This is a genomic window from Micromonospora narathiwatensis, assembly GCF_900089605.1.
Taxonomy (GTDB): Bacteria; Actinomycetota; Actinomycetes; order Mycobacteriales; family Micromonosporaceae; genus Micromonospora; species Micromonospora narathiwatensis.
Map to the genome: position 1 here is coordinate 1,593,757 of NZ_LT594324.1, position 230,686 is coordinate 1,824,442.

At 72.6% G+C, this 230,686-nt stretch carries 196 protein-coding genes, 7 tRNA genes, 3 pseudogenes and 2 riboswitches (2 of these 208 running past the window's edge); of the genes and pseudogenes, 116 read left to right on the forward strand and 90 right to left on the reverse strand.

The window, feature by feature from the left end; translation table 11 throughout:
• The 8 genes from GA0070621_RS07175 to GA0070621_RS07210 form a co-directional block, all read left to right on the forward strand.
• On the forward strand, positions 1-1,349 hold the 3' portion of the coding sequence (locus tag GA0070621_RS07175) for a class I adenylate-forming enzyme family protein (protein WP_091192518.1). It extends 301 nt beyond the left edge of the window; 1,349 of the gene's 1,650 nt are visible here — the last part of the coding sequence; the start codon falls outside the window, past its left edge; its stop codon occupies positions 1,347-1,349.
• Positions 1,346-2,674 (forward strand): beta-ketoacyl-[acyl-carrier-protein] synthase family protein, encoded by a 1,329-nt coding sequence (locus tag GA0070621_RS07180; protein WP_091192519.1) that lies wholly within the window; start codon positions 1,346-1,348, stop codon positions 2,672-2,674. Before GA0070621_RS07175 ends, GA0070621_RS07180 begins: the two co-directional genes overlap by 4 nt.
• A gap of 71 nt (positions 2,675-2,745) precedes the next feature.
• The gene (gene hppD / locus GA0070621_RS07185) at positions 2,746-3,852 is read left to right on the forward strand and encodes a 4-hydroxyphenylpyruvate dioxygenase (RefSeq protein WP_091192521.1); all 1,107 of its coding nucleotides are present in this window, start codon (positions 2,746-2,748) and stop codon (positions 3,850-3,852) included.
• Positions 3,849-4,772, forward strand: a complete 924-nt coding sequence (locus tag GA0070621_RS07190) for a phytanoyl-CoA dioxygenase family protein (protein ID WP_091192522.1) — start codon at positions 3,849-3,851, stop codon at positions 4,770-4,772. The genes hppD and GA0070621_RS07190 overlap by 4 nt, the downstream gene beginning before the upstream one ends.
• A 3-nt stretch (positions 4,773-4,775) precedes the next feature.
• Positions 4,776-5,573, forward strand: coding sequence for a DUF3050 domain-containing protein (locus GA0070621_RS07195; protein ID WP_091192524.1), 798 nt, complete (start codon positions 4,776-4,778; stop codon positions 5,571-5,573).
• Entirely contained in the window at positions 5,570-6,541 is a 972-nt protein-coding gene (locus GA0070621_RS07200; protein WP_091192525.1) for a thiamine pyrophosphate-dependent dehydrogenase E1 component subunit alpha, read from the forward strand. The genes GA0070621_RS07195 and GA0070621_RS07200 overlap by 4 nt, the downstream gene beginning before the upstream one ends.
• On the forward strand, positions 6,541-7,506 hold the full coding sequence (locus GA0070621_RS07205; protein WP_091192527.1) for an alpha-ketoacid dehydrogenase subunit beta: 966 nt from the start codon (positions 6,541-6,543) through the stop codon (positions 7,504-7,506). The genes GA0070621_RS07200 and GA0070621_RS07205 overlap by 1 nt, the downstream gene beginning before the upstream one ends.
• Positions 7,507-7,509: 3 nt before the next feature.
• Positions 7,510-8,865, forward strand: a complete 1,356-nt coding sequence (locus GA0070621_RS07210; RefSeq protein ID WP_091192528.1) for a hypothetical protein — start codon at positions 7,510-7,512, stop codon at positions 8,863-8,865.
• Positions 8,866-8,924: 59 nt separating this feature from the next.
• Here the strand turns inward: GA0070621_RS07210 and GA0070621_RS07215 are convergent, their stop codons facing one another.
• Genes GA0070621_RS07215 through GA0070621_RS07230 form a run of 4 tightly spaced genes read right to left on the reverse strand, consistent with a single transcriptional unit; the run spans position 8,925 to position 12,887 of the window.
• The gene (locus GA0070621_RS07215) at positions 8,925-9,620 is read right to left on the reverse strand and encodes an SGNH/GDSL hydrolase family protein (RefSeq protein WP_091192530.1); all 696 of its coding nucleotides are present in this window, start codon (positions 9,618-9,620) and stop codon (positions 8,925-8,927) included.
• A gap of 46 nt (positions 9,621-9,666) precedes the next feature.
• Positions 9,667-10,059 (reverse strand): MmcQ/YjbR family DNA-binding protein, encoded by a 393-nt coding sequence (locus tag GA0070621_RS07220; protein ID WP_091192532.1) that lies wholly within the window; start codon positions 10,057-10,059, stop codon positions 9,667-9,669.
• Positions 10,060-10,095: 36 nt separating this feature from the next.
• Entirely contained in the window at positions 10,096-11,319 is a 1,224-nt protein-coding gene (locus GA0070621_RS07225) for an MFS transporter (protein ID WP_091192533.1), read from the reverse strand.
• Positions 11,316-12,887 (reverse strand): class I adenylate-forming enzyme family protein, encoded by a 1,572-nt coding sequence (locus GA0070621_RS07230; RefSeq protein WP_091192535.1) that lies wholly within the window; start codon positions 12,885-12,887, stop codon positions 11,316-11,318. Before GA0070621_RS07230 ends, GA0070621_RS07225 begins: the two co-directional genes overlap by 4 nt.
• A 357-nt stretch (positions 12,888-13,244) precedes the next feature.
• Between GA0070621_RS07230 and GA0070621_RS07235 the strand changes: the two genes are divergently transcribed.
• The 6 genes from GA0070621_RS07235 to GA0070621_RS07260 all read left to right on the forward strand — a co-directional run bounded on the left by GA0070621_RS07235 (position 13,245) and on the right by GA0070621_RS07260 (position 19,634).
• Positions 13,245-14,528 (forward strand): SGNH/GDSL hydrolase family protein, encoded by a 1,284-nt coding sequence (locus GA0070621_RS07235; protein ID WP_197673996.1) that lies wholly within the window; start codon positions 13,245-13,247, stop codon positions 14,526-14,528.
• A 63-nt stretch (positions 14,529-14,591) separates the two neighbouring features.
• Positions 14,592-15,818, forward strand: coding sequence for a cytochrome P450 (locus tag GA0070621_RS07240; RefSeq protein ID WP_091192538.1), 1,227 nt, complete (start codon positions 14,592-14,594; stop codon positions 15,816-15,818).
• Positions 15,818-16,801, forward strand: coding sequence for an alpha/beta hydrolase (locus tag GA0070621_RS07245; RefSeq protein WP_091192540.1), 984 nt, complete (start codon positions 15,818-15,820; stop codon positions 16,799-16,801). Before GA0070621_RS07240 ends, GA0070621_RS07245 begins: the two co-directional genes overlap by 1 nt.
• Positions 16,794-17,999, forward strand: a complete 1,206-nt coding sequence (locus GA0070621_RS07250) for an alpha-hydroxy acid oxidase (RefSeq protein WP_091202131.1) — start codon at positions 16,794-16,796, stop codon at positions 17,997-17,999. The genes GA0070621_RS07245 and GA0070621_RS07250 overlap by 8 nt, the downstream gene beginning before the upstream one ends.
• A gap of 1 nt (position 18,000) precedes the next feature.
• On the forward strand, positions 18,001-19,314 hold the full coding sequence (locus GA0070621_RS07255) for an aminotransferase-like domain-containing protein (RefSeq protein ID WP_091192541.1): 1,314 nt from the start codon (positions 18,001-18,003) through the stop codon (positions 19,312-19,314).
• Positions 19,315-19,382: 68 nt separating this feature from the next.
• Positions 19,383-19,634 carry a hypothetical protein gene (locus tag GA0070621_RS07260; RefSeq protein WP_091192542.1) on the forward strand — a complete coding sequence of 84 codons (252 nt, stop codon included), beginning with the start codon at positions 19,383-19,385 and terminating at the stop codon, positions 19,632-19,634.
• A gap of 54 nt (positions 19,635-19,688) precedes the next feature.
• Here GA0070621_RS07260 and GA0070621_RS07265 read toward each other — a convergent pair whose 3' ends face one another.
• From GA0070621_RS07265 to GA0070621_RS07275, 3 genes are all read right to left on the reverse strand, one after another.
• A complete protein-coding gene (locus GA0070621_RS07265; protein WP_091192544.1) occupies positions 19,689-19,886 on the reverse strand; it encodes a DUF397 domain-containing protein in 198 nt (65 codons plus the stop codon).
• Positions 19,887-20,267: 381 nt separating this feature from the next.
• Positions 20,268-21,704, reverse strand: coding sequence for a glycine hydroxymethyltransferase (locus tag GA0070621_RS07270; RefSeq protein WP_091192546.1), 1,437 nt, complete (start codon positions 21,702-21,704; stop codon positions 20,268-20,270).
• 18 nt (positions 21,705-21,722) lie between these two features.
• Positions 21,723-21,812: riboswitch (ZMP/ZTP riboswitch) on the reverse strand.
• 121 nt (positions 21,813-21,933) lie between these two features.
• Entirely contained in the window at positions 21,934-23,418 is a 1,485-nt protein-coding gene (locus GA0070621_RS07275) for a S8 family peptidase (protein ID WP_091192548.1), read from the reverse strand.
• Between the two features lie 298 nt (positions 23,419-23,716).
• Between GA0070621_RS07275 and GA0070621_RS07280 the strand changes: the two genes are divergently transcribed.
• Together GA0070621_RS07280 and GA0070621_RS07285 are read left to right on the forward strand one after the other, a co-directional pair.
• Positions 23,717-23,947 (forward strand): hypothetical protein, encoded by a 231-nt coding sequence (locus GA0070621_RS07280; RefSeq protein WP_091202133.1) that lies wholly within the window; start codon positions 23,717-23,719, stop codon positions 23,945-23,947.
• Positions 23,948-24,057: 110 nt separating this feature from the next.
• A complete protein-coding gene (locus GA0070621_RS07285; protein WP_091192549.1) occupies positions 24,058-25,041 on the forward strand; it encodes a DNA polymerase domain-containing protein in 984 nt (327 codons plus the stop codon).
• Positions 25,042-25,045: 4 nt separating this feature from the next.
• On the opposite strand, the gene GA0070621_RS07290 is transcribed toward GA0070621_RS07285, so the two are convergent.
• A complete protein-coding gene (locus GA0070621_RS07290; protein WP_091192551.1) occupies positions 25,046-25,552 on the reverse strand; it encodes an Lrp/AsnC family transcriptional regulator in 507 nt (168 codons plus the stop codon).
• 104 nt (positions 25,553-25,656) lie between these two features.
• Here GA0070621_RS07290 and pdhA point away from each other — a divergent pair, with 104 nt between their 5' ends.
• From pdhA to GA0070621_RS07315, 5 genes are all read left to right on the forward strand, one after another.
• Positions 25,657-26,829 (forward strand): pyruvate dehydrogenase (acetyl-transferring) E1 component subunit alpha, encoded by a 1,173-nt coding sequence (pdhA, locus tag GA0070621_RS07295; protein ID WP_091192552.1) that lies wholly within the window; start codon positions 25,657-25,659, stop codon positions 26,827-26,829.
• The gene (locus GA0070621_RS07300; RefSeq protein WP_091192554.1) at positions 26,829-27,833 is read left to right on the forward strand and encodes an alpha-ketoacid dehydrogenase subunit beta; all 1,005 of its coding nucleotides are present in this window, start codon (positions 26,829-26,831) and stop codon (positions 27,831-27,833) included. The genes pdhA and GA0070621_RS07300 overlap by 1 nt, the downstream gene beginning before the upstream one ends.
• Positions 27,830-29,272, forward strand: coding sequence for a dihydrolipoamide acetyltransferase family protein (locus GA0070621_RS07305; protein WP_167666678.1), 1,443 nt, complete (start codon positions 27,830-27,832; stop codon positions 29,270-29,272). Before GA0070621_RS07300 ends, GA0070621_RS07305 begins: the two co-directional genes overlap by 4 nt.
• Positions 29,273-29,540: 268 nt before the next feature.
• Positions 29,541-30,806 (forward strand): L,D-transpeptidase, encoded by a 1,266-nt coding sequence (locus GA0070621_RS07310; RefSeq protein WP_091192555.1) that lies wholly within the window; start codon positions 29,541-29,543, stop codon positions 30,804-30,806.
• 194 nt (positions 30,807-31,000) lie between these two features.
• Positions 31,001-31,366, forward strand: a complete 366-nt coding sequence (locus tag GA0070621_RS07315; protein ID WP_091192557.1) for an STAS domain-containing protein — start codon at positions 31,001-31,003, stop codon at positions 31,364-31,366.
• A 55-nt stretch (positions 31,367-31,421) separates the two neighbouring features.
• Here GA0070621_RS07315 and GA0070621_RS07320 read toward each other — a convergent pair whose 3' ends face one another.
• Both GA0070621_RS07320 and GA0070621_RS07325 read right to left on the reverse strand, forming a co-directional pair.
• Positions 31,422-31,790 carry an FKBP-type peptidyl-prolyl cis-trans isomerase gene (locus GA0070621_RS07320; protein WP_091192559.1) on the reverse strand — a complete coding sequence of 123 codons (369 nt, stop codon included), beginning with the start codon at positions 31,788-31,790 and terminating at the stop codon, positions 31,422-31,424.
• Between the two features lie 168 nt (positions 31,791-31,958).
• Positions 31,959-32,534 carry a DoxX family membrane protein gene (locus GA0070621_RS07325; RefSeq protein ID WP_167666680.1) on the reverse strand — a complete coding sequence of 192 codons (576 nt, stop codon included), beginning with the start codon at positions 32,532-32,534 and terminating at the stop codon, positions 31,959-31,961.
• A 218-nt stretch (positions 32,535-32,752) separates the two neighbouring features.
• Between GA0070621_RS07325 and GA0070621_RS07330 the strand changes: the two genes are divergently transcribed.
• Positions 32,753-33,451: a CBS domain-containing protein gene (locus GA0070621_RS07330; RefSeq protein ID WP_091202139.1), complete on the forward strand. Its 699-nt coding sequence runs from the start codon at positions 32,753-32,755 to the stop codon at positions 33,449-33,451.
• 67 nt (positions 33,452-33,518) lie between these two features.
• On the opposite strand, the gene GA0070621_RS07335 is transcribed toward GA0070621_RS07330, so the two are convergent.
• The 5 genes from GA0070621_RS07335 to GA0070621_RS07355 form a co-directional block, all read right to left on the reverse strand.
• Positions 33,519-34,235 carry a helical backbone metal receptor gene (locus GA0070621_RS07335; protein ID WP_091192560.1) on the reverse strand — a complete coding sequence of 239 codons (717 nt, stop codon included), beginning with the start codon at positions 34,233-34,235 and terminating at the stop codon, positions 33,519-33,521.
• Positions 34,236-34,336: 101 nt separating this feature from the next.
• Positions 34,337-34,888 (reverse strand): hypothetical protein, encoded by a 552-nt coding sequence (locus tag GA0070621_RS07340; RefSeq protein ID WP_091192561.1) that lies wholly within the window; start codon positions 34,886-34,888, stop codon positions 34,337-34,339.
• Entirely contained in the window at positions 34,885-35,403 is a 519-nt protein-coding gene (locus tag GA0070621_RS07345) for a DUF6286 domain-containing protein (protein ID WP_091192563.1), read from the reverse strand. Before GA0070621_RS07345 ends, GA0070621_RS07340 begins: the two co-directional genes overlap by 4 nt.
• A gap of 27 nt (positions 35,404-35,430) precedes the next feature.
• The gene (locus tag GA0070621_RS07350; RefSeq protein ID WP_157739879.1) at positions 35,431-35,817 is read right to left on the reverse strand and encodes an Asp23/Gls24 family envelope stress response protein; all 387 of its coding nucleotides are present in this window, start codon (positions 35,815-35,817) and stop codon (positions 35,431-35,433) included.
• A gap of 130 nt (positions 35,818-35,947) precedes the next feature.
• Positions 35,948-36,130 (reverse strand): hypothetical protein, encoded by a 183-nt coding sequence (locus GA0070621_RS07355; protein WP_091192566.1) that lies wholly within the window; start codon positions 36,128-36,130, stop codon positions 35,948-35,950.
• Between the two features lie 257 nt (positions 36,131-36,387).
• On the opposite strand from GA0070621_RS07355, the gene GA0070621_RS07360 reads away from it, so the two are divergent.
• Positions 36,388-37,266, forward strand: a complete 879-nt coding sequence (locus tag GA0070621_RS07360; protein WP_167666681.1) for a DUF2726 domain-containing protein — start codon at positions 36,388-36,390, stop codon at positions 37,264-37,266.
• Between the two features lie 293 nt (positions 37,267-37,559).
• Complete coding sequence (locus tag GA0070621_RS07365) at positions 37,560-38,807, forward strand: hypothetical protein (protein ID WP_167666682.1); 1,248 nt, start codon at positions 37,560-37,562, stop codon at positions 38,805-38,807.
• An 86-nt stretch (positions 38,808-38,893) separates the two neighbouring features.
• Here the strand turns inward: GA0070621_RS07365 and GA0070621_RS07370 are convergent, their stop codons facing one another.
• The gene (locus tag GA0070621_RS07370) at positions 38,894-40,141 is read right to left on the reverse strand and encodes an MDR family MFS transporter (protein ID WP_091192569.1); all 1,248 of its coding nucleotides are present in this window, start codon (positions 40,139-40,141) and stop codon (positions 38,894-38,896) included.
• A gap of 237 nt (positions 40,142-40,378) precedes the next feature.
• Entirely contained in the window at positions 40,379-40,726 is a 348-nt protein-coding gene (locus GA0070621_RS07375; protein ID WP_091202143.1) for a histone-like nucleoid-structuring protein Lsr2, read from the reverse strand.
• 247 nt (positions 40,727-40,973) lie between these two features.
• On the opposite strand from GA0070621_RS07375, the gene lon reads away from it, so the two are divergent.
• Positions 40,974-43,310: an endopeptidase La gene (gene lon / locus GA0070621_RS07380; RefSeq protein WP_091192571.1), complete on the forward strand. Its 2,337-nt coding sequence runs from the start codon at positions 40,974-40,976 to the stop codon at positions 43,308-43,310.
• A gap of 63 nt (positions 43,311-43,373) precedes the next feature.
• On the opposite strand, the gene GA0070621_RS07385 is transcribed toward lon, so the two are convergent.
• Positions 43,374-45,101: a DEAD/DEAH box helicase gene (locus GA0070621_RS07385; protein WP_091192572.1), complete on the reverse strand. Its 1,728-nt coding sequence runs from the start codon at positions 45,099-45,101 to the stop codon at positions 43,374-43,376.
• 81 nt (positions 45,102-45,182) lie between these two features.
• On the reverse strand, positions 45,183-45,611 hold the full coding sequence (locus GA0070621_RS07390; RefSeq protein WP_231920989.1) for a nucleoside deaminase: 429 nt from the start codon (positions 45,609-45,611) through the stop codon (positions 45,183-45,185).
• 57 nt (positions 45,612-45,668) lie between these two features.
• Between GA0070621_RS07390 and GA0070621_RS07395 the strand changes: the two genes are divergently transcribed.
• The 8 genes from GA0070621_RS07395 to GA0070621_RS07430 all read left to right on the forward strand — a co-directional run bounded on the left by GA0070621_RS07395 (position 45,669) and on the right by GA0070621_RS07430 (position 52,465).
• Complete coding sequence (locus tag GA0070621_RS07395; protein ID WP_091192574.1) at positions 45,669-46,202, forward strand: 2'-5' RNA ligase family protein; 534 nt, start codon at positions 45,669-45,671, stop codon at positions 46,200-46,202.
• Positions 46,203-46,263: 61 nt separating this feature from the next.
• Positions 46,264-47,004, forward strand: coding sequence for an ArsR/SmtB family transcription factor (locus tag GA0070621_RS07400; protein WP_091192575.1), 741 nt, complete (start codon positions 46,264-46,266; stop codon positions 47,002-47,004).
• A 174-nt stretch (positions 47,005-47,178) separates the two neighbouring features.
• Positions 47,179-48,183: a cytochrome P450 gene (locus GA0070621_RS07405; RefSeq protein WP_167666683.1), complete on the forward strand. Its 1,005-nt coding sequence runs from the start codon at positions 47,179-47,181 to the stop codon at positions 48,181-48,183.
• Positions 48,183-48,989, forward strand: coding sequence for an isocitrate lyase/PEP mutase family protein (locus GA0070621_RS07410; protein ID WP_091192578.1), 807 nt, complete (start codon positions 48,183-48,185; stop codon positions 48,987-48,989). The genes GA0070621_RS07405 and GA0070621_RS07410 overlap by 1 nt, the downstream gene beginning before the upstream one ends.
• 114 nt (positions 48,990-49,103) lie before the next feature.
• Positions 49,104-50,069: a hypothetical protein gene (locus GA0070621_RS07415; protein ID WP_091192579.1), complete on the forward strand. Its 966-nt coding sequence runs from the start codon at positions 49,104-49,106 to the stop codon at positions 50,067-50,069.
• A 52-nt stretch (positions 50,070-50,121) separates the two neighbouring features.
• The gene (locus GA0070621_RS07420; RefSeq protein ID WP_091192581.1) at positions 50,122-50,946 is read left to right on the forward strand and encodes a MerR family transcriptional regulator; all 825 of its coding nucleotides are present in this window, start codon (positions 50,122-50,124) and stop codon (positions 50,944-50,946) included.
• A 64-nt stretch (positions 50,947-51,010) separates the two neighbouring features.
• Positions 51,011-51,490 carry a DUF1203 domain-containing protein gene (locus GA0070621_RS07425; protein ID WP_091192582.1) on the forward strand — a complete coding sequence of 160 codons (480 nt, stop codon included), beginning with the start codon at positions 51,011-51,013 and terminating at the stop codon, positions 51,488-51,490.
• A gap of 39 nt (positions 51,491-51,529) precedes the next feature.
• The gene (locus GA0070621_RS07430; RefSeq protein WP_091192583.1) at positions 51,530-52,465 is read left to right on the forward strand and encodes a PfkB family carbohydrate kinase; all 936 of its coding nucleotides are present in this window, start codon (positions 51,530-51,532) and stop codon (positions 52,463-52,465) included.
• A gap of 122 nt (positions 52,466-52,587) precedes the next feature.
• On the opposite strand, the gene GA0070621_RS07435 is transcribed toward GA0070621_RS07430, so the two are convergent.
• Together GA0070621_RS07435 and GA0070621_RS07440 are read right to left on the reverse strand one after the other, a co-directional pair.
• Positions 52,588-52,863 carry a hypothetical protein gene (locus GA0070621_RS07435; RefSeq protein WP_091192585.1) on the reverse strand — a complete coding sequence of 92 codons (276 nt, stop codon included), beginning with the start codon at positions 52,861-52,863 and terminating at the stop codon, positions 52,588-52,590.
• A 49-nt stretch (positions 52,864-52,912) separates the two neighbouring features.
• Complete coding sequence (locus GA0070621_RS07440) at positions 52,913-53,167, reverse strand: hypothetical protein (RefSeq protein WP_091192586.1); 255 nt, start codon at positions 53,165-53,167, stop codon at positions 52,913-52,915.
• 303 nt (positions 53,168-53,470) lie between these two features.
• On the opposite strand from GA0070621_RS07440, the gene GA0070621_RS07445 reads away from it, so the two are divergent.
• From GA0070621_RS07445 to GA0070621_RS07455, 3 genes are all read left to right on the forward strand, one after another.
• A complete protein-coding gene (locus GA0070621_RS07445; RefSeq protein WP_091192587.1) occupies positions 53,471-53,713 on the forward strand; it encodes a GntR family transcriptional regulator in 243 nt (80 codons plus the stop codon).
• Between the two features lie 167 nt (positions 53,714-53,880).
• Positions 53,881-55,122 carry a sensor histidine kinase gene (locus tag GA0070621_RS07450; protein WP_091202147.1) on the forward strand — a complete coding sequence of 414 codons (1,242 nt, stop codon included), beginning with the start codon at positions 53,881-53,883 and terminating at the stop codon, positions 55,120-55,122.
• A complete protein-coding gene (locus GA0070621_RS07455) occupies positions 55,119-55,784 on the forward strand; it encodes a response regulator (RefSeq protein ID WP_091192588.1) in 666 nt (221 codons plus the stop codon). Before GA0070621_RS07450 ends, GA0070621_RS07455 begins: the two co-directional genes overlap by 4 nt.
• Positions 55,785-55,813: 29 nt before the next feature.
• Here the strand turns inward: GA0070621_RS07455 and GA0070621_RS07460 are convergent, their stop codons facing one another.
• Together GA0070621_RS07460 and GA0070621_RS07465 are read right to left on the reverse strand one after the other, a co-directional pair.
• Positions 55,814-57,076, reverse strand: a complete 1,263-nt coding sequence (locus GA0070621_RS07460) for a nucleotide sugar dehydrogenase (protein WP_091192590.1) — start codon at positions 57,074-57,076, stop codon at positions 55,814-55,816.
• A 114-nt stretch (positions 57,077-57,190) separates the two neighbouring features.
• Positions 57,191-58,567 carry a serine/threonine-protein kinase gene (locus GA0070621_RS07465; protein ID WP_091192591.1) on the reverse strand — a complete coding sequence of 459 codons (1,377 nt, stop codon included), beginning with the start codon at positions 58,565-58,567 and terminating at the stop codon, positions 57,191-57,193.
• Between the two features lie 548 nt (positions 58,568-59,115).
• Here GA0070621_RS07465 and GA0070621_RS07470 point away from each other — a divergent pair.
• The 8 genes and pseudogenes from GA0070621_RS07470 to GA0070621_RS07505 all read left to right on the forward strand — a co-directional run bounded on the left by GA0070621_RS07470 (position 59,116) and on the right by GA0070621_RS07505 (position 66,253).
• Complete coding sequence (locus tag GA0070621_RS07470; protein WP_091192593.1) at positions 59,116-59,757, forward strand: RNA polymerase sigma factor; 642 nt, start codon at positions 59,116-59,118, stop codon at positions 59,755-59,757.
• A gap of 16 nt (positions 59,758-59,773) precedes the next feature.
• Positions 59,774-60,538: a hypothetical protein gene (locus tag GA0070621_RS07475; RefSeq protein WP_091192595.1), complete on the forward strand. Its 765-nt coding sequence runs from the start codon at positions 59,774-59,776 to the stop codon at positions 60,536-60,538.
• Positions 60,539-60,690: 152 nt separating this feature from the next.
• A complete protein-coding gene (gene egtA, locus GA0070621_RS07480; protein ID WP_091192596.1) occupies positions 60,691-61,926 on the forward strand; it encodes an ergothioneine biosynthesis glutamate--cysteine ligase EgtA in 1,236 nt (411 codons plus the stop codon).
• Positions 61,923-63,263: an ergothioneine biosynthesis protein EgtB gene (egtB, locus tag GA0070621_RS07485; RefSeq protein ID WP_091192598.1), complete on the forward strand. Its 1,341-nt coding sequence runs from the start codon at positions 61,923-61,925 to the stop codon at positions 63,261-63,263. The genes egtA and egtB overlap by 4 nt, the downstream gene beginning before the upstream one ends.
• 16 nt (positions 63,264-63,279) lie before the next feature.
• Positions 63,280-63,999: pseudogene (gene egtC, locus GA0070621_RS30395) on the forward strand (ergothioneine biosynthesis protein EgtC); the annotation flags it as partial.
• A 79-nt stretch (positions 64,000-64,078) separates the two neighbouring features.
• A complete protein-coding gene (egtD, locus tag GA0070621_RS07495; protein ID WP_091192599.1) occupies positions 64,079-65,044 on the forward strand; it encodes an L-histidine N(alpha)-methyltransferase in 966 nt (321 codons plus the stop codon).
• Positions 65,045-65,271: 227 nt separating this feature from the next.
• Positions 65,272-65,859 carry a TMEM165/GDT1 family protein gene (locus GA0070621_RS07500; RefSeq protein ID WP_091192600.1) on the forward strand — a complete coding sequence of 196 codons (588 nt, stop codon included), beginning with the start codon at positions 65,272-65,274 and terminating at the stop codon, positions 65,857-65,859.
• A 178-nt stretch (positions 65,860-66,037) separates the two neighbouring features.
• A complete protein-coding gene (locus GA0070621_RS07505) occupies positions 66,038-66,253 on the forward strand; it encodes a hypothetical protein (protein WP_091192602.1) in 216 nt (71 codons plus the stop codon).
• Positions 66,254-66,271: 18 nt separating this feature from the next.
• Here GA0070621_RS07505 and nhaA read toward each other — a convergent pair whose 3' ends face one another.
• Both nhaA and GA0070621_RS07515 read right to left on the reverse strand, forming a co-directional pair.
• Entirely contained in the window at positions 66,272-67,621 is a 1,350-nt protein-coding gene (gene nhaA / locus GA0070621_RS07510) for a Na+/H+ antiporter NhaA (RefSeq protein WP_091192603.1), read from the reverse strand.
• A 144-nt stretch (positions 67,622-67,765) separates the two neighbouring features.
• Positions 67,766-69,625, reverse strand: a complete 1,860-nt coding sequence (locus GA0070621_RS07515; protein WP_091192604.1) for a nucleoside-diphosphate sugar epimerase/dehydratase — start codon at positions 69,623-69,625, stop codon at positions 67,766-67,768.
• 187 nt (positions 69,626-69,812) lie between these two features.
• On the opposite strand from GA0070621_RS07515, the gene GA0070621_RS07520 reads away from it, so the two are divergent.
• A complete protein-coding gene (locus GA0070621_RS07520) occupies positions 69,813-71,270 on the forward strand; it encodes a polysaccharide biosynthesis tyrosine autokinase (RefSeq protein WP_091192606.1) in 1,458 nt (485 codons plus the stop codon).
• On the opposite strand, the gene GA0070621_RS07525 is transcribed toward GA0070621_RS07520, so the two are convergent.
• Complete coding sequence (locus tag GA0070621_RS07525; protein WP_091202149.1) at positions 71,251-71,805, reverse strand: arsenate reductase/protein-tyrosine-phosphatase family protein; 555 nt, start codon at positions 71,803-71,805, stop codon at positions 71,251-71,253. The two genes, GA0070621_RS07520 and GA0070621_RS07525, sit on opposite strands and share 20 nt — an antisense overlap.
• Positions 71,806-71,949: 144 nt before the next feature.
• Between GA0070621_RS07525 and GA0070621_RS07530 the strand changes: the two genes are divergently transcribed.
• The 9 genes from GA0070621_RS07530 (at position 71,950) to GA0070621_RS07570 (ending at position 82,379) form a co-directional block, all read left to right on the forward strand.
• A complete protein-coding gene (locus GA0070621_RS07530; RefSeq protein ID WP_091192608.1) occupies positions 71,950-73,179 on the forward strand; it encodes a glycosyltransferase family 4 protein in 1,230 nt (409 codons plus the stop codon).
• Positions 73,180-73,320: 141 nt separating this feature from the next.
• Positions 73,321-75,090, forward strand: a complete 1,770-nt coding sequence (locus GA0070621_RS07535) for a DUF4012 domain-containing protein (RefSeq protein WP_167666686.1) — start codon at positions 73,321-73,323, stop codon at positions 75,088-75,090.
• 13 nt (positions 75,091-75,103) lie between these two features.
• A complete protein-coding gene (locus GA0070621_RS07540) occupies positions 75,104-75,742 on the forward strand; it encodes a hypothetical protein (RefSeq protein ID WP_091192611.1) in 639 nt (212 codons plus the stop codon).
• A gap of 94 nt (positions 75,743-75,836) precedes the next feature.
• Complete coding sequence (locus GA0070621_RS07545) at positions 75,837-76,256, forward strand: protein-tyrosine phosphatase family protein (protein WP_091192613.1); 420 nt, start codon at positions 75,837-75,839, stop codon at positions 76,254-76,256.
• A 111-nt stretch (positions 76,257-76,367) separates the two neighbouring features.
• On the forward strand, positions 76,368-77,663 hold the full coding sequence (locus GA0070621_RS07550; RefSeq protein ID WP_091192615.1) for a D-alanyl-D-alanine carboxypeptidase family protein: 1,296 nt from the start codon (positions 76,368-76,370) through the stop codon (positions 77,661-77,663).
• Between the two features lie 131 nt (positions 77,664-77,794).
• Positions 77,795-79,555 (forward strand): lysylphosphatidylglycerol synthase domain-containing protein, encoded by a 1,761-nt coding sequence (locus tag GA0070621_RS07555; protein WP_091192617.1) that lies wholly within the window; start codon positions 77,795-77,797, stop codon positions 79,553-79,555.
• Between the two features lie 45 nt (positions 79,556-79,600).
• Complete coding sequence (locus GA0070621_RS07560; RefSeq protein WP_091202151.1) at positions 79,601-80,812, forward strand: MGDG synthase family glycosyltransferase; 1,212 nt, start codon at positions 79,601-79,603, stop codon at positions 80,810-80,812.
• Positions 80,809-81,537: a polysaccharide deacetylase family protein gene (locus GA0070621_RS07565; RefSeq protein WP_091192619.1), complete on the forward strand. Its 729-nt coding sequence runs from the start codon at positions 80,809-80,811 to the stop codon at positions 81,535-81,537. The genes GA0070621_RS07560 and GA0070621_RS07565 overlap by 4 nt, the downstream gene beginning before the upstream one ends.
• Positions 81,534-82,379 carry a DMT family transporter gene (locus tag GA0070621_RS07570; RefSeq protein ID WP_091192620.1) on the forward strand — a complete coding sequence of 282 codons (846 nt, stop codon included), beginning with the start codon at positions 81,534-81,536 and terminating at the stop codon, positions 82,377-82,379. The genes GA0070621_RS07565 and GA0070621_RS07570 overlap by 4 nt, the downstream gene beginning before the upstream one ends.
• Positions 82,380-82,416: 37 nt before the next feature.
• Here the strand turns inward: GA0070621_RS07570 and GA0070621_RS07575 are convergent, their stop codons facing one another.
• Both GA0070621_RS07575 and GA0070621_RS07580 read right to left on the reverse strand, forming a co-directional pair.
• Complete coding sequence (locus tag GA0070621_RS07575) at positions 82,417-83,499, reverse strand: sensor histidine kinase (RefSeq protein WP_091192622.1); 1,083 nt, start codon at positions 83,497-83,499, stop codon at positions 82,417-82,419.
• On the reverse strand, positions 83,480-84,133 hold the full coding sequence (locus GA0070621_RS07580; protein WP_167666687.1) for a response regulator transcription factor: 654 nt from the start codon (positions 84,131-84,133) through the stop codon (positions 83,480-83,482). The genes GA0070621_RS07575 and GA0070621_RS07580 overlap by 20 nt, the downstream gene beginning before the upstream one ends.
• A 261-nt stretch (positions 84,134-84,394) precedes the next feature.
• Here GA0070621_RS07580 and GA0070621_RS07585 point away from each other — a divergent pair, with 261 nt between their 5' ends.
• The 6 genes from GA0070621_RS07585 (at position 84,395) to GA0070621_RS07610 (ending at position 97,739) form a co-directional block, all read left to right on the forward strand.
• Positions 84,395-89,527, forward strand: coding sequence for an IPT/TIG domain-containing protein (locus GA0070621_RS07585; RefSeq protein WP_091192626.1), 5,133 nt, complete (start codon positions 84,395-84,397; stop codon positions 89,525-89,527).
• Positions 89,528-89,597: 70 nt separating this feature from the next.
• Positions 89,598-90,857, forward strand: a complete 1,260-nt coding sequence (locus GA0070621_RS07590; protein WP_091192627.1) for a multicopper oxidase domain-containing protein — start codon at positions 89,598-89,600, stop codon at positions 90,855-90,857.
• A 13-nt stretch (positions 90,858-90,870) separates the two neighbouring features.
• On the forward strand, positions 90,871-92,172 hold the full coding sequence (locus GA0070621_RS07595; RefSeq protein WP_167666688.1) for a multicopper oxidase domain-containing protein: 1,302 nt from the start codon (positions 90,871-90,873) through the stop codon (positions 92,170-92,172).
• A gap of 20 nt (positions 92,173-92,192) precedes the next feature.
• Positions 92,193-95,225, forward strand: coding sequence for a multicopper oxidase domain-containing protein (locus GA0070621_RS07600; protein WP_091192630.1), 3,033 nt, complete (start codon positions 92,193-92,195; stop codon positions 95,223-95,225).
• A 58-nt stretch (positions 95,226-95,283) separates the two neighbouring features.
• Positions 95,284-95,751: a hypothetical protein gene (locus GA0070621_RS07605; protein ID WP_091192631.1), complete on the forward strand. Its 468-nt coding sequence runs from the start codon at positions 95,284-95,286 to the stop codon at positions 95,749-95,751.
• Between the two features lie 5 nt (positions 95,752-95,756).
• Entirely contained in the window at positions 95,757-97,739 is a 1,983-nt protein-coding gene (locus GA0070621_RS07610) for a copper resistance CopC family protein (RefSeq protein WP_091192632.1), read from the forward strand.
• On the opposite strand, the gene GA0070621_RS07615 is transcribed toward GA0070621_RS07610, so the two are convergent.
• Entirely contained in the window at positions 97,655-98,674 is a 1,020-nt protein-coding gene (locus GA0070621_RS07615; RefSeq protein ID WP_091192633.1) for a LacI family DNA-binding transcriptional regulator, read from the reverse strand. The two genes, GA0070621_RS07610 and GA0070621_RS07615, sit on opposite strands and share 85 nt — an antisense overlap.
• Positions 98,675-98,985: 311 nt before the next feature.
• On the opposite strand from GA0070621_RS07615, the gene GA0070621_RS07620 reads away from it, so the two are divergent.
• From GA0070621_RS07620 to GA0070621_RS07635, 4 genes are all read left to right on the forward strand, one after another.
• Positions 98,986-99,951, forward strand: a complete 966-nt coding sequence (locus GA0070621_RS07620) for an acetylxylan esterase (RefSeq protein WP_091192635.1) — start codon at positions 98,986-98,988, stop codon at positions 99,949-99,951.
• Between the two features lie 65 nt (positions 99,952-100,016).
• Positions 100,017-100,904 carry a M15 family metallopeptidase gene (locus tag GA0070621_RS07625; RefSeq protein ID WP_091192636.1) on the forward strand — a complete coding sequence of 296 codons (888 nt, stop codon included), beginning with the start codon at positions 100,017-100,019 and terminating at the stop codon, positions 100,902-100,904.
• A gap of 76 nt (positions 100,905-100,980) precedes the next feature.
• Complete coding sequence (locus GA0070621_RS07630) at positions 100,981-101,487, forward strand: DinB family protein (RefSeq protein WP_091192638.1); 507 nt, start codon at positions 100,981-100,983, stop codon at positions 101,485-101,487.
• A gap of 104 nt (positions 101,488-101,591) precedes the next feature.
• Positions 101,592-102,632 (forward strand): alcohol dehydrogenase catalytic domain-containing protein, encoded by a 1,041-nt coding sequence (locus GA0070621_RS07635; RefSeq protein WP_091192639.1) that lies wholly within the window; start codon positions 101,592-101,594, stop codon positions 102,630-102,632.
• A gap of 84 nt (positions 102,633-102,716) precedes the next feature.
• Here the strand turns inward: GA0070621_RS07635 and GA0070621_RS07640 are convergent, their stop codons facing one another.
• Positions 102,717-103,496 (reverse strand): alpha/beta hydrolase, encoded by a 780-nt coding sequence (locus GA0070621_RS07640; RefSeq protein WP_091192641.1) that lies wholly within the window; start codon positions 103,494-103,496, stop codon positions 102,717-102,719.
• Between the two features lie 170 nt (positions 103,497-103,666).
• On the opposite strand from GA0070621_RS07640, the gene GA0070621_RS07645 reads away from it, so the two are divergent.
• The 13 genes from GA0070621_RS07645 to GA0070621_RS07710 all read left to right on the forward strand — a co-directional run bounded on the left by GA0070621_RS07645 (position 103,667) and on the right by GA0070621_RS07710 (position 109,593).
• Entirely contained in the window at positions 103,667-104,059 is a 393-nt protein-coding gene (locus GA0070621_RS07645; RefSeq protein ID WP_091192642.1) for a hypothetical protein, read from the forward strand.
• 119 nt (positions 104,060-104,178) lie between these two features.
• A complete protein-coding gene (locus tag GA0070621_RS07650) occupies positions 104,179-104,709 on the forward strand; it encodes a GNAT family N-acetyltransferase (RefSeq protein ID WP_231920990.1) in 531 nt (176 codons plus the stop codon).
• Between the two features lie 557 nt (positions 104,710-105,266).
• Positions 105,267-105,338: transfer RNA gene (locus GA0070621_RS07655), tRNA-Trp, on the forward strand.
• A gap of 207 nt (positions 105,339-105,545) precedes the next feature.
• Positions 105,546-105,618 (forward strand) — tRNA-Glu (locus tag GA0070621_RS07660).
• A gap of 25 nt (positions 105,619-105,643) precedes the next feature.
• Positions 105,644-105,717: transfer RNA gene (locus GA0070621_RS07665), tRNA-Gly, on the forward strand.
• A 30-nt stretch (positions 105,718-105,747) separates the two neighbouring features.
• Complete coding sequence (locus GA0070621_RS07670; protein ID WP_091192644.1) at positions 105,748-106,947, forward strand: RtcB family protein; 1,200 nt, start codon at positions 105,748-105,750, stop codon at positions 106,945-106,947.
• A 39-nt stretch (positions 106,948-106,986) separates the two neighbouring features.
• Positions 106,987-107,059: transfer RNA gene (locus GA0070621_RS07675), tRNA-Arg, on the forward strand.
• Between the two features lie 24 nt (positions 107,060-107,083).
• Positions 107,084-107,156, forward strand: a tRNA-Gln gene (locus GA0070621_RS07680).
• A 112-nt stretch (positions 107,157-107,268) separates the two neighbouring features.
• Positions 107,269-107,344: transfer RNA gene (locus tag GA0070621_RS07690), tRNA-Arg, on the forward strand.
• A gap of 12 nt (positions 107,345-107,356) precedes the next feature.
• A tRNA-Cys gene (locus GA0070621_RS07695) sits at positions 107,357-107,427 on the forward strand.
• Positions 107,428-107,564: 137 nt separating this feature from the next.
• Complete coding sequence (locus GA0070621_RS07700; RefSeq protein ID WP_091192646.1) at positions 107,565-107,768, forward strand: hypothetical protein; 204 nt, start codon at positions 107,565-107,567, stop codon at positions 107,766-107,768.
• Positions 107,769-107,905: 137 nt separating this feature from the next.
• Positions 107,906-108,496: a TetR/AcrR family transcriptional regulator gene (locus GA0070621_RS07705; protein WP_091192648.1), complete on the forward strand. Its 591-nt coding sequence runs from the start codon at positions 107,906-107,908 to the stop codon at positions 108,494-108,496.
• Positions 108,493-109,593 (forward strand): nucleotide disphospho-sugar-binding domain-containing protein, encoded by a 1,101-nt coding sequence (locus GA0070621_RS07710; protein WP_091192661.1) that lies wholly within the window; start codon positions 108,493-108,495, stop codon positions 109,591-109,593. Before GA0070621_RS07705 ends, GA0070621_RS07710 begins: the two co-directional genes overlap by 4 nt.
• Before the next feature lie 16 nt (positions 109,594-109,609).
• On the opposite strand, the gene GA0070621_RS07715 is transcribed toward GA0070621_RS07710, so the two are convergent.
• The 4 genes from GA0070621_RS07715 to GA0070621_RS07730 all read right to left on the reverse strand — a co-directional run bounded on the left by GA0070621_RS07715 (position 109,610) and on the right by GA0070621_RS07730 (position 113,236).
• Entirely contained in the window at positions 109,610-110,515 is a 906-nt protein-coding gene (locus tag GA0070621_RS07715; RefSeq protein WP_091192663.1) for a Gmad2 immunoglobulin-like domain-containing protein, read from the reverse strand.
• Positions 110,503-111,900: a sensor histidine kinase gene (locus tag GA0070621_RS07720; RefSeq protein WP_091192664.1), complete on the reverse strand. Its 1,398-nt coding sequence runs from the start codon at positions 111,898-111,900 to the stop codon at positions 110,503-110,505. The genes GA0070621_RS07715 and GA0070621_RS07720 overlap by 13 nt, the downstream gene beginning before the upstream one ends.
• A 7-nt stretch (positions 111,901-111,907) precedes the next feature.
• Positions 111,908-112,588: a response regulator transcription factor gene (locus tag GA0070621_RS07725; protein ID WP_091192666.1), complete on the reverse strand. Its 681-nt coding sequence runs from the start codon at positions 112,586-112,588 to the stop codon at positions 111,908-111,910.
• Positions 112,589-112,681: 93 nt separating this feature from the next.
• On the reverse strand, positions 112,682-113,236 hold the full coding sequence (locus GA0070621_RS07730; RefSeq protein WP_091192668.1) for an AMIN-like domain-containing (lipo)protein: 555 nt from the start codon (positions 113,234-113,236) through the stop codon (positions 112,682-112,684).
• Positions 113,237-113,422: 186 nt separating this feature from the next.
• Between GA0070621_RS07730 and GA0070621_RS07735 the strand changes: the two genes are divergently transcribed.
• Positions 113,423-113,851: an NUDIX domain-containing protein gene (locus tag GA0070621_RS07735; RefSeq protein WP_231920991.1), complete on the forward strand. Its 429-nt coding sequence runs from the start codon at positions 113,423-113,425 to the stop codon at positions 113,849-113,851.
• Between the two features lie 4 nt (positions 113,852-113,855).
• Entirely contained in the window at positions 113,856-114,752 is an 897-nt protein-coding gene (locus GA0070621_RS07740; RefSeq protein WP_091192672.1) for an alpha/beta hydrolase, read from the forward strand.
• Positions 114,753-114,807: 55 nt separating this feature from the next.
• Here the strand turns inward: GA0070621_RS07740 and GA0070621_RS31170 are convergent, their stop codons facing one another.
• The gene (locus GA0070621_RS31170) at positions 114,808-115,128 is read right to left on the reverse strand and encodes a TraR/DksA family transcriptional regulator (protein ID WP_091192674.1); all 321 of its coding nucleotides are present in this window, start codon (positions 115,126-115,128) and stop codon (positions 114,808-114,810) included.
• A 74-nt stretch (positions 115,129-115,202) separates the two neighbouring features.
• Positions 115,203-116,027: a rod shape-determining protein gene (locus tag GA0070621_RS07750; RefSeq protein ID WP_091192675.1), complete on the reverse strand. Its 825-nt coding sequence runs from the start codon at positions 116,025-116,027 to the stop codon at positions 115,203-115,205.
• A gap of 533 nt (positions 116,028-116,560) precedes the next feature.
• Between GA0070621_RS07750 and GA0070621_RS07760 the strand changes: the two genes are divergently transcribed.
• Positions 116,561-116,758 (forward strand): hypothetical protein, encoded by a 198-nt coding sequence (locus GA0070621_RS07760; protein WP_091202155.1) that lies wholly within the window; start codon positions 116,561-116,563, stop codon positions 116,756-116,758.
• A 119-nt stretch (positions 116,759-116,877) separates the two neighbouring features.
• A complete protein-coding gene (locus tag GA0070621_RS07765; RefSeq protein WP_091192678.1) occupies positions 116,878-117,114 on the forward strand; it encodes a potassium transporter TrkA in 237 nt (78 codons plus the stop codon).
• Between the two features lie 14 nt (positions 117,115-117,128).
• On the opposite strand, the gene GA0070621_RS07770 is transcribed toward GA0070621_RS07765, so the two are convergent.
• The 11 genes from GA0070621_RS07770 to GA0070621_RS07820 form a co-directional block, all read right to left on the reverse strand.
• Positions 117,129-118,373, reverse strand: a complete 1,245-nt coding sequence (locus tag GA0070621_RS07770) for a PucR family transcriptional regulator (protein ID WP_091192680.1) — start codon at positions 118,371-118,373, stop codon at positions 117,129-117,131.
• Between the two features lie 126 nt (positions 118,374-118,499).
• On the reverse strand, positions 118,500-119,648 hold the full coding sequence (locus GA0070621_RS07775) for a glycosyltransferase family 4 protein (RefSeq protein ID WP_091192681.1): 1,149 nt from the start codon (positions 119,646-119,648) through the stop codon (positions 118,500-118,502).
• On the reverse strand, positions 119,645-120,847 hold the full coding sequence (locus GA0070621_RS07780; RefSeq protein WP_157739881.1) for an endonuclease/exonuclease/phosphatase family protein: 1,203 nt from the start codon (positions 120,845-120,847) through the stop codon (positions 119,645-119,647). Before GA0070621_RS07780 ends, GA0070621_RS07775 begins: the two co-directional genes overlap by 4 nt.
• Positions 120,844-121,797 (reverse strand): UbiA prenyltransferase family protein, encoded by a 954-nt coding sequence (locus GA0070621_RS07785; protein ID WP_091192686.1) that lies wholly within the window; start codon positions 121,795-121,797, stop codon positions 120,844-120,846. The genes GA0070621_RS07780 and GA0070621_RS07785 overlap by 4 nt, the downstream gene beginning before the upstream one ends.
• A complete protein-coding gene (locus GA0070621_RS07790; RefSeq protein ID WP_269455445.1) occupies positions 121,797-122,840 on the reverse strand; it encodes an NAD-dependent epimerase/dehydratase family protein in 1,044 nt (347 codons plus the stop codon). The genes GA0070621_RS07785 and GA0070621_RS07790 overlap by 1 nt, the downstream gene beginning before the upstream one ends.
• Positions 122,834-124,156 (reverse strand): aspartate aminotransferase family protein, encoded by a 1,323-nt coding sequence (locus tag GA0070621_RS07795; protein WP_197674000.1) that lies wholly within the window; start codon positions 124,154-124,156, stop codon positions 122,834-122,836. Before GA0070621_RS07795 ends, GA0070621_RS07790 begins: the two co-directional genes overlap by 7 nt.
• Positions 124,157-124,232: 76 nt before the next feature.
• The gene (locus GA0070621_RS07800; protein ID WP_157739882.1) at positions 124,233-125,270 is read right to left on the reverse strand and encodes a lysylphosphatidylglycerol synthase domain-containing protein; all 1,038 of its coding nucleotides are present in this window, start codon (positions 125,268-125,270) and stop codon (positions 124,233-124,235) included.
• The gene (locus GA0070621_RS07805) at positions 125,267-126,337 is read right to left on the reverse strand and encodes a glycosyltransferase family 2 protein (protein WP_157739883.1); all 1,071 of its coding nucleotides are present in this window, start codon (positions 126,335-126,337) and stop codon (positions 125,267-125,269) included. The genes GA0070621_RS07800 and GA0070621_RS07805 overlap by 4 nt, the downstream gene beginning before the upstream one ends.
• On the reverse strand, positions 126,334-127,338 hold the full coding sequence (locus GA0070621_RS07810) for a glycosyltransferase family 2 protein (RefSeq protein WP_157739884.1): 1,005 nt from the start codon (positions 127,336-127,338) through the stop codon (positions 126,334-126,336). The genes GA0070621_RS07805 and GA0070621_RS07810 overlap by 4 nt, the downstream gene beginning before the upstream one ends.
• Positions 127,338-128,570: a glycosyltransferase 87 family protein gene (locus tag GA0070621_RS07815; protein ID WP_091192693.1), complete on the reverse strand. Its 1,233-nt coding sequence runs from the start codon at positions 128,568-128,570 to the stop codon at positions 127,338-127,340. Before GA0070621_RS07815 ends, GA0070621_RS07810 begins: the two co-directional genes overlap by 1 nt.
• The gene (locus GA0070621_RS07820; RefSeq protein WP_091192694.1) at positions 128,567-129,565 is read right to left on the reverse strand and encodes a glycosyltransferase family 2 protein; all 999 of its coding nucleotides are present in this window, start codon (positions 129,563-129,565) and stop codon (positions 128,567-128,569) included. The genes GA0070621_RS07815 and GA0070621_RS07820 overlap by 4 nt, the downstream gene beginning before the upstream one ends.
• A gap of 1,097 nt (positions 129,566-130,662) precedes the next feature.
• Between GA0070621_RS07820 and GA0070621_RS07825 the strand changes: the two genes are divergently transcribed.
• Positions 130,663-131,463 carry a polysaccharide deacetylase family protein gene (locus GA0070621_RS07825; protein WP_091192696.1) on the forward strand — a complete coding sequence of 267 codons (801 nt, stop codon included), beginning with the start codon at positions 130,663-130,665 and terminating at the stop codon, positions 131,461-131,463.
• 42 nt (positions 131,464-131,505) lie between these two features.
• On the opposite strand, the gene GA0070621_RS07830 is transcribed toward GA0070621_RS07825, so the two are convergent.
• Positions 131,506-132,198, reverse strand: a complete 693-nt coding sequence (locus GA0070621_RS07830; RefSeq protein WP_091192698.1) for a class I SAM-dependent methyltransferase — start codon at positions 132,196-132,198, stop codon at positions 131,506-131,508.
• A gap of 83 nt (positions 132,199-132,281) precedes the next feature.
• On the reverse strand, positions 132,282-132,890 hold the full coding sequence (locus GA0070621_RS07835) for a helix-turn-helix domain-containing protein (protein WP_091192700.1): 609 nt from the start codon (positions 132,888-132,890) through the stop codon (positions 132,282-132,284).
• An 80-nt stretch (positions 132,891-132,970) separates the two neighbouring features.
• On the opposite strand from GA0070621_RS07835, the gene GA0070621_RS07840 reads away from it, so the two are divergent.
• Entirely contained in the window at positions 132,971-133,993 is a 1,023-nt protein-coding gene (locus GA0070621_RS07840) for an NAD(P)/FAD-dependent oxidoreductase (protein WP_091192701.1), read from the forward strand.
• A 75-nt stretch (positions 133,994-134,068) separates the two neighbouring features.
• Here GA0070621_RS07840 and GA0070621_RS07845 read toward each other — a convergent pair whose 3' ends face one another.
• The 12 genes from GA0070621_RS07845 to GA0070621_RS07895 all read right to left on the reverse strand — a co-directional run bounded on the left by GA0070621_RS07845 (position 134,069) and on the right by GA0070621_RS07895 (position 148,268).
• Entirely contained in the window at positions 134,069-134,281 is a 213-nt protein-coding gene (locus tag GA0070621_RS07845) for a hypothetical protein (RefSeq protein ID WP_157739885.1), read from the reverse strand.
• The gene (locus GA0070621_RS07850; protein ID WP_091192704.1) at positions 134,278-134,616 is read right to left on the reverse strand and encodes a hypothetical protein; all 339 of its coding nucleotides are present in this window, start codon (positions 134,614-134,616) and stop codon (positions 134,278-134,280) included. The genes GA0070621_RS07845 and GA0070621_RS07850 overlap by 4 nt, the downstream gene beginning before the upstream one ends.
• 107 nt (positions 134,617-134,723) lie before the next feature.
• Positions 134,724-136,565 (reverse strand): hypothetical protein, encoded by a 1,842-nt coding sequence (locus GA0070621_RS07855; protein ID WP_091192706.1) that lies wholly within the window; start codon positions 136,563-136,565, stop codon positions 134,724-134,726.
• On the reverse strand, positions 136,562-137,899 hold the full coding sequence (locus tag GA0070621_RS07860; protein WP_091192708.1) for a lipopolysaccharide biosynthesis protein: 1,338 nt from the start codon (positions 137,897-137,899) through the stop codon (positions 136,562-136,564). Before GA0070621_RS07860 ends, GA0070621_RS07855 begins: the two co-directional genes overlap by 4 nt.
• A gap of 40 nt (positions 137,900-137,939) precedes the next feature.
• The gene (locus GA0070621_RS07865; protein WP_157739886.1) at positions 137,940-138,755 is read right to left on the reverse strand and encodes a polysaccharide deacetylase family protein; all 816 of its coding nucleotides are present in this window, start codon (positions 138,753-138,755) and stop codon (positions 137,940-137,942) included.
• Positions 138,752-141,040 carry a glycosyltransferase gene (locus tag GA0070621_RS07870; RefSeq protein ID WP_167666690.1) on the reverse strand — a complete coding sequence of 763 codons (2,289 nt, stop codon included), beginning with the start codon at positions 141,038-141,040 and terminating at the stop codon, positions 138,752-138,754. The genes GA0070621_RS07865 and GA0070621_RS07870 overlap by 4 nt, the downstream gene beginning before the upstream one ends.
• A gap of 55 nt (positions 141,041-141,095) precedes the next feature.
• Positions 141,096-142,139, reverse strand: a complete 1,044-nt coding sequence (locus GA0070621_RS29450) for a phosphotransferase family protein (RefSeq protein WP_157739887.1) — start codon at positions 142,137-142,139, stop codon at positions 141,096-141,098.
• Positions 142,136-143,443, reverse strand: coding sequence for a nucleotidyltransferase family protein (locus GA0070621_RS29455; RefSeq protein WP_157739888.1), 1,308 nt, complete (start codon positions 143,441-143,443; stop codon positions 142,136-142,138). Before GA0070621_RS29455 ends, GA0070621_RS29450 begins: the two co-directional genes overlap by 4 nt.
• Positions 143,440-144,555, reverse strand: coding sequence for a GNAT family N-acetyltransferase (locus GA0070621_RS07880; RefSeq protein ID WP_091192712.1), 1,116 nt, complete (start codon positions 144,553-144,555; stop codon positions 143,440-143,442). Before GA0070621_RS07880 ends, GA0070621_RS29455 begins: the two co-directional genes overlap by 4 nt.
• Positions 144,552-145,868: a hypothetical protein gene (locus tag GA0070621_RS07885; protein ID WP_157739889.1), complete on the reverse strand. Its 1,317-nt coding sequence runs from the start codon at positions 145,866-145,868 to the stop codon at positions 144,552-144,554. Before GA0070621_RS07885 ends, GA0070621_RS07880 begins: the two co-directional genes overlap by 4 nt.
• Positions 145,865-146,794 carry a glycosyltransferase family 2 protein gene (locus tag GA0070621_RS07890; protein ID WP_197673947.1) on the reverse strand — a complete coding sequence of 310 codons (930 nt, stop codon included), beginning with the start codon at positions 146,792-146,794 and terminating at the stop codon, positions 145,865-145,867. Before GA0070621_RS07890 ends, GA0070621_RS07885 begins: the two co-directional genes overlap by 4 nt.
• A gap of 694 nt (positions 146,795-147,488) precedes the next feature.
• Positions 147,489-148,268: an SDR family oxidoreductase gene (locus GA0070621_RS07895; protein ID WP_091192715.1), complete on the reverse strand. Its 780-nt coding sequence runs from the start codon at positions 148,266-148,268 to the stop codon at positions 147,489-147,491.
• A 187-nt stretch (positions 148,269-148,455) separates the two neighbouring features.
• Between GA0070621_RS07895 and sigJ the strand changes: the two genes are divergently transcribed.
• Positions 148,456-149,337 carry an RNA polymerase sigma factor SigJ gene (gene sigJ, locus GA0070621_RS07900; RefSeq protein WP_167666691.1) on the forward strand — a complete coding sequence of 294 codons (882 nt, stop codon included), beginning with the start codon at positions 148,456-148,458 and terminating at the stop codon, positions 149,335-149,337.
• A gap of 89 nt (positions 149,338-149,426) precedes the next feature.
• Here the strand turns inward: sigJ and GA0070621_RS07905 are convergent, their stop codons facing one another.
• From GA0070621_RS07905 to smpB, 3 genes are all read right to left on the reverse strand, one after another.
• Positions 149,427-150,659: an ArsB/NhaD family transporter gene (locus tag GA0070621_RS07905; protein WP_091192716.1), complete on the reverse strand. Its 1,233-nt coding sequence runs from the start codon at positions 150,657-150,659 to the stop codon at positions 149,427-149,429.
• 145 nt (positions 150,660-150,804) lie between these two features.
• Positions 150,805-152,040 (reverse strand): glycoside hydrolase family 16 protein, encoded by a 1,236-nt coding sequence (locus GA0070621_RS07910; RefSeq protein WP_091192717.1) that lies wholly within the window; start codon positions 152,038-152,040, stop codon positions 150,805-150,807.
• A 231-nt stretch (positions 152,041-152,271) separates the two neighbouring features.
• Positions 152,272-152,757 (reverse strand): SsrA-binding protein SmpB, encoded by a 486-nt coding sequence (gene smpB, locus GA0070621_RS07915; protein ID WP_091202165.1) that lies wholly within the window; start codon positions 152,755-152,757, stop codon positions 152,272-152,274.
• A 252-nt stretch (positions 152,758-153,009) separates the two neighbouring features.
• Between smpB and GA0070621_RS07920 the strand changes: the two genes are divergently transcribed.
• Positions 153,010-154,374, forward strand: a complete 1,365-nt coding sequence (locus GA0070621_RS07920; RefSeq protein ID WP_091192719.1) for a cellulase family glycosylhydrolase — start codon at positions 153,010-153,012, stop codon at positions 154,372-154,374.
• 52 nt (positions 154,375-154,426) lie between these two features.
• On the opposite strand, the gene GA0070621_RS07925 is transcribed toward GA0070621_RS07920, so the two are convergent.
• Together GA0070621_RS07925 and GA0070621_RS07930 are read right to left on the reverse strand one after the other, a co-directional pair.
• On the reverse strand, positions 154,427-154,993 hold the full coding sequence (locus GA0070621_RS07925) for a snapalysin family zinc-dependent metalloprotease (RefSeq protein WP_091192720.1): 567 nt from the start codon (positions 154,991-154,993) through the stop codon (positions 154,427-154,429).
• A 147-nt stretch (positions 154,994-155,140) separates the two neighbouring features.
• Positions 155,141-156,604, reverse strand: a complete 1,464-nt coding sequence (locus GA0070621_RS07930) for a non-reducing end alpha-L-arabinofuranosidase family hydrolase (RefSeq protein ID WP_091192722.1) — start codon at positions 156,602-156,604, stop codon at positions 155,141-155,143.
• 643 nt (positions 156,605-157,247) lie between these two features.
• Here GA0070621_RS07930 and GA0070621_RS07935 point away from each other — a divergent pair.
• The 18 genes from GA0070621_RS07935 (at position 157,248) to GA0070621_RS08025 (ending at position 185,203) form a co-directional block, all read left to right on the forward strand.
• Positions 157,248-157,571, forward strand: coding sequence for an NADH-quinone oxidoreductase subunit A (locus tag GA0070621_RS07935; RefSeq protein WP_197674001.1), 324 nt, complete (start codon positions 157,248-157,250; stop codon positions 157,569-157,571).
• A complete protein-coding gene (locus GA0070621_RS07940) occupies positions 157,562-158,668 on the forward strand; it encodes a hypothetical protein (protein ID WP_091192723.1) in 1,107 nt (368 codons plus the stop codon). The genes GA0070621_RS07935 and GA0070621_RS07940 overlap by 10 nt, the downstream gene beginning before the upstream one ends.
• Complete coding sequence (locus GA0070621_RS07945) at positions 158,661-159,599, forward strand: complex I subunit 1 family protein (protein WP_091192725.1); 939 nt, start codon at positions 158,661-158,663, stop codon at positions 159,597-159,599. Before GA0070621_RS07940 ends, GA0070621_RS07945 begins: the two co-directional genes overlap by 8 nt.
• 2 nt (positions 159,600-159,601) lie before the next feature.
• A complete protein-coding gene (locus GA0070621_RS07950; RefSeq protein WP_091192726.1) occupies positions 159,602-160,165 on the forward strand; it encodes an NADH-quinone oxidoreductase subunit J in 564 nt (187 codons plus the stop codon).
• Positions 160,162-160,464, forward strand: a complete 303-nt coding sequence (locus GA0070621_RS07955; RefSeq protein WP_091192728.1) for an NADH-quinone oxidoreductase subunit NuoK — start codon at positions 160,162-160,164, stop codon at positions 160,462-160,464. Before GA0070621_RS07950 ends, GA0070621_RS07955 begins: the two co-directional genes overlap by 4 nt.
• Positions 160,461-162,383, forward strand: coding sequence for a proton-conducting transporter transmembrane domain-containing protein (locus tag GA0070621_RS07960; protein WP_091192729.1), 1,923 nt, complete (start codon positions 160,461-160,463; stop codon positions 162,381-162,383). The genes GA0070621_RS07955 and GA0070621_RS07960 overlap by 4 nt, the downstream gene beginning before the upstream one ends.
• A gap of 3 nt (positions 162,384-162,386) precedes the next feature.
• Positions 162,387-163,877 carry a complex I subunit 4 family protein gene (locus GA0070621_RS07965; RefSeq protein WP_091192731.1) on the forward strand — a complete coding sequence of 497 codons (1,491 nt, stop codon included), beginning with the start codon at positions 162,387-162,389 and terminating at the stop codon, positions 163,875-163,877.
• Between the two features lie 42 nt (positions 163,878-163,919).
• Entirely contained in the window at positions 163,920-165,311 is a 1,392-nt protein-coding gene (locus GA0070621_RS07970) for an NADH-quinone oxidoreductase subunit N (RefSeq protein ID WP_091202169.1), read from the forward strand.
• Between the two features lie 313 nt (positions 165,312-165,624).
• Positions 165,625-168,393 (forward strand): M36 family metallopeptidase, encoded by a 2,769-nt coding sequence (locus tag GA0070621_RS07975; RefSeq protein ID WP_269455592.1) that lies wholly within the window; start codon positions 165,625-165,627, stop codon positions 168,391-168,393.
• Between the two features lie 523 nt (positions 168,394-168,916).
• Positions 168,917-169,903: a LacI family DNA-binding transcriptional regulator gene (locus tag GA0070621_RS07985; protein ID WP_091192736.1), complete on the forward strand. Its 987-nt coding sequence runs from the start codon at positions 168,917-168,919 to the stop codon at positions 169,901-169,903.
• Between the two features lie 146 nt (positions 169,904-170,049).
• A complete protein-coding gene (gene araB / locus GA0070621_RS07990) occupies positions 170,050-171,732 on the forward strand; it encodes a ribulokinase (RefSeq protein ID WP_091192738.1) in 1,683 nt (560 codons plus the stop codon).
• Complete coding sequence (locus GA0070621_RS07995) at positions 171,729-172,430, forward strand: L-ribulose-5-phosphate 4-epimerase (protein ID WP_091192739.1); 702 nt, start codon at positions 171,729-171,731, stop codon at positions 172,428-172,430. Before araB ends, GA0070621_RS07995 begins: the two co-directional genes overlap by 4 nt.
• A gap of 5 nt (positions 172,431-172,435) precedes the next feature.
• Positions 172,436-173,944 carry an L-arabinose isomerase gene (gene araA, locus GA0070621_RS08000; RefSeq protein WP_091202171.1) on the forward strand — a complete coding sequence of 503 codons (1,509 nt, stop codon included), beginning with the start codon at positions 172,436-172,438 and terminating at the stop codon, positions 173,942-173,944.
• A 189-nt stretch (positions 173,945-174,133) separates the two neighbouring features.
• On the forward strand, positions 174,134-175,432 hold the full coding sequence (locus GA0070621_RS08005) for an ABC transporter substrate-binding protein (protein ID WP_167666695.1): 1,299 nt from the start codon (positions 174,134-174,136) through the stop codon (positions 175,430-175,432).
• 109 nt (positions 175,433-175,541) lie between these two features.
• On the forward strand, positions 175,542-176,453 hold the full coding sequence (locus tag GA0070621_RS08010) for a carbohydrate ABC transporter permease (RefSeq protein ID WP_091192743.1): 912 nt from the start codon (positions 175,542-175,544) through the stop codon (positions 176,451-176,453).
• Between the two features lie 4 nt (positions 176,454-176,457).
• Entirely contained in the window at positions 176,458-177,375 is a 918-nt protein-coding gene (locus GA0070621_RS08015; RefSeq protein WP_167666696.1) for a carbohydrate ABC transporter permease, read from the forward strand.
• A 2-nt stretch (positions 177,376-177,377) separates the two neighbouring features.
• The gene (locus tag GA0070621_RS08020) at positions 177,378-179,300 is read left to right on the forward strand and encodes a glycoside hydrolase family 127 protein (protein ID WP_091192744.1); all 1,923 of its coding nucleotides are present in this window, start codon (positions 177,378-177,380) and stop codon (positions 179,298-179,300) included.
• Positions 179,301-179,932: 632 nt separating this feature from the next.
• A complete protein-coding gene (locus tag GA0070621_RS08025; RefSeq protein WP_167666697.1) occupies positions 179,933-185,203 on the forward strand; it encodes a PxKF domain-containing protein in 5,271 nt (1,756 codons plus the stop codon).
• Between the two features lie 90 nt (positions 185,204-185,293).
• Here GA0070621_RS08025 and GA0070621_RS08030 read toward each other — a convergent pair whose 3' ends face one another.
• From GA0070621_RS08030 to GA0070621_RS08055, 6 genes are all read right to left on the reverse strand, one after another.
• Positions 185,294-185,917: a LysE family translocator gene (locus GA0070621_RS08030; RefSeq protein WP_091192746.1), complete on the reverse strand. Its 624-nt coding sequence runs from the start codon at positions 185,915-185,917 to the stop codon at positions 185,294-185,296.
• Positions 185,918-185,920: 3 nt separating this feature from the next.
• On the reverse strand, positions 185,921-186,433 hold the full coding sequence (locus GA0070621_RS08035; RefSeq protein ID WP_091192747.1) for an acyl-CoA thioesterase: 513 nt from the start codon (positions 186,431-186,433) through the stop codon (positions 185,921-185,923).
• Positions 186,434-186,466: 33 nt separating this feature from the next.
• Positions 186,467-187,462: a ribonucleotide-diphosphate reductase subunit beta gene (locus GA0070621_RS08040; RefSeq protein ID WP_091202174.1), complete on the reverse strand. Its 996-nt coding sequence runs from the start codon at positions 187,460-187,462 to the stop codon at positions 186,467-186,469.
• Positions 187,463-187,497: 35 nt separating this feature from the next.
• Complete coding sequence (locus GA0070621_RS08045; RefSeq protein ID WP_091202176.1) at positions 187,498-189,870, reverse strand: ribonucleoside-diphosphate reductase subunit alpha; 2,373 nt, start codon at positions 189,868-189,870, stop codon at positions 187,498-187,500.
• A gap of 171 nt (positions 189,871-190,041) precedes the next feature.
• Positions 190,042-190,257: riboswitch (cobalamin riboswitch) on the reverse strand.
• A 154-nt stretch (positions 190,258-190,411) separates the two neighbouring features.
• Positions 190,412-191,836, reverse strand: a complete 1,425-nt coding sequence (locus GA0070621_RS08050; RefSeq protein ID WP_091192749.1) for a M1 family metallopeptidase — start codon at positions 191,834-191,836, stop codon at positions 190,412-190,414.
• Positions 191,837-192,189: 353 nt separating this feature from the next.
• Entirely contained in the window at positions 192,190-192,585 is a 396-nt protein-coding gene (locus tag GA0070621_RS08055; RefSeq protein WP_091192752.1) for a nuclear transport factor 2 family protein, read from the reverse strand.
• Between the two features lie 133 nt (positions 192,586-192,718).
• On the opposite strand from GA0070621_RS08055, the gene GA0070621_RS08060 reads away from it, so the two are divergent.
• Complete coding sequence (locus tag GA0070621_RS08060; RefSeq protein WP_091192754.1) at positions 192,719-193,561, forward strand: helix-turn-helix transcriptional regulator; 843 nt, start codon at positions 192,719-192,721, stop codon at positions 193,559-193,561.
• Between the two features lie 44 nt (positions 193,562-193,605).
• On the opposite strand, the gene GA0070621_RS08065 is transcribed toward GA0070621_RS08060, so the two are convergent.
• Together GA0070621_RS08065 and GA0070621_RS08070 are read right to left on the reverse strand one after the other, a co-directional pair.
• Entirely contained in the window at positions 193,606-193,932 is a 327-nt protein-coding gene (locus GA0070621_RS08065; protein ID WP_157739890.1) for a hypothetical protein, read from the reverse strand.
• A 181-nt stretch (positions 193,933-194,113) separates the two neighbouring features.
• Positions 194,114-195,376, reverse strand: a complete 1,263-nt coding sequence (locus tag GA0070621_RS08070) for an NAD(P)/FAD-dependent oxidoreductase (protein ID WP_091192757.1) — start codon at positions 195,374-195,376, stop codon at positions 194,114-194,116.
• A 130-nt stretch (positions 195,377-195,506) separates the two neighbouring features.
• Here GA0070621_RS08070 and GA0070621_RS08075 point away from each other — a divergent pair, with 130 nt between their 5' ends.
• The 3 genes from GA0070621_RS08075 (at position 195,507) to GA0070621_RS08085 (ending at position 199,076) form a co-directional block, all read left to right on the forward strand.
• Entirely contained in the window at positions 195,507-197,063 is a 1,557-nt protein-coding gene (locus GA0070621_RS08075; RefSeq protein WP_091192759.1) for a helix-turn-helix domain-containing protein, read from the forward strand.
• Positions 197,064-197,122: 59 nt separating this feature from the next.
• Positions 197,123-198,040, forward strand: coding sequence for a DMT family transporter (locus tag GA0070621_RS08080; RefSeq protein ID WP_157739891.1), 918 nt, complete (start codon positions 197,123-197,125; stop codon positions 198,038-198,040).
• Between the two features lie 226 nt (positions 198,041-198,266).
• Positions 198,267-199,076 carry a S1 family peptidase gene (locus tag GA0070621_RS08085; RefSeq protein ID WP_091192762.1) on the forward strand — a complete coding sequence of 270 codons (810 nt, stop codon included), beginning with the start codon at positions 198,267-198,269 and terminating at the stop codon, positions 199,074-199,076.
• A 140-nt stretch (positions 199,077-199,216) separates the two neighbouring features.
• On the opposite strand, the gene GA0070621_RS08090 is transcribed toward GA0070621_RS08085, so the two are convergent.
• Together GA0070621_RS08090 and GA0070621_RS08095 are read right to left on the reverse strand one after the other, a co-directional pair.
• Positions 199,217-201,808 (reverse strand): ATP-binding protein, encoded by a 2,592-nt coding sequence (locus GA0070621_RS08090; protein WP_091192763.1) that lies wholly within the window; start codon positions 201,806-201,808, stop codon positions 199,217-199,219.
• Positions 201,809-202,083: 275 nt separating this feature from the next.
• Entirely contained in the window at positions 202,084-203,370 is a 1,287-nt protein-coding gene (locus GA0070621_RS08095; RefSeq protein ID WP_167666701.1) for an MFS transporter, read from the reverse strand.
• Positions 203,371-203,566: 196 nt separating this feature from the next.
• Between GA0070621_RS08095 and GA0070621_RS08100 the strand changes: the two genes are divergently transcribed.
• Genes GA0070621_RS08100 through GA0070621_RS08115 form a run of 4 tightly spaced genes read left to right on the forward strand, consistent with a single transcriptional unit; the run spans position 203,567 to position 208,866 of the window.
• On the forward strand, positions 203,567-204,811 hold the full coding sequence (locus GA0070621_RS08100) for a condensation domain-containing protein (protein ID WP_157739892.1): 1,245 nt from the start codon (positions 203,567-203,569) through the stop codon (positions 204,809-204,811).
• A gap of 7 nt (positions 204,812-204,818) precedes the next feature.
• Positions 204,819-206,117 carry an MFS transporter gene (locus tag GA0070621_RS08105; protein ID WP_091192766.1) on the forward strand — a complete coding sequence of 433 codons (1,299 nt, stop codon included), beginning with the start codon at positions 204,819-204,821 and terminating at the stop codon, positions 206,115-206,117.
• A 26-nt stretch (positions 206,118-206,143) separates the two neighbouring features.
• Entirely contained in the window at positions 206,144-207,418 is a 1,275-nt protein-coding gene (locus GA0070621_RS08110; protein WP_091192768.1) for a condensation domain-containing protein, read from the forward strand.
• Positions 207,415-208,866 (forward strand): amino acid adenylation domain-containing protein, encoded by a 1,452-nt coding sequence (locus GA0070621_RS08115; protein ID WP_167666702.1) that lies wholly within the window; start codon positions 207,415-207,417, stop codon positions 208,864-208,866. Before GA0070621_RS08110 ends, GA0070621_RS08115 begins: the two co-directional genes overlap by 4 nt.
• Before the next feature lie 54 nt (positions 208,867-208,920).
• Here the strand turns inward: GA0070621_RS08115 and GA0070621_RS08120 are convergent, their stop codons facing one another.
• The 5 genes and pseudogenes from GA0070621_RS08120 to GA0070621_RS08135 form a co-directional block, all read right to left on the reverse strand.
• Positions 208,921-210,141 (reverse strand): cytochrome P450, encoded by a 1,221-nt coding sequence (locus tag GA0070621_RS08120; RefSeq protein WP_091192770.1) that lies wholly within the window; start codon positions 210,139-210,141, stop codon positions 208,921-208,923.
• Positions 210,138-210,434, reverse strand: a complete 297-nt coding sequence (locus GA0070621_RS08125) for a phosphopantetheine-binding protein (RefSeq protein ID WP_091192771.1) — start codon at positions 210,432-210,434, stop codon at positions 210,138-210,140. Before GA0070621_RS08125 ends, GA0070621_RS08120 begins: the two co-directional genes overlap by 4 nt.
• Before the next feature lie 302 nt (positions 210,435-210,736).
• Positions 210,737-211,582, reverse strand: a complete 846-nt coding sequence (locus tag GA0070621_RS29860; RefSeq protein ID WP_167666703.1) for a zinc ribbon domain-containing protein — start codon at positions 211,580-211,582, stop codon at positions 210,737-210,739.
• Positions 211,558-212,718 carry a hypothetical protein gene (locus GA0070621_RS29865; RefSeq protein ID WP_167666704.1) on the reverse strand — a complete coding sequence of 387 codons (1,161 nt, stop codon included), beginning with the start codon at positions 212,716-212,718 and terminating at the stop codon, positions 211,558-211,560. Before GA0070621_RS29865 ends, GA0070621_RS29860 begins: the two co-directional genes overlap by 25 nt.
• A gap of 81 nt (positions 212,719-212,799) precedes the next feature.
• A pseudogene (locus GA0070621_RS08135) lies at positions 212,800-214,164 on the reverse strand (IS1380 family transposase); the annotation flags it as partial.
• A gap of 636 nt (positions 214,165-214,800) precedes the next feature.
• Here GA0070621_RS08135 and GA0070621_RS08140 point away from each other — a divergent pair.
• Together GA0070621_RS08140 and GA0070621_RS08145 are read left to right on the forward strand one after the other, a co-directional pair.
• On the forward strand, positions 214,801-215,880 hold the full coding sequence (locus tag GA0070621_RS08140; protein WP_091192773.1) for a ParB/Srx family N-terminal domain-containing protein: 1,080 nt from the start codon (positions 214,801-214,803) through the stop codon (positions 215,878-215,880).
• Between the two features lie 236 nt (positions 215,881-216,116).
• A complete protein-coding gene (locus tag GA0070621_RS08145; RefSeq protein ID WP_091192774.1) occupies positions 216,117-216,785 on the forward strand; it encodes a DUF305 domain-containing protein in 669 nt (222 codons plus the stop codon).
• A gap of 80 nt (positions 216,786-216,865) precedes the next feature.
• Here GA0070621_RS08145 and GA0070621_RS08150 read toward each other — a convergent pair whose 3' ends face one another.
• Positions 216,866-218,584, reverse strand: a complete 1,719-nt coding sequence (locus GA0070621_RS08150) for an LVIVD repeat-containing protein (RefSeq protein WP_167666705.1) — start codon at positions 218,582-218,584, stop codon at positions 216,866-216,868.
• A 580-nt stretch (positions 218,585-219,164) separates the two neighbouring features.
• On the opposite strand from GA0070621_RS08150, the gene GA0070621_RS08155 reads away from it, so the two are divergent.
• Positions 219,165-221,972: a M36 family metallopeptidase gene (locus GA0070621_RS08155; protein WP_167666706.1), complete on the forward strand. Its 2,808-nt coding sequence runs from the start codon at positions 219,165-219,167 to the stop codon at positions 221,970-221,972.
• Between the two features lie 137 nt (positions 221,973-222,109).
• Here the strand turns inward: GA0070621_RS08155 and GA0070621_RS08160 are convergent, their stop codons facing one another.
• Positions 222,110-222,442, reverse strand: coding sequence for a hypothetical protein (locus GA0070621_RS08160; protein WP_091192778.1), 333 nt, complete (start codon positions 222,440-222,442; stop codon positions 222,110-222,112).
• A gap of 273 nt (positions 222,443-222,715) precedes the next feature.
• On the opposite strand from GA0070621_RS08160, the pseudogene GA0070621_RS08165 reads away from it, so the two are divergent.
• Positions 222,716-222,862: pseudogene (locus GA0070621_RS08165) on the forward strand (IS607 family transposase); the annotation flags it as partial.
• A 114-nt stretch (positions 222,863-222,976) separates the two neighbouring features.
• On the opposite strand, the gene GA0070621_RS08170 reads toward GA0070621_RS08165, so the two are convergent.
• A complete protein-coding gene (locus GA0070621_RS08170; RefSeq protein ID WP_231920993.1) occupies positions 222,977-223,306 on the reverse strand; it encodes a hypothetical protein in 330 nt (109 codons plus the stop codon).
• A gap of 187 nt (positions 223,307-223,493) precedes the next feature.
• On the opposite strand from GA0070621_RS08170, the gene GA0070621_RS08175 reads away from it, so the two are divergent.
• Entirely contained in the window at positions 223,494-224,039 is a 546-nt protein-coding gene (locus GA0070621_RS08175) for a dihydrofolate reductase family protein (protein ID WP_091192779.1), read from the forward strand.
• Positions 224,040-224,272: 233 nt separating this feature from the next.
• Here the strand turns inward: GA0070621_RS08175 and GA0070621_RS08180 are convergent, their stop codons facing one another.
• From GA0070621_RS08180 to GA0070621_RS08205, 6 genes are all read right to left on the reverse strand, one after another.
• Positions 224,273-224,707 (reverse strand): MmcQ/YjbR family DNA-binding protein, encoded by a 435-nt coding sequence (locus tag GA0070621_RS08180; protein WP_091202180.1) that lies wholly within the window; start codon positions 224,705-224,707, stop codon positions 224,273-224,275.
• A 49-nt stretch (positions 224,708-224,756) separates the two neighbouring features.
• Entirely contained in the window at positions 224,757-226,136 is a 1,380-nt protein-coding gene (locus GA0070621_RS08185) for a ricin-type beta-trefoil lectin domain protein (protein ID WP_091192781.1), read from the reverse strand.
• A gap of 217 nt (positions 226,137-226,353) precedes the next feature.
• Positions 226,354-227,208: an ABC transporter permease gene (locus GA0070621_RS08190; RefSeq protein WP_091192782.1), complete on the reverse strand. Its 855-nt coding sequence runs from the start codon at positions 227,206-227,208 to the stop codon at positions 226,354-226,356.
• Positions 227,168-228,043, reverse strand: coding sequence for an ABC transporter ATP-binding protein (locus GA0070621_RS08195; RefSeq protein ID WP_167666707.1), 876 nt, complete (start codon positions 228,041-228,043; stop codon positions 227,168-227,170). The genes GA0070621_RS08190 and GA0070621_RS08195 overlap by 41 nt, the downstream gene beginning before the upstream one ends.
• A gap of 38 nt (positions 228,044-228,081) precedes the next feature.
• Complete coding sequence (locus tag GA0070621_RS08200; protein WP_091192786.1) at positions 228,082-228,483, reverse strand: MmcQ/YjbR family DNA-binding protein; 402 nt, start codon at positions 228,481-228,483, stop codon at positions 228,082-228,084.
• A 111-nt stretch (positions 228,484-228,594) separates the two neighbouring features.
• On the reverse strand, positions 228,595-230,686 hold the 3' portion of the coding sequence (locus GA0070621_RS08205; protein WP_091192788.1) for a hypothetical protein. 197 nt of this gene lie beyond the right edge of the window; the window shows 2,092 of its 2,289 coding nt (coding positions 198-2,289); its start codon lies off the right edge, out of view; its stop codon occupies positions 228,595-228,597.

A 230,686-nucleotide genomic window follows, 5' to 3' on the forward strand; every position in this document is an offset into this window, starting at 1 on the left:
CCATCCCCGCGCTGATGAACGGCAAGCTGCGTCCGGAGATCGCCGCCGAGTACATCCGCCGGCTGCGGGCCGCCGGGGTGCTCGCCGACGCCGACCACGCCGCGGCCCTCCACGGGTACGACCTGGGCGCGCCGCTGCTCGGCCAGCCCGCCGAGGCCGGCACCGGCGACCCGGCCGCCGCCCCGGACCACTACCGGCACCACCCGGACGACCCGATCGTCATCACCCACACCTCCGGCACCACCGGCGTGCCGAAGGCAGTGCTGCACTCGCACGCCAGCCTCTTCGCCGCCACCCGGCACCTGCTGTCCATGCCGCAGGCGCAGGGCACCAGCCGGATCCTCAACGCGCTGCCCGCCCCGCACACCGCGACGGTGCTGATGGTCAACCAGGCGCTCGGCAACCGGGCGGAGATGTTCCTCCTCTCCGAGCAGGGCGGCGAACGGGTGCTCGACGCGATCCAGCGCTGGCGGCCGGACGGGGTGTTCGGGTTCTCCGTCACCTGGGCGGAGCTGGCCCGCTTCGACCTGTCCGCTTACGACCTGGACTCGGTGCGGCTGTGGTTCAACACCGGCGACTGCTCACACGAGCCGCACGTGCGCCGGCTGGTCAAGGTCGGCTCGCGGGACGTGATGACCCGCGACGGGGTGACCCGGGTGCCCGGCTCGGTCTTCATCGACGGGCTCGGCTCCAGCGAGATGGGGCACTCGATGTTCCACATCACCCACACCGCCGACACCGACCAGTACGGCCGCTGCGTCGGCCGCCCGTACCGGTTCACCAGGGTGGCCGTCCTCGACGAGCGGGGCGAGCGGGTGCCGCCCGGCCAGGTCGGCTGGCTCGGCATCGACTCGCCGTCGCTGTTCCGCGGCTACTGGAACGACTCGGTCACCACGTACCGGTTCCGGCTGCGCGGCTGGTATCTCACCGGCGACCTGGTCTACGCCGACGCCGACGGCCGCTACTACCACCTGGACCGGGCGGTCGACTCGGTGGAGGTCGGCGACGGGAGGCGCTTCTTCACCGCACTGTCCGAGGAGCGGATCCTCGCCGCCTGCCCCGACGTCACCGACTGCACGGTGGTCATCGTCAAGGAGGGCGGCACCCCGTCGCCGGTCGACCGGGCCGGCGCCGAGAGCGTCGTCACCGACGTGCTGCTGGAACTGGCCGCCGGGGCGGACCCGGAGGAGGACCGGGTCGAGCGGATCCGCGCCGCGCTCGGGCCGGACGTGGGCGCGACCCTGCGCCGGGTGGTGCCGGTCCGCGCCGACGACATCCCGGTCACCGTGACCGGCAAGGTGCGCAAGGTGGCGCTGCGCGAGCGCTACCTGACCGAGTCCCCGTCATGACCGCCGTCATCACCGGGATGGGGCTGTTCACCCCGGCCGGTCGGGGTGTCGAGGAGACCTTCACGGCGCTCACCACCGGCCGGTCCGGGCTGCGCCGCCCGCCGGAGGGGCACCCGGCCCGGGACTGCCTGGAGGTGGCCGGGGTGCTGCCGGAGATCGACCCGCGTGGCGTGGCGTCCGGGCCGGAGACCAGGGTGCTCGACCGGATCGTGCTGCTCGCCCTGCTCACCGCCGCCGAGGCGCTCGCCGACGCCGGCATCGAGGTGGGCCGCGACGTCGACCCGGGCCGGATCGGGGTGATCGTCGGTGGGGTCGGCGGGATGTCCACCCTGGAGAGCCAGGTTCTCGCCCGGGCCGCCCGTGGGCGGGCGGCGGTCAGCCCGTACCTGCTCACCGGGATTCTGCCGAACATGCCGGCGGCCCGGATCGCCATCGCCCACGGTATCCGGGGCTACACCTCGTCGGTGGGCACGGCCTGCGCGTCCGGCGCCCAGGCCGTCGCCGACGCGGTACGCCTCATCCGGACCGGCGAGGCCGACGTGGTGCTCTGCGGGGCGAGCGAGGCACCGCTCTTCCCGACCTTCGCCGACACCTTCGGCAACGCCCGCGCCCTGGCCCGGGGCTGGGACGAGCCGGCCGAGGCGAGCCGGCCGTTCGACAAGCGGCGCAACGGGTTCGTCCTCGCCGAGGGGGCGGCGCTGCTGGTGCTGGAACGCGCCGAGCACGCCGCCGCCCGGGGCGTCACCGGCTACGCCGAGGTCGCCGGCTACGGCGTGAACACCGACGCGTACCACCCGACCGCGCCGCGACCGGACGGCGCCGGGGCGGCCGAGTGCATGCGCCGCGCCCTGGCCAGCGGGGCGGTGGCAGCGGCCCAGGTCGGCTACGTCAACGCGCACGGCACCGGCACCAGGCTCGGCGACACCGCCGAGACCACCGCGCTGGCCGAGGTGTTCGGCGTCGGTGGGGTGCCGGTCAGCTCCACGAAGGGCCTCACCGGGCACCTGCTCGGCGCGTCCGGGGTGCTGGAGGCGGCGGCCACCGCGCTCGCGCTCGGCCGCGGCCTGCTCCCGCCCACCTACCACCTCGACGATCCGGACCCGGACTGCGCGGCCGACCACGTCCGCGCCGCGCCCCGGGCCACCCGGGCGGAGATCGCACTGACCAACTCGTTCGGGTTCGGCGGCCAGAACGTCAGCCTGCTGCTCCGCCGGGTCACCGGCGACTGCTCCGGGTCGCGGCGCGGCGGCAGACGCGCCGAGCCGGAGCGGTCGTCAGCGGCGCGGCGGGCCGCCGGTGCGCCGGCCGCCGGGGCGGGGAGGTGATCCGACGTTCCATCCCGGGCGACCGACGCCTGGGCCGGCTGTCACGGGGGGACATCGCGAAGGGCTGACAGATGGACATCAAGGGACTGGATCACATCGAACTGTACGTGGGGGACGCCCGGCAGGCCGCCTTCTACTTCGGCACCGCCGTCGGTTTCCGGCTGCGTGGGCAGGGCGGACCGGAGACCGGGCTGGCCGACCAGCGTTCGCTGCTGCTGGCGCACGCCGACATCCGGATGCTGCTCACCTCCGGGCTCACCGCCGAGCATCCGGCCTCGACGTACGTGCAACGGCACGGCGACGGGATCGCGGTGGTGGCCCTGGAGGTCGACGACGCCGCCGGGGCGTACGCGGAGCTGGTGGAGCGGGGTGCGGTCGGGGTGACGCCGCCGCGCACCTTCACCGGCGCGGGCGCCGAGGTGGTGATCGCCGAGGTCGGCGGCTTCGGCGACGTGCTGCACCGCCTGGTCGAGCGGCGCGGGGACCGGACGGAGTTCCTGCCCGGGGCGGTCGAGCCGCTGCCGGCCGGCGGCGACGACAAGCTGCTCGCCGAGATCGACCACCTGGCGGTCTGCGTGCCGCCCGGCCAGCTCGACGAGACGGTGCGGCACTACGAGGAGGTGTTCGGCTTCGCCCAGATCTTCGAGGAACACATCGAGGTCGCCGGGCAGGCGATGAACTCCAAGGTGGTGCAGAGCCCGGCCGGGCGGGTCACCGTCGTGCTGCTGGAGCCGGACACCAGCCGGCGGCCCGGGCAGATCGAGGACTTCCTGCGCTGGCACGCGGGCGCCGGGGTGCAGCACCTCGGGCTGCGCACCGACGACATCCTCACCGCGGTCGGCGCCCTCAGCGACCGGGGGGTGCGCTTCGCCGGCACTCCGGCCGCCTACTACGACGACCTGGAGCAGCGGGTCGGACCGGTCGACGCGCCGCTGGACCGGCTGCGTGACCTGAGCATCCTGGTCGACTCCGACCACGGCGGCCAACTGCTGCAGATCTTCACCGAGTCGATGCACGTGCGCCGCACCCTCTTCCTCGAACTCATCGAGCGACGCGGGGCGACCACCTTCGGCAGCGGCAACATCAGGGCGCTCTACGAGGCCAAGGAACGCGAGCTGGCCGCGGCGGGGGCGACCCCCGCCGTCGCGGCCGGCACGGCAGGAGGGGTTGGGGCATGACCACCACACATCCGACACTGACCGCCGAGGAGGAGACGCTGCTGCCCTCCGACTCCGACGTGCGTCACTACGCCGAACACGGCTGGTACCTGTCGAAGAAGCTGCTCACCGACGACGAGGTGGACCGGCTCGTCGCGGCGACCGACCGCTACTACGCCGGGGAACGCGACCGCCGGCTGCCCGTCCGGCCGCCGAAGCTGGCCTACTGGGAGCCGGCCCGGGGTGACGTGCAGCGGCACAACGACTACGTGCACTACGAGCACGACGCGATCAGCCGGATCCTGCGCAAGCCGCTGATCGGCGCGGTCGCCGCCCGGTTGGCGCGGGCCGCCGAGATCCGGGTCTTCCAGTCCACGCTGATCTACAAGCCGCCGATCTCCGGCGAGCCGTCCAACATCGTGCCCTGGCACTTCGACAAGCACTACTGGGCGTCCTCGTCGTCGGAGGACATGCTCACCGCGTTCATCCCGTTCCACGACTGCGGGGAGGAGATGGGCACCATCACCATGGTCGACGGGTCGCACCGCTGGCAGGAGATCGGCGCCGACGACACCGTGGTCCGGCACTTCGCCGACCGGGACCGCGACCAGCTCGACGCGATGCTCGCCGAGAACGCCGCGCACAACGGCGCGGAGATCCGCAAGGTTCCCATGGTGATCCCCAAGGGACACGTGAGCTTCCACCACTGCCGCACCTACCACGGCAGCGGCGCGAACGTCAGCGACCGTCCCCGCCGGGCGATCTCGCTGCACCTGCAGGACGGCGGCAACGCCTGGCGGGAGTATCCGCTCTCCGACGGCAAGCTCGCCGCGTACAACCACGACGTGCTGGTCCGCCGTACCCCCGAGGGCCGGCCGGACTACGCGGACCCCGATTTCTGCCCGGTCATCTGGCGCGACCGCGCCCAGCAGGGAGGCTGAGACATGTCACGGTACGACTGGGGCAAGACGCACCCGGGCATCGAGCGGCTGGAGCGGGCGGTGACCGAGCGCCGCGACGTGGTGGTCAAGCACCCGCTCTACGCCAACCTGGACACCCACGAGGCGTTGACCACCTTCATGGAGCACCACGCCTTCGCGGTGTGGGACTTCATGTCGCTGCTGAAGTCGTTGCAGCGCCAGCTCACCTGCGTCACCGTGCCGTGGATCCCCACCGGCCCGACCGGCAGCCGCCGCCTGATCAACGACATCGTCATGGTGGAGGAGAGCGACGAACTCGGCGACGGCTACATCAGCCACTTCGAGCTGTACGTGCAGGGCATGACGGAGGCCGGCGCGGACACCAGCGCGGTGGAGCGACTCGTCGACCTGCTGCGCGCCGGCCGACCGGTGACCGAGGCGCTGGCCGAGGCCGGGGTGCCCGGCCCGTCCGCGGCGTTCGCCGGCACCACCTGGCGGATCATCGAGAGAACCCCGGTGCACTGCCAGGCGGCGGCCTTCGCGTTCGGCCGGGAGGACCTCATCCCCGAGATGTTCACCCAGGTCGTCGCGGTCAACGAACGCAGCCGGCGGCTGAACAAGTTCGTCGACTACCTGGAACGGCACATCGAGGTCGACGGGGAGCAGCACACCCCGATGGCCATGCAGATGCTCGCCGACCTCTGCGGCGACGACGACACCAAGTGGCAGGAGTGCGCCGACACGGTCAACGAGGCGCTCGCCGCCCGGGCCCGGCTCTGGGACGAGATCCTGGCCGCGATCAAGGAGGGTCGCCCGGCGTGACCCACTCCGACCCGGTCCGGCTCTACCGCACGGTACGGCTGATCCGCCGCTTCGAGGAACGGGCCGTCGAACTGGTCCGTGCCGGGGAGATCGTCGGCGGCATCCACCCGTACCTCGGGCAGGAGGGGATCGCCGCCGGGGTCTGCGCCGCGCTGCGCGACGACGACCTGGTGACCGGCACCCACCGCGGGCACGGGCACGTGCTCGCCAAGGGCGCCGACCCGGCCCGGATGCTCGCCGAGCTCTGCGGCCGGCTCACCGGGCTCAACCGGGGCCGGGGCGGGTCGATGCACGCGGCCGACTTCGGCGTCGGGGTGCTCGGCGCCAACGCGATCGTCGGGGCCGCCGGCGCGATCCTCACCGGAGCGGTGTGGGCGCGCCGGCGGCGCGGCGACGACCTGGTGGGGGCGACCTTCTTCGGCGACGGCGCGGTCAACGAGGGGATGCTGCTGGAGGCGTTCAACCTGGCCGCGCTCTGGCGGGTGCCGGTGCTGTTCGTCTGCGAGAACAACGGCTACGCCACCACGATGCCGGTCGCCGGCGCGGTCGCCGGCAGCATCGCCGGCCGCGCCGCCGCCTTCGGCATGCCGGCCACCGCCGTCGACGGGCAGGACCCCGAGGAGGTACGCGACGCCACCGCCGCCGCCGTCGCCCGGATGCGCGCCGGCGGCGGCCCGGAGCTGGTCGAGGCCCACACCTACCGGTTCGACGCCCACCACACCTTCGAACACGTGGTGCGCCTCGACTACCGGCCGCCCGAGGAGGTGGCCCGGGGCCGCTCCCGCGACCCGGTCGCCATCCAGGGCGCGCGGCTGCCCGCCGACGTACGGGCGGCCGTCGACGCCGAGGTCGAGGCGACCCTGGCCGCCGCCGTCGAGTACGCCCTGGCCAGCCCCGCGCCCGACCCGGCCACCGCCCTCGACCACCTGTACGCCAGCGGGCTGACCGCCCGGACCGGAGGTGGCTGATGCCCCGGCTGTCCTACCGCAGGGCGCTCACCCGGGCGCTCGCCGACGAGATGACCCGCGACGAGTCGGTCTTCCTGCTCGGCGAGGACATCCGGGTGGCCGCCGCGAACGTCACCTCCGGCCTGCTCAAGCGGTTCGGGCCGGAGCGGGTGCGCGACACTCCCCTGTCCGAGCAGGCGTTCACCAGCTTCGCCACCGGGGCCGCGTTGGCCGGGCTGCGACCGGTCATCGAGTTCCAGATCCCGTCGCTGCTGTTCCTGGTCTTCGAGCAGATCGTCAACCATGCGCACAAGTTCCCGCTGATGACCGGCGGTCAGTGCGCCGTGCCGGTCACCTATCTGGTGCCCGGGTCCGGCTCGCGGACCGGGTGGGCCGGGCAGCACTCCGACCACCCGTACAGCCTGTTCGCCCACGTCGGGGTGACCACGGTGGTGCCGGCCACCCCGGCGGACGCGTACGGGCTGCTGGTGTCGGCGATCCGCTGCGTCGACCCGGTGGTGGTGTTCGCCCCCGCCGGGGCGATGGACCTGCGCGCCGACGTGACCGACCTGGTTCCGGTGCCGCTCGGCCGGGGCGTGGTCCGCCGGCCCGGGACCGACGTCACCGTGGTCGCGGTCGGGCACCTGGTGCACGACGCGCTCGCCGTCGCCGAGGAGCTGGCCGACCAGGTGTCGGTGGAGGTCTTCGACCCCCGGACGCTGTACCCGTTCGACCGGGACGGCCTCGTCGAGTCCGTGTCCCGCACCGGGCGCCTCGTCGTGCTGGACGACTCCAACCGGTCCTGCGGCATCGCCGGCGAGATCATCGCCACCGTGGTCGAGCGGGTACGGCTGGCCGCGCCGCCGCGCCGGGTGACCCGCCCGGACGGCGCGGTGCTGCCCTTCGCGCCCGCCCTGGACCGGGCCGTGCAGCCCGGCCGGGACCAGCTCACCGCCGCCATCCAACTGACCATGAAGGACGGATGACTGATGGACCCGAACTATTCGTGGCCCCCGGCCGCGCAGGCGTGGACCGGTCTTCCCGAGTCGGACCGTACGGCGATGGTGGCCGCCGGCGCCGCCGCCTGGGAGCGGATCTTCCACGGCCGGGCGACGTACAACAAGCAGTGGCGGCTGGCCCGGCCGCCGGTGCTCACCGCCGACGCCTTCCGCGAGCTGAACGAGGTCTGCGACCGGATCGCCCAGCTCATCCTGGAAGCGTGCCGGCGGCGGGCCCGTACCGCCGGTGAACTGCGCCGCCTGCTGGACGTGCCCAGCGGAGAGACCCGGCTGCTCGACGAGGACGAGCCGCTGCACGACGGGCTGCTCGCCGCGTACCGGCCCGACGTGCTGTTCTCCGGCGGGGTGCCGTGCATCGTGGAGTACAACATCGACAGCAGCCTGGGCGGCGGGTTCGACGCCGACACCGTCATCCACCGCTACGCCGACCTCTACCGGGAGCGGGGCCTGCTCGACGGGCTGCCGGCCCGCCCGGCGCCGTCCCTGCTCGACCAGCGGTTCGTGGCGATCCGGGACACCCTCGGGCTGCCCGAGGGCGCGCGGGTGGCACTGCTGATGGACTTCGACGCCGAGTACCCGGGGCTGGACGACCCGGAGACGTTCATCCGGATCCTGTCCCCGCTGGTCGACCAGGCGCGGCGGTTCGGCATCGACCTGGTCATCGCCCCGGTCTCCACCGCCGGCCTGGACGAGGGGAAGCGGCTGGTGGTCGGCGGCGCTCCGGTGGACGCGCTGTTCCGGCTGTTCGTGCCCAACCGGGTCACCCCCAGCGCCGGCCTGGACGCGGTCGCCGGGGCCCTGGCGGCCGGCACCCTGCCGATGTTCGTCAGCACCGCCGCCTGGCTGCTCAGCAACAAGCTGAACTACGCCTGGCTGTGGGCGGATCTTCCGCTGCTGCCCGGGAGCGACCAGGCGCTGATCCGCCGGTACGTTCCGCACACCGTGGCGCTCACCGCCGACCAACTCGACCGGGCCCTGGCCGGGCAGGCCGACCTGGTGGCGAAGCCGGCCGGCGGCTCGGCCGGGCACGGGGTGCTCATCGGCCGGGAGATGAGCGCGGTGGCCTGGGAGGACGGCGTACGCGCGGCGATCGACGCGGGCGGCAACATCCTCCAGCGCTACCACGAGGCGGACCGGGCGCCGATGGATTTCGTGCAGATCGAGACGGGCGAGACGGTCACCGCCGAGGTCCCGTACAGCCTGGCCCCGTACCTGTTCGGCCGGACCGCCTCGGGTGCCCTGGCCCGGGTCGGCTACCCGGGCTGCGAGGAGGTGCTCAACCTGGCCAGAGGCGTCCTCCTCACCGGCGTCCTCCTCACCACCTGATCCCTCCCCGCGCCGTTCTCCCGCCCCACCCCCGCGAGGGGTGGGGCGGGCCTGGCGTGTCAGGGGCCGCGGTCGACGGGCGCGCCGAGCCGGGCACCCACCACCCGCAGCGTTTCGGCGGCGGCGATGGCGTCGCTGCGGGCGCTGCCGTGCCGGCCGTCGCTGCTGTAGAGAGACGGGTCCGCCACCGCCGGATGGTCGGTCAGGTGCACGTGCAGGGTGCCGAGCCGCCGGGCCAGCCGGCCGGTGTGGGTCGAGAGCCGACGCATCCGCTCACCGAGGCCGGCCCGCATCGCGGGCGGCACCGCGGGGCTGTGCGAGACGTCGAACATCCCGACCGTGATGACGTCCGCCCCCGCGCGCTGGAGCGTGGTGATCATCGCGGCCAGCTCGACGTCGACGGCATCCGGGTCGTACCCGGGGCGGAAGGCGTCGTTGCCGCCGCAGACCACCAGCGCCAGGTCCGGGCCGAACGCGAGCGCCGCGGCCAGCTGCGTCGCCCGCACCTCGTACGCCCGCAGCCCGCGCCGCCCGAGGTTGAGGTACGTCAGCTCGGGCCGGACCGTGCGCAGCTCGGCGGCGACCCGGTCCGCCCACTGAAGGTCGGAGTAGCCCTCGACCGGCTCGCACATCCCCTCGGCCACGCTGTCGCCCAGCACCACGAACCGCCGCCACGGATGCCCCCGCAACAGCGTCGCGCTCTCGCCTTCCCGGAGGCAGTGCGGATCGGTCGCTTCGTTCAACGTCGATCCCACCCCCGCACGCTAACCCACCCGGTGGAGGGATGCGAGGAGCGGATGGTCAGCTGGCGGCGTCCCGGTGGGCGGCGGCGAGCCGCTTCGGGGCGCGGGCGTACCACGCCTCGGTGACCAGCTCGGTCAGCTCGTCGATCCCGATCCGGTCGAGGCGGACCAGCACCGCCGGGTACCCGTCGAGGTGCGGGACGGTGAAGTAGACCTCGGGGTCGTCGGCGAGCAGCGCCTCCTTGGCACCCAGGTCGGGCACGCGGACGCCGAGGATCGGGCCGTTGGGGGCGGCGTCGCCGAGGGCCACCCGGTCGGCGGGGCGCAGCGGACGGTCCCAGACGAAAGGCTTGTCACGGACCCGCCAGGCCGGCAGGTCGTCGTACGAGCCGCGCTCGGTCGTCTCGGGCAGGGCGAGCGCGCTGCGGCGTACGTCGTCCCAGGTCGCCATGGGTCGACCCTACGCCTGCCCGACGATGTCGGTGGGTCAGGCCGGCGTCGACACCGCCGGTTCCGCCGCCGGCCGGTCCGCCCCGGCGCGGGCCAGCAGCAGCGGCCCGACGGTCAGCACCAGGCAGGCCGCCGCCATCACCAGCAGCGCCGGGGCAAACCCGAGCGCCGCCACCGACCAGCCGCCGATCAGCGCCCCCACCGGCAGGCCGAGGAACGCCACCGATCCGGAGATGCCGAGCACCCGCGTCTGCAACGACTCCGGCACCCGCTCGTACAGGGCCGTGCCGAGCAGTGGGTTCACCGCCGCGATCGCGATGCCGGACACGAACGTGACGGCGAGCACCACGAACAGGTTGTCGCTGAGGGCCAGCGCCAACAGCCGGGGCGTGCCGCTGAGCGCCAGCCCGAGCGCAAACGTGGCCCGCCGGGGCAACCTCGTCCCGGCCAGGGTGAAGAGCAGGTTGCCCAGCAGCGCCCCGCCGGAGAACACCCCGAGCACCAGGCCGAAGCCCGCCGGGTCGCCGAGCACCCGGTTCACCCAGAGCGGGATCCACACCGCGACGCTGGCGTTGGCGAACATGTTCGACGCCGAGACCACGACCAGCATGGTCAGCAGCGTCCGATCGGTACGCAGGTAACCGAAGCCGCCGCGCAGCGCGCGCAGGTAGCTCTCCCGGGGCGCCGGGTCCGCCGGCGCGGGCGGGCGGACCAGCAGGCCGATCAGCAGCGCGCAGGCCGCGAAGGTGGCCGCGTCGATCCAGATCGCCCGGGTCACCCCCACCCAGTCGATGAGCAGCCCGCCGAGCACCGCCCCGAACAGTGTCATGCCCCGGGCCAGCCCGTCGTAGGCGGAGGTGAGCCGGATCAGCGGCACGCCGGCCCGCTCGGCGGCGGGCTTGAACAGCACGTGCTTGACGCGGTCGCCGATGCCGCGCAGCCCGCCGGCCACCGCGACCAGCGCCAGCAGCGCCCCGAACCCCAGCCAGGGGGCGAGCGCCACCACCGCCATCGCCGCCGCGCTGGCCGCGTCCACCGTGACGGCGGTACGCCGCACCCCGAACCGGTCCGCCCACGGCGTCGCCAGCGCGCTGGAGAGCATGTACGGCAGGGTCTCCGCCGCCGCGACCAGGCCCATTCGGGTCGGGCTGCCGGTGGTCTCCAGCACCAGCCAGGGGATGGCCACCACCGAGACCCGGGTGCCCAGGTTGGACAGCAGATCGGCGCCGACCAGGGTGTACAGCTCGCGGCGCGGGTTCACGCCCGGCCGCCGATCACCGCCGGGTCGGCGTCGGCGGGGTGCGCGGCGGCGTACCGGGCGCGCAGGGCCCGCTTGTCCACCTTCGCGGAGCGGTTCACCGGCAGCGCCTCGACGAACTCCACCCCGCCGGGCGCCCAGGTCTCGCTCAGCTCCCGGGTGACCAGCGCGATCAGTTCGTCCCCGGGCACCGTGGCGCCCGGCGCCGGCACCACGTACGCGTACGGCAGTTCCCCGGCCACCGGATCCGGTACGCCGATGACGGCGGCGGCGCGTACCTGCGGGTGGGCGGCGAGCACGTCCTCGATCGGGCGGGAGTAGATCGGCCAGCTCCGCTGCCGGGTGAGGATCCGGTCCTGGAGCCGGTCGACCAGGTAGAGGTACCCGTCGGCGTCCAGGTGGCCGATGTCGCGGGTCCGTACCCAGTCGTCCACCAGCGTCTCGGCGGTCAGCTCGGGCTGGCCGTGGTAGCCGGCGAAGCTGAGCCTGGTGCGGGCCCACACCTCGCCGTCCTCGCCGGGCGGCAGCACCCGGCCGTCGGCGTCGCGGATCTGCACCGTCACGTCCCCGTACGGCCGGCCGCAGGAGCGCAGCCGCTCCGGGTGCTCCGGGTCGTCGGTGAGCCCCGGCAGGGCGCAGATCACCACGGCCTCGCTGAGCCCGTACACGATGCGCAGGCACGGGCCGAAGCGGGCGATCGCCTGGCGCAGCCGGGCGGGCGCGGCGGGCCCGGCGCCCACGTTGAACATGAACATGGCGGAGAAGTCGGCGCCGTCCAGGGCCGGGTGGTCGAGCACCTCGTAGAGCATCGGCGGGGTGACGAAGGTGGAGGTGAGCCGTTCGGCGTCGACGGTCCGGATGAACACGGCCGGGTCCCACTGCTCGCGCAGGAAGAGCACCCCGCCGGTGAACAGGTTGAAAAGTGTGGTGATCTGGCCGCTGGCCAGCCACATCGGCGAGTGTGACAGGTGCCGCAGCAGCGGGAACCCGGCCGCCCGGAAGTCGGCGGCCAGCGTGAGGATCTGCCGGTAGAAGCTCTCCCGGTGGTGCACCAGTTTCGGGGTGCCGGTGGTGCCGCTGGTCTGGAGGAACGACTCCGGCGTCGGCGCCCCGGCGGGCAGGTCCACCGGCGGGTGCCCGGAGGCGGTGAGGTCCGGCCCGGATCCGCCCGGCCCGAGGCAGAGCACCGGTACGCCGGAGAGCCCGGCGGCGATCTCCGCCCCGAGCGAGTCCGTGGCGCGCGGGTCGTGCACGAAGGCGTCGGGGCGGGCCAGGGCGACGAACTCGTCGATCTCCCGCCGGGAGGTGACCGGGGCGATCCACATGCTCCGGCAGCCGAGCAGGTGCAGCGCCAACTGGAGCAGCGGCGCCTGCACGGTGTTGCCGAGCATCATCAGCACCGCGTCGCCGGGGCGTACGCCGTGCCGCTGGAGCGCGCCGGCCAGGCCGCGCACCTCGGCGGCGATCTGGGGATAGGTCAGCCGGCGGCCCCCGCCGACCAGGGCCTCCCGGTCGCCGAACCGGGCGAACAGCTCCAGCGCCTCGTGCACGTAGTTCGGCCGATCGGTCATCGCGCAGCCCCCATCGTGATCCGCCGACGGCTGACGGGCCCCGCCGAGGGGAGGCCGCGAATGCCGTCGAGAACAGCGTCCGGGCAGGTCGGAGCCGGGACGCGGCGACAGGTGCCAGGGTCGGCGACCGCACCGCCGCCGGCATCGAGCCTAGGCACCTGAGGTCCGGTGCGGACAGAGCCGAACGGCGTACGCCGGCACCCCGAAGACATTCGATCATGTCGATCAGGTTGATTGACGCTCGTCACCGTCGGCGGTTAGTTTCCGGACCATCGTCCGGGCGGGGCCGTCGAGCGGACCGTGTCCGGGGCTGCCAACCATGGAGGTTCAATGTCGACCCCGAAACGATGGCATGTCATAGCTTCCGCCGCGGTGCTGCTGATCGCCGGCGCCCCGGCGGTCACCGCGAGCGCCGGCCCGGCCGAGACCGAGAGCGCCCCGAACGGGCGTACGGAATGGGCGGCGAGCTGGGCCGCCGCGGTGACCCGCGGGAACACCGTCGGCCTGACCAACACCGGCCTGAACAACCAGAGCATCCGGATGACCGTGCACACCTCGGTGGGCGGCGACCGCGTCCGGGTCCGGCTGACCAACCTGTACGGCGAGCAGGCCGTGAAGGTCGGGCACGCCACCATCGCCCGCCCCAACACCGCCACCGTCGACGACCGGTCCGACATCGACCCGGCGACCCTGCGTGAGCTGACCTTCAACGGCTCCTCCTCGGCCACCATCAACCGTGGGGCCGAGCTGCTCAGCGACCCGCTGGGCTTCCGGGTCCGCGAGCAGGAGGAGCTGATCGTCACCCTGTACTTCCCGGTGCTGACCGGCCCGGTCACCTTCCACGGCCAGTCCCGGGCCACCAACTTCATCGGCGCCACCGACCTCACCACCGCGGCGGGCGGCGCCGGCTTCACCATCAAGCCGGACTGCTGCTGGATGTTCCTGTCCGGGATCGACGTGGAACGCCGGCTCAGCCCCGGTGCGGTGGTGGTCTTCGGCGACTCGATCGCCGACGGCAACGGCAGCACGGTCAACGCCAACAAGCGCTGGCCGGACCTGCTCGCCGACCGGCTCATCGACTCCCGCCCCGAGGTACGCACCCCGGGCGTGCTGAACATGAGCCTGGCCGGCAACCGGCTCAACCACGAGGGACCGGAGCCCGGCGCGGGCGACTTCCCCGGCTACTACGAGCTGGGCCCGAACGCCCTGGCCCGGCTCAACGAGGACGTCTTCCCGCAGACGGGGGTGCGGACCGTCATCACCCACCTGGGCATCAACGACATCTGGATGAACGGCGACAGCGCGGAGAGCGTCATCGCCTCGCTGCGGCAGATCAACCAGCAGCTCCAGGCCCGTGGACTCACCAGCCTGGTCAGCACCCTCACGCCGTACGAGGGCAACGGCGGCCCCGGGGTGTGGACGCCGGAGAAGGAGGCCATCCGGCAGGCGGTGAACACCTGGCTGCGCGGCCAGGGCGTGCGGGAGTTCGACGGATTGATCGACTTCGACAAGGTGCTGCGCGACCCCGGGCAGCCCAGCCGGCTGCTGCCGGCGTACGACTCGGGTGACCACATCCACCCGAACGACGCCGGCAACCAGGCGATGGCGAACGCCGTACCGCTGCGACTGCTCGATCTGTGACACCCGGTGGGGGCGGCGTGGGGTCTCCACGCCGCCCCCACCGCCGATCCTGGGGAGGAACGAGTGGACGTCGACCAGATCCTGACCGGCCTGTACAGCGAGCAGGGCCGGCAGGACCCCTATCCGTGGTACGCGGCCCTGCACGAGCACGGGCCGATCAGCGCTGTCCCGACCCGCGCGGAACACAGCACCATCACCGCCGTGGCCGGCGGCTACGACCTGGTCGACCAGGTGCTGCGCGACCCCGGTTGGTACAAGGGCGCCCCGCCCGGCTGGCAGGACCAGGAGATCCTGCGCACCTTCCTGTCCTCGATGATGTTCATCAACCCGCCCGACCACACCCGGATGCGGGGGGTCTTCGCGAAGACGTTCACCCCGCGCCGGCTGGGCGCGCTGGAGCCGGTGATCGTCCGGGTCGTCGAGGAGCGGCTGGACCGGATGGCCGAGGCCGGTGCGGACGGCGGCGAGGTGGACTTCGTCGCCGACTTCGCGTACCCGGTCCCGGCGCTGGTGATGGCCGAGTTCATCGGGCTGCCGGAGGCGGACCTGGCCTGGTACCGCCAGCGGGTCGACTGGATCGACGAGTACATGGACGTCTCCGGCAAGACCCCGGAACGGCTGGCCCGGGCCAACCAGGCCGCCGACGAGCTGCGCGACTACTACCGGGACCTGATCGCCCACCGGCGCCGGCAGCCAGGCGAGGACCTGATCAGCGGCCTGGTCGAGGTGCTGGACGCCGGTGGCGTGGAGCTGACCGAGGAGGAGCTGATCAGCAACCTCATCGTGCTGTTCAACGCCAGCTTCGTCACCACCGTCTACATGTTCAGCAACGGGCTGCCGCTGCTGCTGGCCCACCCCGACGTGGTCGCCGCGCTGCCCGGCGACGACGCCCTCGCGCGGGGCTGCGTGGACGAGATCCTGCGGATGGAGAGCCCGGTGCACTTCCTGGCCCGCTCCGCGCCGCACGACACCGAGCTGGGCGGGGTGCCGGTCGGGCGGGACGAGAACGTGCTGCTGCTGATCGCCGCCGCCAACCGGGACCCGGCCCGCTTTCCCGACCCGGACCGGTTCGACCCCCACCGGGACGGCCCGCCCTCGCTCGCCTTCGGCGTGGGGCTGCACTTCTGCCTCGGATCGGCCGTGTCGAGGCTGGAGGGACGGCTCGCGCTGCCCCGGCTCTTCGCCCGGTTCCCCCGGCTGTCGGTCACCCGGACCCCGAGCTACAGCGGGAGCCTGTTCCTGCGCGGCATCGACAAGCTCTTCGTCACCATCGGCGGCGGGGGACACTGATGGCGCTCGACCCGCAGGTGCTCGCGTACCAGGCGGCGCGGGCGGCCGCCGGCACCGCGCCGCTCTACACCCAGACCCTGGCCGAGGCCCGCGCCGCCGACCTCGCCGCGATCCGCGCCGGCGCCGGCGCGGTCGAGCCGGTCCACGAGGTACGCGACACGCACGTCCCCGGCCCGGGCGGGCCGCTGCCGGTGCGCGTCCACCGGCCGGCCGGCGACGGCCCGCTGCCCACCCTGGTCTACTTCTTCGGTGGCGGCTGGACCCTCGGCAGCGTGGACACCGCCGACGGGATCTGCCGCCGGCTGGCCAACGCCACGCCCTGCCAGACGGTGACCGTCGGCTACCGGCTGGCCCCCGAGCACCGCTTCCCGGCGGCCGTGGACGACTGTCACGCCGCGCTGCGCTGGCTGGCCGATCACGCCGACGAGTTCGGCCTCGACCCGGACCGGCTCGCCGTCGGCGGGGACAGCGCCGGCGGCAACCTGGCCGCGGCGGTGACCCTGCTGGCCCGCGCCGACGGCGGCCCCCGGCTCGCCGGCCAGTTGCTGGTCTACCCGAACACCGACCAGCGGCCCGGCTCCGGGCCGGCCGACGACGAGGACCCGCTGCTGTTCAACCGGCACTCCGTGGCGTGGTACCGGCGGCACTACCTGGTCGACCCCGCCGACGCGGCCCACCCGCTGGCCTCGCCGCTGCTCGCCGAGGACCTGTCCGGGCTGCCCCCGGCGCTGGTGATCACCGCCGAGCACGATCCGCTGCGCGACGAGGGGGAGCGGTACGCGGCGCGGCTGCGGGAGGCCGGCGTGCCAACCGAGGCGACCCGGTACGACGGGATGATCCACGGTTTCTTCGCCATGCCGGGGGTGTTCGACGCGGGCCGGCGGGCGCAGGAGCAGGCGGCGGCCTTCCTGCGCGCGCGGTTCGGCCTGGACCCGGTCGGGCCGCCTGTCGAAACGGTGGCGGGTGGGCCGGAGCATGGCTGAGCCGCTGCTGACCGGGGACGTCCCGTCCGAGGACGGTCCCGCCGCCCGCCGCCCGCCCGGCCCCGGTCACCCGTCCGGCCTTGGCCGGCCGGAGAACGCCGACGCCGCCGGGGGGCTCGCGCCGCCGGCCAGCCTGGCCGACTTCGCCGAGCGGGCCCGGGCCGTGCTGCCCGCCGACGTGTGGGACTTCGTGAACGGCGGCAGCGGCACCGAGACCACCCTCGCGGCGAACCGGGCCGCCCTGGACCGGGTGGCGGTGCTGCCCCGGGTGCTGACCGGGGTGGACCGCCCGCGTACCGAGGCCGTGCTGCCCGGCGGGACGTACGCCCTGCCGGTGGCGGTCGCGCCGATGGCGTACCAGAGGTTGCTGCATCCGGGCGGGGAGCGGGCCCTGGCCGCCGCCGCCCGGGCGGCCGGGGTGCCCTACGCGGCGAGCACGCTGTCCAGCACGCCGATCGAGGGGATCGCCGCGGCCGGCGGCACGGTCTGGTTCCAGCTCTACTGGCTGCGCGAGCGGGCCCTGGTGGCGGACCTGCTGGACCGGGCGCACGCCGCCGGCTGCGCCGCGGTGATGGTCACCGTCGACGTGCCGGTGCTCGGCCGGCGGCTGCGCGACGTCCGCAACGGCTTCGCCCTGCCGGCGCACGTCACCGCGGCGAACCTGCCCCGGGGCCGCGACGACCTGGCCCACCAGGGCACGCCCGGGGTGTCCGCCGTCGCCGCGCACACCGACGCCGTCTTCGCGCCGGCGCTGAGCTGGGCCGACCTGGCCTGGCTGCGTGCGCGTACGCCGCTGCCGCTGCTGGTCAAGGGCGTCCTCGACCCGCGCGACGCGGTCCGCGCGGCGGAGACCGGGGCGGACGCGGTGGTGGTCTCCAACCACGGCGGCCGGCAGCTCGACGGGGCACCGGCCACCGCCGCCGTGCTGCCGGAGGTGGTCGCGGCGGTGGGCGAGCGCTGCGCGGTCCTGCTGGACAGCGGCGTGCGCAGCGGCACCGACGTGCTGCGCGCCCTCGCGCTCGGCGCGGCCGGCGTGCTGGTCGGCCGGCCGCTGCTGTGGGCGCTGGCGGCCGGCGGCCGGGCCGGTGCCGAGGCGGCCCTGGCGCTGCTCGCCGCCGAGCTGCGCGACGCGCTCACCCTGACCGGCTGCGCCGACCCGGCGGCGGCGCGGCACCTGAGCACCCGGATCGGAGGTTGACGTGGAGCCGGTTGACCTGACGGTCGGCAGCCTGCACGCCGCCGTCGACGACCCTGCGCTGAACTCGATGAACTTCCTCAACGAGGTGGCGCAGCACTACCCGGACGCGGTGTCGCTCGCCGCCGGCCGGCCGTACGAGGAGTTCTTCGACGCCGCCGTGCTGCCCCGGCACCTGGACACCTTCCGCCGGCACCTGGCCGACGACCTCGGGCTGAGCCCCGCCCAGGTCGACCGGACGCTGCTCCAGTACGGCCGGACCAAGGGCATCGTGCACCACCTGATCGCCCGCAACCTCGCGGTGGACGAGCAGATCACCGTCGACCCGGAGACGATTGTGGTGACCGTCGGCTGCCAGGAGGCCATGTTCCTGGTGCTGCGGGCGCTGCGGGCCGGGCCGCAGGACGTGCTGCTCGCGGTCGCCCCCACGTACGTCGGGCTGACCGGCGCGGCCCGCCTGGTCGACCTGCCGGTGCGCCCGGTGACCGGCGGGCCGGACGGGATCGACCTGGCCGACCTGCGCGAGCAGGCACGCCGGGCGCGGGCCGAGGGGCTGCGCCCGCGCGCCTGCTACGTGATGCCGGACTTCGCCAACCCCTCGGGGGTCAGCATGGACCTGGCCCAGCGGCGGCGGCTGCTCGACCTCGCCGTCGACGAGGAGCTGCTGCTGATCGAGGACAATCCGTACGGGCTCTTCCCGGCCACCGACGCCGGGCGGCTGCCCACGCTCAAGGCGCTCGACATCCGGCGTCGGGTGGTCTATCTCGGCTCGTTCGCCAAGACCGTGTTGCCCGGTGCCCGGGTCGGATACGTGGTCGCCGACCAGCGGGTGGCCGGCTCCGACGGGACCGTCGGCCCGCTCGCCGACCAGCTCGCCAAGATCAAGAGCATGGTCACCGTGAACACCTCGCCGATCGCCCAGGCGGTGATCGGCGGGGCGCTGCTGGCCCACGACTGCTCACTGGTCGCGGCGAACGTCCGGGAGCGGGCCGTGTACGCCCGCAACCTGCGGCACATGGTCGACGGGCTGGCCCGGCGCTTCCCGGCCGGCGGCCCGGTGCGGTGGAACGTGCCGGCCGGTGGCTTCTTCGTGGTGGTGACCGTGCCGTTCGGGGTGGACGACGCGCTGCTGCACCGCTCGGCCCGCGAGTACGGCGTGCTGTGGACCCCGATGGCTCACTTCTACGACGACGGCGTGCCGGTGAACGCGCTGCGGCTGTCGGTCAGCGCGGTCACCCCGGAGCAGATCGACCTGGGGCTGGACCGGCTCGCGGCGCTGGTCACCGACGAGTTGGCGGCGCTGTCCACCCCGGCCTGACGCCGCAGGGTCGCCGGTTCGACACCCCCTGTGCTTCCGGCCGTCGGTCGACCGTAGATAATGGACCGATGGTTGCCTGGCAGTACGCGTTGCTGGTCCGTCGCTATCAGGGGCAGGGCCGCAATTTCACCGTGACGTTCGTCTGGTACGGCCCGGACGGGACGCGCACCGACGTGACTCCGTACGGCGACACGGCGATCGCGCACCTCAACCGGGTCGGCCGGGAGGGCTGGGAGCTGGTCAACGCCGCCGAGGACGTGAACAACGTGCAGGGCAGCACCGAGGTGCACCGCTACTACCTCAAGCGCCCGCTGCGCTGACCACACCGCGGACCGGGGAGGCGACGCGGTCGGTCTCCCCGGTCGCGGCGATGACTAGCCCAGGCGATCGTCCTTCACGGCGGACACGAAACCGATCCAGGCCGTCGGCCCGAAGGCGAGCGCCGGCCCACCCGGGTCCTTGCTGTCCCGGACGCCGACCACCTCGGCCAGGTTGTCCGCGACCTCCACACAGTTGCCCTGGGCGCCGCTGCGGCTGCTCTTTCGCCAGGTGGCACGACTCAGGTCACGCATGAACCCTCTCCTTGATCTCCAGCACGAGCTTCCGAGATCGTCCTCGGGAAGCGGCTTGGCCACGAGGGCGTTCCACGCTTCTCCATCCGCCCGCACCTCTTCGACCTGATCGAGCTACCGGGGTCCGGAGTCCCCTGCGGAGGACGAGAAATGCGTCAGGAACGCTTCGTCGCGACTGCCTCACGCAGAGTGTTGCATGCGGCACCCGTGTCGGTGAATCGTCCGAGGTGGACGGCGGCGCGGCGATGAGGTGGAAGTGGTTCCCGCGACCCGAGCGGGAACGAGAGTCGCTGATCAAGAAGTTCGCGTCCGGGAATCCTCGGCGGCGGACGCAAACTTCTTGATCAACGCGGGCGGGGCGGGGCCGGCGCGGGCCGGCTGTCAGCCGAGGTCGACGGCGGGATAGAGGGGGAAGCCGGTCAGCAGCTCGTTGGCCTGCCGGCTCACCTTGTCGGCCACGGCCGGGTCGAGCACGTACTTCGCCTTCGACGGGGTGCCGTCCGGGTTCGACCCGGGGGCGGTCTGGGTGAGCACGGTGTGGATCAGCTCGGCGGTGGCGTCCATCTCGGCGCCGCCCAGACCCCGGGTGGTCAGCGCCGGGGTGCCGATCCGGATGCCGGAGGTGTACCAGGCGCCGTTCGGGTCCTGCGGGACGGCGTTGCGGTTGGTGACGATGCCCGAGTCGAGCAGCGCCTGCTCGGCCTGCCGGCCGGTGAGCCCGTAGCCGGAGACGTCGATCAGGACCAGGTGGTTGTCGGTGCCGCCGGTGACCAGCTTCGCGCCGCGGCGCAGCAGCCCCTCGGCGAGGGCCTGGGCGTTGGCGACGATGCGGGACGCGTAGTCGGCGAAGTCGGGGCGGCGGGCCTCCGCGAGGGCGACCGCCTTGGCGGCCATCACGTGCGGCAGCGGACCACCGAGCACCATCGGGCAGCCCCGGTCGACCTGGTCGGCCAGCTCCGGGCCGCAGAGCACCATGCCGCCGCGCGGGCCGCGCAGCGACTTGTGGGTGGTGGTGGTGACGATGTGCGCGTGCGGCACCGGGTCGAAGTCACCGGTGAAGACCTTGCCGGCGACCAGCCCGGCGAAGTGCGCCATGTCGACCATGAAGGTGGCGCCGACCTCGTCGGCGATCTCCCGCATGATCCGGAAGTTGACCTTCCGGGGGTACGCCGAGTAGCCGGCGACCAGGATCAGCGGCTTGAACTCGCGGGCCGCCTCGGCGACCTTGTCGTAGTCGATCAGGCCGGTGGCCGGGTCGGTGCCGTAGCTGCGCTGGTCGAACATCTTGCCGGAGATGTTCGGGCGGAAGCCGTGGGTGAGGTGGCCGCCGGCGTCCAGCGACATGCCGAGCATCCGCTGGTTGCTCAGCTCGCGGCGCAGCGCGAACCAGTCCGCCTCGGTCAGCTCGTTGACCTGGCGTACCTGGGCCTTCTTCAGGGCCGGGGACTCCACCCGGTCGGCCAGAACGGCCCAGAACGCGACCAGGTTGGCGTCGATGCCGGAGTGCGGCTGCACGTACGCGTGGGCGGCGCCGAAGAGTTGCCGGGCGTGCTCGGCGGCGAGCGCCTCGACGGTGTCGACGTTCTGGCAGCCGGCGTAGAAGCGGCGCCCGACGGTGCCCTCGGCGTACTTGTCGCTGAGCCAGTTGCCCATCGCCAGCAGGGTGGCGGGGGAGGCGTAGTTCTCGCTGGCGATCAACTTGAGCGATTCGCGCTGGTCGGCCAGCTCCGCCCCGATGGCGTCCGCCACCCGCGGCTCGACGGCGCGGATCACCTCCAGCGCGCTGCGGAAGGCGGTGGATTCGGCGTTCAGCGACATGCGACCTCCTGATGACGTACGGAAGGCCCAGGCGCTCGGCGTGCGTCCTTGTGACGGGACCGCTTCCCGATGGTGCTCCATCCCCACGCGCCAGTCACGGCCCGCGCCGATCGTACCGGGTACGTCGGGGCCGGTCCGGCCGACCTCCGCCGGACCGGGCGACCCCGCCTGGGAAAACGGACGGGGCCCGGCGATCGCTCGCCGGGCCCCGCCACAGGTGTTGCGGCTGTTACTTCACCACGTTGTACGCGTCGACCATGCCGAAGCCGTAGAACCCGTTACGGTTCCCGCCGGAGCAGGTCGCGTCGTAGCCGTGCGGGTTGCCCGGCCACAGCGGCACCGGGTTGTAGACGCCCGCCGGGCAGGGCTTGGCGACCGCCGTGCGCTCCAGGAACGACGACAGCTGGCCCGGGGTCATGTCCGGGTGCGCCGACAGCGCCAGCGCCGCGACACCGGTGGCGTGCGGGCCGGACATCGACGTCCCCTGCTTGTACCCCCACCCGTTGGTCCGGGTGGTGGTGTTGAAGGTGGTCGACAGGATGGCGTCGGTGCTGGTCGAGCGCACACCCTGGGTGCGAACCCGGCTGTCGCCACCCGGCGCCGTCACCTCGATCACGCCCTGGCCGTACGAGGAGTAGTAGCTCTTCTCCCCGGTCGGGCCCACGGCCGAGACGGTCACCACACCCGGCGCCTCGGCCGGCAGGTCGAGGCAGGCGTTGGTGAGGTTCTCGCGGTTCTCCGGCGTCCCGTTGTTCGGGCTGCCGGTGTCGGTGATCTTGTGAGCGAGGTCGTAGTTCGAGTTACCCGCGGACGCGATGTTGAGCACGCCCTTGGACTGCGAGTAACGGATCGCTCGCTGCACGGCCTGCCACACCGGACGCTGGCGTGCGTCGTTGCGGCAGTTCAGCTCCCACGGGTCGATGTAGTAGCTGTTGTTGGTGAGCTGGAAACCGTGGTCGGCGGCCCACATGAACCCACAGACCGCGGCCTCCGGGAAGATGTAGCCGTCGTTGTTGACGACCTTGACCGCCGCGACCTTGACCCCCGGCGCGATGCCGGTCACGCCGACGCCGTTGACGGCGGCGGCGATGGTGCCGGCCACGTGGGTGCCGTGGTCGGAGGTGGTCGGGTTCCAGGACGCCTCGGTGGTGTCGGTGACACCGCCGATGCAGGACACGCTCTTGTCCTTGGCGATCTGGGTGGCCAGGTCGGGGTGGGTGCTGGAGATGCCGCTGTCCAGCACGCCGACGACCACGTTCGGGCTGCCGGCGTTGACCTTGTGGGCCTGCGGGACGTGGATCATGTCCATGTCCCACTGCTGGGCGTACATCGGCTCCTTGGTCGGGTCGCCGGTGGCTTCGGCGACCTCGGCGGCGGAAACCTCCACGGTCTCGCCCTCGTCGAGAGCGGTGCCCAGGCCGGCGGTGGACGCGACCGCGTCGACGCCCGCACCCGCCACCGCGGTGGCGAAGTTCGGGTTGGTCGAGCGGACGACGAGCACGCCGATCTGGTCGTAACTGGCGACCACGGTGCCGTTGGCGGCCGCCACGCGGGCGGCGGCCTTGTCGGTCTTGCCGCCCTGCGGGGCGAGGACCAGGAACGTGGTCTCCGGCCCGGCGGCCGCGGCCGGCGCCAACCCGCCGATGGCGGCGAGCCCGACGCCGAGCGTCACCACGGACGCGGCGGCGAGTGTCTTGCGACGCAGGTTCTTCACACAGACTCCCAGGGGCTGATCCAGCCGGCCCCACTGCCTGGCGGGGAGCGGGCCGGCGGAAAACGAGCAGGCTGCTCGCTTTCCTGGGGGTTCAGCGTAGGGACGGGGTGTTGTGTTACACACAGCCAAACGGATGAACAACAACCGTCATACGGTGCCCGACGGGTGACGTAACCGCTTATTTCCGCATCGGCACCGAGGTGATCGGGTCTCGGCTCCCGGCCGCGCGTGAACCGGCCGCCGCCGGGTAAGCGCTGGCGCGACCGGAGCCGAGACAGGGAGGTGTGTCGTGGCGACCATGACCAAGGAACAGATGAGCCCGGTACGGGACAAGAACTACGACCTGATCCACACGTTGCAGATGTCGCTGGAGAACATCTATCGGATGGACACCTACATCGCCGACGCGGACGCGCGGGGCGACACGGAACTCGCCAACTGGTTCCGAAAGATCCAGGAGAACAACCGCAAGGCGGGTGACCAGGGCAAGCAGATGCTCATGATGCGCATGCAGCAGGAAGGGCGCTGAGCGCGGTCCGAGCCGGGGCCGGACGGGTGTCCCTCGTCGTGGGCATCACGATGATCGCCTGACCGGCCCCGTCGCGCGATGGGCGGCGTGACGGCCCACCGCCCGTTACGGTGTGGAGCGTGGCGACCACGGCGGCCGAGGAGATCCGGGTGGGGGAGCGGCTGGTCCGCGTCTCCAGCCCCGACAAGCCGTACTTTCCGGAGCGCGGGCTGACGAAGCTGGACGTGGTCCGCTACTTCCTCGCCGTCGGCGACGGCATCCTGCGCGCGCTGCGGGACCGGCCCACCATGCTGGAACGGTGGCCGCGCGGGGTGTTCGAGGGCGCGCAGATCGCCACCCGGCAGAGCAACCGCGGCGACGCGTTCTATCAGAAGCGGCTGCCGGCCGGGGCGCCCGACTGGGTGCGCACCGCGCACATCACCTTCCCGAGCGGCCGGACCGCCGACGAGGTGGCCCCGAGTGAGCTGGCCGTCGTCATCTGGGCGGTCAACCTGGGCACCCTGCGCTTCCACCCGTGGCCGGTCTCGGCCGGCGACGTGGAGCGCCCGGACCAGCTCCGCATCGACCTCGATCCGATGCCCGGGGTGGACTTCGCCCAGGTGGTCCCGGTCGCCCACGAGGTACGGGCGTTCCTCGACGAGCTGGGGCTGGTCGGCTACCCGAAGACCACCGGCGGCCGGGGCCTGCACGTCTATCTGTCCATCGAGCCGCGGTGGAGCTTCGGCGAGTGCCGGCGGGCGGTGCTGGCGCTGGGGCGGGAGATGCAGCGCCGGCGACCCGACCTGGTCACCACCACCTGGTGGCGGGAGCAGCGGGACCGGCCGGTCTTCGTCGACTACAACCAGATGGCCCGCGACCACACCATGACGTCGGCGTACTCGATCCGGCCCACCCCGCGCGCCCTGGTCTCCGCCCCGCTGGACTGGTCGGAGCTCGACGACGCCCGGCCGGACGACTTCGACGTGCTGAGCCTGCCGGCCCGGTTCGCCGAGCGGGCCGACCCGCACGCGGGCCTGGACGGGCGTCGGTTCTCCCTGGCGCCGCTGCTGGAGCTGGCCGACCGGGAGGGCCTGGCGGCGCCGCCGGAACGCTGAACCGCTACGGCCAGGGGCTCTGCGCCCCGTCGAACTCCTCGAAGACCAGCCAGCTGCGCGTCGACAGCACCCCGGCGATGCTCTGCACCCGGTCCAGGACCACGTCCCGCAGGGTGGCGTTGTCCGGCGCGCGGACCAGGGCCAGCACGTCGTGCTCGCCGCTGAGCAGCGCCACGTGCTCGACGTAGCGCACCCGGGCCAGTTCGGCCGACACCTCGCGCCAGGTGTTCTGCTCGATGGTCAGCGCGATGTACGCCGACGTGCCCAGCCCGGCCGGCTCCGGTGCCACCCGCGCCCGGAACCCGGTGATCACCCCGTCCCGGACCAGGCGCTCCACCCGCGCGTACGCGTTGGTGCGCGAGACGTGCACCCGTTCGGCAAGGGTACGGACGGAGAGCCGGCCGTCGTCGACCAGCTCGCGCAGGATCCGCCGGTCCACCTCGTCGAGCGGCCCGGCCGAACGTCCCGTTCCGCCCGCCACGCCCGGTGCGGGGTTGGTCTGCTGGCTCATGAACCGCTCCTCATCCTGCCATTCGTCCCGCGTTTGACCGCGAACTTGAGTCAATCATCCGAGGGCACGAGCATAGGACCACCACACGTCCAGGAGGTCCCGCCGTGACGACCACACCCCAGGCGGTCCGCAGGGCATCCCCCCGCAGCCGCCGGAAGGCCAACCCGGCCGTTCCCGACCCGTCGGCCGGCCTGCTGCCGCGTACCGAGCCGGTCCGGCTGCTGAACCCGGACGGCACCCCGCTGCCGGCCCGCGACGACTACCCGGCGCCGCCCGTCGAGGCGCTGCGCGAGATGTACCGCCGGATGGTGATCGGTCGCCGCTTCGACGTGCAGGCCACCGCGCTGACCAAGCAGGGCCGCCTCGCCGTCTACCCGTCCTCCCGGGGCCAGGAGGCGTGCCAGGTGGGCGGGGTCCTGGCGCTGCGCGACAGCGACTGGGTCTTCCCCACCTACCGCGAGTCGATGGCGCTGACCGCCCGCGGCATCGACCCGGTCGAGGTGCTCACCCTGCTGCGCGGCGACTGGCACTGCGGGTACGACGCGGCCGCCGTGCACACCGCGCCGCAGTGCACCCCGCTCGCCACCCAGTGCGTGCACGCCGCCGGCCTGGCCTACGGCGAGTCGTACCAGGGGCGGGACACCGTGGCGCTGGCGTTCATCGGTGACGGCGCGACCAGCGAGGGCGACTTCCACGAGGGCGTCAACTTCGCCGCCGTGTTCAAGGCCCCGGTGGTCTACTTCGTGCAGAACAACAAGTACGCGATCAGCGTCCCGCTGTCCCGGCAGACCGCCGCCCCGAGCCTGGCGTACAAGGGCGTCGGCTACGGCGTGCCGAGCGAGCAGGTCGACGGCAACGACCCGGTGGCCGTGCTCGCGGTGCTCACCCGCGCGGTGGAGCACGCCCGCGCAGGCAAGGGGCCGTTCCTGGTCGAGGCGCACACGTACCGGATGGAGCCGCACACCAACGCGGACGACCAGACCCGCTACCGGGACGCCGAGGAGGTCGAGGCGTGGCGGGACCGCGACCCGATCGCCCGGCTGGAGGCGTTCCTGCGTGACCAGGGTGCGCTGGACGACGCCGCCGTCGCCGCGATCGTGGACGAGGCCGAGGCGTACGCCGCCGCGCTGCGCGACCGGATGAACGCCCAGCCCACGGTCGACCCGCTGAGCCTCTTCGACCACGTGTACGCGGAGCCGACCCCGCAGCTGGTCGAGCAGCGCGAGCAGGTCCGCGCCGAACTGGCCGCCGCCCGGGACGAGGAGGGGGACGCCTGATGGCCACCATGACCATGGCGAAGGCGCTCAACGCCGCGCTCGCCGACGCGATGCTCGCCGACGAGCGGGTGGTCGTCTTCGGCGAGGACGTCGGGCAGCTCGGCGGCGTCTTCCGGATCACCGACGGCCTCCAGGCCCGGTTCGGCGACAAGCGCTGCTTCGACACCCCCCTCGCGGAGGCCGGCATCGTCGGCTTCGCCGTCGGCCTGGCCATGTCCGGGCTGCGGCCGGTGGTCGAGATGCAGTTCGACGCGTTCGCGTACCCGGCGTTCGAGCAGATCGCCTCGCACGTGGCGAAGCTGCGCAACCGCACCAGGGGCGCGCTCAGCGTGCCGATCGTCATCCGGGTGCCGTACGCCGGCGGCATCGGTGGCGTGGAGCACCACTGCGACTCCTCCGAGGCGTACTACGCGCACACCCCGGGCCTGAAGGTGGTCACCCCGGCCACCGTCGAGGACGCGTACTCGCTGCTGCGCGAGGCGATCGACGACCCGGACCCGGTCGTGTTCATGGAGCCGAAGAAGCTCTACTTCTCCAGCGCCGAGGCGGAGCTGCCGGCCCGTACCGCGCCGTTCGGCCAGGCCGTCGTGCGCCGGGCCGGCACCGACGCCACCCTGGTCGCGTACGGCCCGGCCGTGCCGGTCGCCCTGGAGGCGGCCGAGGCCGCCCGCGAGGAGGGCTGGGACCTGGAGGTCGTCGACGTACGCACCATCGTGCCGTTCGACGACGCCACGGTCACCGCCTCGGTCCGGAAGACCGGCCGGTGCGTGGTGATCCAGGAGGCGCAGGGCTTCGCCGGTGTCGGCGCGGAGATCGCCGCCCGGGTGCAGGAGCGCTGCTTCCACGCGCTGCACGCCCCGGTGCTGCGGGTCTCCGGCCTGGACATTCCCTACCCGGCCCCGATGCTGGAGCACACCCACCTGCCCTCGGTCGACCGGGTGCTGGACACCGTGGCCCGCCTCCAGTGGGACGACCAGCCCGACGCGCGCTGGGTGGCGGCATGAGCACCACGACCGGGACCCGCGACTTCCTTCTGCCGGACCTTGGCGAGGGGCTGAGCGAGGCGGAGATCGTCGAGTGGCGGGTCGCCGTCGGTGACGTGGTCACCGTGGACCAGACCGTGGTCGAGGTGGAGACCGCCAAGGCGGTCGTCGACGTGCCCTGCCCGTACGCGGGTCGGGTCGTGGCCCTGCACGGCGCGGCGGGCGAGGTCCGCCCGGTCGGCCAGCCGCTGATCACCATCGCCCCGCTCGACGGTGCGGACGGGGACGACCCGCACGCCACCTACCGCGAGGAGGAGCGCGCCGGCTCCGGCAACGTCCTGATCGGGTACGGCACCGGCCACGGCGGCTCCGGGCGGCGGCGTCGCCGGCCCCGGCTGGCCCTCGCCCCGGAGCCCACCACCGCTGCGCCGGCCGCCGCCGGCCCGGCCCCGGCCGGTGTCCCCGGTCCGGCCGCCGGGCCGGCCCTGAACGTCGGAGCGCCGGCCGCCGGAGGCACCCCGGCGGCCGGCGGTCCGGCCGACACCGACGGGCGCGCGGGCGCCGCCGGTGCGGTCCTGGTCATCTCGCCGATCGTCCGGCGGCTGGCCCGGGAACGCGGCGTGGACCTGGCGTCGCTGCGCGGCACCGGGCCCGGTGGGGTGATTCGCCGCGCCGACGTGGAGGCGGCGTCCGCCGCCCCGGCGGCGCGGCTCGCCGCCGTGCCGGCGGCCCCCGAGGCGCACGTCGGGCTCGCCCCGACGGACGGCGGTGACGTGGTCATCCCGCTGACCGGCATCCGAAAGGTGATCGCCGACAAGCTCTCCCGCAGCCGGCGGGAGATCCCCGAGGTCACCATCTGGGTGGACGTGGACGCCACCGGGCTGCTGGCGACCCGCGCCGCGATCAACGCCGCCACTCCGGAGTCGCCGGTCAGCATTCTGGCCCTGCTGGCCCGGATCTGCCTCAGCGGTCTGCGGAAGTACCCGCAGCTCAACGCGCACGTGGACACCGAGGGGCAGCGGATCGTCCAGTCGGCCGGGGTGCACCTGGGCATCGCCGCGCAGACCGACCGGGGCCTGATCGTCCCGGTGCTCCGCGACGCCCAGCGGCTGACCACCCGGGAACTGGCCGCCGCGCTGGTGGAGACCACCACCGCGGCCCGGGCCGGCAGCCTTCCGCCGGCGCGGCTGACCGGCGGCACCTTCACCCTCAACAACTACGGGGTGTTCGGGGTGGACGGCTCCACGCCGATCATCAACCACCCGGAGGCGGCGCTGCTCGGCGTCGGCCGGATCGTGGACAAGCCGTGGGTGGTCGACGGGCAGCTCGCGGTCCGCAAGGTGACCCAGCTCAGCCTCACCTTCGACCACCGGGTCTGCGACGGCGGCGTGGCGGGTGGCTTCCTGCGCCACGTCGCGGACTGCGTGGAGCAGCCCGCGCTGCTGGTGGCGAACGTCTGAACCCGGCCGGGGCCGGTCACCTCCAGTTGGGGGTGACCGGCCCCGTCGTGCTTCCCGGAACCGGGACCGAGCGACCCTCTTCGGCACCTCCGGTACGTCGAACCGCCACCGGCCCCGATCCGGGACACCGCCCCCCGCCACGCCCCGTCCGGCACCCGGGCGACCAAATGCGCCTGGTTTCACGAGCATTTCTCGGGGAAGAGCGCCGTGGACCTGGGAATCGCCGTACAGAATGTGGCCAAGGGGGAGTGGAAATGGGGGGCCGAATATGGACGTGAGGCGACGATTCACGCTATTGGCGGTGGCCGTGGCGACCACACCGTTGGTTGTCTCCGGCTGCACGGCCGGGCCCAAGGCGATGAAGTCGGGCCAGGAGAAGAAGCCCCCGGCGCTGAACGTGACACCGGCGGACAACACGAAGGACGTGCCGGTCAGCGCCGAGGTGGGCGCCACCGTCAGCGGCGGAAAGATCACCGCGGTCCGGCTCACCGACGACAAGGGCGCGCAGGTGCCGGCCGAACCACGGGAGGACGGGTCGAGCTGGGTGCCGACCAAGCCGTTGCAGAATTCGCGGACGTACACCGCGGAGGTGACCGCGACCGGCGATTCCGGAAAGAGCACCACACGGAAGACGACGTTCACCACGTCGGCGCCGTCGACCAAGGCGCAGGTCACCAGCACGCTCTATTTCACGGACAATCAGACGTACGGGACGGCGATGCCGTTGGTCGTCAAGTTCGAACCGGCGATTCCGAAAGAGGCCAGGGCGGACGTACAGCGACGGTTGTTCGTGAAGTCGGATCCGCCGCAGCCGGGCACCTGGTCGTGGATCGCGGACGGCACTCAGGTCGAATACCGGGCACCCGACTTCTGGAAGTCCGGCACGAAGATCAGCGTGCGCAGCGCCCTGCAGGGGCTGCCGATCGGCAAGGACGCGATCGGTGACGCGGACCACTCCGCGACCTCGAAGATCGGCCGGCAGTCCTCGATCGACATCGACAACGCCAGCAAGCAGATGTCGGTCTACCAGGAGGGCAAGCTGCTCCGGAAGATCCCGGTGAGTCTCGGCAAGGAGAGCACGCCGACCTCCAGCGGCAACATGGTGATCATGGAGAAGTTCGACCGGACCACCTTCGACACCCGGGGCGACCCGAACGGCGGCTACGTGGTCGACGTCGACGACGCGCAGCGCCTCACCTGGGGCGGCGAGTTCATCCACGCCGCGCCGTGGTCGGAGGGCGACCAGGGCAGCAGCAACGTCTCGCACGGTTGCACCAACGTCTCGTCCGACGCCGCGCACTGGCTGATGGGCGTCACGCAGGTCGGCGACCTGGTGACGGTCAAGGGCACCGAGGTGAAGTTGGACCAGGGCAACGGTTTCACCGCGTGGAACGTGAGCTGGGACGACTTCGCCAAGGGCAGCGCGCTGCCGGTGCCGGCCGGACTCAAGCCCACGCAGAGCGCGACACCGCACCCGGGCGCGGTGGCCGGCGGCTCGGCGCCCGCACCCGCCCCGTCGGTCAGCGGCGGCTGAGGGAGGGACCTGGGGGAACGACCGAGGGACGGCTCGCCACGGAGGTGGCGGGCCGTCCCTGCCGCGCGCTCCGGCCCCGCCGACGCGGACGCCTCGGGGGCCACCCTGAGTCTCTCGGGGTCCTACCCGGGACGTTCCCGGATCCCTGGTCCGGGCGGCCGAAAATGTCGGTCCCGGCGGATAGGTTTACCGGCATGGGGCAGCGCAGCGACCGGTTCGACGTGCAGATCAGCGTCGGTGACGACGTGGTGGACGTCCGCGCCGTGGGCGAGATCGACATCGCCACGGTCGGTGCGTTCCGGGCCGCGCTCTGGGCCGCCCCGGCACGGCCGGTGCTGCGGTTGGACCTCTCCGGCGTCCGGGTGCTCTCCGCCGCCGGGGTGCGGGCACTGATCGCGGCGCACCTGCGGATCCGGGCCCGCGGTGGCGAGCTGGTGCTGGTCGACCCCGATCCGGTGGTGGCCCGGGTGCTGCGCGCCACCGGCCTGCACCGGGTGATGCCGATCCATGAGTCGGCGACCGCGGGCGCGTCGCGGCTGGCGGAGCTGGCGTCGGTCTGACCCGACGGCCGGGGCCGCCGGTCTGACCGACGGCCCCGGGTGAAACGGTCGCGGTTCAGCGGACGCCGAGCAGGTCGACCACGAAGACCAGCGTCTCGCCCGGCTTGATGACGCCGCCGGCGCCCCGGTCTCCGTAGCCCAGGTGCGGCGGGATGGTCAGCTTGCGCCGGCCGCCCACCTTCATGCCGATCACGCCCTGGTCCCAGCCGGCGATGACCCGCCCGCCGCCGAGCGGGAAGTCGAACGCCTCGCCCCGGTTCCACGACGCGTCGAACTCGCGGCCGGTCGAGTGGGCCACGCCGACGTAGTGCACGCTGGCGAGCTGGCCGGGGCGGGCCTCCGGGCCGTCGCCGACCGTGATGTCCTCGATGACGAGATCGGCGGGCGGCGCGCCCTCGATCGGGCCAACCTCGGGCTTCTCCATGAGCGGTCTCCTCGGTGGTTCCGGATGTGTTTCCGTCGATCCTGCCGGATCGTGACCGGCCGATACGCGTCGGTCCCCGCCTACGGCGGCGGGGACCGGTGGACGGACGAGATGGCGGGCGCCACCTTCGGTGACGCCCGCCCGGCGGGTGCTGTCGGATCGGTCACTTCACTTGAGCCAGGGGAGCCGCTGGACGATGGGGAGCTTCGCCCAGGCCCGGCCGAGGCCGAGGGTGTTGCCGGCGCCGACCAGGGCCAGGCCGGCCAGCAGACCCGCGTAGATGAGGTGGTCGTCCATGAACGGGTTGTTCGCGGGGGGCAGCACGGCCGTCCACATCATGACCAGCAGGAGCCCGCCGGCGACCGCGGCGACCCGCATCCCGATGCCGAGGATCAGGGCGACGCCGATGGCCGCCAGCCCGGTCATGAACATCCAGTCCGCCCAGGTCGCCCCGGCGATGCCGTGGTAGAAGCCCTCGAGCGGGCCCTTGGTGCCGAAGGCCAGGAAGCCCTTGGTGGGGCTGCCGCCGTTGATCCAGGCGTTCTTCGCCGCGGTCTCGTGTCCCAGGCCGAACATCTTGTCCAGGAAGGCCCAGAGGAAGACCCAGCCGAGGGCGATCCGCAGTCCGGCGAAGACGTACCGGGCGGCCTTCTGCCGGGTGGTCTCGGCCTCGCGGGTGGTCCGAACCGCCGGTGCGATGGTGTTGGCGGTGATCCGCTCGATCGTCGCGGTCATGGTCTCCACGTCCCTTCCTTTGCCTCGCACCGCGCTTTCCGGTGGCACATTCATTCCACCTCCGGGGCGTCGCCGTGGGCAGGGCCGACCGGGCCGCTCCGGCCCGGGACCTTGGACCCCTTCGGGCCCGGTCCGGTCGGCCCTGTCCGGCCTGCCGACCGCCTCTGACCACGGTGGTCGCCGCCGCCCTAGCGTCGTGGGTGGAACAGCGGGCCGAGGAGGTCGTGATGCGGACATGGCAGGTGGGCGACGTGATGACCAAGGACGTCGCGACGGTGGGCGAGGAGACCCCGTACCGGCAGATCGTCGATGTGCTGATCCGGCGGGGCATCAGCGCCGTACCGGTGGTGGACGACTTCCGTCGGGTGCTCGGCGTGGTCTCCGAGGCGGACCTGCTGCACAAGGTGGAACGGGCCGGGCAGTTCGACGAGCGACGGGTCTTCGAGGGCAGGCGCCGGCGTACCGCCCGGGAGAAGGCGGGCGCGTTGGTCGCGAAGGACCTGATGACCGCGCCCGCGGTGACCACCTACCCGCAGGCGGCGCTGCCGGCGGCGGCCCGGCTGATGGACCGCGAGGTGGTCAAGCGGCTGCCGGTGCTGGACGATCTCGGCCGGCTGGTCGGCATCGTGACCCGCAGCGACCTGCTCCGGGTGCATCTGCGCACCGACGCGGAGATCCGCGAGGACGTGGTGCAGGAGGTGCTGCGCCGGGTGCTCGCGGTGCGGGACGGCCTGGTCACCGTCCAGGTTCGGGACGGCGCGGTCACGCTGGACGGCCGGTTGGACCGGCGTAGCGCCGTCGAACTCGCCGGCCGGCTCGCCGCCCAGGTCAGCGGCGTCGTGCAGGTCGACAACGCCATCGGGTACGACGTGGACGACACCACGCTGCGCGAGGTGGATCCGGTGCACGCCACGCCGATCGCCTGACCGTCGGCGCCGGCCGGCCGCCACCCGGGTCGGCCGGCGCCGGGGTGGTCCGCCCGTCCCGGTCGGCTCAGCCCGCGTGGGCGAGCTGGGTGGCGAGCAGCGCGGGCGCCTCGGCGAGCGACGGGCCGTACCAGGTCAGGTGCCGGCCCGAGACGAGTGCGGCCGGCACGCCCGGAAACGCCTCCGGCCCGTCCTCGGCGGTGAACCGGTACGGCTCGTCCGGCAGCACCACCAGTTCGGGCGCCCGGACGCGCAGCTCGTCCGGGCTCGGCCGGGGGTAGCGGTCCTCGTGGTCGGCCCACTGGTTGCCGACGCCGAGCCGGCGCAGCACGTCACCGGCGAAGGTGTCCCGACCGAGCACCACCCACGGCCGCCGCCACACCGGTACGACCGCGCTGCGCGGCGTCGCCGAAACGGGCTGCCCGGCCCAGGCCCGCCGGGCGGCCCGCAGCCAGTCCGGCTCGTCGGACCCGCCGAGCGCGGCGATCAGCTCGCCGAGCTGGGTCAACGCCTCGGGGACCGTACGGGGAAAGGTGACCCGAACCGGTACGCCGGCCGCGCGCAGGGCGTCCGCGTCGACGCGCCGGTTCTCCTCCTCGTTGAGCAGGACCAGGTCGGGGCGGAGCGCGAGCACCCGGTCCAGGTCGGGGTATTTGGTCCCACCGACCCGGGCGACGTCCAGCCCGGCCGGGTGGGTGCACCAGTCGGTGGCGCCGACCAGCACCTCGGGCCGGGTCAGCGCCACGGCCTCGGTCAACGACGGCACCAGCGACACCACCCGCACGGCCGCTCCCTTCCTCGCTCCGGAGCATCCTCGCGTACCGGGGATTGTCCGGCGCGGAGCGGCCTTCACGTCGCGCGGGGGCCGGGCCGGCCGGCGGCCGGTCAGCGGGACGTCTCGTCCACCACCGCCGTCACGTCCAGGTGCCCCGGGCGGCAGCCGAGCGTCGCCGCGAACCGGCGGACCGCGGCGTCCACCTGGGCCCGGGCCGCGCCGAGACCGGCGGACGGGTCCAGGCCCACCTCGACCCAGACGTCCGGCCGGGTGACCGGGCCGGTGAGCAGCACCCGAGCCCGGCGTACGCCCGGGGCCCGGAGCAGGTCCCGTTCCAGCGTGCCGGTGAGCACCTCGGTCGCCACCCGGGTACGCCCACCACCGTCCCCCGGATGAGTCAGGGTGCCGGTCAGCCGGCCCGGCACCCGTAGCCCGGCGGCGAGCAGCCGTTGCCCGAGCAGGGCCAGCAACACCCCGCCGGCCGCCACCGCGAGGGCGGTCCACGGCGTACCGGCCTGCCACCAGGCGACCGGCCCGTCTCCGAGCAGCGGGGCGCCGCCGCCGGGGAGCCAACCCAGCCCGACCGCCGATCCGACCGCGCCCGCCGCGACGAGCAGCAGGGCGAGCACCGTCCAGAGCAGCCGGTGGGCGGCGTTGCTCACGTCGTCCGCCGGACGGGGATGAGCCGGACCTCGATCGGGTCGCGGCGCGGGGCGGCCAGTCGGTCGAGTTCCCAGCGCAGCGCGAACTCGACGTCGGCACGGGCCGACGGGTCGCCCGTCGCGGTCACCCGGGGCCGCCAGTCGTCCCCGCGTCGGCGCAGACGTACCCGGGCCCGGTGGACGCTCGGCACGGCGCGGGCCACCCGGGCCAGCCGCCGTTCGACCGAGCGGCGGTGCAGGTGCCAGCCGTCGTCCTCGGCGAGGCGCAGTCGGACGGGGCGCCACCGGAGCAGCTCCGCGACGAGCAGGACCAGACCGAGCAGGGCGACGCCCGCGGCGACCGCCCGGACCGGGGCGTCCTGCCAGCGGGTGGTGGTCAGGACGGCGTACCACCGTTGGACCAGCGAGCCGGGGTGGCCGGACGCGGCGAGCAGCGCCTCGACCGTGACGAGCGTCCCGCCGGCGAGCAGGGCGACGGCGAGCAGCAGGGTGGCGATCCGGTTGACCGTCCGCACGTCAGCCTCCCGTCGCCGGGCCGCCGCTCACGTCGCCGTCCAGGCGTCCGCGTCGGCCCCGGACTCGTCGTACGCGGGGGCCGCCCCGTCGGGCAGGCGCAGGTCCACCACCGTGACGGTGACCGCCTCGACGGTGAGCCCGGTCTCCGCCCCGACCCGAACGCCGATCCGGCGGCGTACCGCCTCGGCGACCGACGGCAGGTGGGCGCCGTGCTCGACGACCAGGTCCAGGTCGACGCGCGCGACGCCGCCGCAGACCCGGACGGTCGCCGTGGCGTCGGGGGCGGCCGGCGCGCGTCCCACCGCGTCCTCGACCAGCCGGGCGACCCGCTCCTCCGTCCACGGCTGCGCCGGGGTGGCGGGCTCGGGTGCGGCCACGGATTCGGGTGCGGCCATGGATTCGGGTGCGGCCATGGATTCCGGTGCGGCCACGGATTCGGGTGGGGCCAGGGGCTCGGGCCCGGCCACCGATTCGGGCGTGGCCGCGGATTCGGGCGGGGACGCGCCGCGCCGCGGCAGGATGCCGGTCATCGTCGCGCCCCGCTCACCGGCGTCGCTCCGCTCGGTCGGCGAACCCGGGCGCGGCGGCGTCGCCGTCGAGAAGCCGGACCAGGAGCCAGCCGACCAGCCCGGCCAGGGTGGCGGCCGCGGCGACGCCGATCCCGCCGAGCGCCCAGACCGCCACCGGGAGGAACCCGGCGAGGAACCCGAACTGTTGCCGCGTCATGCCCACCTCCGCTCAGCGACGACCGACCGGACGGGCGGGTCGTACCCGTTCCCGCGCCGCGCAGTCATCGCGCCCGGCGACGGCGGCGACCAGACCGCCCGGTGGCCGCGGAAAAGGCGACGAACGGGTACGAGCCGGCCAGCCCCCTGCCGGTGGGGCAACTGGGCTGGTGACGGCCCGGACCGGTCGATTCCGCCGCACCGGGTGGACGGCATCCATGATCGACGGCCTAGACTCGGGCGTCGATCGAGTGACGGATGGATCTGGCGGAGATGACGAGCAGCGGCAGCGTGGCGGCTTCCTGGCTGCGCCCGGTCACGGCTGGGGGCGCCCCGTCGCTCACCCGCGCCGGTCAGTTCGGGTACGAGTCGCGTCGGCTGGGTGAGCTGGTGCAGGGGCGGCCGCCGGGCGTCACCGGGAACCAGTGGAGCACCGCCCTGCGGGAGGGCTTCGACCAGGTGGTCTGTGCGGCCGACGGCCGCCCGGTGTTCGCCGTGCAGGTCGCCCCGCCGGCACCCGCCGGTTCCGCCGCCCGTCGCGCCGAGCGGATGACCAGCACGGTCTGCGCCGCCGTCGGCCTGCCGGTGCTACGGGTCGAGTCGTCGACCCTGCGCGGTGCCGAACACTCCCGGCGTCTCGTCGAGTACGTCATCGACGCGCGGAGCTACGCCGCCGGCTCGGGACCGGAGGCCGGGGACGCCGTCGGGTTCCGGGAGATCGTCGGCCGGCTGCCCGACGGCCGCAGCGGGCCGGTGAACGACCTCGGGGCGCTGGCTCGGGCCGCCGCCGTCGAGGCGTACGTCGAGCGGCGTCTCGCCGACCCGATCGTCCGCGGCCTGCACGTGCGCTGGACGGGCGGCCCCGCCGAGGGGTGGAGCTGGATCGAGGTGCGGCCCGGCCGCTGCCTGGTCGAACGGGTCGAACTCCTCGTGCAGCGGTTCTCCTGCGGGGTGGACCCGGGCCGGCTCGCCGAGGACCTGGCCGCAGTGGCGGTGGGGGAGCGGCTGCGCGACCTCGACGCCGTCGAGTCGTCGCTGGTCGACCGGGACGAGCTGCGCGAGCGTATCCGGCGGCTGGCGACCCGGCGCGACGAGTTCGACGGCGGCTTCGCCTTCGACCACCTCTGCGAGGACTGAGCCACCGCGCGGGCTGCTGACCGCGTGGACGGCCCGTTCTGTCGGCCGATCCCGGCCGGATCCGGCCGTGGATTCTCCCGATCCCGGTTGAACCATCGCCGTCGTCGATCCGTACCCAAGCGGGAATGGACGTAGACCTTCCCAGCCGCGCCGGCAGGCGCGGAGACGGTGCGGAGAGGGCATCGTCGGTCATCGACGTGCGATCAGAACCGTCGCAGTGATCCGTGCCCCCGAATTCCGTCGGTCCGCCGGGGTCACGGGTCGATCACCGGATCGAGAAGGAGAACAATTCGATGCGCAGGTCCACACGGGCGCGCCGGACATCCGGTAACACGCGGATCAAGCGGGTGTTGGCCGTGGTCGGCACGCTCGCGGTCTTCGGCGGCATCGCCGCCGTCACGCAGATCTCGTCCGCCGAGGACCGGCGGACCTACCGCCGGGCCGCCTCGGCGTCGTGTGTTCCGGCGAGCCCCGGCGCGACCGCGCCGAGCGGTGCCGGCAGCACCACCCGGACCTGGCAGAACGGCCGGTGGGTGCGCAACCACTGGGGCGACGGGCAGCTGTCGGTCGCCGAGTGCCAGCAGAGCGGACCGGGTGGGACCGGCGCCGGTGCGCCCACCGTGGCCTGCCCGGACGTGAAGAGCAGCCTTCCGCAGGTGCCCGATCAGGCGCGTGCCGCGGTGGACCGCGAACTCGCCCTGCTGGACACGCAGATCGCCGAGGCGAACCGGCGACTCGCCGCGCTGGGCGAGCGCGACGGGCAGGACTTCGTCAACAACGCCATCCTGCGTCCCCTCGCCGACAAGCGGACCGCCACGCTGAACCGGATCGCCACCGCGATCGGGCGGGTCGCGCAGCGCCCCGAGGGTCTCGACCAGTTGGCCCAGTGCGCCATCGCCGACAACGGCCAGAACGGCGACGACGGTGGAAGCAACAATGGTGGAAACAGCAACGGTGGCGGCAGCAACGGTGGCAGCAGCGGCGGGAGCGGCAACGGACTGGAGGTGCTCGCCAAGGACTGCGGCAACAGCGGGCTCCAGCCGCACGACGGGTTCCAGGCCGGGAACCGCTGTGTGAGCACCGCCTTCGGTGAGGTGGGCGCGGCGGCGAACAACCCCTCGCTGCTCATCACCCAGTTCCCGAACCAGGTTCGCCGCAACCAGCCGTTCACCCTGCGGGTCACCACGCGGAACCTGATCCGGGACCGCTTCCTCGCCGCCGGCCAGGGCGGCTACTACCTGGAGAGTTCGCTGCTCAACGACCAGGGCCTGGTACGCGGACATTTCCACACCGCCTGCCGGATGCTCGACGGCACCCGTCAGCCCCCGAACCCGGCGGACATGCCGGCCTTCTTCGTGGCGACCGAGGACGGTCGGGGCGGCGCCCAGGCGGACGACGTGCTCATCCAGATTCCCGGCCTGCCGCGATCGGGTCTGGCGCAGTGCGCGGTCTGGGCCGGTGACGGCTCGCACCGCATCCCGATGATGGAGCGCGCCAACCAGACCCCCGCCTTCGACGTGGTGCGGATCCGGGTCAACTGACGGTCGGCGGCCGGAGCCCGTCCGGGGCGTACCCGGGCGGCTCCGGCCGGGCGGATCGCTCGGCGCGGGCGCGGGCCGGGGGTGGGTCACACCGGCGCGGGCTCCGGCCGGGCGAGGGCCGGCGTGGGTGCCCGCAGCCCTTCGATCCGTCGGGTACGCGTCGGGCCGGCGACCAGGTTGCCCAACGCCACGAGCAGGGCCAGCCCGCCCAGTCCGAGCCAGAGCGCGGTGTCGCCGAACCGGCCGGTGACCAGGCCGCTTACGGTCGGGCCGGCGAAGCTGGCGAAGGCGTACCCCAGCGAGTAGACGCCCTGGTACCGGCCGCGTTGCGCGGCAGGGGAGAGGTCGGCGGTGAGCGCCGAGTTGGCGGGCGTCATCATCATCTCGCCGAGGGTCCAGACCAGCACGCTGAGGGCGTAGAGCAGGACGGTGTCGGCCATGGCGGTGACCACGAACCCGGCGCCGATCACCACCGCCGCCATCGCGATGGTGCGGGAGCGGTCGAAGCGGGCGATCAGCCGGGGCACGAACAACTGGCCCGCCACGATCATCAGCCCGTTCACCGCGATGACCGGCCCGTACGCCGACGCGGGCAGCCCGTCGGCCCGCAACGCCACCGGCAGCATGGCGTTCGCCTCGATGCAGAGCCAGATCAGCCCGGTCAGCGCGGTGAAGGTGAGGAACACCCGGTCGCGCAGCACCGCGCCGAGGCCGCCCCGGTCGGCCCGGACGCGGGGCCCGACGGCGTCGGGGGCCGGCCGGGACTCCGGCACCTTGAGCGCGATCAGGGCGGCGGTGCCGAGCAGCACGGCGGCGTTGAGCACGAAGAGCAGCAGCGGGTCGGCCCGGATCAGCACGCCGGCCACCGTGGCGGCCACCGAGAACCCGATGTTGATCGCCCAGTAGTTGAGGGTCAGCGCCCGTAGCCGGTCGCGCTCGCCGACCACGTCGATGATGGTGGCGGTGAAGGCCGGCCGGGCCACGCCGAGGAAGAGCCCGAGGGCCAGGGTGAGCGCCGCGATGGCGACCGGGCGGCCGGTCAGTCCCAGCCCGAGCGCGGTGGCCGCGGCGGCGACGTTGCCGGAGAGCATCGCCGGCCGCCGTCCCCACCGGTCCGCGACGATGCCGCCGACCAGCGTGCCGAGCGCGCTGCCGGCCCCGTGCAACCCGATCACCATGCCCGCGTACGACGGGTCGAAGTGGCGCACCGAGACCAGGTAGACGCCGAGGTAGATGGCGACGAAGCTGCCCAGCCGGTTGATCAGCGTGGCGGTCCAGAGATACCAGAACGTGCGGGGCAGGCCGCCCCCGGTCTGTCGCCACCAGGCTGTCATGCCCCACCCCCGTGCGTCGTCCGCGTAATGACCATTGGCCATGGCGGTCATTACAACCCAGGGGTACGACGCGGGAGCGGTCACCGGGTGGCCGTCGTGGCGCCGCTCACTGCGCCACCGTGGCAATGGATGCCGGTGCGCTCGTCATCGATGAAAATTGTGAACGCTGAAAAGCCAACCGGGGCCGCGCTGATTTCCCAGCGTGACCCCGGCGTGCCCGACGGTGAACCGGGAGGCTCAGCGGTTCTTGTACGCCTCCACCACCGAGACGGGGATCCGGCCCCGCTCGGAAATCTCGTAGCCGTTCTTCGTGGCCCATTCCCGGATGGCGCGGTTCTGCTCGCGGTCCATTCCGGAGGTGGCCGGGCGAGCCGTCCGGCGCGTCGCGCGCACGCTCTCGACCGGTCCGCGACCGATCCGCCTGCCAGCGCTGATGTACGGGTCCAGGGCCTTGCGCAGGACGCCGGCGTTCTCGTCGGAGACGTCGATCGTGTACGCCACGCCGTCCAGGCCGAACTCGACGGTCCGATCCGCCTTTCCGCCGTCGAGGTCGTCGGTCAGAACGGTGATTACTTTCCTTGCCATCGCCATTGCTCCCTGTGTCGGGCGGGGTGTGGCTAAGAGTTTGACCTATGGTGCGGCAAATTCGCAACAATATCTGCCGATCGCCATTCGGCGGGTCGGCTAATCCATCCCCCGGAATGGCGGGTCGACGCGCGGCGCGGTGCGGCGGAGGGTGGTCGAATAGTGGCGTGGGTCACAAGCCGGAACAAGGGGAACGGTTTGTTACTTGAGCCTGACACGCTCAACTCAACATGATGGCAGGTGTTCGATGGCAACTCTTCCGGTACTACCGCTGACCGACGCCGTCCTGCTGCCCGGCATGGTCATCCCGGTGACCCTCGACCCGACCACCCAGGCCGCGGTCGACGCGGCCCGCGCCAGCGGCGACAAGACACTCCTCGCCGTACCCCGGATCGACGGCGACTACGGCTCCGTCGGCGTGATCGCCACGATCGAGAAGGTGGGCCGGCTGCCCAGCGGTGAGCCCGCCGCCGTGGTCCGCGGCCTGGCCCGGGCCCGGATCGGCTCCGGCGTGCCCGGCCCGGGCGCCGCGCTCTGGGTCGAGGCGACCGAACTCGACGAACCCGCCCCGGCCGGTAGAGCCCGGGAACTCGCCCGCGAGTACCGCGCGCTGATGACCTCCGTCCTCCAGCAGCGCGGCGCCTGGCAGGTCATCGACGCCATGGAGCGGATGACCGACCTCTCCGAGCTGGCCGACGCGGCCGGCTACGCGCCCTGGCTCAGCCTGGCGCAGAAGACCGAACTGCTCGCCGCGCCGGACGTCACCGCCCGGCTGGAGCTGCTGGTCGGCTGGGTGCGGGAGCACCTGGCCGAACAGGAGGTCACCGAGCGGATCAACAGCGACGTGCGGGAGGGACTGGAGAAGTCCCAGCGGGAGTTCCTGCTCCGCCAGCAGCTCGCCGCGATCCGCAAGGAGTTGGGCGAGGACGAGCCGGAGGGCTCCGCCGACTACCGTTCCCGCGTCGAGTCCGCCGACCTGCCCGAGAAGGTCCGCGAGGCGGCCCTGCGCGAGGTCGGCAAGCTGGAGCGGGCCAGCGACGCCTCGCCCGAGGCGGGCTGGATCCGTACCTGGCTCGACACCGTCCTCGAAATGCCGTGGAGCACGCGTACCGAGGACAACACCGACCTGACCGCGGCCCGCGCCGTGCTCGACGCCGACCACGCCGGCCTGGCCGACGTGAAGGACCGCATCCTGGAATACCTCGCGGTGCGCAACCGGCGCGCGGAGCGCAACCTCGGCGTGGTCGGCGGCCGTGGCTCCGGCGCGGTGCTCGCCCTCGCCGGCCCGCCCGGCGTCGGCAAGACCAGCCTCGGCGAGTCCGTCGCCCGGGCGCTGGGCCGCAACTTCGTCCGGGTCTCCCTCGGTGGCGTCCGCGACGAGGCGGAGATCCGCGGCCACCGGCGCACCTACGTCGGCGCGCTGCCCGGCCGGATCGTCCGCGCCCTGCGCGAAGCCGGTTCGATGAACCCGGTCGTGCTCCTCGACGAGGTCGACAAGCTGGCCGTCGGCTACTCCGGCGACCCGGCCGCCGCCCTGCTGGAGGTGCTCGACCCGGCGCAGAACCACACCTTCCGCGACCACTACCTGGAGGTCGACCTCGACCTGTCCGACGTGCTCTTCCTGGCCACCGCCAACGTGGTGGACACCATCCCCGGCCCGTTGCTCGACCGGATGGAGCTGGTCACCCTGGACGGCTACACCGAGGACGAGAAGGTGGCCATCGCCCGGGACCACCTGCTGCCCCGGCAGCGGGAGCGGGCCGGGCTGACCGCCGACGAGGTGACCGTCGCCGACGCGGCCCTCGCGCGGATCGCGGGGGAACACACCCGGGAGGCCGGCGTACGGCAGCTCGAACGCGCCCTCGCCAAGATCCTGCGCAAGGTCGCCGTGGCCCTGGCCACCGATCCGGCACCGGTCCGGGTGGACGACGACAACCTGGCCCGCTACCTGGGCCGGCCGAAGTTCACCCCGGAGTCGGCGGAGCGTACGGCGGTGCCCGGCGTGGCCACCGGCCTGGCCGTCACCGGGGCGGGCGGCGACGTGCTCTTCATCGAGGCGACCAGCATGGAGGGCGACCCGGGGCTGACCCTGACCGGCCAGCTCGGCGACGTGATGAAGGAGTCCGCGCACATCGCCTGGTCGTACCTGCGGTCGAACGGGCGGCGGCTCGGGCTGGACCCGAACGCCCTGGCCGGGCGGCGGATCCACCTGCACGTCCCGGCCGGTGCGGTGCCGAAGGACGGCCCGAGTGCCGGCATCACCATGGTGACGGCGCTGGCCTCCCTGGTCACGGGCCGGCCGGTACGCCCCGAGTTCGGGATGACCGGCGAGGTGACCCTCTCCGGCCGGGTGCTGCCCATCGGCGGCGTGAAGCAGAAGCTGCTCGCCGCCCACCGGGCCGGTCTGACCGAGGTGATCATCCCGAAGCGCAACGAGCCGGACCTCGACGACCTGCCCACCGAGGTACGCGACGCGCTGACCATCCACACCCTCGCCGACGTCGCCGACGTGCTCGCCCTGGCGCTGCGCCCGGCCGACGTCGACGCGGAAACCCTGGGTGGCCAGCCGCTCGCCGCGGCCTGAGCCAGCGGCAGGAGCCCCCTGTCACGCCTCGTGCGTGACAGGGGGTTCCTGTTGACACGTCACTCAGCGGTGGTCTCGTGCGCCGTCGAAACCCTCCCGATCGAGGCGCACCGTCGCCTTGCGGCCCTTGATGGTGCTGCCGCGCAGCCCCCGGATCACCTCGTCGGCCAGCGCGTACGGGACCTCCACCAGGGAGAACCGGTCGGCGATCTCGATCGAGCCGATGTCCCGCCCGCTGGCCCGGGTCTCCCCGGTGATCGCCCCGACCAGGTCCTGCGGGCGCACCCCGGCGCGCCGGCCCAGGCCGATGAAGACCTGGGTCGTACCACCGGGGCGGGTGCCGCGCCGCTCCCGGCCCTCGTGCCCCCGCTGCTCCCGCTGCTCCCGGGGCGGACGGACCGAGACCTGCGGGATCTCCTCCTCCTCGTCGGCCGTGCCGGGAAGGGTCGCCTCGTGGGCCAGCCGCACCGCGGCGAGCGCGACCTCCATCAGGTCGAACTCGTCGGTCAGCGACTCCACGATCGCCCGGAACGGCTCCAGGTCGTCCTCCAGCAACGACTCCCGCAGCGCCGCCTGGGTCAGCTCCAGCCGCCGGGTCCGCAGATCCGCCACCGTGGGGATCTTGTCGACGGCGATCCGCTGGCCGGTGACCCGCTCGATGGTCTTGAGCATCCGGTGCTCGCGCGGTTCGGCGAGGGTGATCGCCACGCCCTCCCGGCCGGCCCGGCCCACCCGGCCGATCCGGTGCACGTACGACTCCGGCGCCGACGGGACGTCGTAGTTGACCACGTGGCTGAGCTGCTCGACGTCCAGCCCGCGGGCCGCCACGTCGGTCGCCACCAGCAGGTCGGCGGTGCCCGCCCGCAGCCGGCCCATCACCCGGTCCCGCTGCTCCTGGCTCATTCCGCCGTGCAGCGCCTCGGCCCGGTAGCCCCGGCCGTTCATCGTCTCGGTGAGCCGGTCCACCTCCTCCCGGCTGCGGCAGAACACGATCGCCGCGGTCGGCGACTCCACGTCCAGCACCCGGCCCAGGGCGGCCGGCTTGTGCGCCCGCGCCACGATGTACGCGCTCTGCCGCACCCGGGGCGCCTCGCCGGCCACCGGCCGCTCGCGCTCGATCTGGATGCGGACCGGGTCGGTCAGGTGCTGGCGGGCCAGCCCGTCGATCCGCGCCGGCATGGTCGCCGAGAAGAGCACCGTCTGCCGGTCGGCGGGGGCGTGCTCCAGGATCGCCTCGATGTCCTCGGCGAAACCCATGTCGAGCATCTCGTCGGCCTCGTCCAGCACCACCGTCGTCAGCGAACCCAGCCGCAGGGTGCCCCGGGCGATGTGGTCCAGCGCCCGGCCCGGCGTCGCCACCACCACGTCCACGCCCAGGTCCAGGGCGCGCAACTGCCGGCCGATCGGCTGGCCGCCGTAGATCGGCAGGACCCGCGTGCCGAGGTCCTTGCCGTACCGGTGGAACGCCTCGGAGACCTGCACCGCCAGCTCCCGGGTGGGCACCAGCACCAGCGACACCGGATCCCCGCCCGTGCGTTTGTCGGGCAGCCGCTGCAACAGCGGCAGGGCGAAGGCGGCCGTCTTGCCCGTGCCCGTCGCCGCCTGGCCGAGCAGGTCCTGGCCGGCGAGCAGGGGTGGGATCGCCTCCCGCTGGATCGGGGTCGGCTCCTCGTAGCCGAGCGCGGCCAGCGCGCCCAGCAGTTCGGCGCGCAGCCCGAGATCCGCGAAGGCGGTCGCCGCGTCGGCGTCGTCGGGGATGGTGGCGTCGGTCGGGGTTGGTGCGGAACTCATGCGTCAAGCCTTTCATCACCGCCGAGGGGCGATCGCGGCGACCGGCACAACCGTCGACCCGGCCACCTTCCAGGGCCCCGGTCAGCTCGCCTCGACGGGTACCCGGGCCTCGGCGAGCAGCGCCGGACCGGCGTACGCGACCGGGGTGGGGGCCGGTGCCGGACGCAGGGTCGCCAGTTGCTCGGCGCTGAGCGCGTACACCACCCGGCCCAGGCCGGAGCGCTCGATCGCCGTCGCGCACATGCCGCACGGCTGGCAGCTCGTGTACATGGTGGCGACGGCGGCCGCCTCGGCAGCCAGGTGCCGGGCCGCCCAGCGGGCCAGCTTCAGTTCCGGATGCGCGGTGATGTCGTCGTCGGTGCGCTCGGTGTTGACCTCCTCGGCCGCCACCCGCCCCTCCGCGTCGACCAGCAGCGACCCGAACGGGCCGTCCCCCGCGTCCCGGGCGGCGGCGGCCAGTTCGATGGCCCGGCGCAGGTGACGTTCGTCGGTCTCGGTCAGCACGCTCATCCGGTCCGTATTCCCCACCGGGCGTCGCGGCACACCGCCGACGACTAGCCTGGCGGCGTGCGTACGGTCGAACTGCTCTGCTCGCCGGAGCTGGAGGAGACGGTACGGGCAGCCTGGCACCGGCTGGCCGAGGCCGGGCTGCCCAGCCTGGCGCGCAACTCCCACCCCACCAACCGGCCGCACCTGACCCTCGCCTCGGTCGACGCGTTTCCGCCCGGGGCGGAGCAGCGCCTCGCCGACCTCTGCGCCGCGGCGCTGCCCCTGCCCGCCCGCGTCGACCGGGTGGCGGTGCTCGACGGGAGCGCCCCGCTGGTCTGGCTGGTCCGGCCCGCGCCGCAGTTGGTCGCCCTGCACGGCGCGGTCTGGGACGTGCTCGCCGAGGCGCCCGGCCCACGCCCGTGGCACCTGCCGGGGCGCTGGATTCCGCACCTGAGCCTGGCCCTGCGGTTCCGGGACGGCGACCGGCGCAGAGCCCGGGCGGTGGCTGGGCTCGACCGTCCCGCCGGGGAGTTCGTCGCGGCGCGCAGCTACGACGGTGACACCCGTACCGTCAGCGACCTGGATCCGGCGGGCCCGCTCCTGTCCGGTTGACCCGGCCGGCCCACCACACGGTGCGGTCGGGGCCGAACTGTTCCTGTGTCAGCCTGGGGACATGAGCACGACCAGCATCGACGGCCGCGCGATGGCGGGTCTCGCCGCGCTGCTCGCCGACCGTACCCGGGCCAGCTTCTGCCTGGCGCTGCTCGACGGGCGGGCGTGGACGGCGGGCGAGCTGGCCCGGGCCGCCGGGGTGGCGCCGTCCACCGCGACCGACCACCTCAACCGCCTGGTGCGCGGCGGGCTGCTGGTGGAGGAGCGGCAGGGCCGGCACCGGTACGTCCGTCTGGCCGGCCCGTCGGTGGCCCAGCTCGTCGAGGACCTGGCCGGCCACGCGCCCGCCCCGTCGGCCCCGCCCCGCACGTTGCGCGCCGCCTCGGCCACCGCCGCCCTGGCGTACGCCCGGACCTGTTACGACCACCTGGCCGGCCGGCTCGGCGTGCTGGTGCACGACGCGCTGCTGGCCCGGGGCGTGCTGGACCGGGCGGGTGGGCTCGCCGTCACGCCGGACGGGGTGGCGTGGCTCGCCGAGCTGGCGGTGCCGGTCGAGCCCCTGCGCGCGGCCCGGCGTCCGCTGCTGCGTGACTGCCTCGACTGGACCGAGCGACGCCCGCACCTGGCCGGGGCGCTCGGCGCGGCGCTCTGTGCCCGCTTCCTCGACCTCGGCTGGACCGTACGCGGCACCGGCCGTGCGATCCGTGTCACCCCGGCCGGTCGCCCGGCCCTCGCCTCGGCCCTCGGCGTCGACGCGGCGGAGCTGGCACCGCCCCGCGACACCACCGCCCACCGCGGCTGACCGTCGTCGACGGGCGCCACCTCGGCGAGGTGGGGGTGTCCCGGCTGCTCCGAGGCCGCCACGTCGCCGAGGTGGTACCGCCGTGTCGGTGACCGGCGGGCCGCGACGCGGCCGGACCACGCTCGGCGGGACGGTTCGGCCCGGACCGAAGGAAAACGGCCTTACGGTCGGGCGATGAGCTGGCCGTCCATACCCGCCCCGCCCGACACACCGGCCTGCGGGCCGCCCGTATCCGTCGATGGCGGCTGGGTGGTCACCCGGCACGCCGACGTGGTCGAGGTACTGACCGATCCGCAGTGCGTGGTGCCGGTCGCGTCCGGCGGGCCACCCGGCACGCTCGCCTGGCTGCGGGGGACGGTCAGCCGGTTCAGCGGCCCTGACCGGCACCCGGACCGGCGAACGATCGGGGTCACCGCGCTGGCCCGGCTCGATCCGGAGGAGTTGCGGGACGGCGCTGCCCGGCTCACCGAGATCCAACTCGACCAGGGCGGCGATCGGATCGACGTGATGGAGCGGCTGGCGCGGCGCGTACCCCTGATGGTGCTGGCGGCGCGGCTCGGGCTGGCCGACCCGACCGCAGCCGTGCCGGCGGTGGCGGCGGTGGCGGCGGCCTACCACCCGGGCGCGGACCCGGCGACCGTCGCGCGCGCCGACGGGGCGGTGGCCGTGTTGCTGGCGATGTCCCCGCCGGCACCGGCGGAGGTCGCCGCGAACCGGATCGGGCTGCTCGTCCAGGCCTGCGACGCCACCGCCGGGCTGATCGGCGGGGCCACCCGGCACCTGCTCGGCGCGTCGGCGGAGCGGTCCACCGGCGACCTGCTCGGCGAGCTGCTCCGCCTCGACCCGCCGGTTCGCGCCAGCCGCCGGGTCACGACCGCGAAGCTGCGCCTGGGCGGACGGGAGATCGGCCCGGATATTCCGCTGCTGCTGCGGTTCGACGCGGCCAACCGCGACCCGGCCGCGTTCGCCGAGCCGGATCGCTTCCTGCCCGGCCGCCCCGGCGGGTCGCTGACCTTCGGTGCCGGGCCGCGGGGCTGTCCGGGCGAGCGGCACGCGCTGGCCCTGGCCGCCGGGGTGATCGACGTGCTGCGCCGCCGCTGCCGCCCGACCGACGCCCCCGTCGGGTACGCGCCCCACCCCACCCTGCACGTCCCGACCAGCATCGAGGTGACCGTCTGATGGCCGAACGCGCTGCCACCTTCCACGCGTTGCACCGGCCCGGCGAGCCGCTGCTGCTGCCCAACGCCTGGGACCACGCCTCCGCCGCCGCTCTCGCCGCGCACGGGTATCCGGCGGTCGGCACCACCAGCCTCGGTGTCGCCGCGGCCGGCGGGAAGCCGGACGCGGTCGGCGCCACCCGCGCCGAGAACCTCGCCCTCGCCCGGCGGCTCCGCGACCTGCCCGTCCTGCTCACCGTCGACGTGGAGGGCGGCTTCAGCGACGACCCGGCGGCGGTGGCCGACTACGTGGCCGAGCTGGCCGCGCTCGGCGTGGTGGGGGTGAACCTGGAGGACGGCCGGCCGGACGGCACCCTCGCGCCGCCGGAGCTGGCCGCCGCCAAGATCGCCGCGGTGCGGGCCGCCGTGCCGGGGCTCTTCGTCAACGCCCGCACCGACGCCTGGTGGCTCGGCGTGCCCGGGGCGCGGGACGAGGCCCTGCTCCGGTCGCGGGCGTACCGGGAGGCGGGGGCCGACGGCCTGTTCGTACCCGGTGCGCCGGACGACACCGTCGGGCTGCTCGCCGCGGAGGGCGGCCGGCCGTTGAACGTGTTGCACCGCCCGGGCGGGCCCGGCCTCGCCGAGCTGGGTCGGCTCGGGGTGGCCCGGGTCAGCACGGGTTCCCTGCTGTTCCGGGCCGCCCTCGGCGCGGCACTGGAGGTCGCGGACGCGGTACGCGCCGGACGGGCTGGCGACCTGCCCGCCGTGCCCTCGTACGGGTGGGTGCAGGAGTTGACCGGGCGATTCGGGAGCGGGCGCTCCGGATGAGGCTGCCTGTCGCCCTTTGGGGGGGATAGGAGAATTGTTCGGGGAATAGCCGATCCTGGTGATTACGGTGGGTCCAGGTTCCAGTCACGTCCTGCCTGGAGAGGGGGCCCGCCCATGCGCGTGCCCAGCCGAAGCCCTGGCCCACGGCCCGGGCCCGCCGTAACGTCCGCCGCCCCCGGCCGCCGTCTCCCCTCGTCCGCCGGCCGTCGCCCGGACCCCACCGCGCCGGACCTGGCCGCCTATCGGACGGCGGTGGCGGAGCTGCTGGTCGAGGTCGGCGCCCTGGCGGACGCCCCGTCGACCACCGCTCGCCAGGTGCTGCTCGACCAGCGGCTGCGCGAGCCGGCCATCGCCGCCGTTCTCGACGCCACCCCGCAGGGGCTCATCGGCGCCCGGGAGACCCTGCTGCTGGAGATGGCCCGCCCCCGACCCGCCGCCCGTGGCTCGGCACCCGACCTCACCGCGCTGGTCGGTGTCTACCTGCTCTCCCGCATCGACCTGATGTGGTGGCGGGACACCCCGACCTTCCTCACCGACCATCAGGTCGACAGCAGCATCGACCTGGTCGACCTGGAGTGGCTGCGCCGGCGTGGCCTGCTCGCCTTCCGCTACCAGGAACAGCCCGCCACCCTCGCCGGCCGCGGGCTGCGGGCGGTCCGGCGGCGGCTGCTGCCGCACACCACCCCGCGTACCGCCGGGCTGAGGTTCCGCCGGACCCGGCGTGAGGTGGTGGCGCTGCTCAACGACATCGGTCGGGAGTTCGCCCTGGCCACCCCGCCGGCCTGCCCGCCGCTCTGGGTCACCAGCCTGGCGCGCAGCGCCGAGCACCAGCACCGGCTGCGCCGCCTCGGGTACGCCGCCATGCTGCCCAGCGGCCACTGCCTCGGCTGGGCGGCCGACCTGGAACTGGCCTGGTTCCGCCGCTTCGGCGCCCGCGACGCCCTGGCCGACCTGCTGCTGGCCCGCCAGGAGGCCGGTGAGATCAACGTGGTCGACGAGGGCCAGTACTGGCACGTCTGCCTCGCGCCCGCCGCCCGTCGCCGGTTCCGCCGGGCGTACGAGGCCGAGATGGGGGTGTGAGGTGCGGCGCGCTTGACTCTGACACCGTGTCAGGGGCGAGCGTGAGGGGGCCATGTTCACCATCGGAGAATTCGCCGTACTGGGCCGGGTGTCGGTCCGGATGCTGCGGCACTACGACGGCATCGGGCTGCTCCACCCGGCCGTCGTCGACCCGCACACCGGTTACCGGTACTACCGGGCGGCGCAGCTGGGCCGGCTCAACCGGGTGGTCGCCCTGAAGGACCTGGGGCTCACCCTGGAGCAGGTCCGGGCCGTCCTCGACGACGAGGTCGACGCCAACGAGCTGCGCGGGATGCTGCGGTTGCGCCGAGCACAGCTCGCGGCGCAGGTCGCCGCCGACACCGCCCGGCTGGCCAGGATCGCGGCGAGGCTCCGGATGCTTGAGACGGAGGGTCGGATGACCACCGAGGACGTCGTACTGAAGGAGATCCCCGCGGTGCGGATCGCGGAGGTGACGGCCGTGGCCGCCAGCTACGAGACGCCGGACATCGGCCCGGTGATCCAGCCGCTCTACCCGGAACTGTTCCGCCGGCTCGACGAGGCGCACGTCGGCCTGACCGGGCCGGCCATCGCCTGGTACGAACCCGAGGGCGGCGGGGAGGCGGTCGTCGTGCACGCCGGGGCGACCGTCGGTGTCGACCCGGGGCCCGACCAGGGTTTCGCCGTCGTCGACCTGCCGGCGGTCCCCACCGCCGCGACCATCGTGCACCACGGGGCGATGGACGAGGTCGAGGCCAGCATGCAGGTGCTCGCCCGGTGGATCGAGGAGAACGGCTGGCGGGCCGAGGGGTACGCCCGTGAGGTCTATCTCGAATACTGCCAGGACGAGCCGGAGAAGGGCGTGACGGAACTCCAGATCCCGGTCTCCCGCCGCTGACGCCGGGAACGCGGGGTCCGATCGCCGCCAGCACCCGCCCGTGGAGGCGGACCAGGCTGGGCCTATGACGACACGAGACGCGTACCTGATCCAGCCGATGTCGGTCGCGGCGCTGGCCGCGGTGCGGCGCGCCGGCCTCGACGCCTCCGGCCAGCCGCCGCAGCGGTTCACCGCCGAGGGTGGTGAACCGCTGCGCTGCTGCCTGCGCGATGCCGCCGCGGGCGAGCCGCTGCTCCTCTTCGGGTACGCCCCGCCGCTCCCGGCCGGCCCGTACCGGGAGGTGGGGCCGGTCTTCGCCCACGACGCCGACTGTCCCGGGCCGGCCCACGGCACGGGGTATCCGCCCGACTGGCGGGGCCGACCCCAGGTGCTCCGGGCGTACGACCAGCGGGGCCGGATCGTGGGTGGCCGGCTCCACGACGGCGGCGACCCGGAGGGCGTCATCGGCGAGTTGTTCGCCGACCCGGCGGTCGACCGCCTGCACAGCCGCAACGTGGTGTACGGCTGCTTCATGTTCGCCGTCGCGCGCCCGGGAGGCCGGTGAGCTGGGCGTGACCGGCGGCGGCCGGGGTATCAGGCGGGCATGGCCGGACTTGATGCGCTCGTGGTGGGGCAGGTGGCCCGGGACATCGTCCTGCTCGTGGACGACCTGCCCGACCCGTCCCGTACGGCCCCGGTGCGCCGCCGGCGGGAACTGCTCGGCGGCAAGGGGGCCAACCAGGCCGTCGGGCTCGCCCAACTCGGCGTACGGGTCGGGCTGCTCGGCGTGGTCGGCGAGGACGAGGTCGGCGACCGGTTGCTGGGCCAGGCCCGCAGCGATGGGATCGACGTCGCACCGGTGCTGCGCCGGCCCGGCACCCCCAGCGCGTTGATCGTCGACGTGGTGGACACCCGGGCCCGGTGGCGCTACCTGGAGGACATCCCCGAGGCGACCCTGCTGACCGAGGCGGACGTGACCGGGGCGGCCGAGGCGCTGGGCGCCGCCCAGGCCGTACTCGTGCAGCTCCAGCAGCCGCTGCCGGCGGCGCTCGCGGCGGCCCGGTGCGCCCGAGCGGCCGACCGGCTGGTGGTGCTGGACGGCGCGCCGGACGACCCGGCTGGCGGGGCGGAGCTGCTTGCCCTGGCCGACGTGCTGCGCGCCGACGCGCGGGAGGCGGGCCTGCTCGTCGGCGACCCGCCGAAGGACGCCGAGACGGGTCTGCGGGCCGGCCGGGAACTGCTCGACCGGGGACCGTCGCTGGCCGCGATCGAGGTGGCGGGGGTGGGGAACGCCTTCGTCTGGCCCGACGGCGAGGTCTTCGTGCCGCTGAGCGACACACCCACGGTGGACACCACCGGTGCCGGGGACGCCTTCGTGGCGGCGCTCACCGTCGGCCTGCTCCACCACGACCCGTACGAGAAGATCGCCCGGTACGCGGTCGCGGCGGCCGGGGCGACCGTCGGCCATCCCGGCGGCCGGCCCGCCCTCACCCCCGCGGCGATCGAGGCGCAGCTTGACCGTATCCCCGCCGCCCGCTGATCCGATCCGGGCCGGTGGGCCCCGGCCAGGCCCCGTCACCGATCGGCCGCGACGGGTGCCGGCGCCGCTCGCTGGACGGGACATGCCTCACCGGCGGCTGTCGAGCTGAGTCGTTTGCGACATCACGCCGTGCCCGCCTCGCTCGTGGCGGGCGCCGTCGGCCGGCAGGGGCCGTCGTGGTCGGCCGCGAGCAGGCAGCGGGCATGGTTGGGCAGCCGGGCGTCGCACCAGACCCGGGTACGCACGAACTGTCGGTCCTCCTCGCTGAGCGTGGTCTCGCCGAAGTCGATGGCGCTGACGTGGCGCAGTGACTCCCGCAGCGCGACGGCCAGGGCGGTGACGTCGTCGAGGCGCGTCAGCGTGGTGGGCAGGTGGATGATCCACCGTGGCGTGCTCACCGCTGCCGCCGGCCGGTCGGGGCGGATCCGCGCTCACCGGTCACGTAGCTCATCGCTCCGGCGCCAGCCATTCCGCGACCAGTGCGGCGATCTGTCGCTCGGTGAGCCCGCGTCGGTCGAGGACCCGGCGGCCCCAGCGGTGCAGTCGGCACGGGTGCGGGGCGCGGTCGTTGCGGCAGCGCGGTCCGTCCGGCCACTGTTCTGGAGCGTGTACGACGATCGCGGTCACCGCGAATTCGACGTCCTCGGCCGTCACGCGCGGTGGTAGAGGAAGCTCGCCGAGTGCGGCGTCGATCGAGTCCATGACCCTCCCTGGTCGATGGGAGCGGCACCGAGGCGGGCGGGGTCGACCGGGCGACCGCGCGTCCGCGCCGATCGGAGCCCGGCACCCGCCCCGGGCCTGTCCGTGCTGGAACCGTGAGGTGGCTGAGCTCGGAGCAGCACCCGGCCAGGGCGGTCGAACGCCGCTCCGAGAGAAGGTGCCGCAGTGCCTAGCTGGGGCCCTTCTTGGCGCAACTTTACCGATAATACTGGTAAAGTCAACGATGCTCTTGAAGTTCTCCTGGCGACATGATCAGATGGGTGTGCCTAGCTGGGAGTACTTCGCATGCCCGCACCACGGAAGTTCGAACCGCACTACCGGCGGATCATCGCCGACATCAGGGCACGCATCGCCTCGGGCGAGTGGCCGCCCGGCCACAAGCTGCCGTCCACCAAGGCGCTCGCCGACATGTACGAGGTGGGCAGCCAGTCGACGGTCCGTCAGGCGATCACGATTCTCATCGAAACCGGTGAACTCTACGGCCACCAGGGTCTCGGCGTCTTCGTCGCCGACCGTTCCTCATCCTGACGGTCTGGGCCGACTCGGCGTGCCAGCGGAGAACGATCACGCTGATATCGCTGGCGCTATCAGCTCGAAAGTGAATCCGGGAAGTACCGTCCCGGGGCGGAGCGGTCCGCGTGCTCGTCGCCGACAACCACGGTACGCATCGATGGACGGGGCGCACCGTACGCTGGGTGACCGTGGACCGCATCATCTTCGGTCGGCCGCTACGCAGCGTCGCCTTCGACGTCGCCGTCTCCGGGCTGGTGGCGCTCTTCGCCGTCGCCGGGGCGGTCGCCCAGCCCGGTGGCTGGCAGGCGACCCTGGTCGGGATCGGGATGGTGGTCGCCCTGCTGTTCCGGCGTACCCACCCGTCTGCGGTGGCGGCGGGGGTGGCCGCGCTGGCGCTCGTCCAGGTGGTCGCCGGCTGGGGGCCGCTCGGCTACGACATCGCCGTGCTGATCGCCCTCTACAGCGTGGTCAAGTACGCCGACCGGCTCCGCGACGGGGTGATCGCCGGGCTGGTCGCCGCGGTCGGCGTGGTGCTGGCCGCGCTCCAGGCGCCCGGACCCGCCGCCTGGTGGGCCAGCGCGATCTACTTCGGGTTGATCACCGGCGCGGTGTGGCTGATGGGGCTGAACGTGCGGACCCGCCGGCTCTACGTGCTGAGCCTGGAGGAGCGGGCGACCACCCTCGAACGCGAGCGGGAGGCGGAGGCCCGGGCGGCGGTGGCCGAGGAGCGTACCCGGATCGCCCGGGAGCTGCACGACGTGGTCGCGCACAGCATGGCGGTGATGATCGTGCAGGCCGACGGGGTCCGGTTCACCATCGACCGCGACCCGGCCACCGCCCGGGAGGCGGCCAAGGTGGTGGCCGACACCGGCCGGCAGGCGCTGGAGGAGATGCGCCGGCTGGTGGGCGTACTCCGGGAGCCGAGCCGGCCGGAGCCGGCGGCCGCGCCGGACGTGGTGGCCGAGCCCGGCGGCGGCCTCTCCGCCGAGCCGACGCACCGCCGGCCGGCGCTGGTGGAGCTGCCCGGCCTGCTGGACCGCTTCCGCGCGGCCGGCCTGCGGGTCGGCTACGCCACCACGGGCGACCCGGTGCCCCTGCCGCCGGGCCTGGAGCTGACCGTCTACCGCGTGGTGCAGGAGTCGCTGACCAACGCGCTCAAGCACGCCGGGGTGGGCGCGTCGGTCCAGCTGCGCCTGGACTGGTCCGCGACCACCGTCGCGGTCCGGGCGGTGGACGACGGGCGCGGCCGTCCGGTGGTCCGGCCGGCGCCGTCGGGCGGGCACGGCCTGGTCGGCATGCGCGAGCGGGTCGGGGTGTACGACGGCAGCCTCACCGCCGGCCCCACGCAGGCCGGGGGCTGGCGGGTCGAGGCGCGGCTGCCGCTACCGTCGGCGCCGGACAGCGAGCAGGGGGAGGCGGCATGACGGTCCGCGTGGTGATCGTCGACGATCAGGCGTTGGTCCGCACCGGGTTCCGCATGGTGCTGGACTCCCAGCCGGACCTGGCGGTGGTCGGCGAGGCGATCGACGGGGCCGACGCGCTGCGGGTGCTCGACCGGGTCGAGGCCGACGTGGTGGTGATGGACCTGCGGATGCCGACCATGGACGGGGTGGAGGCGACCCGGCGGATCTGCGCGCGACCGCCCGCCGGGCGTCCCCGGGTGCTGGTGCTCACCACCTTCGACACCGAGGCGGACGCGTTCGCCGCGCTCCAGGCGGGGGCCAGCGGTTTCCTGCTCAAGAACGTCCCGCCGGAGGAGCTGCTCGCCGCGATCCGGGTGGTCGCCGACGGCGACTCGGTGGTCGCTCCGTCGATCACCCGGCGGCTGCTGGACCGGTTCGCCGGCCAGCTCGGCCCCGGGCCCACCGAGGACCCCCGGTTGGCTCAGCTCACCGAGCGGGAGCGGGAGGTGCTGCTGCTCGTCGCGCAGGGGCTGTCCAACGCGGAGATCGCCGTCCGGGTGCACGTCGCGGAGACGACGGTGAAGACGCACGTCGGCCGGATCCTGGCGAAGCTCCAGCTCCGCGACCGGGTGCAGGCGGTGGTGCTGGCGTACGAGAGCGGGCTGGTCACCCCGGGCGGCTGAGCCCGCGACCTGCCGCGGTACCGGAGGGGTCAGAGGCGCTCGACCGTCGGTCCCTGGCAGCGGTTTCGGGTGTCGAAGACGTAGCGGGCGTGCCGGGTCACCAGGCCGTAGTCGAAGCAGTCGTGGTCGGTCACCACCACCACCGCGTCGGCGGCGCGTACCTCGCGCTCGGTCAACTCCACCAGCGCCACCCCGTCCGGGACGTGGTGCGGCTCGGCGTACGGCTCCACGGCGAGCACCTCCGCCCCGAGGCCACGCAGCCGGGCCGCCACGTCCACGGCGGGCGAGTCCCGCATGTCGCCGGTGTTGCGCTTGTACGCCAGACCGAGCAGCAGCAGCCGGGCACCGGTGACGGCCCGCCCGCAGCGGTTCAGGCCCGCCATGACCCGCTGCGCCACGTGCTCGGGCATCTCGTGGTTGATGTCGTTGGCCAGCTCGATGAAACGGAACTGGCGGCCGAGGCGTCGCTTCACCTGCCAGGACAGATAGCAGGGGTCGATCGGCAGGCAGTGCCCGCCCACGCCCGGTCCGGGCCGGAACGGCATGAACCCGAACGGCTTCGTCTCGGCCGCGTCGATCGCCTGCCAGACGTCGATGTCGAGCTGGTGGGAGAGCATCGTCAGCTCGTTGATCAGGCCGATGTTGACCTGGCGGAAGGTGTTCTCGATCAGCTTGGTCAGCTCGGCCACCCGGGTCGAGTCGACCGGCACCGTCCGCTCGACCAGCCGCCGGTAGAAGGCGTCCACCCGGTGCAGCGAGGCGTCGTCGACCCCCGACACCACCTTCGGGGTGTTCTCCAACCGCCAGGTCCGGTTGCCCGGGTCGATCCGCTCCGGGCTGTAGCCGAGGTGGAAGTCGGCCGGGCTGCGCAGCCCGCTGGTCGACTCCAGCAGCGGACGGAGCAGTTCCTCCGTGGTGCCCGGGTACGTGGTGGACTCCAGGATCACGGTGCAGCCGGGCCGCAGGTACGGCCCGATGTTCAGGCCGGCCCGCTCGACGAAGCTGAGGTCGGGGGTGCCGTCGCGCAGCGGTGTGGGCACCGTGATGACGCAGACGTCGAAGCCCTCCGCGTCGGCGTACTCGCTGCTCGGGCGGTAGCGTCCGGTGTGCAGGGCCCGGCCCAGCCGGTCGACCGGGATGTCCTCGACGTAGGACTCGCCGTTGGCCAGCAGCTTCACCCGGTCGGTGTCCACGTCGAGCCCGACGACGTCCATGCCCGCCTCGACCGCCCGTACGGCGAGCGGCAGTCCCACGTATCCCTGGCCGATCACGACCAGCTTCTCAGCACTCACCCGGGCTCCTCACGAGACGGTACGTACCCCGTCCGTCACCCTAGGTGGAGTTTGCGCGCCGTATGTCTGTTTTGGGAATCGTGAGGCTGGAGTGTCTCGTGGGGCCGGCCGGCTTCAGTTGACCGTGCCGGGCGGAACGCCACCGTCGGGCGGGGGCGTCGTCGCGCTGCTGGTCGGCGGCGTGGGGGAGGTGTCCGTCGGCGGGGGCGGACTGCTCGACGTGGTGGCCGGGTCGGTCGGTTCGGTCGACGGCGCCTCCGACGGTGTCGGCTCGACGGAGACGCTCGGGGTGCCGGTCGGGGACGGGGTGGGGGTGGCCGTCTCCGACGGGCGGTTGCCCGGCCCCGGCCGGGTTGGCCTGCTGCTCTCCTCGGCGGACACCGACTCGTCGGCTGCCGGCGCGTCGTCACTCGTGGTGGTGGCGGGCGGCGGGGTCTTGAAGGTGGTCGCCGGCTCGCCCGTGTTGCCGGCGGCACCGAGCGCCGCGCCGAGCGCGGCCAGCGCCACGAGCACCGCGGCGCCCGCGCCGATCAGCGTCCCTCGCCGGCTACCCGGCCGGGACGCCGGCGGCGCCGGCGCGACGACCGGAAGATCGTCCCGGGTGTCCGTGGCCCCGGCCGAGTTGCGCAACCTGACCGGCACCGTCGAGGCCGGCGAGTCGGACGTCGCCGCCCGGGCTGCGGCGGCCATCGCCGTGCCGGTGGGGAAGCGGTCGGCGGGGTCCTTCGACAGCGCGCGGGCGACCAGGTCGCGGACCGGCTGCGGGATGTCCGTCGGCAGTTCCGGCGGCTCGTCGTCCAGGTGGCGGACGGCCACCTGGAGTGGATTGTCCCCGGTGAAGGGCGGGCTGCCGGTGAGGCAGCAGTAGGCCACCGCGCCGAGCGCGTAGAGGTCGGTGGCGCCGGAGACGGGGCGGCCGGCGGCCTGCTCGGGGGCCATGTAGAGGGCGGTGCCGGGCACCGCGTTGGTGCTGGTGATGCTGGTCACATTGGTCGACCGGGCCACCCCGAAGTCGACCAGCGTGACGTTGCCGTTCTCCTGCACCAGCAGGTTGCTCGGCTTCACGTCCCGGTGGACGATGCCCCGGGCGTGGGCGGCGTGCAGGGCCTGGGCGACCTGCGCCACGATCGACATCGTCTCGGCGACGTCGAGCCGGCCGGCCTCCTCGATCCGCTTGGACAGCGGCTCGCCCTCGACGAACTCCATGACCAGGTAGTCGGCCCGGCCGCCGTCGGGCAGCTCGTCCTCACCGCAGTCGAAGACCTGTACGACGCCCGGGTTCCGCAGGGCGGCCATGATCCGCGCCTCGGCGCGGAAGCGGGCGATGAAGTCGGGATCGGAGACCAACGCCGGCAACAGGACCTTCACCGCGACCTGACGGCCCAGCACCAGGTCCGTGGCACGCCAGACGTCCCCCATGCCGCCCGTGGCGACACGGTCATTCAGGCGGTACCGACCGCTGAGGACGACCTCCGATGACAACACCCTCATACCGTACCCAGAGCCGCCGCGAAGTATTTCCCGCGATCTCACCCGCGCTGACCGGCGGCCGGCTCGACCCGATCCGCCGAACGGTCAACGCCCGCCGCCCCGATCGGCTGAGGGTGACGACTCGGGTACGATCGGCCAGGAAAGCGCCGCAGATGGTGGTCTGTCCGGCAGTTCCGGCACCCCTTCCGGAACCTCGTTCGGCGCAGCGTACGGGCGCTGATGTTCGTTACGCCGACCCGCCGTGGTCGTCCGGCGACAATTCTCACTTTTCTTCGATGGGTCGGCGGCTTGTCCGCCCGTCCATCCGCTCCTACCGTTAGCCCGGCTCCGGGGTGCCCCATGACGCGGGTACGGTGTGTCCGCCGATGGCCGTATGTCGCGGCACCTGTCCGTATGCGTCCGCGCGGTTTCGCGTCGAACGCCGATCAAATCAGCGGGGGGCTGGTGGTGCGGGTGGTGATCCGGTCACCCGACCGGTCGAATGCGCGGGTACACCGGCACCGGCACGCTCCGGCCCGGGGGTTCGGCAGGGCGGAGACGGCGGGTCCATGACCGGTGAGCTGAGCGAGGCGGTCGCCGCGGCGCAGGCGGGCGACGAGGACGCCTTCCGCTTCCTCTACCGCAGCCTCCAGCCCGGCCTGCTGCGCTATCTCACCGCGCTGGTGGGCGGGGACGCCGAGGACGTCGCGTCCGAGGCCTGGTTACAGATCTCCCGTGACCTGCCCACCTTCACGGGCGGGGAGTTCCGGGCCTGGACGGTCACCATCGCACGCAATCGGGCGATGGACCATCTGCGTCGGCAGCGGCGGCGGCCGTCCCTGCCGGTGCCGGTCCAGGCGCTCAGCGGGCTGGCCGGGGACGCCGACACGGCCGAGCGGGCCGGCGAGACCATCGGCACCGAGTCCGCGCTGGCGCTGATCGCGACCCTGCCGCCCCGGGAGGCGGAAGCGGTCCTGCTGCGGGCCGTGATCGGACTCGACGCGGAGAGCGCCGGGCGGGTTCTCGGCCGGCGCGCGGGAGCTGTCCGTACCGCCGCACACCGGGGCCTGCGCCGTCTCGCCTCGCTCCTGGAACGCTCCGACGCCGGACGACCGACCGACCGGGCCGCGGAGACCACCCCGCCCCACCCCCGTACCGGCCGGGGGCGGCAGGCGCCGACCGCGCCGAAGGCGGAGCCGGCGGACGGATGACGCTGAGGGGATTGGGATGAACTTTCGCCGGCCCGACCGGCCCGCCGACCGGGCGGAGTCCGAGCGTTTGCTCGACGCGGCCCGCGCCGGGCGGGCACCGTCGCCCGGGGTCGACCCGCTGGCCCGGCTGCTCGCCGCGGCGACCGCCCCGGCCGACTCGACCGAACTGCGCGGAGAGGAGCAGGCGCTCGCCGCGTTCCGGGCGGCCCGGGTGAACCCGCCGGCGCGACCGGCACGGGCTCCCCGGAGGGGACGCTTCCGGGTCGGCGTGGCGGCCTGGGCGGCCGGACTCACCGCCGTCGCCACCGCCGGGGTCGCCGTCGCCGCGGTGAACCTGGACCGGTCCGGGGTCCCGTCGCCGCCGCCCGCGTCGACGACCGCCGGCGGCGCCACCGCCGGCAGCACCGGCACGGGTAGCTCGACCATGCCGGCGCAGACCCGGGAGGCGAGCCCGACCACCGGCGCCGCGACACCGTCGGCCGAACCCGATCCGACCGGGTCCGCCGATGCCGGCCGGCCGGCGCAGCCGGGGAATCTCGCCGGCCACTGCCGGGCGTACCTGTCGAAGTCGGCCAAGCAGCGGGCCCGGGCGCTGGAGACACCGGGCTTCGCCGACCTGGTCACCGCCGCCGGCGGCGCCGACCAGGTCGAGGCGTACTGCCTCCGGCTCGTACCGGAGGCGACCGGCCACCCGTCGTCGAACGCCAACCCCACCCGGTCCGCCCAGGGCAAGGCGAAGGCGAGCCCCGCCAAGGACACCGGAAAGCCGGACGACGGCTGATCCCCGAGGCCACCGGATTCCGGACAAATATTCATCTCTCCGGACGCGCGGATTCCGTCTGCTAGACACATGATGGTGGGACCGTGTGTGGCCGGTGACGGTGCGCGTCCCGGCCGACGCAGCGGCCGCCACCTGGAGAGAGGAGCTGTCTCTTGGTGATGTCGCCGGAGTTGGACCGGGCCACCGTCCTGCGGGACGAGGCCGCGGCGGCCGGATATCTCGCCAGGATCTGCTTCAAGACCGGCCCGCCCACCCTGACCGGTGTCGAGCTGGAATGGACGGTGCACGACGCCGCGGACCCGACCCGCCCGGTCGACCGCGAGCGACTGCGCCGGGCGCTGGGGCGGCACAGCCCCGTCACCATCGACCCCACCAGCCCCGCCCAGAGACTCCGGCACGGCGGCGCCGTGACCGTGGAGCCGGGCGGGCAGGTGGAGATCTCCTCCGCGCCGCGACCCTCGGTCGCCGCGTTGATCCTGGCCACCGAGGCCGACATCGCCGAACTCACCGCCGCCCTGCACGCCGACGGTCTCGTCCTGGGCGGGACCGGGATGGATCCCTGGCGGCCCCCGCTCCCGGTGGTGGAAACGCCCCGCTACCGGGCCATGCGGTGCGTCTTCGACCGGCGTGGCCTGGCCGGTCGGGCCATGATGTACAGCACCGCCGGCCTCCAGGTCTGTCTCGACGCGGGAGAGCCGGAGCGGTTGGCGCAGCGGTGGGCCACCGCCCACGCCGTCGGTCCGCCGCTGCTGGCCGCGTTCGCCACCGCGGACCGGCACGCGGGTCGGCGTACCGGATGGGCCTCCACGCGGATGGCCGCCTGGCTGGCCATCGACCCGGCGCGGACCGGCCCGGTCTGGTCGCCCGACCGCCCCGACCGCGATCCGGTCGCCGCCTGGACCGAGTACGCGCTCGCCGCGCCGCTGCTCTGCGTGCGCGACGAGGGCCCGGACTGGACGCCGCCGGCCGGCGTCACCTTCGCCGACTGGCTGGCCGGGGCGCTGCCCCGCCCGCCGACCACCGACGACCTGGAGTACCACGTCAGCACCCTCTTCCCGCCGGTACGCCCCCGTGGCTACCTGGAGATCCGCTACCTGGACGCCCAACCGGGCCGGGCGTGGACGGTGCCGCTCGCGGTGCTGGCCGCGCTCTTCGCCGGCCCGGTCACCACCCGGGAGGCGCTGGCCGCCGCCGCGCCGGTCGCCGACCGCTGGCACGACGCCGCCCGGTACGGGCTGGCCGACCGTCCGCTGGCCGACGCCGCGGCGGCGCTGTTCGAGCTGGCCCTGGCTGCCCTGCCCGGGCTGGACCTGCCGGCCGGGAGCCACGAGGAGGCGAGCCGAGAGATCCGGCGGCGTCGCGCCGCCCTGGAGAGGAGGCACCGGTGACCACGACCGGGCGGCCGGGTACGGACAGCGAGCCGCTGCGCAGCCGGATCGCGGCGGAGTTGGACCGTACCCGGTCCCGTACCGCCCTGCTGACCGACGCGGTGGACGACGACGACCTGATGCGGCAGCACTCCACGCTGATGTCGCCGCTGGTGTGGGACCTGGCCCACGTCGGCAACCAGGAGGAACTGTGGCTGGTGCGCGACGTCGGCGGCCGTGAGCCGGTGCGCCGCGACATCGACGACCTGTACGACGCGTTCAAACAGCCGCGCCGGGACCGCCCGTCGCTGCCGCTGCTGCCCCCGGCCGAGGCGCGGGCGTACGTGCGTACCGTGCGGGACAAGGTCTACGACCTGCTCGACGGTGTCCGGTTCACCGATCGGAGGCTGGTCGAGGACGGCTTCGCGTTCGGGATGATCGTGCAGCACGAGCAGCAGCACGACGAGACCATGCTCGCCACCCACCAGCTACGCGCCGGGGTGCCGGTGCTGGACGCACCGCCGCCGCCCGAGCCGCGCGCCCGGGTGGCCGGCGAGGTGCTGGTGCCGGCCGGGCCGTTCACCATGGGCACCTCGACCGACCCGTGGGCGCTGGACAACGAACGCCCCGCGCACACCGTCGAGCTGCCGGCGTACGCCATCGACGCGGCACCGGTCACCAACGGGCAGTACCGGGCCTTCGTCGCCGACGGCGGCTACGACGAGCCGCGCTGGTGGAGCGCGGCGGGCTGGCGGCACCGCGTCGAGGCGGGGCTGAGCGCGCCGATGCACTGGCGGCCGGACGGCGACGGCTGGGCGTACCGCCGGTTCGGCCGGTGGTCGCCGGTCCGCGACGACGAGCCGGTGGTGCACGTCTGCTGGTACGAGGCGGCGGCGTACGCGGCCTGGGCCGGCCGTCGGCTGCCGACCGAGGCGGAGTGGGAGAAGGCGGCCCGGTGGGACCCGGCGACCGGCCGGTCCCGGCGCTATCCGTGGGGCGACGAGGACCCGACGGTCGAGCACGCCAACCTGGGCCAGCGGCACCTGTGGCCGGCGCCGGTGGGGGCGTACCCGGCGGGCGCGTCGCCGCTGGGCGTGCACCAGCTCGTCGGCGACGTCTGGGAGTGGACCGCGAGCACCTTCCGGGGGCATCCGGGCTTCGTCGCCTTTCCCTACCGCGAATACTCCGAGGTTTTCTTCGGCGACGACTACCGGGTGCTGCGCGGCGGCTCGTTCGGCACCGACCGGGCGGCCTGCCGGGGCACGTTCCGTAACTGGGACTACCCGATCCGCCGGCAGATCTTCAGCGGCTTCCGCTGCGCCCGGGACACCCGGCCGGAGGAGGCGGCGCAACCGTGAGTGACGGTGCTGCCTGATGTGCCGCCACCTGGCGTACCTCGGTCCGCCGGTCAGCCTGCGGAGCCTGCTGTACGACCCGCCGTACGGGCTGCCGCGGCAGTCCTGGGCGCCCCGGGACATGCGCGGTGGCGGCACGATCAACGCGGACGGCTTCGGGATCGGCTGGTACCCGGGCGGCGGCGACCCGGTGCGCTACCGGCGGGCGCGGCCGCTGTGGAGCGACACCACCCTGCCGGAGCTGGCCGCGGTGACGGTCGCCGGCGCGGTGCTGGCCGCTGTCCGGTCCGCCACGGTCGGCATGCCCGTGCAGGAGACGGCCGCCGCGCCGTTCGCCGAGGGGCGCTGGTTGTTCAGCCACAACGGCGTGGTCCGGGGCTGGCCGGACACGGTGGTGCCGCTCGCCGCCGGGCTGCCGGTCCGCGACCTGCTGACGCTGGACGCGCCGACCGACGCGGCGCTGCTCTGGGCGCTGGTCCGGCACCGGCTGCGGGCCGGCGAGGATCCGGCGGCAGCGGTGGCCGGGACCGTCGCGGCGGTCGCCGCCGCCGCCCCCGGGTCGCGGTTGAACCTGCTGCTCACCGACGGCGTGACCGTGGTGGCCAGCGTGGCCGGGCACGCGCTGTCGGTCCGGCGTACCCCGGAGTCGGTGCTGCTGGCCTCGGAACCCCTCGACGACGACCCGGGCTGGCGGGCGGTGCCGGACGGGCGGTTGGTGGTGGCCACCGCGACCGGGCTGCACAGCCGGGACCTGGCGGTCGCCGGGCGTGACGCTCTCCCCGCGGGGACCGGAGTTCGGGCAACGGAAGGGACAGCTCATGAGCGCGGAGCCACTGGAGATCTACCTGGAGGAGCAGGACCTCGGCCGCGACCTGCGGGAGGACGTCCGGTTCGGGCTGACGGCGCGGCCGAAGTGGCTGCCGCCGAAGTGGTTCTACGACGCCCGGGGCAGTGAGCTCTTCGAGGAGATCACCCGGCTGCCGGAGTACTACCCGACCCGGGCCGAGCGGGCCGTGCTGGCCGAGCACGCCGACGAGATCGTCGAGCTGACCGGCGCGAAGACGCTGATCGAGCTGGGGTCCGGCTCGTCGGACAAGACCCGGTTGCTGCTGGACGCCTTCACCCGGCACGGCGAGCTGGGCACCTTCGTGCCGCTGGACGTCTCGGTCAGCGCGCTGCGCCAGTCCACCCGGCAGATCGCCGCCGAATACCCCGGCCTGCGGGTACGCGGCATCGTCGGCGACTTCACCCGGCAACTGGACCGGCTGCCCACCGGCGGCCGGCGGCTGGTGGTGTTCCTCGGCGGCACCATCGGCAACCTGCTCCCGGTGGAGCGGGCCGAGTTCCTCACCGCCATGCGCGCCGCCCTGGAGGCCGGCGACTGGCTGCTGATCGGCACCGACCTGGTCAAGGACCCGGAGGTGATCGTGCCCGCGTACGACGACGCGGCCGGGGTGACCGCCGAGTTCAACCGCAACGTGCTCCGCGTGATCAACCGGGAGCTGGGCGCCGACTTCGATCCGGAGGCGTTCACCCACGTGGCGGTCTGGGACCCGGAGCACGAGTGGATCGAGATGCGGCTGCGCGCCGAACACCCGATGCGGGTGCACGTGCTGGGCCTGGACGTCGAGTTCGCCGCCGGCGAGGAGCTGCGTACCGAGATCTCGGCGAAGTTCCGGCCGGAGGGGGCGGCGGCGGAGCTGGCCGACGCCGGGTTCGAGCGGCAGGCGTACTGGACCGATCCCGACGGGCTGTTCGGCGTCACCCTCGCCCGGGCCGACTGAGCCGTCCCGGGACCGACGCTTCCCCCGCGGCGGCCCGGCCCGGACGGTGGGCTAGGCTGGGCGGTGCGAAGGGGAGTAGCCCCCAATGTCGTGGTCGACATACTGATGCACTCGCATCCGGCCACGCGGCCCCGGTCCCCGGGGCGGGCGAGACCTTCGACTCAGGCTGTCGTAGCCGGGTCGAGGGCGCCCCGTACCTCCTCCCGGCTTGATCGGGAAGGTTTCGGATGGACGGTTTCCTCGTCGCGCTGCTGGTCAGCTTCGGCGTCATCTTCGTCGCCGAGCTGGGCGACAAGTCCCAGCTCATGGCCCTGACGTTCGCCACGCGGTTCAAGCCCGTACCGGTGCTCATCGGCATCACGGTCGCCACCGCGATCGTGCACCTGGCGTCGGTGGGGATCGGGTACGGACTGCACGCCGCGCTGCCCACCACCTGGATCTCGCTCATCGCCGGTGTGGCGTTCCTCGGCTTCGGCGCGTGGACCCTGCGCGGCGACAAGCTCACCGAGGAGGAGAAGCGCAAGGCGGAGAAGAGCAGCCGCAACGCCGTCATCGCCGTCGGCGTCGCGTTCTTCCTGGCCGAGCTGGGCGACAAGACGATGTTGGCCACCATCACCCTGGCCACCAAGTACGGCTGGTTCGGCACCTGGCTCGGCTCGACCCTCGGCATGGTGGCCGCCGACGCGCTGGCGATCATGGTGGGTCGGCTGCTCGGCCGGCACCTGCCGGAGAGGTTCATCCGGTACGGCGCCGCGGTCCTGTTCGCCGTCACCGGCCTCTGGCTGGTCCTCGAGGCGGTCACCAAGCTGACCTGAGCCCGCGCGGGTTCCGCCGCCCCGGCCCGACGCGGGGCGTGGCGGCGGAACCGCCCGGGCGGGCGTGATCGTGTCCGCCCCGGGGTACGAACATCTCCGGCGCGCTGCGGCGGGGCAGAGCACCGCATAGCGTGACCCACGAGAGGCGAAACTGGCGTACGAGCGGGAGGTCCAGCCCATGAGCAGGCACGACGAGCCCAACGAGTACGGCTTCGCCGGTGACCCCACGGCTCCGGAGCCACCGCCCGGCGGGCGCCCCGACGAGCGGGACAAGACCGAGTGGATCGCGGTGCCGGCCGACGACCTGATGGAGCCGTACGCCGAGGCGGTGGAGGAGGAGACCGAGGGGCCGGAGGAGCCCGAGCAGGAGCGTACGGCCGAACACCGGCGCTGATCGGCGTACCGGCCCGCGTTACGCGGACTCCTCCTGGTAGACGTCCGGCACGCCGTCGCCGTCGGAGTCCCGGCTCTCCCGTTCCGTGATCCGCCGGTAGACCCGGTTGCGTCGCAGCAGCACGCCGGAGGCGAGCGCGGCGGAGACCATCGACCCGAGCAGGACGGCCGCCTTCACCCGGTCGTCCTCGGGGCTGCCCGCCCCGAAGGCCAGCTCGCCGATGAGCAGCGAGACGGTGAAGCCGATGCCGGCCAGCAGCGCCAGCCCGAACAGGTCAGCCCAGGTGATGTCCTCGTCGAGTTCGGCGCGGGTGAACCGGGCGAGCAGGAACGTCGAGCCGAACACGCCGATGGTCTTGCCGAGCACCAGCCCGGCGACCACCCCGAGCACCACCGGGTCGGTGAGCACGCTGGCCAGGTCCACGTCGACCAGCGACACGCCGGCGGCGAAGAACGCGAAGACCGGCACCGCCAGGCCGGCCGAGACCGGGCGCCACCGGTGCTCCAGCCGCTCGGCCAGCCCAGGCCCGGCCGTGCCCGGCCCGTCGTCTCCGGCCGCCCCCGGCCCGCCGCCCCGCCCGGCCAGCACCGGGACGGTGAAGCCGAGCAGCACCCCGGCGACCGTGGCGTGCACCCCGGAGGCGTGCACCAGGCCCCAGGCGAGCCCGGCGAGCGGCAGGAGCGCCCACCACCAGGTCGGGCGCCGCCGCACGAGCAGGGCGAAGACGGCGATCGGCACGAGCGCCCCGAGCAGCGGCAGGACGTGGAAGTCGGCGGTGTAGAAGACCGCGATGATGATGATCGCGAAGAGGTCGTCGACCACCGCGAGGGTGAGCAGGAACGCGCGTAGGCCCTGCGGCAGGTGGGAACTGACGACGGCCAGCACGGCCAGCGCGAACGCGATGTCGGTGGCGGTGGGGATGGCCCAACCGCGCAGTCCCGCCCCGCCCGCGGCGAGGGCCACCGCGACGTAGCACAGGGCGGGCAGCGCCATGCCGCCCAGGGCGGCCACCACGGGCAGCGCGGCCCGCCGGGGATCCCGCAGGTCACCGGCGACGAACTCGCGCTTCAACTCCAGGCCGACCACGAAGAAGAAGATCGCGAGCAGCCCGTCGGCGGCCCAGGTGGCCAGGTCGAGGTCCAGGTGCAGCGGCGCCCCGCCGGGCCACGGCACCCAGTCGGAGAGGGCGGCGTACGCGGCACGCCAGGGCGAGTTGGCCCAGATCAGCGCGATCACCGCGCCGAGCAGCAGCAGGCCGCCGCCGACCGTTTCGGTGCGCAGCACGTCGGCCAGAAAACGCGCCTCCGGCCAGGATCGGCGGGCCAGCAGGCGCTCGGGCCGGCGGGACGTCGGAACAGGGTCGGCCATGCGGTGTCACCTCGGGAGGTCGGGGTTGTCGGGGACAACGCCGACCAGACTTCCCGGCACACCGTGTCCGATCCTATCCGGGCCGGCGGCGCCGCCGCGAATCAGAACGGTGAGACGTCCCGGACGCGGCGGCCCGCCGCCGCCTCAGCGCTGACCGGGCAGCATCGTCAGCGACGCGCCGACGCCCTGGCAGAGCGCCGCGAGCCGCTTGATCAGTTCGTCCGGGTCGGCGTACGGGTCCAGGCCGCGTACCTCCTCGGGGGAGAGCGCCGGCACGCGGACGTGCGAGATGAGCGGGTGCAGCGGCCGGCGGTCCGTCTCGTCGGCGCCGAAGAGGTGCTCGTGCAGCTTCTCGCCCGGCCGCAGCCCGGTGTAGACGATGTCGACCGGGGCGTCCGCCTCGGCGGCGAGTCGGCGGGCGACGTCGGCGATGCGTACCGGCTCGCCCATGTCGAGCACCAGCGCCTCGCCGCCCCGACCGATGCTGGCCGCCTGGAGCACCAGGTGCACCGCCTCCTGGACGGTCATGAAGTAGCGCGTCACGTCCGGGTGCGTGACGGTGATCGGCACCCCGGCCCGGATCTGGGCCTGGAACGCGGTCAGCACCGAACCCCGGCTGCTGAGCACGTTGCCGAAGCGGACGCTCAGGTACGACGACCCGCCGAGCTGCTTGGCGTAGTGGGCGGTGAGCCGCTCGGTGATCCGCTTGGTGTGGCCCAGGACGCTGACCGGATTGGCCGCCTTGTCGGTGGAGATGTTGACGAACTGGGCGACGTCTCGGCACGCCTCCAGCACGTTGAGGGTGCCCCAGACGTTGGTCATGATCGCCTCGCCGGGATGCCGTTGGAGCATCGTGAGGTGCTTGAGGGCCGCCGCGTGGAAGACCACGTCCGGCTGCCGGTCGGCGATGATCCGGGCGATGCCCGCCGCGTCCCGGATGTCCGCCAGGATCAGCTCGGGGCCGTCCAGCAGCGCCCGGCCGTGCAGCGACATCTGGAGGGCGTGCAGCGCCGACTCGTCCCGGTCGAGCATCATCAGCTCGTCCGGCTCGCAGCGGGCGATCTGCCGGCACAGCTCCGAGCCGATCGAGCCGCCGGCCCCGGTGACCAGGACCCGGCGGCCGGCCAGGCCGTTGCGTTCCACGGCCAGCTCGGCGACCCGGTGCGCCCGGCCGAGCAGGTCGGTGATCTGCATGTCCCGGACATCGGTGACCGCGACCGGACGGTCCAGCAGCTCACGTACCGGGGGCAGCACCTTGAACGCGGCGCCGGCCTGCAGGGTGCGACCGCGGACGTCGCGCAACAGTTCGGCGTCGGCGCCGCTCATCGAGAAGATAACCGTACGGGCCCCGGTGTCCCGCACCGCCGCGCCGATCTGCTCCCGGCCGCCGAGCACGCGCACCCCGAACAGGCGTAGCCGCCGATTGTCGGGATCGTCGTCGAGCAGGCCGACCGGCAGGTAGCGGCTCTGCGGGTCGCCGAGCAGCGCCCGCACCAACCGCTCGCTCGCGGCGTCCACGCCGTAGACGAGGCACCGCTCGGTGCTGCGTACCGGTCGGCGGTGTCGTTCCTGGCGCGCCCGCCACGCGGCACGCCCGGTGGCCATCAGCACCAGGGCGACGGTGCCGCCCACCAGCGGGGTGGTGATCGGCACCGGGTGCTGGGTCCACGGCAGCAGGCCGGCCAGTGTCACCAGCGCGGCGACGGCCGCGGTGCTGGCCAGCCGGCGGGCCTCGCCGGCGCTGCCGATCGGGTGGCGTCCGTGCGTCCGGAAGCGCAGCAGGGTCAGCGCCGCGTGGATCGCGGCGCAGGCGAGCGCGACGGCCAGCACCCGCGCGCAGTCGCGGGCGGTGAGCTCGAATTCGTAGCGGGTCCAGGCCGCCCCCAGAAATCCCCCGCACCAGGCAGCGGTGTCCAGCGTTAACAGGGAAAGGGTGGCCGCGTGGCGGGTGACCCGGGCGCGGGGTCGAGCGGCATTTTCGGCGGCGATGGCTTCGCGATCCATGGTTGCCCTCTACGTCGGATCCGGAAATGGAAGGATTTAGACCGTCTATGCGCTTCTGGTCGTTTACATTCGTCGGGGCGCTTACCGTGACGGATAGGCGTTTTGGATCCTGACACGTGTAGTGGGCGTTTTAGGGGGCTTTCGTGCAGTTTCATGGGCTGGTCGGCGTGTCGCGAGGGGGAACGTGATGGACGTTCTCAGTTACCTGCGCCTGATCCGACGGCACTGGTGGATCGTCCTGATCACGGTGATGCTCGCCCTGGCGACCGCCGCGCTCATCACGGTTCGCACCCCGCCCCGCTACCAGGCCTCGGTGACCTTCTTCGTCACCACGCCCAGCCAGGGCGTCACCGACGCCTACCAGGGCGGCCTCTTCCTCCAGCAGCGGGTCAAGTCCTACGCCGACCTGCTCACCAGCGACCGGCTGGCGCAGGGCGTGGTGTCGGAGAGTCCGCTCGGCCTCACCGCCGACCAGGTGCAGAGTCGGATCAGCACCTCCACCGAGGCCGGCACGGTCCTGCTGAAGGCCACCTTCACCGACACCGACCAGACCCGGGCCCTCAAGACCACCGAGGCGCTCTCCGCGAAGTTCGTCGAGCTGGTGCAGAAGGTGGAGACGCCCCCGGACGGCAAGTCGCCGCCGATCAAGCTCGAAGTGGTGAGCGGTCCGCGGGTGACCTCCAGCCCGGTGTCGCCGCAGCCGGTGAAGAACCTGGTCATCGGCGGCCTGCTCGGCCTGCTGCTCGGCGCGGGACTGGCCGTGCTGCGCGGGATGGCCGACGTCCGGATGCGGGACGCGGCCGCGCTCCAGCGGGTGACCGGCAGCCCGCTGCTCGGCGAGATCCCGTTCGAGGCCGGCGCCAAGTCGGCCCCGCTGATCGTCGGCGAGGCAGCCAACTCGCCGCGCGCCGAGGCGGTCCGCAAACTGCGGACCAACCTGCGCTTCGTCGACGTGCACGAGCCGGCCCGGGTCATCGCGGTCACCAGCGCCCTGCAGGGCGAGGGGAAGACCACCATGGCCTGCAACACCGCCATCGCGCTGGCCGAGGCGGGCTGGCGGGTGCTGCTCATCGACGCCGACCTGCGCCGGCCCAAGGTGGCCGACTACCTCGGCCTGGACGGTGGGGTGGGCCTCACCGACGTGCTGGTGGGCGACGTCCAGGTCGGCGACGTGGTGCAGCGGTGGGGCGACAAGTCGCTGCTGGTCCTGCCCAGCGGCGCGACCCCGCCCAACCCCAGCGAGCTGCTCGGGTCCAAGGCGATGGCGGACCTGCTGGTGGCACTGCGGGAGTCGGCGGACATCGTGATCATCGACACCGCGCCGCTGCTCGCCGTCACCGACGGTGTCGTGGTGGCCGTGCAGGCCGACGGCGCGCTGCTGGTCACCCAGCAGGGGCGGACCTCGCGCAGCCAGGTGGCCGCCGCCGCGCGGGCGCTGCACTCCGTCTCGGTACGCCTGCTCGGCTGCGTGCTCAACATGGCCAAGGTCGCCAAGGCGGACGCCTACCAGTACGAGGCGTACAAGGTGGTCGTGCCGCCCGCGGCGTCCGTGCCCGCCGACCGGGCCCGGTCCGCCCGGCACGGCGGATCCGCCGCGTCCGGGGTCGGCGACCGTACCCAGGAACTCACCCGGCTGTCCCGATGAGCGCCAGCACGGGTCGGATGGACCGCTCGATCTCCTCGGCGCAGCGTCGGAAGTCGGTCGGTGAGCCACCGATCGGATCGCGCAGGTCGTCCGTGTCGGGGGCGGCGGGTTGCAGCCGCCCCCGGGCGCGGGCCGCCGCCTCGACCGCGGTGCGCAGCGGCGACCTGCTGCGCGCCCCGGTCAGCTCGGCCGCGGCGGCCAGCCGGCCGAACTGGCGGAGCGTGAAGGTCCGGTGCAGCGCGGCCGGCGCCAGCGCCGTGCAGACGGACCGTTGCCGCCGGGTCGCGGTCAGCACCAGCGCGGCCCCGGTGAGGTGCTCGGGGCGCAGCCGGCGGGTGCGGAAGGCCGCCGGGTCCGCGTCGGTCCCGGCCGCGACCTCGATCGCGTACGGGTGCATGGCCGCACCGTCGACGGCGTCGGTCCCCGCGCTGGCCACGCTGACCGGCAGGTCGGCGAGGAGCCGGCGGGCGATGTACTCCGCCATCGGGGACCGGCACATGTTGGCGTGGCAGACGAAGAGCATCCCGTCGACCATCTGCACCCCTCTCGTCGGCGCGGTCGCGGGACGGATCGCCGCGACGGCGGTGTTCCGGCGGTCGCGGCCGGACGCAGAGGGGATGCGTGCATCGTACGGGGTTCGCCCCGTCGGGTGTCGTGCGGCCGCGCCGGGAGTCCGACCATGAAGATCGGCATTCTGTCGTACCACTTCCCGCCGGAGCCGGCGTTCATCCCCGGCAGCCTCGCCGAGGAACTGGCCGCCCGGGGCCACGAGGTACGCGTGCTCACCGGCTTCCCGGACTACCCCGGCGGGCACGTCTATCCGGGCTGGCGGCAGCGCTGGCGGCACCAGACCCACAGCGAGCGGCTGACCGTCCGCCGGGTGCCCCGGTACGCCGGGGGTGACGGTTCGGCGGGGACGCGGATGGCCAGCTGGCTCTCCTTCGCCGGCAGCGTGGCGTTGACCGGCCGGCGCTACCTCGGCGACGTGGACGCCCTGTACGTCTTCCAGCTCCCGGCGGTCACCTTCGCCACCGCCGGCCTGCTGCGGTTGCTCGGCCGGGTGCCGACCGTGCTGCACGTGCAGGACATCTGGCCGGAGGAGGAGCAGACCCGGGCCGGTGAGGCCCACCGGTTCTCCGGGCGGCTCGGCGCGACCCTGCGCCGGATCTACCAGGAGGCCGACGGCATAGCGGTGAGCGCCCCGTCCATGGGGGAACTGGTGGTCTCCGGCGGCGCCGAGCCGGGCCGGGTGCGGGTGGTGCTCAACTGGACCGATGAGCGGATCTTCCGGCCGACCGAGCCGAGCCGGGCGGCCCAGCGACTGATCCGCCGGGACAGCCGGTGCGTGGTCATGCACGCCGGGACCATCGGCGTACGCCAGGGCCTGGAGACCGCGGTGCGCGCGGCGGCGGCGTTGGGCGACCGGATGGACCTGGTCCTGGTCGGCTCGGGAGCCGAGGAGCGGCGGGTGCGGGGGCTCGCCGCCGAGCTGCGGGCGGACAACGTCCGGTTCGTCGAACGCCGGTCGCCGCTGGACATGCCGGAACTCTACGCGGCGGCCGACTACCAGCTCGTCATGTTGCGCGACCTGCCGGAGCTGCGCGGCATGGTGCCCGGGAAGCTGCAGGCGGCCCTCTCCTGCGCCTCGCCGGTGGTCGCCTCGGCCGGCGGCGACACGGCGTCGGTGGTGGAGCGGGCCCGGGCCGGGCTCTCCTGCCCGCCGGAGGACTGGGCCGCGCTGGCCGACCGGTTCTGGCTGGCCGCGGCGATCCCACCGCCCGCCCGGGTCGACATGGGCCGGCGGGGACGCGACGCCTACCTGCGGGAGATGTCGCTGCGGGCCGGCGTCGACCGGATCGAACAGATGCTCCAGGACGTCACCTCGCGGGCCGGCCGTCGGCGCCGGTGACGGCGAGCGCGATTCGCGGAACAGGACGCGAATCGCCAAAACGCCTGATAAAGCCTCCCGGGCCGCCGGTTTCGTGCTAGAAAGCGATCAATGGTGGATTCTGTCCGGTTCGGTGGGGAGAGTGGTGTGACGGATAGCGGGGTGACGCGCCGCCGGCGGCGAAGGTCCCGGCGACAAACCCGGGTCCGCGTACGGCGGATCCTGCTCACCGGGCTGGTGGTCGTCTCGCTGCTGCTGACCACCGGCGGCTGGGTCGCCTTCCGGGGCTGGCAGGCCCGGGCGCACCTGCTCAACGCCGCCGGTCTGGCCCGGGAGCTGAGTTCGCAGGTCGTGGGCGGGGACGCCGGCCGGGCCCAGCGCACCCTGGCCGCCCTCCAGGAGCAGGCCGGTGCCGCCCGTGGCGCGACCGGTGACCCCGGCTGGTGGGTCGCCCAGCGCGCCCCGTACGCCGGGGACGACCTGACCGCGGTGCGCCAGATCGCCGTGGCGGTGGACGACCTCGCCCGGCTCGCCTTCCCGACCCTGCTGCGGATCGACCTCGCCTCGCTGGTGCCCCGGCAGGGCAACCTGGACCTGGCCCGGCTCCGCGCGGTGTCCGCCGAGGTCTCCGCGGCCGACCGGGCGGTGCGGGAGACCGACGCGCGACTGCGGAGGGTGCCGTCCGGCCGCCTCGTCGGGCAGGTGCGGGACGCGCTCGACGGCCTGCGGACCGAGCTGGATCGGCTCGCCGGTCTGACCGCCGCCGCGGACCAGGGTGCCCGCCTGCTGCCGCCGCTGCTCGGCGCCGACGGTCCCCGCCGCTACCTGCTCGTCTCCCAGAATCCCGCGGAGCTGCGATCCACCGGGGGCATGTTCGGCGCGTACGCGGTGCTCAGCGCCGAGAACGGCCGGATCCGGCTGGCCGAGCAGGGCACGAGTACCGGGCTGGGGCGGTTCGACCCGCCGCTGCGGGTGAGCCAGGAGATGCGCGCGCTCTGGTCCGACCTGCCGGGGACGTTCCCGGCGGACGTCAACCTCAGCCCGGACTTTCCCGCCGCGGCGGCGCTGTACCGGGAGATGGTCCGCCGGAAGACCGGCACGACCGTGGACGGGGTCCTCGCGGTGGATCCGGTGGCGCTGTCGTACCTGCTCGGCGTGATCGGGCCGGTGACCGTGCCCGGCCGACCCGCGCTGGCCGCGAGCACGGCGGTCCGGACGCTGCTCAGCGACTCCTACCGGACCCTCGGCGTGCAGGCGCAGGACGACTACTTCGCGAAGGCCGCGGCGGCGGTCTTCACCGAGTTCTTCACCAAGACGGCCGATCCCCGGGAACTTTTGACCGTTTTCAACCGTTCTGTTACTGAACGCCGGATATTGTTCTGGAGTGCCCGCCCCGAGGAGCAGCGGGTCCTGGGCAACAGCCGGTTGACCGGGACGCTCCCCGAGACGGACACCGTGCCGACGGTCGGCGTGTTCCTCAACGACGGCAGCGGCGCGAAGCTCGGCTACTACCTGCGGTTCTCGGCCACCCTCACGGTCGGCGACTGCCAGTCGGACGGGCGCCGGGAACTGCGGCTGCGGGTGACAGTGCACTCCACCGCCCCCAAGTCCGGTCTGGACGAGTCGGTCACCGGCCTCGCCCTCTCCGGCGACCCGTACACGGCCCGCACGTTCGTGTCCGTGTACACGCCGACCGGCGGGACGGTGCTCGGCGGCCGGCTGGACGGCAGGGACACCGCCATGGGCAGCGGGACCGACCGCCGCCGCCAGGTGACCGTGGCGAACGTGGAGGTCAAGCCGGGGCGTACCCGGACCCTCGACGTCTCGCTGCTCACCGGCACGACCGCCAGCGGCACGCCCGAGCTGGTGCTCACCCCCACCGTCACCCCGTGGACCACCCAAGTTGCCACCGCACCAAGCTGTGAACAGTAGGAGGGAATCCATCATGCGGCTATCCCGCATCATCATGGCGCTCACGGTCGGTCTGGCCGTGGCGGCCGTGCCGACCGCGGCCGGCGCGGCACAGCCGCAGCCACCGGTCTATCCGCCACCGGTCGCCGGCCTGACCGTCAGCCCGACCACCATCAGGCTCGGCGAGAGCTTCACGCTGCGGGGCAGGGGGTTCGAGGCGAACGAGCGGGTGTCGATCGACGTCGTCATCTCGGCGTTGCCGGGCGCCGCTCCCGCCGACGGTACGGCGCGGCGCAGCGACGGCACCACGGTGGCGATGGCCTCGGTGGCCTACGCGCAGCCGTTGTCCGCCCAGCCGCAGCCGGCGCCGCTGCACTTCGAGGTGAACGCCGACGGCAGCGGCAACTTCACCGTCACCTACCGGCCGAACCGGCCGGGGCGGTACACCTTCACCGCCACCGGGGAGACCTCGGGCCGCACGGCCAGCGCCACGGGCATCGTGCTGCCGCCCCGGCCGACCCGGCCGCCCCACAACGACGGCAACCTGCCGGTGACCGGTTCGAGCCTCAGCACGCCGATGAAGCTCGGCGGTGGGCTGGCGGGCGCGGGCGCGCTGCTGGTGCTGCTGTCCCTGGCCTGGCGGCGTCGTGGCCGCTTCGGGATGGGCCGCTGACCCTGGGCCTGCCGGGCAGGGCCCGGACCGCGAGCGGGTGCCCGCCGGACGACCGTCCGGCGGGCACCGCGTATCCGCGGCGCACAATGACGGGATGAGCGCGGGGCAGCGGTGGGCGGACCGGATCGGCGTCGTCGTGCTGCCCGGTGGCGCGACCGTACGTGGGCGGCGGCTCGTCGCCCCGGCCACCCCGGCCGACTTCGCCCTGCTCCTGGCCCCCGGACCGACTCCACCCTGGCCGTACCGCCGGATCCGGTGGCCCGACTTCCTCGTGCCGAGCGATCCCGCCGACGCGCTGGACGCCCTGCGGGAGGCGTGGCGCCGGGCGTACGCCGGGGAGCGGGTGGAGGTCGCCTGCCGGGGCGGCGTCGGCCGGACCGGCACCGCGCTCGCCGCCCTGGCCGTGCTCGACGGGGTGGCGCCCGAGCAGGCGGTGCCCTGGGTACGCGCCCGCTACCACCCGCGCGCGGTGGAGACCCCGTGGCAGCGGCGGTGGCTGCGCCGGCTGCGCTGAACGGGCCGCGAGAGATCCGACGGTGACCCTGCGCGACCGGCCGGTGGACCCGGCGTGGCAGAACCCGCCGGTGTCACCACCCCGCGATCTTGCGGGTTAGTCTCCCTGGTCATGGAAGCTCGGGTTCTGGCCGCCCTCACCGCCGCCGTCCTTCTGGGCACCGGGACCGCCGTCCCCGCCGCGTACGCCGCGCCGGTGGAACCGGCTGTTCGGGCCGTGCCCGCCGCGGCCGCCCGCGCCCCCCTGCCCTGCCCGAAGGCGCCGGCACCGAAGGTGTCCCGTCCGCCCCGGCCGGTGCCGCCGGCGAACGTGGCGGCGGACCGGGTGGTGGGCGGCGAGCGGCTCGACACGCCCGGGTTGGTGACGCCGGACGGCGCACCCGCGCCACCGGCCGTCACCGCCACGACCTGGCTGGTCGCCGACCTGGACACCGGAGCCGTGCTGGGCGCCTGCGGCCCGCACGAGTACGGCACCCCGGCCAGTACGCAGAAGCTGCTGCTCGCGGCCACCATGCTGCCCCGGCTCGACCCGAAGCAGGTGGTCACCGTGACCCCCGACGACCTGAAGATCGAACCCGGCAGTTCGGCGGTCGGCCTGCTCGTCGGCGGAAAGTACACCGTCGAGACGGTGTGGCTCGGACTGCTGCTCAACTCCGGCAACGAGGCCGCCAACGTGCTGGCCCGGCTCGGCGGCGGCGCGGACGGCGTGCCCGGCGGCGTACGGGCGATGAACGAGGAGGCCCGGCGGCTCGGCGCCCGGCAGACCCACGCCGTCACCCCGTCCGGGTTGGACGGCAAGGGACAGTTCACCAGCGCGTACGACCTGGCGCTGATCGGCCGGGCGTGCTTCGCCAACCCGCTGTTCCGCCGCTACGCGCTGACCGAGCACACCCAGATCCCGGCCCAGCCGGCCCTGAAGAAGGGCGGCTTCCAGATCCAGAACGAGAACCAGCTCATCTACCGCTACCAGGGCGCCCTGGGCGGCAAGACCGGCTTCACCCAACTGGCCCGGCACAGCTACGTGGGCGGCGCCGAGCGCGACGGACGCCGCCTCGTGGTGACCCTGCTCGGCGCCGAGGCCCGCCCCGTACGCGGCTGGCAGCAGGGCGCCCAGCTGCTCGACTGGGGCTTCTCCCTGCCCCGGGACGCCTCGGTCGGCCGGCTGGTCGAGCCCGGCGAGCTGGACGAGGCGGAGGCGGCCGCGGACGCCTCGCCGGCCGCGCCCACGCCGACCCCGGCCACGCAATGGCGGGGACCGGCCGGAACCGCGCTGAACCGGATGGCCGACGGTGACTGGCGGATCATCCTGCCGACCGCCGGCATCCTCGCCCTCACCGTCGGCGGTCTCGTGGCGGTACTGGTCCTGCGCCGGGGCCGGTCCCGCCCGGTCGGCCGCCGCCGCGCCTAGCGCCCACCCCGACCGCCGCGCCCGGCGCCCCAGGGCGTTCCCGTCGGGCGCCGGCCGCCGCGCCGGCGCCCGCCGGGCGGACCGGTGCTGTTGCCGCCCGGCGGACGGCGGAATCACCCTATGGTCGGAGCATGCGGGACAGCGGCGGGGCCGGCTCCGCCGTGCGGGTCCGCCAGCTCCTCGCCGACCGGGGCGTGCCGGTAAACGCCGTCGCGCCGCTGCCCGGCGATGGTCGCGGGTCGCATCCCTGGCGGGTCACCACCGCCGACGGTCGCGACCTGTTCGTGAAGCTGTCCGCCGGCCGGCAGCGGGACGCGGGACGCCTGCGCCGGTGGCGTCGGCGGCTGCGCTACCGCCACCTCGACGACGAGCCGGCGTACCGCGGCGCGGTGCGCAAGACCGGGCACGAGGCGTGCCTGCTGCGGCGTGCCCGGCTTGCCGGTGTCCGGGTGCCGCGCCTGCTGGCCAAGGCCGCCGGGCCGGCCGGGGAGGGGCTGATCGTCGAGGAGTTCGTGCCGGGCCGGCCGCTGGACACACTGCACCCGGACGAACTCGGCGCGGACGCGCTCGCCGACGTCTGGCGGCAGGTCGCGTTGCTGCACCGGGCCGGGCTGGCCCACCGTGACCTGCGCGGTGCCAATGTGCTGGTGACCGACTCCACGGCCCGGCTCGTCGCGCTGGCCGCCGGCACCGACCGGGCCAGCCCCGAGCAGCGCGCCCGCGACCTGGTGGAGCCGCTGGTCACGCTCGCCGGGCTGGCCGGCGTACGCCCGACCGTGGCCGCCGCCGTCGACCACCTGGGTGCCGCGGCGGTGGCCGACAGCCTGCCCTGGCTGCAACCCGCGCTGCTGTCCCGGCCCGCCCGGCAGACGTCGGCCACCCGGCCGGGCCTGCTCGACGACCTCCGCGCCGAGATCGCCCACCGCTGCCCGGGCCGCCCCGTGCGTACCGTCCGGGTCGTCCGGTTCACCGGCCGGGGCCTGTTCCTGCTGGTCATGCTCGGCGTCCTGGGGTACCTCCTGGTGGCCGAGTCCGGCCAGTTCGCCCTGGCGGTGCGGGCGCTGGGACGGGCCAACCCGGCAGCGGTGACGGGCACCCTGCTGGCGGCCGCGGCGACGTACCCGCTCAGCGCCCTCGCGCTGCGCCTCGCCGCGGCCGGCCGGATCCCCCTCGGCACCACCGTGTCGGTGCAGGTGGCGTCCGCCTTCGTCAACCGGGTCGCCCCGGGCGCCGTGGGCGGGTTCGCGCTCACCCTGCGCTACCTGCGCCGGAAGGGCCTGCCGTTGCCGGTCGCGGCCACCGCCGTCGCCGTCGACCGGGTGGCCGGCGTGCTCGCCGTCGCCGTGTTGCTGCCCGTCCTGCTGCCCTTCGCGCGGGGCTCGACGGAGCACCTGCGCGCCGCGGTCGCCGGCCGGGGCTGGGTGGTGCTGCTCGTCGGGCTCGGTCTGCTGGTGCTGGCCGGCATCGCGATCGGCACGCCCCGCTGGCGGGCCCGCGCCCGCCACGCCGGTCGGCAGGCGCTCGACGCGCTGCGCTCGCTGGCCCGCAGCGGGCGGGTGGCGCGGCTGTTGACCGTCGACGTGGCGCTCACCCTGGCGTACGCGACCGCGCTCTGGCTCTCGCTGCTCGCCGTCGGGCTGCCCGCCGAGCCGGCCCTGGTCGCCCCGGTGGTGCTGGTGTCCGTGGTGGGCGAGGGGGTGTCCACCGCCGCGCCGACTCCCGGCGGGCTGGGCGCCACCGAGGCGGCGCTGGTCTCCGGCCTGCTGCTCTACGGGGTCCCGGCGGGCACCGCGGTCGCCGGGGTGCTGATCTACCGGCTCGCCACGTTCTGGCTGCCGGTGCTGCCCGGGTACGTGGCGCTGCGGCTGCTGGTGCGCCGACGCGCCGTCTGACCGGCACCCGGCGTGGACGGCACGACTCTGGGTATGCGCCGCGACATGGAAGCCCCGGGACGGATCGTCGTGGTCTCCGCGGATGTCGGCGGCGGTCACGACGCGGCCGCCGCCGAGTTGACGCGACGGCTGCGCGGCCGGGGCTTCGTGGTGGACCGGCTCAACTTTCTGGACGTGCTGCCCCGCCCGGCGCACTGGGCCTTCAAGGAGATGTACCGGGGCATCCTGCGCTGGCTCCCGTGGGGATACGACGTGCTGTTCGCGCTCGGCAACCGGTCCCAGTTCTCCGTTTCGGTGCTGCGGCTGCTGCTCCGGCCGGTCCGTCACCGGATGCGCCACGCCATCCCCCCGGACACCCGGGTGGTGGTGACGACCTATCCGTTCGCCAACCAGCTGCTCGGTCCGCTACGCCGGCAGGGGCGGCTGAACGTCCCGCTCATCACCTACGTGACCGACTTCGTCCTCCATCCCACCTGGCACTCCCCGGGCGTGGACGCCTACTGCGCGGTGCGGCACGCGGAGGTGTATCCGGCCAGCGCGGCGGACGACATCGACGTCACCGTGGTCCAGCCGCTGGTGTCCCCGGCCTTCACCACCCCGGCGGCCGTCGACCGCCGGCTCGCCCGGCAACGCTTCGGGCTGCCCGCGGACGAGCGCCTGGCCCTGATCGTGGCGGGTGCCTGGGGCGCCGGGGAACTCAGGGCCACGGTGGCGGAGGTCGCCGCGACCGGCCGGGTACGACCGGTAGTGGTGTGCGGGCGCAACGAGGCGCTGCGGCAGCAGCTGCGGGCCGAGCATCAGCACGTCTTCGGCTGGGTGGACGACATGCCGACGCTGATGCGCGCGGTGGACGTGGTGGTGGAGAACGCCGGCGGCCTGACCTGCCAGGAGGCGCTCGCCTGCGGGGTGCCCGTGGTGACGTACCGCCCGATCCCGGGGCACGGGCGGGCGAACGCCTCGGTCCTGGCCCGGTCCGGCCTGACCCGGTGGGTACCCGACCGCGACCAGCTCGGACCGGTGCTGGCGGCGCTGACCGGCGACCCTCGGTGTGAGCGCGGCGCCCGGGTGCCCGGACGCCCGGTCCGCGTCGACCCGGCCGAGCCGTGGCTCGACCCGGCGAGCGTCGTCGCCGAGGCGGCGAGCCGGGCCGAGAGCGTGGGGGGAGAGGAGCGTGGCCGGCGGGCCCTCGTCGACTCGGTCGGGGACGCGGCGGCGGTGGTCGCCGCGTTGCTCCAGTCCTCCGGCGGTCCCTGGTGAGCGGTGGTCCCGTCCGGGCCCGCTGGGCCGCGGCGGCGACGCTGCCGGCGTTGCACCTGGCGCCGGCGGTGACCGCGCTGCCGGCCGTCCGGCGCCGGTTCTTCCCCGGGCTGCACGGCCTCGGTCCACCGGATCGGGTCGCGCTCACCTTCGACGACGGCCCCGACCCGGAGTCCACCCCCGGGTTCCTGGAGGTGCTGGCCGAGCATCGGGTCCGGGCCACCTTCTTCCTGCTCGGCGTGATGTTGCAGCGGTCGCCCGATCTCGGACGGGACATCGTCGCCGCCGGTCACGAGGTGGCGGTGCACGGCTGGCGGCACGACAACCTGCTGCTGCGCGGGCCGGCGGCCACCGTACGCGACCTGGCCCGCGCCCGCGCGCTGATCACCGCCGTGACCGGCCGGACGCCCCGGTTCCTGCGCCCGCCGTACGGGTTGCTGACCGGTGCCGCCCTGGTGGCGGCGCGTCGGCTGGGGCTGGAGCCGGTGCTGTGGAGCTCCTGGGGCCGGGACTGGACCGCCACGGCGACCGCCGACACGGTGTACGACACCGTCCGGGCGGGACTCTCCGGCGGGGGCACGATCCTGCTGCACGACTCCTCGTGCACCGCCGCGTCGGGCGCGTGGCGGGCCGGGCTGGCCGCCCTGCCCCGGCTGCTGGCCGAGTGCCGGAGCCAAGGCTGGACCGTCGGCCCGCTCGGCGGGCACCGGGACGTGGCCCGGTGACCATCGCGGTGGTGACCGCGCTCGTCGCCGCCTTCTGCTACGCGCTCTCCACCACCATTCAGCAGCGGGCGGCGAAGCGGCAGCCGCCACGGCGGGCGTGGGATCTGCGGTTGCTGTGGCGGCTGCTGCGTACCCGGTCCTGGCAGCTCGGCTGGACGCCGAGCCTGGGCGCCCTCCTCGCCCAGGCCGTGGCCCTGCGGCACGGCCCGTTGGCCGTGGTGCAGCCGTTGCTGGCCACCGGGCTGTTCATGGCCATCCTGATCGAGGCCGCCTGGACCCGGCGGCCGGTGCAACGCCGTGACCTGGTGGCGACCCTGCTCGGCACGGCGGGCCTGGCCGCGTTCCTGGCCACCGCGGCCCCGTCGGCGGGGATCGACGACCCGGCCGCCAGCTCGTGGTGGTGGGTGGCGGGCGGGGCCGGCGGCGCGGTGGGCGCCTGCCTGGCGGCGGCCCGGCCGACCACCGGCGCGGCCCGTGGCGCGCTGCTCGGCGTGGCCACCGGGATCCTGTACGGCCTGTCCTCGGCCCTGATCAAGGCGGTGGTGACCCGCTTCAACGGCGACCTGTTCGAGCTGGTCACGGACCCGCGGCTGGCGGCGTTGGTGGTGGTCTCGCTGGTCGGCGTGCAGGTCAACCAGAACGCGTTCCAGAGCGGGCGGATCGCCGCCCCGCTGACCGCGCTCACCCTCACCGAGCCGGTGACCGGCGTGGTCGTCGGGGCGACCGCGTTCCGCGAGACGCTCTCCGTGGGCGGGTACTGGATCCCGCTCGTCGTGCTCGCGGCGGGCGCGATCGTGGCGGGCGTCTGGCTGGCCGCCGGCGCGCCGCGCAAGGCCCACTGAGCCGCCGCCCCGCCCGCGCTCGGTTCGGCCGGCCCGGTCAGCCCGAGGTCAGCCTGATCGGTCCGTCGGCGGGCTCCGCGCGGACCGGTTCCGGGCGGGCCGGTCCGGGCGGGGCGGGTTCGGGAACCCACAGCCCGACCCGGGCGCCGCCGCCCGGCCCGCCGCCGACGGTCATCCGACCGTCGAGCGTCGCGGCCACCGCACCGACGATGGCCCAGCCGAGACCCGTGCCGGTGGCGGTGGGACGACCGGGCCGCCCGGCGAGCAGGTCGGGTACGGCCTCCGGCGGGATGCCCTCTCCCGAGTCGATCACCTCCACCGTCCAGCCGGCCGGGTCCCGGCGGCCCACCAGCGCGATCCGGTCCCCGGGGCCGGTGAACTTCACCGCGTTCTCGATCAGGCAGTCCAACGCGGCCTCCAACCGCTCCGGGTTGACCCGGGTCAGCCCGATCCCCGACCGGCAGGACCAGTCCCGGTCGGCGGTCGGCGCCCAGCGCCGGGCGATCCGGGCCAGTTCGAGGTCCAGGTCGACCGGGCGCACCGGATGCTGCTGCTCCAGTTGCACGAGGGTGAGCAGCCGGTGCGCGATGCGGGTCGCCTTGTCCAGCTCGTCGAGTACCACCGCGGTGTCCGCCAGGGTCGGCGGATCGTCGTGGGTGGTACGCAGCAGTTCGGTGTAGCCGCGGGCGATGGTCAGTGGCGTACGCAGCTCGTGCGAGGCGAGCCGGACCAGCAGTTCCTGCCGGTGCGCCCGGTCCCGCTCGGCCTCGCCGATGCGGCGCATCTCGTGCAGCAGCACGTGCCGGCGGTGCACGTGCCAGGCCATCACCACGAAGATCACCGTCATCAGCGGTTCCTCGGCGGTCTCCTCCCAGCGGATCTCGCCGACGGCCGCGTGGTGGGCCAGGATCACGCCGGTCGTGGTGGTCACCGCCACCAGCGCGGCCACCATCCCGGACAACGGCCAGGTGGTGAAGCCGTAGACCAGGGCCAGGCTGATCCAGACCAGGTGGAACGGCACCGTCTCCTGCCCGGGCAGGAACCACATGAGTGCCACGTTGATCGCGGTGAAGACGATCCACAGGTGGGCCAGCAGCCGGTCAGTCGACGACGTACGCATAGCCCACGCCGCGTACCGTCTCGATCCGGTCCGGCCGGTCCAGCCGGCCGCGCAGCCGGCGGACCGACACGTCGACCACGTTGCTTCCCGGGTCGAAGTGCAGGCCCCACACGTCGGCGAGCAGCTCCTCGCGGCTGCACGGACGGCCGGCCCGGCTCATCAGGTGCTGCAACAGCAGGAACTCGCGCAGCGGCAGGTCCACCCGCACCCCGTCGACGGTGGCCTGGCGCCGATGCAGGTCCAGCCGCACCGGCCCGACCCGCAGCCACCGGCCCGAGTCCCCGGTCGGCGTCCCGCGCATCCGGGCGCGTACCCGGGCCACCAGCTCGGCGACCGCGAACGGTTTGCCGAGGAAGTCCGCCGCGCCCGCCTCCAGCACCGCTACCCGGGCGCTGATCTCCGGCACCGCGGACAGCACCAGCACCGGCTGCTCGGGTCGCCGCTGAAGCAGCCGGTCCAGTACCTGACGGCCGTCCATGCCGGGCAGCATCAGGTCCAGGACCACCAGGTCGAAGTCCCGGCGCAGCGCCGCGTCCAGTCCGGCCGTGCCGGACGACGCCCGCTCGGTCAGCAGGCCACCGCCCTCCAGTGCCCGGGCGACCAACCGTCCGAGCCGCTCGTCGTCCTCGATCACCAGTACTCGCCCCACCGTGCCCCCACAGCCGTCGGTGACTTTCTGGTGTCCCTATGAAGCGCGCCTCGTGTTCGTTACCGCCACCGCCGAACGGGGTGCGTTTCTGTCGCGGTTCCGACACAGGGGGTCGGCGACCGGATGACGGTCGCATGACGGCGCTGTCATAAACCGTCGTCGGTGCGGCGGTGCCGCCCATGCTCCTCACACCAGCCCGGCCGCCTACCACTGTGGCCGTTCGCCGCTGACCGAGGGGGTGAGGGCATGCCGCGCCGTTCCGTCTGGCCGCGCTGGTTCGTGTCCGCCAGTTGCCTGCTGATCGTCGGGATCGTCGTACCGCCGGGTTCGGCCGCTGCCGAGCCGACCACGGGCGGGATCACCCTCAAGGTGGTCAGCGCCCGGACCGTCGGGGCAGCCCCGCAGATCCAGCAGGGCGACCCGGTGACCGACTACCGATGGATGATCACGGCGGACGACACGGGCGACCCGCACGACGCCTTGTCGCACTGCCTGCCGGCCCGGGCCGGAGTGGCCAGCGCGCCGGACTTCGCCGACCACTGCCGCTGGCCGTCCATCCGCAACACCCCGGGCGCGGTGCCGGTGGTCGCGCAGGGTGACCGGGCCACGCTCGCCAGTGGTACGCCGCTGGACGGCCTGCCGGCCGGCCGCTACCTGATCTCGGTGACCGCGGACGGCTACAAGATCGACGGTGAGCACTTCACGGTCACCCCGGGCCGGACCACCGCGGTGACCGTCGGCATGCAGCCGTACCCGCTGCCGCTCGGCACGGTCCGGCTGCGGATCTTCGAGGACAGCGTCCCGGTCGACGGCACCTACGAGGTCGGTGCCGAGCGGGGTCTGGCCGGCTTCACCGCCCACCTCGCCGACGTGATGGGGGAGGTGACGGTCGACTACTACGGCAACCCGCTCTGCACCGAGTACGAGCACACCGCGCCGGACGCGAGGCACCCGGCCGGGCAGGTCGTGTTCGACGACGGCAGTCCGGTCATCGCCGAGGAGTCCACCGGCTGCCGCAGCGACGCGAACGGCGACATCGTCATCCCCAACCTCGGCCCGAACCGGTACGCCGCCTCGGTCGTCGCCCCGAGCGGGCAGAGCTGGGTGCAGACGACCACGCTGGAGGGTGGCCACGACTGGGACGTCTGGGTGCAGGAGAACGACACCGGCTACGACACGGAGCAGAGCCTCGGCGGCGAGCCGGTGCCGTACGTGGACTTCGGCTTCGTCTCCCCGAAGGCGCTCACCGGCACCGCCACCGGCGCGATCACCGGCACCGTGGTGCAGGTCTACACGTACATCGGCGGGCAGGGCGGCGTGACGGTGCCGGAGACCGGGGTGGCCGGCGGGAAGATCGCCGGCCCGGTGTCCCGGCCCTGGGTGGCCCTGTCCGACCTGGGCGACGGCGACCAGATGATCTACCTGGACCGGGGTGCCGCCGACGGTTCCTTCCGCATCCCGCACGTGCCCGACGGTGACTACCAGCTGACCCTCTGGGACGGCCCGCAGGAGATGCTGCTCGACTCGTTCAATGTCACGGTCAGCGGCGGGAAGACTGTCGACGTCGGCACCAAGCCCCTCGCGGGCTGGTTCACCGAGATCACCGGCACGGTCTTCGTGGACACCAACGGCAACGGCCGGCAGGACCCCGGTGAGAAGGGCGTGCCCCGCTTCCCGGTGGTGGTCAAGGAACGCGACAACTCCCTGATGGACCAGGGCACCAACAGCGTGGTCACCGACAGCAACGGCCGCTACGCCATCAAGGAGGTGTACCCGTTGAGCAAGTGGCTGGTGCTGGAGGCGTTCCACACCCGCTACCGCACCACCGGCATCACCTACCAGGCGCCCAACGACCCCACCCCGACCACGCTGCTCGGCGCGGCCGTCGACGTGGACGTGCTGCCGATCATCGGGCTGGCCGGTCGGGTGGACTGGGGTGTGCAGCCGTACCGGGGGACGGAGAACGGCGGCATCGCCGGCACCGTCACCTACGACACCACCCGCAACGAACTCGACCCGGCGTACGCGGTCACCGAGCCGTACCAGCCGGGCATCCCCGGCCTCGGGGTCCACCTGTACGCGGTGGTCCGCGACGAGAACGGGGACCCGGTCCGGGACGAGGACGGCGCGCTGAAGAAGGGCCCGGAACTCAACGACGCGTACACCTCGGAGACCTGGCAGCCCGGACGTGGCTGCACCGCGCGGATGTTCGACGGGCGCCCGCTGACCGACCAGCTCGCCCTGCCGGACTTCGGCACCGACGCGAACCAGATGTGCGTCGAGGCGCCGATGATGGGCTTCCAGGCCGCGCCGACCGACAACGACCCGGCCAACTTCGGGCAGACCGTCAACGGCAACTACGCGTTCGCCGACTCCAGGCTGAACCTGATTCCGCCGGGCGACCCGGCGAACCCCGGCCCCGATCACGACCTGCCGCTGTACGCTCCGTTGCCGGACGGCCAGACCCAGCCGCTGGTGCCCGACGACTACCTGGTGTCGGTGGAGCTGGGCGAGAACCCGGTCGGCGGCGGGTCGATGTACCTGCCGACCCGGGAGGAGGACGTCAACGTCTTCGACGGCGACGGCTACCTGCCCCAGGAGAACTTCCCGCCCTCGCCCGACCAGGCGACCGAGCAGCCGGCGCCACCCGACCCGCAGCCCGACCCGGGCGAGCCGCCGTCGCAGGGCAACGGCATCAACTCGTCCTGCGCCGGCGCCCTGCACGAGGTGCACGTCACCGACCCCGCCTTCCTCGACGGCGGCGGCAGCCCGTTCGAAGGCCAGCGGCGCCCGCTCTGCGACACCAAGCTGGTCGAGGTCCGGGCCGGGCAGACCAGCGCGCCCAACTTCAACCTGTTCACCCCGGTGCCGCTGCCCACCCACTTCTGGGGGCTGGTGATCAATGACCTCGGCCTGAGCCACGACAGGCGCAGCGTCAACTACGGCGAGGCCGAGGGCATCCCGAACCTCCCGGTCGGCCTGTACGACTGGGCCGGCCGCCTGGTGGACACCGTCGACACCGACTTCAACGGCATGTACGAGGCGATCGAGCCCTCGACCAGCACGTACAACTGTCCGCTGCCGGCCGGGCCCTGCCCGAACATGTACCGCTTCGTCGGCAACGACCCCGGCCAACCCGGACACCTCAACGGCAACTACAACCCCCGCTACCGCACCATCGGCACCAACTTCCAGGCATGGCCCGGCCTCTACACGGTGACCGACACCGCGCCCACCGCGGTCGCCGCGGTCGGCATCTCGCCCGGCTCCGGCCAGCTCGGCGCCGTGCAGTGCGACCCGGCCGGGGACGACCCGCAGCTGTTCGCGGTCTCCCGGCCGTTCCTGCGCAGCACCGACACCGACCGCCGGGTCACCATCACCGGCATCGGGTTCGGCGTCCGCGGTCCGGGCAGCGCGGTCCGGTTCACCTCGGCCGGCACCTCCCCGACGGTGACCGTCAACTCCTGGTCCGACCGGAAGATCGAGGTCACCGTCACCGGCGGCTCGGTCGGCCCGGCGGAGGTGAGCGTCACCGCCGCCAACGGCCGGGAGACGGTCAACGGCCTCACCTTCCAGATCCTTGGCGCCACGACCGGCAGCGGCATCGGCGGTGCGAACAACCCCCGGCTGTTCCAGGTCAAGCCGCCCGCCTTCGCGGTACGCACCGGGGAGACCACCTACTCCAGCGTGCAGGCGGCGCTGGAGGCGGCGGCCACCATCGGCGGCATCGGGGTCGTGGCGGTCTGGCCGAACACCCCGGGCCCGGACAACCCGGCCGGCGCGTACCTGGAGAACGTGATCGTGCACTCCTCGGCGCGGCTGCAGGGCGTCGGCCCGGGCGGCCGGTACGCCGACGGCACGGTCGTCGCCGGGTCGATCCTCGACGGCCGGGCGTTCGGCATCGACAGCCCGGCCGGTACGGCGTGGCTGAACCTGGTCGCGTCCCTCCCGCACGCGGGGCCGGCGGCGGTGCCGGACGGCGCGGTGGTGACCGTGCTGGCCCGTCCCGGACAGTTCAGCTCGGGCAACGCCGTCACCATCGACGGCTTCCGGATCACCGGCGGCAACCAGTCCGACTTCCCGGGCAACGTCAACCAGTGGACCGGCGGGGTGAGCACCCCGTACGGCGCGCCGGGCGCGGTGGTGACCCAGGGCGGTGGCATCTACCTGCACGGCGCGGCCCGCTACACCCGGATCACCGACAACGTCATCGTCGCCAACAGCGGCTCGTACGGCGGCGCGATCCGGATCGGCACCCCCTACCTGAACACCAGCAACGACCACGTCACCGTCTCCCGCAACCAGATCCGGGACAACGGTGGCACCAACCTGGCCGGCGGCATCGGCATCTTCGCCGGCAGCAACGCGTACTCGGTGGACCACAACGCCATCTGCGGCAACTTCTCGGCCGAGTACGGCGGCGGAGTCAGCCACTACGGCCTGTCGTACAACGGCCGGATCGCGAACAACCGGATCTGGCTCAACCAGTCGTACGACGAGGGTGGCGGCGTCATGGTCGCCGGTGAGCTGCCGTCGGACCCGACGAAGCTGTCGCCCGGCACGGGCGCGGTGCAGATCGACGCCAACCTGGTGGAGGCGAACCTGGCCAACGACGACGGCGGCGGTGTCCGGCTGCTCCAGGCCGGCAACGTGCCGATCTCGGTGACCAACAACATGCTGGTCGACAACATCTCCACCCACGAGGGCGGCGGGATCGCGCTCGACGACGCGCCGGACGTGCGGTTCGTCAACAACACCGTCGCGGGCAACATCACCACCGCGACCGCGGCCACCAGCAACGGCCGCGCCGCCCCCGCCGGCCTGTCCACCACCGCCAACAGCACTCAGTTGCAGGCCACCCTGCCGGCCGACTCGCCCAACTTCAGCAAGCCGAAGCTGTTCAACAACGTGTTCTGGGACAACCGGGCCGGCGAGTGGACCGGCGAGTACGTCAAGGGCATCGGCGCCGGCGGCGCCCCGGCCGGGGACACCGTTCGGCACTGGGACATGGGCTCGGCCGACGGGGTGGGGCCGCTGACCCCGACCAACTCGGTGCTCCAGGACACCACCGGCACCGCGCTCGCCGGCACCAACCGGGTCGGCGTCGACCCCCGGTTCCGCAGACCGTTCCCGGTGTCGGTGCAGATCCTCACCTCGCGTACCTTCCCGTCGTTCCGGCAGGCGGTGATCGTGCTCCAGGAGGTCCCGCTGACCGAGATGGGTGACTGGCACCTCGCCGACGCCACCTCGTCGGCGCGCGCACTGGGAGTGCTCTCCCGCACCTACGGCACGTTCACCGTCACCGCCCCGACGGTCGACATCGACGGCCAGGCCCGCAGCACCACGCGTCCCGACGCCGGCGCCGACGAACTGTCCTGACCGCCCGCGGGCGGCCGGCGCGGGCCGGCCGCCCGCGTACCCCGCCCGTCCCACCCGCGAGGAGGAGATCGTGACCGATCCCGTACGGCAGCGGAGCATCAGCCGGCGTGCCCTGCTGGCCGGCGTCACCGGTCTGGGCACCTGGGCGGTCCTGCCGGAGAGCGGCTCGGACGCCCAGCCGCGCCGCCCGGCCGCGGTGCTGCCGCGCGCGGTGCCCAACCCGACCGCGACCCTGCACCTGGCGGCGACCGACGGCTGGGTCTCCATGCCGCAGGGCTCCCCGGCGATCAGCCCGTTCTGGCCCGACCCGCTCGCCCCGCCCAACGCCGACCTGTACGTCTTCGGCTTCCGCGACGTCACCGGCCTGTCGGCCACCGAGGTCACCGCCCAGCGCGGCAGGGCGCAGATCACCGCCCCGCTGCTCGGCTTCGACCAGGAGACCGACATCAAGATCAAGCTGACCAATCTCGGCCTGGCCCAGCGCCCCGACCTGGTCGACGGGCACACCGTGCACTGGCACGGCTTCCGCAACGCCATCCCGCTCTTCGACGGCGTGCCGGAGCTGTCCATCTCGGTGCCGATCGGCCGCGAGTTCACCTACTTCTACCGGCCGCACGACGCCGGCACCTACATGTACCACTGCCACTTCGAGGACGTCGAGCACGTGCAGATGGGCATGACCGGCATCGTCTACGTACGGCCCACCCAGAACGCCGGCACCGCCGACGTCCCGCCCGGGAGGTACGTCTACAACGACGGCGACGGCAGCACCCGGTACGACCGGGAGTTCGCGCTGATGCTCACCGAGGTGTGGGCCGAGGCGCACTACCGCGACGCGCACATCCAGACCACCGACTGGACCGACTACAAGCCGTCCTTCTTCGCCTTCAACGGTCGCTGCTACCCGGACACCCTCGCCCCCAACGGCGACCCGCTCAGCCCCGCCGCCGGGCGGCTGCGCTACCAGCCGGTCTCCTCGCTGATCACGGCGAACGCGGGGGAGCGGGTGCTGCTGCGGCTGGCCAACCTTGGCTACTGGAACCACACCCTCACCGTGGACGGCGTCGACCTGCTGGTGGTCGGCAAGGACGCCGCGCTGCTGCGCGGCCGCGACGGCAGCGCCGAGTACCAGGTGACCAGCACCGTCGAGATCGGGCCGGGGGAGAGCCGCGACGTCATCTTCACCGTGCCCGAGGCCGGCACGTACCTGCTCTACGACCGCGACCTGATGTCCCTGGCCAACGCCGGTGGCGGACGGGGCGGGCAGTTGACCGAGATCCGGATCTCGCCGCCCGGCACGCTCCCGGCGCAGACCCGGGCGAACGCCTGAGATGGGGGTACCGATGCTTCGTCTCGACCACGGCCGGTGGAAGCGGCTGAGCGCGGTGCCGCTCGTCGCGGCCATCGTCGCCGTGCTCCTCGTCCCCGGGCCGGAGCAGGTCGCCGCCAGCCCGCCGGCCGGCCTGGAGTGCCTCACGTCCCGCGACAACGCCTTCGACCTCACCGCGACCGGCGGATACGCGGGCATGCCGGACGGCAACACCATCTACATGTGGAGCTACGCGGCCAGCGGCGGCGAGTTTCAACTGCCCGGCCCGACGCTCTGCGTCACTTCCGGGGTGAGGGTCACCGTCGTGCTGCACAACACCCTGCCGGAACCCACCTCGATCACCTTCCCCGGGCAGGCGCAGGTGCTCGCCGACGGGCAGCCGGCCCAGCCGGAGACCGACGCCGGCGGCACCCTCACCTCGCTCACCACCACCGCCGCGGCCGGCAACGGCTCGGTCACCTACACCTTCACCGCCGGCCCGCCCGGCACCTACCTCTACCAGTCCGGCACCGACGTGCAGAAGCAGGTGCAGATGGGCCTCTACGGGGCGCTGGTGGTGCGCCCGGTCGGCCACCCGGACCGGGAGAACGACCGGGCCGACTCGGCGTTCGACACCGACCACGAGTACCTCTACCTGCTCGGCGAGATCGACCCCGACCTGCACCTGGCCGTCGAGCGCAAGCGGGCCTACGACTTCACGAAGTACAAGGCCAGGTACTTCACCATCAACGGGCGCAGCATGCCGGACACCCTCGCCCCCAACCACGCCGACTGGCTGCCCGACCAGCCGTACGGGGCGCTGATCCACATCCAGCCGTACGACCCGGTGCACAACCCGAAGCCGGCGCTGATCCGTTACCTCAACGCCGGCTCCGTCAGCTACCCGTTCCACCCGCACGGCAGCGACGAGCAGCTGATCGCCCGGGACGGCCGGCCGGCGCAGGGCCCCGGCGGGCAGGACCTCTCGTTCTCCAACTTCCTCATCGACGTCGCGCCGGGGCAGACCGTGGACACCCTGATGGTCTGGCAGGACGCCGAGCACTGGAACCCGAGCACCAACCCGATCCCGGTGCCGCTGCCGTCGTTGCAGGACCAGATCGTCGGCCCCGGTCCGGAGACCTGGTTCGCGGAGAACCCGTACCTCGGCGGTGAGCAGGGCGAGCTGCCGCCCGGCGTGGTGCAGAACAACCAGTGCGGCGAGTACTACCACGTCGCGCACAGCCACGCGTTGGAACAGGCCACCAACTACGGGGCGAGCTTCGGCGGAATGATGACGCTGATCCGCATCGACCCGCCCGCCGGATGTCCGGCGTGACACGGCAGGGGAGGGCGACGATGACACCGATCCGTACGCCTCGGCTGGTCGCCGGGCTCGCGGCGGCGCTGCTGGCGCTCGGCCCGGCCCCAGCGGTTGCCGCACCACGGGACGCCGCCGGATCCGTCCGGGGATCGACCGCGCTCGCGGTCGCCGCCGGATCCGCCGGGCTCGCGGCGGCACCCACCGGCCGGGCGCCGGCGACCCTCGCCGGGCCGCCCGGACCGCCGCAGGGCACGTTGCCGCAGACCGGCTGCCAGCTCGCCGCCGGCACCGCGACCTGTGAGCTGTGGGCCAAGCCCGGTTCGGTGGTGCTGCCCGGCGCCGCCGCCCCGGTGCCGATCTGGGGTTTCGCCTCGACCGACGCCGCCCCGGCAACCCTGCCCGGCCCGGTGCTCGTGGTCGACCAGGGCGACCGGGTGACCATCACCGTGCACAACGGACTCACCGACAACCTGTCGCTGGCGTTCCCGGCGGTCACCGGGCTCGCCCCGGACCGCACCGGCGCCACCCCCGGCGGCACCCGCGCCTACACCTTCACCGCGGCCCGCCCCGGCACCTACCTCTACGAGGCCGGCCATACCGGGTACGGGGCCCGACAGGTCGCCATGGGCCTGGTCGGCGCGCTGGTGGTCCGCGCCCCGGCGGTCGGCGGGCGGCCCAGCGCGTACGGGGACACCGCCTCGATCTACGACGACGAGGCGGTGCTGGTGCTCACCGAGGTCGACCCGGCCTTCAACGCCGCCCCGCGCACCTACGACCTGCGCGCGTACGCCCCGAAGTACCGCCTGATCAACGGCAAGGCGTTTCCGGAGACCGCCGTGGTCGCCACCGACGTCGGCCGCACGGTGCTGCTGCGCTATGTCGCCGCCGGGCTGCAACCGCACCCGATGACCCTGCTCGGGCTGGACCAGGCGGTGGTCGGTCAGGACGCCCGGCCGGCCGCGTACCCCGAGGCGGCGGTGACCCTGCCGTTGCAACCCGGACAGGCGGTCGACGCCGTGGTCGGCGTGCCGGCGGGGCCGGACGGTCGGCGCTTCGCGCTGCTCGAGTCCGGCGGGCAGCTCAACAACGCCGGCCAGCGCTACGGCAGCACGGTCAACGGGGTCAGCCCGCAGCAGGCCTTCGGCGGCATGCTGACCTTCCTGGACACCAACCCGCCGCCGGCCAGCGGTGACCGTGTCGGCCCGACCTCGGCGAACGTCCGGGTCGCACCGAACCCGGCCAGCGTGCTGAACACGATCACCGTCACCGCCGACTTCAGCGACGCCCGCAACGGCAACTCGGTGGTGGACCGGGCCGAGGCGGTCGTCGACGACCTGCGGGTCGCCGAGGGCACCGGCATCCCGTTCGCCGCCGCCGGCTTCGGCGCCGGGCCGACCGTGACCGGGGCCACCGCGGTCCTCCCCGGCGAGCTGCTCGGCACCCTCACCCAGGGCAGGCACACCGTCTGGGTACGCGGCCACGACGCGGCCGGCAACTGGGGCGTGGTCGGCAGCGCCACGCTGAACCTCGCGGTCACCGGCGCGGTCACCACCGGTGTGACCCTCAGCCCGAACCCGACCGGCGGCACCGGCGGCATCGCGATCTCCGCCACCGGCGACGACCGTGGCCTGGGCGGCACGGTCACCGACGCGGAGTACTTCGTGGACGCCACCGGGCCCAGCGGCACCGGCACCCCGCTCACCCTGGCCAACCCGGGCACGGCGGTCAGCGCCGAGTCCGGCAGCATCCCGGCGTTGGTCGCCGCCGCCCTGGCCGAGGGCCGGCACACGGTGCTGACGCACACCAGGGACTCGTTCGGCTTCTGGGGTCCGTACGCGAGCGTGGACCTGGTGGTGGACCGGACCGTGCCGACCCTGCTCTCGGCGGCGGTGGACCCCGCCGTCACCGACGGCCGTACCGGCTCGACGTCCGATCCGACCTGTCTGCGGATCAACGCGGCGTTCACCGACCCGCCCGGGGGCGGGGTGCACTCGACGATCGCCGGCGCGGAGGGCTTCCTCGACGTCGGCGGGGCGGACGGCACCGGGTTCACCTTCCTGGCCCTGGACGGATCGTTCAACAGCGCCACCGAGAACACCTACGGGCTGCTGCCGCTGAGCGAGCTGACCGGGATCGCCGACGGCACCCACCGGGTACTGGTGCACGCCCGCGACTCGGCGGGGAACTGGGGTCCGCTGGCCGCGGTCACCTTCGTCCTGGACCGGACCGGGCCGGTGGTCACCGCGGTCACCGCGACCCCGAACCCGACCGCCCGGGCGGCGGTGCTCGCCCTGACCGCCACCGCCACCGACGTCTCGGCGGTCACCGACGCCGAGTGGTACGAGGGCACCGACCCCGGCGTCGGCCATGGCCACCCGATGACGGTCAGCGGCAGCGCCGTCTCCGGCACGATCGCCCTCAACGGGTTCAGCAGGGGCAACCACACGCTGTGGGTTCGGGCCCGGGACGCGCTGGGCCACTGGGGTACGGCCGGCGCGGTGACGGTCAACGTCGACCCGCCCGACGCGATCTTCTCCGACGGGTTCAGCAACGGCACGAGCGCCTGGTCGCAGGTGTTCGGCACGGTGTCGGTCAGCTCCGGCCAACTGGTCGCCGGCACGGTCGGCTACGTCCTGGACGACACCCCGGCCGCCGAGCGCACGATGCACACCAAGGCCGACGTCACCCTCGGCACGTTCAACCCGCAGACCGCCGTGGTCACCGTCCACCAGCTGCGCAACGCCTCCGGCAACCCCCTCGCCGTGGTGCAGTATCAGCGCGGCAACGGCGTCAACCAGTTCCGGCTCGGGCTGCTGCGTCCGGCGGGGTGGGCGTACACCCCGTGGGCGAACGCGAACGGCGGGACGATCCGGCTGGACTGGACGTCGGCCACCGCGGGCTCCGCCACCCTCAAGGTCGGCACGGTCACGGTCGGCACCCTGACCGGCGACACCAGCGGCTACACGGTGGAGTCGGCGACGCTGGGCATGGTCGCCCGTACCGCCACCACCACCAGCGGGTCGCTGAGCTTCGACAACTACGCCTCCACCCGCTACACCGCACCCTGAGCCGCTCCGTGGGGGCCGGGCGCGTGCCCGGCCCCCACCGTCCCCGAGGAGTCCGACGATGGTCGCGATCCCGTTCCGCATCCCGCGTCCCCGCCTCGGCCGGGTGGTGCTCCCGCTGCTCGTGCTGGCGCTGGTCACGGTGTCGATCGTCCGCTTCGGCGGTCACGCCGAAGCCCGGCAGGGCTACGCCGTACCGCACGACGGGCAACTGGAGGCCGCCCTGGGCATCCGCTTCACCCAGGCCGCCGTGGTCGGTGACGGCGGCCTGGTCGAACTGCGCTACGTGGTGCTGGACACCCAGAAGGCGTCCGCCTTCCAGAACGACACGAAGCACCCGCCCCGGCTGCGCAACGAGCGCTCGGGCAAGCTGGCCTGGCGGGCGGCGCTGATGAAGCAGGGCCACGAGCTGCGCCCCGGCCAGAGCTACTACCTGCTCTACCTGAACAACGACAGCGCCATCAAGCGCGGCGACAAGATCGAGATCACCTCGGGCCAGCGCCGCCTGGCCCACGTACCGGTGCGGTGAGCGGTATGCGCCGACCGGGCCGTCTCCTCGCCGCCCTCACCGTGGCGGGCCTGACCGTGCTGCTCGGACCCACCCCGGCGCAGGCGCACGCGTACCTGTTGCGCAGCGCGCCGAGCGACGGCGCGGTGCTCGATCGGGCGCCCGAGACGCTCGTTCTCGCCTTCACCGAGCACGTGGAGCTGTCCGCCGCCCGGATCACCCTGGTCGACGGCGACGGCCGGCACTGGGCGGTCAACGGGCTGGCGCTGCGCGGCGAGGACGGCGGACCAGCCGCCCCGGACGCCGGCAGCGAGGAGCCCGTCACCCTGGTCGCCGGCCTGCCGGCGCTTCCGCCGAACACCTACCACGTGTCCTGGCGGACCCTCTCCTCCGACGACCTGCACACCACCAGCGGCACCCTGGTCTTCGGAGTGGGCCGGCCGGTCACCGCCGCGGGCCCCGCCGGCCCCGTCGGTCCCGGCCCCCGGGAGACCGCCTTCCGGGCGCTCGGCCTCGCCGGCCTCGCCGTCCTGCTCGGCGGCGCCGCGCTGGCCCTGCTGACCGGGACCGGCGTCCGCCGCCCCGACCCCACGACCGCCGCGCTCCGCCGGCGGCTGCACACCGTTGCCGGGTACGCGGGCGCGCTCGCCCTGGTCGCCACGCCGCTGCAACTGGCCGTACAGCTCTCCGGGGCGGGCGGCGTGCGGTCGGGGCTCCTGGCCGACCAGCTCACCAGCGGTCGTTGGCTGCTCCGTGAGGTCGGCACGGCGCTGGTGTTCGTGGTCGTGCTCCGGGCCGCGTACCGGCTCCGGCCCGAGGTGACCGGATCGGCCGGTCCGTCGGGCGACGCCGGCCGGTCGGGAGCCGGCCCGGTGGCCGTCGCCGTCGGCGTGGCGGGTGCGCTCGCCGCCGCCGCGGGCACCGCCCTGCTCGGCCATCCGATGGGCGGCCCGCTGCGTACCGCACTGGTCGGCGGCGTCCACGTGCTGGCGGCCGGCGGCTGGGCCGGCGCGGTCGTGGCCGCCGTACTCGCCCTCCTGCCCTCGGCCCGGCAGGCAGCCGACCGGGCCGCCCAGCTGAGTGCACTGCTGCGCGCCTTCGCCCCGCTCGCCGCCGGCTGCCTCACCGTGCTGGTGCTCACCGGGCTGCTGCTCACCGGTCCGCAGGTGGCGACCGTCGACGCCCTGCTCGGCTCCCCGTACGGACTGCTGCTACTCGCCAAGGTCGCCACGGTCGGGGCGGCGGGACTGCTGGGTCTGCGGACCGCCCGACGGCTGCGGCACGGCGACCTGCCCCGGCGGGGCCTGCGCGCCGAGGCGGGGCTGCTCGTGGCCGTCCTCGGACTGGCCGGGGCGCTGGCCGCCGCCGGACCCGGTCGGGGCCCCGGGTTTCCGGTGGCCGACGCCGGGCGGGCCGTGCCCCAGGTCAGCGGGCAGGTCGCCGACCTCGTCGACACGGTGGCCGTACGCCCCAACCGGCCGGGCCGCAACATCGTCTCCGTCGGCGTCGAGGACACCCGCCGCCCGGCCCCCGGGCCGGTCACCGGAGTGTCGCTGCTGCTCACCGGCCCGAACGGGGAGCGGGCGGTGCACCCGGTCACCCGGACCGGCGACGGCTGGGTGGTGGCGGTCGACGACATCCGTGCCCCGGGCCGGTGGCAGGTCGGGGTGACCGTGCTCCGCGACGGCCTGCCCCCGGTGACCGACACCCACCCCTGGCTGGTGCCGGCCGGCGACACGACCGTCACCCCCGTACGCGTCTCCGTGGCCCCGCTGCGACCGGTGCTGGACCGGACCGCGGTGCTGGGCACACTGGTCGCGGTGGCCGTGGCGGCCGTCGCCGGAACGCAGTGGTGGCGCCGGCGCCGGACCGGCGTCGGGCCGACCGCGGAGCTGCCCGGCCCGGGCGCTGCCGAGCCGGACGGCTACTGGGGGCGAGCGGCGGAGCTGTCCCGGACCACGAGTTCGGTGGCCAGCTCGACCCGGGGCGCCTCGATCTCCTCGCCCTGACCGAGGCGCAGCACCGTGCGGGCGGCGAGCCGGCCCATCTCGACCAGCGGCTGCCGCACGGTGGTCAGCGGCGGCGACGCCCACCGGGCCTCCGGCAGGTCGTCGAAGCCCACCACGCTCACGTCGTCGGCGACCCGCAGCCCCCGGCGGCGGACGGCCTCGTACACCCCGAAGGCCATCTGGTCGCTGGCCGCGAAGATCGCGGTGGGCGGGTCGTCGAGGCCGAGCAGGGCGGACCCGGCCGCGAAGCCCGAGGCGTGGTAGAAGTCGCCGGCCTGCACCAGCCGCTCGTCCAGCGGCGCGCCGGCCGCCTCTAGGGCCGCCCGGTAGCCGTCCAGCCGGGCCCGACTGCACAGCAGGTGCGTGGGTCCCGCCACGAAGCCGATCCGGCGGTGCCCGAGCCCGAGTAGGTGTTCGGTGGCGGCGAGGCCGCCCGCCCAGTTGGTCGCGCCGATGCTGGGCACGTCCGTGGCGGGTACGCCGGCCGGGTCGACCACCACGACGGGCACGTTGAGGCGGCGCAGTTGGGCGTGCACCGGCGGACTCAGGTGGGAGGTCACGACGATGACGCCGTCGGAGGCGCGGGCCTGGAGGTTCTGCAACCACTGCCGGGTCGAGGTGGAGTGGCTGTGGATCGCCGAGACGACGGTGCCGACCCCGGCGGCGTGGCCGATGTCCTCCACGCCGCGGATGATCTCCACGGCCCACGGGCTGTCCAGGTCGTTGAAGACCAGGTCGAGCAGGTCGGCCCGGCGCACGGTACGGCTGCCGCGGCGGCGGTAGCCGTGGTGGCGTAGCAGTTCCTCGACCCGTTCCCGGGTGCCGGGGGCGACGTCCGAGCGTCCGTTGAGCACCCGGGAGACCGTGGGCACGGAGACACCGGCTTCCTGCGCGATCGCGGTGATGGTCACCCTGCGCTCGTCGTCCGCGCTCACTCGTGTCTCCTTCACCGGCCGGAATTGCCCGAAACCCTGCCGCCGAAGCCGCGTAACCACCTGCCCGGGCCCGCGCTCATCTTGCCGTACCACAGGGGGTTGACGACAAGTCGGGGCCGTTCTAGCGTTCCTCCAAGTTCCGGAAACCTACCGGAAATTCACCAGGCGCCTTTCGCCGACGACGGCGCGGCGTCAACGGCCGGGGCGGAGGAAAGTGACCGACGCCGTGGCCGTGGACACCGACCGTACCCCGATCTGGCCCGCCGGTCGCACCCCGACCTCACCCTGACCCCGGCGCGCTGAGGAGGCCCATGCACACCGACCTGCCCGAGGCGGAGCTTCGCGGCTACCGCAGCGACGTACGGGAGCCGGAGGACTTCGACCGGTTCTGGGCCGACACCGTCGCGGAGGCCCGCGCGTCCGGCGGATCCGTCGAGGTGACCCCGCTGACCACCCCGCTGACCACGGTCGACGTCTGCGACGTCACCTTCCCCGGCTACGCCGGGCAGCCGGTGAAGGCGTGGTTGCGGGTCCCGCGCGGCGTCGAGGGCCCACTTCCCACGGTGGTCCAGTACGTCGGCTACGGCGGTGGCCGGGGGCACCCGCTGGAGAATCTGCTCTGGGCCTCCGCCGGCTTCGCCCACCTGCACATGGACACCCGTGGCCAGGGTTCCGGCTGGAGCCGGGGCGACACCCCCGACCCGGCCGCGGCCGGCCCGGAGGCGCCGGGCGTGGCGACCCGGGGCATCGAGGACCCGCGTCGCTACTACTACCGGCGGCTGTTCACCGACGCGGTCCGGGCCGTGGACACCGCGCGGAGCCTCCCGGTGGTGGACTCGTCCCGGGTGGCGGTCCTGGGGCAGAGCCAGGGTGGTGGCACCGCCCTGGCTGTCGCGGCCCTGGTGCCGGACCTGGCGGCCGTCGTGGCGTACGTGCCGTTCCTCTGTGACATCCCACGGGCGATCGTGGTCACCGACGCCCATCCCTACCGGGAGATCCGGGACTATCTCGCCGTGCACCGCGACCGGGAGGAGCAGGTGCTGCGCACCCTCGGCTACGTCGACGGGGTCGCCTTCGCCCGGCGGGCCACCGTCCCCGCCCGCTTCTCCGTCGCGTTGATGGACGAGATCGTGCCCCCGTCGACGGTCTACGCCGCGGTCAACGCGTACGCGGGGGAGAAGGAGCTGGCGGTGTGGCGGTACAACGGCCACGAGGCGGGCGCCATCGACGACGACGCGATGGCCCTGGCCTTCCTCCGGCAGACCCTCGGCCGCTGACCGTCCGTCGGGCCGTCGCCGCGTTGCCGGTCCGGCGGCCCGCCGATGCTGGTAGACACGGCAGGATGGGAACCGGCAGAGGAACGGCGGCCCGCGCGGCGGCGCTGGCCGTCGCGGCCGTCGCGCTCGCCGCCGGGTGCGAGCGGCCCGCGCCGCGCCCGGTGCCGACCCCCCAGCCGTCACCCTCCGTGCCGCCGTCACCGTCCGTGTCGCTGTCACCGTCCGCGTCACCGTCGGCCACACCGACCGGCCCCCGCGCCCCCGCCGACTTCGTCGACATCACCGACGTCGACCCGAGCATCCGCACCGACATCCGGTACGCCAGCGCGCACAACTTCGTCGGCCGTCCGATCACCGGTTACCCGGAACCGCGCTGCCTGCTCACCCGTCGGGCGGCGGAGGCGCTGCACCGGGCGCAGACCGCCGCCCTCGCCCAGGGCCGCAGCCTCAAGGCGTACGACTGCTACCGCCCGCAGCGGGCGGTGAACGAGTTCGTCGCCTGGGCCAAGCTTCCCGGCGAGCAGCGGATGAAGGGCGAGTTCTATCCCGACCTGCCCAAGGACCGGCTCTTCGCCGACGGGTACATCGGCGCGCCCACCGCGCACAGCCGGGGCAGCACCCTCGACCTCACCCTGGTCCCGGTGCCGACCCCGGCGCAGCCCGGGTACGTGCCCGGACAGCCGCTGGTCGCCTGCACCGCGCCCGTCGGGCGCCGCTTCCCGGACAACTCGGTCGACATGGGCACCGGGTTCGACTGCTTCGACCCGCGCGCCCACACCGCCGACGCCCGGATCACCGGGACGGCCCGGGACGACCGGGCGCTGCTCGAACGACTGATGACCGCGCAGGGGTTCGAGAACTATCCCCAGGAGTGGTGGCACTACCGCTACGTCGACGAGCCGTACCCGGACACCTACTTCGACTTCCCGGTGGCCCGGTCCTCGTTGCGGTGACCGCTGCCCTAGGCTCCGCGGGGATCTCTGCCAACCGCGACGAGCGGGCCGGGCCGGCCCGCGTGGAAGGACCCCTGTGGAGACCGAACGGATCGGACCGCCGCTGCTGGCCGGGGAGCGGGAGACGCTGCGCGCCTTCCTCGACTACCACCGCGCCACCCTGGCCATGAAGTGCGCGGGCCTCACCGACGAGGAGCTGCGCCGCCAGTCGTCGCCGCCGTCGACGCTGTCCCTGCTCGGCCTGGTCCGGCACCTGGCCGAGGTGGAGCGGACCTGGTTCCGCCGGGTCATCAACGGCGAGGACATCCCGCTGGTCTGGTCCGACACCGGCGACTTCCAGCAGGCGTACGACGCGAGCACGGCCAGCCGGTCGGCGGCGTTCGACGCGTGGCAGCGGGAGGTCGAGCACGCCCGGCGCATCGAGCGCGAGGCCGAGTCGTTGGACGTGACCGGTCATCAGGCCCGGTGGGGCGAGGACGTCTCGCTGCGCCTGGTGATGCTGCACATGATGCACGAGTACGCCCGGCACAACGGGCACGCCGACTTCCTCCGCGAGGCCATCGACGGCACCGTCGGCGCCTGATCCGCCGGCCGGGACCTCGGTCCCGGCCGGCGGGCCCTCCGGCCCTGCCCGCCGCCCACCCACCTGGAGAAGCGTGGGAGGTGACAACGGCGTTAGGAGGAGCCATGAAGGCACTCGTGTACGGCGGGCCGGGTGAGAAGGCCTGGTCCGAGATCCCGGATCCCGCCATCGCCGACCCCCGCGACGCGATCGTCCGGGTCGACGCGGTCACCATCTGCGGGACCGACCTGCACATCCTCGGCGGCGACGTGCCCGAGGTCGAGGCCGGCCGGGTGCTCGGCCACGAGGCGGTCGGCACGGTCGTCGCGGTCGGCGGCGGCGTCGCCAACCTCAAGGAGGGCGACCGGGTCCTCGCCTCCTGCATCTCCGCGTGCGGCGTCTGCCGCTACTGCCGCGAGGGCGTCTACGGCCAGTGTCTCGGCGGGGGCGGCTGGATCCTCGGCCACACCGTCGACGGCGTCCAGGCCGAGTACGCCCGCATCCCGTTCGCGGACCTGTCCACGTACCGGCTGCCCGAGTCGGTCGCCGACGAGGCCGCCGTGCTGCTGGCCGACATCCTGCCCACCTCGTACGAGGTCGGCGTGCTCAACGGCCGGGTACGGCCCGGCGACACCGTCGTGGTGGTCGGCGCCGGCCCGATCGGGCTGGCCGCCATCCAGACCGCCCGGCTCTACTCGCCGGCCCACGTCGTGGCCATCGACAAGGCGCAGAGCCGGCTCGACGCGGCCAAGCTGTTCGGCGCGGACCTGACCGTGCTCGCCGACGACGACCCGCTCGAACTGGTCCGCCTGGTCACCGGCGGGCTCGGCGCCGACGTGGTGATGGAGGCGGTCGGCATCCCGGCCACCTTCGAACTCTGCACCACCCTGGTACGCCCCGGCGGCCGGGTCGCCAACATCGGCGTGCACGGCAGCCCGGCCACGCTGCACCTGGAGCGGTTGTGGATCCGCGACGTCACCATCACCACCGGACTGGTCGACACCCGGACCACGCCGACGCTGCTGAACATGCTGGTCGCGGGCCAGCTCGACACCGCGCACATGGTGACCCACCGGTTCGCGCTCGACCAGATCGTCGAGGCGTACGACGTCTTCTCCCGGCCGGCCGAGACCGGTGCCCTCAAGGTCGTGCTGAACCGCGCCTGAGGGGAGGCGTCCCGGCGGGTCCGTGCCTGACCGCCACCGCTGTGCCTCCGGCTCCCTCCCGGAGGCACGGCGGTCCGCTCACCCTCAGCCGTCGCGGCGCAGCGGCAGCCAGGCCAGCACGTCCTGGATCTTGGCGTCCCAGTACGCCCAGTCGTGGTCGCCGGGGGAGAAGTCCACGGTGACCGGCACCCCGCGGCGGCGGGCGGTGTCGACGAAGCGCAGGTTGTCCTCGTACAGGAAGTCCTCGGTGCCGCAGGCGACGTAGAGCGCCGGCAGATCCTCACCGGCGTGGTCGAGCAGCGCCACCGTGTCGTCGTCGGTGCCGGACACCTCCCGGTCACCCCACACGGTGTGCCACACCGCCGGGTTCACCGGGCTGGTCGGATGGTCCCGCCGACGGGTGACGTCGAGCGCGCCGGAGAGGCTGGCCGCCGCGGCGAACCGGCCCGGTTCGCGCAGCGCCCACCTCATCGCCCCGTAGCCGCCCATCGACAGGCCGGCGACGAAGGTGTCCTCCCGGCGCGCGGAGAGTCGGAAGAACGAGCCGCAGACCTCGGGCAGTTCCTCGTTGAGGAAGGTCCAGTACCGGTTGCCGTGCGTCTCGTCGGTGTAGAAACTCCGCCCGGCCTGCGGCATCACCACCGCCAGCCCGAGCGGGGCGACGTACCGTTCGATCGAGGTACGCCGGGTCCAGATGGTGTCGTCGTCGCTCAGGCCGTGCAACAGGTAGAGCACCGGCGGGTCGCCGACGGTGGCATGGCCCGCCACGCCGATCCCGGCCGCCGCCCGTTCCGGCAGCAGCACGGTCATCGACGTGCCCATGCCGAGTGCTTCGGAGAAGAAGTCACAACGGATCCGCGCCATGGGCCCGGATCGTACCGGCCCCGGCGTCAACCGATGCGCTCCGACAGTGGCCGAATCGGCTGTTCCTATTGCCGTGGGCAGCCGGGAGGGACAGGATGACCAGGCGTGCTGGAAACCTCCCCGTAACCTGCGCGCTGCTGGTCTCTGTCACAAGGAAGTGGGAGTCAGTCATGAGTGACGTGTCGAGCGCCCTGGGTGTGCGTCTCTACCCGGATCTGGTCGAGCGGGGCGGTCTGGCCCCCGCGCTCGTCGAGACGGCCGCCCGGCACCAGCTCGACCTCGGCCAGGTGACCGCCCCCGAGCAGGGGCGGGCCCGGTTCACCGGTGCCGAGCTGAGTTCCGACCGGGGCGTCGTCTGCGTCGGGCTCGGCTCCCAGGCCCGCTATTTCATGATCGATCTGCGGGTGTCGGGCGAGGTCCAGGCCCGCGGTGACGCCACCGACCTGCTCCAGGTGGCGCAGGTGGCCGACGCCTGGCGGGCCGGCACGACGCTGGCCGAGCTGACCGCGCAGTTCCGCTTCATGGAGGAGATGAAGCGCCACCCGGTCGCCCAGGCCAGCTAGGAGGCTGGGCCAGTAACGGGTGCTTCGCTGATGGGCGTCGGTCGGACCGCAGGCGCCTGGACGGTGTCTCTGCCGTGAATACGACCATGGCCGGCAGCGGGCCAGCCGGGCTTGCCATCTTGGACGCGACGGAGCTGACCTCCGACCCGGACCTTGGGGCCCGGTTGACGGAGTCAGCCCATCGGATCCTGGCGGACCTGGTCCGCGGCGGCGCCGCGCTCGGCTGGATCGAACCACCCGCACGCCCTGACGTGGCGGAACTTCTCGGCCACGTCCTCCGTGCGGTGCGGAACGGGGATGGCTCCCTGCGCGCCGCATACCTTGACCGTCGGCTCGTCGGGCTCGGGTACTGGCTGCGCTATGCCCGACCGACTCACCGGCCGCACGCCGACCTGGAGAAGATCGCGGTGGACACCGCCGCCCATGGGCGCGGTATCGGTCGGGCGCTGACCGCTGCCTTGGTCGCTGACGCCAGGCGGGCGGGTATCGAGGTCCTCACCCTGGACGCCCGTGGCGACAACAGCAACGCCCTGCACCTCTACCGGTCGCTGGGCTTCACCGAATACGGCCGCCTGGCTGATTTCGTCGCCGTCGGCCAGCGCCGCTACGACAAGGTCTTCTACATGCTGGACTTCCGTCGACAGAGCTGACCCCACTACCGGCCGGTCCGCGCCCCGCCCGCTACCGCCGGGATCCGACAGCCTGGGTCGTCGGACCGTACGGACGCGAGGCACAGCTATTGGGGGGCCGGCGCCCTCGCGGTCGCGCGGCCGATTGACGACCCGTTCGATGCTGCGGTGCTGTCCGCGGCACTGCGGCAGGGAGTCGAGGCGGTACCTGCCCCCCATGCCACCCTCACCGATCACGTCACCGCGGCCGTCGCCGTCACCTGGCCGGCCTGCGCGACGGCACCGGCTGACGCCCGCGTTTGAATATTCATTGCGGTGCCCCGGCGGCGCCTCTACCTTGAGTGGGCAACGTCAACCGGTTCCACACACCCAGGGAGCACACCGTGTCGCAGCAGAACCGCACCCAGGCCGAGCGGCCCACGCCGCGCGGCGGTGCCCTGCTGCCGGAAGGCACACTGGGTCTCTGCCGACGGCAGCGGTGGCAACCGGGGTGGTGGCGCGACTAGCGCCGGCGCGACACACGCGCAGCCGCCCGCCCCGCGACCAGGGACCGGGCGGCTTTTTCGTCACCGGGTCCGAGGGGCGTAGCTCAACGGAAGAGCACCGGACTCCAAACCCGACGGTTGCAGGTTCGAATCCTGTCGCCCCTGCTCCACCCGTCTCGGCCGCCGGCCGGCGGCGTCGCTTCTTCTCAACTCCACAGTGGACGGCATGAGCACGATCCCGACCGGCGCCCGCGCGTCGGCCGGGCATCCGGGACGAGGGAGCTGGCTGACCCGCTCGCCTTGGGCGCGAGAGACACGCGGTTCGATTCCGCGGTCCCGGACTCTGTGGGACGGCAACCCCGCCGTTCCCCTGGGCCGTTGGAGCAATTGGCAGCTCACCCGGTTCTCACCCGGGAGGCTACGGGTTCGAGTCCCGTACGGCCTACGCCGGTCCCGCCCCGGGGCCGCTCGCGGTTGTAGCGCAGTCTGGCAGCGCGTCACCCCGCCACGGTGAAGATCGCCGGTTCGAATCCGGCCAGCCGCTCGGACATCATCACAGACCAAGGAGACGACGATGGGTTTCACCCCGCTGGCCGGTACCCGGGCGCCGGTCCGGGTCTGGACCGACCCGTACGCCATCGAGGAGCAGGCGGCCCGGCAGCTGCGCAACATCGGTGCGCTGCCCTGGGTGCAGGGGGTCGCCGTCATGCCGGACGTGCACTTCGGCAAGGGCGCCACCGTCGGCTCGGTCATCGCGATGCGGCAGGCCGTCTCGCCGGCCGCGGTCGGCGTCGACATCGGCTGCGGCATGTCGGCGGTACGCACCTCGCTCACCGCGGCCGACCTGCCCGACGACCTCGCCGGGCTGCGTACGGCGATCGAGGCGGCCATCCCGGTCGGCTTCGCCATGCGCGACGACGCGGTCGACCCGCGCCGGATCCGTGGCCTGGAGCAGCGCGGCTGGGACGACTTCTGGCGGCGCTTCGCCACCCTCGACCGGAAGGTGGCGCAGCTGGAGACCCGGGCCCAGCGCCAGCTCGGCACCCTCGGTGGCGGCAACCACTTCATCGAGGTCTGCCTGGAGCGCGGCGGTCCCGACGACGGCCGGGTCTGGCTGATGCTGCACTCCGGCTCCCGCAACATCGGCAAGGAACTGGCCGAGCGGCACATGGCGGTGGCCCGTGGCCTGCCGCACAACGTCGACCTGCCCGACCGGGACCTCGCGGTGTTCCTCGCCGGCACCCCGGAGATGGACGCCTATCGCCGCGACCTCTGGTGGGCGCAGGAGTACGCACGCCGCAACCGGGCCGTCATGCTCGCCCTGCTCTGCGGGGTGGTGCGCGACGAGTTCCCGCACGTGACCTACGACGAGCCGATCAGCTGCCACCACAACTACGTGGCGGAGGAGACGTACGACGGGGTGGAGGTGCTGGTGACCCGCAAGGGCGCCATCCGGGCCGGCCGGGGCGACCTGGGCATCATCCCGGGGTCGATGGGCACCGGGTCGTACATCGTGCGCGGCAGGGGCAACCCGGACGCGTACTGCTCGGCCTCGCACGGGGCCGGGCGGCGGATGTCGCGCGGGCAGGCGAAGCGGACGTACAGCACCGCGGACCTGGCCCAGCAGACGGCCGGCGTGGAGTGCCGCAAGGATGCCGGGGTGGTGGACGAGATCCCCGGCGCGTACAAGGACATCACCCAGGTGATGGCGCAGCAGGAGGACCTGGTCGAGGTGGTGGCGCACCTCAAGCAGGTGGTCTGCGTGAAGGGTTGAAGACGATCGGCGCCCGACGGGGGTGGGCGCCGGTCGCCCGCCCCGGTGGCGCAGCGGAGAGCGCGCCGGTCTACGAAACCGGAGAGCCCAGGTTCGAATCCTGGTCGGGGCACGGTCCGCCGCTCGGCGGTCGCCATGCGAGCTGGTGCAACTGGCAGCACATCCGTCTCTGGAACGGAAAGTTGGAGGTTCGAGTCCTCCGCTCGCAGCACGGAGCCCTCGTAGCCCAACTGGCAGGAGGCAGCGGCATGAGGTGCCGCGCAGTGCGCGTTCGAATCGCGCCCCGGGTACGTACGGCGGGGATCGCCGCCCCCCGCCCATGCCCCCGTGGCGCAGCGGAGAGCGCATCAGGTTCCGAACCTGAAAGTCGCTGGTTCGAATCCAGCCGGGGGCGCCACCGCCATCACCCGACCGAGTGCCCGAGGGGCCAGGGAACGGTCCGCAAAACCGTGTACGCGGGTTCGAATCCCGCCTCGGTCTCGATCTGCCGTCCACTGCGGGGTTGACCGCCGCCCGGGTGCCCGGCCGTCGCTGGACCGGGCACACCGTGCGGCGGCAGGTGGACCGCGCTCCGCTAACCCGCCCGCGCGGGCCGTCGCTTCGCTACCTTCAGTAACGTGGCGATCGTGAGGTTGCGGCTGCGCGGCGGGCCGTACGACGGGGTGAGCATGAACTGGGACGTGCCGGATGCGGACGACCCGCCGCTGACGTACGAGCTCAAGCTGCACGGGCCCCATGAAACGACGGAGAACGTGGAGTACCGCCGGGTGGAGCGGGCGGCCGAGTCGTGGATCTACGAAGCGCCCAGGGCCGCCGGGTAGCGGCGGTACCCTGACACCGACGAGACGACCGCGGATCGGGCGGCGCGGCCGACCAGTGCACCGCCGGCGGGGCCGGTGGGTCATTTTCGCGTTAGTGCCATTGACATGAAAGCAGGGGTTGGCGTTCACTGGGGCATGTGAACGCCAAGCGGGCCTACGTCCAGACGGCGCGCGCCGCCGCGGCGGCGCAGACCCGGCAACGCATCCTGGACGCCACGGTGGCGCTGGCCCGGCAGCAGATGTCGGTGGACATCGTCCTCAACGACGTGGCGGAGTCCGCGGCGGTCAGCGTGCAGACGGTGCTGCGGCACTTCGGCAGCCGGGATGCCCTGTTCGAGGCGGCGGCGGCGTACGCCGTGCAGCAGGTCTCCGCCGAACGGGGCTCCCCGGTCGGCGACACCGACGCCGCCGTGCGCTCCCTGTTCGACCACTACGAGCAGTGGGGCGAGGTGATGCTGCGACTCCTGGCCCAGGAGACCCGCGATCCGAAGGCCTACGTGGTGACCGAGCAGGGGCGGGTGCTGCATCGTGACTGGGTCACCGAGGTCTTCGCGCCGATGCTCGCCGCCCGACCGTCCGACGCGCGGGACGCCGTCACCGACCTGCTGGTCATCGCGACGGACCTGTACACGTGGAAACTTCTTATTCGAGATCGCCGGCTGCCCAGGGAACAGGCCGAAGCCAGGGTCCGGCAGCTCATCGCAGCGGTCCTTGGAGAGTCGCCATGACGTCATCGTTGTTCGTCACCTGGGACGGCGGCGGCAACGTGCCGCCGGCGCTCGGCATCGCCGCCGAACTCCACCGGCGCGGGCACGCGGTTCGCCTGCTCGGTCATCCCCGGCAACGCGAGGCGGTGGAGGCGGCCGGGTTGCGATTCGAGCCGTACCGGCATGCCGCCGGGTGGTCGCCGGTGGCGCGTACCACCAGCCCGCAGTGGGCCGTGAAGTACCTGCGGCTGTTCACCGAGAAGGCCGTGGGCGCGGACGTGGCCGAGTCCCTGCGCCGCGAGCCGACCGACGTCGCCGTGGTCGACTGCATGCTGCTGGCCGGAATCCAGGCCGCGCAGGATCTCGGCGTACCGCAGGTCTCGCTCATGCACACCCTGTACGGCTATCTGCGTGGCAAAGGCTGGGCCCGGGGGCCGGTCGGGCTGGTCGCACGGGCCAAGGGCATGCCGCCGGAGCGGCTGTGGCGGCGCGGCGAGCTGAGCCTGGTGGCCACCGCGCCGGAGCTGGACGAGGCCGCCGCGCTGCCCGCGAACGCGCGGATCACCGGCCCGGTGTGGCCGGTCGGCACGCCCGCCCCGACGCCCCACGTACGGCAGCCGCGGATCCTCGTCAGCCTCAGCTCGATCTACTACGTCGGCCAGCGGGCCGTGTTGCAGTCGATCATGGACGCGGTCGCCGGGCTGCCTGTGCGGGTGGTGCTCACGACCGGCCACGGCATCCGGCCCGACGAGATCCGCCCACCGGCCAACGTCGAGGTGCACCAGTTCCTGCCGCACGCACCGATCCTGCCGACCGTGAGCCTGGTCGTGGGGCACGCCGGTCACAGCACCACCGTGCAGGCGCTGGCGCACGATCTGCCGATGGTGCTCATCCCGATGTCGTCGCTCGGCGACCAGCCCGCGGTGGCCACCGCCGTCGCCCGGCAGGGTGCCGCCACCGTGTTGCGCAGGTCCGCCTCGGTCAGCGACATCCGAGCCGCGATCGAGCGCATGCTCGCCGACGGTCCGCACCGCGACGCCGCGGCCCGACTGGGCCGGCAGATCCGCTCGGCCGACGGCGCGGCCACCGCCGCCGACCTGATCGAGAAGCTGCCCTGACGCGGTCGGGAAGTGCCTAACCACTGGCCGCCATGACTACGGGAACCGCCACGACGTTGATCCGGGAACCGTCCCGGGCCGACACCTCGTACACCTCGACGGTGCCCGGTCCGGCGGTGGCCCGCCGGTAGCCGACGTTCACCCGGTAGCCACCGCGGCAGCCGGAGCCGCAGGCGGCGACGGTGAACGCGGTGCCGATCTCCCGGCCCGCCGCGTCCAACACCCGGACGCTCACCGTCGCCTCGAACACCTCGGCGGTCCCGGTGACGGTGACCGGGCTGGTGATCCGGTCGCCGACCGCCGGGGCGGTCACCACGATCGGCGGCAGCAGGTCGGCGTAGTCGTCGCGCCCGGTCGGCGCGCCGTCGTCCCCGGCGAAGGCCACCCGGCGTACGGAGGGGAACTGCGTCAGCGTCCAGACCACCTGGGCCCGGCGGAGCCGGGCGGTCGCCGCGTCGCCGGTGGCGAAGCCGGTCGGCGCGACCAGCGTGGCGACCCCGCCGACGATGCGGCTCACCTGCGTGCCGGGCGGGACCAGGGTGCCCATGCCGGTGGCGGTCTCGGCGCGGGACGGGCCGGCGGCCAGCTCGGTGAGCGCCAGCCGGGAGGTGGCCAGGGTGGCGGCCCGTGTACGCCGGGTCGCCACGAGCCCGCCGTCGCGGGTGAACCACAGTTCCACGGTGATCGTCCCGTCCGGCGTGGGCGTACCGGCGGTGGCCGGGCCGGTCGGGTCGGCGGACGGGGACGGTGTTCGCCCGCCGGGCGAGGTGCCGGGGGCGGGTGTGCCGGGTGTCGTGCCCGTGGGGCTGGCGCCGGTCGGGGAGGACCCGGCCGGGGCCGGTCCGAGGGTGCCGGTCCGGGTCGGGGCGCAGCCGGCGCCGAGCAGCAGCAGCGCCGCGAGCGGGGTGATCAGGCGTCGCATCGGTCACCTCCGCCGTCGGCCGGCAGTTCGAGGCGGAGGCGGGTGCCTCGGCCGACCTCGCTGTGCACGGTCAGGCGTCCGCCGAGCAGCCGGGTGTTTTCCAGCGCGATGGCCAGGCCGAGGCCGCTGCCGGGACCGGTGCGGGACGGGTCGACCTTGTAGAAGCGGTCGAACAGGTGCGGCAGGTGCTCGGCGGGGATGCCGGCCCCCCGGTCCGTGACCTCGACGATCACCGATTCGCCGGCGTGCCGGACGTCGGCCCGTACCTCGTCGCCGCCGTGCTCGATCGCGTTGGACACCAGGTTGGCCAGCACCCGTTCCAGGCGGCGGGGGTCCGTGGCGGTCGCGGGTGCCGCCCCGGCCACGGTCACCCGGTCGGCCCAGCCGCGCGCGTCGACGATCCCGCGCAGCACCGCGACGACGTCGACGGGCTGGGTCGACACGGCCTCCCGTCCGGCGTCCAGCCGGGAGATCTCCATCAGCTCCTCGACGAGCCGGCGCAGCCGGACCACGTCGGTGACGAGGAGTTCGGCGGCGCGACGGGCGTCGGCGGGGAGCGTGTCGAGCTGGTCGGCGAGCAGCGACGCCGCCGCCACCAGGGCGGTGACCGGGGTACGCAGTTCGTGCGCCACGTCGGCGGTGAACCGCCGCTCCCGGGCCTGGGCCCGGGACAGCGCCTCGATCTTCGTCTCCAGCGCCTCGGCCATCTCGTTGAACGAGGCGGCCCAGGCGCTGAACTCGTCCCGGCCGCGTACCGGCAGCCGGGTGTCCAGCAGTCCCTCGGCGACCGCCCGGGCCGCCCGGCTGGCCCGGCCGACCGGTTCCAGCGTCCGCCGGGCGAGGGTGTTGCCCACCCCGGCGGCGAGCAGCACCACAACGGCCCAGCCAACCGCCAACGCCGTACGGAGCTGGTTCAGGCCGTCGACGAGGTCGTCCTCCACCGTCACCACGTACAGCTCGGCGGCGGAGCCGGGGATCCGTCCGCCGACCACCAGCAGGTGTGACCCGGCGTCGCCGGCGGAGCGTTGGAAGCCGAGCTGCCCGGCGGCGACGCTGGCCCGCAGGGCCCGGCCGGGCGTCGGCGCGTACCGGGGGTTGGACGCCCGGGTGTCGTCGGCGACCAGCAGCACGTGCCGCCCGTTCTGCTCGAAGCTGGCCAGCAGGTCGGCCCGGCGGGCGTCGGTCAGCGGCAGGAACTGCGCGGCGAGCACGAGCTGGTAGCGGGCGTCGGCGGCGGCGCGTTGCAGCGAGCCGTCGTAGCGGGCCTGCCGGAGCATCAGGTACGACCCGCCGGCCAGGACGCCGGCGGAGACCCCGGCGACGAGCACGAACGCGATGACGAGCCGGCGCCGTAGGCGTCCGGGTGCGACCGTACCCGTCACCATCGCGCCGTCACCCCGTCGACAGCTTGTAGCCCGCGCCGCGTACGGTCCGGATCAGCGTCGGGGCGCCGGGATCGTCCTCCACCTTGGCGCGCAGCCGTTGCACCGCCACGTCCACCAGGCGGGAGTCGCCGAGGTAGGAGTGCCCCCAGACCCGGTCGAGGAGCAGTTCGCGGGTGAACACCTGCCCGGGACGCCGGGCCAGTTCCAGTAGCAGGCGGAACTCGGTCGCGGTCAGGGTCAGCTCCCGGCCCGCCTTGCGGGCCACGAACCGGGCCGGGTCGATCTCCAGCGGCCCGGCCGTCACGGTGGTGTCGCTGGCCGGCGCGACCGTCCGGCGCAGCACGGCGCGCACCCGCGCGACCAGTTCCGGCAGGTCGAACGGCTTGCGCAGGTAGTCGTCGGCCCCGCATTCCAGCCCGACGACCACGTCGATGGTGTCGGTGCGAGCGGTCAGCATCAGGATCGGCACCTGGCTGGTCCGCCGGATCTCCCGGCACACCTCGAACCCGTCGAGGCCGGGCAGCATCACGTCGAGCACGATCAGGTCGACCGGCCGGGCCCGCCACGCGGCGAGGGCGGCCGGACCGTCCACGGCGGTGTCCACCCGGAACCCGGACCGGCGCAGACCGAGGGCGGTGACCTCCCGGATGGAGGCATCGTCCTCGACGACCAGCACGCGGCCCTCCATGACGCTACTCAGCGTAGTCCGGCGCGCCGGCGCGGGATCCTGGCGTAACGGCCGGTGATGGGGGTCCGGTCGGCCCCCGTCACCGGCGCGGGGTCACTGCTGCCACTGGTGGGCCACGTCGAGGACGATCCGGCTGTGCGTACCCGGGCCGCTGAGCACGGAGACCCGGTACGGAAGTTGGGCGCGTACGCCCACGGCGAAGGTGGTGTAGCCCTCGAAGCTGCCGCCGAAGACCACGTCCCGCAGCGTCCGGTAGCCCAGCGCGTTCGCGGCGTGCTCCCCGGTGCGGTACGGCACGGTGGCCGCGTGACCGGCGTCGTACGCGGGCGCCCGCAGCGAGACGCGCAGCAGCGCGCCACCGGCGGTGTACGGGGACAGGGCCAGCCCCTGCCCCTCGGTGTACGCCTCGCCGTACCCGGCCGACCAGCCGTCCGCCGGTCCGGCGAACTCGAAGACGACCCGGTCCCAGCAGTCGTGCTGCCCGGTGCGGACGTCGATCAGTGGCGCGCTGCTGAGCGTGCCGCCCGCCTTCGCCGTGCTGCCCCAGGTGATCCCGCAGTACGGGCTGGCCGCCGTGGCGCCGCCCGCGCCGGCGAGCAGCCCGCCGACCACCATGACCAGCGCCAGCAGTGTTCTCCTCAGTCTCATCGTGTCCTCCCGATGGTGTGGCGGGACCGCTCCGGTGGTCCCGCTCCGACGGTCGACCGGCCGTGCCACAGCGGCTTCGCGGTGGCGTAACCGCCGGGTAACAGCCGTCGGTCGGGCTGGCGGTCGACGGCCGCTGATCGGCCGGTGCCGCGCCGGCCGCGAGGACCGACCGGGCAGAATGAGCCGGTGCCGCCACGTACCCCCCTGGTGTCCTGTGTCTTCGTCTGTCACGACGGTTCCGGCCGGCTGCTGCTGGCCCGGCGCGGCGCCGGCGCCCGCGACGAACCGGGCACCTGGGACACCGGCGCGGGCGCGCTGGAGTTCGGTGAGACGTTCGAGGCCGCGGTGGCCCGCGAGCTGCACGAGGAGTACGCCACCGCGCCGTTGGCGATCAGCCTGCTCGGGGTACGCAACGTGCTGCGCGAGGACCCGCCGTCGCACTGGGTGGCGGTGGTGTTCGCGGTCCGGGTCGACCCGGCGACGGTGACCATCGGCGAGCCGCACAAGTTCGACCGGATCGGCTGGTACACCCGCGACGCGCTGCCCACGCCGCTGCACTCGCAGCTCGCGCCCACCCTGGACATGTTGCCGGACCCGCTGGACCGGCTACCGTGACCGGATGCCGCTGACCCGACGCCGACTGCTCCGGTCCCTCGGTGCCGCGGCGGGGATCGCCGGGGTCGGCGCGGGCGCCGTCGCCCTGGTCGACGCCGAGGTGCTGCCGGGCCGGTCGGTGTTGAGCCGCACGCTCGGCCGCTGCGACGCCCGGCCGCCGGACGCGCCGCGCGCCCCCGCGCCGCCGCCGGTCACCGGCAGCTTCCGCTCCGCGGCCCGGCGCCGGCAGGTCGGCTTCGCCATCGCCTACCCACCCGGGTACGCCCCGGGCGCGCGGCTGCCCGTCTGCCTGGCCCTGCACGGGTACGCGTCGGACGCCGGCGCCGCCGTCGCCTCGGCCGGTTACCCGGAGTTCCTGGCCGGCGCACTGCCGCACGGCGCGGCCCCGTTCGCCCTCGCCGCCCCGGACGGCGGGAACGGCTACTGGCATCCGCACTCGGACGACGACCCGCTCGGCATGCTCGTCGACGAGTTCCTGCCGCTGCTCGCCGAGCGGGGGCTGCGTACCGACCGGGTCGCCGTGGCCGGCTGGTCGATGGGCGGGTACGGCGCGCTGCTCGCCGCGCTGACCCACCCTGACCGGTTCCGGGCCGTGGTCGCCACCTCGCCGGCGATCTTCCACTCGTACGCCGACGCCAGGCGGGTCAACGCGGGCGCCTTCGACAGCGCCGACGAGTGGGCCCGGTACGACGTGACCGCCCGGGCGGGCGAGTTCGCCGGCCTGCCGGTGCGCATCGCGATCGGCGCGGCCGACCCGTTCACCGAGGCGGTCCGTACGCTGCGTGACCGGCTGCCCGACCCGTCCGCCGTGGAGATCACCACCGGCTGCCACGACGGCCACTACTGGCGGTCGGTCGCGCCGGGGCAGGTACGCGCGATCAGCGCGGCGCTGGCGGACTGACCTGCACGGGGCGTCCCGGTGGCCGGCCGGTGGTGATCCGGGCCGGCGGGGACGTTCAGCGCGGCTGTCGCTCCTGGCAGGGAACGCAGTACCGGGCCGACGGCCGGATCTCCAGCCGGGCGACCGGGATCTCCGCGCCGCAGCCCTCGCAGCACCCGTAGGTGCCCTCGGACATGCGCCGCAGCGCCCCCGCGCTGTCCGCGATGCCCTGGCGGGCGGTTTCCATGAGCGCCCGCAACGTGTCGGGGTCGTGGCCACCGTGGCCGGGCTCCCGGCTGTACGCGGTGAGTTCGAGGAGTTGACCGGTGTGCGTCTGGAACTGTCGTTCGAGGATGTCGCGCAGGGCGGCGGTTCGACTGTGGAGCGTGTCGGTCATGGCGTGGGTACCTTTCCATGGGGGGCGTCGGAGCGGGGCCGGTACGAAAGGTGGCGGGGCGGCCGGGGCTCGGCTCAGTCGCCGACGGCGGGGTGGCGCGCCGCAGCGGCCGCGGCCAGGCTCGCACCGGTCAGCGCGGCGGTGCGGGGACCCGCGGCCCGGTGCACCGGGGCTCCCGTCATCGCGGCGAGACGGTCTCGCAGGTCAGGACGGGTGGCTCCGTCCCCGACCAGCACCAGCCCGCGGGCCAGGGCGGCGGTGGCCCCCGGTACCGCCTGGGGCCCGTGGGTCAGGTCCCGCAGCAGGCGGGCGAGCCGGTCGGCGAGCACGTCGACGGTGGCCCTGTCGGCGAGATCGCCGGTGCCGAGGTTCGCCCGCCGGCCGGCGACGACCTGGCTGTCCCGCAGGACGGCCACCTCGGTGAGCTGGGCGCCGACGTCGGCGACGAGCAGGGTGCCGGCACCCGCCCCGGCGCCGATGGCGGCGGCGCGTACGGTGTCGATGAACAGCAGCCGCGCGGGCGCGAAGACGGCGTCGAGGACGCGCCGGGTGGTGTCCTGGTCGGCCGTGGTGGCCAGCAACGGACGGCACACCACGACCAGTGGCCGGGCCGGCACGCCGACCCGGTGCTGTCGCAGCAGTTGGGACAGCGCCGTGACACATCCGCGGCCGTCGATTAGGCGGCCCCGCCGCACCAGCGGATGCCGCCGGGCCGACCGGTCCGCGACCAGGGTGGTGAGCGGTTCGTGGCCGCCCAGCCGGATCCGCAACTGACCGCTGCCGAGGTCGACGGCGATCGGGCTGGGCCGGATGGTGGCCGGGGCGTCGGAGCCGGTGCGGGCGGAGACGGCGCCAGCGGTGTCCAACGGGTGACCGGTGGGGGCCTGAGCGACGGGCATGCTGACCTCTTCTTCCACAGTGGATATGACGATGCCGCCGCCCCGACGCGGGGCGACGTGGGAATTGGCGGGAGCGCGCGGACCGGACGGGCCGCACTCAACCGGCGCCGGTCAGCCGCTGACGGTGCCCGGCGCGCCGATCGGCGCCGGGCGGCGGGACAGGGGCCGGTGGCGCAGGCGCCGAAGCGTCGGCCGGCGGGACGCGGGCCGACGGGCCGCGCACCGGCGACGCCAGGTCGTCGAGGTCCGCTCGCGCCGGCCGACCGCGAGGCCGCGGCGATCGGCCGGCACCGGTGGCGGAGCCACCTGGCTGGTCGTCATCACCCACCCCCTCGCCGGTCAGGAACCCTGTCGAACCTCCAGGGTCGGTCGGAAGCGACGGACCGACATGGCCTGCGACCGGCCAACTTCCGGCGTCTTGATTGCCGGCCACCGGCGATCTGCCGGGAGCGGAGGCTCGCCGGTGAGCCGGCCGCGGCAACCGGGGCGAAGGGCGGCGACGGGGCGCCGGCCATAGGGTTATGGTGGGCCGCATGGCAGACCTTCGGCCCCGACTCGACGTCGCTTCGCGTACCGCGCTGGCGATGCTCGTGGTGGTGGCCGTGCTCACCGCGCTCCGGCAGGCCCGGCGCACGATGGGCCTGTGCGGCGTGGTCCGGCTGACGAGGGCCGTCCCGGGATGCGTCCCGGCCCGGTCGGCCGACCGGGCGCCGCCGGGCCTGCTCGCCTGAGCGCACCGTCCGCCTTCCCCACCCCCGGTCCGTGCCGCCGCCCCGAGCCACCCGGCCGGGCCGCCGGCCGACCGGCCGCACCCCGCGCGGCCCCACCACCCCTCCCGTACGGAGCACCAATGAAGATCGAACACACCCCACTGCCCGGTATCGGGATCCGACACACCTTCACCACCGAGCAGGGTCGCCGGGTCGGGGTGATCGAATACCGCGGACTGGACCGCCGGGACGTCTTCTACGACGACCTGGACGACCCGGACAAGACCAACGGCCTCCGCCTCACCCGGTCGGAGGCGGTCACGCTGGCCGGCCTGCTGGGCCTGCTCGACGTGCTCGCCGGCGACCAGGGCAGCTGACGAGGCTCCGGCCGCTACGACGCGGGGCCGGGCAGCGGCTGGCGCGGCCAGTCCAACGCCCTCGCGCCGTACACCGCGGTCTGCAACGTGAACCGGTCGCGCGGGTCGTTCGGGTCGTACCCGCTGAGCGTCCTGATCCGGTCCAGCCGGTAGGTGACCGTGCGGACGGACACGTGCAACCGGCGGGCGGCGTCGGTGGCGACCCCGCCGGCGGCGAAGTACGCGTCCAGGGTGTCCAGCAACGGCTGGGCCCCGCCGCGGGCGTGACGCAGCGGGCTGAGCGCCGCCTGGACGAGATCCACGATGGCGGGCTGATCCCGCAACAGGACGCGGTAGACGAGCAGGTCGCGGGCGTCGATGACGGGCGTGTCGGCGTTCAGCCGCTGCGCCGTCATCAACGCCTCGCGGGCCTCCTCATAGGAACGGGCGATGCCGTACAGGCCGGGGTGCGGGCGGCCGACCGCCACCTGCCACGGGCCGCCGCGCGGCAGGCGGTCCAACTCGGCGTGCATCAGCCGCCCGAGGTCGCCGGACGACTCCCGCCCGCGTACGCCCCGGTCGGGCGCGACCGCGTCGGCGGGCGCGATCACCACGAGCAACCCTTCCTTCGTCGCCACCAGCACGTCGCGGTCACCGAGCCGGTCGAAGATGACGCCTTCCAACGCGCTGATGGCCGCGTCGGTGTCCGGGAGACGCCGACGCGGCGCGGCCAGCGCCACCTGGTGCACCCGGGCCAGGTCCAGTCCGAACGGCTCGGCGCGCTCCACCAGGCCACCCAGGTCGGAGTCGCCGCGCAGCAGGTCGTCGACGAGTTCCCGGCGCAGCGTCTCCTCCCGTCGGACCAGCTCCCGGCGGGCCACGGCGTAGCCCTCGGCGAGAGTGGCCACCGCGCTGTCGACGACGTGCAGCACCGCTTCGGCCGACGCGCGTACCACCTCGCTGTCGGTGGAGCTGGTCAACTGGGGCAGCTGCTGCCACAGCCGCCGGGCCGCCGACAGGTACAGCCGGACCGCCCGTCCCGCCGACACGCCCTGCTCGGCGGCGCGCCGCCCCAGCACGCCCACCGCGTCGAGTTCGGCGCGCCGGGGCCGGCGCCCGGTCACCGCCGCCTCGGCGAGCAGCCACAGGTAGTCACCGAGCAGGTCCACCGGAACTCCACCGGCGTCGGCGCTGGCGGCACGGGCGATCGCCGCCAGGCACGCGTCCCGCTCCGACCCGGCCGCGGGCCCCCGACCGGTACGTCGGCCACCACCGGTCATCTGCGCGGCTCCTCCTGGAACATGGCCGGCGTCGGCCGCCGAACCGATCCGGTCAGCCTATCGAGGCGAGCCACCCGGCGAGGCGCCCCGACGCCGGCCCCGCACGCCGGTCCGGCCGGTGTCCGGTCACCGCACCCGCCGTGCGGTCCGCTCCCGTACCAGGTTGAACAGCTCCTCGTGCTCGTCCAGGCTCCGTTCGGCCGCGAAGAGCTTCCGCGCCTCCCGGGCCTTGGCCTCCCGCCAGTCCGCCGGGGCGGCCGCCAGCTCCAGGATCGCCCGGTGCAGCGCCGCCGGATCCCGGGGCGGCACCAGCGCGCCGAACTGCGTCGCCAGGACGGGATAGCGTCCGCCGGGCAGGTCGGTGGTGACCGACGGCACGCCGCACATCATCGCCTCGGCCTGCACGATGCCGAACGATTCCGCCACGGACGGCAGCGCGAACACGTCGATCGAGGCGTAGAAGTCGGCGATCTCCTGGCCGCGCAGCTCGCCGAGGAGCCGGATGCGGCTGTCCGCGCCGATCTCCGTACGGATGTCCGCCAGGTTGTCGCCGCCCATCACGGTCCGGTAGTTGCCGCCGATCAGCAGCCGGGCGTCGGGGTCGGTGATCCGTCGGAAGGCCCGGACGAGGTATGGGATCCCCTTGTCCTCGACGATGCGGCCCAGGAACCCGACGTGCAGGCCGTCGGTGCCGCGGTAACGCGGCCGTCCGCCCCGGCGGTCGAGGCACGGGGCGGGGATCGGGCGGAACTCCCGCTTCCGCACCAGCGGCCAGAATTTCGACGCGTGGGCCTGGTCCTCGCTGTTGGTGACCACGGCCGCGGAGCGGCGCAGCGCGGCCCAGGACGTGACGTCGGACGCGGCGACCGCGATCCGGTTGAGCGGACCGGGCGGCAGGTACAGGTCGATGTGCAGCATGCTGACGATCGGGGTGGGTCGGGCGAGCCGGGCCAGCAGCGCCGCCTCGGCCATCGGCAGGTTGAGGTAGAGCAGGTCGGCTCGGCGCGCGATCCGCGCTGCCTCGATCGGGTACGCCGGGCTGATCTGCGCCCGGGTGATCTGGCCGAGCACGGGGGACCGGTACACGTCCACCCCGTTGAGGGCCTCGCGGCGCGGCGTCGACCGGTCGTGCTGGCTCGCCACCACCGCCACCCGCCAGCCGCGCGCCGCCATCCCCTCGGCGACGGTACGGGCCGTGTGGGTCACCCCGCTCATGTACGGGGTGTAGTAGGTCAGCGCGACGGTGAGGTCGTACCGCTGGTCCGGGTGGTTCATCGACACAGCGTCCTTTCTCGACAGGGTCGGATCGACACGACGACGAGCTGTCCGTTGTGGTCCGACAGGCCGCCCTGGGGCACCATCCGGTAGCGGTGCACGTCGACGTCCGCGCTGGTGAACACCCAGTCGAGCCGCCACAGCGGCAGCCCGTAGCGGGCCCACGAGGTCGGATAGAGTGAGTCGAGCGCGCCGCTGGCGTCGACCAGCCGGTCCGGCAGCGTACGCACCAGCCGCATGGCCGGCGAGGTGTTGAGGTCGCCGGCGAGCACGATCGGATGGGGATTGTCGGCGACGTCGGCGGCCACCGCCCGGTAGTTGGCCTCCCGCAGGTCCTGCCGGGCCAGGGCGTCCTCGCCGGTGCCGCCGCCCCGGGCCGGCAGCCCGACCACCGGTACGTAGAGGTGAGCGTTGTAGAAGGACACCACGCGGCCGGCGACGAGCAGGTCGGTGCGGAGCGTCTTGACCGTGTGGTACGCGGGCAACCGCGAGTCGGCCGGCGGGAGGTCCGGCCACTGTCGGGCCAGCCAGGGGCGCAGGTCGACGGGGCGGTCCAGGACGATCGGGAACCGGGACACCGTCACCAGTTCCCCGGAGACCGCGACGTGGAAGCCGGGGAACTCTCGGCGTACCCGGTCCGGGTCGGTCACCGGCAGCGGCGACCAGTCGTGCCCGTCGATGTAGAGCTGCTCCTGGAGCAGGTAGACGTCCGCGGCCTGTGCCCGCAGGTACCGGTAGAACCGGTCCGGGTCGCGGATCGGCTCGCCACCCGGGCCGGTCCGGACCAACTGGTCCCAGTACCAGGTGTTCCAGGAGAAGATGGTGATCGCGTCCGGCGGCGCCGGCGGGGGCCGGTGCCACAGCGCGGCGGCGTTGACGCCCGCGCACGGCCAGCCGAGCACGAGTGCCCCGACGACCAGCGCCGTGCCGACCTTGCGGGCGGGCCGGGCCAGTGGCAGCACGGCGAGCAGCAGGACCGGGACGGCGAGGAACAGCAGCGGCGGCGCCAGGTCCGGCAGGTTCCACCACCAGACCCGGCCGGACAGGCCCCGGTGCGCCGCCACGAACACCAGCCACGCCCCGGACGCGCCCAGCACGAACCAGGTGACCCACCGCCGACGCCGAGGCCGGGCACCGCCCGCCTCCCCGGCCGCCGGCCCCGGTTCGTCGACGGCCATGGTCGACGGGTCGGCGGTCACCACTGCCCCCGCGCGGCGAGCAGCAGCACGCCGGACAGGGCGGCCCACAGGACGGTGTTGGTCACCAGGGCGGGGTCCCGGACGAGCACCCGTACCGGGCTGCCACCGGCGTTGTGCACCAGCACGAGTTGCAGGTAGCGGAACAGCCCGAAGACGGCCATCGGGGTCAGCAGGATCAGCGCGGTCGACGCGTAGTCGCCCAGGGGCGCCTCGTCCCGCAGGTAGAGCAGGTAGCAGCCGGCGGTGAGGGTGGCGGAGAGCTGCATGAGCTGGTCGACGAGGGGGACCGTGTATCCGCGCAGGGCGGGCCGGTGGACGACGCCGGTGCTGTGCAGTTCCTGGCGGCGCTTGCCGAGGGTGAGCAGCAGGCACAGGGTGAAGACGGCGGTGAGCAGCCAGCCGGGAATCGTGGCTCCGGTGGCGAGATACCCGTAGACGAGCCGGAGCACGAACCCGGTGGCGACGAGGAAGACGTCCAGCAGCGGAACGTGTTTGAGGCCGAGGGAGTAGGCGACGTTGAGCAGGAGGTACCCGGCCACGGGCCAGACGGTGGTCACCGCCTGGAGGGCGAGCACGCCGACGAGCAGCACCGCGACCGCCGCGGCGAACAGCACCGCGGCAGGTGGGGTGACCCGGCCGGAGGCGAGCGGGCGGTGCCACCGGCCCGGGTTGTGGGCGTCGCGCCGCCGGTCGACGAGGTCGTTGAGGACGTAGACGAGGGTGGACGCGAGGGTGAACGCGGCGATCGCCCCGCCCAGGTTGGCCAGCGCGGTGCCGTTCCAGGACAGCGGGTCGAGCAACGGTACGCAGACGACGAGGACGTTCTTGGGCCACTGCTCGGGGCGGGCCAGCCGCACCAGGGCGCCGACCAGGGTGCCGGCGCGGCTGGCGTCGGTGGACTGCGGGTCGGTGGTCCGGACCGCCGGGCCGGTGTGGATGACCGGGTTCATCAGAAGAAGACCTTCGCGACGCGGAGCGCGCCCTGCGACCACGGCTCGCGGCTGGTGCGGCCGGCCCGGTGGGCCTCGCCTCGGGACCGCTGGGCCTGCCACCACCGAAACGTGCGCAGGAGGGCGTCCTGGTTGGAGTGTCGGGGGGTGAACCCGAGCCGTTGCCGTGCCTTGTCGGTGCTGACGTACGAGTCGGCGAGGAGCTTGCGCAGGAGTCGGTCGTAGACCGGGGACAGCCCGGCCCGGCCGAGCAGTTGGAGGGTGAGCAGGGCGGGTCGGGCCGGGATGGCGATGACCCGCCGGCCGTGACCGGCGGCGTCGAGGACGGACTGGAAGTCCTCCCGGAGCGTGCCGAACCGGTCGGCGGCCACGTTGAAGGTGTCGTTGGCCTGTTCCGGGTCGGCTCGCAGGGCGATGAGCACGCACTCGGTGAGGTCCTCGACGGCGCACATCTGGATGCGGACGTCGCCCCGGCCCAGCATGGGGAAGTGGCGTCCCTCGTGCGCCCATTCGAAGAGCATGGCGAACAGGCCCATCCGGCCGGGGCCCAGGAACGTCTTCGGCCGCAGCATCGGTACGCAGAGCCCGCGTTCCCGGAACTCCTCGGCCACCTGTTCCGCGGCGGCCTTGGCGCGTCCGTAGGTGTCGACCGGCTCGCGGGGGTGGGTTTCCGGGGTGGGCACCAGCGTGGGCAGCCCGTACACGGCGGTGGTGGAGATGTGCACGACGCGGGGCACGCCCGCGTCGGCGGCGGCGGTCAGCACGTTGCGGGTGCCGTCCACGATCACCGAGTGGATCTCGTCCGGCGCGTAGCTGGGCAGCGCGGCGGCGCAGTGCACGACCGCGCCGGCCCCGGTGAACGCCGCGGTCATCGCGGCCCGGTCGCGCACGTCGGCCACCGTGGCGCGTACCCCGGCCTCGGCGGGGGCGCGCAGGTCCACGCCGTGCACGGGTATGCCCTCGTCGCGCAGCCGGCGGACGACGAAGCCGCCGAGCATGCCGCTCGCCCCGGTCACCACGACCGGGCGGCCCTCGCCTACCACGCGGCACCGACCTTCTCCCGGACGAATCCGGTGAGCAGCCGGCGCAGCCCCAGGGCCAGGGTGGCGTCCAGTGCTTCCAGGAAGTACTCCAGGTCGGCCGGTTCGACCACGAGGGTGGGGGCGACCATGAGCGGGTTCTCGACGTTCGGGCTGTAGTACGTCATGATCTTGTGCTCGCGGTAGAGGTGCGCGATCACCGACAGGGTGATGAGCTTGGTGCCGAAGCGGGGGTCGCGGGTGAACCCCGGCACCAGCTTGCCGGCCAGCTCCAGCAGCTTCGGGCCGCTGTTGAGGAACACGCCGTACAGCGAGCCCACCCCGGCGACGCGGTCCACCGCGTCCGGGTGGTTCGCGCGGATGCTTTCCAGGCCGGGTGCGAGGATCGCCTCCACCTGCCGGGCCCGGCCCGGGAAGTCGTCGTCGACGACCACGTTGACCGCCTCGATCGCGGTCGCGGTCTCCTCGCCGAACCCGTAGTAGGTGGTGCTGTGCAGGATCACGTCGGAGAGCCGGTCGTACGCCTTGCGGAACAGCCGTTCCCGCGCCGTGTACCCGGAGATGGACGCCTTGCCGCCGCCGAGGGACTTCGAGTAGGTGAGGATGTCCGGCAGCAGGCCGTCGTGGCGCATGAAGTAGAACAGGCTGCCGGTCTTGCCCCAGCCGGTGTAGACCTCGTCGAAGATCAACACGATGTCCTCGTCGGTGCACAGTTGCCGCAGTTCCCGCAGCGCCGACTCCGACCAGCAGCGCAGGCTCGACGCGCTGTACGGCTCCACCAGCAGCGCGTACACGTCGCAGCCGCCGTCCGGGCGGCGGGTGGCCTCCACCGCCGCCCGCACCGCCGCGACGTCGCCGTACGGGTACACCACCGCGTTGGGCAGCCCCGGGAACCGGAAGTGGTTCTCCGCCGACCCGGTCAGGCTGCCCGCGCCGAGCGTCTTGCCGTGGAAGCTGATGTCGGCGCGCAGGATCGTGTTCCGTCGGCCGTCGTGGTACTTGTACGCCATCTTGACGGCGCCCTCGTTCGCCTCCGCCCCAGAGTTGGGGAAGTAGGAGATCGACAGGTCGCCGGGCAGCAGTTCGGCCACGTTGTGGCTCAACGCCGCCACGTACGGAGAGAAGAACGCCTTGTGCACCTCCATCCGCCGCTGCTGCGCGAACCGGGCCCGGGCGGCGAGGATCCGGGGGTGGTTGTGGCCGTGGTTGAGCACGCCGACCCCGCCGGAGAGGTCCAGCACCCGACTGCCGTCGCGCATGTGGACCCAGGCGCCCTCCGCCCGGTCCACCAGTTCCCGGCCGAAGCCGAACGTCGTCATCAGGGACACCTGCGACCGGCTGACGTGCTTCCGGTAGAGGTCGTGCACCTCCCGGGTCGTCAGCTGTTCGCAGTCCTCAAGCCCGATCAACCTGCCCATCACCGCTCATCTCCCTCATGACCGCCGCATCCGATGCGGATGACCTTCGATGGATTAACTCGACCGCCCCGAGCGCCGCCCCGCCGAGCACCACCTCGCCGACGGTGGTCACCAACCGACTCGCCACGGCCACCGCCACGGCCGAGGGCACCGGCAGCACCAACGCCAGGGCTCCGGACAGCACGGCCTCGCGTACCCCCAGCCCGTCCGGCACCACGATGGCCAGCACGCCGACCACGGTGGCCAGCCCGAACGCCCCCAGGCAGAGCGGCAGCGCCCGCCCGGGAGCGGCCCCCATCGCCACCGCCAGCAGCCACAGGTGCACTCCGCTGACCAGCCACGACAGGGTCTGCCACGCCACCGCCACCCGCACCGCCCGGCCGGAGACCGACACGTCCGGCTCGGGCCGGCGCAGCAGCCGCAGCACCAGGTGGGCGGTGCGGCCGAGCACGCCCGGCCAGCACACCGCCACCAGCACCGGCAGCGCGGGCAGTACCAGCCACGCCGCGCGGCCACCCAGCACCTGCGCGCCGGTGAGCAGCCCGACGGTCAACCCGGTCAGGTGCACCAGGAGCGTGCTGAGCGTCCCCGCCACCAGCATCCGGGACAGGGTCACCCCGTTCGCCGTGGCCACCTTGACGGCGGCGACCAGGCCGGGCACCTTGCCGGGGACGTACTTGGCGAGAAACCCGACGAAGAAGATGCGCGCGACGCGCGTCGGGCTGACCGGAGGGCCGAGTTCCAACAGGACGGCCCGCCAGGAGAGCATCCCCAGCAGCGGTCCCGCCGTCGCCGCCAGCAGGGCGGCGGCGAGCAGCAGGACGATCTGGGTGCCGTCGCGTTGGCGGAGCAGGACGGCCACCACCGACCAGTCCTGGTCGGCCAGTGCCCGGGCGACGGCGGCCGTGACGGCCAGGCCGAACACCACCGCGACCAGCCGCCACAGCCGGCGCCGCCACCGCCGCTCCGGTCGCCCCGCGGTGGAGTCCGGGTCGAGCGCCGTGTCGAGGATCATCTCCGCGCCCCCGCCTCCGCCGGCCGCGCCTGGCTCGTACGCTCCCGCAACAGCGCGTACGCGGCCCGCGGCAGCCCGGCGACGAGCCCGGCGACGAGCGTGACGTGGGCCAGCACGTGCATCCCGGCCGCGAACACGGCGAACCGGGGCCCCCGCAGCCGGTACGCGAACCGCAGGAACCCGTGGTTGGCGGCCACGACGGCCAGGCCGAACGCCGGCCAGGTCAGCGGCAGCCACGGCACGGCCACGGTCAACGGCACGCTCAGCAGCGCCAGCCCCGACGCGACCAGGGACACCCGTGCGGACCATTCGAGGTGCCGGAACCGGTCCGGTGACATCATCCCCACCCGGGCGCCCGTCGCGCCGGCCCGCTGCCGCCGCCAGGTCCGCACCATGAGCAGGGGTTTCGTGCCGGCCCGGACGAACTGCTCACGTAGCAGCGGCAGCAGCCGGTCGACGTCGTCGTGCCGGGTGAGCACCCGGTCGGTCGCCACCAGCCGGTACCGGGCCGGCAGCCGGGTGCCGAACTCGTCGTCCTCGCCGTCGCGCAGCCGCTCGTCGAACCCGCCGGCCTCGGTGAACACCGCCCGGGGGATGAGGCTCGCGGCCAGCAGCGCCCCGGTCTCGCGCCCCACGCTGCGTTTGCGCCAGTGGTGTTCGAAGGCGACGCGGTAGGCCTCGACGGGGCCGTCGTCGTAGAGGGGGTGGGGGGCGTAGATGCCTTGGATCATTCCGGCGTGGGGGGTGTGGTGGAGGAGGTGGATGGCGTTTTCGATGGCGTCGGGGGCGAGTGCGGTGTCGGAGTCGACGAAGAAGAGCAGGGGTGCGGTGCTGTTGGCTGCTCCGGTGTTGCGGGCGGCGGCTGGTCCTTGGTTGGTGGGGGTGGTGATGAGGGTGCAGGGGTAGTCGTGGGTGATGGTGGGGGAGGTGTCGGTGCTGTGGTCGTCGACGACGATGACTTCGGTGGGTTGGTGGGTTTGGGCGTAGATGGAGTCGAGGCAGGCGCGCAGGGTTTTGGCCTTGTTGAAGTTCGGCACCACCACCGCCACCGCGTCCGGCCCGTTCACCGCGCCCACCTCCGGGCCAGGACGTAGGCGACCCGCAGCGCGCCCACCCCGGTGCCGACCACCGCCAGGGCGTAGAACAGCGTGTGCATGCCCGTCGCGTACGCGGCGAAGCCGGGCCCACGCAGCCGGTAGGTGAAGCGGAGGAACTCGTGGCTCATGGCGGTGGACGCCACGAGCAGGGCGAGCCACAGCGGCACCAGCCCCGGCAGGACGGGCAGGAGCGGCAGCGTCAGCAGACTCAGCCCGGACAGCACCAGGCCCGTCGGTGACACCGCGTTGACCCGCATCCCGGTGCCGGCGTTGCGCCGCCGCCCGGCGCGGAGCATCACCAGCGGGGTGGCGGTCGCGAAGCCGAACTGCTCGCGTACGAACGGCAGGAAGCGGTCGACGTCGTCGTGCCGGGTGACCACGGTGTCGGTGACCACCAGCCGGTACCGCTCGGGCATCCGCGTGCCGAACTCGGCGTCCTCCCCGGTACGCAGCCGCTCGTCGAACCCGCCGACCTCGTCGAACACGGCGCGGGGGATGAGGCTGGCCGCGAAGAGCGTCGCGGCCCGTGAACGTCCGACGCTGCGTTTGCGCCAGTGGTGTTCGAAGGCGACGCGGTAGGCCTCGACGGGGCCGTCGTCGTAGAGGGGGTGGGGGGCGTAGATGCCTTGGATCATTCCGGCGTGGGGGGTGTGGTGGAGGAGGTGGATGGCGTTTTCGATGGCGTCGGGGGCGAGTGCGGTGTCGGAGTCGACGAAGAAGAGCAGGGGTGCGGTGCTGTTGGCTGCTCCGGTGTTGCGGGCGGCGGCTGGTCCTTGGTTGGTGGGGGTGGTGATGAGGGTGCAGGGGTAGTCGTGGGTGATGGTGGGGGAGGTGTCGGTGCTGTGGTCGTCGACGACGATGACTTCGGTGGGTTGGTGGGTTTGGGCGTAGATGGAGTCGAGGCAGGCGCGCAGGGTTTTGGCCTTGTTGAAGTTCGGCACCACCACCGCCACCGCGTCCGCCGCCGGCATCAGAGCCGCCCGCCGACGGTCGCCCGGCCCGGCCGCACCGGAGCGCTGCGGCGCAGCCACACCGCCGCCAGGACCAGCAGCCCCGCGCCGGTGAGGGTGTAGAGCAGCTCGACCGGCATCACCCACGCCCGTTCCGGAACCGGCGCCCACCCGACCACGTACGCGACCCACCACGGCAGCGGCAGGGCGAAGACGAGCCACAGGGCGCCGACGAGCAGCCGGGCGGGGCCCGGCCGGTGCCACGTACGCGCGGCCAGCAGCGCCAGCAGCGGCACGCACCAGACCCAGTGGGCGTACCAGGTGACCGGCGAGACGAGCAGGCCGGTCACCGCGCACGTCAGGATCCCGGTCAGCTCCTCGCCCCGGCGGCTCGCCCACACCGCGACGGCCAGCCCGACCACGCCCACCACCACGCTCACGGGCAGCCACGCGGCCGGCCCGGGGCCCGGAAGCAGGTTCAGCGCGGCACCCCGGATGGAACTGCCGAACGCCTCCTCGCCGGGCGGCCTGGTCCGCGAGCTGTCCAGGAACGCCCCGCCCCAGAAGGTGACGGAGGCGGCGGGCAGGAGCAGGAAGCCGACCGCCACGGTGCCGAGGAAGCTCAGCAGGGCGGTCACGCCGGCCCTGGTCCGACGGGTCAGCAGGAGGTAGCCGACGAAGACGAGCGGGGTCAGCTTGATCCCGGCGGCGACGCCGACCAGGACGCCCTGGTGCCGCCCCGTGATCAGCAGCAGGTCGAGCAGGAGCAGCGCCAGCAGGAGGATGTTCACGTTGCCCAGCAGCAGCGTCCCCGCGATCGGGGAGAGCGGCAGCACGGCCAGGGTGCCGGCGGCCAGCAGGGTCGGCCGCCGCCGGTCCCCGGCGGGGGTGAGGTGGTCGACCAGGAGCCACACCACGGCCGGCACGGCGAGCGCCGACACCACCGTCCATCCCCAGTACCCGGCCGTCGGGCCGAACCACGCCAGTGGGGTCAGTGCCAGCACGGCGAACGGGGGGTAGACGAAGCCGTATCCGTCGCGGCTGGTCTCGTACGGCGTACCGTCGGCCAGGGCCGCCTGGACGGCCTGCCGGTAGACCGCCAGGTCGCCACCGGGGGACCAGGCGCTCCCGCTGCGCGCCGCGACCCAGTGCACGGCCGCTATCGCCGCCACCGTCGCGCCGACCGCCAGGAGCACCGTGCCGGTGGCCGTACGCCGCGCGGAGCGCGTCGGGTCGCGGGAGAGAACGATCATCGGGGGACCCCGACCGAGGGGGTGGCCCGCCAGGTGGCGCGGCGCAGGAGCCGCTGCGCCGATCCGATCGCCGCGCCGGCCGCCGAGGTGAGCTGGTACAGCAGGTGGACGGCGGCGAACCGCAGTCCGAACCGCGCTCCCCGGCTGGTCACCACCCGGCGGTAGGTGCCGGCGTCCAGCGCGACGGCCACGGCGACGAGCGCCAGCGGCACCGCCACGCCACCGGGCCACGCGACCAGCGGCAGCGGCAGGGTGAGGGCGGCGGCGAGGACCAGGCCGCTGGCCAGTACGCGGGAGGCGGCGCCGCCGAGCACCTCGCCGCGTCGTACCTCGGCGGCGCTGGCGCGCGCCCGCAGGAACACCTTCGGCAGCAGCACCCGCAGCGTGGTGTCGTGGTCGTGCACGCCGGCTATCGCCGCGGTGCTGTGCACGTCGTACCGCTGGCGGATCCGGTGTCCGTACTCGGGCGCCTCGGTGTGCCGCAGGTCGGGATTGAACGGTCCGATCTCGTGGAACACCTCGGTGCGCATCGCGCACAGGGCGGTGTGCAGCCCTTCCATGGGGCCTTCCCGGGCCAGCCACCAGTGGTACATCTGCAGGGCCCGGTACTCGGCGATGAGGTTGTGGGACAGCAGGGACTCCGGTCGCAGCACGCCGCAGATCGCGCCCAGCCGGGGCGTGGACCGCAGCTTCGCGACCGCCGCGGCGACGCTGCCCGGTTCGAGTGCGACGTCCGCGTCGAGGAAGAACAGGATCTCCCCGCGGGCCCGCTCGGCGCCGAGGTTCCGGGCGGCCCCGGGGCCGCTGTTGGTCTCCAGGCGCAGGACCGTGGCGCCGGCCGACGCGGCGACGGCGGCGGAGCCGTCGCTGCTGGCGTCGTCGACCACGATGATCTCGACGGCCGGGTACGTCTGCTGCCGCACCGACCGTACGCACAGCTCGACGGTGCGCGCCCGGTTGTAGCACGGTATGACGACTGAGACCAGCGGGTCCACTGCGTCTCTCCTTCACGCGTCAGCCGGCCACGTGCCGGCTGTTCTGGGCAGTTCGTTGCCCCCCGTGAACAATTGCGTCAGGCGTTGCCGAAAGCTTCAGTAGCGGGATTTCGGAAGGCGTCCTTGCCTCTTGTTTCCGCGCGCTCGCTGGCCGGCTAATCGATAGTCATCGCGAAATCCATCAAGCGATGACCGCCTATATCTTGCGGCCGCCCGGTCGGTCCGTCAAGGACTTGACAAACCGCCGGTTGTGCCTGCCGGATGACGGGTCGAACTCTCGGGTGGATTGCCCGAAAGATTGTTTGTGCGACTAAGATGTTCATCGATGGAGTTGATAATGGCCAATATCGTCGTATTGGCGTCGGGTGGCTTTTTGGTCGGCGCGGGGTGCCGCTCAACCCGATGGCGCTCGCGTCGTCGCTGTCGTTGCGGCCCTGTTGGGGGCCGTAACGGGGGGCCTGTGACGGTGCCGACACCGGGTGGGGGGTCCGGTGCGGGGCACTGCGATGATCAGATGACCGCAGTTTGGTGTGTGCCGGTCGGCCTGCGGATTTACCGCCTTGGGTGGCGCGTGCCGTACCCTGGCCGGGACTCCTGCGGGGGTTTCGGTAAACGGTTTCAGGAGCCGAAACTTTCGTCGCCGGCGTCGGCTGTCTGGGGGTTCGTCGTGGTCGTACTCAATCGGTCCGCCGGTGGGACGGCCGCCGTCTCCTGAACCGCCGCCGGGCGTCGGCCGGATGACTCACTACGTCCATTGCCCGGTGCCGGCGGTTTCCCGCTCGGTGCGGTGCGGCCGCCGCGATGCCGAGGATTGGTCGCCGTCGCCGGGCGAGTACGGCGAGAGGCGCGGACGCGGCCGCCACGACCGGCGCGCTCCCCCATGGTCCAGCCCGGCGGTGGTGCCCCCTGCCCGTTACGGGCATGCGGCCCGGACGGGCGTCGAGTCCGCCCGGTTCGTGCGGAGAGAGAGGAATTTGTTCGTATACATGCCACTTAGGTCGTTTGATGGCTAACGTGACGGCTGTCGGATTGGCAGAGAGGGTGACAGTGACCAGCCATGACGTGCCCGCGGCGGCAGACAGCCGAAGGACAGCCTGATGCGCCGGTCTCCGGCGCTGCGTGCCGCCGCCATCGTGACGGTGGTCCTGGCGATGCTGGTCAGCGGCGCCTATCTGATCGGCCGGTCCCTGCTGCCGCAGGCGTCACCGTCCGGCGACACGCCGTCCGCCACCGACACCCCCATCCCCGCCGGTGTCCAGATGACCACCGGCTCGGCGCGGGTGGCGCTGACCTTCAACGACGGACCCGACCCCACCTGGACCCCGCTCGTCCTGAAGGCGCTGCGCCAGTCCCACGTCAAGGCGACGTTCTGCCTGCTCGGCAAGAACGCCCAGGCGTATCCGGAACTCGTGCGGACCATCGTGGCCGACGGTCACACGGTGTGCAACCACACCTGGAACGAAGACCTCGACCTCGGCAGTCAGTCACGTCTGGACATTGAGGGCAATCTGCTCCGTACCAGCCAGGCCATCCATGCCGCCGCACCGGACGCCCCGATCAGGTACTTCCGACAGCCGGGCGGGAACTGGACGCCGCAGCTTGTCGCCGTCGCCGAGGACATGGGCATGACCAGCCTGCACTGGGCGGTGAACCCCCGGGACTGGGAGGAACCGCCGGCAGCCGCCATCATCGCCACCATCTCGAAGGGCACCGAGCCTGGCTCCATCGTGCTCCTGCACGACGGCGGCGGCGATCGGCAGAACAGCGTCACCGCCCTCACGACCCTGCTGCCCGACCTGCTGAGCCGCTTCCAACTCGAGGCGTTGCCCGTTGACGCACCGGTGACCGGCCAGACCAGGGCACCGTCACCACCCCAGGAACAAGGCGGGAAACCGTAGGACACCGCAGCCGGACCGGGGCGGGCAGCGCGTCGAGAGTGCTCATTCGCGGCGGTTGCCGGACACGCGGCGTCGCCAGATGGCCTCCCACTGCGTCCACTGTCCGGTGCCGGGCGTGTCCCGCTCGGTGCGGTGCGGCCGAAGCGGGAGGACCGGCGCCCACTCCGCGAAGAGCTGGTCCAGCTCGGCATGGCTGAAGAAGTGGATGTCCAGCCCGCGCTTCGGCCCGGCGGTGTAGCGCACGGTGAACCCGCCGTCAGGGGCCCGCTCCACCACCTCGTGCGCCGGCCACACATCCGTGCCGACCGCGTTGACCCGTACGCAGATCAGTCCGTCCGGAGCGACCCGCCGCTGGGCCGCGCGGACCTGTCGGTGCGCCTGCTCGCGGTTGCCGTGCTGGAAGACCTGGATGGCGATCACCAGCGGCCAGGTCTCCCCGGCCGGAAGTGAGTCCAGGTCGCCCTGGCGCAGGCGTCCGGCCCGGTCCGGTCGTCGGTCGGCGAGCTGGCGGACCGCCTCGGCGGAGATGTCCAGGCCGAGCAGGTCGAGGCCGCCGTCCACCAGCGGCATCAGGTTGCGCCCGTTGCCGCAGCCGACGTAGAGCCCGTTGGTCGCGCCCGTCCGGGCGGCGGCGGCCAGGATGTCGGCGACGAAGGCGACCGGCGGCTCGTCGCGGTACCGGCCGCGCCGGTATTCCTCGTCCCAGACGTGGGCGGCGGATCGGGGCACGTTCATCCGGCAACTCTGTCAGAGCCGGGCGGGCGCGACCCCCTGCGTCGCCTGGCACGGCCGGTCGGTCGACCCGCGTCGAGATCGAGTCAGGCCCGGGCCGGTGGCGACGTCGGCGCGGTCGCGGGGCGGGCGCGCAGGTGGGCGCGTTCGCCCTGCCGGCCGAAGAGGCTGAGGAACTCCACTGGTTCGGCGTCGGCGGCGCCGAACCAGTGCGGAACGCGGGTGTCGAACTCGGCCGCCTCGCCGGGGGAGAGGAGCAGGTCCTGGTCGCCCAGGACGAGCCGCAGCCGCCCGTTGAGGACGTAGAGCCATTCGTAGCCCTCGTGGGTCTGCGGGTCCGGTTCGTTCCGGTGGGTGCCGGCCGGGATCACCAGCTTGTACGCCTGGATGCCGCCGGCTCGGCGGGTCAGCGGCAGCATGATCATGCCGTGACGGGTGATCGGGCGCAGGTGGATCCGCGGGTCGCCGGTGGGTGGAGCGTCGACGAGTTCGTCGAGGGTGACCCCGTGGGCCCTGGCCAGCGGGAGTAGGAGTTCGAGCGTGGGCCGGCGGGTGCCGGACTCCAGCCGGGACAGGGTGCTCACCGAGATGCCGGTCGACGCCGACAGCTCGGCCAGCGTGGTGTTGCGCTGCTGGCGTAACGCGCGCAACCGGGGGCCGACCGCGGAGAGCGCCTGGTCGAAGTTGTCGTCCATCCCACCAGTTTGCCAGAGCGGCAACAGAGTTTGCCATTGAATCGCGCTGCCCGGATGGTTGCCCGTGGGAGGTGGTCAGGATGACCGAGCAGTTCAGGGAGAGCTACGACGTGGTGGTGGTCGGCGGGGGTGCCGCAGGGTTGAGCGGCGCGCTGACGCTGGCCCGGGCCCGCCGGTCGGTGCTGGTGGTCGACGCCGGCGCCCCGCGCAACGCCCCGGCGGACGGGGTGCACGGCCTGCTGGCCCGGGAGGGGATCCGGCCGGCCGAGCTGTTGGAGCGCGGCCGGGCGGAGGTGTGCGGCTACGGCGGGCAGGTGGTCCACGGCGAGGTCGGCGCCGCGACGCACGAGGGCGACGGGTTCACGGTGGTGCTGACCGACGGCCGTACGGTGCGGGCACGCCGGCTGCTGGTGACCACCGGGTTGGTGGACGAACTGCCCGACGACGTGCCGGGGCTGCGGGAACGGTGGGGGCGGGACGTGCTTCATTGTCCGTACTGTCACGGATGGGAGGTCCGGGACCGGGCCATCGGGGTGCTGGCCACCGGGCCGTTGTCGGTGCACCAGGCGTTGCTGTTCCGGCAGTGGAGCGCCGACATCACGTTCTTCACCCACACCATGCCGGCGCCCACCGACGAGCAGGCGGAGCAGATGGCCGCCCGGGGCATCCACGTGGTGAACGGTGCGGTGGCGTCCCTTGAGATCGCCGACGACCGCCTGGTGGGCGTACGGCTGGGCGACGGCCGGCTGGTCCGCCGCGACGCCCTGGCGGTCTCGCCGCGGATGGTGGCGCGCGCCGGCTTCCTGGCGACGCTCGGGTTGCGACTGTCACCGCACCCCTCCGGGGCCGGTGAACACCTTGCGGCGGACGCGACCGGCCGGACCGAGGTGCCCGGGGTGTGGGTCGCGGGCAACGTCACCGATCCGGCCGCCCAGGTCGGTGCCGCCGCGGCGGCCGGCACGGTCGCAGCGGCCCAGATCAACGCCGATCTGGTCGCCGAGGAGACCCGGCAGGCGGTCGCCGCCCATCGTGACCCGTTCTCGGCCCGGTCCGAGGCACGGATCAGCGAGTTGGTGACGGGTGACCGCCGCCACGGGCTGTGAAGAGAGACGGACCTGACGGAGCGATCCTCGAGCCGCGGACCGCCGATCCGGCAACCAGGGGTCGGTGGTCCGCGGTCAGCTCAGGTCACGAAACCGCTCCACGATGACGATGACGAACGCGACGAGCAGCGGTGCGGCGACCATGTCGAGAAACCGGAGGGCCTCCGGCCGGGCCGGTCGTGCGGTGAGCTGCACCGTGATCCGGGCGATGAGAGCCGCCATCAGCAGGGCGAGCACGGTCGCCTGGACCGGCCCGGAACGCGCCATGTCGAGAGCGATGCCAGTCATTCCGCCTCCATCCATCGATTCCGGCGGTGATGCAGCGCGCCCCGGCCCAGCTCGATCAGGGTGACCAGCGACGCGATCACGGTGAGGATGATGATCCCCAGCAGCGGCGACCACAGATGTAGATGGATCATCCCCTGCGCGACCAGGACGCCGAGGGCGAGGCTGAGCGCGACACCGACGGCGAACCGGGTGAGGCCGTCCGGTATCCGGATCAGCCTTGCGCAGGCCAGTCCCGGCGCCACCGCGAGGTAGCCGAGGACGGTGACCGTCCGCAGGATGCCAGGCACGTCCCAGAGGACGAGGGCGAGAACGGCGTCGCCGGCGACGAGCGTCACCAACCCCGGCCATGGCGTACCCGACGGGAGGTCCGCGGGTGGGGAGGGAGGGACCCGGCGGTCACCGGAAACTGGATGGGCGTGGCTGCCGAGTTCGGCGATCTGGGTCATTGGCCGCCCCTCTCGCTGCTGCCGAGGACGTAGACCCTCGCCTCGGGATTGGTGTAGACGGCCCGGAACCGTCCTGAGTCGATGACCTGGCGTTCCAGGTTCTCGCCCCAGCCCAGCGGCTTGCCCAGAAACGTCTCCGCGAAGACGAACTGCCCCTTTGTCATGATCAGGTACGCGCCCTTCGGGTTGCTCCGCATCTCGTCCTCGATCGCGGGGATCGTCGTCGGCCCGAAATCCTGGCCGAGGGGCAGGTACCGGTACCGCTCGACGCCCTGCGCCCGCCAGGGGACGTTGGAGGTCACCGAGACGAACGAGGCGCCCGCCGGGGCGTGCGCGTAGAGCCACTCCACGGCCCGGTGGTCGGCCGGGCGTACCTGCTCGAAGGCATCGTTGCCGTATCGGGCGACGAAGAACGCGCCGATGAGGACGGTGCTCAACGCGCCTGCCATGAGGGCCGCGGGTACGCGACGCGGTGCCGGCCACGCCGGGACCAGCAGCGCGGCCAGCAGGATCGCCATGAACGGCAGCGCGAAAGCGTAGACCCGGAGGAAGATCTCGCCGCCGTAGCTCTGCATTGCCAGGAGGAGGAACGGCGCCCCGGCGAGCGCCAGGAGCCCCAGGACGGCCTGTCCACGACGCGTTCGTCGCCACGCGCCGAATGCCGCCAGCCCCCAGACCACCAGCGCGAGAACGACTCGCAGCCAGACCACCAGCTGGTGACCAGCGTCGCCGTGCACCCGCTCGACCGCCCCGTCCTTGACGGTGCCACCGACATTGCCGAAGGAGCCGAACATGTCGTGCAGGTGTCCCTGCCAGTACGCGACGGCGCCGTAGCTGATGTAGGCCATCAGCATGACGGCGAGCAGGACCGGCAGCGTACGCAGCGTGCAGCGGCGAACCAGCACCAGCGCACCGACGCTGACCACGATCGCTACCGGGGTGAGCTGGTGGCTCACGGTGCTGGCCGCGAAGACGGCGAGGACCACCGCCAGCAGACCGACCAGCGACGCCGGGCCGGCCTGATCGGCCACCCGGTCGAGCGGCAGCGGCCTCGGCGGGAGCCGGAGCAGGCGCAGCAGCAGACCGACCGGGCTCCCGGAAGGCCGCTGGCGGTACAGGCCACCGGGCCGGACCGGGTGGAACCAGCGGAGCAGCACCATCAGCAGGACCAGGTAGAAGAGGTAGTTCATCGCCTGCGGCCCGAAGTAGTCCTGTCCCACCCAGTTGGCGGGGAAGAACAGCCAGAGGGCGAGCCACGCCGTCCGCGCGTCAGTCGACGACATCCGGGCCAGCCGGAACACCACGGCAGCGTAGAGCAGGTTGAACCCCACGGGCGCCCAGGCGAGCAACGGCATGGCGTCCGGCATCCCGGCCGCCCGCGTCGCCATGGCCGTCAGCGCGAAGAACCCGGGCCAGCTGAAACGGGCGTCCAACTCCGGCAACGTCTCCCCGGTACGGGCGATGTAGTCGGCGAAGCCGACGTGCAGCCAGCCCGAGATCACGCGCGGCAGCGGCTCGATGATCGGCGCCGCGCCGAAGAGCAGGACCACGAGCACCACCACGTGCGCGGCGAGCAGGGGGTCGGACGCCGGGCGGGCGCGGAACAGACCGCGGAGAAAACTCGCGGTCAGCAGGGCCAGCGCGACGTACAGCTCGGGGCGGAGCGCGGTGACCAGGCCGAGCGACCCGATGTCGGCGGCATCCCCCCGCTCCAGGGCCCAGATCCCGAGCGCGAGCGCCGCCGTGGGCGCGGCCCACTCGGCACCGGCGAGCAGACCGCTTCGTATCCGTTGACCGGCTGCGGCCGGAACGGCCAGCCGGGCCGCGTCGCCGCTCACGACGCGCCCCTCAACAGCCGCATCATCGACGGTAGGACGGCAACCATCACCACGACCTGTCCGGCGAGGTACGCGTAGCCGACCCCGACGACCCCGATCTCGGCCATCGCGACCAGCGCCAGCGACACGACCAGGGCGCTGGTGAACGCCTGCACGGCGATGATGCGCCCCACCCGGCGTTGCACCCGGGACGCCGCGACGAAGACGGTCAGCACCAGCTTGGGCAGCACCGCGACGGCGAAGAGCCGCAGGGTGTCCGACCCGGTCGAGGCGTAGTCGCTGCCGAAGAGGGCCAGCAGCAGCGGCGCCGACACGCAGAGCAGGACGACCGCCGGTACGAAGAGGACGAGGCCCCGTCGCAGCACCTGCCGCGCGTACGCCGCGAGCCTCGATTCGTCGGCGGCGGCCTCCACGGTCAGCGAGGTGCCGAAGTGGTACGCCACCAGCTCCAGCGAGCCGCCGAGGAGCCAGGCCACGTAGAAGACGCCGTTGGCCTCCGCGCCCAGCCGGGCGGTCACGATCAACGGCAGGGCGTTCGTGCCGGCCTGCATGAACAGGTATCCGACGTAGTCCAGCGCCACGAACCGGGCGAGCACCCGACGGCCGGGCAACGCCGCTCCGGTGCGGCGTACCCGCTGCCGGGGCAACAGCCGGCGGAAGACCAGCACGTTGACGGGGACGAGCGCCGCGACGACCGCCAGGTTCCACGAGATGAAGATGCCCAGGCTCGGTACGAGGCCCGCGAACAGCACCAGCAGCACGATCTTGGCGAGCCCGAAGGCGGTGTTCTCCACCGGGACCCAGACGACACCGCGCAGGGCGGTCAGCACGCTGTCCTGCAGGGTGAAGACGCACCAGCCGGCGACGGAGATGACGAACGCCGCAGCGAGCAGGGGAGTGCGGTGCAGGAAGTCGAGCCGGTCGGTGACCAGGGGCGCGAGCAGCAGGAAACCGCTGCTCAGGGCGAGGGCCGCAAGACAGGTGACCCCGTAGGCGTACCCGACCAGCCGGCTGCCCTGCTCGGCCGCGGCGGGCAGGAAACGGGCGAGAGCGCCGTTCAGATTGAGCTGGGAGAGGTTGCTCAGGAACGTCATCGTGGACACCATCGCCGCTCCGACGCCCAGCTCGGCCGGTGAGTAGAGCCGGGCCGCGAGAGCCCAGTACGCGATGCCCAGCACCGAGCTCAGGGCGGTGTTGAGCATCAGTGCGTAGACGTTGCCGTTCAGCGGGTCGCGCAGGTGCTGGCGCAGCCGTACGCCGATCGGCTCGGCGACGGCCCCGACGTCGGGGGCCGTGACCGACGGGCCCGCGGTCCCGGTGTGTTGGGCGCTCACGAGGTCGTCCCTCCTCCCGTGCCTGGTGCTCTCCCGGCCGTCACGAGGGCGGCTGGGTCAGCTGCGGACGCGCGGTGTACAGCAGGTGGCGGGCCCGCCGGTACGCGCGCCAACCCCGGGTGCGCAGCCGCTCGCCACGCCAGGCCAGCGGCCAACCGGTGCCGTCGAGCAGAGCCCCGATCCCGGCGGTGCCGGTGTCCCGCTCGATCAGCACCCGGGCGATGGCGAAGACGTCATCGTTCGGATGGCTCAGCGCGTTCTTGACTCCGCAGGCGGAGGTGTAGCCGGCGGCGCGCACCGCGCTCCGCACTGCGCCGCTGTGGTAGCCGTACGGATAGGCGAACGACCGGACCGATGTGCCCAACCCGTCCTCCAGCGCCCGCCGGCTTCCCGCCGCCTCCTGGTGCAGCTCACTCGGGCGCAGGCAGTCGAGCGCGCAGTGGCTCCGGCTGTGCGACCCGATCTCCACCCCGTGCGCGTGCAGCTCACGGAGCTGCTCCCAGTCGAGTGACGGATCCCCGTCCGGCGGCGGCGCCGTGCCCACCCGCGCGGCGATGACGTACGCGGTCGCCGTGAGCCGGTGCCGGCGCAGCACCGGGAGTGCGGTTTCGGCAAGGTCGGGGAACCCGTCGTCAAAGGTGATCAGCACGGGGCGGGGTGGCGGCGGGGCCAGCCCGCGCAGCACGGCCGCGTAGCCGCTCACCGTCATCGGCGTACGCCCGCGCTCCCGGATCAGCGCCATCTGCTCGTCGAAGTCGCCCGGCGACACCGACCAGCGCAGCGTGTTGTCCCGACGTACGTCGCCGACGCTGTGGTAGCAGAGGACGGGGACGACGGTCTTCGCTGACCGGCTCACCTGCGGCTCCTTCCCAATCGGGCAGCGGCGGCGGCGTAGTAGGCCGGCCCGAGCGCCAGCCCGCAGAGTTCGAGGGCGGTCAGCGTGGCGGGATAGCTCTCCTGCTTCCGGTTGTTCTTCGCCGACCCGGGCCGCAGGGCGTAGGCGACGCCGCCGGGCAGCCGCCGCAACAGGTCGCGTCGGGTGGTGGGATCGCTCGCCAGGCATTTGGTCAGCACGGCACCGAGTCCGACGCCGTACAGGTACATGGTCCGTCGCAGCGCCCGCGGCTCCCGTCGGTGCGTGTGCCAGACGATGGCCCCCGGCTCGTAGGCCAGCGCGTGCCTGGCGAGCACCGTACGCAACAGCAGGTCGATGTCCTCCCCGCTGCGCAGCCGCGGATCGAAGCCGCCCAGCCGGCGCAGCGCGTCGGTGCGGAACGCCATGTTCGCGCCGGAGCCGTACGCTCCGGGCAGGTACGGGTGGAGCGACGGTGCTGGCTGGTCGACGCGACGCGCGCCTCCCGGATCGAGCGTCATGATCCCGGCCCGGTCGAACCGTCGCCGCTGGCAGCCCTTGCCGTAACCGCCGTACTGTTCCAGCCAGATCTGCGCCGGCGTGTCGAGTTCCCGGGCGAGGACCTGACCGGTCACCCCGGCCACCTCGTCGTCGGTGAAGCCGTCGACGAGGCCACGCAGCCACCCCGGGTCGACGATCACGTCATCGTCGGCGAAGGCCACGATCCCGCCCCGTGCCTCGGCCAGTCCCCGGTTCCGGGCGTGCGCGACGCCGGGTCTCGCCTCGCCGGCGTAGCGGAACCGTGGATCGTCGACGGCGCGACCGGCGACGATCCGGGCCGTATCGGTGACCTGCGGCGCGTTGTCCACGACGACGATCTCGTAGTGGGGGTAGTCGAGCGCGGCGAGCGAGTCGAGGGCGGATTCGAAGAGCGGCGTGCGCCCACACGTGGGCACGACCACGCTGACGAACGGGGTGTGCGCCACGGCCGGCCGGCGGGAGGGACACGTTCCGGCGCCGGTGGTTGCGGCGGGCAGTGCGTCCCCGGTGCCGCTGGCCTGCCCGAGCGAACCGGGGTCGAGCCGGTCGAGCGGGGGCAGGCCGTCGTGTCGCAGGTGCGCGTCGATCTCAGCGGCGAGGCGGGCCCGGATCGCGGCGGTGAGCGCCGGCGCGGCCAGCCCGCCGGCCGGAAGCGCGACGTCGACCACCCCGAGCGGCTGCCCGTGCAGCCGGACCAGGACCTGCGCCGCGCCGTACCGAACGCCGTCCGGCCCGCCCGTGTCGGGCACGTCCGGCAGCCCTTCGGAGAGTTCGACGGCGAGCACCCGTACCGGGGCCGGGTCCGCCCGGCGCCGGGGGGCCTGCGCGCTGGTCGCCTGAGAGGCGCGCAGGGCCTGGGCCGAAAGGTAGCCGGCGGCGGTCACCAGCAGCCCGGCGACGATCGCGCCGGAGCGCAGCAGACCGCCGCGGTCGCCGGCACGGACCTGGCGCAGGCCGCGGCGTACCCCGGCGGGGAGGGTGCGGCGGGTGTACGCGCGCTCCGTGGCGAGCCCGGCGTCGCTGCCGACCAGCCGGGCGACGACCGCCTTGGACCGCCCCTCGGAGAAGCAGCGCTGCCGGAAGTAGCGCCACGTTGCCCGGTCCACGGTCACCCGGTGCCGGACCTGGGCCGCCGGCTCGTAGAGCACCATGCCCTCCGGTTCGAGCCGCCGGACCCGGATGCAGAGCTCCGTCTCCTCGCAGCCGACCGGCGTGCGGCCGACTCGGCCGAGCGCCGGGTCGAAGCCGGCGGTGCGCTCCAGGACCGACCGGCGGAAGGACATGTTGCAGCCGATGACGTTCCGCACGGGAGCGACCTCCGTGGGCTGGCCGGTGAAGCTGCACCCGACCACCCAGTCGAACTCGGGGGGAAGCCAGCGCGGTCGTTCCTGCTCCCAGGCCGGTACGGCGTGGCCGCCGACCGCGAGCACCCGCTCGTCCTGGTAGTGCGGCAGCAGCCGGGCCAGCCAGTCGGGCTCCGCCTCGGCGTCGTCGTCGAGGAAGGCGACGATCTCGCCGATCGCCCGGGCCAGGCCGGTGTTGCGGGCCGCCGAGAGGCCGCGCGGGCCGGTGCTCGGGACGACGGTCAGCTCGGGGAAGGTGGCGCGCACCCGCTCCAGCAGCGCCGGGTTGTGGTCGACGACCACGACGACCTGTGCCGCCGGTCGGTCCTGCGCCAGCACGGAGCCGACCGCCCGGACGATCTGTGGCCACCGCCGCTCGGTGTAGACGCAGACGACCACGGTCACGGTCGGGGCCGGGCCGGACCCGACCGGTGCCCCCGGGCCGAGGACGGCGACCGGGTCAGACGTTGGCGAGGACGCGCTCGACGTTGCCGCGGATCCAGCGTGGATCGTCATGGTCACCTTCCGAGTCGATGAACAGCAGCATGTGGCGTAGCCAGTAGAGGAGCAGAGCCGGTCGCGGCGGGATGCCGTCCAGCCAGTCGGCCGCCTCGTCGGCGGGGACGTCGAGCGTCCGGTCGACGCCGTGCCGAAGCGCCTCGACGACGATCTCGCCGAGTTCGTCGCCGCGGGCCAGCCGACGGGCGAGGACGTGCAGGTGCAGCAGGTCGTGCAGGGGAAGTTGGCGGGCCGACGCCCGGTCCCAGTCGACGATCCCGGTCACCTGGCCGTCCGGCGAGTTGGCCAGCACGTTGCCGGGCCAGAAGTCGCCGTGGATCCAGGAGATGTGTACGGTGCGGCCGACGAGGGCCCCGGCGAGTTCCTCGCGCAGGCGCCAGACCGTGTCGAGCAGCCGGTCACGTCGCGGGTGGGTGGCGACGAACCCCTCCAGCCGTAGGAGCGGACGGTCCACCCACTCCGTCACCGCGGCCCAGTCGAGCACGGTCCGTTCCCGGGTGCGCTGGTGCAGGTCGCGGATGATCCGGCCGGCGGAGGCGAGCAACGCGGCCCGCTGGGTACGCCGCAGCATCATCCGGTTCGCCGGAACGCCCCGCAGCGCCCCCTCCACGCAGTAGTAGCGTCCGTTGACCTCGCCCTGCGCCGCGCAGTACGGCAGGAGTGAGCGCATGCCGGGTAGGCGCGGGTTCGTCCACAGCAGGTCGAGCACCTCGGCCTGGCGTCGGAGCCCCTGGACAGCCAGGTCGGTCCAGGGCACCTTGACCATGTAGCGTCCGCCGGCCTCGCGGCCCCGCACCGTGGCCACGGCGACCGACGTGCTGGTGAAGGCGACCGCCTCGGTCCGCCACAGCGCGTCGTCGGTGGCGGTGGCCCAGGCGACGAGGCGGGGGGCGACGGTGGCGGTCCAGCTCCGTTCGGGCCGGTGCAACCAGCAGGCGAGCCGGTCCCGCAGGACCGGCTGCGCCCAATGTACGGCGCCCCTCACCGGGCCGTCCGCTCGACGTAGTACCGCCAGATCCGGCCGAGCGCGTCGGCGAGCACCAGCTCCGGCGTACGGTCGGCGTCCACCCGCTCCAGGTGCGGGATACGCCGACGCAGCCGCCGGTACTGCTCGCGCTCCCGCTCGAGGTGCTCGGCGTCGTACTCGCCGGAGCGGCGGTGCATGACCGGACCTGGCACGTCCAGCAGCAGCACCACGTCGGGTGCCGGGCAGAGTCGGCTCAGCAGTTGGAAGTACGGCCGCTTGAGCCAGACCAACGGCCCGCGCGGCGGCAGCAGGGCGTCGTAGACGTAGCGGTCGAAGACCACCATCCGGCCCAGCGCCCGGTGGCGTACCGCCGCCAGGTAGCGCCGCCACACGGTGAACGGGCGCAGCAGAATGCGCACGCCCTGCTCGGCGGTGCTGCGCGGCGCCTCGTTCGACGGCCACAGCCCCATGTAGACGCGGCGTACCGGAAAGTAGAACGCCGACTCGATGCCCTCGGCCAGGGTGGACTTGCCCGATCCGTCGGGGCCGATCAGGGCGACGCCGGCACCGCGACGGCTCCACGCCTGCAACGGCCGCTCGATCGAACGCAGGACGGCCGAGCCGACGATACGGCGGGCCGCGCCGACCGGACGGGCCCGCCACCAGGCGGCGAGCAGTCGGCGACGTACGGCCGGCAGCTCCGCCGGGCGACCGGCCCGCCAGTATGCCAGCAGCATCCGGGCCGCCCGGTCCGGTAGCGCTCGGGCGAGCGGACCGTCGAGCGTGGCGTGCTCCTCCAGTTGTCGCAGGCGGCGTAGATGATGGCCGGCGACGATGCCCTTGTCGAGCACACAGTGCAGCAGCAGCGCCCAGAACTCGTCCCCGGGCGCGAGCACCCACACGTCGTCCTGGCGTGCCCGGCGGCCCAGGCACTGGTCGGCGGCCAGCGCGCGCACCTCGAAGTGACGGCCGTAGGCAAGCTCCGTCACCAGGTCGAGTTCGACCCACGAACCGGTGGCCCCGTCGAGGCCGAGGAAGAACCGGTGACTCCCTCGGCCGTGCCCGGCCAGGCGGACCAGGCCGTGAGCCGTCATCACGGCGACGGCCCGCGCGAGATCGGCCGGCGCCACCAGGAGATCCAGGTCCCCGGGGGCGATGAGCGCCGCCGAGCCGCCGCGCAGCAGGCACCAGCGGACGCCGGCCTCGTCGAGGCCGGCCAGCACCCCCCGGGCGAGCCCGTGCGCGGCCGTGGCCGGTGCCGCCGGCCGCGGCGGTTCCGGACGGCCCGCCACCGTGGTCGTCGTCGGCGGTGTACGGCTCATGCACTGCTCCGCACCGGCCGGAGCGCCAGGATCCGCCGTACGCCGCCACGAGCCCGCTGGACCAGCGGGGTGATCGGCACCCGCTCGATCCGGTAGCAGGCGTAGTCCTGGCTGACGGCGCCGAAGCGGCTCTTGAACAGCTCCAACGAGGACACCCGCGCCGAGTCGCCCATGTTGTAGGCCGCGCACCCGGCCTCGATCGCGTCCGCGATCGCCGTCTTGTGCAACAGGTAGTTGGCATAGACGGGGCCGGCGAGCTTCTCCAGCATCGCGCCGCGCCAGTACATCGCCGTCGTCGCGCCGAACAGCACGACGATCGCGGCGACCGGACGTCCCTCGTGGTACGCGGCGTATATCCGGCACCGGGAGCCGAGCATCTCCGCGACGGTGCGCAGCTTCCGGTGCGGCTCCCGTCGGGCGGCCAGCCGCCGGGCGAGCGGGACCGGGAGCCGGTCCCGCCGTGCCCAGCGGTCGACGGACTCACCGTAGAGCTGGTGGAAGACCGGGACCAGACGGCCCGTGTCGTCCCACTCGACGAGGACGCCGGCCCGCTCCGCGCGGCGGATCCGGTTGCGGGTGTCGCTGCGGAACCGCTCGCGCCAGACCTTGTCGAAGCCGCCGTCGAGGAAGACCGTCTGCGTCATCCGCTTCTCGCGCAGCACGCTGGCCGGCACCGCCGCCTCCCACGTCCCCGCCGCCGCCGGGTCAGGGCGGACCAGGGTGCTCAGCACGGGTCGCCGTGCCAGGTCGGTGACCACCATGCGGACGTCCTCCGGGCGGAGTTCGCCGCCCTCGCAGACCAGCCCGCCCGGTCCCCAGCCGACGGGGAGTCCGAAGTCCGTCGCGAGGATCGGACCGAGCCCCGGGCGGCGTACCAGCGGAAGGACGATGCGCCTGCCGTCGGCGGTCTCGTAGAGCCGCGAGACGTCCGCATAGCCTTCGACCGCGCACACGCAGCGGAGCCAGGTCGGCGTCTGGCTGGGCAGGGCGTTCGGCGCGGAGGCGAGCACCCGCTCCCATGCGTCGGCCGGGGCCGGACTCGTCACCCGCAGCGGTCGCGGGTCGTCGGGTGCCGCCTTGAGACGGCGGTCGAGGACGGTCCCGGCGTTCACGACGAGCCCAGCGGGATGTCGGCGTGCCAGTAACGCTGGGTGACATCGTTGCTGGCCAGGACCACCATGCCGGTGGCGCTGGTGACGCTCTGCTTGGTGGTCGTCGCGTTGTTCATGTTGGGCGAGAGGGCGTCCCTGATCACCGGGGTGCCGCGGCCGTCGGGGAAGGCGATGCTGCCCATCGGGGAGCTCTTCATGAAGATCGTTCCCGGGTAGCCGGTGTAGGGACACCCGCTGTCCGGCGCGGTCATGAAGACGTACAGCATCCGATGTTCGGAGTCGATCAGCAGGACCGGCCGGGTGTGGCAGTCCTTTATCCGCGCGACCCGGTAGCTGGACCACTCACCGGTCGAGGGGTCCCGGGCGAGGAGCATGATCAGGGGCGCCGAGGTCGTCGCGCCGGCGTCGTCGAGACTGGTCTTGATGACCGCGTACACCCGTCCGGAGCCGTCGTCCTGGAGCGTCCTGAGGTTGATGTGGTCGTCGGCGTTGTTCGGCCCCTGGATCGCGGTACGGGTGACGGCCCAGGTGGTGCGCGACGCGCCGTCGATGTGCTCGGCGAAGTACATCGCGGACTTCGGCTGGTGGCTCCACATCACGCCGGTCCGGGTGCCGAAGGTCACCACCGACGAGATGTCGTCGCTGTCCAGGGCGGTGGCGGCGGTGACCGGGAGCGCGAACGGGGTGCCCCAGACCGCGTCCCCGCCCGTCGTGTTGTTCACGTAGACCGTCGAGCCCTGCGTCCAGGTCGCCCAGAGCACGCCCGTCGAGTCCTTGTCGATGGTGAGGGTCTCGCTGGAGTAGCTGTTGATCTGCACCGGGAAGCCGGCGTCGCGGGTGTAGGTCCTCGTCGCGGCGTCGTAGCGGTAGCGGTAGAGCCGGGCCGGGTTTCCGGCGGCCGCGTCGGCGGAGGAACTGGCTCGGACGTGCGAGGAGACGTAGAGCCTGGTGCCGTCCCACAGCACGTCTGAGCGGGTCTTCGGCCGGTTGTCGACGGCGGTCCCGGTGTCGATCCACTGCTGGGCGGAACGGTCAAGTCGGAAGATGTGGTGGGTCTGGCTGCTGGTGTGGAACAGCACCGCCCACCAGGCGCCGTCGTTCCACCACAGCTTGCTCTCCGGCTTCTCACCGGTGGCCGCCGAGCCGTCGCCCGAGGTGGACGGACCGATGTGGCCGAGGTCGCCGGTGGCCGCCTGGGCGGGTGCGGTGTGCCCGCCGGGCGCTGGTGCGGCGCCGAACAACATGCCCAGCAGCAGGGCGAGGGCGTAGGAACCGCGCGCCAGCCGGGTACGCCGTCGGAGACGGTTCATCATCGGGGCACCTCGTTCAGTGGCTGGCTGGTCGGCTCGACGGCCGGGGGTTGCCACCGTTGCAGCGCGCGGTGGTCGATCGGGTCGACCACCGGTCGAGGGCGCCGTACGAACCGTTCCCGGAGCAGGGTCCGGAGCACGCGCTGACCATCGCGGAAGGTGTGCAGGTTGGAGGTGCCGCAGCGGCGGGGGAATTCGGTGCTCGGCACCTCGGCGATGCGTAGGTTCGCCTTCAGCGCGTGGATCACGAGCTCGGTCTCGATCTCGAAGCCGTGTGCGGTCAGGGCGAGCGCCGGTAGGCACTCACGACGGAACGAACAGAAGCCGTAGCACAGGTCGGTGAAGCGGACGAGGAAGAAGCTGTTCGTGAGCCGCACCAGCATGCTGTTCCCGGTCCGGCGCAGCGCGGTCAGGTCGGTTGACCCGCCGCCGGACAGAAACCGGGAGCCCTTGACGAAGTCGTAGCCGTTGACGAGCGGGGTGACGTACTGGTGGATCTCGGCGGGGTCCATGCTGCCGTCGGCGTCGATCATCACGATCAGATCGCCGGTGGCCGCGGCGAACGCCACCCGCGCCGCGTCGCCCTTGCCCCGGCAGTTCTGCGTCAACACCACGATGTCCGGCCGGATGGAGCGGGCGACCTCGACCGTACGGTCCGACGAGTGCCCGTCGACGAGGACCACCTCGTCGACGATCGGCGGCATCCGCCTGAGCACCCACTCGATGTTCTTCTCCTCGTTGAGCGTCGGGATGACCACGCTCACGGTCTGTCGCTCGGGCTGGGCTGTGACTACTCCGCCGTCGCCCTCGGGCCGTTCCCGCATCCGCAGGATGCTCAGTGCCCGGTCACCCTGCCCGGACGGGGCGGTGAGGGGCGGCTCGGTCAGCAGGCTGGGGACGTGCGTGTCGATGTCCGGGTTCAGGGTCACCAGAACCCCTCCCCGGCGGATGCCGTGAGGCCGTCTCGCGATGCGAGGTCGGTCTTCCCCGTACCGCCGGTGATGGCGATCCACTTGCTCTTCATCAGCTCCTCTTCCCCCGCTGTGTACCGGCAGGACTAGACTTTAGTGCCTAATGTCCGATTCATGCCGATTTGGCCAAATTTGGCCGGGATTAATAGGAGGAAAAGGTAACACCACGCAAAACTGATCACGCCGTAACTATGCAAAGAAATAGGCTGATTTTGTGCGACGGGTCAGGGGGAGGTTGGCCGCCTGGATCGACCTGGTCGGACGCTCGGCTGATGTCCTCTGTGGTGGTATCCACACCCCGGTCACGAGTCGCAGCCCGTGCGCCGAGGCTGCCGACGAGGCGCCGAGAGATGCGACGCCATGGGGGCGTCAGCGATGCCGGGCCGGCGAGCCGGCGTGATCAACCAGGTGCTGGGCGGCGGACGCCGCGACCGTCTGCGTGAACTGCGTGCAGCCGTTCTGACCTGCGGTTTTATCTCTTTCCTGCCCAGGGGGCGGGCGCCGCCCGCAAGATTTACGCACCGTACTAAATTGCGCGAAACGGCCTTCCATGCCATTGAATATTGCCTGGTGAGGCCGCATTCGCCGGGCAGTGCGGTAAGGAGTCGACGGCAATGCTGGCGACTCTCGCGAGCCGCGCCCAGCGGCGGACTCACCGTGCGGTGACGCGCTGCAGCAACCGCTCGGCCAGGAATGCCTCCCAGGTCCGTGATCCGGTGGTGGCGCCGCCGAGGGCGAGGTTGTCCCCGTTCCGGTACGCCCGTCCGGCCTTCCCGGGCAGCCGGACCGGTAGCAGCAGTCGGCGCTTGCCGACCGCCCCCAGGTAGCCGCGGATCAGTTCGTCCATCCCGTACACGGTCGGGCCGGCGAGGTCGGGCACCAGGCCGGCCGGCGCGCCGAGCGCCAGCTCGACCAGCCGGGCCGCCACCTCACGGGCGTCGACCGGCTGGAACCGGAGCCCACCCGGCACCGGGACCACGGGAGACTTCGCCATCTTCGCCGCGACGGTCAGCACGAGGTCGTGGAACTGGGCGGCGCGCAGGGTCGTCCACGGCACGCCGGATTCGGCGATCGCCTGTTCCGCGTCCCGCTTGGTGCGGAGCCAGGCGAGGGGGACCCGGTCGGCGCCGATGACCGAGATGTGGACCAGGTGCCGTACGCCGGCCCGCCCCGCGGCCCGGACCAGGTTGCGGGTCGCCTGGTCGTCGCCCTTCGGCCCACCGGCCAGGTGCAGGACGATCTCCACCCCGCGCACCGCGGCGTCGACGCCCTCGCCGCCGAGCAGGTCCGCGGTGACGTGCTCGACGCCGGGAGCGGACCGGCCGCCCCGGCGGCTGAGCACCCGCACCGGGTGTCCGGCCTCGCGCAGCAGCGGGGTGACCAGTTTGCCGAGGGTGCCCGTGCCGCCGGTTACCAGGATGGGTGCGCTCATGATGTCCTCCGGACTCGGGGACGGCGAGACGAATCGCGTCCACTACGTTTCGTGGTTCTGCCGACTCGACCCGGCGCGGGCGGCGGATGTGACCGCAGTGACCGAGGTCACGCCGGTCCGGCGGCTGTCACGTCGGCGGCCTCCCGCGGGTCGAGTCCGGTGAGACCGGTACGAGGAGGAGCGGGACATGGACCAGGACATCTGGCTGGCCGAGCGGTTCGAGCAGCACCGACCGCAACTGCGGGCGGTGGCCTACCGGATGCTCGGCTCGCTCACCGAAGCCGAGGACGCCGTGCAGGAGACCTGGCTGCGCCTCGCCCGGACCGACGCCGACGAGGTGGACAACCTCGCCGCCTGGCTGACCACGGTGGTCGCCCGGATCTGCCTGAACGCCCTCCGCGCCCGCCAGACGCGCCGCGAGGAATCCCTCGACGTACGCGTGCCGGACCCGGTGGTCAGCACCGCCGACGACGCTGACCCGGCGTACGCCGCCGTGCTGGCCGACTCCGTCGGGCTCGCGCTGCTGGTGGTCCTGGACACCCTGACCCCGACCGAGCGGCTCGCGTTCGTGCTGCACGACCTGTTCGCCGTCCCGTTCGACGAGATCGGCGCCATGATGGACCGCTCGCCGGCCGCGGCCCGCCAACTCGCCAGTCGGGCGCGCCGCCGCGTCCAGGGTCGCGCCCCGGCGTCCGATCCGGACCTGGCCCGTCAGCGCGAGGTCGTCGACGCGTTCCTCGCCGCCGCCCACGAGGGCGACTTCGACCGACTCGTGACCGTGCTGCACCCCGATGTGGTGCTCCGTTCCGACGGCGGCACCGCCCGTGCCCGCCACACCACTGTCATCACCGGAGCGACGGCGGTCGCCGCGCAGGCGGCCACCTTCGGCCGGTTCTCCCCGTTCGCCCGGCCCGCGCTGGTCAACGGTGCCGCCGGGGTGCTCGTCACCGCCGCCGGTCGTCCGCTCTCCGTCATGGCCTTCACCGTCGCCGAGGGAAGGATCGCCGCCATCGACGTGATCGCCGATTCCGAGCGGCTGCGTCAACTCGCCCTCGACGACCTGTCCTGACCGCTCCGCCAACCGGCGCCGGCGTCCCGCCCGCGAGGGCCGGTCCCGGTCGTCGCCCTGACGACGTGCCCCGCCCGGGGCCACCCCGATCAGGCTCCCGGGCCGACCAGCAGCGCGGCGACGGTGGCGGTGGTGGCCACGGCCGCGAGGGCGGCGCTGGTGGCCACGAACCGGCCCAGCGGCACGGTCACCCCGGCGGCGCGGCAGCGTTCGTACCAGATCAGCGTCGCCAGCGACGCCCACGGGGTGGCGAGTGGCCCGACGTTGGTGCCCACCAGCAGGGCCAGCAACCGGGTGTGGTGATCGGCGGGGATGACCGCCTCGCCGGCCACGTACGCGGGCAGGTTGTTGACCACGTTGGCGAAGAGCGCGCCGACGGCGCCGGCCCGCAGCACGCCCTCGGTGCCCGGGTCGCCGCCGATCAGGGTGCCCATCACGGTGTCCAGCCCGTGCCGGCCGATGGTCTGCACCACCAGGAACAGCCCGGTGACGAACACCAGCAGCCGCCACGGGACCAGCCGGAGGGTCAGGCTGTCCCGGGCGCGGACGGCGAACCCGGCGACCAGCAGCGCGGCGGCCACCCCGGAGGCGAGCCCGATCTCGACCCCGGCGAGGATCCCGGCGACGAAGATCAGGCAGGCGACGAGGGCGGTGCGGTGGAGCACCCGGTCGGGTGGCACGTGCGCCGGCGGTGGCCGGAACGGGTCGGCACCGGCCCGGGCCGGTCGCCAGTACCACCACCACAGCAGCAGCATGGTGATCACGATGGCGACCAGTTGCGGCCACCACAGCCGGGCCGCCCACGGCACCGGGGCCAGCCCGATACGGCCGCTGGCCAGGATGTTGGTCAGGTTGGACACCGGCAGCAGCAGGCTGGCCGTGTTGGCCAGCCAGACCGTGGTCATCGCCAGCGGGGTGGGCGGCACGCCGAGCCGGCGGGCCAGGGCGATCATCACCGGGGTGAGCAGGACGGCGGTGGTGTCCAGGTTGAGCGCGATCGTGGTCACCGACGCGAAGCCGACGCAGAGCCAGAACAGCGCGCGGAAGCTGCCCCGCGCGGTGATCGCCATCCGGGCGGCGAGCGCGTCGAAGACCCCGGCCGCCGCGGTCAGCTCGGCCAGCACCACCACCGTGCCGAGGAAGATCAGGATGGGCACGATCCGGCGTACGGTGGCCTCGGCGTCGGCGCGGGGGAGGAACCCGGTGACGACGCACAGGACGCCGACCACCGCGAGCCCGATCGCGGTCCAGTCGAGTACGTGCAGGCGGCCCCAGCGGGTTCGGTCCGGTGCGGCGAACGGCGGCTCGCCGGTGCTTTCCACGAGGCATGATCCTGGCACACCGCCGGGTGGCCGGCCGGCATGACCAGGACTACCCGTCCGTCCGGGGCCGACCGTGCCGAGGGCCGGCCGGGTCGCCCCGGCCGGCCCTCGGGCGGTCACCGGGCCGGGCCCGGTACGACGCGGCTCAGCGTCGCCACTTCTGGTTCGCCCCGCCGGTGCAGTCCCAGATCTGCAACGGGGTGCCGTCGGCGGAGCTGACCCCGGTGGCGTCCAGGCACTTGTTGGCCTGTGGGTTGACGATGTCCCCGGTGGAGGTGAACACCCACCGCTGCGCGCCGGTGCCGTTGCAGTCGTAGAGCTGCACCCGTGCGCCGTTGGCGGTCGACCCGGCGGTGACGTCGAGGCACTTGCCGAGGGCGCGTACCGAGCCGTCGGCGTTCCAGGTCCAGTTCTGGGCGGCGGTGCCGTTGCAGGTCCAGAGCTGGATCGGGGTGCCGTTGGCGGTGTTGGCGCTGGCGACGTCCACGCACTTGTTGCCGTACCCGACGATCTGGCCGCCGGTGCCGCCACCGCCGTTGTCCCAGGCCTGGACCCGGACGTAGTCGATGACCATCGTCTGCGGGAAGACCGTGCTGCCGTCCGGCGAGCCGGGCCAGTTTCCACCGACCGCCACGTTCATGATCATGAAGAACGGGTGGTCGAAGACCCACCGTTTGCCGGCCGCGTCCGCCGGGGTCTTGCGCGAGTACGCCACGCCGTCGAGGTACCAGGTGATGGAGTCGGGCGCCCAGTCGACGGCGTAGGTGTGGAACGCGTCGGCGAGGGCCTGACCGCCGGGCAGCGAGGTCTGGCCGGTCAGCGGGTTGCCGCCGGAGTAGCCCGGCCCGTGCAGGCTGCCGTGCACGGTGGACGGCTCGCGACCGATGTTCTCCATGATGTCGATCTCGCCGCTGTTGGGCCACGGGTTGGTGGCGATGTCGTTGCCCAGCATCCAGAACGCCGGCCAGATCCCCTGACCCCGGGGGATCTTGATCCGCGCCTCGAACCGGCCGTACGCCTGGGTGAACGTGTTGGCGGTGAGCAGCCGCGCGGAGGTGTACTGGCAGCTGCCGTACCAGCAGGAGTAGCCCGACGGGTTCTCCCGGCGGGCGGTGATCACCAGGTTCCCGTTGCCGTCGAGGGCGGCGTTGCGGGTGCTCGACGTGTAGTACTGCAGCTCGTTGTTGCCCCAGCCACTGCCACCGATGTCGTAGCGCCACTTGCTGGCGTCCGGCGCCGTGCCGGCCGCCCCGTTGAAGTCGTCGGACCAGGTGACCGCGCCGGGTGCCGCGGCGGCGGGTGCGCTCGTGGTCGCCGTGAGCGCCACCGTGAGGCCCACGCTCGCGAGGGCCACGGCGGCGATGGTACGGATTCTCCGCACAGATTCCTCCCCAGGGTCGGTCGCCCCGCCTCGGCGTGATCGGGCGGGCCGAACAGTTAACAAACCATATAAATAGATATTGTTAAAGCTATGAATGAAGGGGGGAGGTGTCAAGAGAGCGCTCCCCGGCGGGCTGCGGAGTGCCCGAGGTGCGCAGCCGGTGGCCGGCGATGTGCTCCACCGGCTCGGCTGACCGGCCGGCCGGCTCGCCCCGGGACCGTGGACGTCGGCTCAGCGGGCCGGGCGGCGTCCCTTGAGGCGGCGGCCCAGCTCGCGGGCGATCTCCCGGTTGGCGTCCCGTTCGGCGAGGGTCTGCCGCTTGTCGTACGACTTCTTGCCCTTCGCCAGGCCCAGCTCGACCTTGGCCCAGCCGTTGGAGAAGTACATCGACAGCGGCACCAGGGTCAGCCCGCTCTCCCGCAGCTTCTCCAGGATCCGGGCGATCTCCACCCGGTGCAGCAGCAGCTTGCGGGTGCGCCGGGGTGCGTGGTTGGTCCACGTGCCATAGCCGTACTCGGCGATGTGCAGGCCGTACAGCATGATCTCGCCGTCGCGCTCCTGGGCGAACGCGTCGACCAGCGACACCCGCCCCTCGCGCAGCGACTTCACCTCGGTGCCGGCCAGCACGATCCCGGCCTCGTACGTCTTGAGGATGGTGTAGTCGTGCCGCGCCTTCTTGTTGGAGGCGACGAGCTTTCGCCCGTTATCCCTGGCCACGCCCACCTCCCCGTTCGTCGACCCGGTGCAGGATACCTGTCGGCCCGGACCGGCCGACACCGTCCGACTCATCGATGGATGCCTATTGTGCTGATCCGTGCCTCCGAGTAGCTTGTTGACACCCCGAGAGCTGAGCCGGCCTCGTATCCGCACCTCACCCGTCGCCATCGCGCCGCGTACCGCCGTCCGGCGGTGCGCCAGGGCAGGCGCGCCCGTGCCCCGACCCGTCGGGGCCTCTCTCTGAGGTAGGCCATGAAACGAAGGGTTTTCACCCTCGGCGCCGCGCTGCTCGCAGTCGCCGCATCCGTCCTGATGTTCGTCGGGCCGGCGGACGCGGCCGTGGGGCTGCACGTCAGCGGGCGCAACATCGTCGAGGCCAACGGCCAGACGTTCATCATGCGTGGCGTCAACCATCCCCATGTCTGGTACACCGGCCAGACCAGCTCGTTCGCCAACATCAAGGCGCTCGGCGCGAATACCGTGCGGGTGGTGCTGGGCAGCGGCAAGCGATGGGGTCCGTCCACCGACGTCGCCAACGTGATCTCCCTGTGCAAGCAGAATCGGCTGATCTGCGTACTGGAGGTGCACGACACCACCGGCTACGGCGAGGAATCCGCGGCGGCCTCACTCGACGAGGCGGCCAACTACTGGATCAGCCAGAAGAGCGCCCTGGTCGGCCAGGAGAGCTACGTGGTCATCAACATCGGCAACGAGCCGATCGGCAACGTCAACGCGAGCCAGTGGACCAGCGCGACCACCGCAGCCATCAAGAAGCTGCGCGCCAACGGCTTCGAGCACCTGCTCATGGTCGACGGGCCGAACTGGGGTCAGGACTGGCAGTTCGTCATGCGGGACAACGCCCAGGCGATCCTGGACGCCGACAACCAGCACAACACTGTGCTGTCGATCCACATGTACGCGGTGTTCAACACCGCCGCGGCCGTCACCGACTACCTGAACCGGTTCCAGACCAACGGGTGGCCGCTGGTCATCGGTGAGTTCGGCTGGCGATTCAACGCGGGCGAGGTCGACCACGAGACCATCCTGGCGGAGGCGCAGGCCCGCCGCCTGGGCTACCTGGGGTGGTCCTGGAGCGGCAACAGCGACCCGATCCTGGACATGGCCACGAACTTCGATCCCGGCCGGCTCACCACCTGGGGCCAACGGATCTTCAACGGCGCCAACGGCATCAAGGCCACGGCCAAGGAGGCCACCATCTTCGGGGGAGGGCCGACCGCGACACCGTCGGTGACGCCCACCGGGACGCCGTCGGCCACCCCGTCGGCGACTCCCACGACCACCCCGACCGCCGGGGGCGGGACCTGCGCGGCGACGTACTCGATCGTGGGCCAGTGGCAGGGTGGCTTCCAGGGCGACATCCAGGTCACCGCCGGCAGTTCGGCGATCAGCGGCTGGACCGTGACGTGGACCTTCGCCAACGGCCAGACCGTCACCCAGACCTGGAACGCGACCGTGACCAGCAGCGGGTCCAAGGTGACCGCTCGCAACGTGAGCTACAACGGCAGTCTCGGCGCCGGCGCCAGCACCAACTTCGGCTTCCTCGGGTCGTGGAACGGCACCACCAGCGCCCCTGGCCTGTCCTGCACAGCAAGCTGACCGAACAGCACCGCGGACCGGGGCCGGCGTGATCGCCGGCCCCGGTCGGGCGTCAGCGGAGGGCGCCCACCGTCGCGGCGGCCGGCCAGCTGTCGGCGAAGACCTCGGTCGTCGTCGCGCCGCGGGCGGCGAAGGAGAAGTACGAGTCGACCGCGGCGGCCTCGCCGGCGCTCGGGTACGGGTTGGTGCAGCCGGTCCCGGCGCTGCCGCCGGACATCAGGATGGCGCAGTTGCCGTTGTAGTTGTCCGCGAGGCCGAGGATGTGCCCGATCTCGTGGGTCATGATCCGCAACGGGGAGTACTGCTGGGCCTGGTAGTAGTCGATGACCACGTAGCCGTTGCCGAGGCTGTTGCGGACGGCGTACGAGCCGCCGCCGTAGGTGTAGTAGATCATCAGGTTCGAGCCGCACTGGGCCATGTTGATGTTCTTCGTGGCGTTGTTCCAGATGGTGGCCGCCTGGTTGGCGTACCCGGCGAAGGGGCCGGCCTGGCTGGTGTTGTAACAGACGTTGCGGATGGCGGCGGAGGCCGGCGCTTGATCGACGGCGACGGCGCCGAGCGCCGTCAGCGCCGCGGCGGCGAGGGTGGCGAGGATCCGGGACATCTTGGGCATACGCATTGCTCACACTCCGTGGGGGGACGGGTCAAGCAGGGACCAGGCCAGCGTATTGATTGATATAGATCGATATCAACCCCCTCTTGTGTCGCGCCCCGGCGCGCGACGTCCGGGTGGGCCTGGCCGCCCGGGTGGCGGCCAGGCCCCCGGTCAGCAGGTGGAGTTTGTCTGGGTCAGCAGGCCGAGCCGCCAGGGCAGGCCGTTGTAGTCGCCGCCGGCGTTGGGGTCCAGGCCCTGGTACAGGTAGCGCAGGTTGCAGGGGCTGATCGTCAGGGTCTGGTCGTAGCCACTGCGGATCATCTCGCCGTGGCTGATGTCGCGGGTCCAGGCCGTGCCGGTGAAGGTGACGTTGTTGGCCCGGGCGAACGGGTTGCTCTCGCTGTCGGCGAGCGGCTGCCACGGTCCGGTGACGGCCGGCGCGGTCCAGGAGCGGAAGTAGCGCCGGCCGTCGCCGCCGATCGCCTCGACGAGCAGCAGGTACTGGTTGCCGACCCGGTAGACGTTGGCCGCCTCGAACAACCGGTTGCGGTTGCTGTCCTGCATGGCGATGACGGTGTTGGTGAAGCCGTTGGGGAACTGCGCCAGCGTGGTCTGCGAGCGGTAGAGGTGACCGTTGTCGTCGGAGGAGAACAGGTAGCAGTTGCCGCTGTCGCAGATCACCCACATGTCGACCCAGTAGCCGTTGCCGATGTTCTGCCGGATGATGTCGGGCATCCCGCTGTAGAAGTGCTTCGGCGCGCTCCACCCGGCGGGGTTGCCGATGTCCGGGTTGGTGGAGTACGACGCGTTTCCGGTCTGGTAGACCAGGTACCACAGCCGTTGCGGGGCGAAGTAGAACACCTGCGGAGCGGCCCGGTAGCCGGTGCCGATCGGGGACTGGTCGAGGTAGTAGAAGGGGGCCGAGCCGGCCTGGGGCCAGTCGGTGAAGCTGGTGTAGACGAGGTTGTAGCCCGACGACTGCGCGGTGCTGGCGAAGACGTGGTACCTGCCGTTGTAGTACACCACCGACGGGTCCTTGATGCCGGCGATGTTCCGGCCGTCCGCCTTCGGGCCGATCAGCGCGCCGCCGGAGCTCCAGCGGAAGGTGCTCGGCAGGCTGCCGCTCGGCGGCGGCGTGGTCGGCGGTGGCGTGCTCGGCGGGGGAGTGCTCGGCGGGGGAGTGCTCGGTGGCGGGGCGGTGCTCGGCGGCGGGGTGCCCGTGCCGCCGGTGCAGGTGACCCCGTTGAGCGCGAAGCTCGTCGGCGCGGGGTTGCTGCCGCTCCAGGAGCCGTTGAACCCGAACGACACGCTGGCGTTGCTGCCGATGCTCGCGTTGTAGCTGACGTTCACGGCTCTGAGCTGCGCTCCGTTCTGGGTGATGGTGGCGTTCCAGTACTGGGTGACGGTCTGACCGGCGGCGAAGGACCAGGTGAGGGTCCAGCCGTCGACCGGGTCCCCGAGGTTGGTGACGGTGACGTTCGCGCCGAATCCGTCCTGCCACTGGGAGGACACCGTGTAGGTGACCGAGCAGCCGGCCGCGGCGGCGTTGGCGGGCAGGGTCACGGCTCCGGCGGCGGCGACCAGTCCTGCGGTGGCCGCGAGCAGCGCGGCCCTGCCTTTCCAGGTGGGGTGCATCGAGGGCCTTCCGGGGTGATGGGCGCGTCGGCGTACGGCGGGGACCGCGTGTTCGGCGCGGCGAGGTGATCCGCCGGGATCGCGTCCGGGACGCGAGTCGTGCCGGCACGCTGACGACGGGCTGAGGAGAGATTGCGGACCGACGAACCGGCCGCGTTCGCACGGCCTGTTCGCGTTCACTCGGGCGGCTCGGACCTGTCACCGAACGTCGGCCGGGATCAGACCCGGTGCCCGTCGAACAATCGATGATTCCGAATGGATGGCGCGGCCTCGACTCCGGGCAAAAATAGCATGTTATCGATAACACTCTCAAGCCGCTCCGGGGTCGAGGGTGCCAGGAGGTCGGCCGCGGAGCGCGTGTTGTCGGGCAGCCGAAGGCGGCCACCGGGTTCGGCGGCGCCCGGCCGAGCCGGGCGTCGATCCGGCGTCATGCCGTCGCATCGCGACACTCGATCGGACACAACAGGCGGTCAGCAGCGGAGAGTGATGGTAGAAGTGGGTGAGAAATCGTGCGTATCGGTGGAAGTCCGACCGGCCCGCTGAGGCGAAGGAATGACCGCACGGCTCTCGCGGAGCACCACGGACGGCGGGGCGGGTGGACGACACCGCGGACGGGAGCGGCATGTACGCAGGGACGGCGAGCATGGTCCTGGTGGCCGCGCTCGTCGTCGCCGGCCTGCACCTGGCCCACCGGGCACTGACGATCGCCTCCCCGCCGCTGGAGAGCCTGCCCTTCCAGTCCGGATGGCCGCCGGCCGAGCACGCGCTGTCGCGCTACCACGTCCGGTGGTACCTCGCGACCCTGGTCTTCCTCGCCTTCGACGTGGAGATGCTCTTCATGTACCCGTGGGCGGTGGTCGTCGGCCGGCTGGGGGCCACCGCGATCGTGGAGATGTTCGTCTTCCTCGGCGGGGTCTTCGTGGCGGTCCTCTGGGCCTGGCGGGAGGGCGCGCTGCGGTGGGTCTGACCGACGCGTGGGGCCGGCTCGCCGTCCGGCACGCGCATGTGCTGGTGGCGGAGCTGCCCGGGTACTGGATGACCCGGGTCGCCGTCGAGCGGCAGGTGCTCGCCCGGGGCTGGCGGCTTGCCCGGTCGCCCGCGGACGCCGACATCCTGGCCGTCTGCGGCCCACCCCGGCCACCCCTGGCGCAGTCCCTGACGCGAGTGTGGGAGCAGGTGCCCGGTCCGCGTACCCGCGTCGAGGTCCACTCTCCGCGGGCGGTTCTCGCCGCGCTCGACACGGCGGCGGCAGATCTGCTCGACACCGCGGCGCAGCGGGCCGACGGCCGGGACCGGACGGCGGAACACGGCGGGACCGGCCGGGGCGGGCGTCGCGGCGGGTCGACACCCGACGCGTACGGCCACGCCGGCCACCACGAGCCGCCGCACGGCATCCCGCTCGCGGTCGGCGGTGAGGACCGTGACGGCCTGGAGATGGATCTCCTGCGGCTGCGGCTCGGCCCCGTCCTGGCGTACTGGCCGGCCGGGCTGGTCGTGGGCTGCGCCCTTCAGGGCGACGTGATCGTGGACGCGGAGGCCAGCCTGGTCGGCGTCGACGACGCCACCACCGTGGCGGCAGACGCTCCGGTCACGGACGACCCGCGCCGGTTCGCCGCCCGACGGTGCGACAACGCCGTCAGCCTGCTGGGGCTCGCCGGCTGGGACGATGCCGCCTCCCGCGCCCGCCGGATCCGGGACGCGCTGCTGTTCAACTCGGATCCCGACCGGCCGGCGCGGGAACTCGACCGGCTCCGCCGCCGGGTGGGCCGGTCGTGGTGGTTGCGGTGGTCGCTGCGCCGGCTCGGCCCGCTGGACGGGCCCGAACTCGCCCGCCGTGGGCTGCCGGCCACCGCCGTGGGCGACGTCCGGGACCGGCTGCTGGCCATCCTCGACCGCGCCGCCGACAGCATCGCGGGCCGGCACCCCGCCGGCCCGCCGCGCCGGGCACCCGTCGAGGCGCTTCCTGACCTGGTACGCGGGTGGGACGTCGCCACCGCCCGGCTGATCGTCGCCAGTCTCGACCTCGAACCGCTCGTGACGGGCCGCGAGGTGAGCCGTGTCTGATCCGGCGGTCACCGTCGTCCCGGGCGGCTGGGCGCCGGTCGCCGCCGGGCTGCTCGGACTGCTGGCGGTCACCGCCGCCGCTCTCGACGGATTCCTGACCGCCCGGGCGACCGGCGCCGGCCCGTCCGGCCTGAGCCAGCCGTTCGGGGAGGTGGCTCGGCTGATGCGGCAGCGGCGGCGTACCACGGTCGCGGCGGACCGGTTGTTGTGGCGAACCGGCGGCGCCGGCCTGCTGGTGATGGCGTTGCTGATCATCGTGGTGGTGCCGCTGGGCGAGTGGACCCTGTTCGACCTCGACGTCGGGGTGGTCTGGTTCAACGCCATGGACGTCCTCGCCTGGGCGTTCGTGTGGCTGACCGGCTGGGGTGCCAACTCGGCGTACTCCCTGGTCGGCGGTTACCGCTTCCTCGCCCACGGGCTCGCGTACGAGCTGCCGTTGATGTTCGCGCTGGTGGCGCCCGCGGTCGGCGCGTCGAGTCTGAACCTCGGGGCGATCGTCGCCGCCCAACGGGGCCTCTGGTTCGTGGTCTGGATGCCGGTGGCGTTCGTCGTCTTCTGCGCCGGAATCCTGGCGATCGCGGTCTGGGGGCCGTTCTCCCCGGCCCTCGGCGTCGACGTGGCCGGCGGGGTGGCCGCCGAGCTGTCGGGAGTGGACCGGCTGCTGTTCCTCGGCGGCCGGTACGCGCTGCTCGCCGCCGGGGCCGCGTTCGCGGTGCCGATGTTCCTCGGTGGCGGTAACGGTCCGCTGCTCCCCGGCTGGTCGTGGGCGCTGGTCAAGACAGTCGTCCTGCTCTGCGGGCTCGTGTGGCTGCGCCGCCGCCTGCCCGCGGCGCGGCCGGACTCGTTCCTGGAGGCCGGGTGGCTGGTGCTGCTTCCCGCGGCGCTGCTGCAGGACCTGGTCGTCGCGGTCGTGGCCGCGGAACGGGGTTGAGGATGCTCCTTCACGTCGCGTTCTGGGTCCTGGCGGTCGTCGCGGTGCTCGCCGGTGCCGCCGCGTTCATGGTCGACTCGATGGCCCGGGCCAGCTACTCCCTCGCCGTGTCCTTCGTCGCGGTCGGCCTGCTGGTGCTGCTGTTGCGGCAGCACTACGTCGGCGTGGTGACGATCCTGATGATGGTCATGGAGATGGCCGTCATGGCCGTCTACATGGTCATGTTCATGGGCATGAACCCGGCCCTGATGCCGATGAGCATGGTCCACGACAACCGTCACGCCCTGGCGGTGTCGATCGGCGTGTTCGTGCTCCTCGCCGCCGGAGTGCTGCTGGTGCCGTGGCCAGCGCGGCGTGGCGGTCCGCCCGCCGACGTGACGGCGGCGTTGGGGGACGGGCTGATGGGCCCGAAGATGCTGGTCATGTCCGCCGTCGGCGGGGTCATGGCGGTCACCGTCGTGGCCGGCGTCGTGCTGGCGGCCCACCGGACCCGGTACGACCGGTTCGGCGACGACCTGCGCCGGCGGCCGGCCGACGACCCACAGCCGGGGGGTGTCGGCCGGTGACCCTGCAGACCGTGCTGCTCGTGGCGGCGGCGCTGTTCAGCGTCGGACTCTACGGTGCGCTGTCCCAACAGGCGGTGGTCATGGTGATGATGGGGCTGGAGCTGATGCTCAACGGCCTCATCCTGGCCGCCGCGGCCTTCTGGTGGTTCCTCGCCCCGGACCCGTCCGGGCAGGTGCTGCTGCTGGTCATCATCGTCGCGATGACCGTGGAGATGGCCATGGGCTTCGCCGTGGCCACGCATCTGCATCGGGTACGCCGCGCCGACCTGACCGACCTGGCCGCGGACCTGTCCCGATGAGCCAACTCGCGCAGGCCGCCCTGTGGACGCTGGTGGCGCTTCCCGCGGCGACGGGCGTCCTGCTGGCCACGACACGGCGGGCGGAGCGGGTCGCCGCGCCGGTCTCGCTCACTGTTGCCGCACTCTCGGTGATCGCGTCGATCGTGGTCGCGGTGGCCCGGCCCAGCGTTTCGGCGCCGTTCGTGGCCGGTGCCGACTTCGCGCTCACCGTCGACGGGCTCGCCGCGCTGCTCGCGCCCATGCTGGCCGTGGTGACCCTGCTGGTGCTGGCCGCCCCGGCAGGGGAGATCCGGCGTTCCCGGGCCCGCTTCCACGGCCTGATGCTGCTGTTCGCAGCCTCCGCCGCGCTCACCGTCACCGCGGCGACGCTGCCGGCCCTGCTGTTCGCGTGGGAGATCATGGGCGCCGCCTCCTACGCGTTGATCGGGTTCTGGTGGCGTGACCCGGACCGGATGTCGGCCGGCCTGACCGCGTTCCTCACCACCCGCTCGGCCGACGTGGGCCTGTACGTCGCCGCGGGAGCCGCGCTGGCGGGTGGCGCGGGCCTGGCCCTGGCCGACCTGCCGCACGGCAGCCCGGGATGGCGGCACGTCGTCGCCGCCGGGATCCTCGTCGCCGCGCTCGGCAAGGCCGCGCAACTGCCGTTCTCGTACTGGCTGTCGCGGGCGATGGCCGGTCCGAGCCCGGTCAGCGCGCTCCTGCACTCAGCGGCGATGGTGGCCCTCGGCGGCTACCTGCTGCTGCGGGTGCAGCCGCTGCTCGCCGCGACCGGCTGGGCCGCTCCGCTGACCATGTGGGTGGGGGCCTCGACGGCGCTGCTGCTCGGCGCGGTGGCGGTCGCCCAGCGGGACGTCAAGCAGCTGCTGGCCGCCTCCACCTGCGCCCAGCTCGGGTTCGTGGTGCTGGCCGCCGGCGCCGGCACCGTGGCCGGCGGCGCCGCCCAGCTGATCGCGCACGCCGCCACCAAGGCACTGCTGTTCCTGGCGGCCGGCGTGTGGCTGACCGCGCTCGGCACCACGCGGCTGGCCGGGCTGCGCGGGGTCGCCGTCCGGTGGCGGTTGGTCGGCTGGTCCGCCACCGTCGGGGCGGTGACCCTCGCGGGGATCCCGCCGCTGTCGCTCTGGGCGACCAAGGACGCGATCCTGGCCCGGGTCGTCGAACGGTCGCCGTGGTTGTACGCGGTCGGCCTGGCCGCGTCGGCGTTGTCGGCCGCCTACGCCGGCAAGGTGCTCGTCGTCATCTGGCGGGCACGCCCGAACCAGCGCGGCGACGTCGGCACCCACCACGACCAGCGACTCGACACCCGCCGCGACCAGCGGTTCGATGCCCGCCGCGACCAGCGGTTCGATGCCGGCCGCGACCCGACGAAGGCCGCTGCCGGCGGCTCCCGGCAGGTGCCTTTGGCGGTCCTCGCGGCGTGCGCCGCCGCTGCCGGCCTGTTGGCCCTTCCGCCGGTCGGCCCGGTGGTCGCCCGTACCCTCGGGCAGCCCGGCGAATTCCACGTTCCGCCGGTCGAGCCGGCGGTGTCGGCTCTGCTCGCCCTCGCCGTGGTGCTGCTGGTCGCCCGCCGCCCGGCCCCCGAGCCGCGGTGGGCGCTGCGGTGGCTCGGGCTGGAAGCCGTCGCGCGGGTGCTGGTCGTCCGCCCGGTGCTGCGCTGCGCCGAGGCCCTGGCCCGCTTCGACGACCGGGTGCTCGACCGCGGCGTCCAGCTCGTGTCGACCGGGTCGCTGCGCCTGGCCCGGTGGGCCGGCCTGGTCGACGACCGGTGGATCGACGGCGCCGTGGAGCGACTCGCCGCCGGTACCCGTCGACTGGGGCGGCTCGCCCGCCGGCCACAGACCGGCCAGTTGCACCAGTACTACCTCCAGGCCGTGCTGGTGCTGCTCGCCGCCGTCGTCGTCCTCGTGGTCTGGGGATGAGCCGTGCTCAGTCTGATCGTCTTCCTGCCGCTGCTCGCCGCCGTGGCGCTGGCCGCCCTGCCGCGTATCGGCGACACCACGGCGCGCTGGACCTGGGTCGCCGTGGCGGCCGTCGATCTCGGACTGGTCGCCGTGCTGTGGCTGCGCTACGACACGCCGCCGCCCGGGCAGTTGACCTTCGCCCAGCGGGCGGCCTGGATCCCGGGGGTGAACAGCAGCTACCACGTCGGGGTGGACGGCTTGTCGCTGCCCCTGGTGGCGATGACCGCGGTGATCTATTTGGCCTGTGCCGGGTACGCGCTGCGCGAGCGGCACCGCCCCCGTGGCCAGGCGGCGCTGTTCCTGTTCCTGCAGAGCGTCAGCCTCGGCCTCTTCGTGGCCGCCGACCTGATCCTGTTCTTCGTCTTCTTCGACCTGTCCCTCGTCGGCATGTACTTCGTCATCGCCGGCTGGGGCCACGGCGATCGCGCGCGGTCGGCGCTGAAGTTCTTCCTCTACACCTTCCTCGGCTCCCTGGCACTGCTGGTCGGCTTCATCGGCCTGTACGTCGCCGCCGAACCGCACACCTTCGACATCCCGCGACTCGTGGCCGCGCCACCGCTGCAGGGCCGACCCGTCGCCGGTGGGCTGGTGCTCGCGGCGATCCTGCTGGGCCTGGCGGTGAAGACGCCGACCGTGCCGTTCCACACCTGGCTGCCACCCGCGCACACCGACGCCCCGGCCGTCGGCTCGGCGGTCCTCGCGGGGGTGTTGCTGAAGATGGGCACCTACGGCTTCGTCCGCATCGCGATGCCGATGCTGCCGCAGGCCTGGCGGGCCTGGGCAGGCGTGCTGATCGTCATCGGCGTCGTCTCGGTCATCTACGGGGCGCTCGTGGCGCTGGCCCAGGTCAACGTAAAGCGCATGATCGCCTACACGTCGGTCAACCACATGGGCTACGTAGTCCTCGCCGTCGGTGTCGCCGGCCTGGCCGCCGCCGACACCGTACAGGCCCGCGCCGTCGCGGTCGCCGGCGCGGTCACCCAGATGGTCAGCCACGGACTGATCACCGGCGCGCTCTTCCTGCTCGCCGGCGTCCTCCACGACCGGACCCGAACGTACGACGCGCACCGTTTCGGTGGGCTCGCCGCCTCCGCGCCGACCTTCGCGACGCTGTTCGCCGTGGGCGCCTTCGCGTCCCTCGGACTGCCCGCCTTCTCCGGTTTCATCGCCGAGTTCCAGATCTTCACCGGTAGCATCGCCGCCGCACCCGTCACCGCCGTCGCGGTGCTCGGCATCCTGGTCACGGCGGCGCTGTTCCTGCGGGCGCTGCAACGGATCCTCACCGGCGAGACCGCCGGCAGGTCGATCGGGTTTGCGGACCTGCGGGCCGGCGAGCTGTGGTCGGTCGGGCCGTTGCTGGTGCTCGCCCTGGTGATCGGGGTCGTCCCGCGCCCGTTGCTCGCCGTCGTCGAGCCCGCCGCGCACGCCGTCGTCGGCCTGCTCGGGCGTTGACCCGTGGAGACGCAGATACGCCCGCTGCTGCTGCTCCCCGAGATGCTGCTCGCCACCGGAGCGCTCGCCGCACTGATCGGCGGTTCCTTCGTCCCCCGCCGTCGGCAGTGGCTCGTCCGGGTCCTGACCGCCGCGATCCTCGTCGCCACGATCGTCGCGGCCGCGCTGCGACTGCCCGCACCGGCGGCGAGCGCCTTCGGCGACTCGTTCGCCGTCGACACCACCACCGGGATCGCCCGGATCCTCGCGGCGTCCGGCACCCTGCTCATCCTGGCCCTCGCCGCCGACGAGGTCTCCGGCAGCGCGCGGGAGAGCGAGACGTACGCCCTGCTGCTCTTCTCCACCACCGGCAGCGTGCTGCTCGCCGGCGCGAACGACCTGCTCGTCCTCGCCGTCGGGTTCCTCCTCACCAGCATCCCGCTCTACGCGCTGATCGGCCTCGCGCACACCGCCGCGGGCGCCGAGGCGGCGATGAAGGCGTACCTGATGGGCGCGCTGTTCGGCATCATCCTGCTGCTCGGGGTGACCATCCTGTCCGGGCTCAGCGGCGCCACCGACTATCCGGGACTCACCGATCGGCTCGCCGGCGCGCCACGGGGGGCGGTGACCGTCGCGGCGGTCGCCGTGATCGTCGGACTGATGTTCAAGGCCGGCGGGGTACCCGGGCACTTCTGGGTGCCCGACGCGGCTGAGGCGGCCAATGCCACGGCGGCGACCTTTCTCACCACCGTTCCCAAGATCGGGGCGCTGGTCGCGACCTTCCGGCTGGCTATGGTGCTTCCCGCGTCGTCGCCATGGCCGGTGCTGGTGGCGGCGCTCGCGGTGGGCGGCATGACGCTGGGCAACCTCGCGGCCTACTGGCAGTCCGATCCCCGGCGGCTGCTCGGCTGGTCGACCGTGAGTCAGGTCGGTTTCCTGCTCGTACCGGTCGTGGCGGCCGGCCGCAGCGGCCTCGCCCTGCCCTCGTTGCTGGTGTATCTCACCGGCTACACGGTGACCAACATCGCGGCGTTCGCCGTCAGCGCCGCCCTGCCCGGGCGTCGGCGGCTCGCCGACTGGCGGGGTGTGGCCGCCGGGCGGCCCTGGCTCGCCGCGGCCCTCCTGCTGGCTCTGCTCGGCCTGGTCGGCACCCCGCCGGCCGCCGTGTTCGTCGGCAAACTCACCACCGCGACGGCCGCCTGGGAGGGCGGCTACGCCTGGCTGGCCGCCGTCGTCTTCGCCAACAGCATGATCAGCCTGTGCTACTACCTGCGCTGGGTCGCGCCGACCTACCGGGCCGGAGAGTCGGCGCCCTCGGAGCGTGGCGAACCGGCGCCGTCGTACGACGGGCCCGCGCGACCGTGGTCGACCCGGCTCGCCGTGGTGGCCGCGGTGCTCAGCCTCGTGGTGGGGGTCGCCGCGGGCCCGCTGTGGGATCTCGTGGCCCGACCGTAGCGACGCACGGCACTGTCCCTTTTGGTCGGTTCGCTGTGCCGCGACAGGCGTAGGAGCTGCTGGTGGAAGATTCCGCCACCCGTCGGATGATCGACTTGCGGACCAAGCACTAGCGTCGATGTATTCACCCCGCACCAGATCGATCACTGAACGTGATCGCTGGGCGGGCGTCGCGGATCAGCGTGGCGGGCCGTTGTGGCGGTCGTGGATCGGCGGTTCGTGCTGTCCTGTCCAACCCCCGAAGGGAGCAGCGGTGCCCCCGTATCTGTCCCGTGGTCGACGCAACGCCGCGTTGTTGTTGTCCACGACGTTGGTGGCGTCTTTGACCACCTTGTCGACGAAGCCCGCGTGGGCTGATCCTGATCAGGCCCCGGCGAAGAATCCGATCTTCTTGACTGGCCCGAACGAGGGTGCGCCGAACGACATCGCGATGCGGTATCTGCGGGCGCATCCGGCCGATCATGGCGTGGGTGATGCGGATCTGTCGGATCTGGTGGTGTCGTCGAGTTACCCGAGTCGCCACAACGGGGTGACTCATGTGAACCTGACGCAGCGGCACGAGGATCTGGAGGTGTTCGGCGCGACGGCGACGGTGAGTGTCGCTCGTGACGGCAGTGTGATCTTCGTGGGTGACAGCCTGGTGTCGGGGTTGTCGGCGAAGGCTTCCGGTGACGCGTCGTTGGACGCGGTGGAGGCGGTGGAGGCGGCTGCCGACGCGTTGGATCTGGCGGATCCGAAGAACGCGAAGGTGATGAGCCGGACCGGTGGTGCGGCGCAGCGCACGGTGGTGTCGGGCGCCGGTATCTCGGATCAGCCGATTCCGGCGAAGTTGGGCTGGCAGCCGACCGAGGACGGGTTGCGGCTGGCCTGGCAGTTGGTGATCGATGATTCGTCGGACACCCACCTGTGGAACGCCGCGGTCGACGCCGAGACCGGCAAGCTGCTCAACGCCGACGACTGGACCGACCACGACAGCCCGGAAGACCTGGTCAGTACGCTGGGCCGCCGCGAGCCGCAGGCCGCGACCATCGCCACCGCGAGCATCCCGGCCGCGCGGGTCAGCCCGCCGAACCCGGCCGTCGACGGGTCGAGCTACCAGGTCTTCGAGTTCCCGAAGGGTGACCCGAACGACGGGCCGCGGACCCTGGTGACCAACCCGGCGGACGGCACCGCGTCCCCGTACGGCTGGCACGACACGGACGGCAAGCCGGGCGCCGAATACACCATCACCCGGGGCAACAACGCGTATGCCTACACCGACAAGGACGCCAACAACCAGGTCGACCCGGACAGCGCGCCGGACGGTGGCGCCGGCCTCACGTTCAACTTCCCGGCCGACCTGAACGAGCATCCGCAGACGTACGCCCAGGCCGCGGTGACGAACCAGTTCTACTGGTGCAACATGGTCCACGACATCTCCTACCGGTACGGCTTCGACGAGATGTCCGGCAACTTCCAGGTCAACAACTACGGCCGGGGCGGCGTCGGCGGCGACGACGTGCTGTGCGAGGCGCACGACGGTTCCGGTGAGAACAACGCCAACTTCTCCACGCCGGCGGCGGACGGTGGCCGGCCCCGGATGCAGATGTTCCTCTGGCCGGGCAACCAGTTCGGTCTGCCGAACGCCGTGACGATCGACGGCGGCTCCGCCGCCGGCACGTACGAGGCGGAGTACGCGCGGTTCACCCCCGCGCCCACCAGCGCCGGCTTCGCCGGCGAGGTGGTGGTGGTCAACGACGGCGTCGGGGCGACCGGCGACGGCTGCACCGCCTACAGCCTGCCCAGCGGCGCGGTCGCCGTGGTCGACCGGACCAGCAGCTGCAACTTCTACACCCAGGTGGTCAACGCCGAGAAGGCCGGTGCCGCGGCGGTCGTGGTCGTCAACAACGTCGCCGGCAACCCGGCGGTGATGAGCGGCTCCATGAACCCGCCGGTCGGGATTCCCGCCGTGATGGTTGGCCAGGCCGACGGCAGGGCCATCAAGGCCGGGCTGCCGGCCTCGGGCAAGGTCCACCGCAACCTGGCCCGCCCGGCGATGCGGGACGCCTCGTTCCGCTCGGAGACGATCTTCCACGAGTACGGCCACGGGATCTCCAACCGGCTCACCGGTGGCCCGAACATCAACTGCCTGACCGGCGACGAGCAGATGGGCGAGGGCTGGAGCGACTTCCTCGCGATCACCGCGCTGCTCAACCCCGCGATCGACGATCCGGAGAACGCCCGCGGCTACGGTCAGTACCCGCTGTTCCAGGACAGCCGGGTGGGCGGCGGGATCCGGCCGCGGCCGTACTCGCGGAACATGGAGATCCAGCCGTTCACGTACGACAGCATCAAGACCGGTGGCTGGCTGGACGGCACCTCCCTGGCAGCGCCGCACGGCATCGGTCACGGCTGGGCGGCCGTGCTGTACGACATGGTCTGGAACCTCGTCGACCGGCACGGGTTCAACCCGAACATCTACGACGGGTGGAACACCGGCGGTAACAACCTCGCGCTCCAGCTGGTGCTCGACGGGATGAAGATGCAGGGTTGCGGTCCGGGTTTCGTGACCGGTCGTAACGCGATCATCGCCGCGGACGCGGCGTTGACCGGTGGCGAGAACGCCTGCATCATCTGGGGTTCGTTCGCGCGTCGTGGTCTGGGTTACAGCGCGGTGCAGGGCACCACGAACCGCAACGACAACAGCGAGGCGTTCGACACCCACCCGTCGTGTCGGGGTGACTTCGTCGGTCGGTCCGCGCAGCCGGCGTTGAACACGGTCATCGCCGGTGACGCCGCGCCGATGAAGTTCAAGCTGGCCGCCAACCGGGGCCTGGACATCCTGGCCAGCAACTCGCCGTACTCGCGGCTGGTGGACTGCGACACGCTCAAGACCGTCAACCCGAGCGGGCCGGTCACTCCTCGGCCGACCCCGGTCGCGGCGCGTAACCCGGGCGGGTCGCACATGTCGGCCAACGCCAACGGGCAGTACAACTACCCGTGGAAGACCGACCCGTCGTGGGTCGGTACCTGCCGGGAGTTCGTCCTGACTCTCGACGACGGATTCCAGTACCGCACCTACTTCAAGTTCATCGCCGGCTGACAATCGGCACCGGCACCACCTGAGGCCGGAGGGAGCGTCCCGTGGTCGGGGCGCTCCCTCCGGCCGTGTGGCGCTCATGCCGCCGGGCGCTGCCCGGCCGGTTCGGTGGGCACTCGACGGCATCGACGGTCGCCGCCCCGCGCGTCGCCCGACGAGAGGCATTTCTGCCGGCCCGCGAATGTTATCGTTAACGTCGCAGCGGGGAAGGAGCGCGGTGGCCGACTCGACCACGACGGTAGCCAGGCCACCTGGGCCGGGCGATGCTCGGCTGGGCGACGAGCGAGGTCCGACCGCGGGTCATCCGGTCGGCCGCGCGCCGGGCGTCCCACCTGGCGCCGTTCGTGCCGGCGGCGTTTCCGCTGGCCGCGATGGACGAGGCGGGGGCACCGGCGCGGGTCGGGCGCACGGTCGTTGTCCACCGGCGAGGGCGGGGTGACGCCGCCCCGCGGGATCGAGGATGATGAGTCGAAAACGTGAGGAGCCATCGATAGTGAGCGTGGCAAAGGGCCGCCGTCTACCGGTCATGGGAGATGTCGCGCGCCTGGCGGGCGTGTCGCACATGACCGTGTCCCGCGTCCTCAACGAGCCCGAGTCGGTACGCCCGGAGACCCGCGAGCGGGTCCTCCTCGCCATCGAGCAACTCGGCTACCGGCGGAACAGCGCCGCGCGGAGCCTGGTCACCCGGCGTTCGCAGACGCTCGGCGTGGTCTGTTTCGACACCACGCTCTATGGGCCGGCCTCGATGCTCAACGGCATCGAGCACGCCACCGAAGAGGCGGGATACGCGGTCAGCGTGGCGAGCCTGCGCCGGCCCACGGCCGAGGCGGCGACCCAGGCCGTCCAGCGTCTTGTCGACCAGTCGGTGGACGGGCTCGTCCTGATCGCTCCACAGGCCGCCGAGGCGATGGCGTTCGTCCGCGCGCTGCCGACCAACGTTCCGGTCGTCGCCGTGGAGAACGCATTGCCGAACGTCACCAGCGTCTCGGTCGACCAGGTGTTGGGCGCGCGGATGCTCACCGAGCACCTGCTCTCCCTGGGCCACGAGACCGTTCACCACGTACGGGGTCCCTCGGACTGGAGCGAGGCGAACGGGCGCGTCGACGGCTGGTTGGCCGCGCTCGAGGAGAACGGTCGACCGGTGCCCCGCGAGCTCGTCGGCGACTGGAGCGCCAAGTCCGGCTACCTCGCGGGCCAGAAGCTGGCCCGGGATCGCCGGGTCACCGCGGTGTTCGCGGCGAACGACTCGATGGCCCTGGGTGTGCTGCGGGCACTGCACGAGGCGGGGGTGCGGGTGCCGGAGGAGGTCAGCGTGGTGGGGTTCGACGACATCCCCGAAGCGGCGTTCATGACGCCACCGCTGACCACCGCGAGTCAACCGTTCCGGGATGTCGGCCGGCGCAGCATCGAGATCCTGCTGGCCGTGATCGAGGCGGGCGAGGGGCGTGGCGCCTCGTCGGTCATCCCCCCTGAGCTGGTAATTCGTAACAGCACTGCGGAGCGTCGGCGGTAGGAGCCGGCCGCGATGGCGGCCGGCAACCTGCCCGAAACAATCTCTTCGCCAAGTCTTGACGCCGCCCTAGTTAACGCTAACATCGTTGTGACTCCGCTAACACACGTGCACCGGGGATCAGGTGCGCTTCTGCTTGGAGGAACTCGATGTCGCCGCGTTCCGTTACCGCTCACGCCCTCGGGTACGTGGTGGGTGTCGACTTTGGCACGTTGTCGGGCCGGGCCGTCGTGGTCCGCGTCGCCGACGGCGCGGTGGTCGGCTCCGCCGTCCACGAGTACGCGCACGGCGTCATGGACGAGCGCCTGGCCGCCTCCGGCGAACGGCTGCCGCCCGACTGGGCCCTGCAGGTGCCTGGGGACTACGTCGACGTGCTGCGCCACGCGGTGCCCGAGGCGGTCAGCGCGGCCGGCATCGCCGCCGACGAGGTCATCGGCATCGGCACCGACTTCACCGCCTGCACGGTGCTGCCCACACTGGAGGACGGCACGCCGCTGTGCGAGCTGGCCGAGCTGGCGAACCGGCCGCACGCGTACGTCAAGCTCTGGAAGCACCACGCGGCCCAGCGTCACGCGGACCGGATCAACCAGCTCGCCCACGAGCGCGGCGAGCCCTGGATCAGCCGGTACGGCGGCCGGATCTCCTCCGAGTGGGAGTTCGCCAAGGGACTCCAGCTCCTGGAGGAGGACCCCGAGGTCTACGCGCGAACCGACCGCTGGGTCGAGGCCGCCGACTGGATCGTCTGGCAGCTGACCGGCACGTACGTCCGCAACGCCTGCGCGACCGGCTACAAGGCGATCTACCAGGACGGCCACTACCCGTCGGAGGAGTTCCTCGCGGCGCTGCACCCCGGGTTCACCGACTTCGTGAGCCGCAAGCTCGCGGGACCGATCGCCGACCTCGGCACGCGGGCCGGCATCCTGACGGCCGCCGCCGCGGAGCTGACCGGCCTGCCGGAGGGCATCGCGGTCTGCGCCGGCAACGTCGACGCCCACGTGACGGCGCCCGCGGCCGGCGCCGTCGAGCCCGGCCAGCTCGTCGCCATCATGGGCACCTCGACCTGCCACGTGGTCAGCTCCGAGGTGCTGACCGAGGTGCCCGGCATCTGCGGCGTCGTGCACGGTGGAATCGTCGCGGGCCTGTGGGGCTACGAGGCCGGCCAGAGTGGCGTCGGCGACATCTTCGCCTGGTTCACCGAGCGGAACACCCCACCGGCCTACGTCGACGAGGCACGCGCCCGGGGCATCTCGGTGCACGACCTGCTCACCGAGAAGGCGGCGCTTCAACCGGTCGGCGGGCACGGGCTGGTCGCGCTCGACTGGCACAGCGGGAACCGCTCCCTCCTCGTCGACCACGAACTCTCCGGCCTCGTCGTCGGGCTGACCCTGGCGACCCGTCCCGAGGACGTCTACCGGGCGCTGCTGGAGGCGACCGCCTTCGGCGCCCGCGCCATCATCGACGCGCTGCGCGACGGGGGCGTGCCGGTGACCGAGCTGGTCGTCGCGGGGGGCCTGGTCAAGAACCGGTTCCTGATGCAGCTCTACAGCGACGTGACGAGGCTGCCGATCAGCATCGTGGCCTCCACCCACGCACCCGCGGTCGGCTCGGCGATCCACGCCGCGGTCGCCGCCGGCGCGTACCCGGACGTGCGGGACGCGGCGGCGGCCATGGGCCGGCGCGACGTCGCGGTCTACCAGCCCGACGAGAAGCGCGCCACCGCCTACGACGCGCTCTACGCGCAGTACCTGGCGCTGCACGACCACTTCGGTCGCGGCGGCAGCGACGTGATGCACGAGTTGCGCCGGATCCGGCGGGAGGCGGAGGCACGATGAGAACGTACGAGGCGGCGCTCACCGAGACGGTGCGATCGATCCGGGAGGTCGTCGCCGCGCTGCACGCGCAGCTGACCGCCTACCGCCTGGTGGCCTGGACGGCCGGCAACGTGTCCGGTCGGGTACCGGGTCACGATCTGATGGTCATCAAGCCGAGCGGCGTGGACTACGCCGACCTGACGGCGGACTCGATGGTCGTCTGCGACCTGGACGGCAACGTGGTCGAGGGTGGATACAGCCCGTCGAGCGACACCGCGGCCCACGCGTACGTCTACCGGCACCGGCCGGACGTCGGCGGGGTGGTCCACACCCACTCGACGTACGCCTCGGCGTGGGCGGCGCGCGGCGAGGCGATCCCGTGCGTGCTCACCGCGATGGCCGACGAGTTCGGCGGCGACATCCCGGTCGGGCCGTTCGCCATGATCGGCGACGACTCCATCGGGCGGGGCATCGTGGAGACGCTCGCCGGGCACCGGTCGCCGGCGGTGCTGATGCGCAACCACGGCGTGTTCACGATCGGGGCGACCCCCCGCGACGCGGTGAAGGCGGCGGTCATGTGCGAGGACGTCGCGCGGACCGTGCACATCGCACGGCAGCTCGGCACGCCGCTGACGATCGACGCGGTGGACGTGGACCGCCTCTACGCGCGCTACCAGAAGGTGTACGGCCAGCCTGGCCGGACCGATGGAACGGAGTGACATTCGTGCCGACAGTTGAAAAGCCCGGAGAGATCTGGTTCCTGACCGGAAGCCAGGCGCTGTACGGCGAGGAAGTGCTCGAACAGGTCGCGGCGCAATCCCGTGAGGTGTGCCAGACGCTCGCCGGTGCCCTGCGGGCCGGTCCTCGCCTCGTGTGGAAGCCGGTACTGACGACCGCCGACGCGATCCGCCGTACCTGCCTCGACGCCACCGCGGACGACGCGGTGGTCGGCGTCATCGCCTGGATGCACACGTTCTCGCCGGCCAAGGCCTGGATCGCCGGCCTGTCCGCGCTCGGCAAGCCGCTGCTGCACCTGCACACGCAGGCCAACCGGTCGCTGCCCTGGGCCGAGCTGGACATGGACTTCATGAACCTCAACCAGGCCGCGCACGGCGACCGCGAGTTCGGGTACGTGCAGTCGCGGCTGGGCGTGGCCCGCAAGACGGTCGCGGGGTTCGCCGGCGATCCGGTGGTGGGGGAGCGGGTCAGCGCCTGGGCCCGCGCGGCGAGCGGTTGGCGGGCGTCCCGGTCACTCCGGATGGCCCGCTTCGGCGACAACATGCGCGACGTCGCCGTGACGGAAGGCGACAAGGTCGGCGCCCAGGCGACCCTGGGCATCTCGGTCAACGCCTACGGTGTGAACGCGCTCGTCGCGGCCGTCGACGAGGTCGCGGACTCGGACGTGGACAAGGTTGTCGTCGAGTACGAGGAGCGCTACGCCGTGGCGCCCGAGCTGCGTCGCGGTGCCGAGCGGCACGAGTCCCTGCGCTACGGCGCCCGGATCGAACTCGGCCTCCGGCAGTTCCTGGAGGCGGGTGCCTTCGACGCCTTCACCACGAACTTCGAGGACCTGGGCGGTCTGCGGCAGCTCCCCGGCCTCGCCGTGCAGCGGCTGATGGCCGATGGATACGGGTTCGGTGGCGAGGGCGACTGGAAGACCGCGGCGCTCCTGCGCATCCTGAAGGTGGTGGCCGGGGACGAGCCGGGCGGCACCTCGTTCATGGAGGACTACACCTACCACTGGGGGCCGGGCGAGCCGAAGACCCTCGGCGCGCACATGCTCGAGGTCTGCCCGAGCATCGCCGGGGACCGGCCGAGCCTGGAGATCCACCCGCTGTCGATCGGTGATCGTGAGGACCCGGTTCGCCTGGTCTTCACCGCCGCGCCCGGCCCGGGTCTCGTGGTCGGTCTCGCCGATCTGGGCGGCCGGCTCCGGCTGACCGCCAACGAGATCGACCTGGTGGCGCCGGACGAGCCGCTGCCGCGGCTGCCCGTCGCCCGCGCGGTGTGGAAGCCCCGCCCCAACCTCGCCACGTCGGCCGAGTGCTGGCTGCTCGCGGGCGGGCCGCACCACACCGTGCTCAGCACCGCGGTCGGCCGGGAGGCGCTCGCCGACTTCGCCGACATGGCCGGTGTCGAGCTGCTCATGATCGACGCCGCGACCGACCCGCGGTCGTTCGCGGATCACCTCCGCTGGAACAGCACCTACTACCGGATGACGCAGCGGCTCTGATCCCGCGCCGGCCGTCGCCGAAATGTCGCCGGACGGCCGATCGGCCGGACGGACAACGCCCGAGGAAACTCCGGTGCCAACGAAGTCTTCCTCGACAGGGCGGCGCAACACCCAACTCACCGAAAAGAAGTTCCCAGCTTGGCCGGGACCGCGGTGCGGACCTCGGAACGATGAGCGTAGGAGATGACCATGAGACGAACCTCGCGCGGGCGACTTGGCCTGCGCTCGCTGGCAGGAGTCCTGGTGGCGGCGCTGGCCCTCGGCGCGGCGGCGTGCAGCAAGGCCGACTCGGACGACAAGGCGACGGTCCAGGCCGGGCCGGACGGCACCGACGACGGCAGTGAGCTGACCCTGTGGACCCGGGCGCCGCTCGAGAAGCAGGCGAAGCTTCTCGTCGAGGCGTACAACGCCAGCCACAAGAACCAGGTCAAGCTGACCGTCGTACCGAACGACGACTACGTGGCGAAGGTCGGTGCGGCGGCCGGTTCGGGCGGGCTGCCCGACCTCTTCGCCGCGGACATCGTCTACGTGCCGAACTGGGTGCAGCAGGGCCTGTTCAAGGACCTCAGCTCGAACATCAACGGCCTCGGCTTCAAGGACTCCATCAACAAGGGCCACCTGGCGGCCGGCACGCGCGAGGGCAAGGAGTACGTGCTGCCCTTCGTGCTGGACCTGTCGATGATGTTCTGGAACAAGCAGCTGTTCAAGGACGCCGGGCTGGACCCGGAGAAGGCCCCGGCGACGCTGGAGGAGTACGCCGCCGCCGCCAAGGCGGTCCAGGCACTGAAGAAGGACGGCGTCTACGGCACGGCGACCGGCCTGAACTGCGGCGGATGCCTGGTCTTCACCTGGTTCCCCACCATCTGGGCCAGCAACGGTGAGGTGCTCAGCGAGGACGGCGCCAAGTCCAAGCTCGCCGACGACACCGCCCAGAAGGTCTACAGCACCTGGCGGGACCTGTGGAAGTCCGGCGCCGTGCTCCCCTCCTCGAAGGACGAGGCGGGCCCCACCTGGACGGCCGGGTTCACCCAGGGCAAGGTCGGCCTGATGTTCTACCCGGCGACGCTGCTCTCCTCGACGCCGTTCGATGTCGGGGTGGCCGGCATCCCCGGCCCGGACGGCGGCGCCTCCACCTTCGTCGGCGGCGACGGCATCGGCGTCTCGAAGGACTCGAAGAAGGCCGCGCAGGCCTGGAACTTCCTGAACTGGATGATGTCCGAGGACGCCCAGGTCGAGGTGCTCGCGAAGAACAAGGACGTGGTGTCCCGGTCCGACCTGGCGAACAACAAGTACGCCTCCCAGGACCCGCGGCTGGTCACCATCAACGAGGTGGCCGGCAAGGGTGACACCCCGGTCGCGCTGAACTTCCAGCAGGCGTTCAACGCGCCGAACAGCCCGTGGCTGACGCTGGTGCGCGACCAGGTGCTGGGTGACGGCGGCAATCTCCAGAAGGACAACGACGAGATCTCCGCGGTGCTTGGGCAGTAGACGTACGCCGTGGGCGTGTGCCGGGCCGTCGGCCCGGCACACCCCGCGGTACGACACCGACCCGGGACGCAGCGACGAGCTGCCGCCGGCCGATGAACGAGAGGTTCCCATGAGAGTCAACGCACCCCCGACCGGTGCGGCGATTCGACGCGTCGCCCGTCGCAGCAACCGTCGAGCCTGGCTCGGCTGGCTCTACGCCACCCCGACCGCGGTCTTCGTGGCGGCGCTGTTCGCCGTTCCGCTGCTGCTCGTGATCCGGATGTCGGTGTCGAAATGGCCGCTTCTGACCGGCGACCAGGGAATCAACTTCCCCGACAACTTCGTGAAGGCGGTGAACCACCGGTTCTTCACCTCCTCGGTGGTGTTCACCGTCAAGTACACGGTGCTCGCGACCGTGTTGTTGCTGCTGCTCGGCTTGGGCCTGGCCATGCTCGTGCAGGAGTCGAGCCGGTGGAACAACCTGGTCCGCGCGTCGTTCCTGGTGCCCAGCGCGCTCGGGTTGGCCTCCGCGTCACTGCTGTTCTACGTGCTCTACTCGCCGTACGCCAGCCCGCTGGCACCCGTCATGGAGCGCTGGGGCTTCACCTTCCTCGGCTCGCCGAACGCGGCGCTCTTCTCCACGCTGTTCCTCATCGTCTGGCGCTACGCCGGCTTCTACATGGTGCTCATGCTCGTCGGCCTCCAGGGGATCTCGGCGGACGTGTACGAGGCGGCCCGGATGGACGGCGCCAGCCGTTGGCAGACCTTCTGGAAGGTCACCCTGCCGCTGCTGCGTCCGACGCTGGCGCTGACCACCGTGCTCTGCGTGACCGGCTCCCTGCTCGCCTTCGAGCAGTTCTACATCCTCACCAAGGGCGGCCCGGACAACAGCACGATCTCGGTGGTGCAGCTCATCTACTCGGTGGCGTTCCAGGGGCAGAACGACCTGGGCGTGGCGGCGGCCATCTCCATCATCGTGCTGGTGGCCCTGGTCATCATCAACGCGCTGCAGATGCGCGCCTTCCGGTCCGAGGAGAGCTGACGCGATGCCCACCGGTTCCCCGTCCACCTCCACCGCGACCGCCGAGCAGCCGTCGGCCTCTCCCGCGGCCACCGCCGCGCCGACCGCTCCGGCCGGCACCACCATCGCCGGCGTCGCCCTGCGGACCCCCTACTGGGTCCTGACCGGGGCGTTGGCGTTGATCTTCCTGTTCCCGCTCGTCTGGACGGCGGTCGCCTCGATCGCGCCGCAGGCCGGCACGAACCAGACGGACGGCTGGGGGTTCGGCAACTACCAGACGTTGACCAACTACCAGGCCGGCATCTGGCGCTACCTCGCGAACTCGGCGTTCGTGTCCGGGCTGACGGTCCTCCTGACCCTGCTGGTTTCCCTGCTCGGGGGTTACGCGTTCGCCCGGTTCCGCTTCCCCGGCAAGAACGTGCTGTTCCTGATCACCCTGGCCATCCTGATGGTCCCGTACGCGACGCTGCTCATCCCGCTGTACGTGCTGCTCAACCAGGTGGGGTTGCAGAACTCCCTGGTCGGCGTGGCTCTCGTGCTCACGGTGTTCCAGCTGCCGTTCTCCACCTTCCTGATGCGTATCTCCTTCGAGGCGGTGCCGCGGGAGCTCGACGAGGCCGCGATGGTCGACGGATGCTCGTCCTTCGGCGCGCTCTGGCGGGTGCTCGTGCCCGCGGTGAAGCCGGGCATGATCACCGTCGGGCTCTTCGCGTTCCTCGCCGCGTGGAACGACTTCATGGCGCCGCTGATCCTCATCAACGACTCCGAGCGGATGACCCTGCCCCTTGCCGTGTCCAACCTCCGCGGCCAGGTCCAGGGCGTCGTCGACTACGGCGCGACCGAGGCGGGTGTGGTGGTCCTCGCGCTCCCGTGCATGGTCCTGTTCCTGCTGCTCCAACGACACTACGTGCGCGGCTTCATGTCCGGCGCCCTGAAAGGATGACCATGATCGGCACCGCACCCACGGCCGTACCTGTCCTGGCGGCGCGTGGCCGGCTCCGGCCGCTCGGGCTCGGGGAGGTCCGGATCACGGGCGGATTCTGGGCCGAGCGTCAATCGGTCAACGCCGCGGCGACCCTCGGGCACATCCAGCACTGGCTCGAGCGCGAGGGCTGGATCCGCAACTTCGACCTCGCCGCCGGGCAGGGCGACCTCCCCGGTGAGCGCCGTGGACGCGAATTCTCCGACTCCGAGGTCTACAAGTTCCTCGAGGCGATGGCGTGGGAGATCGGCCGGACGGACGACGCGGGCCTGGAGTCGCGGTTCCGGGCCGTCGTCCGGCGGGTGGCCGACGCGCAGGAGCCCGACGGTTACCTCAACACCAAGTTCGGTCGACCGGGCCAGGAGCCCCGCTGGTCCGACCTCGAGTGGGGGCACGAGCTCTACTGCATCGGCCACCTCCTGCAGGCGGCGGTCGCCCGCGCCCGGACCCGCCCGGACGCCGACGACGGCCTGCTCGCCGTCGCCCGCCGGGCCGCCGACAACGTCTGCGCGACGTTCGGACCGGACGGCATCGACGGCGTCTGCGGGCATCCGGAGATCGAGACCGCGCTCGCGGAGTTCGCCCGGGTCACCGGCGACGATCGCTACCTCGCCCAGGCGGCGCTCTTCGTCGACCGCCGGGGTCATGGCCGGCTGCGCGACGTGGAGTGGGGCCGGGAGTACTTCCAGGACGACATCCCGGTACGCGAGGCGACGGTGCTGCGTGGGCACGCGGTACGGGCGAACTACCTCTCCGCCGGCGCCGTCGACATCGCGGTCGACACGGACGACGCCGGACTGTTGGCGGCGGTGCGTCGGCAGTGGCGGAACACGGTGGCGCGGCGCACGTACGTCACCGGCGGGCAGGGCTCCCGCCACCAGGACGAGGCGTTCGGCGACGACTGGGTGCTGCCTCCCGACCGCGCCTACTCCGAGACCTGCGCCGGCATCGGCTCGGTGATGCTCGCGTGGCGGCTGCTGCTCGCCCACGGCGACCCGGGGTACGCCGACCTCATCGAGCGGACGCTGTTCAACGTGGTGTCGACCTCGCCGTCGGCCGACGGGCGCAGCTTCTTCTACACCAACACGCTGCACCGCCGGGAACTCGGCACCGTCCCCGACGCCGACCGGGCCAGCCTCCGTGCCGCGGCCTCGCTGCGGGCGCCGTGGTTCGAGGTGTCGTGCTGCCCGACCAACGTGGCAAGGACGATGGCCAGCCTGGCGGCGTACGTCGCCACGGCCGACGACGACGGCCTCCAACTCCACCAGTACCTGACCGGCACCGTCGAGCACCGCCTCGCCGACGGACGTGACCTGTGCGTCACCGTCGCGACCGACTACCCGCACGACGGGCACGTCCGGGTACGGGTCGACAGCGACGACGACCGGCCCTGGTCGCTGTCGTTGCGGGTGCCCGGCTGGGCGGTCGAGGGCGCGACGCTCACCGTCGACGGGACCACCCGGCCGGTCGGCCCGGGCGTCGTCACCGAGCGGCGGACCTGGCGGCGCGGCGACGAGGTCGTCCTGTTCCTGCCGATGGCGCCCCGGTTCACGTACCCGGATGCCCGTATCGACGCGGTCCGGGGTTGTGTCGCGGTGGAACGCGGCCCGCTGGTGCTGGCCCTGGAGTCGGTGGACGTCCCGGACGTCGAGACCGTCGACGAGCTTCGCGTCGACACCGGTCAGCCGCCGCGCCTGGTCGACGGCCGGGTCCTCGTGCGCTGCCGGCGCGTACGCCCGCAGGACCACGACTGGCCCTACCGGACCGGCGGGGCCGAGTCGGCACCCGGGGCGGGGGAGGAGCTCGACGAGGTGGCCATGGTGGAGTACCACGCCTGGGCCAACCGGGGTCCGTCGACGATGCGGGTCTGGCTCCCCACGACCTGACGGCCATCGGACGACCCGAGGGGGACTCACCTGCCGGGTGAGGCCAGCGGACCGCGACGGACGGGACCCGTCGTGGCCCGTCCCCCTCGGGCCCGGCGTTCCCGGCCGGCCCGTGCCGCCGTCACCGGGTGCCGGGCGTACGGCCCGACGGTCCGAAGTGAACGCTAACGCCGGTGGGCCGTACGTGGCCGCGCCGACGAGGCGGAAACCGGCGGCTGGGCCGACGGGGTCGGCTTGACATACCCGTTCCTGCTCGTCCGTTCAGCCGATTCGGAGCGACAAGTCGGATCGAGGGGTTGACCTGCCTGATGTTAACGCTCACACTCATCACTCAGGTGACCCCGCTCACTGGATCGCAGTTCGCCGGGCGGCCCCGACGGGCCGGCCGTACGACCGTCACGGTTCACACGGAGGAAGATCGGTGCTGAGGAGCATCTTGACCGCAGCCGTGAGTGCGGTCGCGCATCCGTCTCCCCCTCCCACCGCTCCCGTGCCGGCGTAGCAGGCCGTGGACGCGTCATGCCCGCCGGCAACCGCACGCAGTTCCCACCGAAATCACCACCACCACAAGGTGCGCGTCTGGTGACGCCCCCGTACGACCAGCCGCACCGATATCAAGGAGGTAGCACGTCATGAGTAGACGCGTGAGGAGGACACCCCTCTGGGCCGCCCTGGCCGCGCTGGTCGCGGGAGGAGTGGTCGGCCTGCCGTCCGCCGCCCACGCCGCCGGTCCGGTCCTGCCCGGCAACGAGGGCGACGTAGGGGTCTACACCAACGGGCAGAACCACGTCATGGAGATCGGGGACCCGGTCTACAACAACGTCGCCGAGGTCGCCGCGCAGCTCGAACCCGGGGTGCCGTTCACCGCCTCGAACATGCACCAGTCGATCTTCGACAAGGACCTCGCCGCCGGCGGCACGGACTACTACCTCGACCGCGTGCTGGGCGTCCGCGGCACGCTCGGGTCGGCGGTGCTGATGACCCGGGGCCGCTCCCTCTACATGCGGGGCGCGAGCACCAGCAACTTCACCACCATGGGCTTCGCCGGCAGCACGTACGTCGGTGGCCCCAACAACCTCGGCAACCTGTACACCGTAACGGTGCCCGGGCAGACCGTCACCGAGGTCAGCGCGAACCGGTTCAACGCGCCGAGCCACGCCAAGGGCCGCTACACGATCGGCGCCACCGGAGTCACCGCCGACCTGACGAAGTTCATCACCTACGACAACGTCGCCGTCACCGCGATCGACTTCAGCAACCCCGGTGGCTCGCCGGCGACGTTCACCGTCCGCGCCGCCTCGCCGCTGGCCACCCAGGCCGGCAAGGGCACGGCCTCGCTCACCGGCACCCGCACCATCACCAGCGGCGCCAACAACGGCCTCGTCGACACCCCGTGGAACACCGTCACGATCGACCTCACCGGTGCCGGCTTCACCCGTAGCGGCACCAACCTCGACCGGGAGATCACCGTGCCCGCCGGCGGTACGGTGTCGCTGTCGGTGGTCGGCGCCGTCTCCTCGGCCACGCTGCCCAAGACGGTCGAGGGCTACCAGGAGTACGCCGCGATGCCGCCGGCCCAGGCCGTGCGCACCGGCATCACCGAGTTCAACCGCCGCTGGGCCCAGGACGTCCCCTACATCAACGTCCCGGACCCCGCGCTGGAGAAGGCCATCGTCTACCGCTGGTGGGGCGAGCGCTACAACAGCCTCGACGCCAACGCGCCCGGGTACGCCTACCAGTACCCCACCACGGTCGAGGGGTCGAACCTCTACCAGAACGCCATCGCGCTGACCCAGCCGATGCACCTGCAGGACACCAAGTGGCTGCGTACGCCCTACCTGCCGTACGGCCAGATCCTCAACATCGGCGAGCTGTCCGGCTCCTCCGCGTTCCTCGACAGCCCCGGCCACACCAGCTGGAACAACCACTACTCGCAGTACATCGGCACCGCCGGGCTCGAGGCGTACAACGTGCACGGTGGTGGCAAGGAGGTCGCCGACAAGTTCGCCCACTACTTCGAGGGTGACGGCATCGGCCAGCTCGAGCACTACGACGGCAACAAGAACAAGCTCATCGCGTACGACACCAACTACATGCCGGGCAACGACGCCGACGCCATCTCCTTCGGCTTCCCGAAGTCCAACGCCAGCGCCCCCGGCGCGCGCACCATCGAGCGCCCCGAGTCGGCGTACGTGTGGGGTGCGCTCGACGCAGCCCGGCAGCTCTACCAGATCGCCGGCGCCGACCAGGCCAAGGTCGACCAGATGGCGACCGCCGCCGACGGCACCCGCGACGCGATCCTCAGCCAGCTGTGGAGCCAGGACATGCGGATGTTCCTGGCCGGCACGTCGTACGGAGCCACCAGCGCGGCCAGCTCCAACGGCAAGGCCAACCCGCTGCCCGTGTCGGCCCGCAACCTGATCCCGGCGAAGGAGTCGAACCTCTACGACGTCTACGCCGAGAACCTCATCCCGTTCGACCAGTGGCAGAAGTACGTCGACGGGTACCGCTTCCTGACCTACGGCGACAACTTCCCGATCTTCCCGTTCTACACCGCCAACCAGTACGACCGGGCCGCCTACGGGATCGGCGGTTCCAACAACTTCTCCAACATCAACTTCACCGTGCAGTACCGCGGCGTCCGCTCGGCGCTGCGCCACTACGACCCGCAGCAGAAGTACATCACTCCGGAGTACGCCAAGCGGCTGCTGGACTGGATGGCCTGGAGCATCTACCCGGGCGCGGACGTGCGGGTCCCGAACCAGGCGGAGTACTACTCCAACTGGAACGCGACCGCGAAGACCTACAACCGCAACAACCCGAACCACGTGATGCTCGGCAACATGAACTACATCTTCGTCGAGGACATGGCGGGCCTCCAGCCGCGCTCCGACGACAAGATCGAGCTGTGGCCGGTCAAGTTCGGCTACGACCACTTCATGGCCAACAACCTGCGCTACCACGGGCACGACATCACGATCGTCTGGGACCCCGACGGCAGCAACTACGGTCTGGGCGCCGGCTACAGCCTGTTCGTGGACGGCGCGAAGAAGGTCAGCACCGACAAGCTCGGCAAGCTCACCTACGACCCGAACACCAACAAGGTCCAGGCCGAGGACGGCGTGACCGTCACCTTCACCGCGACGACCGGGAGCAACTTCCCGAGCGCGGTGAACACCACGATCACGGACGACCGCGTCGTCGACTACCTCAAGACGGCCGGCATCGACCTCGCCCAGAACGCGCCGAACCTGGCGAAGGGCGCCGCCCTCAGCTCGTCGTACACCCAGCAGGGCGCGCGGCCGACGCCGTGGCGGCAGTTCCACACGCCCGGCTGGAGCACCACCTCGATGAACTACACCCCCGGTGCGACCAAGGAGCCCGAGCGGCCGGTGTCGCTGGCCGCCGTGACCGACGGCGTCACCGCCAACGAGCCCTTCTGGGGCAACTACGGCACCACCGAGAAGAACGGCTACGTCGAACTCGACCTGGGGTCGGCCAAGTCCTTCGACAACGTGAAGGTGACCTTTGTCAGTGACCGCCAGGCCGGCGGCTACCACGAGCCGTCGCGCTGGTGGGTCCAGGTGCCCAACGGCAGCGGTGGCTGGAAGGAGGTGCCGGACCAGTTCAAGAACCCGACGGTGCCGGCGGCCAAGTTCAACGAGGCGCTCTTCAAGACGGTGAACTCGAACAAGGTGCGCATCGCGTTCACGAACAGCCCGACCTACTACACCGCGATCGCCGAGATCCAGGTGTTCAACTCGGGTCGTGACGTGCCGGCCGTCTCCAACCAGGCGCCGGTCGTCACCGCCACCCGGGACGGCTCGGCGGACGGCAACCTGTCCACCAGGCTGGTCGCGACAGCGTCCGACGACGGCATCCCCTACGACAACGAGCTGACCTTCGGCTGGGAGACCGTCTCGGCGCCGCAGGGCGCGGGCGTCATCTTCGCCGACCCGAAGGCGCTGGCCACCCGGGTGACCGGCACGCTCCCCGGTGACTACGTGTTCCGCTTCGTCGCCGACGACGGCGACAAGCGGTCCTCCGCGACCGTGGCGGTGACCCTCACCAAGCGGGCGATCAGTGCGGAGTTCGGCTCCTCGGCGACGGTCACCACCAGTGGCACCGCGTCGTGGGAGAACCACCAGCGGGTCAACGAGGCCAGCAACCCGAGCAGCTCGAACCCGGGCACCGGAAACGGCTGGGGCAACTGGGGCCAGCCGCAGAACGGCACCAGCGTCGCGACGGCGGCCTGGATCCAGTACGCCTGGACCTCGCCGGTACGGCTGTCGTCGACCGACATCTACTGGTACGACGACAACGGCGGCACCCGCCGGCCCAACGCCACGACGTACGCCATCGAGAGCTCCGCGGACGGCACCACCTGGACGCCGGTCACCCTGACCAAGGGCTCGACGTACGCCAACGGTCTGGCCATCAACGCCTACAACCACTTCGACTTCGAACCGATCACGGCGAGCCGGCTGCGGATCCGCATCTGGGGCGTCCAGGGCAGCGGCGCGGGCACCGGTGTGCTGCGGTGGCGTGCCAACGGTGAGACGGTCGACTCGGTGCGTTCGCCGGTGCTGATCCGGACCGGCGTGGGCGACGTGCCCACCCTGCCGAGCGAGCTGGACGGGATCTACGCCAGCGGGGCCCGCGGCAAGATCGGGTTCAAGTGGCAGGCGATCACGCCCGACATGGTGGCGGAGACCAACGTCGACCCGTTCGTGGTCTACGGCACGAACGACGCGTACGGCCTGATCGCCGAGGCCCGCGTCTACGTGCGGCCCGAGATGTCCCAGGGCGGCATCTCGATCCAGGGCGCCGAGACGTTCGAGCAGACCGTGGCCCTGGGCGAGCAGCCCTACCTGCCCAACAAGGTGGAGGTCTCCTACAACGACGGCTCGCGGGACAACCAGGCCATCGGCGTCAACTGGCGCTTCGACGGGAGCATCGTCAACACCCCGGGTCGCCACGTCATCATCGGTGACCTGATCCTGCCCGACTACGTCAGCCAGGCCGGCGCCACGCAGACCACGCTGACCCTCACCGTCGGCACCGACACGGTGGCCCCGACGACGACCCTGACCTGGTCGCCGGCGGAGCCGAACGGCAACAACGGGTGGTACACCACCGCCCCGGCCTTCGCGCTCCAGGCGAAGGACGCGTTCGCCGTGGCCAGCACCCAGTACCGGGTCGACGGCGGTCCGTGGACGACGTACCCGGGCACGCCGGTCACCGTCGACAAGGACGGCACCGTCCGGGTGGAGTTCCGTTCGACCGACACCAGCGGCAACGTCGAGGAGCCGAAGGCGGCCACGGTCAAGGTCGACACGGTCGCGCCGACGGCGGAGTTCGCCACCACCATCGGTGCGGTGTACTTCGGCGCGGTTCCGCCCGCCCCGGCGTGCACCGCGAGCGACGACCTCTCCGGTCCGGCGGGCTGCGTGGTCAGCGGCTACAGCACCGAGGTCGGCACGCACATCCTCCTCGCCACGGCCACCGACGCCGCGGGCAACGTGGGGACAGCCGTGCAGTCGTACACCGTGCTGCCGTGGACGCTGAAGGGCTTCTACAGCCCGGTCGGCATGGACGGGGTGGTGAACACGGTCAAGGCCGGCAGCACCGTGCCGATGAAGTTCCAGGTCTTCTCGGGTGGCACCGAGCTGACCAACCCGGCACTGGTCACGATGAACGCCACGCAGGTCAAGTGCGACACCGGCGCACGGACGGAGGAGATCGAGATGGTCGGCAGCGGCGCCACGTCGCTGCGGTACGACCTGAACGGTCGCCAGTTCGTCTACAACTGGAAGACGCCCAGCACGCCGGGCGCCTGCTACGCGGTGACGGCCACGACCTCCGACGGGTCGAGCCGTACCGCGTTGTTCAAGCTCCGGTGACGGTGGGCTGACGCACGCGGAGGGGCTGCTTCGGCAGCCCCTCCGCCGCGTTTCCGCCGCAGGTCTCCCGGCCCAGGCTGCCCCGAAGGGTCAGCCGGCGGCCAGGCGTAGCCCGAGGGCGACGAAGGCGACTGCGCAGATCCGGTTGATCCGCCGCGACCACCGGCCGTCGGCCAACCGTGCGGCCAGCCGCCCGGCGCCGGCGCCGAGGGCGACGTCGACGGTGAGCTGGACCGCGACGAACAGCCCGCCGAGCAGCACCAGTTGCGCGGTGACGTCGCCTGCCGCCGGGTCGACGAACTGCGGCAGGAACGCCACGCTGAACAGGATCATCTTCGGGTTGAGCAGGTTGGTCACCAGCCCCCGCAGGAACGCCCGACCGGCCCGGCCGTCCTGACCCGCCGCGACGGCGTCGGGCCCACCGGCACCGCGCAGCGCCCGGATGCCCAGGACGATCAGGTACGCCGCGCCGGCCCACCGGATCACGGTGAACAGCACCGGCGACGCGGAGATCACCGCCGCGAGGCCGCACACGACCGCCGCGACGTGCACCGCCTCGCCGGCGGCGACCCCGAGCGCGGCCACGGCCCCGGCCCGGGTGCCGTAGCGGACGGCGTTGGCGAGGACGAACATCATGTCCGGGCCGGGGGTGACCATCAGGAGCACGATCGCGGCGAGGTAGCCGGCGAGCGTCGGCACGGAGAGTCCGAGCACCGGTCAGCCCTCCTCGACGCCGTCGAGCAGCGCGCGCCGCAGGGCCAGCCGGTGCTCCCGGCGGATCTCCGCCTCCCGGTAGCGGCGCCGGTCGCCGTCGGTCTCGGCGAGCAGCGGCGGCACCGGCCGTGGCTGACCCGCGTCGTCGACGGCCACCATCACCAGGTGGGCGGTCGCCACGTCGGTGGGCGGCACGGCCCGGTCCCACCGGTCGGCGGTCACCTTGACCGCCACCTCCATCGAGCTGCGGCCGGCCCAGGTGATCCGGGCGTCCACGTGGACCACGTCGCCGACCCGGACCGCCCGGAGGAAGGCGGTCTCGTCGATGGCCGCGGTGACGGCTGGCCCGTCGGAGTGGCGGGCGGCGACGACGCCGGCGACGGAGTCGATGAGGTTGAGGATCCGGCCGCCGTGCACCGTGCCCATCAGGTTGGTGTGGTGCTGGTCCATGATCTGCGACAAGGTCAGGTGCGACGCCGATGGTGGCCGACCGGCGATCGTCGTGGGGTGAGGCACTGTGGTTCGTCCGTTCTTCGAAACGGTGGCGGCTCAGAAGTCGTCGTCGAAGGCGACGGTGCCGGTCACCCCGACCTGGTACGCCGACACCCGGCGTTCGAAGAAGTTGGACAACTCCTGCACGTCCTGCAACTCCATGAAGGCGAAGGGGTTGGTCGACCCGTAGTGCGGAGCGACGCCGAACTGCGCCAGCCGCCGGTCGGCGACGTGCTGGAGGTACTCGCGCATGTCGGCCAGGGCCAGCCCGGGTACGCCCTGGCCGAGCAGGTCCTCGGCGAACTGCACCTCGCACTCGACCGCTTCGGTGAGCATCTGCCGGACCTGGTCGGCGAGGTCGTCGTCGAACAGGTCCGGCTCCTCCCGGCGTACGGTGTCGACGACGTCGAAGGCGAACGCCATGTGCATCGACTCGTCGCGGAACACCCAGTTGGTGCCGGAGGCGAGGCCGTGCAGCAGGCCGCGGGAGCGCAGGAAGTAGACGTACGCGAAGGCGCCGTAGAAGAACAGCCCCTCGATGCAGGCGGCGAAGCAGATCAGGTTGAGCAGGAACGCCCGCCGGTCCTGCCTGGTCCGCAGCTCGCGTAGCTCGTGGATGGAGTCGACCCAGCGGAAGCAGAACTCGGCCTTGCGGCGGATCGACGGGATGTTCTCGACGGCGGCGAACGCCGCGGCGCGCTCGGCCTCGTCCGGCACGTACGTGTCCAGCAGGTTGAGGTAGAACTGGACGTGCACCGCCTCCTCGAACAGCTGACGGGACAGGTAGAGCCGGCCCTCGGGGCTGTTGACGTGCTGGTAGAGGTTGAGCACCAGGTTGTTGGCGACGATGGTGTCGCCGGTGGCGAAGAACGCGACGAGCCGGCTGACCAGGTGCCGCTCGGCGGGGGAGAGCCGGTCGAGGTCGGCCAGGTCGGCGTGCAGATCGACCTCCTCCACCGTCCAGGTGTTGCGGATGGCGTCGCGGTAGCGGTCGAAGAAGTGCGGGTAGCGCATCGGGCGGAGGGTGAGGTCCATCCCGGGGTCGAGCAGCATGGTTGTGATCTCCGTAATGGTGTCGGTCGGGATGGTCACTGGCAGGCTTCGCACGCCTCGGGGTTCTCCAGCGAGCAGGCCAGCGCCTCCTCGTCGGTCGCGGCCGGGGCGACGGCGGTCACCCGGGCCGGGACGGTGGCCTGCTGGATCCGGGTCGCCGGTCGGGAGCGCAGGTAGTAGGTGCTCTTCAGCCCGGCCTTCCAGGCGTACAGGTACATCGAGGAGAGCTTGCCGATGGTGGGTGCGGCCAGGAACAGGTTCAGCGACTGGGACTGGTCGATGAAGGGCGCGCGGGCGGTGGCCAGGTCGATCAGCGCCCGCTGCGGCAGCTCCCACGCGGTACGGAACAGCTCGCGCACCTCCGCCGGCAGCTCCGTGACCTCCTGGACGGAACCTTCGGCCTGCTTGATCGCGGCGCGGATCGGCTCCGTCCACAGCCCGCGCGCCTTGAGTTCGGCGACGAGGGCGGTGTTGACCTGGAGGAACTCCCCGGAGAGCGTCTCGCGCTTGAACAGGTTGGACACCTGCGGCTCGCTGCACTCGTAACAGCCGGCGATGGAGGCGATGGTCGCCGTCGGGGCGATCGCCACCAGCAGCGAGTTGCGCAGTCCGTACGCGGCGACCCGCTCCCGCAGCGCGGCCCACCGCTGCGGCTGCGCGCCGGCGACGCCCCACAGGTCCGGCTGCAACTGGCCACGGGCGGCTCGCGTCTCGGCGAAGGCCGGGTGCGGGCCGAACCGCTCGGCCAGGTCGGCGGAGGTCTCCAGCGCGGTCAGGTACAGCTCCTCGCTGATCCGGGTGGACAGTTCCCGCGCGGCCGGGGAGTCGAACGGCAGCCGCAACGCGAAGAACACGTCCTGCAGGCCCATCAGCCCGAGCCCGACCGGCCGCCAGCGGGGGTTGCTCGCCGCCGCCTGCGGGGTCGGGTAGTAGTTGATGTCGATCACCCGGTCCAGGAAGGTCACCGCGGTGCGTACGGTCGCCCGCAACCGTTCCCAGTCGATGCCGCCGTCGGCCAGGTGCGCCGCGAGGTTCACCGAGCCCAGGTTGCACACCGCCGTCTCGGTGTCGCTGGACACCTCGATGATCTCGGTGCACAGGTTCGACAGGTGCACCACGTTGCCCGGCTCGGCGGTCTGGTTGCACAACCGGTTGGCCGCGTCCTTGAACGTCATCCACCCGTTGCCGGTCTGCGCGAGGGTCCGCATCATCCGCCCGTACAGCTCCCGGGCCGACACCTGCCGCACCCAGCGGCCCTCGGCCTCCGCCGCCCGGTACGCGGCGTCGAACTCCTCCCCCCACAGGTCCGGCAGCTCGGGCACCTCGTCCGGGTCGAACAGCGACCACACCCCGTCCGCCTCCACCCGACGCATGAACTCGTCCGGTACCCAGTTGGCCAGGTTCAGGTTGTGGGCGCGCCGGGCGTCCTCGCCGGTGTTGTCGCGCAGCTGGAGGAACTCCTCGATGTCCGGGTGCCACGGTTCCAGGTAGACACAGGCCGCGCCCTTGCGCCGGCCGCCCTGGTTCACCGCCGCGACGCTCGCGTCGAGCGTCCGCAGCCACGGCACGATGCCGTTGGACTGCCCGTTGGTGCCGCGGATCAGCGCGCCCCGGGAGCGGACCCGGGAGAAGGCGATGCCGATGCCGCCGGCGAACTTGGACAGGTTGGCCACCTGTGCGTAGCGCTGGTAGATGGAGTTCAGCTCGTCGCGTGGGGAGTCGACCAGATAGCAGGACGACATCTGGGTGTGCCGGGTGCCGGAGTTGAACAGCGTCGGTGAACTGGGCAGGTACGCCAGGCTGGACATCAGCCGGTAGAAGTCGATCGCCTCGCCCGGGGTGCGCGACAGCCCGCAGGCCACCCGCAGCAGCCAGTACTGCGGCGTCTCCAGCACCAGCCGGCTGGTCGGATGCCGCAGCAGGTACCGGTCGTAGACGGTGCGCAGCCCGAAATACTCGAAGCGCAGATCCCCCGCCGGGTCGACCGCGTCGTCGAGCTTGCGGGCGTGGGCCGCGACGAAGGCGGCGGTCTCGTCACCGATCAGCCCTTCGGCGTGCCCGCGCCGGATCGCCTGGCTGAACGACGCGATGCCCTGGCCGCGTACCTCCTTGTCGACGTATCCGGCCAGCAGGCGGGCGGCCAGGCGCGAGTACTGCGGTTCCTCGCCGATCAGCTCGGCAGCGGTCTGGATGGACAGCCGGTCCAGCTCGTCGGTGCTCGCACCGTCGTACAGGCCGCTGATGGTGCGGGTCGCCACCCGCAGCGGGTCGACGTCGGTGAGGCCGTCGGTCCACCGCTCGACCGCACGGACGATCTTGTTGACGTCGACCGGCTCGCTGTCGCCGTTGCGCTTGCGTACGCGCATCTGCGGACGGCGCTGCTCGGGCGGGGCAGCATCGCCCGGCATCGCGCCGACGACCGGGTGTACCTCGGTGACTGTCACAACTCACTCCTCGCGAGCTCGGGACCCGATGGGCCTCGGCGCGTGGGAGCGGACACCGGCGGACACACGCCGGCGCGACGGTGTCCAGTGGCGTCGGCCGTCCCGCGCGGCCTCGGACCGTCGTACGCCCGTGGCGGGCGTACGACGCGCTGGCAGGTCTTCGGACTCGCGGGCGCGACCGGCCGGAACCGGTCTCCTACTGGCCGTCGCTTCCCAGACCACAGGGGGTCCAGTGCTGATGACGGCGGTCGTTCCCACTCACCGCTGCGGGGCAGTCCCGGATTCCCACCGGGTTCCCTCTTGCCTCGGCCGCCCCGGAGGGGTGGCCGAACCAGCTGCGTCAGACACCATATATGGCTGTGCCGCCACCCGAGCAACACCAGATGTCGCGTCGGTGTGTCGGCTTCGTCTCACCATCACCCGGGGTGAACGCCGGTTCACGGCCACGCGCGCACCCCGCCGGAGTGGCCCCGCGACCGACGGGTCGCGGGGCCACTGCCGGGCGTCACCAGGTGGTGGGCTTGCCCTTCTGGTACAACCACACGTCGAAGAAGTTGCCGAGGTTCTGCCCGGACTCCTTCTCGGCCAGCGCGATGAAGTCGGCCGTTGAGGCGTGGCTGTAGCGGTGGCTCGCCGCCCACTCGCGCAGGATGCGGAAGAAGGTCTCGTCGCCGACCTTGCCGCGCAGCGCGTGCAGGGTCATCGCACCCCGGTTGTACGGGATGTTGCTGAACATGTCCACGGGACCCGGGTCGGCGAGCACCGTCTGCCAGAACGACGACGACGCGGCCCGCCCGTAGTTGCTGCTGCTGTTGAAGGTCGAGTTGACCGACGTGCCGCCGTTGTACTCGGTGTACATCCACTGGGCGTAGGTGGCGAAGCCCTCGTTGAGCCAGATGTCCGACCAGCGCTCCGGCGAGACGCTGTCGCCGTACCACTGGTGGGCCAGCTCGTGGGCCATCGTGCTGACGCTCGCCGCGCTGGAGAAGATCGGCTTGGTCTGGGTCTCCAGGGCGTAGCCCACGTTCGGGGCCCGGTCGATGATCGCTCCGGTCGAGGCGAACGGGTACGGGCCGAACTTCGAGGAGAAGAAGTCGATCATCTTCGGGATCTGGGAGACGGCGCTGGCCGATCCGGCGACCTGCCGGGGGTCGACCGCGACGTACACCGGGATCCCGCTCGCCGTGGTCGACTCGGTGACCACGAAGTTGCCGATGGTGATCGTCGCCAGGTAGCTGGCCATCGGCTCGGTCGAGTCCCAGACGAAGGTGGTCCAGCCGTCGCTGGTCTCCTGGGAGAGGAGCTGGCCGTTGCCGACGGCGGTGAGCCCCTCCGGCACCTTCGCGGTGAACCGGAAGGTGGCCTTGTCGGTCGGGTGGTCGTTGGTGGGCAGCCAGGCCGGCGTGCCCTGCGGCTCACCGGCGACGAAGGCGCCATCGTCGGTCGGCACCCAGCCCTCGATCGACCCGTCCGGGTCGGTGATCACGGCCGGTACGCCGGCGTACTTCACCACCACGGTGAACGTCTGCCCGGCCTTGAGCTTCGGACGCGGGGTGACGATCAGCTCCTGACCGTCGCGGGTGAAGGCGTGCGCGTGCCCGTTGACCGTAAGCGAGGAGATCTCCGGGCCACGGAAGTCGAGGTTGAACTGGTCGAGATCCTGCGTGGCGATCGCGGTGATCGTGGCGGTGGCGTCCATGAACCGGGTCGCCGGGTCGTACGAGAAGTTGAGGTCGTAGTGCTGGACGTCGTACCCGCCGTTGCCCTCGTCCGGGAAGTACGGGTCACCGACGCTCGCCGCGCCGGCCGAGTAGCGGGGCGCGCCCGGGTTGCCCGGTGCCGCGCCGGCCGCTTCCGGTGCCACCGCCGACCCGGCGGCCACCAGGGCGACCGTGGCCATTGTGGCAGCGCGCAGGCGTGAATATGTCATGGGGATCCTCTCCGTGGAATCCTGCCGTCACATGAGTACGCCTATCCATCCGCACCGGACGTGAGTTCGTCAAGCATCTGCGGGCCGCACTCGCCTCCGCCGGTTCGCCCGGGTGGCTCCGCCGATCGGTCAGCCCGTCGGCGGCCATCGATGTCACCTCGCCGGCCCGCGGGTGCGGGCACTGCCGCTCCGGGTCGCCGCGGAACACGAGGGCGCGGTGGACGGGATCGCCGTCCCGTCCACCGTCGCCGTTCGCCGTGCCGCTGTCGGCGGTGACGGCCCACGTTCGCGTCCCTCCGGCCCGCCGGTGAGCCGGCGCGACGGCGGCCCGGATGCCGACCGTCGCGCCGGCGTCAGTTGTGGGCGTGCGCGTCGAAGCCCTCCGGCGCGCGGTCCAGGAAGGCGGTGACCGAGCTGATCCGGCCGTCCGGTTCGAACACCAGCACGTCGGTCCCGGCGGCGAAGGGCTGCCCCCCGTCGACCTCGATCTCCCAGCTCAGCCGGGCCCGGTCGTGGTGGATCTGCGGCTCCCCGCGACGGTGGAACACCGCGGTCGGCATGTGCTGGGTGAACTGGTCGTGGAATCCGATCAACGCCTGCCGACCCGTGAAGACGCCGATCACCGCGTGGTACCGGATGTCGTCGGTGAAGGTCTCCGAGGCGAGTTCCTGCTGCTCGTCAGGCTTCTCGGCGTTCCAGAAGCGTACGTACCGGTCGATGGTCTCCGCGTAACTGGCGCTGGACGTCATGGCTGTTCCTCTCCCTGCCGATGTTCTGGTTCGCGGCTGCTGCCACATCCGCAACCGTGCGGTCCGGAGCCGGCGGGTGTCGATTACCTGTGAGGTCATTGCCAGGCCGCGGCCGACAGGTGAGGCTGGTGCCATGACCAGGACCGAGCCGGTGGGGGTGCTGATCCGGCGCTGGCGCGAGCGGCGGGGCCGCTCGCAGCTCGACGTGTCGGTGTGCGCGGAACTTTCCGCCCGACATCTGAGCTTCGTCGAGACCGGGCGCGCCAACCCGAGCCGCGGCATGATCGAACGACTGTGCGACGAACTCGACGTGCCGCTGCGCGAGCGCAACGAGCTCTACCTGGCCGCCGGCTTCGCCCCGGTGCACGCCGAGCGCGCGTTCACCGACCTCGGTGCGGCGCGCGCGGCCGTGGAGGCCGTCCTGACCGGACACGAGCCCAACCCGGCGCTCGCCGTCAACGTACGCTGGGAGCTGCTGGCCGCGAACCGTGCCATGGCGGCGTTCCTGCACGACGTCCCGCTGGAGCTGCGTACGCCCCCGGTCAACGTGCTGCGGGTGACCCTGCACCCGGACGGCCTGTCCCGGCGGATCGGGAATCTGGCGCAGTGGCGGGCGCACCTGCTGCGCCGGGTGCGCCGGCAACTCGCCCGCACCGCGGCGGAGGGCCTGGCGGAGCTGCTGACGGAGCTGGAGAGCTACCCGGTGCCGGGGCCGAACGCCACGGGCGCCGGTCGGGCGCCGACCGACGATCTCGTGGTCCCCCTGCGGCTCTCCACCGAGTACGGCGAGCTGGCTCTGCTCTACACGACGACGATGTTCGGTTCGCCTCGGGACGTGACGCTCGACGAGATCTCCGTCGAGACGTTCTTTCCGGCGGATGCCGCGACGGCGGAGACGCTGCGGGCCATGTCGGCGATTCCCGCCGGAGCGGCCGGGACGTCCCTGGCCGGGTTCGTGGACAGCGGGGTGGGCTGAGGTCCGACCGGCGACTGCCCGCTTGTCCCTGAGCGTCGCGTCCGCTACGGATGGCGCTGGCGCCGAGCACCGGGCCGGCACGTGCCGCAGAGCCGGGTCGACGGCCGTCGGGCCAGCTCCTCGATCGGGATGTCGCGGCGACACCCCGCGCAGGTCCCGTAGCGGCCCTGTTCCAGGTAGTGCAACGCTCGGGCGATGTCGCCCAGCGCCCGCCGCGAGGCGGCGGCCAGTGCCGAGGTGGCCGCGACGTCGGCCCCGTCACCGGGCAGTCGACGGGTCTGTCGGGCGAGCAGGGCGAGCTGGGTGCGGTGCCGCTCGTACTGCTCCTCCAGGGCGATCCGCAGCACGGCCAGATCGTCCCGCCTGCTCACGACGTACACGGTCGAGTTCCTACCCTGTCTCGAAGAACGACGGGCGGAGCACGCTCGCGCTCCGCTCGCGGTCGCTGGTCACCCGAGCATCGGCCGTGCCGGAAGGCGCCGGTCGGGGCGGCGACGGGCGTGCCGAGGTGCCGGCGACCGCGAGCGGTCGCCGACACGGCGAGGTGAAACGTCAGCGCAGCGGGCTGAAGGGCGCAAGCTCCGTGGGCTGTCGACCGGTGGTGATCTGCTCGGCGAGCAGCTCGCCGGTGAGCGGGCCGAGAGTGATGCCCCACATGCCGTGGCCACCGGCCGCGAAGACCCGCGGTGACCTGGTCCCGCCGATCAGCGGCAGCCCGTCCGGGGTGCACGGGCGCGACCCGACCCACTCGTCGACGCGGGCGTCCAGGTCCGCGCCGCGCAGCAGCGGTCGGGCGGCCTCGGCGATGGCCAGGACGCGGCGCTGGTCCAGCGGGGCCTCGGCGCTGCGGAACTCCATCATGCCGGCGACGCGCAGCCGGTCGCCCAGCGGCGTGCACGCGACGCGCTGCGCCGGGAAGTACACCGGACCCGACGGGACGTGCTCGATCGCCACGCTGAAGCTGTATCCGCGGCCGGCCTGCACGACGGTCCGGATGCCGAAGCGCCGGCCCAGCTCGCCGAGCCACGTGCCGGTGGCCAGCACCACCGCGTCGTAACGCTCGTCCGCGCCGGCGGAGGTCAACACCCGGACCCCGGCGCCCTCGTCGCGTACGTCCACCACGTCCGCCCCGGTCACCAGCGACGCCCCGCGGGCGAGGACGGAGTCGGCGAGCGCGTGCACGTACTCCCCGGGGTTGACGAAGCGCTGACCGTGGAGCCGGATGGCGGCACCGATGTTGTCCGACAGCGAGGGCTCCACCTCACGCGCCTCGGCCCCGGTCAGGACGTCGAACTCGATCTCCTGGCCCGCGGCGTGGATGTGTCCCAGCTCGTCCAGCAGGACCGACCGCTCGGCGTCGGTCCGGTACGCCGCGATAAACGATTTCGCCTCGTTCGTCATCGAAGCGACCCCGCCGGCCGCCAACGCGTCGAACGCCTCGAACGCACGCCGGTTCATCGGGATGTAGGCCCGCATCGCGTCCCGCCACTTCGAGGCGGTGCTGTGCCGGGCGAAGCCCGCCAGGAACCGCAGCAGCCGAGCGTCCGCGCGCGGCGGCACGTAGACGGGCGACGAGGGGCTCAGGACGGCGCGCAGTCCGTAGCGGAGCACCGCCGGCTCGGGCAGGGGAGTGGTGATGCCGGGGGTGAGCCAGCCCGCGTTGCCCCACGATGCGCCGGCCGCCACCCCCGTGCGGTCGAACACGGTGACCTGCACCCCCCGTTCCTGAAGGAACCAGGCGGTGGCCAACCCGACCATCCCGGCACCGACGACGGCGACGCGTTGGGGGGTGGGCGCGGACTCGATGGCAGGCATCGTTCTCTCCTTTGAGCAGCAAAGATCCGCCCAATCCTGCCGCCGCCACGCCGAGACGTCATTGTTCCGCCAGGCCAACAGTGACCCCGACGACTGGTCGATATGAACAACGCCGAGGCATCATCGGGCGGTGATCACCGTGGCTGGCGTGGTGGAGGCGGTCGGCGCCGCTCTGCTCAAGGTCGTCGTCCCCGCCAAGCCAGCGGAGGTGCGCGACGTCACCCTCGCCGAACTCGACGAGGCGGCGGCCGGCCAGAGCGGCGACCTCGTCCTCGGTGCCGGCATCGCGACGCCCGACCAGGCGCTCGCCGTCATCGAGCGCTGCGCGGCGACCGCGGCGGCCGGACTCGTCCTCAAGCCCCCGCTCACCGCGCATCCCGACGTGACGTCGTCGGCCGCCGACCGCGACCTGACCCTGGTCGAGTTGCAGAGCCACGGGTCATGGGCCCAGCTGGTCTGGCTGCTCCGGGGGGTGATCGACAGGGCCGCCGCACCCGGCTCGCCCGAGAGCGGGGAAACCGGGGTGTACGACGAGCTGTTCGCCCTCGCCGACGCGGCCGCCGCCATCGTCGACGCCCCGGTGACGATCGAGGACGCCCAGTACCGGGTGCTCGCCTACTCGTCCCGGCAGGACCGTACCGACCCGGCTCGCGTCTCGACCATCGTCGGGCGCCGCGTCCCCGGCGACGTGGTCGCGCACTTCCGTTCCCGTGGCGTGTTCCGCAAGCTCGCGAAGGGGAGCGAGCTGATCTTCGTACCGCAGGGTCCGGACGGGACCCTGCCCCGGCTCGTGATCCCGATCCGCGCCGGGGGTGAGCTGCTCGGGTCGATCTGGGCCGTCGTCGACGGTCCGGTGCCGGACGGGCGCCTGCGTGATCTTCAGGGCGCGGCCTCGGTGCTGGCGCTGCACCTGCTCCGCCTCCGGGTGCAGGCCGATGTCGCGCGCCGGGTGTCCGCCGACCGCCTGCGGGCCGCCCTGCGAGCCCCCGGCCGGACGGGACGGGAGGAACTGGGACTTCCCGCCGGCCCGTGGCGGGTGGTCGCGCTCGAGGCGCACAGCGGGACCGCGGAGATGGTGCACAACCTCGCCCTCTGGGAGTCGATCACCCGCCGGCACGGTTGGCGCCAGCCGCTGATCGCGGATGTCGGGGACGTCCTGTTCGCGGTCGTCGTCGACGAGGGCGAGTCGCCGGGCTCCTGGCTCTGGATGGAGCGCCTGATCCACGACATCGCCGTGCACGAACCGGGGCTGCGGGCCGCGTCCGGCAGCGTCGCCCGGGAGCTGACCGACCTGCCACGCTCCCGCGCCGAGGCGGCGGAACTGCTCGCGCTGCACGGCTCGGCCCGGCCGCGAGGCTCGGTGCTGCGCTTCGAGGACGTCTGGGCCGAGGTGGTCGTACACCGGGTGGTCAGCGCGGTGCCGCAGGCCGATCTGCTGGTGGGTGGACCGCTGCCCGTCCTCGTCGCCCACGACCGGAAGCACGGCACCGACTACGTCGCCACGGTCGCCGCCTGGCTGGAGCAGCAGGGTGACCCGAGGAAGGCGGCCCGGCAGTTGCACGTGCACCCCAACACGCTCCGGCACCGGATGCGCCGCCTCGCCGAGGTCGTTCCCGTCGACCTCGATTCGCCGCGTACCCGGCTGGCGCTGCAGGTCCAGCTCGCGGCGCTGCGTCCCGGGTCCTGACCCCGACCGCCTCGGCCGCGAGGCGCCGGCGTTTCGCCGGCCGGGCAAAGATCCGTGGTTTGGACGGAGGGGACGGGGTACGCCCTTCGGTGGTCTTCATCCTGGCAATCGGTGCCGCCCTGCTGCTCGGCGTCGGTTCGGCGGTGCAGCAGCGCGTCGCCTTCCAGGCCCCGGACGGCCTGGCGCTGCGCGTGGGGCTGCTGTGGCATCTCGTCCGGCAGCGGCTGTGGCTGCTGGGGCTCTCGGCGACGCTGCTGGGCGGCCTGCTCAGCGGCGCGGCCCTGGGGCGGGGTTCGGTCGTGCTGGTGCAGCCGGTGCTGGTGCTGCGCCTGTTGTTCGCCCTGTCGGCCTCGGCGCTGTGGTCCCGGCGCCCGCTCCGGCGGCGGGACTGGGGGGTCGCGCTGGCCGTCACCATGGGCATGGTCGCCTTCATCGTGGCCGGTCGCCCCGGGACCGGTAACCCCGAGGGGGTGCCGGCCTGGGACTGGGCGGTGGCCGCGGCCGGCATCGGCACGCTGACCCTGTTGCTCGTACGCTCCGCGCGCCGGCTGCGTCCCGCACAGGAGGCGCCGATGCTGGCGATCGGGGCCGGCATGCTGTACGGGCTCCAGTCCGCGCTGACCCAGTCGGCCGTGCACCGACTGTCCACCCACGGGCTGCTGGGGCTGCTGACGAGCTGGCAGCCGTACACGGTGTTCATGATCGGACTGATCGGGACGCTGCTCGCGCAGAGCGCGTTCGACCTCGCTCCGCTCTCCGTCTCGTACCCGCCCCTCGCCGCGGCCGAGCCGCTCTCCGGGATCGCGATCGGGATCGGCGTGCTCGGTGGGACCCTGCGCCTGACGCCGGGGGCGCTCGCCGTCGAGGTCGCCGGCCTGATCGTGATGACGTTCGCGGTGTACCTGCTGGCCGCGTCCCCACATATCGTCGGCCACCATCTGGAGCCGGTGAACGAGCCCCCCGACGACGCCCCGTAGCGGAGGGATGGCCCCGGAGGTACGGACAGAACAGCCGTCGGGGGCATCTTGGCGGCCGCGTCCCGGCCGTGCCCGCCCGCGTGAACCGCCAGGGCCGTGGCGGCCCATAACGCCGGGATACGACCCAGCGGGTATGACCCAGCAAATCCATTGATCTCAATATGATGTCCGCATCCTGAATCAGGTGCGCTCACGAGGCGTACCAGGTCCCGATGCGGAGGAACACATGGTTCGCTGGCGCACCCTCACCGGCCTGCTGGCCGCCGCGCTGGCCGCGGTGACCGCGGGCAGCCTCACCCTCGCGGCACCCGCCGCCGCCGCGCCCGCCGCCGCGCCCGGCGGTACGGTCGGTCCGTACGTGGTCGGCGGCACCCGCGCCGCCCAGGGCGAGTTCCCGTTCATGGTTCGGCTCTCGATGGGCTGCGGCGGGGCCCTGTACAGCCCGCGACTGGTGCTCACCGCGGCGCACTGCGTCGGCGCCACGGGCACCAACACCAGCATCACCGCGACGCTCGGCGTGGTCGACCTCCAGTCGACCAGCCGGATCACCGTCAAGTCGAACTACGTCTACCGCGCCCCCGGCTACAACGGCAACGGCAAGGACTGGGCGTTGATCCGGCTGGCCAGCCCGGTCACCGGGCTGAGCACGCTGCCGATCGCCACCACCACCGCCTACGACAACGGCACCTTCACCGTCGCCGGCTGGGGTGCCCCGTACGAGGGCGGCCCGCAGCAGCGGTACCTGCTCAAGGCGACCGTGCCGTTCGTCAGCGACGCCACCTGCAACTCCTACTACGGCGGCCAGATCATCACCGCCGAGGAGATCTGCGCCGGCTACGCCAGCGGCGGCACGGACACCTGCCAGGGCGACTCGGGCGGTCCGATGTTCCGCCGCGACGCCAACAACGCCTGGATCCAGGTCGGCATCGTCAGCTGGGGCAACGGCTGCGCCCGGCCCAACTACCCGGGCGTATACACCCAGGTCAGCTACTTCTCCTCGGCCATCGCCTCGGCCGCCGCGAGCCTGGGCGGCTGACGTACGACCGGACGACCTGACGGGGCGGCCCGGCTGGCGACCAGCCGGGCCGCCGCCGCGCCGTCACCGGCGATCGGGCTGCCCGCGCCCGGTGGAACGCACCCGGACCGGGCACCGTTCCCGGCACCGGCCGCCGCGGCTCACGACCGCCGCGTTCCACCCGCGGCCGGCTCGTCGTCCCCGAGCGCCACCCGCAGCTTCCCGCACGCCTCCCGGTCCAGACCGTCGAGCCGGGCCAGCGCCTCCCGCCAGTGCCGGCGGGCCTCGGCCGGGCTCCCGAGGCGCTCGTACGCGTCGCCCAGCACCCGCAGGGCCAGGCCGATGCCACGCTGGTGCCGGTACCGCCGGCAGATCTCCAACGACTCGGCGGCCCGCGCGATCGCCGCCTCGTGACCGCCGGCCAGCAGCGACGTCTCGGCGAAATTGACAAGCGCCTGGGCGTGCCACAGCGGGTCCGTGCCGTCGGCGGCGATCGCCAGCCCCGCCTGGTGGTGCGCGACGGCCTGCCGGAACTCGCCCCGGCGCTGATGAACCAGCGCGAGGTTGTCGAGGACGCTCGCCTCCTTGTAACGGTCGCCGAGCTCGCGCCGGATCGCGAGGGCCGCCTCCAGATGCCGGAGCGCCCCGTCGAGGTCGCCCCTGTCGCGCAGCGCGTTGCCGAGGTTGTTGAGGCAGGCCGCCTCCCGCGTCCGATCGCCGAGCTCGCGCTGCACGGCGAGGTTCCGCTCCAGCAGCGGGACCGCCTCGTCGAGCCGGCCCTGCCGCAGCAGCGCCACCGCCACGATGTTCAACGCCAGCGCCGTGCCCGACCGGTCACCCGACCGCTGCGCCGCCTCGACCGCGAGCTGGCCGAACTGCTGCTGCTCCGCCGCGTACCCGGAGTAGTCGATGAACTTGACGACCACGAGGGCGAGGTGCTGTACAGCGGCCAGGGTCTGCCCGCTCGCCACCTGCTGCCGCGCGATCATCAGCAGGTTGGTGTGCTCGCGTTCGAACCAGGCCCAGGCCTCCGCGGTGCCGGCCAGCGGTTGGCCCGGGTGCCCGGTGGGGTCGTCCAGGGCGGCGAACGGCAGCTTCTCCTGTGGATAGAGCAGCCGCGCGGCAGAGGCGGTGGTGGCGAACAGCCACCCGGTCAGCCGGCTCAGCGCCGCCTCGCGGGCGGCGGCCTCGTCGACCTCCTGGGCCCGCTCGCGGGCGTAGAGCCGGACGATGTCGTGGAACCGGTACCGGCCGTCGCCGGTCGACTCGAGCAGGTGTGCGTCGACCAGCGCGTCAAGTGCCCGCTCGGCGACCGGCACCGGCAGGTCCGCGAGCGCCGCACAGCCGTACGCGGTGGCGTCGGCCCAGTCGGGCAGCGCCGCGAGCCGGAAGAGCCGGCCGCCGAGGCGGCGCTCGTCCTGCGGCGCGTCGCCGAACGCCTGGTAGCCGAGGTGCAGGCTGGCCCGTACGGAGAGGTCGCCGACCTCCAGCACGTCCAGCCGGCGTCCTTCGTCGTTCATCCGCTCGGCGAGCCCGCTGAGCGGCGCGTCGGGCCTGGCCGCGGCACGTGCCCCGATGATCCGCAACGCCAGGGGAAAGCCGTCACAGTGCCGGACGACCTGTGCCGCGGCCGCCGGCTCCGCGGCGACGCGTTGCGCGCCACCGAGCCGGCCGAACAGGGCGAGCGCCGCCTCGTCCGGCAGCGGGTCGAGCCGGAGCCGGACGGCGGCATCGAGATCGGCGAGCATCCACCGGCTGGTCACCACCGTCGCGCACCCCGGGCCACTGACCAGGAGCGGGCGGACCTGCGCCGCGGAGGCGGCGTTGTCCAGGACGACGAGGACGCCGCGGTCGGCGGCCCAGGTGCGGAACAGGGCACTCGCCTCCTCCAGGGAGGCGGGCGCGGTCGGCACGCCCAGCGCGCGCAGGAACCGGGTCAGCACGTCCGCGGGCGCCGACGGCATGATCCCGGCGCTGGTCCCGTGCAGGTCGGCATAGAGGCAGCCGCCGTCGTACCGGGCCGCGACCTGGTGCGCGACGTGCAGCGCGAGCGCGGACTTGCCGACCCCGCCGGCGCCTGCGACGACGCAGACGGCGCCGTCGTGGGCGGTCGCGGCGATCAGGCGACCGGCTTCCGCGTCCCGTCCCAGGAGAAAGGGCGGTGCCGGCGGCAGTTGGAACGGCACGGGTGGTCGGCTGCCGTCGGCCGGTCCCGGCGCGGGGGACGGCCACGGCAGCGCGTGCGGCACGGCCCGCTCGCGCTCCGCGTCGGCCCCGGCGACGCGCGCCGGGCCGGTCCGGCCCGGGTCGCTCCGCGGCGTGCCGGTGCCGGGCACCAACCGCAGCACCGGGGAACCGCGGGGGGACTCCGCCGCCGGGTCCACGGGATCGGGCGGGGCCGTGCTCCGGGTGGCGCCGCCGCGTCCGGCGTCGGTGGGCCGTCCCCGGGCGCCACGGCCCGTCGCCCGCGCGGCGGAGAGGCGCGCCCACACCGCCAACCAGACCGACGAGCGGTCGTCCGGCACGTCGCACGCCCGCAGCAGCGCCACCACCAGATCGCGACGGGGGAGCGTCGACCGGCCCAGCATGGTGGCCAGGGTGCTGGCGGGCAGGAGGTCCCCGTTGCGCTGCGCCCGGCGAGCGATCGTACGGTAGGCGAGGCCGGACTGGTCGCGTAGCCGGCGCAGCAGCGCGACGTACTGCTCTGGGCAGGACGCGGTGGTGGGGTCGACACCGAAGTCGGGGGCCGTCATGCGCCGTTCACCTCAGGAGTCACGTACCCGTTGACGGTGCTTCACCGAGGCAAGTATGTCAGCGCGCGACAAGGTGGCGAGGAAACAGCCGCTATGCGGGACGACCACAGTGGGCGGACGGCGGACCCGGAGCGCGGACGGCCCCGCCCGCCGGACGGCGGGCGGGGCCCGACACTGACGCCGGAGGCGGTCAGGTCCAGCTGATGCCACGCTTGCAGACGCCGCGCATGAGCTTCTCCCTCCGTTCGTGGGGGCCGGCCCGGCGCCCGCCCCGGTCACCCCAGGTTGGCCGCCCGGGACGGGGCGGCGGAACCCTCGGTGGCGGTCGAGGTCATTCGAAGGTGTTCGAGCGGCGCGGCGACCGCGCGTGCGCGGCGGTGCGGCCAGAGCGGTGCCAGCGCGAGCACCGCCACCGCTCCCAGCAGCCCGCTCACCCCGACCACCGTGGTCGCGGCCCACCGTTCGGCGGCCAGGCCCGCCAGAACCATCGCCCCGCCCTGGAGCCCGGCCAGGCCGGTGATGGCGACGCCGAACGCCCGCCCCCGGAATTCCGTCGGCACCGCCCGTCCGAACAGCGCGTTCAGCGGAATGGCGAAAGCGCTGCCGGCGCCGACCAGCACCAGCAGGCCCAGCACGATCCACAGCGGAGGGCCGAACGCGACCACCGTCAGCAGCGCGGCGGAGAGCACCGCGAGCGGCAGGATGAGCCGGGGTCTGGTGCCCGGAGGGCACCAGCGGGTGAGGATCACCGCACCCGCGGCCGTACCCAGCGGCGCCGCTGCCAGCAGCAGTCCGACCGTCTCGGGTCCGCCGCCGTACTGCCGGGCCAGCGGCGCCATCAGCCCCTCGGCGGCGTAGGTGAAGGCGCTGGCCACCCAGAGGACGAGGACGTACGCGCGCAGCCGGCGGTCGGTGAACACGACCCGCAACCCGACGGAGGGGCCGCCCCGTGTCGGCCCCTCCGGACGGGTCGGGAATCCGCGGGGACGTACCCCGATCCCGATGAGCACCGCCGAGACCAGGAAGGTCGCCGCGTCGACCACCAGCGCGCCCCGCAGCGAGAACGCCGCGACCAGGCCGCCCCCGGCGGCGAAGCCGAGCACCTGGACGACCTGGGCGGTGGTGTTGTCCAGGCCGTTGGCCAACGGGTAGCGATCGCCGTCGAGCACCTCGGGCAGCAACGCCGCCCGCGCGGCCACGAACGGTGGCCGCAGCAGGTTCACCATGAACAGCAGCGCCACCAGAGCGGGAGCGGGGACGCCGGGCAGCGCCGCCAGGGGGATGAGCAACGCACGGGCCACGTCGCACCCGATCAGCACCCGCCGTCGTGGAAACCGGTCGGCCAGGCCGGACAGCAGCGGCCCGCCGGCCAGCCAGGCCAGGTACGAACTGGCGTAGCCCGCGGCGGCCAGCGCCGCCGACCCGGTGCCGGTGTAGACGAGATAGGCCACCGTGACGGCCGTGAGCTGGTCGCCGAGCAGGGACAACAGGTACGCCGTGAAGAGGTAGCGGTATTCGCGGACCGCGAACACCTCGGCGTACGTCGCGGCGCGCTCGGTCACCACAGGTCTCCTCGATCGGGTGACTCCAGACCGTAACGGTCGGGGTGGCAGCGAAGGCGGCCTCAGCCGTTCGGGTCCGTTCGGCTCCGTTCGGGAATGCGCGATCTCCTATGCCCGGGAAGGCGCCGGTCACCAGACTGGCCTGCGCACGGGTCGGTCCCACCCCGGTCGGCGACACTCTCACCTGGAGGCTCCGTTGAGCACGTCCACGCCGCTGACGTTCGGCCAACTCGCCATCTGGCGGGACGTGGAATCCGTGCCCAGGGACCGGTGGCACGAGCCCAACCTCGCCCAGATCTGGGCCCTGCCCGCCGGGATCGGGTTGACCGCGGTCCGGGACGCGCTCGCCGCCCTGGTCCGTCGCCACGGCTCGTTGCGGACCACCTACGACCTCACCGATCCGGCCGCGCCCCGGCAGGTGACGCATCCGGCCCAGCGGCCGGACGTCACGGTCGAGCGGAGCGCCGATCCGCGGCTCGACCTCGACGCGGTCCGCGAGCAGTGGGCGCGGCAGCCGTTCAGCCTGGTCCGCGAGCCACCCTGGCGGGCCGCCATAGTCGCCACCGCGGACACCCCGACGCACCTGGTTCTGGTGCACCACCACATCGTCGGCGACGGCGCGGCCACGGCGATCCTCCGGCGGGACTTCGTCGCGGCGCTCGCCGGCACACTCGACGACGCCGTCTCCGGACCGGCCACCATCTCGGCGTACGAGCAGTCGCCCGCCGGACGACAACGTGCCGCGGCGGCGCTCGACCACTGGGCGAAGCTGTTCACCGAGGTGCCGCCCCTGGCCCTCGGGCAGCCGCCGTTCGTGGAGGCCAGGCTGGCATCCAGGGACCTCACCCGGGCGGCGCGGCGGGTCTCGGCGCGGCTGCGCGTCTCCGTCGCCAACGTGGTGCTCGCCGCGTACTGCGCCGGCCTCTTCGCGCTCACCGACGACCACCGGTTGGCGGTCCGCGTGCTGTCGGCGAATCGGTTCGACCCGTACCGGCGGGACGTCGTGACGTCGATGAACCAGTGGATCTCCACCCCGGTCGACCGGCCGTCCGGGCCCGACCTCGCCGAACTGGTCCGCGAGGTCGGCAAACGCACCCGGGTCGCGTACGCCCACGGCGTCTACGACGTGGACCGGATGTTCCGGCTGCTGGACGAGGCGGGCCACCGCCGGGCCGAGTACGACAGCACCTGGTCGTTCAACTTCATCCCGCGCGGCCCGGACGGTCCGGGGCAGGCGCACGCGGACGCCCCCGGCCCGCAGGACGAGACGGTGTCCTGGGCGGCGCCCTTCTCGTCCGTCGGGCCCCGCTACTACCTGCGCGTCGTCGAGGGCCCCGCGCTCACGTTCGAACTGCGGGTCCCGGTCGGCCGGTCGGCCGTCGCCGCGAAACTGCTCCGTCGGATGCACCAGGCTCTCCTCGACGCCGACCGTTCCGGCTGAGCGGACGATGAGGTACCAGCGCGGCGAACTGTGGCGTCATTCCGACTTCCGCAAACTGTGGTTCGGCGAGAGCGTCTCGCTGATCGGCACCTACGCGACCCAGCTCGTGTTTCCCCTGGTGGCGGTGACGTACCTGCACGCGTCACCCACCGAACTGGGCGTGGTGTCGGCCGCCCAGTTCGCGCCCGCCCTGCTGCTGACGCTCGTCGCCGGCCACTGGGCGGACCGGGTCGGCCACCGTCCCATGCTGGTCGGGTCCAACCTCGCCCGGATGGCCACGCTCGCCGCCGCCGTCGCGCTGCTGGAGACGGGCGGCCTGCGGGTGTGGAGCTGGTGCGTCGTCGCCTTCGTCCTGGGCACGTTCACCGCGGCGTTCGACGTGGCGTGGCACTCGTACCTGCCGGTCGTGGTGGAACGGCGGCACCTCGTCGAGGGCAACGCGAAGATGCAGGCCTCCTACTCGGTCGCGCAACTCGCGGGCGCCGGCCTGGGCGGGTGGTTGCTCAAGGTGCTCAGCCCGGCGGCCGCGTTCCTCCTCGACATCGCCTCGTACGCGTTCTCCGTCGTCGCCCTGCTCGCGATCCGGACGCGGGAACCCCGCCGGGCGAAGCCGCCCGGCACCGATGAGTCGACGTCGCGGCGTCTGACACACGGCGTCCGGCTCCTCTGGCGAGACCGGGTGCTGCGCGCGTTGCTGCTGGAAGGAACGTGGTTCAACCTCTGCGAGCAGGCCCTGTTGACGCTGTTCATGATCTACGCGGTGCGGTTCCTCGACCTGGACGCCGGTCAGGTCGGCCTCTGCGTCGCGCTGGGCAGCATCGGCGCGGTCGCCGGATCCGTCGTCGCCGCCGACCTGGAACGGCGATGGGGAACCGCCAGGACGCTCGTGGTCGCCATCGGGCTCGCCTCGGGCAGCCCGGTCCTGGTGCCGCTGGCGAACGGCCCGCAGTTCGTGGCCGTCGCGCTCATCGTGCTGTCGTTCAACCTGTACGGGCTCGGCCTCACCGTCTTCAACGTCCACAACCTCAGTCAGCGGCAGGCCCGTACCGACCCGGCCGCCCTCGGTCGGGTGACAGCGGCGTTCAGCACCATCGCCCTCGGTGCCCTACCGCTCGGTGCCGTCGTCGGCGGCCTCCTCGGAGACCTGCTCGGCGTACGGCTGGGCCTCACCGTGGTGGCCGCGGCGTTCGTCGCCGGCTGGTTGCTGTTCGCGCTCACCCTGCCGCGGCTGTTCGACGCGCCATCGCCGGCACCGGCACCGGCCCCCGCCGCCCCGGCGACCGTCGCCGGCGAACCGCCGCCCTGACCCGACCCATCCCCCAAGGAGAAGGAATGCCCGATCAGCTCGCCGTTCCGTTGTCCCCGGCGCACCGGCTCCTGGCCTGGGTCGACGAGGTCGCCCCGGGCATGGTCTTCGGGCCACGCTTCGTCTGCCTCGGCGGCTACCGCCTCACCGGCCCGCTCGACGTGCCGGTGCTGCGGGGCGCGCTCGACCGGCTCGTCGTGCGACACGAGGCGCTGCGTACGGTGATCGCGGGAGACGGTCCGGCACCGCGTCCACGCGTCACGCCGCCCGCGCCGGTGCCGCTGGTCGAGGTACCGCCCGACGCCCTGGTCGACACGCTTGTCGCCGGCGCCTACCCGCCCGGATCGGTGCCGCCGCTCTGGGCCTACCTGGCCCGCCACGGCGACGCGGACGCCACGCTCGTCCTGGTGGCTCAGCACACGGTCGCGGACCCCTGGTCGATGCGGATCCTCATCGCCGACCTGCTGCGCGGCTACGCCGACCGGCTCGTCGGGCGCAACGAGGGCCAGAACCAGGCGGGGACGCCGCCGGGCCGGCATCAGGTCCCGGCCACGCGCGACGGGAACGACGAGCAGCGCACGCGGCGGTTGACGGATCACTGGCGACAGGTGCTGACCGAGGTACGCCCGCTGCCACCCGACACCGCCGCGCCGGGCGGGGCACCCCGCCACGCGGAGACCCGCTTCCCGCTCTCCATCACCGACCAGCGGCTGCGGGCCGCCGCCCGTACCCGACGCACCACCCCCTTCGTCCTGCTGCTCAGCGGATTCATCGGCGCGCTCGCCGCGTACACCGGCGCGACCGACCTGACGGTGCCGGTGCTGACCTACGGGCGTGGCCGGTCCGACTGGGAGACCGTCGGCCTGTTCATGAACGCGTTGCCCGTACGGGTGGACCTGTCCGGCGACCCGACCCCCGGCGAGACGCTGCACCGGGTACGCGTCGCGTTCACCACCGCGTTCGCCCGCGAGGTGCCGCTGGCCGACCTGGTGTCGCGCCTGCCCGAGGCGGCTCGCCTCTTCGCTCCGGACGGCCCGGCCAGCGCCCAGTTCGAGGTCATCCAGCTGCCACCCACGCCGCCGTCCGGGCCGCTGGCGTGCCGGCCGATCCGCCTGCCCGCCGGGCTGCCGCTCGGTGGCCCGGTGATCCCGGTCAACGGTCTCGCGGTCTGGCTCGAACAGGGCCCCGAGGGCGGCTACTCAGGGACCGTCCGCTACCGCGCCGACCTGTTTTCGCAGCCCACCGTCGAGCGGCTCGTGACCGGCTACGCGGACCGACTCGAACGGCTGGTCGGCCCGTGACGGCGGCCACCGGCGGTGCGTTCGCGCACCCCGGACACATCCTGGATCTGCTGGAGCCGTGGCTGCGGCCCGGGTCGGCGGCCCCCGCCGTGGTCGACCCCGCCGGCTCGCTGACCTACGGCGAGCTCGACGGGATGACCCGCCGGATCGCCGCCGACCTGCGCGGTCAGGGCCTGTCGCTGGGCGACCCGGTCATCGTGCACGCCCGGCTCTCCGGCTGGGCCGTGGTCGCCCTGCTCGCCGTGCTGCGGGCCGGTGGACGCTACGTCCCGGTGGACGCGGCGTTCCCGATCGAACGGCAGCGGCGCACGTACCAGCTCAGCGGGGCGAAGCTGGTGCTGGCCGAGCCGGGCGTCCCACCGATACCCGGGCCGTGGCGCACCGTCGAGGTCGGCCCGGCCACCGGCGCCGCCCCACCGCCGGACCGGCCCGCCCGCGGGCCCGACGCCTACACGTACTTCACCAGCGGCACGACCGGGCAGGCCAAGCCGGTGACGGTGCCGGCGGCGGCGCTGGCGTACTCGACGGCCGCGCGCCTGGCGTACTACCCGGACCCGGTCGAGGGCTTCCTGCTCTGCTCGTCGATCGCGTTCGACAGCTCGGTGGCGGGCATCTTCTGGACGCTGGCCGGCGGCGGGCGTCTGATCATCCCCAGCGACCGGCCGGCGAACCTGCTCGCGGTGCGGCGCGCAGCAGTCCGGCACCGGCCGTCGCACCTGCTGATGGTGCCCTCGCTCTACGGCGTGCTGCTGAGATCGGCCGACCCGGCGCACCTGGCCGGCCTGACCGCCGTGGTCGTCGCGGGCGAGGTGTGTCCGCCCGCCCTGGTCGCGCGGCACTTCGCCGTGCTGCCCGACACGGCCCTCTACAACGAGTACGGGCCGACCGAGTGCACGGTCTGGAGCACCGTGCACCGGTGCGCTCCGGCCGACGGCCAGGCGCCCACGGTGCCGATCGGCGCTCCGATCCCGGGCACGACCGTGACGCTGCGTACGCCACAGGGCGGGACAGCGGTGCCGCCGGGAGCGATCGGGGAGATCTGGATCGACGGCCCCGGCGTGGCGAGCGGCAGCGGGCCGTACCGCTCCGGCGACCTCGCCAGCGTCGGCCCGGACGGTCTGCTGCGCTTCCACGGACGTGCCGACGAACAGCTCAAACTCGGCGGTGTCCGGATCGAACTGGCCGAGATCGAGCAGGCGCTGACCGGCCACCCGGACATCACGGCCGGTGCCGTCGGGCGATCGGTGGCCGACCCGGCGCGGGCCCAGCTGGTCGCGTTCGTGGTGGCCGACCAGCCGGTGGACACCCGGGCGTTGCGCGCGCACCTGCTGGCCCGGCTGCCGGCGGTCGCCGTCCCGGCCCGCTACGTCGTGCTGGACCGACTGCCCACCCAGCCGAACGGCAAACTCGACCGAGGCGCGTTGAACCGGCTGGCGTCCGGCCACTGAGGCCCGGCACGTCGACCATTCCCGGGCCACCAGCGAGCCGCACCGGCCGCCGGCTCAACGCGCGGTGGCGACCAGCGGCAGCCGCCGAATCCCCGCCAGCCACGTCGACCGGACGTACTCGACGTCGCCGGCGGGCTCGAACGACGAGAAGCGGCGGAACAGCTCCGTGAAGAATGTGCGCAGGGCCAGTCGCGCGATGGGTGCCCCGATGCAGTAGTGATGGCCGTCGCCGAAGCTGAGGTGCCGGTTGGGGGTGCGCCGGACGTCGAACCGGTGCGGGTCGGCGAACACCCGCTCATCGCGGTTCGCGGAGCCGATCCAGACCACCACCGCGTCACCCGCCGCGATGGCCACGTCGCCCATCCGTGCGTCCTGCGTCGCGCAGCGCAGGAAGTGCCGGGCCGGGGCGGCCCAGCGCAGCGCCTCCTCGATCCCGGAGTCCAACAGGTCGGGCTGCCGGGCCCACTCGGCGTACCCGCCCGAGCGGGACAATTCGAGCAGCGCCGCGTTCGGCACGTGCGGGATCGCGGCGCTGGCGCCGAGCAGCAGGCTGTAGCAGTTCGCCACGACCGCACCCGCGCTCAACGACCGGCCCTCCACGGTCATCGACGCCAGTACGTCCACCAGGTCGCCGCGCGGGCGACGCCGGTGCGCCAGGACCAGGTTGAGCAGGTATCCGAAGAGTTCCCGGTGGGCTCGTCGCAGCGTCGCCTCGACGCCCTCCGGCAACCGGTAGGCCGCATCGTCCTCGGCCACCGACATGCCCACCAGCCGTGCCAGCCGTGGCCAGTCCGCCGCGGGGATGCCGAACAGCGGACCGAGCACCGCCATCGGAAGCGCGCTGGTGATCGAGGCGAAGTCGACCGGCCCGCCGTCGAGGGCGGGGGAGAGCAGTCGGAGGACGTCCGCCTGCAACGACTCGGCGTGCCGTCGTACGGCCCGGACCGTCATCTCGCGCTGCACCGGCCGGCGTAGCTTGCCGTGTCGCGGCGGGTCGCTGGCGGAGAACTGCAGGTTGCTGGCGGGCTCCTCGCGGCCGAGCATGTTGAGGAATACCCCGCGGGTGGAGGTGAAGCCGGCATGGTCGGTCAGTACCCGTTCCGCGTCCGCGTAGCCGGTGACCGCCCAGAACCCGGATCCGCCCCCGACGGGCTGCCAGCGGACGGGCCGGTACGACCGCAGCGCCTGCCACACGTGGTGCGGCTCGCCATGCTCGAACAGCCGGGCATCGGAGAGGTCGACCAGTTCAGGGTCGACTGAACCCGGGCTGGTCATCGGAGCGGCGCCTCGGAATCGTCCACCGACATCGCCTCGACCAGGTCGGCGATGGTCGGCGACAGGAACAGCACCGACGCGTCGATCTCGACGCCGAGGTCGTGGTAGATGTCCATCAGCAGGTCCGCGGCGAGGAGCGAGTCACCGCCGAGCTCGAAGAAGTCGTCCCGTACCCCGATCGGGGACACCCCCAGCTTGCTGCTCCACAGCTCGGCCAGACGTCCCTCGACGGTGGACCGAGGTGCCACGTACGTCGAGGCGACATCCAACTCGTCGCGGGAAAGGGCACTCATCCGCCGGTACCTCCCTGCTCGTCGGCGCCGATCCCAGCCTCGATCCGACCCGGTGGCCGATCAAGGCGATCGCCGTTCGGGTCCGTTCGGGCTTGTTCAGCGGCTCGCGACCCGGCCGCGGGCCGGGGCAGGGCCGTCGAGCCCGTCGGAGCGGAGCTCCGGCAACTGCCGTTCCAGGTCGTCGAGCATCGCGTGCAGCCGGGCCAGTTGTTCCCGTACCGACGGCTCGGGCCGCTCGTCGGGAGGCTCCGGCCGGGCGGTCCGCTCCGCTGCGGCGCGTTCGTCCTGGTGAGCGTCTCTGATCAGCTTAGTGATCCTGAGTCGGATTGAGCTTCCGGGATCGTTTTCCACCGTGGTGGGGAGGCATGGGCGTGAAGGTGGAATCCCGCGCCCAGGGCTGCTCCTCGTGGCCGATGGCCGGCGGTGGGTGTGCTGGTCGTGTTCACGCCCTGGTGTCGGTGGGCTGCGCGGGGCAGTCGGGTCCGGTCCGTTGGTGCGTGTCCCTCCGGACGCTTGCCCGCCCGGCCCGGGGGTCGGGTGGGGGAGGGTGCCCTGCGTCGCCTGGGCGCGGGGCGTGGTGGCTGGTGCCGGGTGGGGCCGGTCTTCGAGCGGTCCACCCGGCTGGCCTTGGTGGTGGGGGTGATGACGGCGGTGGCTTCGAGTTTGTCCACGACCGCGCGGATCACCATCTGCCCGCTGGTCTTGTCCGTGAGGGTCTTGGCCTGATGGGTGAGGCCGCGGGCGGCGATGCGGCGCCAGGCGCCGTTGTCGCGGTCGCCCTGCCAGCCGCAGGCGCCCGTGTTGGGACAGATGGCCCACTTCCAGCCCGCCACGGTCGGCTTGTCGGGGGCCTTGCGGTGCTGCAGCGGGGTCAGGCATTGCGGGCAGTGTTTGGAGGTATTCCGCGCGGGGACGATGACCACGGCGATACCGGTCTCGGCGGCGAGGTGCCAAATGCGGTCAGTGATCTGTCCGCGTACCTGCTGGGAGAGCCGCGTGTTCATGGTGGCGCCCATACCCTTGGCTTCCATCGACCGCAGGTCTTCCACATAGATCACGGACGCCCCGGCGGCGATCGCCTGATCCACAGCCCAGCGAGCGGCGGCCCACGCGAGTGCGGCGTTCAAGTTCGCGCGGCGCTCGGACACGTGCCGGATCTCGTCGCGCAGTACCGCCTGCTTGCCGACGAGTTGAGGCCGCTCGTTGACGCCGATGAGCCGCTGGTAGTGGTCGGCCTTGGCGTGCAGCCGCTCGCCGTGGCGGCGCAGGCGGTGCTGTTTGGCGATGACTCCGGCGGCGCGGAACTGTCCACCAGCCCCCAACGCCGTGATCCGTCCGTCGGTTCCCAGTCGCAGGGCTCCGGCGGACAACAAGGTGTTGAGCCCCAGTCCACGCCGAGCGCGACCGTGTGACCGTTACGGCGGGCCTTCGGCACGGCGTGGCTGTATGCCATATCGGCGTGCACCTTGCCACCGGTCACGCGCAGAGTGGGCAGATGCAGCACCGCGCAGGCAGGAACCGTGGGCGGCAGCGTGATCGGACAGGCCACCCACGTCCAGTCCCGATACGTCCGCGGATCCGGTCGTGACGGAAGCTGCAAGCGCAGCAGCACCCTGCCCGGGTCGGCCTCGCTACGTTCGATCGTGGCCTGCTGCCGGTCACACGCGGCCAGCAGCAGCATTCGCGGGATCCGCGGGACGCCTTCAAGCTCGAACACGTCCATGGGCAGGCGGCCGTAGGCATTGAGGAACGTGGCGGCCTGCCGGGTGCGGCCCTTGATGACGCTCGACGGCAGATGCTCCCCACCCGGAACCGCCTGCCGCACCTGCTCCCACTCCCGAGCCGTGCGCCTACCCGGCTCGGCCGGCCACGACGCCAGCACCCCAGTGGTCAGATCAGCGCGCCACTTGACCGACCGCAGAGCACGCCCCGCCTGTTCCTGGGCCATCCGCACGACCCGGTCGTTGACCTTCACTCCCTTGGGTGTGGTGGCGGTCCAGCCCAGGCGCCGCAACGCCATCCACGCATGCGACGGCAGCCTCCGGCCACCCGTGTCCAGCCCGGAGGCCAGCACCTCCACATCCACGGCATTCCAATGCTCACCAACCAGGACGCCTACCATGCCCGCCACCAGATCGGCACACCAACCGACACGCTCGGCAAGCACAACCTTAGCCTCGATCCGTGGACCGGTTTCGAGTCGGCCGGTGATCGGGTGATTCGATCTTGGTGTTGGTTTGAGGGTGTGGTTGTGCTGCTGGTCTGCCCAGCGTTCTCGGTTCATGGTCGTGTGGTGAGCGTGGATGCGTGTGGTGGCCGGGGTGCTGTGCGCGGGTCGGGGTGTTTATGTGGTGAAGACGGCGTTCCAGAGGGTGAGCCATGCCTGGGTTCGGGGCCAGTGGCTGGGTAGGTGCAGCACGGGGCGGCGTTGTGGGCGGGCGAGTCGGGCCGGGATGTTGATCAAGTGGGTGCGCAGGGTGGCGCCTCGGGCCGTGGCGTAGCGGGCGGTGCCGGTGAGGGTGCCGGCGGCGCGGAGCAGGTTGTGGGTGATCGCGGCCAGGATGCACCAGGCTGTGTTGGCGTTGAACGAGCCGGAGGGCTGGTGGGCCCAGGGGCCGTCGATGAGGTCGGACCAGACGGTTTCGCAGGTGGCGTGGTGTCGGTGGGTGATGTCGGCGCTGGTGACGGGCTCGGGGTTGTTGGTGAAGAACGGGTGGTAGCGCCAGACCGGGAACAGGGGGTCCTGGGTGTTGGCGTCCAGGACGCGGCGGACGATGAGCCGGCCGGTGATGCGGTGGCGGGTGTCGGCGAAGGCGGTGTATTCGACTTCGGCGACGTGGGCGTCGGAGATCAGTTGCCCGGTGTCGGGGTCGGTGACGGCGCCTGGGTAGTGCACGGGCGTGTACTGCTCGTCGCCGATGGTGGCGATCGCGGCGTCGACGGCCGGGTTGCGGGCGATGGCGAACGAGAACTGCGCTGCGGCTTTGACGACCGCGGTGATGACCTTGCCGCTGCAGTAGGCGGAGTCGCCGCGTACCAGGATCTTTGCCGGGTCCGCGCCGCAGGCGATAGCGGTGTTGATGCCCTCGGTGAGCATGGACGCGGCGCCTTTGGCTGAGCCGGCGCGTCCGGCCCGTAACCGCACGCCGGCCAGCACGGGTGCCGCCGTCGCGGTGCAGATCGTGACGGCCAGGGGCGACAGGCCCCGGCGCAGGATGGTTTTGCCCGCGATCTTCGTGTGCCCGAACGAGGCGCCCTGCTTGGCGTGCCCGTATACCGGGCGCAGCAGTGAGTCGATGTCGATGAAGACGTGGTCGTTGATGCCGTCCAGCACCGGGGTCTGCTGCGCGAGGGCGACCAGGTGCCGGCGCAGCACCGCTGACAGTTGGCGGGTGTGGCCGTGGGTGAACTCCCGCAGGAAGATCCCCAACGTGGAATTGGCGTAGACCCGGCTGAACAGCTTCTTCATCCCACCGGACCGGATGACGTCCAGGTCATCGATGCTGTCCGCGCCGGCGGCCATCCCGGCGATGATCGAGGTCAGCTTCGGCGTCGGGTTCGCCGCACCGGACTTGAGCCGCTCGCAGGCGAACTGGACGTGCTCGTCCAACAGGCGGGACAACCCTGCCTGCTCCGCCAGTTCCAGCACAGGCACCAGCCCTGCACACGACACGAGATTGTCCTCGTCGAACACCGCGCTGTCCGCACGCCAGGCATGAGATCCTTGCACCGAGAGTGCCCTTCCGAGCTGGTGAGATTCGCGTTCTAGACAAACCCGATCATCCCAGCCCAGAGGGCACTCTCGTCATATTTCCACGCCGCCCCAGCCACAATGGACCAGCCCTCGTCCACGGATCCAGGCTTAGACAACACCTCACCAGTTGCCTCGTCCACACCCCCACGCACAAAGCTACGGGCACACGCGGTACGAGAGGCCTCACCTTCGGTAAACCGCCGCTTCCGATTCACCGGCTCAACGCCTCGACATCTATTGCAGTAAACCGGCGTTCACGGCCCACCCACGCCACCGGAATCCTCCCGACCCAGCCCCAGAACGAAACGCCACCGGGGTGAACACCCAGACACTTCGCCGCCTTCGGAAGTCGAAGACATCCCATACGATCAATCTATGATCACCGGCGGCCCCCTATCAAGTTGGTGAGCTAATGGCATGTCCGAGCGCCGCCGGTCGACCGAGCCCACCAGAAAGGACGGTGGGTGTCGAGTGAGGCCGGCCGGGGCGTCGCCGGTCGCCGGTCGATCGTTCATCACCGGTTCGCCCGCGGATCACCGTGCTGGCGTCGCGTGTTGGTTGATTGCTTGCACGCTCGCCTGCGACATGCAATCCGGCACAAGGAGCAGGTGTATGCGCTTCAGATCTCCGTCCCGCCGTGCCTCGCTGGTGGGGGCGGCCCTCGCCGTCGTCGTCGGGGCCGGTGCCGCTGTCTCGGCGTCGGTCGCGCTCGCGGCGCCCGGCGCGCCGGGTACCCGACCGTCGTTCTGCGGCCACGACAACCGCCACACGCCGTTCGCCCGGTACCTGTGCGCCGAGTCCGGTGACCTGCTCGACGTGCGTATCGGCGACGTGCACCCGACCCAGCCGTCGCTCGGCTACGACGAGGTGTACTACAAGCTCGGCCGCTACACCCTCGGCAAGGACGCGATCAACAAGAGGTTCGACGACTGGTGCGAGGCCGACGGCCGGGTCGAGGCGGCGAGCGCGTCGCCGGACGCGCGGCTGGACGACCCGACCTCGTTCACCTGTGCCCTGCCGGCCGGCGCGGAGACGGCGGACAGCATCGCCGCCATGAAGACGGTCGTGATCGGTCCCGGTGGCGAGCCGTTCCTCACCGACGGGCACCACACGCTCACCTCCTTCATCGAGACCCCGGACGGCGGTGCCGACCTGCACGTCCGGCTGCGGGTGGTCGCCAATCTGAGCACCCTCACCCGCCAGGACTTCTGGGCCGAGATGCGGGCGCACAAGTGGGTGTACCTGCGTGACCCGCAGGGCAACCCGGTCACCGTGAACAAGCTGCCGACCAGCGTCGGGCTCGCCAACTTCACCGACGACAAGTACCGCAGCCTGCTCTACTTCGGTCGCGACATCGGCTACGCCCAGAACGGGCTGCCGTTCCAGGAGTTCTACTGGGGCAGTTGGGTCCGCGACAGCAAGCCGATCGACCTGGCCACCTGGAACCCGAACGACCAGGCCAGCTACCTGGCCACCGTCAGGGCGCTGACCGAGACGATGACCGTGCTGCCCTGGGACGCCGTCGTCGACAGCGGGTTCACCGCCGCGGAACTCGGCGCGCTGAAGCAGTGGAACGACGGCAAGGCCGCCAACAAGGGCGAGTTCGACAAGCTGAGCAAGCCGTACTCGGAGGCCAAGCCCGGCAAGATCGCCTACGCGGTGGAGTACAAGCGGGCGCACGGCCTGTCCTGACTCTCCCGGACGACCTGGTGGGCGCCGAACCAGTGGGTTCGGCGCCCGCCGCCGTCAGCGGCGGGTCCGAGCTGCACGGACTACGACCCACCGGCATTGGTCATTCGGGTGAGTCGGCCATCCGTCGGCTCGCGGATGATCAAGGCACGGCCGGTTGGAAGCCTGGTGACGGCGACGGACATGAGGCACTATGACTTCACTTCTGCGCAGCTCAAGCCCGGATAGGTACGTGAATAATGCCCCTGTCTCGTCGCATGACAATTTCGGCCGTCGTCGCCACCGTCGTCGTTGGCTCGGGGGTGGCTGTCGCCCTCTGGGCCGACAGCGACCCGCCGTACCGTCCGCCGAGTTCGCACGTGGTCCAGCCGGGTGCCCCCGGCCAACCGGGCAAATCCCTGTCCGGCGACGAGGTGTCCCAGGTCTCGCCGCCCGGGTTCACCGCGGCCGACACCCTGTTCATCGAAGGGATGATCCCGCACCACGCCCAGGCGCTGGAGATGACCGGGCTCCTGGCCGGCCGTACCACCAACCCGGACGTGACCCTGCTCGCGAAGCGGATCGACGTCTCGCAGCGTGACGAGATCACGCGGATGCAGCGGTGGCTCGACGAGCGCGGCGTGCCGAGCGCGGGGCCGCACACGGGCCACGCCGGACATGAGCTCATGCCGGGAATGCTCACCGACAAGCAGTTCGACCAGCTCAAGAAGGCGCACGGCGCGGAGTTCGACCGGCTGTTCCTGACCTTCATGATCGGCCACCACCAGGGAGCCCTGAAGATGGTGGAGGAGCTCTACGCGACGGGCGGCGGGCTTGAGCCGGCCAGCGACCAGTTCGCCCGTGAGGTCAACGCCGACCAGAGCATCGAGATTCAGCGGATGCAGGAGATGCTGGCCAAGATGAGCTGATCTCGGCCCGGTGCGGCAAAGGTGAAGGGCACCTCGACTCGATGGCTTCGAGTCGAGGTGCCCTTTCAGTCAGCGGCAGGTCAGAGCGAGTCCGCCAGGTCCAGCACCGCCGTCTTCAGCTGCTGGTGCTGCGGCGCACCCAGCTTGTTGGAGAGCGCCCGCAGCTGCGCGGCAGCGGCGGACCGCTTGCCGTCAGCCGCGAAGCCCTCGGCCCGCTCCAGGAACATGTCGACCTGGGACTTCACCGGGTGGCCGATGGCGTCGGCCCGCACCAGCTGGTCGTAGTACGCACGCGCGAGCGCGAAGCTCGGCGTCCAGGTGATCTTCGGCTGGCCCTGGGCGTTGAACTGGCTCAGCTGCACCTCCGACGCGGCCTTGATCTCCGCCGCCGACAGGTACTGACTGGGCGTCAGCTTGAACACGTCGAAACCGCGGGCGATCTCGTTGCCGTAGAGGTTGCCGTTGTACCAGTACGCCGACCAGAACCCACCGAGCACGAGCGAGTTCGGGTTGACCGGCCCGCGGTCGAAGAACGCGATCTCCTGCGGGTGGGCCGAGTCGGTGAAGTCGAACACCGAGATGCCGCCCTGGTACCAGGCCTGCATCATGATGTCGCGACCCGGCACCGGAATCAGCGAACCGTTGTGCGCGACGCAGTTCTCCTGCAGCGTCTGCGGAACCGGCAGCTTGTAGTAGCTGGCGAACTTCATCTTCCGGTCGACGATGTCGAAGATGGCGTTGGCGCCCCACTCCGGCTGGTCGGTGTCGCGGCAACGAGCACCGCTACCACCGCCCCACTCGTCGGTGAAGATCACCTTGGTGCCGTCGTTGTTGAACGTCGCCGAGTGCCAGTACGCGAAGTTCGGGTCGGACACCTCGTCGATCCGACGCGGGTTCGCCGGGTCCGAGATGTCGATCAGGATGCCGTTGCCCTGGCAGGCGCCGGCGGCCAGCCCGATCTCCGGGTACGCGGTGATGTCGTGGCAGGCGTTGGTGTTCGGCGTGGGCGACCAGGTCGACCCGGACGGGTGCCGGGGCGTCTGCGGCCCGTTCTGCAGACCGTCGATCCGGCCGGTGGCCGGGTCCGTGAACAGCCGCGGCTCGTTCACCACGGCGGCCTGCTGAGGCGCCGCCACCGGCACCTTGATGACCTCGATCCGCCACCGCGACGGGTTCTGACCGTCCGCGGCGTTGTTGTTGCAGCCCTCCATCGTCGTCGCCGGGCGCACCGAAGCGGTGCCCGAGACATAGATGTAGACGTTGTTCGCGTCCTTCGGGTCGGTCACCAGCGTGTGCGTGTGCGAACCACGGCAGAGCTGAACCGCCGCGACCTGCACCGGGTTGCGCACGTCGCTGATGTCGAAGACCCGGACGCCCTGGAACCGGGTGCCGACGTTCGGGTTCGTGCCGCAGTCGACCCGCCCGCGGGTCTCCTCGACCGACATGAAGAGCAGGTTGTTGTGGACCGAAAGGTCACCCTGCCCACCCGGGCACACGACGCTGGTGACCAGCTGCGGGTCGCTGGACTTGGAGACGTCGTAGATGTTGAACCCGTTGTAGTTGCCCGAGAACGCGTACTTGCCGCCGAAGGTGAAGTCCGAGTTGTAGAACCCACCGTTACCCGGGTTCGCCGGGTCGACGAAACCCGCCGGCTTGTCGCGGTGCGCGACGTGCTCCAGGTTGCTGATCGCCGACTGCGCGTCGAGCCAGCCGGCGCCGAGCCCGATCCGCGGATCGGGCTCCGCCGCCGAAGCCGTGCCGGGCAGTACGCCGACCATGAGGATTCCCGCGGCCAGCACGCCGAGGGCTCGGCGCCCTCTGTGTGGCCAAATTCCCAATCGATGTTTCATCTGCCGCCTTCCGATCGAAAGACCAGACGCGCCGTCCAGATGCTGGGAGAGGCGCGTCGTGTGAGTAAGGACCGTACCGGCCATCGGTCATTGGTCAAGAAGTCAGCGGGATATGCACGTATTTGCGTAAGTAAACTGAGCGGATGGCCGCGGCATGAGATGGTGCTGGTTCACCCCAAAGCTGTCGGTGCGGGAGATCCGTTTCATCGCCGTCGAGCCAGGTCAGCACGCTACAAAGCAGACCGGACCCGACCGGACCATCGCATGACACCACCCGGGGTCCTCGACGCCACCGACCGTTGTCGATCGGAGGCCGCGACAGGCGTAGGAGCCACTGCTCGAATATTCCGCCAACCGTCGGATGATCGGCCCGTAAACCGCACCGTAGCGTCGATGCAATTCACCTCGCTCGGGTCTGACTACTGAACGTAATCGCTGGGCGGGCGTCGCGGATCAGCGTGGCGGGCCGCTGCGGCGGTCGTGGATCGGCGCTTCGTGCTGTCCTGTCCAACCCCCGAAGGGAGCAGCGGTGCCCCCGTATCTGTCCCGTGGTCGACGCAACGCCGCGTTGCTGTTGTCCGCGACGCTGGTGGCGTCCATGACGTCATTGGCCACGAAACCTGCCTGGGCTGCTCCGGAGGAGGCTCCGGAGAACCCGATCTTTCTGACCGGCCCGAACGAGGGCGCGGCGAACGACATCGCGATGCGGTATCTGCGGGCGCACCCGGCCGACTTCGGCGTGCGTGCCGCCGACGTGTCCGAGCTGTCGGTGATGTCGAGCTACACCAGCCAGCACAACGGGGTGACGCATGTCAACCTGGTGCAGCGGCACAAGGACCTCGACGTCTTCGGCGCGGTCAGCACCGTGAACATCGCCCGTGACGGCAGTGTCATCCATGTTGGTGACGCCCTGGTCTCGGATCTGACGGAGAAGGCTTCCGGCAGCGCGTCGCTGGACGCGGTCGAGGCGGTGGAGGCGGCGGCCGAAGGTCTGGACCTGGCCGAGCCGAAGAACGCGAAGGTGATGAGCCGCAACGCCGGCGCGGCCAAGGCTACCGTCGTGTCGGATGCGGGGATCTCGGACGAGCCGATTCCGGCGAAGCTGGGTTGGCAGCAGACCGAGGACGGTCTGCGGCTGGCCTGGCAGCTGGTGATCGACGACTCCTCGGACGACCACCTGTGGAACGCCGCGGTCGACGCCGAGACCGGCGAGCTGCTCAACGCCGACGACTGGACCACCCACGAGAACGCCGAGGAGATCGCCAGCAACCTGGGCCGCAGCGCGACGTCGACGACGCCGACGCAGCTCAGCCCGGCGAACCCCGGCACCCGCAACCCCGTCCAGGACGGCTCGAGCTACCGCGTGTACAACGCGCCCAAGGAGAGCCCGAACGACGGGCCGCGGACCCTGGTGACCAACCCGGCGGACAGCAAGGCCTCGCCGAACGGGTGGCACGACACCGGCACGCCGGGTGGCAAATACACCACCACCCAGGGCAACAACGTCCACGCCTACCAGGACCAGGACAACAACAACGCTCCGGACTTCGGCAGCAGCCCGAACGGCGGGTCGAACCTCAGCTTCGACTTCCCGCTGGACCTGGCCGAGCACGCGCAGAACTACCGGGACGCGGCCACGGCCAACCTGTTCTACTGGAACAACGTCATCCACGACGTCTCCTACCTGTACGGCTTCGACGAGGTGTCCGGCAACTTCCAGGCCAACAAATTCGGCAAGGGCGTCGGCGGCGACTACGTCCGCGCCGAGGCTGCCGACGGCGGCGGCACCAACAACGCCAACTTCTCCACCCCGGCGTCCGGCGGCACCCCCCGGATGCAGATGTACCTGTGGCCGGGCACCCAGTTCGGCGACCCGAACCAGGTCGTCGTGGACGGCGTCGGCTCCTTCAACGCCTCCTGGTCGCGCTACTCGACGGCACCGACGGCGGCCGGCCTGGCTGGACAGTTCGTCTACGCCGGCACCGGCTGCACCGCGGCCGCGTACCCCGCCTCGCTGCCCTCGGGCAACTGGGTCAGCGTGGTCGACGGCGGCACCACCGCCTGCACCTACCTGCAGCGCACCCAGGTCGCCGAGTCCGTAGGCGCCAAGGCGCTGGTCATCGCGCACAACGCGTCGGGTGCCGCGCCGGTGCTCACCGGCGCCATGACGACCGCGCCGGTCACCATCCCGGCGGTCGCCGTGACCCAGGCCAACGGGGCCACCATCAAGGCGGCCATCGCCGCCGGCACCGTCACCGGTACGGTTCGCAAGAACCCGAACCACCCGGGCATCCGCGACGGCGACCTCGACGCCGGCGTGATCATCCACGAGTACACCCACGGCATCTCCACCCGGCTGACCGGTGGCCTGGGTGTCAACTGCCTGAGCGGCGATGAGCAGCAGGGCGAGGGCTGGAGCGACTACGTCGCGCTCACCATGCTGCTCGACCCCAAGTTCGACACCGCCGACGGGCAGCGCGGCATGGGCCCGTACGTGCTGTTCCAGGACGACCGCAGCGGCGGCGGCATCCGGCCGCGGCCGTACTCGCGGAACATGGAGATCCAGCCGTTCACCTACGACAGCATCAAGACCGGTGGCTGGCTGAACAACACGTCCCTGGCCGTCCCGCACGGCATCGGCCACGGCTGGGCCTCCGTGCTGTGGGACATGACCTGGAACCTGATCGACCGGCACGGGTTCAACCCGAACATCTACGACGGGTGGAACACCGGCGGTAACAACCTCGCGCTCCAACTGGTCATCGACGGGCTGAAGATGCAGGGTTGCGGCCCGGGCTTCGTGACCTCCCGTAACGCGATCATCGCCGCCGACGCGGCGCTGACCGGTGGCGAGAACGCCTGCATCATCTGGGGCTCGTTCGCCCGTCGTGGTCTCGGCTACAGCGCGGTGCAGGGCACCACGAACCGCAACGACAACACCGAGGCGTTCGACACCCACCCGTCGTGTCGGGGTGACTTCGTCGGTCGGTCCGCGCAGCCGGCGTTGAACACGGTCATCGCCGGTGACGCCGCGCCGATGAAGTTCAAGCTGGCCGCCAACCGGGGCCTGGACATCCTGGCCAGCAACTCGCCGTACTCGCGGCTGGTGGACTGCGACACGCTCAAGACCGTCAACCCGAGCGGGCCGGTCACTCCTCGGCCGACCCCGGTCGCGGCGAGCAACCCCGGCAACTCGAAGTTGTCGGTCAACGCCAACGGCCAGTACAACTACGTGTGGAAGACCGACCCGTCCTGGGTCGGTACCTGCCGGGAGTTCGTCCTGACTCTCGACAACGGGTTCCAGTACCGCACCTACTTCAAGCTAATCGCCGGCTGACAACCGGCACCGGCACCACCTGAGGCCGGAGGGAGCGTCCCATGGTCGGGACGCTCCCTCCGGTCCGTCCATGTCCGGTGGCCCGATCCGCGACGAAGGACCGTTCGTCAGGGATCTGTGCAGAGCGACCAGCCTGCTCACAGGGCGACTTGCCGGTGGGTCGCCATCCTGCTGACCGTGACGTTGGTGGCAAGAATTCCGACCACGGCTCCGAGGAGCACATGTCGCGGTCCCAGGTTCGAGCCGTCGAACGTCCAACTGGTTGGTTCATGGGCCAGGATGGGCAGGATCAGCGCCAGAAAAACCCCGCTGGCCGCGATCGATATCCGCACATCGAGCGCCGCGCCCACGAGAGCCGCCACCAGCCCGGCGGCCACGATGACCGGCAGGGTAAACCGGTCGACCCAGCCATTGAGCGGATAGGCGTCACGACAGCTACGGTCATTGCCGCGCCGACGAGCCAGGTCCATGGTCGCGCCACCCGTGATCGACGTGCTCGAAGCAGCGGCACCATCGTCAGGACGGCCAACAGGCACACCCACGTAGAAAGTTGCATGGCCAGGTAGAGACCCGCCCGGAGCCCCAACACCGCGTCGATCCCCGCCCATGGCTCCACCGCATGCCACAGGTCATTCGCCGCGGAGTACCAAATCTCCGCGCCGAAGGCGCCAATGGTTACGGCGAGTGCGAGGTGGTAGCGAGCCCATGCCGCGGCGGCCAACGCGAGAAGCAACAATTCGGGCGTGACCAGCCCGGCCGAGGTGGACGACGACCTCGTGCGGGACGTGACCGAGATCCTGACCTCGCTGTGCGCCCGCCTGTACGGCGGCGGTGCGGCGGCGGACCGGGCCCGACGTGCGGTGGAGGCGGCCACCGAAGGCCGAGACTGATCTCTTCGCAGGACTGTCAGGTGTTCCACGGGGTCTTGCCGCCGGCGCCGTTGTTGTTGGTGCCGGACAGGATGCGGGAGGCGCCGGTGACCTGGCCGGTGGAGTTGAACGAAATCATCGAGGCGCCACCGCCCGACGTGGCGCGCTGGTCTCGGCGTTGGATACGTAGATCCAGCCGGTGCCGTTCGGGATCACGGCGCCACCGTCCGGCGCGTTGTGCCAGACGTACGAGGTGCCGGGCACCACCTGGCCGGACCGGGCAATGATCTGGCTGGTGAAGCCGGCCGGCAGTTGGATGCCGTTGGCGTCGGCGGCCTGCAGCGGACCGTAGGGACTGGCGGCGTTCTGTGCCGGTGCCGCGTACGCTGTGGACCAGGCCGTGAATGGCAGCAACAAACCGCCCGCTCCGGCTACCGTTGCCCTCAGCAATGTGCGCCGATCCATGAACCCTCCTCGATATCGAGGTCGGGAGAACATAATGACGGTTTTCTATCTAGCGGCGAGGCGTGAGGTGAACGACACGCGGCGACCGCTTGGCGATCGGTAGACAGCGATCCGATAGTCAGGCACGTCGTGCCCGGAACGTGCAGCCTCGGTCGAAGGAAACCGACCACGAGCAGGAGGAGGCCCGATGCGGAAGCTGGTGCTCTACACGCTGTTGTCCGTGGACGGCGTCGCGGAAGATCCGGACCGGTACGTCTTCGCGTTCGATGAGGCGATGCACGCCAACCTCTGCCGTGTCATCGACACCCAGGACGCGGTGCTTCTCGGCCGACGGACCTACGACGAGTGGGCCGCCTACTGGCCAGCGGTGGAGGACCATCCTTTCGCCGACTTCATCAACGGAGTGCGCAAGTACGTCGTCACCTCGACACCTCCGGCGGTGTCGTGGGCCAACACCACCGTCGTGTCGGGCCCCATCCCGCAGTACGTACGCGACTTGAAGGAGCAGCCGGGAGGGGACATCGGCATCCACGGCAGTATTCGGCTCGCTCGTCTCCTGATCGCGTCGGACCTGGTGGATGAGCTACGGCTCGTCATCTCCCCGACGCTGTCGGGGAGCGGTCGCAAGTTGTTCGAGGACGACGACAAGCTGCGAAGGCTGACGCTGTCACGGGTCGAAGGAACATCCTCAGGTGCCCTGCTCGTCGACTACGGACTGCAGGCGAAGCAGTAGTAGGACACGACGGAGGGCCGGTCACTCCGGCCGTCTTGGCGGCGTGGGGATCGGTCGGACTTGGCGGATGATCGGTGGGCGTTGATCGAGCCGGTGCTGCTCGCGTGGCGGGCCGACCGAGCGGCACGGCACCTCGGCGAACGTCCTGGCAGGGTTAACCTCGCCGTCCGCTGCGAAGCCACCGTCACCATCGCCGTCATCAACCAGTGGCTCCGAGCCCCATGAAACACGGGCTAATCGCCGGCCGACCGGCCGGGCTCGTGCGGTGCGATCGGCAGGGCGACCTGGGCAACCAGTTTCCTGGGTGCCAACAGGCAGTAGCTCTCGGTGAGCAACTCGCCGACCTCGTCCCAGTCGGTCTCGTCGTCGACCGCCATGCCCAGGACGTCGGCACCCCAGCCGGGCGCGTAGAACGGATCCCCCTGGGCGACGAGGGCGTGCACCTCGTCCGCCGGCGCCCGGAACGTCAGGACACAGACCGGCTCGGCCGCCCGGGCCTGCGCCATCTGATGCTCGGGACCGACGGTGAGCAGGTGGGCGAAGGTCCGCTTGCGTACGCGCCAGCGGATGCCCACCCACGCCGGCTCCTCGTAGGTCTCCGGCAGCCCGAGGCAGATGGGCCGCAGCCGATCGAGAAACCCGGGCGGCACATCTCCGCGGTCGGTCACGACGAACACGCTAGCCCCGCCCTCCGACATTTCGCCGAGGGCGCCGGTGTCAGGAGCGGGTCCACCGCTGGTTCGCGGCGCCGTTGCAGTACCACAGTTCGACGGCGGTGCCGTTGGCGGTGCCCGCGCCGGTCACGTCGAGGCACAGCCCCGACTGCACGTTGGTGATGGTGCCGTCGCTGTTGATGTTCCACTGCTGGTTCCCGTTGCCACCGCAGTCCCAGGTCTCCACCCGGGTACCGGCGGAGACGCTGCCGCCGGGAACGTCGAGGCACAGCTTTCCGTACACCACCAGCGTCTTCGACGGGGTCAGCAGCCAGGACTGGTTTCCGCCGCCGTTGCAGTCCCAGATCTGCAACTTGGTGCCCCAGGTGGTCGACGAGCCGGGCACGTCGAGACACCGGTTGGAGCCGACCCCACGGATCACCGCGGCGGTGGAGCCGCCGAGGCCCCAGGCCCACTGCAGTCGGCTGACGCCGGAGGCGTTGTTGTTGGTGAGGGTCAGGTTGGTGCCGCTGCCGCCGAGCGTCGCCATGCTGTAGGAGTCCCCGGTGCGCAACCCCGGCCAGTAGACCGAGCCCATCCCGAGCAGGCGCAGCGTGTCGCTGTCGGCCTGGATGTAGGCGATGTAGGCGTTGCCGTTGATCGGGCCGTTGTAGTTCAGTCCCGTCGTCATCGGCGCACCCCACTCGTCCAGGACGGTGCGGGAGGCGCACGAGCCGATCCTGTTCCGCAGGTCGTTGGCCCAGTACCAGTAGCTGCTCTGGCTGCTGTTCCAGAACCCGTAGTGGTGCAGGGAGAGGTACGTTCCGGACAGTCGGCTGTCGGCGCACACGCTGGTGACGTCGTCGTTGTAGCCGGTGCCGCTGACGAAGATCCGGTTCTTCGGCACGGAGGGATACGTGCTGATCCAGTTCGCGGCCAGGTTCGCCCACGCGCTCTGGCTGTAGCCGAACGGCTCGTTCATCGGCTCGAAGTGCACCATGCTGTTGCCGCCGTACCTGTTGACGACGGTCTGCCACATGCTCCAGAAGGCGGTGGTGTCGTCGACCAGCCCGTCCTTGTGCGCCGTGCCCTCCCAGTAGCTGAGGATGACCTTGAAGCCCCGGTCGACGGCGGCGTCGATGGCGCCGGTGTACGACGACCAGAAGGACCCGTTCACGGTGTACGGATTGATCGGCAGTCGTACCGTGTTCGCGCCGAGGTTGCTCTGGAAGCCCCCGATGACCGCGGTCGCCTTGGCGTACGTGGTGGCGTAGCTGTCCGCCGTGGACAGCCCAGACGGCACGACCGGGTTGTCGGCGTAGTTGTCCCGGGGATCGGCCCAGTTGACACCCTTGAACTGGCTCGTGCCGGCGAGCGCGGGAGCGCCGGTCGCGCCCACCGCGGCGACGACCGCGGCGGCGAGCAGGGCGGCGAGGGTGCCCATCGTGACAAACCGTCGCGGCACCAGGCGGCCGCGTCGCCAAGAAACACGGGTACGCGACATGTACTGCTCCCTCGGGCGGGCACGTGGGTGGCTGCGCGCCACGGTCGGGGGGCGACGGGCAGCACCATCCGCGCGGAACCGGACAATTCAATAGATCGACGGAAGTCTAAGCCTCCGCGATCTCCGCGTCAAAGGAGCGGAACGGGTGGCGATGGCCTCAGAGCACGGCGCGAGGGTAGAGGCGGGCGGCGATGGCGACGAGGAGCACGAGCGCGCCGATCAGCACCGCGAAGTCGAGCGGCAGCCCGAGGGTGCTGCGCCCGCCGGCGAGCATCAGGGTGCGCAGGATGTCGACCTGGTAGGTGAGCGGGTTGGCGTGGGCGAGCCACCGCAGCGCGGGCGGCATGATCGCGACCGGGTAGATCGCGTTGGAGGCGAAGAAGAGCGGCATGGTGAGGACCTGACCTATGCCGAGGAACCGTTCCCGGGTACGCACCAGACAGGCGATGACGAGGGAGAAGGTGGCGAATACGGCGGCGCCGAGGACAAGTGTGAGCACCACGCCGGCCAGCGCGAGCGGGGCGAATCGAAGATGTACACCCAGCGCGGCGGCCGCCAGATAGACGATCACCGCCTGGGCGAGGGTGCGTACCCCGGCCGACAACGCCTTGCCGAGCACCAGCGCCGCCCGTGGCGCGGGGCTGACCAGGAACTTGTTCAGCACTCCCAGGTCGCGTTCCCAGATCACGGCGATGCCGTAGAAGATCGAGACGAACAGGGCGCTCTGGGCGAGGATCCCCGGCGCCAGGAAGTCGAGGTACGGCAGGCCGCCGGTCGGAATGGCGCGGGCGTGCGCGATCACCGTGCCGAACACGAGCAGCCACAGAAGCGGTTGGACCGCCCGGGTCAGCAGTTCGAGCGGGTCGTGACGCAGCTTGCGGATCTCCAGGTCGACGATGGCCGCGGTGTCCTCGACGAAGCGCAGCGGCCCGGGTCGCCAGAGTGGGCCGGCGGGGGGCGGCTGCCGCGGCTCAGCCGAGGCGCCGTGCGGTGCGTCTGCCTCTGGCGACATCTCTGAACCCACCCTTCGCTGCGCTGTCGGCGCCGCCGCTCATGGCGATGAAGACGTCGTCGAGGCTGGCGTCGGGGCCCACCTGTGCCTTCAGTTCGTCAGGGCTGCCGTGTGCGACCAGTCGCCCCTGGCTCATGATCGCCACCTGATCGCACAGCTGTTCCGCCTCCTCCATGTCGTGGGTGGTGATGAAGAGGGTGGTGTCCTCCCGCGCGGTGACCCCGCGCAGTTCCTCCCAGACGTCGCGGCGCGCTGCCGGGTCCAGGCCGATCGTCGGCTCGTCGAGGAACAGCACCGGAGGCCGGTGGAGCATCGACTGGACTATTTCGAGCCGGCGGACCATGCCGCCGGAGAAGTTGCGTACCAGTTCCCGTGCTGATCCCTCCAGCCCCACCGACGCGAGCGCTTCGTCGATGCGTGCCCGCCGCTGCGACCTCGGCAGGTGATAGAGCCGGGCGAACACCAGGAGGTTCTCCTCCGCGGTCAACGAGCCGTCGGCCGAGAGCAGTTGCGGTACGTAGCCGACCAGCCGGCGGACCCGTGCCGGTTGTGTACGGATGTCGCAGCCGGCGATCGTCGCCGTGCCGTCGCTCGGGGCGAGCAGCGTGATCAGCATTTTGATCATCGTGGTCTTGCCGGCGCCGTTGGGGCCGAGCAGGCCGAACGCCACGCCGCGCGGAACGACGAGATCGACGTGGTCCACGACGGTCGCTTGCCCGAACCGTCGGGTCAGGCCGCTGATGGCCACGACGTCCTCGGGCGCGGGCCGATCCGTCGGTGATCGCACCATCCGAGCATATGAAGCACCGCGCGCCGGGGTTCCGATTCCGGGCACTTCCCGGACCGGGATCTCCGGGTAGGACCCCGACGTGCTCAGTCCCGGATTCCGCTGCCGGGGGTGGACCCGGCGTCGAGCTGGGCGAGCAGCCGTGCGGGGGCGACCGCGCGGTACGCGTCCTCGCACAGCTCCGCCACCTCCGCCCAGTCGATGCCCCGGTCGAGCCGGACGCCGACCCAGCCGCGGTGCCCGACGTACGGCGGGCGGAAGAAGGTCCGCGAGTCCGTCGCCACCAGCTCCTGCTGTGCCCCCGGGGCAGCCGCGCACCAGAGGTGGGGGAACTCGTCGCGGTGGTGCCCGTCCGGCCACAGCTGGACGAAGGTCCTGCCGTTGACGAACCAGGTCGGGGTGCCGTGGCTCAGCCGCTCCGTCACCGTGGGGAACGCGGTGCAGATCTGTCGTACCTGATCGAGCGGGTGCTCCTTTTCCCCGGCCATGGCGTCTCCCGGCGGTCGAACGATGTGCCGCAGTCTACCGGCGTCGCCGCGGTGACGGCTCCGGCGACCAGGGCGCCGCCAGCGTCGGACCGGTGGCCGTCGGGCGGCGGATCAGAGCGGCGGCTCCGGTCCCGCCACGGGACTGTCCGTGCTGGCGTGGCCGGCCCGCTCGGCGAGGTAGCGCACGGCCTCCTGGTATTCGGGCTGCGTGTGGTACGGCCAGTGGCGCTCGACCGGGGGTGGCACGGTGTCGGCTGGGTCGATGGTCACCGCACGCGGGTCGCGGAGCCGGATGTCGACCGCGTCGGCCGCCGGGTTGCCGAGGGTCGGCTGCGCGCCCCGGTGGTGGCCGAAGAGGGGGCCGCCGATCGGATCGGTGTCGCGCCAGAGGTTGCGCCAGCGCCAGTCGAGCCGGTCACCCAGGTCGCGCAGCGCCTGATCGCCGAAGTAGGCCGGGTACAGCCGGGCGTAGACGCGGCGCAGGGGGCAGCCGTAGGTCAGCAGCGCGACGCTGGGCAGGGCGGCCGGAGGTAGTTGCAGGATGGTGGCCGTGGCCAGCACGGAGCCGTGGCTGTGTCCGGAGATGACCACCGGTCCCTGTGCGGCGAGCGCGGAGACCCGCCTGGCCAGTTCGGGCACCGCCCGGGCGGCGTAGCAGGGCGGCGCGAAGGGGTGCACGGTGCGGGGCCAGAAGGTGCCCAGGTCCCACACGATGGCCACGAGGCGTCGGGTCTCGCGCGACCGGTACGCGCGGTAGCCGAGGAGGATGAGGCCGACGACGAGCAGGCTGATGAACCAGATGCCGGCGTCGGTGACGTACGCGGCGAGCAGACCGATGCCGTCGTGCTGCCCGCTGAGTCGGCTCACCAACTCGGTGGGACCGATCCCGAGCAGGTCGAGCGCGACGGTGGCGAGTCCCAGGGCGGAGACCACGAAGAAGACGACCAGCATCGGGCCCAGTTCCTCGGTCACCTGGGATCTGGCGATGGTGGTCCGCACCAGGCGTAGCCGGGCCGCCGCGTGCGGAGGCACGTGCGGGAAGTCCCGCTCGACGATCCGCCTGGCCAGGATGCGTCGCCGGTAGCGGGTGAGCAGGACGGTGGCGGCGGCGGCCGCGGTGACGATCAGCAACGCGGTCAGCCCGGCCAGTGCCGCCCACCAGTACGCGACCGGTGGCTCCAGGGGGCCGTAGGCGGGCGGATTCGGCCGGAGCGGATCGGGGATGTAACCCCGGTCGAGATAGTCGGCGACGCGGAAGACGAGGGTGGCGGTGAAGGCCGCCGCGATGCTGACCGACATGGCCGCCACGACCGGCGTGCCGAGCCCGCGCAGCCACGGCCGGCTCTCGGCCGGGTCCGTCTTCTGGCGCGTGCGGGCGAGGGCTACCACGGCGATCGCCACGAGCAGGACGCCCTGCGTCGCGATCAGGCCGGCCGCGGCGCCCTCGTAGCCCGGCAGTTGCCCGACCACCGCCTCGTCGACGGAGCGGGTGGTCGTGGCGTAGGCCAGGCTCAGGCCGGTCACCGTGGCGACGATCGCCCACAGCGGGCGCAGGAGGCGCCGGGCCTGCGCCGGGCCGGTCGGCACGGGCAGGCAGAGCAGTACCGCGCAGAACATCACCAGCGCGGCGGCGGCGTCGAGCAGCAGGAGCCGGATGGTGTCGTGTCTGCCGGCGGAGAGGCCGGCCAGCAGGCTGACGTCGACCGTGCCGGCGCCGATCCCGACGTGGATCTGGCGCAGCCAGGACGTGATCCGCTCGTCGTCCCAGAAACCGGGCGTGGTGAGACTTTCCGTCAGTTCCGAGGGCTTCGGCTCCGGTGAGGTCGGGCCGAAGCCCTCGAACGCCCGCGCCGATCGCGCGCCGATCGTCCAGCACAGGCGCAGTGCGAGCAGCGGAATCAGCGACAGCAGGGCCAGGCGTGGCCCCACCGGCAGCGCGACGAGCCAGGACAGGTAGGGCCGGCCCTGACGGCACTGGGCGTACGGCACGCACTGCCAGCCGAGGAGGTTCACCGTGGCACCGATGATGGCGAGCATGAGGGCGGCGGTGAGGCTGGCGGCGAGCAGGCGGCACAGCGCGCCGAGCAGACCGAACCGGTCGGCCGACCTGGGGCGCAGCCAGATCGCGAGGTTGCCCAGCATGAACGGCAACAGCAGCAGCATGGACGCGGTGCGTACGGCGGCACCGGCGGTCAGGGAACCC

Bases quoted from the DNA above. Each gene is read 5' to 3' on its own strand.
- GA0070621_RS07180 (WP_091192519.1), top strand. From the start codon at position 1,346: ATGACCGCCGTCATCACCGGGATGGGGCTGTTCACCCCGGCCGGTCGG.
- hppD (WP_091192521.1), top strand. From the start codon at position 2,746: ATGGACATCAAGGGACTGGATCACATCGAACTGTACGTGGGGGACGCC.
- GA0070621_RS07190 (WP_091192522.1), top strand. From the start codon at position 3,849: ATGACCACCACACATCCGACACTGACCGCCGAGGAGGAGACGCTGCTG.
- GA0070621_RS07195 (WP_091192524.1), top strand. From the start codon at position 4,776: ATGTCACGGTACGACTGGGGCAAGACGCACCCGGGCATCGAGCGGCTG.
- GA0070621_RS07205 (WP_091192527.1), top strand. From the start codon at position 6,541: ATGCCCCGGCTGTCCTACCGCAGGGCGCTCACCCGGGCGCTCGCCGAC.
- GA0070621_RS07210 (WP_091192528.1), top strand. From the start codon at position 7,510: ATGGACCCGAACTATTCGTGGCCCCCGGCCGCGCAGGCGTGGACCGGT.
- GA0070621_RS07220 (WP_091192532.1), bottom strand. From the start codon at position 10,059: ATGGCGACCTGGGACGACGTACGCCGCAGCGCGCTCGCCCTGCCCGAG.
- GA0070621_RS07230 (WP_091192535.1), bottom strand. From the start codon at position 12,887: ATGACCGATCGGCCGAACTACGTGCACGAGGCGCTGGAGCTGTTCGCC.
- GA0070621_RS07245 (WP_091192540.1), top strand. From the start codon at position 15,818: ATGGCGCTCGACCCGCAGGTGCTCGCGTACCAGGCGGCGCGGGCGGCC.
- GA0070621_RS07250 (WP_091202131.1), top strand. From the start codon at position 16,794: ATGGCTGAGCCGCTGCTGACCGGGGACGTCCCGTCCGAGGACGGTCCC.
- GA0070621_RS07260 (WP_091192542.1), top strand. From the start codon at position 19,383: ATGGTTGCCTGGCAGTACGCGTTGCTGGTCCGTCGCTATCAGGGGCAG.
- GA0070621_RS07265 (WP_091192544.1), bottom strand. From the start codon at position 19,886: ATGCGTGACCTGAGTCGTGCCACCTGGCGAAAGAGCAGCCGCAGCGGC.
- GA0070621_RS07270 (WP_091192546.1), bottom strand. From the start codon at position 21,704: ATGTCGCTGAACGCCGAATCCACCGCCTTCCGCAGCGCGCTGGAGGTG.
- GA0070621_RS07280 (WP_091202133.1), top strand. From the start codon at position 23,717: ATGACCAAGGAACAGATGAGCCCGGTACGGGACAAGAACTACGACCTG.
- GA0070621_RS07290 (WP_091192551.1), bottom strand. From the start codon at position 25,552: ATGAGCCAGCAGACCAACCCCGCACCGGGCGTGGCGGGCGGAACGGGA.
- GA0070621_RS07300 (WP_091192554.1), top strand. From the start codon at position 26,829: ATGGCCACCATGACCATGGCGAAGGCGCTCAACGCCGCGCTCGCCGAC.
- GA0070621_RS07305 (WP_167666678.1), top strand. From the start codon at position 27,830: ATGAGCACCACGACCGGGACCCGCGACTTCCTTCTGCCGGACCTTGGC.
- GA0070621_RS07310 (WP_091192555.1), top strand. From the start codon at position 29,541: ATGGACGTGAGGCGACGATTCACGCTATTGGCGGTGGCCGTGGCGACC.
- GA0070621_RS07315 (WP_091192557.1), top strand. From the start codon at position 31,001: ATGGGGCAGCGCAGCGACCGGTTCGACGTGCAGATCAGCGTCGGTGAC.
- GA0070621_RS07320 (WP_091192559.1), bottom strand. From the start codon at position 31,790: ATGGAGAAGCCCGAGGTTGGCCCGATCGAGGGCGCGCCGCCCGCCGAT.
- GA0070621_RS07330 (WP_091202139.1), top strand. From the start codon at position 32,753: ATGCGGACATGGCAGGTGGGCGACGTGATGACCAAGGACGTCGCGACG.
- GA0070621_RS07350 (WP_157739879.1), bottom strand. From the start codon at position 35,817: ATGGCCGCACCCGAATCCATGGCCGCACCCGAATCCGTGGCCGCACCC.
- GA0070621_RS07355 (WP_091192566.1), bottom strand. From the start codon at position 36,130: ATGACGCGGCAACAGTTCGGGTTCCTCGCCGGGTTCCTCCCGGTGGCG.
- GA0070621_RS07360 (WP_167666681.1), top strand. From the start codon at position 36,388: ATGGATCTGGCGGAGATGACGAGCAGCGGCAGCGTGGCGGCTTCCTGG.
- GA0070621_RS07365 (WP_167666682.1), top strand. From the start codon at position 37,560: ATGCGCAGGTCCACACGGGCGCGCCGGACATCCGGTAACACGCGGATC.
- GA0070621_RS07370 (WP_091192569.1), bottom strand. From the start codon at position 40,141: ATGACAGCCTGGTGGCGACAGACCGGGGGCGGCCTGCCCCGCACGTTC.
- GA0070621_RS07375 (WP_091202143.1), bottom strand. From the start codon at position 40,726: ATGGCAAGGAAAGTAATCACCGTTCTGACCGACGACCTCGACGGCGGA.
- lon (WP_091192571.1), top strand. From the start codon at position 40,974: ATGGCAACTCTTCCGGTACTACCGCTGACCGACGCCGTCCTGCTGCCC.
- GA0070621_RS07385 (WP_091192572.1), bottom strand. From the start codon at position 45,101: ATGAGTTCCGCACCAACCCCGACCGACGCCACCATCCCCGACGACGCC.
- GA0070621_RS07390 (WP_231920989.1), bottom strand. From the start codon at position 45,611: ATGAGCGTGCTGACCGAGACCGACGAACGTCACCTGCGCCGGGCCATC.
- GA0070621_RS07400 (WP_091192575.1), top strand. From the start codon at position 46,264: ATGAGCACGACCAGCATCGACGGCCGCGCGATGGCGGGTCTCGCCGCG.
- GA0070621_RS07405 (WP_167666683.1), top strand. From the start codon at position 47,179: ATGAGCTGGCCGTCCATACCCGCCCCGCCCGACACACCGGCCTGCGGG.
- GA0070621_RS07410 (WP_091192578.1), top strand. From the start codon at position 48,183: ATGGCCGAACGCGCTGCCACCTTCCACGCGTTGCACCGGCCCGGCGAG.
- GA0070621_RS07415 (WP_091192579.1), top strand. From the start codon at position 49,104: ATGCGCGTGCCCAGCCGAAGCCCTGGCCCACGGCCCGGGCCCGCCGTA.
- GA0070621_RS07420 (WP_091192581.1), top strand. From the start codon at position 50,122: ATGTTCACCATCGGAGAATTCGCCGTACTGGGCCGGGTGTCGGTCCGG.
- GA0070621_RS07425 (WP_091192582.1), top strand. From the start codon at position 51,011: ATGACGACACGAGACGCGTACCTGATCCAGCCGATGTCGGTCGCGGCG.
- GA0070621_RS07430 (WP_091192583.1), top strand. From the start codon at position 51,530: ATGGCCGGACTTGATGCGCTCGTGGTGGGGCAGGTGGCCCGGGACATC.
- GA0070621_RS07440 (WP_091192586.1), bottom strand. From the start codon at position 53,167: ATGGACTCGATCGACGCCGCACTCGGCGAGCTTCCTCTACCACCGCGC.
- GA0070621_RS07445 (WP_091192587.1), top strand. From the start codon at position 53,471: ATGCCCGCACCACGGAAGTTCGAACCGCACTACCGGCGGATCATCGCC.
- GA0070621_RS07455 (WP_091192588.1), top strand. From the start codon at position 55,119: ATGACGGTCCGCGTGGTGATCGTCGACGATCAGGCGTTGGTCCGCACC.
- GA0070621_RS07465 (WP_091192591.1), bottom strand. From the start codon at position 58,567: ATGAGGGTGTTGTCATCGGAGGTCGTCCTCAGCGGTCGGTACCGCCTG.
- GA0070621_RS07470 (WP_091192593.1), top strand. From the start codon at position 59,116: ATGACCGGTGAGCTGAGCGAGGCGGTCGCCGCGGCGCAGGCGGGCGAC.
- GA0070621_RS07475 (WP_091192595.1), top strand. From the start codon at position 59,774: ATGAACTTTCGCCGGCCCGACCGGCCCGCCGACCGGGCGGAGTCCGAG.
- egtD (WP_091192599.1), top strand. From the start codon at position 64,079: ATGAGCGCGGAGCCACTGGAGATCTACCTGGAGGAGCAGGACCTCGGC.
- GA0070621_RS07500 (WP_091192600.1), top strand. From the start codon at position 65,272: ATGGACGGTTTCCTCGTCGCGCTGCTGGTCAGCTTCGGCGTCATCTTC.
- GA0070621_RS07505 (WP_091192602.1), top strand. From the start codon at position 66,038: ATGAGCAGGCACGACGAGCCCAACGAGTACGGCTTCGCCGGTGACCCC.
- nhaA (WP_091192603.1), bottom strand. From the start codon at position 67,621: ATGGCCGACCCTGTTCCGACGTCCCGCCGGCCCGAGCGCCTGCTGGCC.
- GA0070621_RS07515 (WP_091192604.1), bottom strand. From the start codon at position 69,625: ATGGATCGCGAAGCCATCGCCGCCGAAAATGCCGCTCGACCCCGCGCC.
- GA0070621_RS07520 (WP_091192606.1), top strand. From the start codon at position 69,813: ATGGACGTTCTCAGTTACCTGCGCCTGATCCGACGGCACTGGTGGATC.
- GA0070621_RS07525 (WP_091202149.1), bottom strand. From the start codon at position 71,805: ATGGTCGACGGGATGCTCTTCGTCTGCCACGCCAACATGTGCCGGTCC.
- GA0070621_RS07530 (WP_091192608.1), top strand. From the start codon at position 71,950: ATGAAGATCGGCATTCTGTCGTACCACTTCCCGCCGGAGCCGGCGTTC.
- GA0070621_RS07540 (WP_091192611.1), top strand. From the start codon at position 75,104: ATGCGGCTATCCCGCATCATCATGGCGCTCACGGTCGGTCTGGCCGTG.
- GA0070621_RS07545 (WP_091192613.1), top strand. From the start codon at position 75,837: ATGAGCGCGGGGCAGCGGTGGGCGGACCGGATCGGCGTCGTCGTGCTG.
- GA0070621_RS07550 (WP_091192615.1), top strand. From the start codon at position 76,368: ATGGAAGCTCGGGTTCTGGCCGCCCTCACCGCCGCCGTCCTTCTGGGC.
- GA0070621_RS07555 (WP_091192617.1), top strand. From the start codon at position 77,795: ATGCGGGACAGCGGCGGGGCCGGCTCCGCCGTGCGGGTCCGCCAGCTC.
- GA0070621_RS07560 (WP_091202151.1), top strand. From the start codon at position 79,601: ATGGAAGCCCCGGGACGGATCGTCGTGGTCTCCGCGGATGTCGGCGGC.
- GA0070621_RS07575 (WP_091192622.1), bottom strand. From the start codon at position 83,499: ATGCGTACGTCGTCGACTGACCGGCTGCTGGCCCACCTGTGGATCGTC.
- GA0070621_RS07585 (WP_091192626.1), top strand. From the start codon at position 84,395: ATGCCGCGCCGTTCCGTCTGGCCGCGCTGGTTCGTGTCCGCCAGTTGC.
- GA0070621_RS07595 (WP_167666688.1), top strand. From the start codon at position 90,871: ATGCTTCGTCTCGACCACGGCCGGTGGAAGCGGCTGAGCGCGGTGCCG.
- GA0070621_RS07600 (WP_091192630.1), top strand. From the start codon at position 92,193: ATGACACCGATCCGTACGCCTCGGCTGGTCGCCGGGCTCGCGGCGGCG.
- GA0070621_RS07605 (WP_091192631.1), top strand. From the start codon at position 95,284: ATGGTCGCGATCCCGTTCCGCATCCCGCGTCCCCGCCTCGGCCGGGTG.
- GA0070621_RS07610 (WP_091192632.1), top strand. From the start codon at position 95,757: ATGCGCCGACCGGGCCGTCTCCTCGCCGCCCTCACCGTGGCGGGCCTG.
- GA0070621_RS07620 (WP_091192635.1), top strand. From the start codon at position 98,986: ATGCACACCGACCTGCCCGAGGCGGAGCTTCGCGGCTACCGCAGCGAC.
- GA0070621_RS07625 (WP_091192636.1), top strand. From the start codon at position 100,017: ATGGGAACCGGCAGAGGAACGGCGGCCCGCGCGGCGGCGCTGGCCGTC.
- GA0070621_RS07635 (WP_091192639.1), top strand. From the start codon at position 101,592: ATGAAGGCACTCGTGTACGGCGGGCCGGGTGAGAAGGCCTGGTCCGAG.
- GA0070621_RS07640 (WP_091192641.1), bottom strand. From the start codon at position 103,496: ATGGCGCGGATCCGTTGTGACTTCTTCTCCGAAGCACTCGGCATGGGC.
- GA0070621_RS07645 (WP_091192642.1), top strand. From the start codon at position 103,667: ATGAGTGACGTGTCGAGCGCCCTGGGTGTGCGTCTCTACCCGGATCTG.
- GA0070621_RS07670 (WP_091192644.1), top strand. From the start codon at position 105,748: ATGGGTTTCACCCCGCTGGCCGGTACCCGGGCGCCGGTCCGGGTCTGG.
- GA0070621_RS07710 (WP_091192661.1), top strand. From the start codon at position 108,493: ATGACGTCATCGTTGTTCGTCACCTGGGACGGCGGCGGCAACGTGCCG.
- GA0070621_RS07715 (WP_091192663.1), bottom strand. From the start codon at position 110,515: ATGCGACGCCTGATCACCCCGCTCGCGGCGCTGCTGCTGCTCGGCGCC.
- GA0070621_RS07720 (WP_091192664.1), bottom strand. From the start codon at position 111,900: ATGGTGACGGGTACGGTCGCACCCGGACGCCTACGGCGCCGGCTCGTC.
- GA0070621_RS07725 (WP_091192666.1), bottom strand. From the start codon at position 112,588: ATGGAGGGCCGCGTGCTGGTCGTCGAGGACGATGCCTCCATCCGGGAG.
- GA0070621_RS07730 (WP_091192668.1), bottom strand. From the start codon at position 113,236: ATGAGACTGAGGAGAACACTGCTGGCGCTGGTCATGGTGGTCGGCGGG.
- GA0070621_RS07740 (WP_091192672.1), top strand. From the start codon at position 113,856: ATGCCGCTGACCCGACGCCGACTGCTCCGGTCCCTCGGTGCCGCGGCG.
- GA0070621_RS31170 (WP_091192674.1), bottom strand. From the start codon at position 115,128: ATGACCGACACGCTCCACAGTCGAACCGCCGCCCTGCGCGACATCCTC.
- GA0070621_RS07750 (WP_091192675.1), bottom strand. From the start codon at position 116,027: ATGCCCGTCGCTCAGGCCCCCACCGGTCACCCGTTGGACACCGCTGGC.
- GA0070621_RS07760 (WP_091202155.1), top strand. From the start codon at position 116,561: ATGGCAGACCTTCGGCCCCGACTCGACGTCGCTTCGCGTACCGCGCTG.
- GA0070621_RS07765 (WP_091192678.1), top strand. From the start codon at position 116,878: ATGAAGATCGAACACACCCCACTGCCCGGTATCGGGATCCGACACACC.
- GA0070621_RS07770 (WP_091192680.1), bottom strand. From the start codon at position 118,373: ATGACCGGTGGTGGCCGACGTACCGGTCGGGGGCCCGCGGCCGGGTCG.
- GA0070621_RS07775 (WP_091192681.1), bottom strand. From the start codon at position 119,648: ATGAACCACCCGGACCAGCGGTACGACCTCACCGTCGCGCTGACCTAC.
- GA0070621_RS07785 (WP_091192686.1), bottom strand. From the start codon at position 121,797: ATGAACCCGGTCATCCACACCGGCCCGGCGGTCCGGACCACCGACCCG.
- GA0070621_RS07795 (WP_197674000.1), bottom strand. From the start codon at position 124,156: ATGACGACGTTCGGCTTCGGCCGGGAACTGGTGGACCGGGCGGAGGGC.
- GA0070621_RS07800 (WP_157739882.1), bottom strand. From the start codon at position 125,270: ATGATCCTCGACACGGCGCTCGACCCGGACTCCACCGCGGGGCGACCG.
- GA0070621_RS07810 (WP_157739884.1), bottom strand. From the start codon at position 127,338: ATGCCGGCGGCGGACGCGGTGGCGGTGGTGGTGCCGAACTTCAACAAG.
- GA0070621_RS07815 (WP_091192693.1), bottom strand. From the start codon at position 128,570: ATGATCGTTCTCTCCCGCGACCCGACGCGCTCCGCGCGGCGTACGGCC.
- GA0070621_RS07825 (WP_091192696.1), top strand. From the start codon at position 130,663: ATGCGCCGGTCTCCGGCGCTGCGTGCCGCCGCCATCGTGACGGTGGTC.
- GA0070621_RS07830 (WP_091192698.1), bottom strand. From the start codon at position 132,198: ATGAACGTGCCCCGATCCGCCGCCCACGTCTGGGACGAGGAATACCGG.
- GA0070621_RS07835 (WP_091192700.1), bottom strand. From the start codon at position 132,890: ATGGACGACAACTTCGACCAGGCGCTCTCCGCGGTCGGCCCCCGGTTG.
- GA0070621_RS07840 (WP_091192701.1), top strand. From the start codon at position 132,971: ATGACCGAGCAGTTCAGGGAGAGCTACGACGTGGTGGTGGTCGGCGGG.
- GA0070621_RS07845 (WP_157739885.1), bottom strand. From the start codon at position 134,281: ATGACTGGCATCGCTCTCGACATGGCGCGTTCCGGGCCGGTCCAGGCG.
- GA0070621_RS29455 (WP_157739888.1), bottom strand. From the start codon at position 143,443: ATGAGCCGTACACCGCCGACGACGACCACGGTGGCGGGCCGTCCGGAA.
- GA0070621_RS07885 (WP_157739889.1), bottom strand. From the start codon at position 145,868: ATGATGAACCGTCTCCGACGGCGTACCCGGCTGGCGCGCGGTTCCTAC.
- GA0070621_RS07895 (WP_091192715.1), bottom strand. From the start codon at position 148,268: ATGAGCGCACCCATCCTGGTAACCGGCGGCACGGGCACCCTCGGCAAA.
- sigJ (WP_167666691.1), top strand. From the start codon at position 148,456: ATGGACCAGGACATCTGGCTGGCCGAGCGGTTCGAGCAGCACCGACCG.
- GA0070621_RS07920 (WP_091192719.1), top strand. From the start codon at position 153,010: ATGAAACGAAGGGTTTTCACCCTCGGCGCCGCGCTGCTCGCAGTCGCC.
- GA0070621_RS07925 (WP_091192720.1), bottom strand. From the start codon at position 154,993: ATGCGTATGCCCAAGATGTCCCGGATCCTCGCCACCCTCGCCGCCGCG.
- GA0070621_RS07930 (WP_091192722.1), bottom strand. From the start codon at position 156,604: ATGCACCCCACCTGGAAAGGCAGGGCCGCGCTGCTCGCGGCCACCGCA.
- GA0070621_RS07935 (WP_197674001.1), top strand. From the start codon at position 157,248: ATGGTCCTGGTGGCCGCGCTCGTCGTCGCCGGCCTGCACCTGGCCCAC.
- GA0070621_RS07950 (WP_091192726.1), top strand. From the start codon at position 159,602: ATGCTCCTTCACGTCGCGTTCTGGGTCCTGGCGGTCGTCGCGGTGCTC.
- GA0070621_RS07960 (WP_091192729.1), top strand. From the start codon at position 160,461: ATGAGCCAACTCGCGCAGGCCGCCCTGTGGACGCTGGTGGCGCTTCCC.
- GA0070621_RS07970 (WP_091202169.1), top strand. From the start codon at position 163,920: ATGCTGCTCGCCACCGGAGCGCTCGCCGCACTGATCGGCGGTTCCTTC.
- GA0070621_RS07985 (WP_091192736.1), top strand. From the start codon at position 168,917: ATGGGAGATGTCGCGCGCCTGGCGGGCGTGTCGCACATGACCGTGTCC.
- araB (WP_091192738.1), top strand. From the start codon at position 170,050: ATGTCGCCGCGTTCCGTTACCGCTCACGCCCTCGGGTACGTGGTGGGT.
- GA0070621_RS07995 (WP_091192739.1), top strand. From the start codon at position 171,729: ATGAGAACGTACGAGGCGGCGCTCACCGAGACGGTGCGATCGATCCGG.
- GA0070621_RS08005 (WP_167666695.1), top strand. From the start codon at position 174,134: ATGAGACGAACCTCGCGCGGGCGACTTGGCCTGCGCTCGCTGGCAGGA.
- GA0070621_RS08010 (WP_091192743.1), top strand. From the start codon at position 175,542: ATGAGAGTCAACGCACCCCCGACCGGTGCGGCGATTCGACGCGTCGCC.
- GA0070621_RS08015 (WP_167666696.1), top strand. From the start codon at position 176,458: ATGCCCACCGGTTCCCCGTCCACCTCCACCGCGACCGCCGAGCAGCCG.
- GA0070621_RS08020 (WP_091192744.1), top strand. From the start codon at position 177,378: ATGATCGGCACCGCACCCACGGCCGTACCTGTCCTGGCGGCGCGTGGC.
- GA0070621_RS08025 (WP_167666697.1), top strand. From the start codon at position 179,933: ATGAGTAGACGCGTGAGGAGGACACCCCTCTGGGCCGCCCTGGCCGCG.
- GA0070621_RS08040 (WP_091202174.1), bottom strand. From the start codon at position 187,462: ATGCTGCTCGACCCCGGGATGGACCTCACCCTCCGCCCGATGCGCTAC.
- GA0070621_RS08045 (WP_091202176.1), bottom strand. From the start codon at position 189,870: ATGCCGGGCGATGCTGCCCCGCCCGAGCAGCGCCGTCCGCAGATGCGC.
- GA0070621_RS08050 (WP_091192749.1), bottom strand. From the start codon at position 191,836: ATGACATATTCACGCCTGCGCGCTGCCACAATGGCCACGGTCGCCCTG.
- GA0070621_RS08055 (WP_091192752.1), bottom strand. From the start codon at position 192,585: ATGACGTCCAGCGCCAGTTACGCGGAGACCATCGACCGGTACGTACGC.
- GA0070621_RS08060 (WP_091192754.1), top strand. From the start codon at position 192,719: ATGACCAGGACCGAGCCGGTGGGGGTGCTGATCCGGCGCTGGCGCGAG.
- GA0070621_RS08070 (WP_091192757.1), bottom strand. From the start codon at position 195,376: ATGCCTGCCATCGAGTCCGCGCCCACCCCCCAACGCGTCGCCGTCGTC.
- GA0070621_RS08085 (WP_091192762.1), top strand. From the start codon at position 198,267: ATGGTTCGCTGGCGCACCCTCACCGGCCTGCTGGCCGCCGCGCTGGCC.
- GA0070621_RS08090 (WP_091192763.1), bottom strand. From the start codon at position 201,808: ATGACGGCCCCCGACTTCGGTGTCGACCCCACCACCGCGTCCTGCCCA.
- GA0070621_RS08105 (WP_091192766.1), top strand. From the start codon at position 204,819: ATGAGGTACCAGCGCGGCGAACTGTGGCGTCATTCCGACTTCCGCAAA.
- GA0070621_RS08110 (WP_091192768.1), top strand. From the start codon at position 206,144: ATGCCCGATCAGCTCGCCGTTCCGTTGTCCCCGGCGCACCGGCTCCTG.
- GA0070621_RS08120 (WP_091192770.1), bottom strand. From the start codon at position 210,141: ATGACCAGCCCGGGTTCAGTCGACCCTGAACTGGTCGACCTCTCCGAT.
- GA0070621_RS08125 (WP_091192771.1), bottom strand. From the start codon at position 210,434: ATGAGTGCCCTTTCCCGCGACGAGTTGGATGTCGCCTCGACGTACGTG.
- GA0070621_RS29865 (WP_167666704.1), bottom strand. From the start codon at position 212,718: ATGAACCGAGAACGCTGGGCAGACCAGCAGCACAACCACACCCTCAAA.
- GA0070621_RS08140 (WP_091192773.1), top strand. From the start codon at position 214,801: ATGCGCTTCAGATCTCCGTCCCGCCGTGCCTCGCTGGTGGGGGCGGCC.
- GA0070621_RS08145 (WP_091192774.1), top strand. From the start codon at position 216,117: ATGCCCCTGTCTCGTCGCATGACAATTTCGGCCGTCGTCGCCACCGTC.
- GA0070621_RS08160 (WP_091192778.1), bottom strand. From the start codon at position 222,442: ATGGACCTGGCTCGTCGGCGCGGCAATGACCGTAGCTGTCGTGACGCC.
- GA0070621_RS08170 (WP_231920993.1), bottom strand. From the start codon at position 223,306: ATGGATCGGCGCACATTGCTGAGGGCAACGGTAGCCGGAGCGGGCGGT.
- GA0070621_RS08175 (WP_091192779.1), top strand. From the start codon at position 223,494: ATGCGGAAGCTGGTGCTCTACACGCTGTTGTCCGTGGACGGCGTCGCG.
- GA0070621_RS08185 (WP_091192781.1), bottom strand. From the start codon at position 226,136: ATGGGCACCCTCGCCGCCCTGCTCGCCGCCGCGGTCGTCGCCGCGGTG.
- GA0070621_RS08190 (WP_091192782.1), bottom strand. From the start codon at position 227,208: ATGTCGCCAGAGGCAGACGCACCGCACGGCGCCTCGGCTGAGCCGCGG.
- GA0070621_RS08200 (WP_091192786.1), bottom strand. From the start codon at position 228,483: ATGGCCGGGGAAAAGGAGCACCCGCTCGATCAGGTACGACAGATCTGC.